The organism is Microbacterium murale (assembly GCF_014635185.1).
Taxonomy (GTDB): Bacteria; Actinomycetota; Actinomycetes; order Actinomycetales; family Microbacteriaceae; genus Microbacterium; species Microbacterium murale.
The window spans coordinates 281,866-512,551 of the sequence record NZ_BMCM01000002.1; the positions used below are offsets into that span (position 1 = coordinate 281,866).

A 230,686-nucleotide genomic window follows, 5' to 3' on the forward strand; every position below is an offset into this window, starting at 1 on the left:
GATCTCGGCATCGGCGACCATGTCGTCGCGGCAGTGAAGGCCGACTACTTCGTCAAGGCCGGCGACTTCAGCTTCACGGTGTCATCCATGAAGCACGTCGGCCTCGGAGACCAGCTCGAGCGCCTCGAGAAGCTGCGCGTGCAGCTGCGCCAAGAGGGCCTGTTCGATCCGTCGCGCAAGCAGTCGCTGCCCTTCCTCCCCCACGTCATCGGCCTCATCACCGGCGAGAAGTCGGATGCCGAGAAGGATGTGCATCGCAATTCGGAGCTGCGCTGGCCGCAGGTGCGCTTCCGCACCGAATATGCCGCGGTGCAGGGCGATCGCTGCGTGCCGGAGACCCTGGCCGCGCTGGCGAAGCTCGACGCCGACCCCGACGTCGACGTGATCATCATCGCGCGCGGCGGTGGCGACCCACAGACCCTGCTCGGGTTCAGCGACGAGCGCCTCGTGCGGGCGGTGGCCGCGGCATCCACCCCCGTCGTCTCCGCCATCGGGCACGAGAACGACCATCCTCTTCTCGACGACGTCGCAGACCTGCGTGCCTCGACGCCGACGGATGCCGCGAAACGCGTCGTCCCCGACGTCGGAGAGCAGCGCGCGTTGATCGGCCAGCTGCGCTCCCGCGCGACCACCCGGCTCACGCAGCGCATCTCGCACGACATCCAGCAGCTCGAGCAGCTGCGCACTCGCCCGGTGCTGCGCTCCCCCGATCCGATCATCGACGCGCGCGCGCAGGAGATCTGGCTGCAGGCCTCGCGCGGACGCGACACGATCACACGCCGGCTCGACACCGCCGCCCGCAAGACCACCGAGCTGCGTGCGTCCCTCCGAGCGCTTTCGCCGGCGGCGACACTGGCGCGTGGGTATGCGATCGCGCACCTCGACGGCGGTGTGATCCTGCGCGACGCGGCGGATGCTCCGGTCGGCGCCGCGCTGACGATCACGGTCGACCGCGGCTCGCTCGCAGCTCGGTCGGAGGGCGAGATCGCTGAAGCTGAGTGAGGCGCGCGCTGGACGTAGGATGGAAACCGTGACTGCGCCGACCGACTCCCCTGTCGAGACCCTGTCGTTCGAGGCCGCTCGCGACGAACTCGTGCGTGTGGTCGCCGAACTCGAACAGGGCGCCCCGACTCTCGAGCATTCCCTCGCTCTCTGGGAGCGTGGCGAGGCGCTCGCAGCGCGCTGCGAGGAGTGGCTGCTGGGCGCGAAGCGCCGCCTCGAGCAGGCTCGTGCTGCGGCATCCGATTCTTCCGACTCATCCGCAGGGGAATCGTCGTGAGCAAGAGCGCGCCGATCATCGCAGAGCTCGGCCGGCCGGAGACGCCGGAGGAGACTGCCGCGCGCAAGGCTGAGTTCAGCAAGAAGTATCGCGCGAGCCAGAACTTCCGCAACCTCATCGCCGCGCTTCTCATCACGCTTGTCGTGGTCGCTGTGATCATCTTCGGCGTCCCCCGTGGGGAGCGCGCTTCCGAGACCGAGATCGACGTCGCTGCCATCGCGCAGGATGTCGAGTCGACCATGGACCGGCCGGCGCTCGTGCCGGAACTGGATGACTTCTGGCGGGTGAACGCCGCCGAGCTGCAGAGCGGCGCGACCGTCGTCTGGAACATCACCGTGGCGCCGGCTGCCGAAGACGAGCGCGGTTTCATCCGGATCGCGCAGGCGTTCGACGACGACTCGTCCTGGGCGCCACAGTTGCTGGGCGGCACCGCCGCCACCGACACGACCCGCATTGGCGGACTCGAATGGGACGTCTATGCGCTGCGCAGTGACGCGGACGACAACGTGTCGTACGCGATCGGCACGCAGGCCGGCGACGACTACGTACTGCTTTACGGCTCGCGCTCTGCCGACTCGACGGCCGAGCTCGCTGAGTCGCTGATTCCTCAGATCAACGCCATCGCGGAGGCCTCATGACGACGCTCACCCCCACAGCAGCCTGGCAGCAGATGCTCGACGGCAACCGTCGATTCGTGAACGGTGAGCCGCGGCATCCGAACCAGGACGTGGAGCGACGTCACGATCTCGCCCATCAGCAGAACCCGGTCGCGACGCTGTTCGGATGCTCGGACTCGCGCCTGGCCGCAGAGATCATCTTCGACCTCGGCCTCGGCGACCTGTTCGTGGTGCGCAACGCCGGGCAGGTGATCGGCGAGTCGATCGTCGGGAGCCTGGAATACGCCGTCGAGATCCTCAAGGTGCCGCTGATCGTCGTGCTCGCCCACGACGAGTGCGGTGCTGTGCGCGCGGCGATCGACGGCACGGCGATCGACGCTGACCCGCTCCCGCCGCACATCTGGAAGCTCATCGCCCCGATCATCCCGGCCGCCCGCAAGGTGCTGGCCTCCGAGGGCGGCTCGTCGCCGGCCGACATCGACGCCGAACTCGTCGGCCGCGAGCACCTGCGCAACACGGTCGCGAACCTGCTGCAGTCGTCAGAACTGATCAGCGACGCGGTCGCCGAGGGCCGACTGGGCATCGTGGGCGCCAACTACCGACTTGCCGAGGGCACGGCCGTGCCCGTCATAGCCGTAGGAATCGACACGGGGATCGAAGGCGTCCCCGCAACCCAGGAGGGATCGAAGTGACCGACACACACCAGCGCAGCGGCGAAGAATCGCAGGGCTACCGCATCGAGCACGACACCATGGGCGAGGTCCGCGTGCCAGTGAACGCGCTGTACGGTGCGCAGACGCAGCGCGCGGTGGAGAACTTCCCGATCTCGGGCAAGGGCCTGGAACCGGCGCAGATCGCCGCCCTCGCGCGCATCAAGAAGGCAGCGGCACTCGCGAACAAGGAGCTCGGCACCCTCGACGGCGCCATCGCGGATGCGATCGCAGCGGCCGCCGACCGCGTGGCCTCAGGCGCGCACGACCACGAGTTCCCTGTCGACACCTACCAGACCGGCTCCGGCACTTCGTCGAACATGAACATGAACGAGGTGCTGGCGTCCATCGCCTCCAGCATCCTCGGCTCCGCCGTGCACCCGAATGACCACGTCAACGCGTCGCAGTCGTCGAACGACGTGTTCCCGACCTCGGTGCACATCGCCGTCACCCAGGCCCTCATCGACACTCTCATCCCATCGCTCGACCACCTCGCCGTCGCCCTCGAGGCGAAACAGGAGCTGTGGAAGGATGCCGTGAAGTCCGGCCGCACGCACCTCATGGATGCGACCCCGGTCACTCTCGGCCAGGAGTTCGGCGGCTACGCCCGTCAGATCCGCCTGGGCATCGAGCGCGTGCAGTCCGCTCTCCCCCGCGTCGCCGAGGTGCCGCTGGGCGGCACGGCCGTCGGCACCGGCATCAACACTCCGCTCGGCTTCCCGCAGAAGGTCATCGCCCTGCTCGCCGAAGAGACCGAACTGCCGATCACCGAGGCCAAGGACCACTTCGAGGCGCAGGCGAACCGTGACGGCCTGGTCGAGGCATCCGGTGCTCTTCGCACCATCGCGGTCTCGCTGACGAAGATCAACAACGATCTGCGCTGGATGGGCTCCGGCCCCAACACCGGCCTCGGCGAACTGCACATCCCCGACCTGCAGCCCGGCTCGTCGATCATGCCAGGCAAGGTCAACCCGGTCATACCGGAGGCCGTGCTGATGGTCTGCGCCCGCGTGATCGGCAACGACGCCACCGTGGCCTGGGCCGGAGCATCCGGTGCCTTCGAGTTGAACGTCGCCATCCCCGTCATGGGCACCGCTCTGCTCGAGTCGATCCGCCTGATCGCGAACGCCTCACGGGTGCTCGCGGACAAGACGATCGACGGCCTTGTCGCGAACACCGAGCGTGCGGCGGCGTTCGCGGGAATGAGCCCGTCGATCGTGACCCCGCTGAACAAGCTGATCGGCTACGAGGCAGCGGCGAAGATCGCCAAGCACGCCGTCGCCCAGGGCGTCACGGTGCGCGATGCCGTCATCGACCTCGGCTATGTCGAGCGCGGCGAGCTGACGCTGGAGCAGCTCGACGAGAAGCTCGACCTGCTGAGCATGACCCACCCGGGCTGAGTCCCGATTCTCGCCCCCGACACTTCGGGGGTCGAAACGACGAATGTCGGACGGTTCTTCGGAATCCGTCCGACATTCGTCGTTTGGGCCCCCATTCTGTCGGCGGCACTCACGCTGCACCGGATGCCGCCGTGCCAAGTTATCCACGGAATGCGGGTGTACGGCCTCCGAGGATCCGGCGGATCCGTCACGGTGGGGTGATGTTCGATCCAGCCTCGCTCATCTCGCATCTCGGCGGCATCGCTCGCGGCGTGCAGCTGCAGCAGTTCGGTGTCACTCGTCAGGGTCTGGCAGCTGCCGTCTCGGCCGGCCAGATCCGACGCGTGCGCCCTGGCACGTTCGCCGCCCTGGACGCGAACGCGGCGGATCTCGCCGCCGTCCGTCACGGTGGGGCCCTGACCTGCTCGGCGGCACTGCGCAGGCACGGGGTCTGGGTCCTCTCTTCCGACACCGCACCGCACGTCTGGGTCGGTACGCGCGGACGAGTGCATCAGCATCCGGGTTGCGTGTGCGTGAGCCACTACTTCCGCGGTGTCCCTCCTTTGAGTCTCGCGGAGGTAGAGCAGGCTCTCGTGCACCTGTACAGGTGCGAGGGCGCCGAGTCCTTCTTTGCGTCGTTCGAGTCCGCATGGCGTCTCGGCCTGCTGAGCACGCCGGCTCGAAAACGCATCAGAGATGCGCTTCCGGCATCAGATCGCTGGCTCGTGGATTTCGCACGTCGTGATGCAGACAGCGGACTGGAGTCGCTGCTTCGCCTACGGCTGCATCTGCTCGGAATCGCACTCGAGTGCCAGGTGCAGATCGACGGCGTCGGCCGTGTGGACTTCGTCGCGGGCGGGCGGCTGATCATCGAGGTGGATGGCAGAGAGAATCACGACGGGCGATCATTGCGCCACAAGGACCTGATGCGGGATGCCGCAGCCTCAGCCCTCGGACTCGAGACGCTTCGTTTCGACTACGCGCAGGTCATGTACGACTGGCCGTCGGTGCAGCACGCCATTGTGGGTGCGCTCGCTCGACTCCGGGATTACGCGTGAGCGACAGTCTGGGGGTCGGGACGACGGATGTCGGACGAATCTCCCGATTCGGTCCGGCATCCGTGCTTCGGTCCCCCAGACTGTCGCACCACAGGCGCAACAGCCAGCTCAGTTGAGCTCCCCGCCCTCCAGCAGCTCCGTGACCAGCGCGGCGATCGCCGAGCGCTCCGAGCGCATCAGCGTCACGTGCGCGAACAGGTCGTGCCCCTTCAGCGTCTCGATCACCGAGGCGATGCCGTCGTGGCGGCCGACGCGCAGGTTGTCGCGCTGTCCGACGTCGTGAGTGAGCACGACGCGGGAGTTCTGGCCCATCCGGCTCAGCACCGTCAGCAGCACGTTGCGCTCCAGCGACTGCGCCTCGTCGACGATCACGAAAGCGTCGTGCAGCGAGCGTCCGCGGATGTGCGTGAGCGGGAGCACCTCGAGGATGCCGCGCTCCACGACCTCCTCCATGACATTGCCCGAGACCACCGAGCCGAGAGTGTCGAAGACCGCCTGACCCCACGGCCCCATCTTCTCGCCCTGGTCGCCTGGGAGGTATCCGAGCTCCTGCCCGCCCACGGCGAACAACGGCCTGAAGACGATGATCTTCTTCTGCTGCTGCCGCTCGAGCACCGCTTCCAGGCCGGCGCACAGCGCGAGCGCCGACTTGCCGGTACCGGCGCGCCCGCCGAGCGAGACGATCCCCACGTCAGGGTCGGTGAGCAGATCGATCGCGATGCGCTGTTCGGCGGACCGGCCGTGCATCCCGAACAGCTCGCGGTCGCCGCGCACCAGCCGGTACTCGCCGTCGCCTGTGATGCGTCCGAGTGCCGATCCGCGTTCGGAGTGGATGATGAGGCCCGTGTTGACCGCAAGTCCGCGGGCATCCTCACTGATGCCGACTTCGCTCTCGTAAAGATCGCTGATGTCGTCGCCGGACAGGTCGAGGTTGGCGATGCCGGTCCAGCCGGAGTCGACAGCCTGCTCGGCCAGGTACTCCTCGGCCATGAGCCCGAGCGACGCGGCCTTCACGCGCATCGGCAGATCTTTGGAGACGATCGTGACGTCCTGCCCGTCCTCTGCCAGGTGCATGGCCACCGCGAGGATGCGGCTGTCGTTGTCACCGAGGCGGATGCCGCTGGGTAGCACCGAACCGTCGGTGTTGTTCAGCTCGACGCGCAGCGTGCCGCCCTCGCCGATGGGCACGGGGAAGTCCAGACGTCCGTGCTCGATGCGCAGCGCATCCAGGTGACGCAGCGCCTGCCGCGCGAAGTAGCCGATCTCCGGATCGTGACGCTTGCCCTCGAGCTCCGTGATCACGACGACCGGAAGAACGATCGAGTGCTCGGCGAAGCGGAAGAACGCCTGCGGATCCGACAGCAGCACCGAAGTGTCGAGCACGTAGGTGCGAAGGTCCTGATCCGGCTTCCCTGAGGATGCCCGACGCGAGGACTGACGGGTGGACTGCTGTGCTGTACGTGTGGTCACGACCCACTCCCGACCCGGGATGTTTCCCGGCTATGCCACGAGTCGACCAGGGGCCACGAGTCGCGATCCGAAGGCCGACCCGACCGGGCACTGTGCCCGATGCCTAGAACGTACGACCCGGCCGCCGACCTGCGCGCGCGACACGCCCGCGCGGCATATTAAGTGCAGATGAACTCGACGCGACTATGCGCCGAGCGTCCCGATCGCTTCGTCGAGCATGCGCAGCGTCTCATCGCTCGTACCTGCGTGCGCCGCGAGACGTACGGTCGCACCACGGGTCGTGGCGACGATCCCCGCGTTCGTGAGTGCTGCGGACAGCGCGGCCGGTTCTTCGGGCGCGAGCGTGACGATGCCGGCGCGCTCACTCTTCGTGCGCGGTGTGAGCACAGGGATGCCGTGACGGTCAGCGATCTCGAAAATGCGGTCTACGCGCTCGCTGATCGCGTCATCGATCGCGGCCACCCCCGCGTCACGAACGTCGCGCAGGCCGACGGCCAGGCGGGCGACGGCGAGCTGATCGGGACTGTTGACCGCATATGCACGAGCGGATGCTGCGGGCGCCGGCAGTTCGTCGACGGGAAGCCCGCCCTCCACGCCGGCGAAGCCCGACAGCACGGGGGCGATGCGCTCCCTGGCCTTCGCGGAGAACGAGGTGAAGCCGGTGCCGCGAGCGGCACGCAGCCACTTGTAGCCATGACCTGCCACGACGTCGGCGACCGAGTAGTCGTCGTCCACGACGCCGAACGACTGCACGGCATCGACGATCAGCAGGCGATCCGGGCCGAGCACCTCGCGCAGAGCGGCGAGATCGACGCGGAAGCCGGTGCGGAAGTCGACATGACTGACCGCGAGCGCGGTCACGTCATCGTCCAGAGCCTCGGCGACGGCATCCGGGGTCACGAAGGTGTGCTCCGGGTCGATCCAGCGCGGAGCGAGCTCGCCCGCCGATGCCTGCGCGGCCCGCTCGAGCGTCATGCTGATGCTCGGGAACTCCGCCGACGACGCGATCACCGTGCCGCTGAGCCCGTAGAAGGCGTGCATGAGCCCGTGCGTCGACGAGGGTTGCAGCGTGACCGTCTCAGGGTCTGCATCGAGCAATTCGGCCGCGAGTTCGCGAGCCTCGTCCAACCGCTCGCTGACCAGCGCGAGCGATGAGGGGCGGCCGCTACCCAGCAGATCGGCGTCGGCGAACACCTCGGCGCGCACGGTCGGCGAGATCGGCCCGAATGCTGCCCAGTTCAGATAACCAGGGTCACCGTCGAAGGTTGCGACGTAATCGTCGAGAGTGCTCACCAGAAGATTCTCCCACGCGGGCGACGCTTAGACAGGCTCAGCGAGCGGGACGGCTCAGCGAGCGAGACGGCTCAGCGTCCGAAGCGCCGATCCCGGTCGACGTAGTCGCGGATCGCCCGCAGGAAGTCGACCTGACGCAGGTCGGGCCCCAGCGCTTCCACGAAGTAGAACTCGCTGTGCGCACTCTGCCAGAGCAGGAAGTCGCTGAGTCGCTGCTCGCCGCTCGTGCGGATGACGAGATCCGGGTCGGGCTGGCCGCCGGTGTACAGGTGCTCGCCGATCATCTCGGGCGTGAGATGGGCTGCGAGATCTTCCATGGTGCCGCCGGATGCATCGTGTTCGGCGATGATCGAGCGCACGGCGTCGACGATCTCGTTGCGTCCGCCGTAGCCGACCGCGAGATTCACGTGCAGGCCCGAATGCCCGGTGGTGCGCTCCTCGGCGTCGCGCAGCACGCGCGCCAGTTCATCGGGCAGGATGTCGGAGCGGCCGACGTGCTTGACCCGCCAGTCGCCGTTCTGAGCGAGGGACTCGGCGAGTTCGGCGATGATCTCGATGAGGTCGGCGATCTCCTTGGAGTCGCGCTTTCGCAGGTTATCGCTGGAGAGCAGATACAGCGAGACGACGCGGACACCGATGTCATCGCACCAGCCGAGGAACTCCCTCATCTTGGCCGCGCCGGCGCGATGGCCGTCGGCCGGGGATTCGAGGCCCAATTGACGCGCCCAACGACGGTTGCCGTCGATCATCATCGCGATGTGATGCGGGACGGATGCCGGATCCAGCTGCCGCCGGAGCCTCTTGCCGTACAGCCGGTACAGCGGCCCCCGGCCCTCGCTCGCACGTGCATTCACCTGCCTACGTTATCGCGCCGATGGCCGTCGTCGTGTGAGCGCGCTGTGATCGTCGGCATGTACATACAACGGCATGAGCCGCGGCTTAGAGTGAGCATGTGAGCACTCCCGACCCCGACGCCGCCCCCGTTCCAGAGCTGCCGTTGCTGGAGGACGCGCAGGCGACTGCCGGCGTCGAGATCAAACCGACTTGGCGGGGCTGGCTGCACGCCGCCACCTTCCCGGTCGCGATGGTCGCGGGTGTCGTGCTCATCGTGCTCGCCGATGGCGCTCCCGCGAAGTGGGCCGCTGCGGTATTCATGGCGAGTTCGCTGCTGCTGTTCGGCAACTCCGCCCTGTACCACCGCATCGACTGGAGCCCCAAGACCAAGCTGGTGCTCAAACGCATCGATCACGCGAACATCCTGCTGCTGATCTCGGGCACCTACACGCCGCTCGCGGTCAACGCGCTGGTGCCGGAGAAGGGCACGCTGCTGCTCATCCTGGTCTGGAGCGGCGCGCTGCTCGGCATCCTGTTCCGGGTGTTCTGGATCAACGCACCGCGCTGGCTGTATGTGGCCCTCTACCTCGTGCTCGGCTGGGCCGCGATGATGTACCTGGTCGACCTGCTCAACGCGAATGCCGTGATGATGGTGCTGGTCGTCGTCGGCGGACTGCTCTACACCGGCGGCGCGATCATCTACGCCATGAAGAAGCCCAATCCATGGCCTGGCCACTTCGGATTCCATGAGATCTTCCACCTGTGCACCGTGCTCGCGTTCCTCTGCCACTGGGTCGCGTGCCTGCTGATCTCGATCGCCCCGTACTCACCGTCGCTGGGTCTTCCTGGCTGATAGAAGTAGTAGTGCACCCCTGAACGACGAAGGAGAAACCATGGCTGACGTCGAGAGCTTCACCCTCGATCACACCGCTGTCCGCGCCCCCTATGTCCGTCTGATCCAGATTGACCACGGCCCCAAGGGCGACGCGATCTCGAACTTCGATGTGCGCTTCGTGCAGCCGAACGAGGGCGAGATCCCCACGGCGGGGCTGCACACCATCGAGCATGTGCTTGCCAGCCTGCTGCGCGACCATCTCGAGGGCGTCATCGACATCTCCCCGTTCGGGTGCCGCACGGGCTTCCACCTGATCACATGGGGCGAGCCGAGCGTCGCGGCTGTCGTGGCGGCCGTCCGCGTCGGGCTCACCGCGATCGCCGAGGACATCTCCTGGGACGACGTCCCAGGAGTCGACGCGATCAGCTGCGGCAACTACCGCGACCACAGTCTGCACAGCGCGCGGGAGTGGTCCAAGCGCATCCTCGAGCAGGGCATCAGCCTCGACGCGTTCGAGCGCGTGGGAGTGTGATGTTCGACGAGCTCACCTCTCGAGTGGTCTTCGTCACCGGTGGCAACAGCGGCATCGGCGCCGGTGTCGTGGACGCGTTCCTCGCGGAGGGCGCGACGGTGGTCAGCGCCGATCTGAGCCTGCCTGAAGGGCTGAGCGGGATCGGCGAGCGTGCGTGGGCAGTCCGGCTCGACGTCAGCGACGAGAGCGCCGTGGAGAGCGTTCTGGATGCCGTCGCCGACGCCATCGGAACCGTCGACGTCGTCGTGACCGCGGCTGGCACGTCGACGATGGGCTATGCGACAGAGACCACGGGGGCCGACTGGGATCGCAACCTCGACGTCAACGCGAAGGGGTCGTTCCTCGTCGCACGCGGCGTCGCGCGCAGGCTCGTCGCCGCGGATCGGACCGGCCGGATCATCTTCATCTCATCGCAGGCGGGCAAGAACGGCTACCGCGGCATGACGGCGTACGTGGCCTCGAAGCATGCGGTGCTCGGCGTCACGAAGACCATGGCCGTCGAGCTCGCACCGCGCGGCATCACGGTGAACGCGATCTGCCCCGGCATCATCGAGACGCCGATGAAGCACCGGGAGCGCATCGAGGGCGGTGCGATCCGCGGTATGACAGCCGAAGAGGTGGCCGCGGAGGACCGCTCGCAGGTGCCGCTGGGCAGAACCGGCACCACGCAGGACGTCGCGGGCGTCGCACTCTTCCTCGCCAGTGACCTGGCGGGCTACATGACCGGCCAGGCGCTCAACGTCACCGGCGGCATGACCATGCACTGAGCAGGCTCAGCGCCCTGGATCGTCTTTCTCGGATGCTGCGCCGCCGTTCTCATCCGTAGCGGCGGCGGTGCCGGCATCCGAGGCCTGCGCTTGCCGACCTGCTGCCTCTTCCGCATCGAGCTCCTCGCGCACCTCTTCGCGGTAGCGCACGCGGCGGATGCGGCGGTTCATGTCCCAGATGAGCAGCACCACGGCGATCACGACGATCACGATCACGAGGAATCCGGCGGGGCCGGGTGTGACCGCGTTGGGGTCGACGGTCATCGTCGGCGTCGGAATCGGTGTCTCAGTTCCGAACAGCACGATCATGTGTCAGCCTTTCCTGCGCAGGTCGCATAACCTGGAACCACAAGCCTAACGACCGAAAGCACCGACCCGTGACGACAGCACTCGAGCTCGACGAACGATACGGTCGCGGACGACGCAAACGGGCGAAGTGGGTCATCGGCGGCGCCATCGCCCTCGTGGTGGTCGTGATCGCCTCGTGGGTGACCGTAGCGCAGTCGATGAACTCGGTCGATGCCGACGATCTGAGCTACGAACTCGTCGACGAGCACAGTGTCACGGTGCGATTCCAGGTGACAGCGCCGCAGGGACGAGATCTCGCCTGCGCCGTCGAGGCGCTCGACGAGGAGTTCGGCGTCGTGGGCTGGAAGATCGTCGAGATCCCGGCCGGAGACAGCCACATGCAGCAGTTGAGCGCCACCATACCGACCGTCGCAGAAGCCACGACAGGTTTGGTGAACTCCTGCTGGGCCTTATAGACTCCCCTGATACGACCGACGCCCTGGCCACTTGCCGGGGCGTCTTGGCATATCCCCACCGCCCCGACGGGCGTTCGACAACACCGCCCTGAAGGGCGTTCGACTAAGGAGCACGCTGTGTCCACAGACGCTCAGGTACCCTTCCTCACGCAAGATGCGTACGACCGGCTCGTCAACGAGCTCGAAACCCTCTCCACCACGGGCCGCGACGAGATCGCGAAGCGCATCGAAGCCGCCCGCGAAGAGGGCGACCTCAAGGAGAACGGCGGATACCACGCCGCGAAGGATGAGCAGGGCAAGCAGGAGGCGCGCATCCGCACCCTCGAGCAGCTTCTGAAGACCGCCAAGGTCGGCGAGGCCGTGGTCAGCCGCGGCATCGTCGAGCCCGGAACGGTCGTCACGGCGCTCGTCGCCGGCGGCGAAGAGGTCTTCCTGCTCGGCAGCCGCGAGATCGCGGCATCCGGGAGCGACGTGGACGTCTACAGCGAGGCCAGCCCGCTCGGCCAGGCCATCCTCGGTCTGAAGGTCGGCGAGAAGACCTCGTACGAGGCACCGAACGGCAAGTCGATCTCGGTCGAGGTCACGAACGTCGAGACCTACGCCGGCTGAGTCCGGCCACCAGGCGCAATCAGTCGGGAACGACCATCGGGTCGTAGCCGGCCTGGCGGAGCGTGTCGAGAGTCAGCTCGGTGTGCTCCGCTCCCCTGGTCTCGATGCTCATCTGCAGGATCACTTCACTGATCTGCAGACCCTGGCCGTGACGGGTGTGCATGACCTCCATGACGTTCGCACCGGCCTGGGAGACGAGCTCGGAGACCCTGGCGAGCTGGCCTGGACGATCGGGCAACGGGATGCGGATGGTCAGATAGCGACCGGATGCCGCGAGCCCGTGCGACACGACGCGCTGGAGCAGCAGAGGGTCGATGTTGCCACCGGAGAGCACGGCCATGGTCTTGCCTGTGCCGGATACCTTGCCGGCGAGAATGGCAGCCACGCCGACGGCGCCAGCCGGCTCGACGACGACCTTCGCCTGCTCGAGCAGAATGAGGATCGCACGAGCGATGTCATCGTCCGTGACGGTGACGACATCGTCCACCAGATCCTTGATGATCTCGAAAGGCACAGCCCCCGGTTTCGCGACCAGGATGCCGTCTGCGATGGTCGGCAGTGTCACGATCTCGACCGGGTGCCCATCGGCGAGCGAGGGCGGCATCGCGGCGGCGTTCTCGGCCTGCACCCCGATCACCCGCACGGTGCGTCCGGCCTGAGCTGCGGCACCCTTCGCTGCGGCGGCCACGCCGGCGATGAGTCCTCCGCCGCCGATCCCGACCAGGATCGTGTCGACGTCGGGGGCATCCGCGATCAGTTCGAGACCGAGGGTTCCCTGACCGATCACCACGTCGCGATGGTCGAAGGGATGGATCATCACCGCGCCGGTGCGCTCCGCGAACTCGGCCGCGAGTCGCAGCGATGTCGCGACGGTCTCGCCTTCCAGCACGACCTCTGCGCCGTACCCACGAGTCGCGAGCAGCTTGGGCACAGGCACCCCGAGCGGCATGAAGATCGTCGCGGGGATTCCGAGCGCCTGAGCGGCGAGCGCGACGCCCTGCGCGTGGTTGCCGGCGGATGCTGCGACCACGCCGCGTGCTCGTTCTTCAGCTGTGAGCTTCGACAGCCGATACGCCGCACCACGGATCTTGAACGATCCGGTGCGCTGAAGATTCTCCATCTTCAGCACGACGGACTCACCTAGGATGTCGGACAGTGCCCTGGACGGCAGGGTCGGCGTGTGCGAGATCACTCGCTCCAGCCCCCGTGCGGCTTCCTCGAACTCGGCCAGACTGGGGACTGCACTCATGTATTCCTCCGACGCCGCTCGCGCGGCACTGTACTCCAGATCAGGTCACCGGTGGGCCTGCTGCCGGTCTTCCACGAACCGCTGCTGAGCGTCACGGCGACGACATTCACGAAGGCCGCCAGCGGCACCGCGAACAGTGCACCGGGGATGCCGGCGATCATCGAGCCGCCGGCGACCACCAGAACGACGGCGAGCGGATGCACCTTGACGGCGGATCCCATCAGGATCGGCTGCAGGATATGCCCCTCCAGCTGCTGCACGCCGATCACGACGACCAGCATCCAGAACGCGTTCCACGGGTCGTTGTAGACGAGCGCGAGGAACACCGCAACGGCACCCGTGGCGACGGCACCGACGATCGGGATGAACGCGCCGAGGAAGACGAGCACGGCGACCGGGATCGCGAGCGGAACGCCGAGCAGGAAGGCGCCGAGACCGATGCCGATCGAGTCGATCGTCGCGACCAGCAGCTGGGTCTTCGCGTAGCTGACGACCGTACGCCAGCCGCTGCGCGCTGCGGCGTCCACGGCCGGTCGCGCATCGCGGGGGAAGAGTTTCGTCGTCCAGCGCCAGATGCCTCCGCCGTCGGCGAGCAGGCAGATCAGGACGAAGATCGTCAGCAGCATGCCGACGACCACATGACCGGCGGTCGAGCCGATGGCGAGCGCTCCGGACCACAGCAGCTGTGCCTGTTCCTGGATCAGCGCGAAGCCCTGGTCGATGTAGTCCTGGATCTGGCCCGCGGACAGGTGCAGCGGACCCTCCATCAGATACTGCTGGAACTCGTCGAGCGCCTGCATCGTGCTCTTCTGCACTGATGGCCACTCTCGCGCGACCTGCCACCCGACGAGCCACAGCAGGCCGGTGACGATCGCGAGAGTTCCGACGAGGGCGATCAGGATCGCGAGCCACCGCGGGAAGCGCTTGCGCAGCATCCATTCGAACACCGGCCAGAGCAGTGCCGTGATCAGGATGCCGACCAGCAGCGGGATCACGAGGAGCTTCAGTTGGATCACCAGCCAGATGATGACCCCAGCGGCCGCGGCGATCAGCAGCAGCCGCCAGGCGTAGCCGGCCGCGACGCGCAATGACAGCGGCACGGCGTTGTCCGCCTCGGTCGTGACGGTGCGATCGGTCGGCATACGACCCCACAGAAGATCGCGCTTGCGGGGGCGCTGCTCATCCGTCATGTCGTCAGTCTAGTTCCGGCCTCGGACGGATGCTGCGACGCGCGCTCCGACGGCCATGTCGGAGGCGGACGATACGCTGACGACGTGACCGAGACCCTCAGTGCCGCGCAGGCTCGCCGCATAGCCCTGGCCGCCCAGGGGTTCACCCGACGTCGCCCGACGGCCACGGTCTCCGCCCGTCACGTGCACAGCACTATGCAGCGGTTGGGTGTGCTGCAGATCGATTCAGTGAACGTCTTCGCGCGCAGTCACTACCTCCCTCTCTTCTCCCGACTGGGCTCGTACGATCCGGCGCTGCTGGATCGCGTCTTCCTCTCCCGCACCACGCACTACGTGGAATACCTCGCGCACGAGGCCACGTTCGTGCCGGTCGAGGACTGGTCGCTGTGGCGCTTCCGTATGGAGGCGTTCCGCACGCGCTGGGCGTCCGATCCGCAGTCGTGGCTGAGCCAGAACACCCGCACGATCTCATGGGTGAAGGACGAACTGCGCACTCGGGGCCCGCTGCGCCCGGCGCAGTTGCGGGCCGATGCGCCGCGCGAGCGCGGCACCTGGTGGGATTGGGACGACGTGAAGCTCGCCCTCGAGCACCTGTGGCGCACAGGCGATGTCGCCATCAGCGGTCGCCGCGGATTCGAGCGGCACTATGCGCTGGAAGAGCAGGTGATCCCCTCCGAAGTCCGCGAGCGCGTCGTGCCGCGTGAGGACGGCATCCGTGAACTCGTCCGCCGCGCCGCCCGCTCCTCGGGAGTCGCGACCGAATCCGACCTCGCCGATTACTATCGCATCCGCGATCGCACGACCATCCGGCAGGCGATCGACGATCTCGTCGACAACGGAGATCTGCAGCCGGTACAGGTGCGCGGCTGGGAGCGCGGCGGACGCCCGGTGCCCGCCTGGCTGCATCGTGATTCGGTGCTCCCCCGCCGGATCGATGCGGCGGCGATCCTCACCCCGTTCGACCCGGTGGTCTGGTTCCGCGAGCGCGCGCTTCGCGTGTTCGACCTCGACTACCGCATCGAGATCTATGTGCCGGCGCACAAACGACGCTACGGCTACTACTCGCTGCCCGTACTGGTCGGAGACCGCATCGTCGCGCGCGTCGATCTGAAGTCGGACAGGGCGACGTCGACCCTTCAGGTGCAGTCCGCATGGTGGGAACCGCAGTCGCGCGCAGAAGACGCCGAGTCGATCGCGCGCGAACTCGCACTCGCAGCGACCTGGCAGGGATTGGAGAACATCTCGGTCTCGGGTTGGGGCGATGCCGCGGATGCCGTGGCTGGCGCCCTGCACGTCGAGCGCGGCGGGGTGCTGCGCCACGTGCACGCACGTCAGGAATCGGCGTGAGGCGGCGCACAGCTTGAGTACGCGGGCCATGCGGCGGCGAGTGCCGTGGATCCTGGGCGGTTCGATCGTGACCGTCGCGCTGATCGCGGCCGCGATCGTGTGGTTCCTCATCCCGCGCGGCAGTCCTGAAGATCAGGCACTCGCATATCTGCGGGCACTGGCCGATGGCGACGTGGCAGCGGTGGCTGCGACCGGCCTCGATGTCCCCGAGACGACGGCATCCGCGTTCGCGGACGCGGGCGATCGCCTCAGCGATGGCGCGGTCGAGTCTTCAACGACAGATGGCAGCACTGCGACCGTCGTGGTCTCATTCGAACTCGCCGGCGCGCGGCACGAGAGCACCTTGACCTTGTCCCAGCGTGACGGGCGCTGGGTGCCGAATGCGGCCTCAGCGCTCGGCTCGGCGCAGTTCACTGTTCCGATCACGATCGTCGACACCGCGATGCCGCCGGACAGGGCTTCTCTGCTGCCCGCGGTGTACGACGTGAACGCGGCACCGGTGGAGTTCCTCGACGGCAGCGCGACGATCGAGGTGCTTCCCGGCAGAACGCAAGAGGTCGAGATCGACGCGATCCTTCGCCCCGAGGCCGCGGACGCCGCGCAGGCCCAGCTCGACGACTACCTCGAGACCTGCACGAAACCGGCCGCGGCAGCGCCTTCGTCCTGCGGCATCGCGATCCCCTGGGCGGCCGATTTCTCGGCCGTCAGCGAGATCCGCTACCGCATCGAACAGGCACCCGTCGTCTCGCTCACCGCGTCCGCGTTCCAGGCCGACGGCGGGGTGCTCGTCGCGACGGTGACGGGAACCGCGTTCGACGGATCCGCGAAGACGCTCAGCTATCGATCGACGGACTGGAGCGTGCGCGGTGACGTGACCTTCACCGCCGACGACATCGTGCTGAGCGTGTGGTGAATGGGCGGTGTTTCGAACCGTGTCAGAACTGCACGCGTGGCGGCTCTGAGATCGCCGCGTTGTCGGCGACCTCGAAGAACTCCCGCTCCGTGAAGCCGAGTCCACGGGCGAACAGGTTGTTCGGGAAGACCTTGATCTTCGTGTTCAGCTCGCGCACACCACCGTTGTAGAAGCGGCGGGCCGCCTGGATCTTGTCCTCGGTGTCGACGAGGGCATGCTGCACCTGAAGGAAGTTCTGGCTCGCCTGCAGCTGCGGATACGCCTCAGCGACCGCGAACAGGCTCTTCAACGCCTGCTGCAGGTGGCCCTCGGCGATTCCGGCCTCACCCGGGCTCGTCGCGGAAAGCGTCTCAGCACGGGCGCGGGTGACGTTCTCGAACACGGCCTTCTCATGCGAGGCGTACCCCTTGACGGTCTCGATGAGATTGGGAATCAGATCGGCACGTCTCTTGAGCTGCACGGTGATGCCGCTCCACGCCTCGTCGACGCGAACGTTCAATTGCACGAGGGAGTTGTAGGTCGCCCAGAAGTAGATGCCGATGAGCACCACTACCGCGACGACAATCAGAACTGGAATGAGCCATTCCATGGCACATGACCCCCTTCATGAGTTTTACTCATACTAACCACGGTGCCTGCGCGTGAACTGGGCGACTCGTCACTCTCCGAGCACTCGGTCAAGATAACGATTCGCGAACCGGCGGTCGGGATCCAGCCGGTCGCGCACCGCTCGGAAGTCGTCGAACCGCGGATAGCGCTCCCGCAGCTGCTGTGCGTTCAGAGTGTGGAGCTTTCCCCAGTGCGGGCGTCCCCCGTGTTCGAGGCAGATGCGTTCGACGGCCTCGAAGTAGGCCGTCGGATCGGCGCGCCAGTATCGATGCACGGCGATGTACCCGCTCGCACGGTCGTACGCCGTGGACAGCCAGCGGTCATCCGCCGCGGCGAAGCGCACCTCCACCGGGAACTCGATCTTCCAGCCGCGCTCGGCGACGAGCGTGCGAATCGCCTGGAAGGCCGGCAGGACGTTCTCCGCGGGCAGCGCGTACTCCATCTCCCGGAACCGCACGTTGCGGCGCTGTGTGAGCACCCGATGCGACAGGTCGGTGTACTCGCGGTCTCCGGTGAGCTTCACGGCGAGGCGATTGAACGGCGGCGTGATGGCCGGAAGCACCTGTCCTGCGGCGCACACCATCCGGTACACGCCGTTGGAGAGCAGGGTCTCGTCGATCCACCTGCCGACAGGCGGCAGCGGTTTGCGCGGGGTCGACTCCGGCAGCCGGGTCTGGCTCTTCGTGAGTGCCACGTCGGTGTGCGGGAACCAGTAGAACTCGAAATGATCCGACGCTGAGACCCGCTCGTCGAGCGTCTCCAGCACGTCATCGAGCGACACCGGCTCGTCGACGGCGTGCATGACGAAGGCGGGGACGCACTGCAGCGTGACGTCGACGAGGATGCCGAGTGCGCCGAGCCCCAGCGCGACGGCCGGCAGCATCTCGGCGTTCTCGGCGTCGCTCACCCGGAGGAACTCTCCCTGCGCGGTGATCAGGGTCACGCCGACGACCTGCGCCGCGAGTCCGCCGAAACGCGCACCCGTCCCGTGGGTGCCGGAGGAGATCGCACCGGAGATCGATTGGCGGTCGATGTCGCCGAGGTTCTCCATGGCGAGCCCGTGGGGAGCGAGCAGGCGGGGGATGCGGTGCAGCCGGGTGCCTGCGAGCAGTGTCACTCGTGCGCGGTCTGGGTCGACCGACACCAGCCCTTGCATGTCATCGAGTTCGAGAAGAACCCCGGGAGCCACCGCGATACCGGTGAAGCTGTGACCGGCGCCGACGGCCTTGATCTGAAGGTTGTGGGCGGCAGCCGCCTGCACGGCGCGCTGCACGCCCTCCGGCGTGCGCGGGCGCTCGACGCTGGTCGGCCTCACCCTCGCCGAGCGCGCCCAGTTCTGCCACGTGCCGCCGGGACGCGTCACAGGAACGCCTTGCCCTCGCCGCGATACGTGGGCAGCTCGTCGATCACCTCGGTGCCGGCGACCAGGTGATACGCGTCGATGCGCTCGGCGGGCTCGCCGCTCTTCGCATGGCGGAACCACACCCGGTCGCCGATGTCGAGCGTCCGCGCCGCGTCGCCCTGCAACGGCGTCTGCACCTCACCGGCGGCTTCGCGCGGCATCGTTCGCAGCCCTTGTGGCCATACCGCACGGGGCTGACGCGAGCCGAGTGCGGGACCCGACGCGATCCATCCCCCACCGAGCACCGTGGCGATGTCATCCGCCGGCCGTCGCACGACATCGAAGGCGAACGCGCTGGCAGGTGCGGGGCGGAAGGAACGGTAGCCGTCGAACAGGTGCCCACCGAGCAGACCACTGCCCGCCGATGCCTCGGTGACGGACTCGTCACTGCCGGTGAACTCCAGCGACCCCGTGCCTCCGCCGTTGAGGAACTCCAGCGGCGCGACATCGGTGAGAGCATCCGCGATCTCGGCGCGGCGCCTGCGCAGCTCGGCCCGCGACCGCGCCTGCACCATGCGGATCACCGGCGCGTCCGAGCCGTTGTCGCCCTGACCCGCGATCTGCGCCTCGTACATCTGCAGCCCGACCAGCCGGAACCCGGGTCGGCGCGTGATCGTGCGCGCGAATCCGGCGACGTCGGCGGCTGTGAACAGCGGCGAACGGCGCACGCCGATGTGCCCGAGTGCTGCAGAGCGCCATGACGCGTCGGCATCGATGGCCACCCTGATCGTCTCGCGCCGATCGGGCGGCGCGACGGCGTCGATCAGGTCGAGATGAGCGATGTCGTCGACCATCAGGGTGATGCGGGATGCGGCGACCTCGTCGTGCACCAGCCTCTCGAGGCCTGCCCGGTCGACGGTCGGATAGCCGAGCACGATGTCGTCGTGCGTCTCGGCGAGCCAGAGCGCTTCGGCGAGCGAGAAGGAGAGGATGCCGCGATACCCGGGGATGCGCAGCACGGCGTCGAGCACGGCCCGCACGCGCACCGATTTCGAGGCGACGCGGATCGGGATGCCGCCGGCGCGCACCAGCAGATCCATTGCGTTGTGACGCAGCGCATCGACATCGATCACGGCGACGGGCGCCGCGAGGTGCGAGGTGGCATCCGACAAACGCGGCCACCAGAGCGCCGGGTTGTCCCAGTCGCGTGAGGGGGCGGCTGTACGGCTCAGGTCAGCGGTGAGGTCGAGCACTCCCCCACCCTACGACGTCGGCTCGCCGACCACCGCGAAGCTAGGCTGTGAATGCACGCCCCCATAGCCCAATGGCAGAGGCAGGCGACTTAAAATCGCTTCAGTCTGGGTTCGAGTCCCAGTGGGGGCACTCTCAGCAACTCAGGTCGCGACGCCCGTGTGCGGCGGGGAGCAACCGCCGCATCCGGGATGAAACGCAACCGGCCCATGCCGCGACGTGATGTGCGGCATGGGCCGGTGATGAAGCGGGAGTCGCCTCTTACTTCGCTGACGCCTTGGTCGTGGCGGGCTTCTTCGCAGCGGGCTTCTTCGCAGGAGCCGCTTTCTCAGTCTCGTCGTCAGTGGGCTCCGCCGCGGCGGGCTTCGCAGCCGGCGTGGCAGCGGCCGGCTTCGCAGCAGCGGGCTTTGCAGCAGCGGGCTTTGCAGCAGCGGGCTTCGCAGGCGCTGCAACGGCAGCATCCGCCGCGGGACGCGGACGAGCGGCGAACTCTTCGAAGACGTAACGAGGGTTCTGCACGGCCTCGAGGTTCACGAGGTCGCGGCCCAGCCACAGGTTGTTCCACCAGTCCCACAGCACGCGCCACTTGCGCTCCCACGTCGGCATCGCGAGCCCGTGGTACCCACGGTGCGCGATCCAGGCGACGAAACCCTTGAGAGCGAGGTTCCCAGACTGGAAGACACCGTTGTAGAGGCCGAGACCGGCGACCGCGCCGAGGTTCTTGTGGAAGTAGTCCTTGGTCTCCTCGCCGCGGAGGACGGCGACCAGGTTCTTCGCGAGCAGCTTCGCCTGACGCACCGCGTGCTGGGCGTTCGGCACGCAGTTGCCGCCGACGCCGCCACCGGAGAGATCGGGGACGGCCGAGACGTCACCGGCAGCCCACGCGCCCTCGACGAACTCCTCGGGCGTGCCGACGCGCAGGTCGGCACGGGTCTGGATGCGACCGCGCTCCTCGACCGGAAGATCGCCGCCTCGCACGACCGTGGGGTTCGCCATGACACCGGCGGTCCAGACGATGAGGTCGGTCGGGATGACCTCGCCGGTGGAGATCGCGACGTTGCCGTCGATGGCGCCCTGCACCTGCGTGTCGAGGTGCACGTTGGCCCCGCGCTTGGCGAGATCCTTCAGAACCCATTCGCTCGTCTTCAGCGAGACCTCGGGCATGATGCGGCCCATCGCCTCGATGAGGTGGAAGTGGGTGTCCTCGAAGCGCAACTGCGGGTACTTCGACAGCAGCGACGATGCCAGCGAGCGCAGCTCGGCGAACACCTCGATGCCGGCGAAGCCACCGCCGACGACGACAGTGGTCAGCAGGCGGTCGCGCTCGGGACCGGCCGGCAGCGAAGCGGCCTTGTCGAAGTTCGACATCAGCTTGTCGCGCACGGCGACGGCCTCTTCGATCGTCTTGAGCCCGATCGCGTTGTCGGCGATGCCGGGGATCGGGAAGGTCCGCGAGACTGCGCCGGCGGTGACGACGATCTGGTCGTACTCGAGCTCGTACGGCTCACCGACCGGCGGCGTGATGGTCGCGACCTTGTTCGCGTGATTGATGCCGGTCACCTTCGCAGTGACGACATGCGTTCGCTTAAGGTGACGACGATGCGCGACGACAGCGTGCCGTGCCTCGATCGAACCGGCCGCGACCTCTGGGAGGAACGGCTGGTACGTCATGTACGGCAGCGGGTCGACCATGGTCACGTCGGCTTCGTGCTTTCGAAGATGCTTCTCGAGCTTCCAGGCCGTATAGAAGCCCGCGTAGCCGCCGCCGACGATCAGAATCTTGGGCACAGTGCTGTTCTCAGGCACAGAGGGACAACTCCTAGTCAGGGTGCTGGCGTGCTTTGCTTGCGCGCCGATCGGATGCGCCGGGCAGCAGCGGTGACGCCTAGCGCGATAAGAATACCAGGCACAGTGAGTGCGATGAGCGGAAGCGTGCCGTAGCGCAGTGAATCCGCGCTCGGAAGCAGCGGAGATCCGGGCTCGGTCGGCGGATCGGCTGCGGGCAGCGGGTCGATCTGCACGGGCGTGATCTCGGGCTCAGGGAGGGGCTCAGCGTCCGCACGGCGGTAAAGACGCACCCACTCGGCGAGATCGCCCATCGGATTCGCATCGACGATCGGAACGGATGACGTCACCGCCGCGGACGCGTTCAGAAGTCCGTATCCGTAGAGCGGATCGGGCAGATCAGTCACCCCGGGGACGGGCAACGCGGTCTTGATGATGCGATTGATCACATTCGCGGCATCCAGATCCGGATGGGCGGACCGGATCAGTGCCGCCACGCCCGCCACGATGGGCGATGCACCGCTGGTACCGCGCCACAGGCTCAGTTCGCCATCCGCCGAGACCCCGAGCAATCCTTCACTCGGCGCCGAGATGCCGATCGTGATCCCCTGCGTGGATGCTTCCACGCTCGCCGTGCCGGTCTGGTCGACGCCTCCGACGGTGAGCACGCCGGGGATCGTCGCCGGTGCGCCGATGACATCGGTGCCGCTGCCCCGGTTGCCCGCCGCGACGACGACGACGACATCGTGCTCGTACGCGTACAGGAACGCGTCATCCCAGCTCTTGTCCCAGTCGAGCGTGTTCGTCGTGAACGACATGTTAATGATGTCGGCGCCGTGATCGACCGCCCAGCGGACGCCGTCGGCGACCTGCTCGACGAACGGCACGGCTGCGGCGGCGCCGAAGCCGACCGAGACCGACAGCAGCTTCGCCTCCGGCGCCACGCCGATCATGCCCGTGCCGTCGGCCTTGCCCCGACCGGCGGCAAGCGACGCCACCCACGAGCCGTGGTCGCCGTCGACGGCTCCGACGGGCGTGCGTCCGTCTGGCGTGCCGCTGCCCGAGACATCGGTGCCGTCGACGACGGCGTCGCCGAACACCGACGGCACCTTGCCGATGCCGGTGTCGATGATCGCGATCGTCACGCCTTCACCGCGCGTGGTCTTCCATGCGTCGCGGATGCCGGCACCGTCGAGCCAGTACTCCGATGCGCGCACCGGATCGGTCGGGTCGTCGGGGACGGGTCCTGGCGTCGGCGTCGGTGTGGTCGTGGCTCCGGTGAGCAGAACGGATGCCGCCACCGCCGCGACCGCGACGGTGCTGCGCAGCATCGCCTTCAGCCTCATGCGGTCGCGGCTCCGGGCTTCTCGCATTCGCAGCGCTGCGGCGACCAGGACGATCGCGCGAGCGCGGCGTCGCCGATCGGATTGACTCCGGGTCCGGCGGCCAGCGCGTGACCGGCCAGCGCGTGCAGGCATTTCACGCGGACGGGCATGCCGCCGGCAGAGATCCCGTCGATCTCAGGCACGTCGCCGAAATGCGCGCGATCGGCGATGTACGCCTCGTGCGCGGCCTGATACGCCGCCGAGACGTCCTCGTCCTCATCGAGAAGAGACGCGAGTTCCGGCATCACCTGGGTCGCCTCGAGCGTCGACATCGCGGCGGTCGCCGCGGGATGCGTGAGGTAGTAGAACGTGGGGAACGGCGATCCGTCCGGCAGACGAGGACTGGTCGCCACGACGGTCGGATTCCCGCAGACGCACCGCGCCGCGATGCCGACGACCCCGCGCGCCGAACGACCCAGCTGCGCGGACACGACGTCGATCTCGGCAGTGGTGGGCGGGGCGAAGGGCGGGGTCGTCACGCCTTCAGCTTAAGGCAGGGGATCCTGGGGAATCGCTCACTGCTGGCCTATCCGCCGGCGCTCGCGTTCTGGGCGAGCCCCGCTCCGGCGATGGTGCGCAGCAGCTGCGGCATCCAGTCGGCGGGCGTCTTCTTCAGCTCATCGCTCACGGGCGTCTGCTCCTGCGGGAGCGATGCGGGGTCGATGTCGTTGTCGACGAGGTAGACGACCTCGCCCGGCTTGACGTAGTAGAGCCGCTCGCGAGCCTGCGTGGTGATGTAGGCCGGGTCTTCCCAGCGCTCCTGCTCCTGCTCGAGCGCCTCGATCTCGTCGGCGCTCACCTGCACCGACGCCTCGAGCGCGGCGATCTTCTGCCGCTGATCGATGAACGTGCCGAGGGTCGGGACCAGGACCCACGCGCCGAGCACGACGAGCGAGAGCATGATGACCATGAAGCCGGACAGGCGGATGCCGGAGGCCCACTCCCGCACGTCTACCTCTCGGGTCGCGGCGCGGGACGAGCGCGGCTTCGCGGCGCCGGACTTCGCCGCACGCGTCTTGGCCGATTCAGCAGTGCGCGACGGCGGTTGCGCACTCGGACGGGATGCGGAAGGGGGAGTCGGACGTCTCGCCATGACTCCCCCTTCCGTGATTCTGTCTCAGTCGCGCTCAGCCCTCAGGCGCTCAGCCCTGCAGACGCGGGAACGCGGAGCGACCCGCGAACATCGCGGCGTCGCCGAGCTCTTCTTCGATGCGCAGAAGCTGATTGTACTTCGCGACACGCTCGCTGCGAGCAGGCGCACCAGCCTTGATCTGACCGGAGTTCGTCGCGACCACGAGGTCAGCGATCGTGGTGTCCTCGGTCTCGCCGGAGCGGTGCGAGAGCATCGCCGTGTATCCCGAGCGCTGCGCGAGGCTGACCGCGTCGAACGTCTCGGTGAGCGTGCCGATCTGGTTGACCTTGACGAGGAGCGAGTTGGCGACTCCGCGCTTGATGCCTTCGGCGAGGCGTGTCGGGTTGGTGACGAACAGGTCGTCGCCGACGAGCTGCACCTTTGCACCGAGTGCATCGGTGAGTGCCTTCCAGCCGTCCCAGTCGTCCTCGGCGAGGCCGTCCTCGATCGTGATGATCGGGAAGTCGTTCACGAGGCCGACGTAGTACTCGGTGAGCGCTGCGGCGTCCCAGTCCTTGTTGTCGAGGCGGTAGACGCCATCCTTGAAGAACTCGGTGGCGGCGGCATCCAGGCCCAGGGCGATGTCGGTGCCTGGAGTGAACCCGGCCTTCTCGATGGCCTTGATCAGGAACTCGAGTCCGTCGCGGTTGCTGGGCAGGTCGGGGGCGAAGCCGCCCTCGTCGCCGAGGCCTGTCGCGAATCCGGCGGCCTTGAGCTCGCCCTTGAGGACGTGGTAGGTCTCGACGCCCCAGCGCAGTGCTTCGCTGTAGGTCTCCGCACCGATCGGCGCGAGGAAGAACTCCTGCATGTCGATGCCGTTGTCGGCGTGCGAGCCACCGTTGATGACGTTGAACAGCGGGACCGGCAGGACGTGCGCGTTCGCGCCGCCGAGGTAGCGGAACAGCGGCAGGTCTGCGCTGTCTGCGGCTGCCTTGGCCACGGCGAGGCTGACGCCGAGGATGGCGTTCGCGCCCGTGCGCTGCTTGTTCTCGGTGCCGTCGGTCTCGTTGAGGATCTCGTCGACGATGCGCTGCTCGCTCGCCTCGACGCCCTCGAGTGCCGGGCCGAGCTCGTCGATGATGGCGTCGACGGCCTTCAGCACGCCCTTGCCGCCGTAGCGGCTCTTGTCGCCGTCACGCAGTTCGTACGCTTCGAATGCGCCGGTGGATGCGCCGGAGGGGACGGCCGCGCGCTGGACGATCCCGTCGTCGAGGAGCACCTCCACCTCGACGGTCGGGTTGCCGCGTGAATCCAGAATCTCGCGTGCGCCTACAGCCTCGATGAGTGCCACGTATGTGCTCCTTGCTCAGGGAAAGGGTGTTGTGGTGGAGCGTCGTCGATCCATGGTCAGTCTAGTGCGCGGCATCCATCGTTCACATGCCCGGTCAGTCCTGAAGTGCGAACTGTGCGGAGCGCACGTCGGTGACGATGACGTCCGCCATTCCGGAGCGCAGCACCGCGCTGACCGCACGTTCTTTGCCCTCGCCACCGCCGATCGCGACCTTCAGACCGATGTCACGCAGCTGCTCCTCCGCAATACCGACGAAGCGATCGCCAAGGCCGGGCACTGTGCGGCCGTCCGCGTCCAGCAGCGACGTGCCGTACTCGGCGATGACGCCTTGTTCCGCGAAGCCGTCCAGCTCACCGGTCTCGATGAGGTGATCCGCGAGAAGCGAAGCGCTGGGCCAGCCGCCGATCGTGAGAAAGGCCTTCGTCACGTGATCGAAGCGTCCGAACGTGTGCTGGATCGTCGGATGCTTCAGGATCACGCGCGCTTCTGGCGCGATCAGAATGGGCGCGTACAGCGGATACGTCGCTCCCCCGGCTGCGCGCCCGACGTTGGAGATCACCTCCATGCCGTCTTCGAGACGTGGCCAGCCGATGCCGGTGAGTTGGACGACGTCGGCGCTGGGGAGCTGAGTGATCGACCTCGATGCCATCACGAGGGTGCGCCCAGGCGTGAATCCGACGACGTCGTCCTCCTCAATGGTCTCGACGATGACTCGAGCGGTGACGGCCGCGATCGCTTCGCGCACCTTCAGTTCGTGGGTGGAGTACGTCGCGACGACGAGCGCCGACTGCAGACCGAATCGCTGCGCGAGTCGTGTGGAGAGCTCCACATCGACCGGCTCGGCGACGGTCGCGCGCACCTCGACGAGCCCGAGCTCTCGGGCCCTGCGCACCATCCGAGCCGTCGCGAACCGGGATCGGCCGATCTCGTCGGCGATGTCGTTCACCGCGCGCCCGTGGGCGAGGTTCTGCAGCGCGACGTAGACGTGGAGTACCTGCTGATCCAGAGGAAGCAATTTGCTCATAGGAGCACCATACGACGACTTATGAGCGTTCCACCATAGCCTGGTGACGTCGTCGACACGTCGGTCACTTCAGGAACGGATGCTGTATGAATCGCCTCGCCAACCTCGCTGCCGCCCTGCAACAGGGAGATGCGGTCGCGATCGACGGCGCCCTGTTCGACATGGACGGCACGATCGTCGATTCAATCCCCGCGGTCGAGAGCGCCTGGCGCATCTGGGCCGGCGAACACGGCATTCCCGTGCCGTCGGCGAGCATGCACGGCAAGACGGCCGGAGCGGTTGTGCGCGCATCCGGACTCGCGATCTCCGATCGGGCGCGCGCAGAGGCCAGACTCGCCGAGATCGAGGCTCGACCAGGGCAGACTCTCCGGTCTCTCCCTGGCGCCCGGTCGTTACTGGACGCACTTCCTGACGGGCGATGGGGCATCGTGACCTCGGCGGCGCGAACCGTGGCGGTCGCCAGGCTCGCGGCGACCGAATTGCCGGCACCCGCATTCCGGGTCACAGGAGGTGACGTCACGCAGAGCAAGCCGGATGCGGAACCGTTCCTCCGCGGCATCGAGCACCTTGCCGATCGCGGTCACGCAGGCGTCGTGGTCGCCTTCGAAGACACCGTGGCAGGAGCCACATCTGCGACCGAGGCCGGATGCCTCGTGATCGGTGTCCTCGGCACCGATACCCGCGAGCAGCTGGCGCGCTGCGCACATGTCGTGATCGACACCCTGGAGTCCGTTCGCGTCGAGAGCAGCGGTGATCGGCTGCTCATCCGACTCATCTGAGGAGATGAGCGTGCTCATCGAACTGTATTCCGAGACCACCCTCACCGAGATCGCGCTGCTGGCCATCGCATTCGTGCTCTCGGCGATCATCGGCGTCGAGCGGCAGCGCAAGCTCAAGAGCGCAGGTCTGCGTACGCACACCCTCGTCGGACTCGGCTCCGCCGTGTTCACTCTCGTGTCTGCCTACGGGTTCAGCAACGTCGTGGGGGCGGAGGTGATCCTCGACCCGTCGCGCATAGCAGCGCAGATCGTGTCGGGCATCGGCTTCCTGGGCGCCGGTGTCATCTTCGTGCGCAGAGGTGCGGTCAGCGGCCTCACGACCGCGGCATCCATCTGGGTCACCGCCGCTATCGGAATGGCATGCGGTGCGGGGATGCCGGTCATCGCTGTGGCCGCGACCGTGCTGCACCTGCTCACCGTCGGGGTGCTCACGTTCGTCGGAAGGCTCATCAGCCCGGAAGTGCCCGACCCCGTACTCACGATCCGCTACCGTCGCGGCAACAACGTCCTGCGGCAGGTGCTGGAGATGTCGGCCAGGCAGGGCTATCACTCGGCCTTGGAGGAAGCCAGCAGCGACGAGGACTCCAAGCTGCGCGAGCTGACGCTTCGCTTCACCGGCGACCTCTCCGAGTTCCCCGCTCTGGTCGGCCAACTCTCGGAGATCGACGGGGTCGAGTCGGTCGTCTCCAACGGAGACGATGACGACTGAACCGGTCACGTAGAAGGCGGGCACCGCATCTCGGTGCCCGCCTTCTCCCGTCGATCAGCTTCTCGCGACGACACCATTTTCCGCGAGGATCTGGTCGCGCCATGCGATGGCCTGTGCGGGATCATCCGAAGTCGCGCCGTCGACGCCGAGATGGAGCGCCTCGCGCGTCTGCTCGAGTGTGCGCAGCGGCCACACGTGCACCTCGACGTCGCGGGCGTGAAGCTGCTCGACCAGCTCCGGAGTGAGTCCGCCGAATCCACTCGCGAACCGTGTCACCTTCGCATGGTCCAGGAGCGCCCAGAGGCCGCCCTCGTATTCCTCTGCCTTGGCGATCTCCGTCACGATGACCTGTCGACCGATGTGCGGCATCTCCTCGGCGGCGTGCCGCACAGCATCCGCATCGAATCCGGTGAGCACGGTGCGCGCCGCATCCTCGGGGCGCTCCGCGAAGAAGCGGGCGAGATACGGGACGACAGCCGGATCCTTGATCTCGAGCTGGATGAACGAGTGCGTCGCGTCGTACATCTCAGCGAGCGTCACCACTCCCCTGCCCGAGTCCAGCATGGCCGCCTGCAGCTGGGCGAGCGTGAGCTCCGCCACCGGCCCGAGGTTGCGTGCCGAGTCGTCAGCCGCCGTGCGGTCCAACGTCGCGTCGTGCAGCAGAAACAACTGCTCGTCCTTGCTGAGGCGCACATCCAGTTCGATCTCGTCGACGCCGATCTCCTCGGCGAGCGCATACGAGGCCAGGCTGTTCTCGGGCAGGTGTGCCATCGCTCCGCGATGACCGACGATCAGCAGACCCATCAGGCACCCACCTTCGCGTCGTACTTGGCACGGACCTTCTCGAGCGCGGGCTCGAGGTTGGCCTGCACCGTCTTGAGGGTCTTCTCGGCGTCGGCGTTACCCGAGTACACGGCTTGAATCGCACCCTTCATCTCCGGCACGGCCTCCGGCACGAATTTACGCACCACGTCCGGTCCCTTCGCGATCTCGAGCTGGTCGATCGCGACCTGGTAGTTGGGATTCTCGCCGGCCTTCGCCTTGACCTTGTCCGACTCCAATGCGGCCTTCGTGGTCGGCATGTATCCCGTGCCGAGAGTCCATTCGATCGCCGCGTCCCCCGAGGAGAGGAACTTCAGCACCTCCCACGCCGCCTTCTTGCGGTCGTCCGAGGCATAGCCGAGGATCGACAGGCCGCCACCGCCGGTGGGAACACCCGTGCCGTCCTCGGTGGGCAGGAAACCGCAGCCGAACTCGAACTCGGCAGAAGCGGCGATCCCGGTCAGCGCCCCCGTCGACTCGGTGATCGAGGCGGTGGCGCCGGCGATGAAGTCACCACCGGGATCGGCCGAGAGGTAACCGGACTTGTCGTCGTGGATGAACGCGCGATCGAACTCCAGTGCGTTGATCGTCCCCTCAGATGTGAACATCATGTCCAGGCCGTCCGAGTAGCCGCCGCCGAAGGCCCAGGACGAGCCCTGGAAGTACCAGTCGTCATTTCCTGTGTAGCCGCGCATGGCGACCTTGGTGCCGTTGCGCGAGTAACCCGCGAGGGCCTTGCCCCACTCGCGATACTCGGAGTACGTCTTCGGAGAGCGATCCGGAAGCCCCACCTCGGCGAAGATGTCACGGTTGAAGTAGAACAGCGGCGTCGAACGGCCGAACGGCACCCACCAGATCTTGTCCTTGAGCGTGCCCTCCTTGAGGAACTGCTCATGGAAGGAGTCCGTGCCGAACGAGTCGTCGAAGTACCCCGAGAGCGGCTCGAGCGCGTCGTTCAGATAGAAGCGATTCCAGACGATGTCGCTCATCACCGAGATATCCGGGACCTGCTTGGCCTGGAGGCTTGCCGCGAGCTTCGATTCGACCTTGTCGTAGCCCTCGAAGATCTGAACCTCGCAGAAGATCTCCTTCTGCGACTCGTTGAAGGCGTCGATGTTCGCCTGCAGGATCTCGGCGTTGTGCGCCGTGAACGGGCTCCACATCACGACTCGCTGGCGGTCCTTGTACTGCTTGGGGGTGTCGCCGCTCGGCTGACCGTAGACGGTGCCTGAGCCGCCCCCGCCGCCGAAGCAGCCAGCGAGCAGCGGCGCGCTGGCGAGCAGCAGGCCGCCGGCGAGCGCCTGGCGGCGAGTGATGTTGAGGGAGGCGAGTCTGCTCTGCGGCGAGGACGGCCGATCGAACAAGTGCATGATTCTCCTTTAGATGATGAGGTGCGGAAGGTGGAGAGGGAGGAGGTCTCAGCGACCGCTGCCGGCGGCGGCGCCGGTGAGACCGGTGACGATGAAGCGCTGCGCGAAGAGGAAGACGATGAGCATCGGCAGCACGACCACGAGGGTGCCCGACATCAGCACGCCCCATGACGTGAGCCCGTCGTTCGCCTTCAGATACATCAGTCCGATGGGGAGTGTGCGCATGTTCACCGAGTTCGTGATGATGAGCGGCCAGACGAAGTTGTTCCACTCGTCGATCACGGCGATCAGCCCGACCGTGGCGACAGCGGGAATCGACATCGGCAGTGCGAACGAGAACAGCTTTCGCAGATGCCCGGCCCCGTCGACCTCGGCTGCCTCGAACACCTCTTTCGGCAGCGACAAAAAATGCTGCCGAAGGAGGAACGTCCCGAACGCGGACGCCACACCCGGCAGGATGAGGCCGGCGTAGGTGTTGATCAGCCCCATGTTCCCGATCGTGATGTAGTTCACCAGCAGCGTCACGTGGCCGGGCACCATCAGCGCGCCCAGCATGACGAGGAACAGCACGTTCTTGCCGGGGAACGGCAGGAACGCGAACGCATATGCCGTGAACACGGCGAGCACGATCTTCGCCGTGGCGCCGATCACCGTGACGATCACCGAGTTCGTGATGAAGGCGTCGAACGGCGCGAGTTCCCATGCGGCGACGAGGTTGTCCCACGTGAACTCGGACGGCAACCACTTCATCGGCCAGGTGTAGATCTCGCCATTTGTCTTGAACGCGGTCGTGACCAGGATGTACAGGGGCAGGACGAACGCCAGGCCGGCAGCGATCAGCAGCAGGTATCCCCACCAGTTCCGCGCGAGACTCGCCTTGCGTCGGTGCCGCTTGCGGTCGCCGGTCGTGACGCCTGTGGTACTCACGCCGTCATCGGTGCCCGGCTCATTCTGAAGCGCAGTCATGATCGCGGCCATCAGTAATGCACCTTCTTCTCGATGAACTTGAACTGCAGCGCGGTGATGACCATGAGGATGACGAACATGACCGTTCCGGCCGCCGCCGAATACCCGACGTTGGAGCGCTGGAATGCCTGGTCGTAGATGAACCAGCTCAGGGTCGTCGTGGCGGACGCTGGGCCGCCGCCCGTCATCACCGCGATGATGTCGAATGCCTGGAACGCGCTGATCGTCTGTGTGATGACCAGGAAGAACGTCGTCGGCGACAGCAGCGGCAACGTGATCCGCGAGAAGGTCTGCCACCGGTTCGCACCATCGATCCGCGCGGCTTCCAGGACTTCGGACGGAAGCCCCTGCATCGCGGCCAGATAGACGATCGCGACGAAGCCGACGCCCTTCCAGATCGACACGATGAGCAGTGCAGCGAGCGCCCAGTTCGCGTCCGTCGTCCACGCCGGGGAATCCAGCCCGAACATGTTGAAGGCGACTCTGGCGAGGCCGTAATTCTGATCGAAGATGAACAACCACACGGCCGCGATGGCAGCACCCGAGATCACGTGCGGCGCGAAGACGATGCCGGTGACCGCTGTCGTGCCGGGCAGCTTCATCGAGAACAACGCGGCCAGGGCGACGCCGAACAGCAGGCTCACACCGACGACGACCACCACCCACACGACGGTGATCCACAGCACGTTCTGGAAGGACTCCGAGGCGAACAGCGCCGTGTAGTTCGAGAAGCCGACGAAGAACGGCTCCGGGGAGATGAAGTCCCAACTGGTGAGGCTCAGGTAGAGGTTCTCGATGATCGGCCAGTACGCGAACACCGCGATGAGGGCGAGATTGGGGAACGCGAACAGCGCGAAGAGGGCGTAACCACGGCGGCGGCGACGACGGAAGGCGGGAGAGCTGCGCTTCGACGACACCTTCGTCTGCGCCTCCGTGGGGGCGATGAGGGTGGAGGACATCAGCGGGTGGGGATACCGTTCGGGTAGACGACCGCTTTCAGCGAGTCGGTCACATCTCCGGCGAGCGTGAGAGCGGATTCGGTGTCGGCGAGTTCGAAACGGTGGGTGACGAGCGACTCCACGTCGACTCGACCGCTCGAGACGAACGCGATCGCGGTCGGCCAGGTGTGCGCATACCGGTTCACCAGCGAGATCGAGATCTCTTTGACGTTGAGTCGTGACAGCGCCAGGCTGACGTCCTGCTTGGGCAGGCCGACCATTGCCGCTCTCCCGCCGTTGCGCAGACGCCAGAGGCCTTGGGCGAGGGCGCCAGGGGCACCTGAGCACTCGAGCAGCACGTCGGCGTCCTCGTGACCGGGCCCCTCGGGAACATCTCCTGCCTTCTCCGTGCGGAAGCCGAGCTTCTCGGCGACGCCGAGGCGGAACTCGGAGATGTCGGAGACGACGACATCGGAAGCGCCCTCCGCACGTGCGACCTGCGCTGCGAGGATGCCGACGGGTCCGGCGCCTGTCACTCGCACCCGGTCTCCGGGGAGGAGCCCCGCACGGCGGCATGCCCACAGGCCGACCGAGAGCGGCTCGCACAGTGCCGCAGCCTCGAACGACATCGAGTCGGGGATCGTGAACAGGTTGCGTGAATCGATCGACAGGTTCTGCACGAGCGCACCGTCGTAGGGCGGAGTCGCGAGGAAGATGAAGTCCGGACACAGGTGATACCGCCCGGCGAGGCACTCCTCGCAGTTGCGACACGGTGTTCCGGGTTCGATGGCGACGCGATCGCCGACCTCGACATTGGTGACTCCGTCGCCGATCTCGACAACAGTGCCGGATGCTTCGTGTCCGAGGATGATCGGCGCCTCGACCTTCCAGTCGCCGATGTAGCCGACGCGGTAGTACGCAGTGTCCGAGCCGCAGATTCCTACTGCTTCGATCCTGACGACCGCCTGGCCGGGGAGCGGATCAGGCAGCGGCACCTCCTGCATTTCGATCGATCCGAGAGCGGGCATGACCGCTGCGAGATTCGCCATCGTTGGTGTCCTTCCGTCAGGCGCCGGAGCGCCCGTTCGTGATCAGAAGTCACGCTAACCGGAGGACGCGTACGTGAAACCACCCCGCTCAAAGGAGCGCGGCGCGATCACATAGGAGCAACAATTCACACGAGATGAAGCGTCAGTACACCCGTCGTTCAGACGACGATGGCAAGTGCGACGCCGTCCCAGCCCTTGATCCCGACGGTCTGCAGAGCCGTGGCGTCGAAGCGGGGATCCTCACCGAGCATCCGGAGAGCATCGCGCGTCCCGATCACTCGCGGGTCCGTGGTGTCGTCGCGGACGATCTCGCCTTCTCGGCCGATGTTGTCGAGCACGATCACCGTTCCAGGGCGGCCGAGCCGCGCGGCCCAGTCGAGGTAGATCGTGTTCGACTCCTTGTCCGCGTCGATGAACACGAGGTCGAAGGGGTCCGACCCCTCAAGCGTCGGCAGCACGTCGGCACCTCGTCCGATGCGGATCGCGACGCGCTCCCCCACGCCGGCGGCATCGATGCTCGCACGGGCGATCGCGGCGTTGGCGGGCTCCGCCTCGATCGTCGTCACAGTGCCGTCCTCGCCGACCGCCCTCGCGAGCCAGATCGTCGAGTAGCCACCCAGCGTGCCGATCTCGAGCACACGTCGTGCACCGCTGATCCGGGCGACCAGGTTGAGCAGCTTGCCGCTGACCGGTGCCACTTCGATGTCGGGCAGACCTGCGGCGCGCTGCGCCGCCAGCGCCGCTTCGAGCGCGGAGTCGTGTCCGACAAGGGTCTCGGCGAGGTACTCGTCTGCGCGGCGCCAGTTCTCGGCGGTCGATTCAGCCATGGCTCCACCCAACTCCTGTGCCGGGGTGGCGTCAATAGACGGGTGCTGACCCGCGAGGGTCATTCACTGCGCTGACGCGGCGCCGACAGCATCCGTCCTGCCGCACCATCCAACTCCGGCTGCTTGCGGAACTGCCCGGTCAGGATCAGCACCACCACGACCAGTGCGCACGTGATCCAGCCTGCCGCGCCGAGCATGCCCGCGAGCGCCGGATCGACGCTCGTGCCTGCCGCGTAGAACCACAGGATCATCCCGCCGGCGGCATTCATCGCCCCGTGCGCGAAGACCGCCGGCCACAACGATGCCGAGCGCAGCCGCAACCAGCCGAGCAGCACTCCCCAGGCGATGCACCCAGCCGTCATCAGCAGCACGCCGGTGATGTCGGTGCGGCCGAAGTTGTAACCGAGCAGGATGACCGGCGAGTGCCACAGACCCCACAGCGCACCGCTGATCAGCAGCGCGGGCCATGTGCCGTACTGCCGCAGCGCCGGTACGAGGAATCCGCGCCAGCCGAGTTCCTCACCGAACGCCAGCGCTGCATTGATCGTCGCGGCGGCAAACGGGATCAGTGCCAGCTGCGAAAGGATCACGACGATTGCAGGCGGCGCGGGCACCCCGGCGGGCAGGCTCGCCTCGAGTTGCTCGGCGAAACCGGAGAACTCGACGAGATCCAATCTCACCCAGCCGAACAGCGCCGCCACGGCGACGGATACCGCGATGACGACGATGGGCGCGAACAATCCGAGCACCGTCATCCACACCACGCGCTTCGCGGGCCGCAACGGCCACATGCCGAGGAACCGGAGCCGGTCTCCTCTGGGCACCGGTCGCAACACGGGCATGACGATGAGCACGGCGAGCGCCGGCGTGAACATCATGACCGGGATGAGGATGCCGGCGAGTGGATTGGCCAACCCGCCGTCGAGCCACAGCGGCAGCGCGACGAGCCAGGCCGATCCGCAGGCGAGCAGGATGAATGCGACGGTGGCTGCGGGGCGGATGCGAATCATGAGTCGGTTCCCTTCATTGCGGAGGACAGAACGGATGCCGCGGTGCGAGCATCATCGATCGTGACGACGAACACGCGCCCCGTGGTGCGAGTGACCTGCAGCGCTTCTCCGGTGCGAAGCACGACGCCCATGCGCCCGTCGACGGCGATGCGCAGACCCCATCCGCCGAACTCGGCCATGGGGTTCACCTGCACGACCTTCACATCGGCGATCTCCGATGCGGCGATATCCCATCGGGGCCAGCCCACGACCGAGCGCACACGCAGGCCGGCGGCATTGACGCGAACGCGGAACACGAGCGTCATGGCGATGAGTGCGATCAACAGCAGTGTGACGATTGCGAGGATCCACGCGGAGCTGTCGCCGAGCACGAACACCCAGACCGTGGTGGCGCACAGAACGAGCACTGAGACGGCGAGACCGATGATCCCTGGTCGCCCCATCGCGGCTGCGCCGAACCAGGCGGCCTTCTCTCCCGGTGCGAGCCTGAGGTGCAGCGACGCCTCGTCAGATACCTGCCCAGCAGATGTCGTCACGTTCGGCTGCACGAACCAGCCGATGAGTCCGATCACCACGAGAGCGCCGAAGCCGAGCGCCAGCACTGTTCCGATGCCCAGTGCGGAGCTGGTCGACTCGCGCTGCATCGCCACGGATCCAACGAACATGACGGAGAGGAGCGCGGCCGTGCCCAAGGAGATCGCGGCGAGCAACCGGCAGGTGACGCCCCAGGAGTTCTTCATGAGCGCCAGGATCGGCAACGTCAGCAGCAGTGGAAGCCCGAGCCCAAGCACGGCCTGAACCCAGACGAACAGCGCGGGACTCGCATAGCCGTTAGGTCCCTCCGGACCCCAATGGGTGACGATCGTCTCTGGCAGGTCAGGCAACCAGGCGACGATGAATGCGACAGCGATCGCCGCCAGGACGACCGGAACCACGAGTCCGACGAGGAGGAACGAGCGACGAGCGCGGCGGATGTCTTGGGTACTGGCGACAGTGTTCATGATTCGATCTCCGTGACGAGGGCGGCAAGAGTGGCAGGCGTGATTCCGAGCGTGGCGGCACGGTGCACGAGCGCTGAGACGTCGCTGGCCAACTCGGCCAGCGGCGCGGCCGACGCCGACACCACCGCTCCCCGACCCCGGCGCAGGTCGATGAGTGCTTCGTCGCGCAGCTGCTGGTACGCGCGCAGCACGGTGTGCAGGTTGATGTCGAGCGCCTCAGCGACCTCGCGCGCGGAGGGCAGCCTGTCTCCTGGGAGGAGGCGCCCGGCGAGGATGTCACCGCGCACAGACGACGCGACCTGCTCGAACAGCGGTCGCGAGCTCTCCGCATCGATCCTGATCAGCACGTCGCACCTCTCCCAGTAATTACTGTAATTCTAGTTCAACTAGAACAGTTGTCGCAACCCTCCACTTCGCTTTGTGGGGCGCGAGGGCTGCGTCACACTGACGTCATGCGCATCACGCCCCGTCGCCTGGCCACCGGCATGAGTCTGTGGGCTCCGAACCTGTTCAGCGGCATACGCATCCGCCGCTTCAGCGAGGACTGGACGCACGCGACCGTCGAACTGCATGTGAACCTCATCACCCGCAACTACGTGAAGACGGCCTTCGGCGGCTCGATGTCGGCCATGACCGACCCGTACTTCTTCATGCTCGTGATGCACCAGCTCGGTCGCGATTACGTCGTGTGGGACACCCGTGGCGAGATCGAATTCGTGAAGCCGGGACGCGGGGTGCTGACGGCGGAGTTCCACGTCTCCCCCGAGAAGGTGGCCGAACTTCGCGAGCGCGCCGAGGGCGGCGCGAAGGTGCTCGAGTGGTTCGAGACCGTGATCACCGACCGCGACGGCGACGTCGTCGCGCGGGTGCGCCGAGAGGTCTACATCCGCGAGAAGAAGCGGGTCACGGCGGCGCGCCAGCCCTGAACCCCGCCCGTTCACCATCGCGTGTCACGATGACCGGGTGGAACTCGCACGTCGTCTGACTCTCACGGATGCCGTCGCCATCGGGCTCGGATCGATGATCGGCGCCGGAGTGTTCTCGGTGTGGGGACCCGCGATCGAGGTCGCGGGGTCAGGGCTGCTGATCGCGCTCGCGATCGCAGCGGTCGTCGCCTTCTGCAACGCCACCTCATCCGCGCAGCTCGCCGCAGTGCATCCCGTCTCCGGCGGCACCTACGCTTATGCCAGGGCCGAGATCGGCCCGTGGTGGGGTTTCATCGCCGGCTGGTGCTTCGTGATCGGCAAGATCGCCAGCTGCGCGGCGATGGCATTGACGTTCGCCGCATACGCCGCGCCGGAGGGCTGGCAAGTGCCGGTCGCGATCGTGGCCGTCGCCGCCCTCGCCACCGTCAACTGCTTCGGTGTCACGCGGACGGCTCTCCTCACCCGCATCCTCGTGATCATCTCGCTGATCGGGCTGACTGTGGTGGTCGCCGGAGGGTTCACGGCATCCGCTTCCGCGACCCCCGCCCCGCTCCCCGATGTCACCGCCTACGGCGTGCTGCAGGGCGCTGGACTCCTGTTCTTCGCGTTCGCCGGTTACGCGCGCATCGCCACGATGGGCGAAGAGGTCGTGGACCCCGCACGAACCATCCCGCGGGCGATCGCACTCGCGCTCACCGGAGCGGTCGTCGTCTATGCGCTCATCGCCGTCGTCGTGATGCTCACCCTCGGGGCGGATGCCGGATCGACCGCGGCACCGCTCGCAGCGGTGGTCGACGCCGCGGGTTGGACCGCGCTCGCCCCGGTCGTGCGCGTGGCCGCGGCCGCGGCATCCCTCGGTGCTCTGCTGGCCCTGATCACCGGGATCGGCCGCACGACGCTCGCGATGGCGAGGGAGTCCGACCTGCCGCGCTTCCTCGCCGCCGTCCACCCGCGGTGGAAGGTGCCTCAGCGAGCGGAGATCGCGATCGCCATCATCGTGATCGTCATCGTGCTCTTCGCAGATCTGCGGAACGCGATCGGATTCTCGTCGTTCGGCGTGCTGCTGTACTACCTGATCGCGAACGCCGCTGCCTTCCGGCAGTCAGGGGCCGCTCGACGCTATCCGCGCGTGCTGCAGGTGGTCGGAGTGCTCGGCTGTCTGGTACTCGTCAACACGCTGCCGATCGTCGCCTCGCTGATCGGCACCGGCGTCGTGCTCGTCGGCGTGGCGTATCGGATGCTGCGGCTGCGACTCGTTCGCTGAACGGTCGCGCCACAACTGCCGTCAGGACGACCGGCAAGCGCTCGGCATCGTCTCAGGTGGTTGTCGAGGTGAGCCACGTCGGGTCGCCAACGAGAGCCGTGAACTCGTCGATCAGGCGCGCGGTGTGGAATCCATCGGCGGCGGCATGATGCATCTGGATGGCCAGCGGCAGGAACGTGCGACCGTCGCGCTCGAAATAACGGCCGAGCGTGAATATCGGCAGCAGGTGGTCCCACCCGCCGTCGATCTGCAGCGAGAAGCCGGTGAACTGCGTCCACGGGAGACTCGACACATCGAAGGTGTTCGGGGGCATATCCCCTTGGGGGAAGAAACTCGTCGCGCTCCGGTGCATCTCCAACAGCGGCGCGGCCGCATCGTGGAACCGTGCGAAATCGCTGTCGAAGGCCGACCAGACGCACGCGAAGGTCTCTCGCTCCGGGTTGAACACGGTGAACGCCGGGTGCAGCACGTCCCAGACGGCCGGCTCCCCATCGTCGGTGATTGTCATGCGGAACTCGGCGTGCCTGTTGACGATCGACGCGAGGGCCCAGACCTGTGCGATGTAGGTCTTCCGCCCGCTGTCGCGCAGCGCGGCCACCATGTCTGTCACGTCGACATCGACCGTGATGGCATACGTGCACGGCACTCGCTTGCGGTAATGCTCGAAATGCTCGCGACGCGGCCATGTGGCGAGGTCGATCGGGTGTGCGACGTTCATCGGTTCATCCCCTGCAGGCGTTGTGCTCCACGATACCGAGCCCGGCGCACCCGGTCGGTGCTCGGCGATCAGATGTCGAGTGCTGTTCTCGGGGGCGCCACGCTCACCCCGCGCGACTCGAGTGCCGTGAGCACCGCAGGCAACAGGGCGTCGGCCGTGGCGCGGTAGCCGGCAGCACTGGGGTGGAATCGGTCGAGGCTGAACATCTCGTCGGGCTGATCATGGAATGTCGGGCCGAGAACCTGTCGCAGGTCGACCGGAACGGCTCCAGTCCGCCAGGCGACCTTGGTCTGTTCCAGGGCGAGTCTGCGCGACATCCGTGACATCAGCGCTCGCAGCGGCTGCGGCACCGGCTGGAGCGTGCCGAGATCGGGACAAGTACCGACGACCACTGCGGTACCGGCATCCCTGAGCCTGATGATCGCCTGTTCCAATCGTTCTGCTGCCGCAGACGGCGGGATCGTGTGGGTCACATCGTTCCCACCGACCACGATCACCGCGACGTCGGCCCGGTAGTCGCCCGGAAGGTCATCGAGCTGTCCGGCGAGCGCAGACGATTCCGAGCCGACGACGGCTGCCGTGCGCAACCGCACCGGGCACTGCATCCGCTTCGCCAGCCCCTTGGCGATACGTCCGCCCAGTGTCTCTTTTCGATGCTCCGCACCGAGACCTGCCGCGAGAGAATCTCCCAACAGCAGCAGCTCGATGGGTCGACCGTCGAGTGAGCGCTTCCACACCCGGTCCGCGACCAGAGACTGTTCGCCGAGAGGCTTTCCGATTCGCCGCCGTGCGATCGCGGCCTGGTGGACGAGGAGCGATCGCCCGCCCAGCACGATCGCGGATGCCACCGCCGTCGCCACGGCGATCGCGGTGCGCACTCCTGCCATGCACACCATCACACCGCGCGGGAATGAACGCGGCGTGAACGCCGGCACACCTGTCAGCTGAAATCACGGATGTCGGCGGAGAATGCGCATTCTCGACCGACGGCCGTGATCCGTACCGACGGATGTGCTGCGGGCGACACGACGGAAACGGTCAGGTGAGCGGCTTGAGCTCCAGCGCGCCGACCTCGGCGCCGGCGGAGACCGTCGCGAAGGCGGTGTATCCGTCGGCGGCCGATCGCTCGAGCAGCGCCTTGAAGTTCTTGACCCTGCGCTCAAGGCGCACGCGCGAACCCGAACGGATCAGCGCGGCCTTGTGCGCGACGAGCTCTGCCACCGGCACGTCGGCGTCATGCACGAGCACGACGGCCTGAGCATCGGCATCCGCTCCGAGATCGACGAGATCGACGAGGCGCTCGAAGCCGAGCGAGAAGCCGACCGCCGGCACCTGCTGGCCGAGGAACCGACCGATCATGCCGTCGTATCGTCCGCCGCCGCCCAGCGAATACGGCACGGATGGATGCGCGAGCTCGAAGATCGTGCCGGTGTAGTAGCCCATGCCGCGCACCAGGAACGGGTCGAAGACGAGCGGGATGTCGCCCTCGATCCCGCGCCCTGCCGCCACTGCCTCGCCGATGCCGACGAGGTGGTCGACGATCTCGTCCGGAGCGTTCCCAGGGAGGGCCTTGCGGATCTGGCGTTCGCCGAACGGATTGAACTCCATGGTCTGCGGGCGACGCAGGAACGTCTCGAACGCGTCGACCGCGGATGCTGTGGCATCCCGCTCGCGGAGCTCTCGGACGATCCCGTCAGGACCGATCTTGTCGAGCTTGTCGATCGTGATCAGCACGCCGGGGCGTTCGTCTGCGGTGAAGCCGAAGGCATCCAGCATCCAGTCGAGCACTCGACGATCGTTGATGCGCACGCTCGCACCGTCGAGGCCGAGAGCGTCCACCGCGTCCAGGGACGCGACCATGAGCTCGGCTTCGGCCCGCGAGGAATCATCTCCCATGATGTCGATGTCGCACTGCACGAACTGGCGGTACCGGCCCTTCTGCGGGCGCTCCGCGCGCCACACCGGACCGATCTGGATCGCACGGAAGACGCCCGGAAGCTGCCCGCGATTGCTCGCGAAGAATCGGGCGAGCGGAACCGTGAGGTCATAGCGCAGACCGAGATCGCTGAGCGCAGCGGCGTCATCAGCGCCCTCGCGGATCGCCTCGGCATCCATTCCCCTGCGCAGCACGTTGTAGGCGAGCTTCTCGTTGTCGCCGCCCATGCCCGAATGCAGACGCGAGTACTCCTCGAGCGCCGGCGTCTCGATCTCGTCGAACCCGTGCGCCAGGTACCGCTCGCGGATCACGGTGAGCACGCGCTCACGGCGGGCCTTGTCGGCGGGGAGGATGTCGCGCATGCCGCGCGGCGCGTTCACAGTAGCCACGCGTCTATCTTTCCAGGTCTGGACGGAACTCTCCCCCGCGAGCGGTCAGCCGGACTCGGCCGTGCGGACGTCGGCCTCGAGCAGGCGCAGACGCTCGCGCAGTGCGCGCTCGGCATCCCAGCCGTTCTCGCGGGCCGTGGCCGTGAGCATCAGCAGCAGGTCGCCGAGCTCCTCCTCGGATTCCGGTGCGGCCCCGACCTCGGCGGCATCGTGAGCGGCGAGCGCGACGTCGTCGCCGGCCCCGACCCGTGCCGCTCTGCCGAGCACCTTCTGCGCGAGCGCGAGCGCCGGCATCCCTCGAGGCACTCCGTCCAGCACGCTCGTACGGGAGCGCTTCTCGGCGGCCTTGGCCGCGTTCCAGTGCACCAGCACCTCTTCGGGCGTGTTCGCCACCTCGCCGGCGAAGACATGCGGATGCCGCCTGACCATCTTCTCGGTCAACGTGCGGGCCACGTCGTCGATGTCGAATGGATCGTCCGGGTCCTGCGCGGCGATCGCCGCGTGGAACAGCACCTGCCACAGCAGATCGCCGAGCTCTTCACGGAGGTCTGACCGTGTGCCGTCTTCGACCGCATCGATGACCTCGTGCGACTCCTCGATCAGGTACGGCACGAGGTCACGATGCGTGATCTGCTGCGACCAGACGCACCTCTCGCGGACTGCGCGCATCGTCTCGGCGGCGGTGCGCAGTGGATCAGTGCGCAGTGGATCGGTGCGCAGTGGATCAGGATGCTCGGTCATGATGCTCCCTCGTCGAATCTGCGATCACGCGACGGTCTTGGTGGCGCGGCGGTACCACGCGGCACGCCACGAGACGACGACGCCCGACAGCACCAGCGCGATGAGCGACCCCACGAGCACACCGAGAATCGCCTGGTCGCGTACGGCGGGGTCGTCTGCGAAAGCGAGGTTCGCCAGCAGCAACGAGACGGTGAAGCCGATACCGCCGAGCGCCCCCGCTGCAAGAAGATCGGTGATCGTCAGAGCCGGCCCCTTGTCTCTCGGTCCGATTCGCATGGCCACCCATCCGAACGCAGTGATGCCGATGATCTTGCCCACCGGCAAGGCGACGGCGATGCCGAAGAACGCCGGCGAGAGCTCGGACGGCGACACCGCGGGAATGATCACGAAGGCAGCGGCGAATGCGAAGATCGGCAGGATCGCCCCATTGACCCAGGGGTCGAGCGCGTGCCGCGTGGGCATCGCAGGAGTCTGCGCCATGGCGAGCCCGAGCATCACTCCGGCGATCGTCGCGTGGATGCCCGACGAGATCATCAGAGCCCAGACCAGCACACCCACGATGACCATCGCCGCGACGACCAGCCGCGAGTGCTTCGTCGGCAGCATGCGAGAAAGCGCGCCGAAGACGACGACGCCGACGACGGCCAGCAGCAGATAGAGCCAGTTCATGTCGTGGGCGAACAGCACCGCGATGAAGATGATGCCGATGATGTCGTCGAGGATCGCCAGTGCGAGCAGGAAGACGCGAACGGCAGGCGGCAGGCCCTTGCCGAACACGGCGAGCACACCGAGCGCGAACGCGATGTCCGTGGCCGTCGGGATCGGCCAGCCCCTGGCCGTCTGGTCTCCACCGGCGATCATCAGGTAGATCAGGATCGGCACGAGCACACCGCCCGCAGCGGCGATCGCCGGCTGCAGCGCCTTGCTCAGCGAGTTCAGCTCACCGCGCGTGAGCTCGAACTGCAACTCCATCGCGACGACGAAGAAGAAGATCGCGAGCAGTCCGTCCGAGATCCAGTGCGCGACCGAGAGGTCGATCGCAGTGCCCGGAACTGCGATATGGAACCCCAGCACGGCATCGATCGGCCCGAATGCGGGCGTGTTCGCGAGCACGAGTCCGAGCGCCGCCGCCAGGAGAAGAAGCACCGCGGGAAACTGCTGCGTGCGTAGAAGATTTCGGGAGTCAGACATCGCTCCCCATGCTATCCGCCGCCCTCAGGTTCATCGGAGGTCACGTGGTCATGTATGACTCCTGCACGGCGATAACCTCGACTGGTGACTCCTGAGCCCACCAACACAGAGGCCATCCGCGTCATCGGTCGATTCGAGGCCGGACGCGGGATCCCAGACGAGATGCGCGGCGATGTCCGCATGCTCGGCGCACTACTCGGTCAGGTGCTGCGCGAGTGCGGCAGCGCCGGACTGTACGACGACGTCGAGCGGCTGCGGCTGGCGACCATCCAGGCGTACGACGAGGAGAGCACCGAGGCCTTCGACCGTGCCACCGAGATCGCTGATTCATTCTCCGTCGAGCGGGCCGACGAAGTCGCGCGCGCGTTCACCTGCTATTTCCACCTGGTGAATCTCGCCGAGGAGCATCAGCGGGTGCGCATCCTGCGTGAGCGCGCCGGACACCCGGGGCGCGAGGATGCTGTGGACACCGTCGCCACCGCGTATGCACAGCTGCGCCGCGAGGTCGGCGACGAGGAGGCCGCGCGCCGCCTGAGGGATCTGCGCTTCCACCCGGTGTTCACCGCTCACCCCACCGAGGCACGCCGTCGCGCCGTCTCCGCCAGCATCCGCCGGCTCTCCGAGCTGCTCACGCAGCACGACACCGCGAGCGAGGGCGGCGCCGAGCAGCACCGCGCGCACCGCCGCATGCTCGAAGAGGTCGACACGCTCTGGCGCACGGCGCCGTTGCGCGCACAGAAGCCGTCGCCCACCGACGAGGTGCGCACGGTCATGTCGGTGTTCGACGAGACGCTCTTCACCACGGTTCCGCACGTCTACCGCCGCATCGACGACGCTCTGCGCGGCGATGACTCCGGCGCGAGCGCTCCCGTCGTCCCCGCCTTCGTACGGATCGGGTCGTGGGTGGGAGGCGACCGCGACGGCAACCCCTTCGTCACGGCATCCATCACCCGCGAAGCGGCGAGCATCGCCTCAGATCACGTACTGCGCGGCCTGGAACGTGCCATCGAGCGCATCGGCCGTGGTCTCACGCTGGATGCGGAGGGCACTCCACCCAGCGCCGCGGTGGTCGCGCTATGGGATTCCTTCGTCGAGACCGACGAGAGCGCCGCAGGCGAGATCGCCGCGCGGTCCCCCGAAGAGCCGCACCGTCGCGTTCTGCTCGCACTCGCCAGCCGTGTCGCGCGGACCCGGTCAGGTGCGGACGGCGCCTACACCGACCCGGAGCAGCTGCTCGCCGACCTGCGCGCCGTGCAGGAGTCATTGGTGGCATCCGGCGCGAACCGGCACGCGTTCGGCGGCGTCCAGCACCTGATCTGGCAGGTCGAGACTTACGGATTCCACCTCACCGAGCTCGAGGTGCGTCAGCACTCGCAGGTGCACCGAGAGGCTCTCGCCGAGCTCGATGGCGGCGCGGAGCTCAGTGAGAAGACGCGCGAGGTTCTCGACGTCTTCCGCGCGGTCGCCGACATCCAGCGCACCTACGGGCCCCGTGCGGCGGGCCGCTATGTCGTCTCGTTCACGCAGTCGGCCGAGGACCTCGCGAACGTGCACCGCCTCGCCCGCCATGCGCTGGGCGACGACGTGCCGGTGCTGGACGTCGTGCCGCTGTTCGAGACCTTCACCGACCTGCAGGCGGCGCCGGGCATCCTCGCGGAGGTCGTCGACTTCCCCGAGTTCCGTTCCCGTATGGCCGCCACCGGCAATCGCCTCGAGGTCATGCTCGGTTACTCCGATTCCTCGAAGGACGTCGGACCCGTCGCCGCGAACCTCGCGCTCTACGAGGCACAGGAGAAGATCGCCCTGTGGGCGAAGGATGCCGGTATCGCGCTGACCCTCTTCCACGGCCGGGGCGGTGCGCTGGGTCGAGGCGGCGGACCGGCGAACTCCGCGATCCTCGCGCAGCCACCGCACTCCGTCGACGGACGATTCAAGCTCACCGAGCAGGGCGAGACGATCTTCGCCCGATACGGCGAACCGGCGATCGCGATGCGCCACATCGATCAGGTCGCCGCAGCCACTCTGCTGGCGTCATCGCCGAGCGTCGAGGAGCGCACGAGCGGTGCGGCCGCGCGCTTCGCAGACGTCGCGCGGGTGATGGATGAGACCTCACGCGCGAAGTTCTTCGCCCTGGTGAAGGCCGACGGCTTCGCACCGTGGTTCGCCACGGTCACGCCTCTCGAAGAGATCGGGCTGCTCGCGCTGGGCTCGCGCCCCGCCCGTCGCGGGCTCTCGGTAGAATCGCTGGAAGACCTCCGTGCGATCCCCTGGGTGTTCGCGTGGACGCAGGCGCGTATCAACCTCGCCGGCTGGTTCGGACTCGGAACGGCCCTCGAGAGCGTCGGGGACGAGGCACTTCTCAAGGACGCGTACCGCGATTGGCCGCTGCTTCGCACCATGATCGACAACGTCGCGATGAGCCTCGCGAAGACCGATGAGCGCATCGCCCGTCGCTATCTCGCGCTCGGCGACCGCGACGATCTCGCTCAACTGGTGCTCGATGAGCTCACGCTGACGAAGGAGTGGGTCATCCGCCTCACCGGTGGCAACGGCCTGCTCGAGAACAAGCCGATCCTGCAGCGCGCGGTGACGCTGCGCAGTCCGTATGTGGATGCGCTGTCGCTGCTGCAACTGCGTGCGCTGCGTGAGCTGCGCTCAGCGGCTCCCGGATCAGGGGCGGACGACGAACAGCGACGTCTGCTGCTGCTCTCGGTCAGCGGCGTGGCCGCCGGCCTGCAGAACACCGGGTGATCGGTCCGTGGCGCGCACCACGGAAACACCCGGGGTAAGGTGAAATCTCGTGCCCGACCCGGCACGCATTCTCGCGCGACACGATCGCCCCCTCAGCCACACTCTTCAGAAAGCCGTCCCGCGTGACCGCAACCCACACCGAATTCCACCCGCTCACCGCGTCCGTCCAGCCCGTGTTCGACACGGTGCTGGCCCGCAGCCCGCACGAACCCGAGTTCCAGCAGGCTGTGCACGAGGTGCTCGGAACGATCGCCCCCGTCCTCGAGCAGCACCCGGAGTACGTCGAGGCCGGCATCCTGGATCGCATCGTGGAGCCGGAACGCCAGATCATGTTCCGCGTTCCGTGGGTGGATGACGCCGGGAAGATGCAGGTCAACCGCGGTTACCGCATCCAGTTCTCGTCGGTGCTCGGCCCGTACAAGGGCGGACTGCGTTTTCACCCCTCGGTGAACCTGTCGATCATCAAGTTCCTCGGATTCGAGCAGATCTTCAAGAACGCGCTCACCGGCCAGGGCATCGGCGGCGCCAAGGGCGGGTCGGACTTCGATCCGCATGGCAAGAGCGATGCCGAGGTCATGCGCTTCTGCCAGTCGTTCATGAGCGAGCTGTACCGCCATCTCGGCGAGCACACCGACGTTCCTGCCGGTGACATCGGTGTCGGCGGGCGCGAGATCGGCTACCTGTTCGGCTCGTACCGCAAGATCACCAACCGTCACGAGTCCGGCATGTTCACCGGCAAGGGCACTGGTTGGGGTGGCGCCGAGGTGCGCACCGAGGCCACCGGATACGGCGCGGTGTTCTTCGCGCAGGAGATGCTCGCGGTGCACAACGAGTCGCTCGATGGCAAGCGCGTCGGCATCTCCGGCTCAGGAAACGTCGCGATCTACGCGATCCAGAAGGCGACTCAGCTCGGCGCGACCGCGGTCACGGCATCCGATTCCTCTGGATACGTCGTCGACGACGCCGGCATCGACCTCGATCTGCTGCGTCAGATCAAGGAGGTCGAGCGCGGCCGCATCGTCGAGTACGCGAACCGACGCTCCAGTGCGCGCTTCGTCGAGGGCGGCAGCGTGTGGGAGGTTCCCGTCGACATCGCGGTGCCCTCAGCCACGCAGAACGAGGTCAGTCTCGCCGACGCCGAGGCCCTCATCGCGAACGGCGTGCGCGCCGTCTCGGAAGGCGCCAACATGCCCTGCGTTCCGGATGCGGTCGCCGCGTTCCAGCAGGCCGGCGTGCTCTTCGCACCTGGTAAGGCCGCCAACGCGGGTGGCGTCGCGACGTCTGCTCTCGAGATGAGCCAGAACGCATCGCGCCAGCGCTGGAGCTTCGGCGACAGCGAGAACAAGCTGCGCGAGATCATGGCCGACATCCACGACGCCGCGTTCCAGGCCGCCGATAAGTACGAGGTGCCGGGCGACTACGTGACCGGTGCGAACATCGCCGGCTTCCAGCGTGTGGCGACGGCGATGCTGGCCCAGGGCGTCATCTGAGCTGAATCGCTCGCACACACGTCAGTCCAAATAAACAGATGTCGGCCGAATCTTCGGGATTCGGCCGACATCTGTTTTTTGAGCCGACATCTGTAGATCCGTCACGCGTTCAGTCGGACGGACGCTGTCGCTCACTCCGAACGGATGCCGCGGTTCACGCCGAACGGATGCTGTCGCTCAGGCGGGCAGGTCGTCTCTGTGCCGTGCAAGCGACGAACCGTACCGTTCGGTGAGCTGCACCATGAGGTCCGGGGTGTCGCGGTCCACGCCGAACACATGACCGGGGAAGTCGAGTTCGGGCTGTGCCTCGGCGATCTCCTCGGCGCGATCGGGTGAGAACAGCTGCACCGGGTTGCCCACGGCGACCCATCCGATGGGTACCACGGTTCCTTCCGGCAGCACGGCACGACGATGCACGATCGCGTTCACGCGCACTTCGCAACGCTCTGCGATCCTCGCGCCGTTGAACACTCGAGCGCCTGAGGCGAGGAAGACCTCTTCTCCGATGCTCGCGCCGGCGACGCTTGCGAGGGTGCCGATCAGCGAGTGCGCGCCGATGTGCACGGCATCCGCCGCTGTCGCTCGTAACAGGGCGTTCTCCATCACGATGACGTTCTCGCCCAGTGTGATCGGGCCGCCCTCCGCGGTGATCACGGCGCCGTGCAGCACCTGGCAGTCCGCACCGATCTCCACGTCACCGGAGATGACGGCAGTGGGCGCGATGACGGCGGTGTCATGGATCCGGGGCCGAGCCCCGAGGTGCTCGTACAACATGCGGCCAGACTAGCCGGGATGCCGACGCTCAGACAGAGCAGGATCGGGTGATCTCCGGCCCTTGCGCCGCGACCTGCGGCGGCGTACGGTCGCGGCATGACGGTGACGAGATTGTTCCCGATCCTGCGCACGACTGACCTGCCGCGACTGGTGACGTTCTACGAGAGAGCGTTCTCGGCATCCGTCGACTATCGCTATGAGCACGAGGGACGAGATGTCTACGTGGCCCTCGCGGTCGGCGGCGGATCCATCGGGATCGGTCACGAACCCGATGTGTCGCCCGGCGATCCCGTCGCGATCTGGCTGTACGTCGATGAGGTCGACAGTGCGTACTCTCGTGCAACGGATGCCGGAGCGGCACCTGTCGCGGCTCCCGACGACATGCCCTGGGGTGAGCGCGTCGCACAGGTGCGCGATCCCGACGGCACGCTGCTCTACCTCGGATCGGCGGTCTGAGCCGCGCAGGACACGTTTCGCGCCCGGACCGGCGCGGCGAACAGCGCCGTGAACAGCTGCGTCACCCGGATCGGCGCGCCTCGATGAGATGCCTGGTCGAGTGCGCGATGAAGCGACCGTCCCGGCCGATCAGTTCGTGCAGTTCTCCGAGTCGCTCGCGGTACCTCTCCACTGTGAAATCAGGCACCCACCAGACCAGCTTGCGCAGCAGGTAGACCACGGCCGCGACGTCGCGGATCTCGATGCGCAGTCTCGCCTCGCGCAGGTCCACGACGTCCAACCCCGCCGCCTCCGCCGCGGCGACCTCATCGTCCGGGTGACGTCCTCGCCGGGCCTCCGGTAGCGGGCCGAGGAAGAACTCGATGAGTTCGAACCCGCTCGCCGGTCCGACGTGCTGGGCGAAGTAGGAGCCACCGGTCCGCAGCACCCGCGCGATCTCCGTCCAGCGCGGCGCAACAGGATGCCGACTCGTCACGAGGTCGAACGCGGCATCGGCGAACGGCAGCGGTCCATGTTGTTCGGTGTGCACGACCGCGACCCCGCGCGGATGCAGCAGCGCGGTCGCCTTCGCAGCGTTCGGTGGCCAGGATTCCGTCGCGACCGCGGTCGGCGGGAAGGCCGTCGCCTCCGCCAGCACCTCGCCACCGCCGGTGTCGAGGTCGAGTGATGCGGATGCCGCCCCCAGCCGCTCGGCGAGGAGTCGGGCGTATCCCCACGGCGGGCGCTCTTCGGTCGCACGGTCCGCGACCCAGTCGAAATCCCACCCCGTCACGTCGGCCGCGGAACCCAGGGCGATCAGTTCATCGAAACCAGCCATACGACCAGTCTCGCAGTGCATCATCCTCGACTCAGCCGTGCACAACTTCGGATGCGGGTGCCGACTCGCCGCAGCATCCGTCCCTGCCCCGGCGTGTCAGGGGCAAGATCCGAATTTGTGCTCGGGCGGTCAGGATGCCGCCGGCGCGGGGGCCGCGGCGACCGGTTCGGGGAACAGCGCCGTGAACAACTGCGCGACCCACTCCAGCAGGCCGGCATCCGTCGGCGGCTCGCCGCCCGGGCGCGGCAGCGGCACGACCAATGCTTCTCCCCCGCCGACGAGCTTCGCCGCAGGATACAGGCGCTGCAGCCGCACCTTCATCGAGTCCTCGAGGCGCGCGGGCGCGACACGGAGGTTCGAGCCCATCGCGGCGACGTCCGCGAGACCTGCGCGAGCGGCACGCCGCCGCAGGCGCGCGATGGCGACGAGACCCTCCACCTCTTCCGGTGGGGCGCCGTAGCGGTCGGTGAGCTCCTCTATCACGAGGTCGATCGCATCATCCTTCGCCGTCGCGGCCGCGGCGGCAGACAGCTTCTGGTACGCCTCGAGGCGCAGGCGCTCGCTGTCGATGTAGGTCTCGGGGATGCGGGCATCCACCGGCAGTTCCATCCGCAGTTCGTTGCCGGTCTCGACGTCTTCGCCGCGGAACGTCGCGACAGCCTCGCCGACCATGCGCAGGTACAGATCGAATCCGACGCCCGCGATGTGCCCGGCCTGCTCGCCGCCGAGCATGTTGCCGGCGCCGCGCAGTTCGAGGTCCTTCAACGCCACCTGCATGCCGCTGCCGAGGTCGTTGTTGACGGCGATCGTCTGCAGGCGATCCGCGGCGGTCTCCGAAAGCGGCTTCGAGTCGTCGTAGAGGAAGTACGCGTATGCGCGCTCGCGGCCTCGGCCGACACGTCCGCGCAGCTGGTGCAGCTGGCTGAGGCCGTACTTGTCTGCCTTGTCGATGATGATCGTGTTGGCGTTCGAGATGTCGAGCCCGGTCTCGACGATCGTGGTCGACACGAGCACGTCGAACTTGCGCTCCCAGAAGTCGTCGACGACCTGCTCGAGCTGGTGCTCGCCCATCTGGCCGTGGGCGACGGCGATCCGCGCCTCCGGCACGAGCTCGGCGAGCTCGCTGGCCACCCGCTGGATCGACTGCACCCGGTTGTGCACGAAGAAGATCTGACCCTCGCGCAGGATCTCGCGCCTGATCGCCGCGGCCATCTGCTTGTCGCTGCGCGGGCCGACGAACGAGAGGATCGGATGCCGGTCCTCCGGCGGAGTGGCGAGGGTCGACATCTCTCGGATGCCGGTGACCGCCATCTCGAGCGTGCGCGGGATGGGTGTCGCGCTCATCGCGAGGATGTCGACGTTGGTCTTCAGCTTCTTCAGCTTGTCCTTGTGCTCGACGCCGAAACGCTGCTCCTCATCGATGATGAGCAGCCCGAGATCCTTGAAGATGATCTGGTCGGTGAGGATGCGGTGCGTGCCGATGACCATGTCGACCGAACCATCGAGGAGCCCCTCGAGCGTGAGGCGCGCATCCTTGTCGGTCTGGAATCGCGACAGGGCCCGCACCTTCACCGGGAAGCCGGCGAAGCGCTCGGCGAACGTCTCGAAGTGCTGCTTGACCAGCAGCGTGGTGGGCACGAGCATCGCGACCTGCTTGCCGTCCTGGATGGCCTTGAACGCCGCGCGGACCGCGACCTCGGTCTTGCCGAAGCCGACGTCGCCCGACAGCAGCCGGTCCATCGGGATCGGTCGCTCCATGTCGGCCTTGATCTCATCGATCGTCTGCAGCTGGTCCGGCGTCTCCGCGAACGGGAACGCCTCCTCCAGCTCGCGCTGCCACGGGGTGTCCGGCCCGAACGCGTGGCCCTTCGCCGACATGCGCGCCGAATACAGCTTCACCAGCTCGACGGCGATGTCGCGCACCGCACGGCGGGCCTTTCCCTTCGCCGCCGACCAGTCGCTGCCACCCATCTTCGAGAGCGTGGGTGCCTCGCCGCCGACGTACTTCGAGAGCAGATCGAGCTGATCCGTCGGCACGTACAGCTTGTCGCCCGGGTAGCCGCGCTTGGACGGTGCGTACTCGAGCACCAGATAGTCGCGCGTGGTCTTGGTGGCGTTGCGACCTCCGCTGGAGACCTCGCGCTGCGTCATCTCGATGAACTTCGCGATACCGTGCGTCGCGTGCACGACGAAGTCGCCGTTCTTGAGCTGCAGCGGATCGACGACATTCTTGCGGCGCGAGGCGAGCCGCTTGACGACGCGCTGATCGCCACCGATCGTACGACCGTAGAACTCGTTGTCGGTGAGAACCGCGAGTTTCGCCTCCGGCACCTGGAACCCCGACTCCAGCGCGCCGAGCACCAGCGTCGCTACGCCGTTCTCCGGGGCGTCGACAAGCGAGTCGACGATGCGGGCCGCGAGACCGCGGTCGGACAGTACGTCTCTGGCGCGGTCGACGAGTCCCGCACCGGATGCTGCGATCACGAGTCGCCACCCGTCGGCGAGTTTTCCCTCGACGAAGTCGATCGCACCGTCGACATTGCCGTGGAACGAGGGGATGATCGACGCGTCGATGTTCGCCGCGTCGTCGTCGGTTGCGAACGGGCTGAACCGCCACCAGACGCCGTCGCGCTCGCGCACGATCTCGCGGAGCCGTGCCACGCTGACGAAATCGCCGGCGCCGAGGTCGATGGGCGCCGAGGCACCCGATGTCGCGGCACTCCATGCGGCGTCGAGGAACTCCCGGTTCGTCTCGCCGAGGCTCTGCGCCCTGGCGCTGGAGCGCTCCGGATCGACGAGCGCGACGGCCGTGCCCTCCGGGAAGTACTCGGCGAGCGCCTTCAGCGGACCGGACACCGCGGGCAGCAGCGACTCCATCCCCTCGACCGGGATTCCCTCCGCCATCTTCTCCAGCATCCCGGCGATCGCGGGGAAACCGCTGATCAGCGCGCGCGCACGGTCGCGCACATCCGCGGTGAGCAGCAGCTCGCGGGTCGCCGGCAGCTCGACGAGGTCCACGTCGCCGGGGAGCGAGCGCTGGTCCGCCACCGAGAAGGCACGGACCTGGTCGATCTCGTCGCCGAAGAACTCGACACGATACGGATGCTCCGAGGTCGGAGGGAAGACGTCGAGGATGCCGCCGCGCACGGCGAACTCGCCGCGGCGCGAGACCATGTCGACCCGCGAGTACGCGCGCTCGACGAGCTGCTCGATGGCGTCGTCGAGTTCAAGGTCCCGGCCGCCGAGCACGAGGGACAGCGGTGCGGTGTCGCCCAGGTTGGCGGCGATCGGCTGCAGCGCCGCTCGCACCGAGGCGACCACGATGAGCGGACGCTCACCCGACCAGGTGGTGATGCGGCGGAGCGTCTCCAGACGTCGCCCGACGGTGTCGGGACTCGGACTCAGGCGCTCGTGCGGCAGCGTCTCCCATGCCGGAAAGCTCAGGATCTCAGCATCCGGCACGTAGGAGCCGAGGGCGGCCGCGAGCGATTCCGCGCGACGTCCTGTGGGCGCGACGACGAGCAGTGATGCCGGATGACCGGAGCTCGCTCGCTTGTCGAGCAGCCCCGCTATCGTCGGGGCATCGAGGCCGTCGACGAGTCCGAGATCGGCATCGGTCTGCGCCCAAGTGAGGGCGTCGTGGTACAGAGAGGCCTCTTCCAAGGCGCGCAGAATCCCGGGAACAGTCACCTGACGAGTGTAATGCGCGCCTCGGACATTGAGCCCGGGGCGTCTTCCCTGCGAACGGCACGCCATAGGATTCCGGGATGGAACCCGTGACCCTCCACACCGACCGCCTCGTGCTCCGCGCGCCGACGACGGCCGACATCGACGCGATCACGGCCGCGTGCCAGGACCCCGAGATCCCGCGCTGGACGACCGTTCCGAGTCCGTACACGCGTGAGCACGGTGAAGGCTTCGTGAAGCTGGTCGCCGAGTGGTGGGAAGACGGCAGCCAGGCGGTCTGGGGCATCTTCCACGACGGCGTGCTCGTCGGAGTCGTGGGCCTGCATCACATCACGCCGCACTCCAGCGGCGGGTCGACCGAGCTCGGCTACTGGGCGACCGCGCATGCCCGCGGGCAGGGATTCATGGTCGAAGCGTGTCGCGTGGTGATCGAGTGGGCGTTCGCCGAGCTGGATCTCGCCCGCATCCGCTGGCAGGCCGTCGCCGGGAACGTGCCATCCGCCCGCACCGCGCGTGCTCTGGGCTTCCGCTACGAAGGGCTCCAGCGGCAAGCGCTCACGAGCCCACGCGGCCGCGACGACGGCTGGGTCGCAGGGCTGCTTCCCACCGACGACCGCACCCCTGTCGAGTGGTCCGTTCTGATGTGAGGCGGATTCTCACCAGCTGCTGCGCGTGTCGGATGCGGGTGGCAGGATGGGCGCATGCCGGAGATGCCTGAGGTGCAGGGGCTGGTCGCGTTTCTCGGCGAGCGCGCGGTCGGTCGAACGATCACGCGCACGAGCGTGGGCAACATCGCCGCATTGAAGACGTTCGATCCTCCGAACACCGCTCTGCACGGGGCCGAGATCACGGCATCCGCGCGCCACGGCAAGTTCATCATCCTCTCCTGCGGTGACGACCTGCACCTCGTGTTCCATCTCGCGAAGGCCGGGTGGCTGCGATGGTACGAGTTGCTTCCGACGACGCTCATCAAGCCGGGGAAGTCCCCGATCGCGCTGCGCGTCGCGTTGAACGACGAAAGCGGCTTCGATCTCACGGAAGCCGGAACGAAGAAATCGCTGGCGGTCTACGTGGTGCGCGATCCGGAAGAGGTGCCAGGCATCGCTCGGCTCGGACCCGATCCGCTCAAGGATTCATTCGACCGCGCCACGTTCGCCGCACTGCTGGAAGGTCGGCGGATGCAGATCAAGGGGCTGCTACGCGATCAATCCGTCATCGGCGGCATCGGTAATGCCTACTCCGACGAGATCCTGCACGCCGCACGCATGTCGCCGTATGCGATCGCCGGCAAACTCGACGAAGCCGAGGTCGATCGCCTGTTCACCGCGATGCGCACGACGTTGACGGATGCCGTGGCCGAAGCATCCGGAAAACCACCCGCCGACCTCAAAGACGCCAAACGCCGAGGGATGCAGGTGCACGCGCGGCGAGGAGAACCCTGCCCGGTCTGCGGCGACACTGTGCGCAGCGTGTTCTTCGCCGACAGATCGATGGAGTACTGCCCCACCTGCCAGACCGGCGGCAAGCCACTCGCCGATCGGCGGCTTTCGCGGCTGCTGAAGTGATCCTTCGACAGGCTCAGGAATCGGAGGGCCGTCACGGAATGAAATGCGTGTGAATGCGTTGAGTACACTGGGCATCAACGTGCTCCGGGGTCGGTGTGAATCCGAACCGGCGGTGACAGTCCGCGAGCGTCGAGGGAAACCGAGATGCCGATCCGGTGGAATTCCGGTACCGACGGTGATGTGAGAAAGACTTCTCACTAGTCCGGAAGGGAGGCAGCACGATGCGTGAGAGCGCGCCGTCTGTCATCCCCGGAGCGAGATCAGAAGGACGACGGATGGCAGTGCACGAGGCGGAACGCCACGCGATGACGCGTGCGCTCGAACTCGCAGCACGCGGACCCCGAGGGGCCAACCCTCAGGTCGGCGCCGTGATCCTGTCCCCCGAAGGCGAGATCCTCGCAGAGGGCTGGCACCACGGAGCGGGCACCCCGCACGCCGAAGTCGATGCGTTGTCGAAGCTGCATGGCGACGCCGCACGCGGCGCGACCGCCGTCGTCACCCTCGAGCCCTGCAACCACACCGGTCGCACCGGTCCCTGCGCCATCGCACTCATCGACGCCGGCATCTCACGTGTGATCTACGCCCTCGACGACCCGGGCGCCGCCTCCGGTGGCGGCGCCGAGCGACTGCGCGGCGCCGGTGTCGAGGTCGAGGCCGGCGAACAGGCCGACGACGCCAGGTCGCTGATATCCGACTGGCTGACCGCGCAGAGCCTCGGACGCCCGCACATCACCGTGAAGTGGGCGCAGAGCCTCGATGGCCGCGCTGCAGCGGCCGATGGCACGAGCCAGTGGATCACCGGACCCGCCGCCCGTGCCGATGTGCATCGCCGTAGATCGGCGGCCGATGCGATCATCGTCGGCACCGGCACCGCGCTCGCGGACGACCCCGCGCTCACCGCACGCGACGGAGACAGGCTGTACGAGCACCAGCCGATCCCCGTGGTGATCGGCTCACGCGAGACGCCGACGGATGCCGCGGTGCGCCGCCACCCGCACGAGGCGGTGTTCTACGGCACCCGTGACCTGCACGTCGTGGTTGCGGATCTACACGACCGCGGCATCCAGACCGCCTTCATCGAGGGCGGTCCGACACTCGCCAGCGCGTTCATCGCCGCCGGCCTCGCGGATCGGGTGCTCGCCTACGTCGCGCCGGTGCTGCTGGGCGGCGACCGCCTCGCGCTCACAGACATCGGCGTGCCGACGATCGAGGCCGCGCGTCGCCTCACCATCGAGGAATGGGTGCCGCTCGGTGCCGATCTGCTCGCCGTCGCGCATTTCACAGAACCGCAGAGCGAGGGAGTCCGCTGATGTTCACCGGAATCATCGAGGAGATCGGCGAGATCACCGCCATCACGCCGGCCGGCGACGGGTGGCGCCTGACCGTGCGCGCCCCGAAGGCCGCACTCGACGCCGTTCACGGCGAATCGATCGCCGTCTCGGGTGTCTGCCTGACCGTGGTCGGCTCCTCCCCTGACACCTTCGACGCCGACGTCATGAAGCAGACGCTCGACGTGTCGGCCCTGGCGACGGCATCCGTCGGGACCGGAGTCAACATCGAGAAGGCGATGCCCGTCGGTGCCCGACTGGGCGGCCACATCGTGCAGGGGCACGTCGACGGAGTCGGTGAGGTCGTCGACGTGCGCCCAGGCGACGCCTGGAGCGTACTGCGCATCGGGCTGCCCTCAGACCTCGCACCTCTCGTCGTCGACAAGGGCTCCATCTCCGTCGACGGCACCTCGTTGACGGTCAGCGCAGTGAGCGAGCCGTCCGCGGCGGCGGCATGGTTCGAGATCTCCCTCATCCCTGAGACTCTCGTCGCCACCACACTCGGCTCCCGTGCCGTCGGCGATCGCGTCAATCTTGAAACCGACATCCTCGCCCGACATGTGGAGCGCCTGCTCGCATTCCGGGCTGTCTCGGAAGGAGGCTCGCGATGAGCCTTGCCACCATCGAAGAAGCTCTCGAGTCGCTGCGCGCCGGCCGTCCGGTCATCGTCGCCGACGATGAGAACCGTGAGAACGAGGGCGACGTCATCCTCTCTGCGGAACTCGCCACCCCCGAATGGGTCGCGTGGACCGTGCGCTGGTCGTCCGGGTTCATCTGCGCGCCGATGCCGGCCGATCTCGCCGACAGCCTGAACCTGCCGCCCATGGTGGAGGCGAACGAGGATGCTCGGTCGACCGCGTACACGGTCAGCGTGGACGCGGCAGACGGCGTCACCACCGGCATCAGCGCGTCGGATCGCGCGCACACGCTCAACGTGCTGGCGAACCCGGCATCCACCTCCACGAGTGTGATCCGGCCAGGACACGTGCTTCCGCTGCGCGCCGTCGACGGCGGCGTGCGCGAGCGCGGCGGGCACACGGAGGCTGCAGTCGACCTGATGAAGCTCGCCGGACTTCAGCCCGTCGGCGCGATCGCGGAGGTCGTCGCCGAAGACGGCAGCATGATGCGCCTGCCGGGGCTCAAAGATCTCGGTGCACGCGACGGCGTGCCCGTGATCACGATCGAGCAGCTCATCGCGCATCTCAACGAGATCGATCCGCAGGACGGACCGGTCGTGTCGTCACGCGCAGGCAAGCGTCGTGTGAGTCTGCGGGCGGATGCCACGGTTCCGACCGATCACGGCACATTCCGCTTCCTCGCCTACAAGGACCGCGTGACCGGCACGGATCACATCGCGGTCGTCTCCGGTGAACTCGAAGAGACGGCTCTGGTGCGCGTGCACTCGGAATGCCTGACCGGTGAGGCGTTCGGATCACTCAAGTGCGAGTGCGGGCCGCAGCTCGATGCGGCGCTCGACGCGATCGAACAGGAAGGCGGCGTCGTCGTCTACATGCGCGGTCATGAGGGTCGCGGCATCGGCCTGATCAACAAGCTGCGGGCCTACAGCCTGCAGGAAGAGGGGCTCGACACGGTCGACGCGAATCTCGCCCTCGGCCTGCCGGCGGACGCCCGAGAATATGCGGCGGCGGCCGGTATCCTCAGTGATCTCGGCGTCTCGAAGGTACGTCTGCTGACCAACAACACCGACAAGGTGAACCAGTTGCGCGAGCTCGGGCTCGATGTCATCGAACAGGTTCCACTGATCGTCGGCGTCGGGCCGAACAACCACCAGTACCTGGAGACGAAGCGCGATCGCATGGGCCACATCATCGGCGAAGCCGAGCTGGCCGAGGCGCTCGCCCATGGAAAGGACAACGCATGAGCGGCGCAGGAGCCCCCGCACCCGGCGAACCGATCGACGCGACCGGCTTGGACGTCGTCATCATCGCCGGTACCTGGCACGAAATCATCACCGACGGGATGATCGCGGGCGCGGAGCGCGTGCTGAGCGCCGCCCACGCGACGCATCGGCTCGTTCGTGTTCCTGGTTCGTTCGAGCTCGCGGTCGCGGCGCAGGCCGCTTTCGCAGGCGGCGCGGATGCCGTGGTCGCGCTCGGAGTCATCATCCGCGGCGGCACTCCCCACTTCGAGTACGTGTCGTCTGCGACGACCGACGGCCTCACCAGGGTGGCGCTGGATGCCGGCAAGCCGGTCGGCTTCGGCGTGCTGACCGTCGATGACGAACAGCAGGGGCTGGAACGCGCCGGTATCGAGGGCTCGAAGGAGGACAAGGGCGCTGAGGCGGCGGATGCTGCGCTGCGCACTGCGCTGGTCATCCGGGAGCTGCGCGGCTGAGGTTCGCCTACCTAGCGGCCGAGCACGCGCACGGCTAGCGTGTCGGGCATGGAGACTCTGCGTCTGATCGTCGTTTTCATCCACCTCATCGGTTTCGCCGTGCTGTTCGGCGCGTGGGCCGCGCAGGCCTTCGGCGGCAAGCGGCAGATCACGAAGCTGATGGACTACGGCCTGGCGATCGCCGGTCTCGCCGGCCTTGCCCTTGCCGCACCCTGGGGCATCTCGTACGACTTGAACTACGTCAAGATCGGCGTGAAGCTCGTGGTGCTGGTCATCATCGGCGCGATGCTCGGCATCGGATCCGCTCGACAGAAGCGCGGTGAAACGGTTCCCTCCGCGGTGTTCTGGCTCATCGGCCTGCTCACGCTCGCCAATGCCGGCATGGGCCTGCTGTGGCGCGGCTGATCCCGCCGACACCGCACACAGCAAACTCCCAGAAGGCGTAAACTCCGACGTGCTCTTCATCTGAGCATCCGAACGTCAGGAGTATCTTGAGCACCGCAGTGAAACCCGCCAACCCCCGCTCGCGTGTCATCCTCGCGAGCCTCGTCGGCACGACCATCGAGTTCTACGACTTCTACGCTTACGCGACAGCGGCCGTGCTCGTCTTCCCGGTGCTGTTCTTCCCCAGCGACAACGACACCGCATCGCTCCTGGCGTCCTTCGCCGTCTTCGGTGCGGCAATGGTCGCCCGCCCCATCGGTGCGATGGTGTTCGGCCACTTCGGCGACAAGTACGGACGCAAGGCCACACTCGTCGCATCCCTGCTCACAATGGGCATCGCCACGTTCATCATCGGGCTGCTGCCGACGTTCCAGCAGATCGGCTGGGTGGCGCCGCTGCTGCTGCTGGTCCTTCGCCTCGCTCAGGGGTTCGCGCTGGGCGGCGAATGGTCCGGTGCGGCACTGGTCGCGACCGAGAACGCGCCGAAGGGCAAGCGCGCCTGGTACGGCTCGTTCCCGCAACTCGGCGCTCCTTTGGGCTTCATCATCGCGAACTTCATCTTCCTCGGCATCAACTGGGCGCTCCCGCACGGCGAGAACCCCTCGATGCAGTCCGAGGCCTTCCTCGCGTGGGGCTGGCGCATCCCGTTCCTGTTCTCTGCGGTCATGGTCATCATCGGCCTGTGGGTGCGGCTCAAGCTCGTCGAGTCCGACACGTTCAAGCGGGCGGAGCAGAAGGGCGTCATCCGCAAGATGCCGCTCGTCACCGTCTTCCGTCACCACTGGAAGCAGCTCATCCTCGGTACATTCATCATGCTGGCCACGTACGTGCTGTTCTACCTGATGACGAACTTCACGCTCAGCTACGGCACCAAGGCCGCCGACCTCGACACGGCATCCGCTGCTGCACAGGCCGCTGCCGAGGCGACGGGCAAGGCGTTCGACCCGGCGGTGTTCGCCGCGCAGTTCTATCCCGGCCTCGGTTTCGGCTACACCGACTTCGTACTCATGCAGATCATCGGTGTGGTCTTCTTCGGTGTCTTCACGCTGCTCTCGGGCCCCGTCGCCGATGCGATCGGACGCCGCAAGCTCCTGCTCTGGGTCACCGGAGCGATCATCGTCTTCGGCCTCACGTTCAACGTCTTCCTGATGCCTCAGCTCGATCCGCAGTTCACCGGTGCACTCACTCAGGCGTTCCTCGTGTTCGGCTTCATGCTCATGGGCATCACATTCGGGCCGATGGGTGCCATGCTCCCCGAGCTCTTCCCGACGAATGTGCGCTACTCGGGCTCGGCGATCGCGTACAACGTCTCGTCGATCCTCGGTGCGGCCATCGCACCTCTCATCGCTCTGAAGCTCTGGGAGATCGCGGGCGGCGAGCCCTGGCTCGTCGGGCTGTACCTGTCGTCGATGGGCGTGCTCACCTTCATCGCGCTGATTCTGACGCCCGAGACGAAGGATCGCGACTACGACGACGACCTGGGGCTGGCAGCCGCCGTCGAACTGTAGCGGTTCGGCGTCAGTACTGGGCGAGCACCTGCTGCGCGGCGCCGTCGAGCACCATCCGCCCGCCGTACGGCACGATCCACTGCGGACGCGTGTGTCCGAACGGCACACCGACGCAGACCACGGCATCCGGGTTGTAGTGCGCGACCGTGTCGATCACGACGTCGCACTGGGCGTCGCGGAGCGTCTGCGCCTCGCTCTCGGACGGGTGGAACTCGAAGTCGCTCACCGGCGGTCGCGCGACGATCACGCCGGCAGCGGCCGCGAGGATGCCGCGTTCCCCCAGCCCGCGCAGCCAGCGTGCGACCCAGCCTGCCGGCGGTCGCTCCTCGCTCGTCTCGAGAATCAGGATCGCGCCGTCGAGATCGGATGCCGCTGGCAGGCGATCCGCGAACGCCAATCCGTCCAGCACCTCCAGGCAGCCGCCCCAGGTTCGCCCCTCGACGCGGCGCTCGGGACCGGCCCAGGTCCATGGCGCCGTCGGCCGGCGATCACCGTACTCGGCGAGAGCGCGCGGGTCCTCCCACCGGCGGCCGACGTCTTCCGACTCCCCCGGCTCGGTGAGCTCGAGCTCACCGCCGCCCAGCAGCGCCGCCCGCAGCGATCGCAGGTGAACATCGTCGACGGCCGGGCCTGGACCCAGATGCACAGCGGTCGATCCGCCGTAGAAGCTCTGGATGCCAAGCGTCCACATCCAGTTGAGGATGTTCGTGTTGTCGCTGTATCCCAGGAACGGTTTGGGATCGGCCTGTGCGAGCGCAGCATCCAGGTGCGGAACGACCAGGATCTGGTCGTCGCCGCCGATCGTCGCCAGAATCGCCCGGATACTCGGATCGGCGAACGCCGCGTTCACATCCGCCGCACGAGCTTCGGGGCTCGCGCCCAACTCGCGCGTGGTCGGGTACTCGACAGGGACGAGCCCCGTCAGCTCTGTGAGCCTCCGCAGGGCCTGCTCGTGCAGCGCCGGGGCGACGGCAGGGGCGGCGAACGACGGGGACAGGACGGCGACGCGGTCACCGGGGACGAGCTTCGGAGGCATCACGCCATTCTGGCGGATCGCGCGTCCGCCGCCGGCATCCGATCACAAGGTTGGTCAATTTATGTTGACAGAATCCGCGCGTCAAGGTATGTTGACGATCATGAGCATTCCCACCGCACAGGCACTCGATCCCGAAGGCGAGCCGCTCGCCGAACTGCACCGGCTGACCGACCTTCGTCGCGAGATCTCGCGCATAGAGGAGGCCCAGGTGCGGCGAGCACGCAACGCCGGATACTCCTGGCAGGCGATCGCCAGCGCTCTCGGGGTGACGAAGCAGGCCGCCCACAGGAAGTACGGTCGTAGGTAACCCCCTTTTCTTCAGATCGAGGTCACACATGTCTCGCACGGCGCCCACCCGCCGACGCGGACGCAGCGCGCCGCAGGACGGCCCGCGCGCCACGTTCCGCCAGTTGCTCCCGTTCCTGTTCGAGCACAAGAAGACGCTGATCGTCGTCGCGATCCTCAGCGTGTTCGGCGCTGCCACCTCGCTCGTGCAACCTCTTCTGGTCGGCCAGGTGATCGCGGCCGTGCAGGCGAACGAGACGCTGGGGATCCTGGTGTGGCTGCTCGTCGGCTTCGTGCTCATCTCATCGGTGATCTCCGGCTACCAGCACTATCTGCTCCAGCGCACCGGCACCGCGGTCGTGCACTCCAGCCGCCGACAACTGATCGCCCGCATCCTGCATCTGCCGATCCGCGAGTTCGACGCACGTCGCACCGGCGACCTCGTCTCGCGCGTCGGCACCGACACGACGCTCCTCTATGCCGTGCTCACCCAAGGACTCGCCGATGCCGTCGGCAGCGCGATCCTGTTCCTCGGTGCCCTGATCGCCATGCTCATCATCGACCCGATCCTGCTGCTGCTGATCGTCGTGGTCATCGGGATCTCGCTCGCCGTCGTCGTGATGCTGAGCGGCCGCATCCGCACGGCATCCAGCGCGCAGCAGGTCAAGGTGGGCGAACTGGCCTCGGCGGTCGAACGCGCGGTCGGGTCGATCCGCACCGTACGTGCCTCCGGCGCCACGGAACGCGAGACGGCATCCGTGTCGACGCTCGCCGGTGAGGCGTACGGACTCGGCGTGCGCATCGCCAAGGTCTCCGCGCTGGTCGTGCCGATCTCCGGCATCGCGCTGCAGCTGTCACTGCTCGCCGTGCTCGGCGTCGGCGGCTTCCGCGTCGCGGCCGGTGCCATCACGGTGGCGTCGCTCATCACCTTCGTCATGTTCCTGTTCATGCTGATCATGCCGCTTGCGACCACATTCGGCGCCATCACCTCGGTCAACCAAGCGCTCGGCGCATTGGGGCGCATCCAGGAGGTGCTCGACCTTCCGACCGAGGATCAGGAGGATGCCGCCATCGCCGCATCTTTGCCTGCCGACGCAGTAGCCACGGCATCCGCGGCCCCCGCCATCGCGTTCCACGACGTCCGCTTCCGCTACCCGGATGCCGTCGTCGCCGCGCGCGAAGCGGCGGCGACCGAGGCGCGCACGGTGCTGGTCGACGCGCATCTCGAGACCCAGGCTCAGGAGACGGATGCCGAGCAGCCGGCCGACCGCGACGTGCTTCGCGGTGTGTCCTTCGCGGTGCCCCGCGGATCGCGCGTGGCGCTCGTCGGACCGAGCGGTGCGGGAAAGAGCACGATCCTCTCCCTGATCGAGCGGTTCTACGACCCGACCGGCGGCTCAATCCGCCTCGACGGTCATGACATCCGCACCTACCCGCGGGCCGAGCTGCGTGCGCAGTTCGGCTATGTCGAGCAGGACGCGCCGACGCTCGCGGGCACGCTCGCCGACAACCTGCGGCTCGCCTCTCCGGATGCGACGGATGCCGACTGCGAGCGCGTGCTGCGCGCGGTGAATCTGGGCGACGTGCTCGAGCGCGGCACCCTGGGGCTTCAGACCCCGGTCGGCGAGGACGGCGTGATGCTCTCCGGCGGCGAGCGCCAGCGTCTCGCGATCGCCAGGGCCCTGCTCACCGAGGCCCCGATCCTGCTGCTCGACGAGTCGACCTCTTCGCTGGACGGCGTGAACGAGCAGCGCATGCGCGATGCCATCGACGCCGTCTCCGCCGACCGTACGCTCATCGTGATCGCGCATCGCCTGTCGACCGTCGTCGACAGCGACCTGATCGTCGTGCTGCAGCACGGCGAGGTCATCGGCCAGGGCACGCACTCAGAGCTCATCGAGCAGGTGCCGCTGTACCGCGACCTCGCCCGCCACCAGCTGCTGGTGTAGCCGCCGCGGCGCACGAAAACGCGATGGCAGGATGACGGGACCACTCAGCCACGGGTCTGTCCCAGTCATCCCGCCATCGCGGGTCTCTCGCGGTCGGTGGCGCTACGCCTGGGCGAGGCGGTAGCGCAGCGAGGCCAGTTCGGCGCGCAGCGCCGCGGGCATCGTGTCGCCGAAGGTGTCGAAGAACGCCTCGGTGGCGTCGGCCTCCTTGGACCAGGCATCCGCATCCACGGCGAAGAGCTCGTCGAGATCCTGCTGCGAGATGTCGAGTCCATCGAGGTTGAGGTCCGAGGTCAGCGGCAGCCGCCCGATCGGGCTGTCGACCGCGGACACCTCACCGCTGACGCGGCGGATGATCCAGTCGACGACGCGGGAGTTGTCGCCGAATCCTGGCCACAGGAAGCGTCCGTCCTCGCCGCGGCGGAACCAGTTGACCTGGAAGATCCGCGGTGCACGGTCGAAGCGCAGGGAGCGTCCGACCTTCAGCCAGTGCGCGAAGTAGTCGCCCATGTTGTAGCCGCAGAACGGCAGCATCGCGAACGGGTCGCGACGCAGCTCGCCGACCGTGCCCTCGGCCGCTGCCGTGCGCTCCGACGAGATCGTCGAGCCGAGGAAGACGCCGTGCGTCCAGTCGGTGGCCTCGACGACGAGCGGCACGTTCGATGCACGACGTCCGCCGAACAGGATGACGTCGAGCGGGACGGCCTCTTCCCAGTCGTCCGAGATCTGCGGGCACTGCGCCGCAGAGACCGTGAAGCGCGAGTTGGGGTGCGCGGCGGGCCGACCGGAGTCGGGCGTCCAGGGGTTCCCCTCCCAGTCGGTCAGGTTCGACGGAGGCGTGTCGGTCAGGCCCTCCCACCACACGTCGCCGTCCGGACGGAGCGCGACGTTGGTGAAGAGCGTGTTGCCCCACAGCGTCTCGACGGCGGTGACGTTGGTGGATTCGCCGGTGCCTGGCGCGACGCCGAAGAAACCGGCCTCGGGGTTGATGGCCCACATGCGGCCGTCCTCACCCGGGCGGATCCACGCGATGTCGTCGCCGAGGGTCTCGACCTTCCAGCCGGGGATGGTCGGGCGCAGCATCGCGAGGTTCGTCTTGCCGCACGCCGACGGGAAGGCCGCTGCGACGTGGTACGCCTTGCCCTTCGGGTCGATGACGCGGATGAGGAGCATGTGCTCGGCGAGCCAGCCCTCGTCGCGGGCGATGACCGAGGCGATGCGCAGCGCGAAGCACTTCTTGGCGAGGATGGCGTTTCCGCCGTAGCCGGAGCCGTACGAGTAGACCTCGAGCGTGTCGGGGAAGTGCACGATGTACTTCTCGTCGTTGCAGGGCCATTCAACGTCCTGCTCCCCCGGCGCGAGCGGGGCGCCGACCGAGTGCACGGTCTTGACCCATGGCTTGCCTTCGGCGATCTGTCGGGTGACGGCGTCGCCGACACGGGTCATGATGCCGATGGATGCGACCGCGTAGGCGCTGTCGGTGATCTGCACACCGATGTGCGAAAGGGGTCCGCCGACGGCTCCCATCGAGAACGGGACGACGTACATCGTGCGTCCGCGCATCGAGCCCTCGAAGATCTCGGTCATCGTCTGGCGCATCTCAGCGGGGTCGGCCCAGTTGTTGGTGGGGCCCGCGTCCTTCTCGAGTTCGGATGCGATGAACGTGCGCGCCTCGGTGCGGGCGACGTCGCTGGGGTGCGAACGTGCCAGGTACGAGCCGGGACGCCACTCGGGGTTGAGCTTGATGAGCTTGCCCTCCGAGACGAGGCCGCGCAGCAGCGCGTCGTTCTCGGCCTGCGAGCCGCCCACCCAGTGAACGGATGCCGGCTGCGTCAGAGTGCGGATCTCCTCGACCCAGGCGACGAGTTCGTCCATCGCGGGCGTGTCATACGTCGGGACCGCGCCAAGGCTGCGCGCCGCGGAGACGGCGGGAACGCGGGGTGTGAAGGTCTCGGCCATAACCATGTCTGCTCCCTCGAAGAGTCGTTGTGTATGTCCATTCTGCGCAACATCCCCCATCGATTTCCGTCAAATATGGTCATAAGAATTTGCTTTCTTTCGATATGCTCAAGGAATGAGCGGCTCCGGCATCCACCTCACGACTCTTGGCCATCGCATCCGTCACCATCGCGTGGCGAAGGGCTTCACTCTCGACGAGCTCGGCGCGCAGGTGGGCGTCGCCGGGTCGCAGCTGAGCCTGATCGAGAACGGCAAGCGGGAACCCAAGCTCTCGCTGCTGCAGGCGATCGCGCAGGCCACCGCGACGGATGTCTCCGATCTCATCTCGGGCGAACCGCCGAATCGCCGCGCAGCGCTCGAGATCGAGCTGGAGCACGCGCAGGCGAGTCCGGTGTTCCGCCAGCTCGGAGTCGCACCGGTGCGCGTCTCGAAGGGGATGCCCGACGAGACGCTCGAATCGATCCTCGGCCTTCACCGCGAGCTGCAGCGCCGCGAGCGCGAGGCCATCGCGACCCCTGAGGAGGCACGCCGCGCGAACACCGAACTGCGGCTGCGCATGCGCTCTCAGAACAACTACATCGGCGACATCGAGAAACTCGCAGAGAAGCAGCTGAAGGCTGCGGGGCACGTCAGCGGCGCCCTCACCCACCGCACCGTGAGCATCATGGCCCAGAAGCTCGGCTTCGAGCTGCTCTACGTCAACGACCTGCCGCACTCGACGCGCTCGGTGACGGATCTGGAGAACAGCCGCATCTACCTGCCCCCGGCATCCATTCCCGGCGGCCACGGACTGCGATCGATGGCCCTTCAGGCGATGGCGCATCGCCTTCTGGGGCACACGCCCCCGACCGATTATGCCGACTTCCTGCAGCAACGCCTGGAGATCAACTACTTCGCCGCGAGCTGCCTGGTGCCGGAGACCGCGGGTGTCGCCTTCCTGCAGCAGGCCAAGAAAGATCGCAACCTCGCCGTCGAGGACTTCCGCGACGCCTTCGGCGTGACGCATGAGGCGGCCGGCATGCGGATGACGAATCTGATGACCGAGCACCTCGGGATGCAGTTGCACTTCCTCCGCGTCGACGAGACCGGTGCGATCACCCGCGTGTATGAGAACGACGACCTGCCGTTGCCCATGGACGTCACGGGCGCCGTCGAAGGCCAGCCGGTGTGCCGGAAGTTCCAGGCGCGGGCCGCATTCACGCAGCAGAATCGCACGACCGAGCACCACCAGTACACCGACACCCCGTCCGGCACTTTCTGGTGCGCGACTCAGACCGGAGCCGCCAGCGACGGCGAGTTCTCGGTCACCGTGGGTGTGCCGTTCGATGATGCGCGGTGGTGGCGAGGACGAGAAACGATCGATCGCGCGGTCTCGACCTGTCCCGACGAGGCATGCTGCCGCCGTCCTGCGCCCGATCTCACCGAGCGGTGGAGCGCCAAGTCATGGCCGAGCGCCCGCGTGCACACCCACATGTTCTCGCCGCTCCCCCGCGGCGCGTTTCCCGGCGTCGACGAGAACGAGGTCTACACGTTCCTCGCCCGGCACGCGGCGGAGTGAGACGCCACGCTACCCCGCGATGAACGCCGCGTAGCGGTCGAGCGCCGCGGCGACGTCGGCATCGTTCGCCGCCCCCTCCGTCAACAGCTCCGGTACGGCGTCATCGGTGTGCCGCCCCACCGCGGTGGAGTGCCGCCAGGTTCCGATCACGACGCCATCGGAGAGCAGGATCGGCCGCACCATGCCGTTCTTCCCGGGCCCGATCGCCGCCAACAACTCCGCAGGGCAGGCCACCGTGCGGTCGGTGTACGAGATGTAGTACTCCTCGAATGATCCGAGAGCGACGACGGCCGGCGCAGCCGCGTTCCGTCGCGGCATCGAACGTGCGACGAACGCGCCGTCCTCTATCAGCCGGATACGCGCGTCGGTGGCGGATGCCGCAGCCCCCGCCCGCGCGGCGCCCAGAGTGAGTCCCGCCCACCATGCGAAGTCCTCTGCGGTCGCCGGACCGTGGCCGATGATGTAGCGCACGAACATCTCGGCGATCGGGTCGCTCGGCACAGCCGATTCGGCGATGTGCTCCTCAGTGAGCACGAACAGCTGATCGCGCGAGACGCCGCCGGCACGCGGGACGACCGGCCCCTGGCAGATGATGCCGCGCAGTGCGAGGTTCTGCACGGCGAACAGTCCGCGCTGCCCGCTCGGCTCGATACCGGCCTTCTGCAGCACGTCGAACAGCTCGAGGCGGGTCAAGCCGTTGCCACCGCTCAGCGCGCCTTGGATGACGCGCTCACAGGTCGCGAGTTCGTCGGCGCCGAGTCCGAGTTCCCGATAGCGCGGTGCGGCCATGTGCAGCTGCCGCTCCCCCGTGACGCTCAGCGTCCAGGCGAGATCTTCGGCCGGGACGATATGCAGGGTGCCGCGCTGCGTCCACGCCCGAACGAGCACGCCCCGATTGAAGAGCCGGTCGACCGCGCGCAACGTCGGCGACCCCGTCGCGCGTGCGGCGAGCGCCCACCGCCCCGCCCAGAAGTCCTGCGCCTGGACCGCGAGCATGTGGCGCGCCGCATCCGCCGCAGAACGGGCCGGAGCCGTGAGGCGGTGCGAGCGCAGGCGCGCTGCACGCAACGAAGGCAGATCCATCACCCTATCCTGGCGGTCGCCACTGACATCAGTCGCGCAGCGGAGATCCGATGGCGTCGAATCTGAAGCCGCCGAATGCTCCTGAGAGCAGCGGGCGCGCGTGTTCGATCGACGCCTGCACCTCGGGCAGGGACAGCGAGTCGCGGTGCGCGGCCGCGCTTTCCCAGACCTCGACGACGAAGACAGTGTCAGGCTCGTCGTCGCTGACCCCGACCTCGTACATGCGGCATCCGATCTCGGTGAGCACGTCGTTTCGCCGAGTGAGATGTGCGACCAGTTCGTCGCGTCTGCCGGGAGCTGCACCCAGTGTGCCCGCGTTGATGAACATGCGGATCACTGTAGCGACTGCCGGTGACGTCCCGCCCGCGGCACCGGGATAGCCTGAATGCATGACGACGACCATCACCGCGCGCGCTGTCCTTCTCGACATGGACGGCACGCTCGTCGATTCCACGGCGGTCGTCGAGCGCCTCTGGCTGGAGTGGGCTGAGCCCCACGGACTCGACCGCGACACAGTGCTGAAGACCGTGCACGGACGCCAGGGCTGGCAGAGCATGGCGATCCTCCTTCCCGAGCGCGACCCTGTGATCAACCGCGAGGAGAACCAGCGGATGCTGACACGGGAGAGCGCCGAGACCGACGGCGTGGTCGCGATCCCCGGCGCCGCCGAACTGCTTCTATCGCTGCAGGACATGCCCCACGCGATCGTCACCTCGGCCGACGTCGCACTCATGACCGCTCGGATGGGTGCGGCGCGGCTCCCGCTCACCGAGCTCGCCATCACGGCAGAGCGGGTCTCGCACAGCAAGCCTCATCCGGAGGGCTTCCTGCTCGCAGCATCCGCTCTGGGCATTGACCCGGCCGACTGCGTGGTCTTCGAAGACTCAGGTGCCGGCATCCGGGCTGGAATCGACGCCGGCATGATCGTGATCGGCGTCGGTCCACATGCGCCGTCGTTCGCACCGGCGCATCATGTCGACGATCTCACTCAGATCGCGATCGTGCCCGCCGGCGAAGGATTCGAGATCCGGATCAGCTGAGCGCGACGATCGCCTCGCGCAGGATGCCGTCGGCCGCCGCCAGCGCGACCTTCGCACGCTCCGCATCCGCTCCGCTGGCGAGGATGAGCAGCGCGAGCTTGACTGATCCGTCCGCCGTGCGCAGCGCCGTCGATGCCTCGTCGACGCCGACACCGGCGAGCTGCGACACCGTGCGCACCGAGCGTGCGTGCAGCTTCTCGTTGGTGGCGAGCAGATCGACCATGACGCCGCGGTAGGTCTTGCCGAGCTTGATCATCGACAGGGTCGTGAGCATGTTCACGACGAGCTTCTGCGCGGTTCCCGCCTTCAGCCGTGTGGAACCGGAAATGAACTCCGGACCGGTCACGACCTCGATCGCGATCTCGGCGGCCGCACCGATGTCGGAGTCGGAGTTCGACGCGATCGCGACCGTGAGCGCCCCGACGCCGCGGGCGTACTCCAGCCCGCCGACGACGTAAGGTGTGCGGCCGGATGCGGAGATGCCGACGACTGTGTCGCGTGGGTTCAGGTCCAGTTCGCGCAGCGACGTCTCGGCGGCGTCCGCGTCGTCCTCGGCGTTCTCGACAGCGGCGCGGATCGCGGTCTCACCACCCGCGATGAGGCCGACGACCATGGAGGGGTCGGTGCCGAACGTCGGTGGGCATTCGCTGGCGTCGAGCACGCCCACGCGACCTGCGGTTCCTGCGCCGATGTAGATGAGGCGACCGCCGCGGCGGAAGCGCTCAGTGATGCCGTCCACCGCCTGTGCGATGTCGTCCGCACGCTCCGCCACCGCAATCGGCACGCGCTGATCCTCGGCGTTCATCCGCCGCACCAGCTCAGCGGTCTCAAGAAGATCGAGGTCGCCGCGTTCGGTCGTCGACGCCTCGGTGCCGAGGCCCGACAGCACCTCGAGCAGTTCGGCGAGACGGCTGGAATCGGTGTCGTCATTCAGCGGGGTGTCATTCAGCACGGTGCACGTACCTTTCGTGGGGCATGTCGGTGCGGTGCGCGAGGAGCGTGGCGCCGTCGAGGGCATCGCCGACAGCGGGCACGATCGTGCGACCGGCCGTGGTGAGGGAGCGCTCGAGTTCGGCGCGGAACCAGGTGTGGTCGGTGAGTCCGCCATGGATCGCGACGTCGAACGCACGATCGGATGCCGCGACGGCGGATGCGGTGAGCAGCCTCACCGCTTCGGCGACGATGTCCGTGGCGACGGCATCGCCGGCGGCGGCAGCGTCCAGCACGAGCGGGGCGAGGGTCGCCAACTGACGCGCGGTCGGTATCTCGCCCGCCAGCCAGGTGATGGGATCCGGATGCGGCGCGATGTGCGCGCGGACGGCGCTGGTCAGCACGGTCTCCGGGCCGAGCGCATCGCGGGTCCGCAGTATGGCACGCGCGCCTTCGCGGCCGATCCACGAACCGCTGCCGAAGTCGCCGAGGTCTGGCCCCCATCCGTCGACGAGACGCAGACCGTCTTCATCCACCCCGAGCGCCACGGCGCCGGTGCCGGCGATGAGCAGCGTGCCTGGTGCACCCTGAAGCGCCCCGGCGTGCGCGGTCACGACATCGGAGGTCACGGCGACACGCGCGCCGGTCGCGTCGGACAGGGAACGCGCGAGAGTGGCCGCGGCATCCGGTGCGGTCCACGCGCCCGCTGCGCCGACTCCGATGCTCTCCACCCCGTCCGTCTTCGCGAGCAGAGGCAGGATCGCGGCGACAGCGGTCGCGACGCCGTCGATGCTCGCGAGACCCGGTGTGCCGGCATCCGTGTACGTCTCACGACCGTCGGGAGTGGTGACCGCGACGCGGCAGCGGGACTTGCCGAGGTCTACGGCGGCTGTCCTGTGCTCGATCGGCATCTCTCTTCTTTCGCGTCGACTCGGGGAACTTTCCGGAAAGAGTCTACAGTTAGCGCTATCGTTCTGAAAAGAATTTACCGGAGCGCCCTGGTCCGCACTCGCGACATGCGGCGATCCCCTACCGGAGGAGCGCGGATGAGCATCCAGTCAACAATCGAAGCCGCCGCGTCGACCCTTCCGCCGTCACTCGCCCGCGTCGCCGCGGTCATACGGGAGAATCCGTCCATCGTCATCGACATGACGATCAACGAGCTCGCCGATGCCTGCAGCACATCCGTCGCCTCCGTGGTGCGGTTCTGCCGCGCCATCGGGTTCAGCGGATACGCTCCTCTGCGCATGGCGCTCGCGACAGAGCTCGGCAAAGAGGCCGCGCAGTTCTCTACACGAGGGGCATTCGGCTCTGAGATCTCGGACGAGGACTCGCTGTCTGAAGCCGTGTCGAAACTCGCCGCTCTCGAACTCCTCGCGATCGAGGAGACCGTCGCACAACTCGACTTCGACGTCCTCGAGTCCGCGATCTCCGACATCGACGGAGCTGATCGCATCCTGCTCTATGGAATCGGCGCCAGCCAGTTCGTCGCCGAAGACCTCGCGCACAAGCTACTGCGAGTCGGACGCAACGCCCACGTGCTCACCGATCCGCACGAGGCGATCGCCGCGACAGTGCTGAATGCAGGACCGACCGTCGCCGTGGGATTCTCGCACTCGGGCGTCACCCCTGAGACACTGCGCTTCCTGCGCACGGCCGGCGACAACGGTGCCTCGACGATCGCCGTGACCTCGGCGAAGGGCTCCCCGCTCGCCGACGCCGCAGATCACGCCCTCTTCACCGAGGTCAGGGAGTCCACGTTCCGCGCCGGCGCCATGGTCAGTCGCATCGCTCAGCTCGCTCTCGTCGACTGTCTGTTCGTCGGCGTCGCCAAGCGCCGTTTCGCCGAGACCGTGGACGCTCTGCAGCGCACCCGCGACGCGACCCGCGCACTGCGCGACTGACTCCTCGCGTCAGGGGCTGCCCTCTGAGGCAGTCGCGGGGCTCATCTCGGCGCCAGCCGGGGAGACCTCCTCGGCAGCCCTGAGGAAGACGATGATCCAACTGAAGATCAGCACGGCGGCGATCAACTCGACAGCGGTCAGATTGTAGTAACCCGTCGCGAAGAACACGGCCAGCAGCACGATCACGGCGACGTAGGCGTAGCCGAGCGCGATGAACACCTTGGAGATCGCCGGCAGCAACCACGGCAGCGCGATCACGACTCCGGCGAACGCGACCGCCATTCCGGTGGCGACGGTGTTGTGCACCACGAAGAACGCGTCGACTGGGAAGATGCCCACGCAGGTGAGGAAGATGCCGATGAGGATCATCCCGATGCGCACGAGGCGGCGACCACGCGCATCCCTCGGCGCATCGACGGACAGCCCGGCGGTCGAGTAGCGCGCGATGGTGGTGATGATGATGCCCGCGACGATGAGGGTGCCGTTGAAGATCCAGGACGAATCGTTGCTCGCCATTCCGAGAGCCGAGAGGTTGTCCTGCCACCAGTGCGCATCGGTGGCGGTGAGCATGCTGGCGAACGCACCCACCACGAGGAATATCGCCAGCACGAGCGACAGCGACATCGGGGTAAGCGACACGGCGCTGAGGAAGCAGACGTACGCGGTCAATGCGAATGCGACGGCGACGAGCACCGCACCGGGGAAGGCGAAGACCGGCGCGTCGGTGAAGCTGCGGGCCAGGAGCGCCGCTATCCCAGCCCAGCCGAGGAGCGCGGTGACCGCGTACGCGAGCGCGATGGCGGCGACGTCGTACCAGCGCAGTCGGTCGTCGCGCATCGCGAGTCCGTCGCTGTGGATGACGCGTCGACCCGGTCGGACGCCGAAGCGTCCCAGCAACGCCGACAGCACCGCGACGACCGCCCCGCCGATCGAGGCGTACGTGCCGATCGAACGCGCACCGACGATCGACAGCTCATGCCCCCAGAAGACGAAGATCGACACGAGGAATCCGACGACGAAGAACACCGCTCCCACCAGGAGGGCTGCCGTTTCAAGCGGTATCGCCTTTCCCTGCGGAGCACCCAGCAGAGTCCGCCATGAGAACGATCGGGGCCTGTTCACTGAAGTGTCGATCTCTCGATCGGTCACGCCGTGGGCGGCAGACCGAGGTCTTCCTCGCGGACCGTGCCCTGGAACGACCACGGGAAGTTGATCCACAGATCCGTGTCCTTCCAGGCGTAGTCGGGCTGGATGATCGTCGATGGCTTCGTGTAGATCGTCACGGATCGCACTTCGGCGCCCTTGGCCTGCAGCAGTTCGACCGCGAGCGCCAGCGTGCGACCGGAGTCTGCGACGTCGTCGACCAGCAGTACGCGGCGCCCGTCGAGGTATGCCATGTCGAGCTCGGGCGGCAGCACCTCGGGGGCGTCAAGGACTGTGCCGATGCCGGTGTAGAACTCGACATTGATCGCGCCGCAGTTCTTCGATCCGAGCCCGTAGGCGATCGCGCCGGCCGGCAGCAGCCCACCGCGGGCGATCGCGACGACCACCTCCGGTTCGAAGCCGCTGGCGACGATGCTGCGGGCGAGATCTCGTGTCGCCGCCCCGAAGCCGTCCCAGGTGAGTGTCTCGCGTTCGATCGCAGCATCCGTCATCCTCCTATTGTGCCGGTAGAATCATCGGTGTCCGGACTCGCCCGAAAAGGGCGCCGGTGCCCGAAAAAGGGGCACGAAGCATTCGCTGCGATGCCGCGCGAAGCGAGACACACACGGAATCGATCCGTCGTCTCGAAAGGCATTCCCATGCCCACTGTCTCCGCCCATGTCGCCCTCACCCTCGCCGAGCACATCGATGCCGTCTTCGGCGTGATGGGCAATGGCAACGCCTACTTCCTCGATGCACTCGAGCGCCAGACCTCTGCGGAGTTCACGGCGGTGCGCCACGAGCAGGGCGCCGTCGTCGCCGCCGACGCCCACCATCGTGCATCCGGCCGGATCGCCGCGGCCACCTCGACCTACGGTGCTGGCTTCACGAACACGCTCACGGCGCTGGCCGAATCGGTGCAGGCGCACATCCCCCTCGTGCTCGTGGTCGGCGACGAGCCCACCTCCGGCCCTCGCCCGTGGGACGTCGACCAGATCGCGCTCGCCAGCGCCGTCGGCGCACGCACCTACACGGTCGGACGAGCGGATGCCGCGGCGACCACCATCATCGCGATCGAGCACGCTCTCACCTATCGCGTGCCGGTCGTGCTCGCGATCCCGTACGACGTCGCCGCCCTCGAAGCGGGTCCGGTGCCGCCCGCTCCCGCGCCGCGCATCCCCGCGCCGGTCCATCCGACGGGCGAGTTCGCCGAGGGGATGCTGGATGACATCGCCGCCGCACTGCACGATGCGGAGCGGCCATTCCTGCTCGCGGGCCGAGGCGCATGGCTCGCCGGTGCCGGCGACGCATTGGGCACTCTTGCCGAGGTGACCGGGGCGCTCACGGCATCCACCGCTCTCGGCCGCGGCGTCTTCCCCGCCGCAGAGTATGACCTCGGCGTCACTGGTGGTTTCGGCGCCGAGGGCGCCATGGAGCTCGTACGGCAGGCCGATGTCGCCATCGTCTTCGGCGCATCGCTGAATCAGTTCACGATGCGATTCGGCGAGCTGTTCGCTCCCGGAACGCGAGTGTTCCAGGTCGATGTCGCCCCGGCTGCGACTCATGCGCACGTCGGCGGGTTCGTCCGCGGCGATGCGCGGGTCATCGCGGAGGCTCTGGTGGAGCGCGTGCGGGAAAGGCGTCCGGGCCTGCCCGTACTTCGGAGAAGTGCACGTTCTTCGGAGGATTCCGGCGAAACTCTCCGAGCGAAGCGCCGTTCTCCGAGCGAAGAGCACGCACCGTGGCGCGAATCCGTCGATCTGCGAGCAGCGCGCAGTTATGAGCCTGGAGAAGATCTCGCACCGGACGGCCGTCTCGACCCGCGCTCGGCCGCCCGGCGCATCGCCGAACTCCTGCCGGAGGACCGGGTCGTGGTCTCCGACGGCGGACACTTCATCGGCTGGGCGAACATGTACTGGCCAGTCTCCTCCCCCGACCGCATGATGATGATCGGCACGGCGTTCCAGGCGATCGGTCAGGGCTGGCCGAGCGTCGTCGGTGCGACGAGAGCGCGGCCGGAGTCGACGATCGTACTGACCTCGGGCGACGGCGGCGGGCTCATGGCCATCGCCGATCTGGAGTCGGCAGTGCGTGCCTCACGCGGTCACGGCTGCGCGGTGATCTGGAACGATGCCGCATACGGCGCCGAAGTGCATCTCTACGGTCTCAAGGGTCTTGCTGAGGAGCCGATGCGCATCCCGCAGGTCGACTTCGCGGCGTTCGCGGCAGCCGTCGGCGCCGAAGGCGTGGTCGTGCAGACACTCGATGACCTCGATCGCCTGGCCACCTGGTCTGGCGAGTCCCCTGACGAGCGTCCGTTCCTCCTGCTCGACCTGCGCATCTCTCCCACCGTCATCGCGCCGTACCAGCAGGAGATCATCCGTGTGAACAGCTGACACGCGGGCCGCGTCAGTCGAACTGCTCGAGCCCCTGCACCCGGACCTGTTCGAGATCGAGGTGAGCCGAGATCCGGCGGACGACGAGATCGTCGACGGTGCCCGAACGGCGCAGACCGAGCAGCACCTCGCGCTCGTGTTCGAGCACCGCGAGCTTGAGCCGCGAGAACTCCTCGTGACGCACGAGGGGCGAGCGCTGAGCGAGGTCGACGTCGGCAGAGGTCGCGACCATCTGCAGCGTGGTGCCATCCAGCAGCCCCGCCGCGCGCGGCGCATCCGTCACGGCACCGTCCGCCAACGGATCGGGCGCATCCAGCAGATCTTCCATTGCCCCGACCTCGGCGTCGATGAGCGCACGCTCCCTGGCCATCGACCGCGCATTGGCGAGCTCGAGCATCTCGTACCCTTCGCGCCGCACGCGATCGCGCACCTCGTCACTGATTCCGTGCTCGGCCGCCAACGTGTCCAGCGACGCCATCGCCGCACCGGAGATCGCGCGCTCGGCGAGCTCGTACTCCTCGTCCTCACCGTGGTCAACTGGGAAGCCCGCCCAGCGCACGACGGCCGGAAGGAGCGGCCCCTGCACGAGCAGACTGAGCACGATCACACCTGCGGTGACGAAGACGATGTCGTCGCGCCCGTCCAGCGGCACTCCGTCAGCGGTCGTGAGCGGAACCGAGAGCGCGATCGCGAGCGAGATCGCACCGCGCATGCCCGCGACGGTGCTCACGATCTGGGCACGGGTGCGCAGGCCGCGAGGCATGGCAGCACCGCCTCCGATGCGCTGGAACGGCACCGCCAGGAGCTGGAAGAGGAAACGAACCACGAGCAGCGTCACCCAGACGGCGACGGTGGCGAGCGTGAGCCAGCCGACCGTCTGGATGGACGTCTGATGCATGACCCACTGCACCTCCAGGCCGATCAGCGCGAAGAGGGCCCCGTTGAGCAGGAAGACGCCGAACGGCCATGCGGCCTCGGCCTGCCGGCGCGAGGCGGCTGTGGTCACCTGCGAGCTGAGGTATGCAGAGATGAGACCCGCGACCACGACCGCCAGAACCCCGGATGCGTGGATCATCTCTGCGAGCATGAACGCTGCGAACGGCACCAGCAGCATCGTCACGTTGATCGTGATCGTCGTCCGTACTCGGCGCAGCAGCAGCCATGCCGCTGCAGCGACGGCTCCTCCGACTGCGATGCCGCCGATGTACGAGACCAGGACAGTCCAGGTGATCATGAGCGGCGTGACCTGCCCGCCGACCGCCAACGACACCGCGATCGCGTAGAGCACGAGAGCGGTGCCGTCGTTCGTCAGACTCTCGGCCTTCAGCTTCATGAACGACCGTCGCGGCAGCAGACGTCCGAGTGCGGCGACGGCGGTCGCGTCGGGCGGGGCCACGGCCGCGCCGAGGATCAGGGCGATCTCCCACGGCAGCCCGAACAGCACGGCGACTCCCGCGACGGCGAACGCCGAAGCGACGACGAGCAGCGTGCTCATCGGCAGGATGTAGCGGAAGTCTCGACGGATCGAGCGCAGCGACGTCGTGAGGCTCTCCCAGTACAGCATCACCGGGAGGAACAGCAGCAGCACGGTCTCGGGCGGCAGCTGCACCTCGCGCAGCGCCGGCACGAACCCGAGCAGCAGCCCGAACACGACGAGGACGAGCGGAAGCGCCAGCCGCACCCTCGGCGCGAGCATCGTCCCCACCAGAATCGTCAGCCCCAGCAGGACCGTGATCTCCAGACCTTCCATACGCGCACCCATCTGCCGTCACGGACGGCGCGACGTGCTCAGGACACAGCGCCCGTCAAGGACAAGGTATTCCCGAAAATGCCCGCATGAAAGAGGTTCGCCCGCAGTGCGCGTCAGCTCGCAGCGCTGTAATCGGGCAGCTGCTGGAGCGTCCAGGTGTTGCCGTCGGGATCGTCGAACGTGACGAACCTGCCCCAGGCCTGCTCTTCGACGCCGTTCGCCTCGACGCCGGCATCACGCAGCTGCGCGAGCGCCGCATCCGCATCGGGCACGACGACCTGAATCGTGTTCTGTTTGCCCGGTTCGAGGTCCACCCCGAGACCGGTTCCGAAGGCGATCGAGCAGGCCGAACCCGGCGGAGTCATCTGCACGAATCGCAGCCCCTCGAACGGCACCTGATCATGATCGGCGTTGAAGCCGATCTTGACGTAGAAGTCCTTCGCGCGGTCGACATCCGTGACCGGCACGAAGATGAGTTCGATCTTCCAATCCATCGTGTACTCCTCCTGGCAGGCGTCGGCGCCCGTCGGTGTCCACGGTACGCGCGGCCACCGACATCGACCAGCTACGGGCTCAGACCCAGCCCTTGTCCTGAGCGATCCGCACGGCTTGCGCCCTGTTCGATGCTCCGACCTTGCCGATCGCCGCTGAGAGGTTGTTGCGCACGGTACCCGCCGATAGGAAGATCTCGGATGCGATCGCCGCCGCGCTGCGACCGTCAGCGGCGAGTCGCAGCACCTGCTGCTCTCGTTCACTGAGCGGATTCGCGCCATCGAACAGGCTCGCCTCGGCCAGAGCGTGATCGACGACCCGCATCCCGGCGTGCACCCGGCGCACCGCGTCGGCGAGCTGCTCGGCAGGAGCATCCTTCACCACGAATCCGCTGGCCCCGGCATCCAGGGCGGATCGCAGATAACCCGGCCGCGCGAAGGTCGTCACGATGAGCACGCGAGTGTCGGAGTTCGCCGCGCGCACCGCGCGCGTCGCGGCGATGCCGTCCATACCGGGCATCTGAATGTCCATCAGACACACGTCCGGCTCTGTCCTGGCCACCACCTGAACGGCTTCATCACCGTCTGCGGCGACGCCGACCACGGTGAGGTCCTCCTCGAGCTCCAGCAGCGCCGCGAGCGCACCTCTCAGCATCGCCTGATCGTCGACGATGACGAGACGGATCCGTTCCGCATCGCTCACCATGTCACCTCCACGCGAGTGCCGCCGGATTCGCCTGTGCGCACGTCGAACATCGCACCGCCGATGGTGGCGCGCTCACGCATACCCCGCACCCCGCTGCCCTCACGCCCCGCGAACCCGGAGCCGTCGTCGATCACCGTGAAGCTGCCAGGCGCGATGTGCACCGTGACGCTGCCGGCACCGGCGTGCCGAAGCACGTTGGTCGTGGCCTCGCGGAGGATCCAGCTCGCCGTCAGCGATTGCGCCGGCGAGAGGGCCGTGGCATCCCCCTCCACGCGCATCGCCACGTCGACCGAATGCAAGGCGTCCCGACATGAGTCCAGCTGCTCGACGAGTGCCGCGCTGCGCACGCCGGCAACCGTCGCCCGCACGCCGGCGATCGCCTCGGCGGTGAGCGACTCGATGTCGGCGAGCTCGGCTTTCGCCCGCTCCGGATCGCTGTCGATGAGCCGTCGCACGAGCTGCGCCTTCAGGCTCACGACGGTCAGAGAGTGCCCGACCAGGTCGTGCACGTCACGTGCGACCGCCTCGCGTCCTTCGCTCGTGGCCAACTCGAGTCCGAGCTCCTCGGCCTGCGCCGACCGGATGATGAGACTCGTCGAGACCGTGTTGACCGCGCCGAGCAGTGCGATGATCGCGAGGATCGAGAGATAGGCAGGGCCCTGCGGCGTCAGGAATACGACCAGCGCCGTGACGGCGACACATGCCGCCAACGTGAGCCAATGCGCGAGCCGGGTGAGGCCGTAGGACGCGAACGACATGATGAACGGGAGGAAGCTCAGCGCCGATCCACCCACACTCGGGATCGTCAGCGCGGCGGACACGATCATCCCGCCGAACGCGACCCATTGGATCGGCTTCGGGCGCGTGGTGAGCCCACCGCCGCCGAAGCTCATGCCATTCATGAAGCCGGCGACGTAGATCACGACGAACGCTCCGAGCGCGATCCAGCCCGTGGTGATCCACATCTGCGCCGCTTCCGATCGCAGCAGTGCCATCAGCGGGTAGATGAGGAACACGAGCCAGAGGGCGGCCATCAGCCAGCCGTATCGCTCCCAGGGCGAGCCGGATCCACGTCTGCGGCGTCGCGACCCGACCACGTTCCCGGTGGCCGCCCATGCCGCCGGAGCGGCGCCGGCCGCAGAGGCCGTCGCCGCTTCCCTGGTCACGTCATCCGCCATGCTTTCGACCTTATCGGCGGGAGCGCGAACGCTTGACGCCGATGGCCACGAGGGCGGCGAACACGATGAGCCACACTGCGATGTTCAGCGCGACCATCCACAGCGACTCGGTCTGCCCAGTCGTGAGCACCCCGTCGGTGAGCGGCCAGCGGCTCAGCGCCACAAAGCCGTACAGCGGCGTGAACCGGGCGATGTCGAGCATCACGCCGTCGAGCGGCATGAAGACGTTCCCGAAGAAGGCGAAGAAGGTCATCGAGATGGACGCCAGCGCCGCCGCCGTATCCGAGTTGAAGAACAGCCCGACCCCGAGTCCGTACAGTCCGAACATCAATCCGACTCCGAGGATGATCCCCGCCGTCGCCCACCAGCGCCAGGCCTCCGTCACCTCGGCGCCGGTCAGCAGGCCGGCGGCGAAGACGGCGATCATCGCGAGCGCGGCGAAGGCGACCGCGGTGAGCAGCTTCGTCATCGCGTATCCGGCTGTGCTGAGCGGCGTCATCGCGAGCTGCCTCCCCCAGCCCTGCTTCGCCTCGGTGGCGGCGAGCGAGGTGATCGAGCTCATGGCGACGGCTGTGCCGTAGGCGGCCATCGACACCATGACGTAGAACTTGACGTTGCCGTGCCCTGCAGTGATCTCGCCGTACCCCATGCTCGCGCCGAACAGCAGGTACATCGCGACCGGCATGCCGAGCGTGAACGCGAGGGTGTACGGGTTGCGGATCTGGCGCATCGCCTCGACGCGCATCATCGTGGGTGAGAGTGACATGGTCATGATCAGTCCTCCGTCAGGGCTGTGAAGGCGGTTTCGAGGGTCGGAGCGGTGATCTCGAGATCGTGCGCTCCAGCAATGAGAAGAGCGGATGCCGCGGCATCCGAGTCCGTGGCGCGCATGCTCAGGCGTCCGCCGTCGACGCGCACCTCCGTGATGCCGTCGGTGTCTTCCAGTCGGCGCACGAGATCGTCGGCGCCCGATGCGGGAAGCGTCGCGGCGAGCGTGCGTCCGCCGAGGTTGGCGCGCAGCTGCGCGGTGGGCGCGTCCGCGACGATCCGCCCGCGGTGCATCACGACCGTGCGCCGGGCGAACTGCTCGGCTTCCTCGAGGTAGTGCGTGGCGAAGATGATGGTGCGCCCGGCATCCGCATCGGCGCGCATGACGTCCCAGAAGTGCCGGCGTGCGATGACGTCCATGCCGGCGGTCGGCTCGTCGAGCACGAGGATGTCGGGGTCGGCGACCAGGGCGAGCGCGAACTTCACGCGCTGCTGCTCACCGCCGGAGCACTTGACGATACGACGGCGCGCGAGCGGCTCCAGATCGGTGCGGGCCAGCACATCGGGCACACGGGAAAGCGCCTCGCGGCCGTGCAGGGATGCGATCACCTCGACGGTCTCGCGGACGGTGAGATCCGACAGCAGCCCTCCGGTCTGCAGCACGCCGGCGATCACACCCGCCTTGGCCGCCTTGGCCGGCTTCTCACCGAAGACCGCGACCTTGCCGCCGCTCGGATCGGCGAGACCCATCAGCATGTCGAGCGTCGTCGTCTTCCCGGCGCCGTTCGGCCCCAGAAGCGCGACGATCTCGCCTCGGCGGATGCTGAGCTCCAGGCCGTCGACCGCTTTCACGGTTCGCTCGCCCACCCCGAAGTGCTTGTGGAGGCCGTCGATCGAGACGGCTGTGCCGGATGCTGTGCCAGTGGATTTCGTGGGACTCAGAGTGTCCGCTGCTGTGCTCATGCTCCCAGCCTGGCGCCGATGCGCGGCGGAATCCGGATGCCGGTGTCATCTGATCCGCGTGACAGATGTCATGCGAATCCCGCACCCGGCTCAGCCGGTGGGGACGCCGCCGAAGGTCCCGCCCGCATACGTCATCCCATCCGCACCGAGGGATCCGAGGATGTACTCGAGCGCGTAGCCATCCACATCCGCATCCGCCAGGCGCGGGTCACGCAGGCGCACGTCTACTTCCTGCACCTGCTCCGGCGTCAGTCTCGAGACGTACAGGACCGGGTACTGATCGCCTGAGGTCTGTGCTTCCAGGAGGACCTCGGCGCTGGGGTAGTCGCGCGCGATCCGGATGACCTCGACGATGGCCTCGTCCGTCGTGCGGCTGGGGATGTGAACGATCCGAAGATGTTCCTCCTGCGCCTGCAGAGTGTATGTGCCGCCGCGCTCGAACAACGCAGTCGACGACACCTGTGTGAAGACATCCTCGAACTGTTCGAGACTCTCGACGGTGACGTAGTGCCAGCCCGCGGCGGCGACGACCCTGGTGGCACCGGGGACTGCTGCGGCCGCCAACGTCCCCGCGAGAGCGGATACGAACTGCTCTGAACCACCGGGCTCCAGGGAGACCTCCCATTTGGGTAGAGGTGCCACCTCTGGGTCGAGCACATCAGCATCGTCGGACTCAGCACGCAGTATCACCGTCTCAGGCTGCGCCGATGCGGCGATCCCCAGACGCTCAGCGAACTCGGTGACATCCTGGTCCACGGCGCGGTCCGTGATCACGACGAGCGTCTGCGGACCTTCGCTATCGCACAGGACCACCAACGGGTCAGCGCAGAGGTCTTCGATGCTCTCGGTGGTGCCGGACGCAGTGCACCCGGCGAACAGCAGCATGGCGACCGACAGGCTCGAGGTCAGGACTATGCGCCGCACACCGATGCTCATCCGGGGTCAGCCAGTCGTGCCGCGGGTGATCGTGACATCCATCGTTCCGAACGGGAACGGAGCGAAGATCGTCCCGGTGCCGTCCCAGTCCGTGATCGGGATCATCCTGAACCAGATCCAGCTGATGATGATCGAGACGACCACGAGGATCGCGATCGCTGCAGCCGCACGATCGAGCGAGCGCACTGCGGATACCTCATCGCTTGAGCGGCGCAGCATCCTGGTGAGCACGCCGATGACGATTGCGATGATCGCAACGTAGATCAGGCCGCTCGGGCGGAGCACGAGGGTGATGCAGCTCGGCGCCACCTCGGTGACGTTGCCATCCGCGTCGAGGAACGTGCCATCCGAGTTCATTCCACCAGGGCAATACCCCTTGCTCCCTGTCAGGGAGGCGCCGTACGCGAAAGCGGCCAGCGCGGCGACGATCATCAGACGACGGATGCGGGTCACGATCCGCGACCCAGGAAGCCCGGTCTTCGGCGTCCCTTCAACCGTTGACTGCGACATCGGACCCCCTCGATCTGCTCGGTTCACCCTACCGAGCGCACGTCGACCAGTCCACAGGTCAGGCGGGCAGGAACACGCCTGACAGGAACGCGTCGAGCTCGGCCGGAGCATCCAGCGGCAGTACCGCGGCGACGTACTGGTCGGGACGCACGACCACGACCACGCCGTCACGGGACAGTTCGCGCTCGGTGAAGATGTCGGTCTTCGACCAGGCGTTCGGGGCGGCCGTGTAGACCTTCTCCCAGTCGGTCAATCCGAGCGGCCCGGTCTTCGGCAGGAACAGCGACGGAGTCTCCAGCAGCTCGACGTCCTCGAACCCCTCCTGGTAGACGACCTTCGCGTCGAGCACGGCATCCACGTCGGCATCCGCCGGGGTGAACCGGGCGATGATCGGCGCGACGGCCGACGCCCACTCCCCCAACCGCGCGCCGGAAGCATCCGCGAAGGCATACACGCGCCAGCGACCATCGGCCTTCGCATGGTGCCCGAGATGCACGACGTTGCCGTCGCACACGCGCACCACCTCGGCAGACTTGAAGCGCCGCCCGAGAGGGAAGCCCGCGGCGAGCGCCTGGTGGTCGGAACCGCCGGTGATCTCCGACCGTGCGTACTGCGTCATGAACCCCGACGGGAACTCGGCGGTCGCGAGGTAGTAGTTCGACAGCTCCTGCGGGTCGGATATCTCCTCCGGCTTGCGTGCCATGAGTGACGACCACTCACGGTCGAAGTCGATCAACTGCTGCGCGACCGGCTGCCGCTCGGAGGAGTACGTCGACAGCAGCGATTCGGGGCTGCGCCCCGTGAGCACCGCGCCCAGCTTCCAGCCCAGGTTGAACCCGTCCTGCATCGAGACGTTCATACCCTGCCCCGCCTTCGCGCTGTGCGTGTGGCAGGCATCGCCGGTGAGGAAGACGCGCGGTGCGCGCTCAGCGCCCAAAGCGTCGTCGAAGCCGTCGGTGACACGGTGGCCGACCTCGTACACGCTCGACCACGCGACCTCCTTCACATCCAACGAGTACGGATGCAGAATCTCATTGGCCTTCGCGATGACGGTCTCGATCGGCGTGTTGCGCACCTGGTGGTTGTCGTTCTCCGCCACTTCGCCGAGGTCGACGTAGACGCGGCTGAGGTAGCCGCCCTCGCGCGGGATGTGCAGGATGTTCCCCGCCTGGGCGTTGATGGCGCACTTGGTGCGCCAGTCCGGGAAGTCGGTGTTGACGAGCACGTCCATGACGCCCCAGGCGTGCGCCGAGAACGCCCCGACGTGCCTGCGGCCGATCGCCTCGCGCACGCCGCTGCGCGCTCCGTCGCTGCCGACGACGTACTTCGCACGAATGGTGTGTTCCTCGCCCTCGCGCGATCCCGCGGTGTGGCGCACCCGCACCTCGACCGGGTACTCGCCGTCATCGTGGACGGTGAGGCCGACGAACTCGACGCCGTAGTCGGGGACGATGCGCCCCGGACCGTGTGCGGCCGCCTCGGCGAAGTAGTCCAGGACGCGAGCCTGGTTCACGATGAGGTGCGGGAACTCGCTGATCTTGAGCCCATAGTCCTCGGTGCGCGTGGTGCGGATGATCTCGCCGGGATTCTCCGGGTCCGGACCCCAGAAGTTCATGTACGCGATGTTGTACGCCTCGGCGGTGATGCGCTCGGCGAATCCGAAGGCCTGGAACGTCTCGACGCTGCGCGGCTGGATGCCGTCGGCCTGACCGAGCACGAGCCGTCCCTCGCGCTGCTCGATGATCCGCGTCGTGACGCCAGGGAACTGCGACATCTGCGCCGCGAGGAGCATGCCGGCAGGCCCGGATCCGACGATGAGCACGTCTGTCTCGTCGGGCAGGTCGGCAGGGCGATCGACGCCGGTGCCTGCGGCCGCGACGATGCGCGGGTCCTGCGAGACGTAGCCGTGGTGATGGAACTGCATCGGAACTCCTTCGGTGTTCAGGGGTGGGGCGGATGCCGCGGCATCCGCCCCACGAAGGATCAGGCCCTGGCGAGGCCGTGGATCGGGCTCACGGACTGCTCGTCCTCGTGGTCGGGACCGAGCGGAATGCCGCTGCGGTCGCGCAGCAGCAGCGTCGCGATGAGACCGATCAGCGTCATGCCCGCCAGATACCACGTCACCATCTCGGTCGAACCGGTCGCGGCGACGATCGCCGCCGCGATGGTGGGTGCGAACGCACCGCCGAGGATCGCGCCGATCGCATACGAGATCGAGACGCCGGAGAATCGGATGGATGCCGGGAACAGCTCGGTGTACAGCGCTGCCTGCGGTCCATATGTGAAGCCGAGGCCGATGGTGAGAATCGCGAGAGCCGCGAAGATCGACCCGATGTTGCCGGTGTTGACGAGAGGGAAGAGCAGGACCACACCGCCCAGCTGCATGATCCACCCGACGATGTACGTGTTGCGGCGGCCGATGCGGTCGGAGATCCATCCGGCCAGGAGCGTGGAGAGCAGCCAGGTGACGGCGGATGCCGCAACCGCCCAGAGCACGGGGCCGCGCTCGAGGCCGATCGGCCCCTCGGGGTCGGTGGTGTAACCCTGGATGTAGCCGCCGGTGGTCATGTAGCCGATGGCATTGTTGCCAGCGAAGACCAGAGCTGCGATGAGGACGAGCAGCGCGTGCTTGCGGAACAGCTGCACGATCGGCATCTTCGCCTTCTCCTTGCGGGCGGCGAGCTCGGCGAACACGGGGCTCTCCTCGACGTTGCGCCGCACGTAGTAGCCGATCAAGATGAGCACGACACTGAGCAGGAACGGTATGCGCCAGCCCCAGGCGAGGAACTGCTCCCCCGGTGCGATCGCGGTCATGATCGCCATGACGCCGGATGCGAGCAGCAGGCCGAGCGGCACGCCGATCTGCGGCGAGGCGCCGAAGATGCCGCGCTTCTTCTTGGGCGCGTGCTCGACGGCCATGAGCACCGCGCCGCCCCACTCGCCACCTGCCGAGATGCCCTGCAGGATGCGCAGCAGCACGAGCAGGATCGGAGCGCCGACGCCGATGATCTCTGCGGTGGGCAGCACGCCGATCAGCGCGGTGGCGGCGCCCATCAGGATCAGTGTCCACATCAGCACGCGCTTGCGGCCGAGCTTGTCGCCGAAGTGGCCGGCGAGGAAGGCGCCGAGTGGGCGGAACAGGAAACTGATGCCGACGGTCGCGAATCCGAGGATCACGGTGTTCGTGCCGAGCGCGGAGAAGAACAGCTGCCCGAAGACCAGGCCGACGGCCGTGGCGTAGATGAAGAAGTCGTACCACTCGACGGTGGTGCCGACGACGGTCGCGAAGACGACGCGCCGGCGATCCGCGGCGCTGGCGATGGTGCCTGTCGGCGTGAAGCCGGGATGATCATTCATGGAAGCTCCTTGTGTGACGACGTTGTCCGGGTGCGGATCTGATCCTTGCCACCCGATGTCAGGATGATATACGATTTCAAATACATCGCACAAGAGCGATGCTTCAGACGCAAGGAGGCGCCTCACGTGACGGACTCATTCGCCCGCCCCGGCAAGATCATCGCGGTTCACCTCAGCTATGCATCCCGTGCCGATCAGCGCGGCCGTCGGCCCGCCGATCCCTCCTACTTCTTCAAGGTCGCAAGCTCCATCGCAGCATCCGGCGGCACCGTCGAGCGCCCGGCCGGCACAGAGCTGCTCGCCTTCGAGGGCGAGATCGCCCTCGTGATCGGCACCCCGGCCCGCTACGTCAGCATCGACGACGCCTGGTCGCACGTCGCATCCGTCACCGCCGCGAACGATCTCGGCCTGTACGACCTGCGTGCGAATGACAAGGGCTCGAACGTGCGCTCCAAGGGCGGCGACGGATACACACCGCTCGGCCCGGACCTGATCGATGCCCGAGCCGTCGACCCCGTCGACATCCGGGTCCGCACGTGGGTCAACGGCGAACTCCGCCAGGACGACAACTCGTCCGGCCTCATCTTCCCGCTCGCCCAGTTCGTCGCCGACCTCTCCCAGCACTTCACGCTCGAGACCGGAGACATCATCCTCACCGGCACGCCGGCTGGGTCATCCGTGATCGTCCCCGGCGACGTCGTCGAGGTCGAGGTCGATGCGCCGAACGCACCGGGTGCGCCGACATCCGGACGCCTGGTGACCACCGTCACGCAGGGCGACGTGCCGTTCGACGAGACGCTCGGGTCACTGCCGGCGGTCGACGACACGCAGCGCACCGAGGGCTGGGGATCGGCCGAGGCCGCGGGCCTCGCCGCGGCGGAATCGACGACCACCCCGACCGGCCTCTCCCCCGAACTCCGCGCCAAGCTCGAGAAGGCGCCCACGGCCGGCCTCTCCTCCCAGCTTCGCAAGCGCGGACACCACTCCTGCTTCATCGACGGCGTCGCCGCCAACATCGCAGGGGCGAAGATCGTCGGCACAGCCCGCACGCTGCGCTTCATCCCGGCTCGCGAAGACCTCTTCAAGAGCCACGGCGGCGGATACAACGCGCAGAAGCGCCTGTTCGATGCGGTCGGCGAAGGCGAGATCATCGTGATCGAGGCGCGGGGGAATGCCACGACCGGCACCCTCGGCGACATCCTCGCACTGCGCGCGAAGGCCCGAGGCGCGACCGGCGTCGTCACCGACGGCGGCGTGCGCGACTTCGACGAGGTCGCCCGCATCGGCCTGCCGGTGTTCTCGCAGGGTGCGCACCCGTCGGTACTCGGCCGCAAGCACGTGCCGTGGGAGCTGGATGTCACCATCGGATGCGGCGGCGCGGCTGTGCAGCCGGGCGACATCATCGTCGGCGACGGCGACGGCGTGATCGTGATCCCGCCGTCTCTTGTCGAAGAGGTCGTCGACGCTGCGCTCGCGCAGGAGGACGAGGATGCCTGGATTGCCGCGCAGGTCGAGGCGGGGCATCCGGTCGACGGTCTGTTCCCGTTGAACGCCGAGTGGCGCGCGAAATATGAGGCCCGCGGATGACCAAGATGCTCAGCAAATCGCAGCAGGCGTACCACTGGATCAAGGAACGCATCGCCGGGCAGACCTACACCCCCGGCTACCGGCTGGTGCTCGGCGCCATCGCCGGCGAGCTCGACATGAGCGTCGTGCCGGTGCGCGAGGCGATCCGTCAGCTCGAGGCCGAGGGACTGGTGCATTTCGAGCACAACGTCGGCGCTCGGGTCGCGATGGTCGACGACACCCAGTACCGGCACAGCATGGAGGCCCTCAGCATCCTCGAGGGCAGCGCGACCGCGATGTCGGCCCGCCACCTGACCGCCGACGACCTGCGCCTGGCTCGCGCGATCAACGCGAAGATGATCGAGACCCTCGACCACTTCGATCCCCCGGCTTTCACACGGCTCAACCAGCAGTTCCATGCCGCCCTGATCGCCCCCTGCCCCAACCCTCGACTGCAGGAGCTGGTGACGGTCGAGATGGCGCGACTGAATCGGCTGCGCGACTCGACGTTCAGCTACGTGCCCGGCCGTGCGCACGAGTCGGTGCGCGAGCACGAGCACATCGTCGCCCTGATCGAGAACGGTGCGCCGCTCATCGAGATCGAGCGCGCCGCCCGCGACCACCACTCGGCCACGCTCGACGCCTACCTCACGAAGAAATACCCCGACGACGCCGTCGGCATGCACGTCCACTGACACCGGAGGAACCATGACTGATTCACGCATCCCCGCTGATCTTCCCGATCACATCCAGCACTACATCGACGGCGCGTTCACCGACTCCGTCGACGGCGACACGTTCGATGTGCTCGACCCCGTGACGAATGAGAACTACACCACGGCATCCGCCGGCAAGAAGGCCGATATCGACCTCGCGGTCGCAGCCGCCAAGCGCGCGTTCGACGATGGGCCGTGGCCGAAGATGCTCCCCCGCGAGCGCTCGCGTGTGCTGCACCGCATCGCCGACATCGTCGAATCGCGCGATCAGCGCCTCGCCGAGCTCGAGTCGTTCGATTCCGGCCTGCCGATCACGCAGGCACTGGGTCAGGCGCGGCGCGCTGCGGAGAACTTCCGCTTCTTCGCCGACCTGATCGTGGCTCAGGCGGATGACACGTTCAAGGTGCCCGGCCGCCAGATCAACTACGTCAATCGCAAACCGATCGGCGTCGCGGGTCTCATCACGCCGTGGAACACACCGTTCATGCTCGAGTCCTGGAAGCTCGGTCCCGCCCTCGCGACCGGCAACACCGTCGTGCTGAAGCCGGCCGAGTTCACACCGCTGTCGGCCTCACTGTGGGCCGGGATCTTCGAGGAGGCTGGGTTGCCTGCGGGCGTCTTCAACCTCGTGAACGGCCTCGGCGAGGATGCCGGCGATGCGCTCGTCAAGCATCCTGATGTGCCGCTCATCTCGTTCACCGGAGAGAGCTCGACCGGCCAGCTGATCTTCGCCAACGCCGCTCCGTACCTCAAGGGACTGTCGATGGAGCTCGGCGGCAAGTCGCCCGCTGTGGTCTTCGCGGACGCCGACCTGGATGCCGCGGTCAACGCCACGATCTTCGGTGTGTTCTCCCTCAACGGCGAGCGCTGCACCGCCGGAAGCCGAATCCTCGTCGAGCAGTCGATCTACGACGACTTCGTCGAGAAGTACGCCGCACAGGCGAAGCGCGTCAAGGTGGGTCTGCCGAACGACCCGACCACCGAGGTCGGCGCCCTCGTGCATCCGGAGCACTACGAGAAGGTCATGAGCTACGTCGAGATCGGCAAGAGCGAAGGGCGCCTGGTCGCAGGTGGCGGACGGCCGGAGGGCTTCGAGACCGGCAACTACGTCGCCCCGACGGTGTTCGCCGACGTCTATCCCGATGCCCGGATCTTCCAGGAGGAGATCTTCGGACCCGTCGTCGCGATCACGCCGTTCGCGAATGACGCCGAGGCGCTCGCCCTGGCGAACAACACCAAGTACGGCCTCGCCGCCTACATCTGGACGAACGACCTCAAGCGCGCGCATAACTTCGCGAGCGATCTCGAGGCGGGCATGGTGTGGCTGAACAGCAACAACGTTCGCGACCTCCGCACCCCATTCGGCGGCGTGAAGGCGTCTGGTCTCGGCCATGAGGGCGGCTACCGGTCGATCGACTTCTACACCGACCAGCAGGCCGTGCACATCAACCTCGGCGAGGTCCACAACCCCGTCTTCGGAAAGCAGTGAGGACGCTGACATGACCAATCGTGAAGACATGACCCTGACGTCCTCTGGCTACTACGTCAGCCAGGAGGCGCCGATCGAGACGGACAACCCGGTCGCGACGCCGAAGGCCACGCCGCCCGACATCCTCCGCTGCGCGTACATGGAGCTCGTGGTCACCGACCTCGCGGCATCCCGCCAGTTCTACGTCGACATCCTCGGCCTGTACGTCACGGAAGAGGACGACGAGGCGATCTACCTGCGCTCCACCGAGGAGTTCATCCACCATAACCTGGTACTGCGCGCGGGTCCGATCGCCGCGGTGCGGGCGTTCTCGTACCGCGTGCGCACTGCAGAGGACCTCGACCGCGCCGTCGAGTTCTACTCAGAACTGGGCTGCGATGTTCGCCGCGAAGCGGACGGGTTCGTCAAGGGCATCGGCGACTCGGTGCGCGTGGTCGACCCGCTCGGCTTCCCGTACGAGTTCTTCTTCCAGGCCGATCACGTCGAGCGGATGTCGTGGCGCTACGACCTGCACACCCCCGGCGAGCTCGTCCGACTGGACCACTTCAACCAGGTCACCCCCGACGTGCCGCGCGCGGTGAAGTACATGCAGGATCTGGGGTTCCGCGTCACGGAGGACATCCAGGACGAGGCGGGCACGGTGTATGCGGCGTGGATGCGACGCAAACCCACCGTGCACGACACGGCCATGACAGGCGGCGACGGACCGCGCATGCATCACGTGTGCTTCGCCACGCACGAGAAGCACAACATCCTGGCGATCTGCGACAAGCTCGGAGCCCTCCGCCGCTCCGACGCGATCGAGCGCGGCCCTGGCCGCCACGGCGTCTCGAACGCGTTCTACCTGTACCTGCGCGATCCAGACGGGCACCGCGTCGAGGTCTACACGCAGGACTACTACACCGGTGACCCCGACAACCCCGTCGTCACCTGGGATGTGCACGACAACCAGCGCCGCGACTGGTGGGGCAACCCTGTCGTCCCGTCCTGGTACACCGAGGCGTCGCTCGTGCTCGACCTGGACGGCAACCCGCAGCCCGTCGTCGCTCGCACCGACGACAGCGAGATGGCGGTCACGATCGGCGCCGACGGATTCTCGTACACTCGTCCCGACGACGAGACCGCGATGCCCGAGTACAAGCAGGGCGAGTACAAGCTCGGCCACCAGCTTTAGGAGACCGGATGCTGTCAACCGAAGTCATCGCGCGGATCGCGGACGAGCTCGCGGAGGCGGAGCGCACCAACGGCGTCATTCCGAGGATCACGTCGCGGTTCCCGGATGCCACGATCGAGGACTCGTATGCGATCCAGGGCGTGTGGCGAGACAAGAACCTCGCTGCCGGGCGACGCCTCGTGGGTCGCAAGATCGGTCTGACGTCCAAGGCGATGCAGCAGGCGACCGGGATCACCGAGCCCGACTACGGCGTCATGTTCGACGACACCGTGTACGCATCAGGGTCGGACATCCCGTTCGACGACTTCTCGAATGTGCGCATCGAGGTCGAGCTCGCGTTCGTGCTCAAGCATCCGCTTGAGGGTCCGGACTGCACACTCGACGATGCTCTCGCCGCGATCGACTACGCGGTTCCCGCTCTCGAGGTGCTGAACTCGCACATCGAACTGGAAGGCCGCACGATCGTCGACACGATCAGCGACAACGCCGCCTACGGCGCGATGGTGCTCGGCGATGTGCACAAGAGGCCGGACGAGATCGATCTGCGCTGGGTACCAGGCGTGCTCTCCCGCAACGGTGAGATCGAGGAGACCGGTGTCGCCGCAGGCGTTCTCGGGCACCCCGCGACCGGAGTGGCGTGGTTGGCGAACAAGTTCCACCAGCACGGCGCCAGGCTCGAGGCCGGAGAGATCGTCCTCGCCGGCTCGTTCACACGGCCCATGTGGGTGTCGAAGGGCGACGACGTGCGCTGCGACTACGGAGAGATGGGAATCATCGAATGCCGATTCATCTAGAACCCGCGCCCTCGTTCCGCGACCGGCTCGTTGCGACCGAGCGTCCGCTCGTGGGCGCATGGATCTGCTCCGGCAGCCCGATCGCCGCCGAGATCGTCGCGGGGTCGGGACTCGACTGGACGCTGATCGACGGCGAGCACAGCCCCATCGGGCTGGAGTCGACTCTGGCGCTGCTGCAGGCCGTGGCGCCGTACCCGATCACTCCGGTCGTGCGCGTGCCGTCGGCGGATCCCACGTGGATCAAGCAGGTCCTCGACGTGGGTGCGCAGAACCTTCTCATACCGATGGTGAACACCGCTGCGGATGCTGCGGCCGCCGCCGCCGCGACCCGCTACCCGCCGCGCGGCATCCGCGGAGTCGGCAGCGCGCTCGCGCGCGCCGGCCAGTTCAACCGCATCGAGGACTACCTGCAGCGCGCCCACGAGATCACTTCCCTGACCGTGCAGATCGAGACGGATGCCGCGGTGCAGAACGCCCGCGAGATCGCGGAGGTCGACGGGGTGGATGCCGTCTTCATCGGGCCGAGCGATCTGGCGGCATCGATGGGACTGCTGGGTCAGCAGGAGCATCCCGATGTCGTCGCCGCAGTGGAGCAGACGATCGCCACTGTGCGAGATGCGGGAAAGCCCGTCGGCGTCAACGCATTCGCTCCGGCGACCGCCCGCCGGTACCTCGATGCCGGGGCGTCCTTCGTACTCGTCGCAGCAGATGTGTCGATCCTGGCGCGGGCGACCGAGAAGCTCGCGTCGGACTGGATCGCCGATGCCGATACGACGCAGCGCGCCGGCTACTGAGGTCTACAGGCTCACGAGCACCAGCGTCACAGCCATGACGACGCCGGAGCCGAGCAGAGTGACGAAGGTGTACCCGAGGATGTCACGCATCTTCAGCCCCGCAATAGCAAGGACGGGGAGTGCCCAGAACGGCTGAATCATGTTGGTCCACTGGTCGCCGTAGGCGACAGCCATCACGGCGATCGAAGGGTCGACTCCGAGCTGGTTCGCGGCATCAAGCATGATCGGACCCTGCACTGCGAATTGGCCGCCGCCGGATGGAACGAAGAAATTGACGATGCCAGCCGACAGCAGCGCCAGTACCCCGAAGGTGACCGGTGTCGCGATCGACACGAACGCATCCGAGAACAGTGCGATCAGTCCGGAGCTCGACATGATCCCCAGGATTCCGGCGTACAACGGGAACTGCACGAGGATCTCACCCACGTTCGAAGCAGCTTTCTTCGTCAGGTGGATCAGCTCGAACGGGCTTCGCACGAGCAGCAGTATGAGCGCCAGGAACGACCAGTTCACGATGTCGAGTGTGAGGGTTCCACCCTGGGCGAAATGCACGATCAGATAGACCACGAGCCCCGCGCCCACGATCGTCGTCAGGACGCGAGAGGCGTCGATGCGATCAGCCGGCGTGACGACTTCGTCGTCGTACTCGTCGGTCGCCTCTGATCCGACGGTCACCGGCAGCTCGTAGATCGGGTCGTTCTTCTTCGGTCTGATGAGGTACATCAGGACGCCGACGACGACGATCACACCGAGCGCCGCCAACATGTTCCAGGTCGAGAACGTCGTTTCGGTGATGGGCAGCACGTCACCGTCGAGGCTTGGCGCGAGAAACGAGTCCGGCGTCGCCGCAGTCAGCGGGCCTGAGCCGGAGTACCCCATGTGCCAGACCACGAAACCGGAATAACCTGCGGCGACCAGCAACGGGAAATGCACCTTCAGACCGCGCCGCCGAGCTTCGACAGCGATCTCGCGGGCGAGCAGCGTGCCGACTATAAGGCCGAGCCCCCACGTGATGAGACTGGCGACTGCCGCGATCACGAACACGAACACATACGCGAAACCGGCGTTGCTCGGCACTCGCGCGAGTCCGCGCAGCAGTTTCTGCACCGGGCGCGTGTTCGCAAGCATGTATCCGAGCAGCAGAATGAGGCACATCTGCGTCATGAAGGCGAGTAAACCGGCGAGTCCGTCTCCCCAGCCCTTAACGACGTCGATCGGACTGGCCTGCGTGAGCGTCATGGCAAGGACAGCCACGATCAGCGTGAGAACTATGGCGAACGTGAGGGCGGAGGGGATCCACCTCTCCAGAAACCGGTTGATCGGGCGCATCACGCCGCGAGAGCTGTGCTTCTGCGTCGTCTGAGACACGTTGAACTCCTTCGTCCGGTGGCTGAATTGGCTTCACCATAGCAACGCGGCAGCGTCGGGCGAGGCAGCGAACCAGGAGGGTCGCCCCGGGCACCGTCCGAGCATGCGACCAATCCGATTCTGCGATGGTTCCGGACAACCCTCGTGGGACGAAACGTCTCACGTCACGAAACTGAAGGAGACATCTCATGCGAAACAAGAATCGACTCGGATTGCTCACCACCGCTGGAGCCGGAGTCGCGGCTCTCGCGCTCACCGGGTTCGCTCTCCCCGCTACAGCCGATGATGGCTCTAGCTCGGTTGACGACTCGACGACCTCGACCGACGTCAGCGGCTCGACCGACGCGATCCAGGACATCGTCCGCGATCTGATCCTCGCCAGCGGCAATGACACGTCCACCGGCGACATCGGTCTTGACGGACCGCTCGTCGAGGGACCGGTCGTGAGTGACATCGGCAACGGTGCCATCCTGTCGGGTAACGACACCCCGATCGCCTCCGGCAACGAAGTCTCCGGCAACGAGGTCTCCGCGCCCGTCGGCTCGGGCAACGAGGTCTCGGCACCTGTAGAGGCTCCGATCGAGGCGCCCGTCGAGGCGCCCGTCGACGCACCGGTCGGCTCAGGCAACGACACCACGGTCGATGCACCGGTCGAGTCCGACAACGACACCGGCCTGTCGCTGGACGACATCGGCGGCGACATCGGCGCCGACGTCGACAGCCTGGTGAGCGGTCTTCTCGACTGATCTCGTGCCAACCCCAGAGCCCGTCCGCACATTCATGTGCGGGCGGGCTCTCACACCTTGAGCGCGCCGAGCGTCCGCGCCGGATCCTTGAGCAGTGACGCGAATGCGGCCTCCGCGGCACCGATCAGGAGGCGATCGGCACCCAACGCGGCGGGGCGAATCTCCACCTGTTCGCCGGGTGCGGCGAGCGCGTTCGCCCGCACGTCGGCGGAGAAGCTCCCCGGGTCGCTGCCGATCAGCATGCCGAGGAACCCGCCGAGCACGATCATCGAGGGATTGAGGACGTTCACGGCGTTGGCGAGCGTCGCGGCCAGGATCCGCCTCTGCCGATCGATCTCCTCGGAGACAGCCGCGTCCTCCACCTCGGCGAGCGCTGCGGCGAGCACCGGGTCATCGACTGCTCCGAGGCCGGTCACGTGCAGCAGTCTCGCCCGGTTCACCTCATCCTCGAGCGTCCCTGCCCTGGTGCGTCGGTCGGCCTCGGCGGGGATGCTCGGACGGGTCTGACCCCACTCGCCGGCGTATCCGCCCGCTCCGGCGATGAGCGTGCCGTTCAGGATGAGACCGCCGCCGATGCCGCTGGCTCCGCCGTTGAGGTAGACGACGTTGCGATGCTCCCGAGCCGCGCCGAACAGCCGCTCCGCGCGCGCGCCGAGCGAGGCGTCATTGTCGATCGCCACCGACAGCCCGAGCCGCTGAGCGAGTGGCGAGCGGATGTCGGCCTCGTGCCAGCCCAAGTGCGGCGCCAGACGCACCAGCCCGTCCTCGACGCGGACGAGACCAGGCACGGCCACGCCGATCCCGACGAACCGGCTCGCGGCCAGTGGACCGGCCCGCCACCCCCCGACCTCGCGCGCGACCACGTCGACGACGTCATCGACGCTCGGAGGCTGCGCGCACTCCACTCGAGTTCGCTCGCGGACCCGCCCGGAAAGAGCGACCGCGCCGATCTCGATCGCGTCGACCTCGGGGTTCACCGCGATCGCCATGACTTCATCACCTGCTGCGACGATCGGCGACGGCCTGCCGACCCGTCGCGTGGGGTCGGGATCCTGCTCGAAGACGAGCCCGCTCGATGCCAGCTCCGCGACCAGATCGGCCACCGTCGAGCGGTTCAGCCCCGTCTCCGCAGTGATCACGGCACGCGAACGCGGGCCGAGCTGGTGCACGAGTCGCAGCACCTCGCCGAGGTTCGCCGCGCGCACGCGTTCGACGCTCGATGCCCGTTCCGCCATCGTGTCCCCCGCCGCTCCCGATTATGTTGCTCATGACACGATATCCGGTCGGCACCGATCACTCAGCGCGGCGCGTAGTCGAAACTTTCGGATGCCGCGTCAGATGTCACCGCGGACGCCTCGACTTCGGCCGTGGCCCGCCGCGGATCAGCCGTCGTGAGCATATGCGCGGCGCCCGTGACGGCGAGCGTCGAGCGTGCCGTCGCGGTGCCGGCGGCCTCGGTCGCTGCCGCATCCGCGCCGACCCACACCTCGACATCGCCCGGCTCGACGACGCGCGTCATGGACCGGTCGCTGAAGGCGAACCGCTGAGTGGGTACCGAGAACCTCACCATCGCGGACTGCCCCGGTTCGAGCCTCACCCGATGGAAGGCCAGCAACTGCGCGACAGGGCGCGACACCGATGCGACGACGTCCCGGCCGTAGAGCTGCACGACCTCGTCCACTGTGCGCGCCCCGGTGTTGGCGACCTCGACCGCTGCGGCGAAGGATTCACCGGCGGTCACCTCCGCATCGACGACGAGCCCGCCGTACGCGACCTGCGAATAGGAGAGGCCGAAACCGAACGGGCGCACCGGCGTGGGGTCGGTGGCCGTGACATCCGATGCCCCGCCGAGCCGCGGATGCAGGTACGTGTACGGCTGCGCGCCCGCCGCACGCGGGAGCGAGACCGGCAGCCTCCCCGACGGATTGACCCGCCCGGAGAGCACTCCGGAGAGCGCCGCCGCTCCCTCTTCGCCGGGGAAGAACGTCTGCAGCACTGCGGCAGGGCGGCGTTCGCCGTCCAGCGCCCAGCCGATCGCGTACGGCCGGCCCGTCAGTGCGATCATCACGACCGGCGTGCCGGTCGCGACGACGGCCTCGACGAGTTCACGCTGCACACCCGGCAGCTCCAACGTCTCCGAGTCGTTGCCCTCGCCGACGGTGCCACGGCCGAACAGACCGGCCTGATCTCCGACGACGACGACCGCCACATCCGCACCGGCGGCCGCCGCGACGGCCTCGTCGAATCCGGAGCGGTCCTCGCCCTGCACGTCTGCACCCCTGGCGTACACGACGTCTGTGCTCCTGCCGACCTCGGCTTCGAAAGCCTCCAGGAACGTAGGGATCTCGAACCCGATCTCGAACCCCGGGTGATGCGCGAGCACGTGGTTGGCGAACGAGTAGCACCCCATCAGTGCTTCGGCCCGGTGCGCGTTCGGGCCGATCACGGCGATCCGCGACGATACGGCCGACGCGCCGGATGCCCCGGCGAGCGGCAGCACACCGTCGTTCGACAGCAGCACGATCGATTCTTCCGCGAGGCGCCGCGCGATGTCGCGGTGCCGGGGCGAGTCCAGGTCGATCTCACTCGGCGACTCATCCTCGAACGCGTCGGGATCGAGCAGCCCGAGCTCCTCCTTCTGCGCCAGTGCGCGCAGGACCGCACGATCGACGAATGCCTCGTCGAACTCGCCGGCGCGGATGCGCTCCGCGAGCGGCGCGAGATACGCATCACCGGTGGGCAGCTCGATGTCGATCCCTGCAGTCAGCGCAGCGGCCGCCGCTTCGCCGCGGTCGGCGGCGATCGCATGCATGACCTCGAGGAACGCGACGGCGAAATAGTCGGCGACGACCACGCCGTCGAAGCCCCAGCGTCCACGCAGCAGGTCGGTCAGGTACTCCTCGCTCGAGCCGAGCGGCACGCCGTCGATCTCCGCGTAGGAGTTCATGACGGAGCGAGCGCCGCCGTCGAACAGCGCCATCTCGAACGGGGGCAGGAACACGTCGGCGACCTCGCGCGGTCCGGCGGAGACCGGCGCGTGGTTGCGCCCCGCGCGCGAGCCCGAGTAGCCGACGAAGTGCTTCAGAGTGGCGTGCACTCCTGCGGACTGCAGCCCGGCGACGTACGAGGTGGCGAGCACGCCGACGACGTAGGGGTCCTCCGCGATGCACTCGTCCACGCGCCCCCAGCGCGGGTCGCGGATCACGTCGAGCACCGGTGCGAGGCCCTGATGGATGCCGAGCTCGCGCATGGAATCGCCGATCGACGCAGCCATCTCGTGGACGAGGTCCGGGTCGAAGGATGCTCCCCAGGCCAGCGGTGTGGGGAAGGCCGCAGCCTTCCATGCCGCCAGGCCCGTGAGGCACTCCTCGTGCACCAGTGCGGGGATCCCCAGCCTCGTCTCGCGCTTGAGCCGCCGCTGCTCCTGCCAGAGCCAGGCAGCCCGCTCGACCGGTTCGACCGGACGCGTGCCGTACACGCGGGTGTAGTGGCCCAGACCGTTCCTGGTCACATCCTCGAGGTGACCGGCATCCTTCTGGCCCGCCGCCATCTCCGACTGCATCGGGGCGACCACGCCGTTCTGGTCGAGCCAGTACCCGACGATCTGCGCGAGCTTCTCGTCGAGAGTCATCTGCGCGTGCAATGCACGGACGCGCTCGGACACTGCGGGCATGGCGGGAACTCCCGCCGTCGAATCCGACACGGATCTCTCTTTCATTTTCAGTTCAGCCCTTGACCGCTCCGGTGAGGCCGCCGACGATACGACGCTCGAACATGCTGAAGAAGATCAGCGCAGGCAGCATGGACAGCGACGTGTACGCGAGCACTCTGGCGGTGTCGACCGAGTACTGCGATGAGAAGTTCTGCACCCCGAGCGGAAGGGTGAACAGACTGGCGTCGTTCAAGATGAACAACGGCAGCATGTATCCGTTCCACGATCCGATGAAGGCGAGGATGCCGACGGTGATCACGCCGGGCAGGCTCAGCGGGATCACCATCCTCCAGAAGAATCCGAGCCTGGAGGCGCCGTCGATCGATGCCGCCTCCTCGAGTTCCTTCGGGATCGCGCGCAGGAACGGCACGAGGATGATGATCGTGGTCGGCAGGGCGAAGGCGATCTGCGGCAGGATGATGCCGCCGAGGCTGTTCACCAGGCCGAGGTTGCGGATCAGCAGGTAGAGGGGTGTGATCGCCACCGTGATCGGGAACATCAGCCCCGCGGCGAAGAACGAGTACATGATCGCCTTGCCGCCGAAGTCGTAACGGGCGATCACGTAGCTCGCCATCACGCCGAGGATGACGGCGCCGAGTGTGGTGCCGACGGCGGCGATCGTCGAGTTGACCATCGCGGTCCAGAACTCGCTACTGCCGAGGACGTCGGTGTAGTTCGCGATCTCCCATGGCGCGGGCCACCCAGAGGGGTCGTTGGTGATCTGCGAGTTCGTGCGGAACCCGCCGATGATGATGTAGAGGATCGGCGTGATGCAGACCGTGATCAGGATCAGTGCGACGAGGTAGACGCCGGGGCTCCCCCAGCGCACCCCGGATGGCGCGCGTCGGCGTCCACGGGGCCCGATGGCCTGGATGGCCACGGAGGTCTTCAGAGTGTCGGTCATCGCCGGCGCCCCTTTCGGCTGTCCCCCGTCAGTGCACCCTCGGTGTCACGGCGGAGGACGAACCGCTGGTACACGAGGGCGACGACGAGTGAGATGAGGAAGAGCATCACGGCGACCGCGTTGCCGTAGCCGTAGCTGCCGGCCAGATGCCCGTTCTGGTACATGTAGGTGGCCATGGTCGAGGTGCCGGCGGTGGCCGCGATGTACTGGCCCCAGATGATGTTGACGAGGTCGAACAGCTGCAGGGAGCCGATGATCGACAGGAACGCCCAGATGCGGATGGTCGGCCCCAGCAGCGGCAGCGTGATGCTCCACTGCGACTTCCAGAAGCCGGCGCCGTCGATCGCCGCCGCCTCGTAGAGCTCTTCGGGGATCGACTGCATTCCGGCGAGCATGAGGATCACGGCGAAGCCGATGTACTTCCACGTGATGATGATCATCAGCGACCACATCGCGATGGCCGGATCAGCGATCCACGAGTTCTGCAGTGCGCCGAGGCCGACCTTCTCGAGCAGGGAGTTCAGCGCCCCGGCATCCTGGAGCATCAGGCTCCAGCCGGTTCCGACGACCACCTCGGCGATGACGTATGGCGCGAAGATCAGCACGCGGATCACAGAGCGTCCGCGGATCTTCTGGTTCAGCAGCAGTGCGAAGAGGATCGCGATCGGGCCCTGCATGAGCAGCGAGAGGACGACGATCGTGAAGTTGTGCCCCACTGCGGCGCGGAACGTGTCGTCCTGCAGCATCAGGGCGTAGTTGTCGAGTCCGACGAACTCGGTGGGCCAGCCGTAGCCGTTCCATTTTGAAGAAGCCGTAGAACGCGGCCATCATCACCGGGAAGATGACGAAGCCGACGAAGATCAGCAGTGCGGGTCCCGCCAGGAGCGTGATCTCGCCACGTTTGCGCCAGTCGGGACGCCGCGGCGCCCGTGTCGGGACCGATGCACCATCGGTCCCGACACGGTTGCTCCTCGCAGGCGCAGTGGATGACATCAGCGCCTGAGATTCGGTCATGTCTCTTGTCAGCCTCTCGCCGCGGCGTTGGCGATGCTGTCGACGAGCTTCTGCGGGTCCCCCTGGCCTGCGAGCATCTCGACGACGCCGGTGTTCAGCGCGTTTCCGACGTTCTGGCCGAGCGCGGTGTCCAGCCACAGCGACACGTACGGCGCCTTGCTGTACGCCTCCATGAGCGGAGCCAGCGACGGGTCGGTCACCGCGCCGGTGGCGTCCTGGTTGGCCGGGATCGTCTGGAATGCGGTGGCGTACTTCTCCTGCCATTCCTTCGACGAGACGAAGTTGAGGAACTCCTCGCACGAGGCCGGAGAGTCGGTCGAGCACGAGTACCCGTCGACGCCGCCCATCATGGCTCCTGGCTCACCGTCGCCGCCTTCGACCTCGGGGAACGGGAACCAGCCGAGGTCCGGCAGCGGCTGCTCGTCGGGGGTGAGGCCGGCGATCACGCCGACATCCCACGCGCCCATGAGCTCCATGGCCGCCTTGTGGTTCGCGACCAGGCCGGCGGACGAGTTCGCGCCCTGCTGGGCCGTCGTCGTCAGGAAGCCGTCGTTGAAGGGCTCGGTCGCCGTGAACTCGTTCAGGTTCTCAGCAGCGTCCAGCCAGCACTGATCGGTGAAGTCGGGGCTGGTGGCCAGGTTCTCGATGATGTCCTGTCCACAGGCACGCACCGCGAAGAAGTAGTACCAGTGCGCGGCAGGCCACGCATCCTTCGCACCGAGTGCGATCGGAGCAATGCCCGCTTCCTTGAGCTTGTCGACCGCGTCCTCGAGCTCGGCGACAGACGTCGGCTCTGACTCGATGCCGGCCTGCTCGAACAGGTCCTTGCTGTAGAAGATCCCACCGGGGAGCACGGCACTCGGCACACCGTAGATCTTGCCGTCGACCGTGAACGCGCTGAACGGAGCCTCACCGAAAGCGGTCTTCACGTCGTCGTCGATGAGGTCGGTGAGGTCCTTGACCTTGCCCGCCTCGACGATGTCGGCGAGCTTGCCACCACCGCGAGCCATGAAGATGTCCGGCATGTCGCCGGAGTTGACGGCGGTCTGCAGCTTGCCGTCCATGTCTTCGTTCTGGATCGACGTGACCTTGACGGTCACCTCCGGGTTCTCCTCGTTGAAGGCCGCTGCCGCGTCTTCCCAGTACTGCTTGCCGTCGCCGGTCGTCGAGTTGTGCCACATCGTGAGTGTGGTCTCGCCACCCTCGCCTTCGCCGCCGCCACCGCTGGTGCCACCGCTGCAGCCGGCCAGGACGAGCGATCCCAGTGCGACGACTGCGGCGCCTGCCGCCAATGCCTTTCGCATCTTCATGCTGTGTTCTCCTCTTCTTCGAGTTCTCGTGCAGCGCGACACGACATTTGTTGCCAGCCACACCAATGTGTTTGTTCGCTTACTCTGACACCGCTCCCACGAAGATGTCAAACGATATCGATAACGTTTTCGAAAACATGGATATCATGAGGGCATGAACCGCCGGACAACGATCACCGATGTCGCCCTCGCCGCTGGAGTCTCGGTGGCCACCGTGTCCAAGGCGATCAACGGGCGCTACGGCGTGTCAGCGGAGACGCTCTCCCATGTGATGGGCGTCGTGGCCGATCTCGGCTACGAGAGTTCGATCGTCGCCACGTCCATGCGCCGGCGGCGCACCCTGGTGATCGGCGTCCTCGTCGCCGAGTTCGAGCCCTTCGCACTGCAGCTGCTCAGGGGCGTGTCCAGCGCTCTGGAGAACACCGAGTACGACGTGCTCGCGTACGCAGGAAGCGTCTCGGCCGGCACGCACCTCGGGTGGGAGCGCCGCTCACTCTCCCGGCTCGGCGGCACGCTCATCGACGGCGCGATTCTCGTCACGCCGACGGCCGCACCGTCTGAGACGTCGGTGCCGATCGTCGCCGTCGACCCGCATGTCGGAACCGACGATCCCGCAACCGTGAGCGTGGCGAACGTCGAGGGCGCCAGCGCCGCGACGAGCCACCTCCTCTCGCTGGGCCATCGCCGCATAGCGCACCTGCGCGGACGCACCGACCTGGAATCCGCCCGCGAGCGCGAGCAGGGGTACCGCAACGCGCTGAGGGCATCCGACATCCCGTTCGATCCCACCCTCGTGATCGACGGCGGCTACCGGGCCGCCGATTCGACGGCGGGCGCACATGCGATCCTCGATCTCCCCGACCCCGTCACCGCCGTATTCGCCGCCAACGACCTCTCCGCCATCGAGATGATGCGGGTGGCATCCGAGCGCGGACTGCATGTGCCGGACGACCTCTCCGTCGTCGGTTTCGACGACATCATCGACGCCGCCGCCCACGTGCCCCAGCTCACCACGGTTCGTCAGCCGCTGCCGGAGATGGGCGCGGCGGCCGTGCGGATGCTGCTCGAGATCCTGCAAGGCCATGAACCAGAGCCGGTACAGATGGCGACGACGCTCGTGGTGCGCGAATCCACCGCTCCACCGCGGTCCTGACGACGACGCGCCGTCGTCGGCGGGCTGCGATTGCCAACCTCGATCGCATGCGATATGTTGTGCAGCACAACTTATATTTTCCCCATCGCCTGCAGAGGAGCAGCCATGCCCACCCCCACCCGCGAAGACAAATTCTCGTTCGGTCTCTGGACCGTCGACTACAACGGCACCGACCCGTTCGGCGGCCCGACGCGCCCTCGCCTCGACGTGGTGCACGCCGTCGAGAAGCTCTCCGAGCTCGGCGCCTACGGACTCACGTTCCACGATGACGACCTGTTCGCCTTCGGCTCCACCGACGCCGAGCGTCAGAAGCAGATCGACCGGCTCAAGGGCGCACTGTCCGACACCGGCCTCATCGTGCCGATGGTCACCACGAACCTCTTCAGCGCCCCCGTCTTCAAGGACGGCGGCTTCACCTCCAACGACCGCGATGTGCGGCGGTATGCCCTCCGCAAGGTGTTCCGTCAGCTCGACCTCGGTGCAGAGCTCGGAGCCAAGACCTTCGTCATGTGGGGCGGCCGCGAGGGCGCTGAATACGACTCCGCCAAGGATGTGCGCCAGGCCCTCGAGCGCTACCGCGAGTCCGTGAACCTTCTCGCCGACTACGTCACCGACAAGGGCTACGACATCCGCTTCGCGATCGAGCCCAAGCCGAACGAGCCCCGCGGCGACATCCTGCTGCCGACCCTCGGCCACGCGATCGCCTTCATCGGCTCGCTCGCACGTCCCGAGCTGTTCGGTGTGAACCCCGAGGTCGGCCACGAGCAGATGGCTGGCCTGAACTTCGCCGCCGGCATCGCCCAGGCGCTGTTCCACGAGAAGCTCTTCCACATCGATCTCAACGGTCAGCGCGGCATCAAGTACGACCAGGACCTCGTGTTCGGTCACGGCGACCTGCACAACGCATTCGCGCTGGTCGACCTGCTCGAGAACGGCGGCCCCGGCGGGGTTCCGGCCTACGACGGCCCTCGTCACTTCGACTACAAGCCCAGCCGCACGGAAGACGAGACCGGCGTGTGGGACTCGGCAGCGGCGAACATGCGCACGTACCTCCTCCTCAAGGAGCGGGCAGCGGCGTTCCGCGCAGACCCCGAGGTGCAGGAGGCGCTGGCCGCTTCCAAGGTCGCCGAGCTCGCGCAGCCGACGCTGAACCCCGGCGAGAGCTACGACGACTTCCTCGCCGATCGCAGCGCCTTCGAGGACTTCGACGCCGACGCCTACCTCGGCGGCAAGGGCTTCGGATTCGTCCGTCTGCAGCAGCTCGCCACCGAGCACCTGCTCGGCGCGCGCTGAACATGACGCTCGTCGCCGGCATCGATTCGTCGACGCAGAGCTGCAAGGTCGTCGTGCGCGACCTCTCGTCCGGAGCGGTCATCCGCTCCGGACGAGCCGGGCATCCTGATGGCACCGAAGTGGATCCGGCGGCGTGGTGGGAGGCGCTGCGCAGCGCCATCGCCGATGCCGGCGGGCTCGACGACGTCGCCGCCGTCGGCATCGGTGGACAGCAGCACGGTCTGGTGGCCCTGGATGCGGAGGGGCGCGTCATCCGGCCCGCTCTGCTCTGGAACGACACGAGATCGGCGGATGCCGCGACCGCACTGACCGCCGAGGTCGGCGCCGCAGAGTATGCGCGACGCACCGGCGTCGTGCCGGTCGCGTCGTTCACGGCGAGCAAGGTGCGGTGGGTGGCGGATGCCGAGCCGGAGAACGCGGCCCGCATCGCGGCGATCGCACTCCCCCACGACTGGCTCACCTGGCGTCTGCGCGGTTATGGACCGGCCGACGAGTCACCGCTAGGGCCTGTGCTCAACGAACTGATCACCGATCGGTCCGATGCCAGTGGCACGGCGTACTTCGACTCCGCTCGAGGCGAGTACGACCGTGAGCTGCTCGCCATCGCGCTGCGCCGCGACGCGAGTGATGTCGTGCTGCCCCGTGTTCTCGGCCCCGCCGAGCACGTCGAAGGAAAGGGCGGAATCATCGTCACGGCCGGCGCGGGCGACAACGCGGCGGCCGCACTCGGAATGGGAGCCGGAAGCGGCGACATCGGCGTCTCGATCGGCACCAGTGGAACGGTGTTCGCCGTCACCGACGTCGCCGTCGCCGACCCGAGCGGCACCGTGGCCGGATTCGCCGACGCGGCCGGAGGCTTCCTGCCGCTGGTCGCCACGCTGAACGCCGCGCGGGTGCTGGATGCCACGGCATCCCTTCTCGGCGTCGATCACGACGAGTTCTCCCGGCTTGCCCTCGCGGCCGAGCCGGGTTCGGGCGGACTCGTGCTGCAGCCGTGGTTCGAGGGCGAGCGCACACCCAACCTGCCGGACGCCACGGCATCGATGTTCGGCATGACTCTGACCTCGACGAGCCGTGAGAACCTCGCCCGCGCCGCGATCGAGGGCGTGTTGTGCGGCCTCGCCGACGGCCTCGATCGCATCCGCGCGCACGGAGTGAAGGCCGAGCGCATCCTGCTGGTCGGCGGCGCCGCGCAGAGCGAAGCAGTGGCGCGCATCGCCGCGCAGGTGTTCGATGCGCCGGTCGTGGTTCCGGCGCCCGGCGAATACGTGGCGCTCGGAGCGGCAGCCCAGGCCGCCTGGGGGCTCAGCGGCACCGCGCCGAAGTGGCCAGTGGCGATCACCGCGCGTCCAGAGATAGACACGCGCCCGATCATCCGAGAGCAGTACGCCGCCCGCCTGCCATGACCAGTCGTCGCGGCGCGGCACAGGTGGCGAAAACATAGGATTCCAGGCCAGACTGGAACCATGACCTTCGCCGCACTGCAGCCTCTCGCCGATCGCGCCGCCTTCTTCGTGGCACTCCGTCAGGACGCGCTCACCACTGCCGTCGATGCGCTGGGCGAGCACCGCTGGGACGCCGACATGGCCGCAGGTACGCTCACCTTCACTGCGAACGCGAACCCCGCGCATCAGGTGGTCACCCGCCCGCATCTGATCGCGACGATCGCACCGGGGCCCCGGTCTCTGCTCTGGGCGTGGGCTCACCCCCAGGGCGACGCGCAGGGCGTCGCCGCCCAGCTGCGCGATTACGGCACGCAGTACGACATCGCGGAGCTCAGCCGGTCCGAGCTCGCCTTCCCGGAAGACACCGGCTCCGACCTCGACGAATGGATCGCGCAGGTCGCACATCAGATCGGCACCGTCGCCGTGGAGATCACCGGTCGCTCCCCTTACTATTCGGCACCGATCGGCGGCGGCACGCGCGCCGTGTTCGTGCTGGATGCGCCGCTCGCTCCGCTCACCGTGCAGGATGCCGTCATCTCCGCGCCCCGCATCCTGTCCGGGCTCGCACTCAGCGATGCACGCTCGGCTGTGTGGGACGCTGCGCGGCTGGCCGGCTGGAACCTGCAGTGGACCGACGAGGCCTTCAGCGGCGCGATCGTCACCGATGCCTCCGGTTCAGCGACCTTCCGCTTCGATGAGCAGGCCCGCATCGTGGGCATCGAGGCGCCGGGCCTGACCGGCTGATCCTTCTCCAAGGGGAACTCGACGGCATAGGCTGACGACATGAAGAACTGGATCGTCCGCGCCGTCTCGCTGTACGTGTTCAACGTCGTCGTCCTGCTGCTGATCGGCCTGCTGATGTCGAGCGTCAGCGTCGGGTGGAACGCCTTGTGGGCTGCTGTGATCCTCACGCTGGCGACGCTCGCGCTCAAGCCGACGCTGCTCCGGATGTTCCGCGGGGCGGCCTCGAAGTCAGCGCAGACGCGCACGAAGGTCGGCGAGAAGGTCGTCCAGTACGTGCTCGTGTTCATCGTCGAGCTGATCGTCTGGGTGCTGACCGTGTGGCTCAGCGGCGTCGATGTGCGCGGCTGGTTCTGGGGCTACGTGCTTCCCCCGCTGTACCTGCTGATCGCGTGGGTCATCTACGACCTGGTGGATGACCGGATCGAGGCGAGGACCGGCGCGGTGTTCGACACAGTGCAGTCGAAAGTGAAGGGCGGGCGCGCCTCGACGACCAGATCTGCGGATGCCACGGCATCCGAGCCGCAGAGCAGGGCGACCAGCGCAGCCAGGGACGAGCTCAACGATGGGCTCACCCCCGAACAGCGCCGGATGCTCGACGAGCTGTAGGTCGCGGCTTCGGCTCGCCTGCGGCTCGCTCACCCCGTTTCGCCTCCGTCGCTGACGCTCCTCCGCTCAACGCCCCGCGACAGAAGCTGCGGGTCGTTGAGCGAGCGGAGCGAGACGAAACGCGTTGAGCGAGCGTCAGCGAGTCGAAACGGGCCCTCAGCCCGCAGCGCGCTCGGCGGCCTCCACGACGTTCGTCATGAGCAGCGCGACGGTCATCGGTCCGACGCCGCCGGGGTTCGGTGATACGAAGCCCGCGACCGACGCGACATCAGGGTGCACGTCGCCATAGACCTTCGACTTGCCGGTCTCAGGGTCGTCTTCTCGAGTGACTCCCACATCGAGCACCGCGGCGCCCGGCTTGACGTCCTCAGCGCGGACGAGGTGCTTGACCCCGGCCGCGGCCACGATGACGTCCGCCTCTCGCAGGTACTTCGGCATGTCGACCGTGCCGGTGTGCGTGAGCGTCACAGTGGCGTTGAGCTCGCGGCGCGTCAGCAGCAGTCCGATCGAGCGGCCGATCGTCACCCCGCGTCCGACGACCACGACATGCTTGCCCTTGAGGTCGTAGTCATTGCGCAACAGCAGCTCGATCACGCCGCGAGGCGTGCACGGCAGAGGCGTGTGGATCGGTGCGTTGACGTTCAGCACGAGCCGTCCGAGATTGGTCGGGTGCAGGCCATCGGCATCCTTCTCGGGGTCGATGCGCTCGAGGATCCTGTCCGTGTCGATGTGCTTCGGCAGCGGCAGCTGCACGATGTAGCCGTGACAGGTCGGATCGGCATTGAGCTCGTCGATCAGCGCTTCGACCTGCTCCTGCGTGGCGTCGGCCGGCAGTTCGCGCTGGATCGAGTTCATCCCGATCGCCTCGGACTGGCGGTGCTTCATCCCGACGTACAGCTGGGATGCCGGATCCGCGCCGACCAGCACGGTGGCGATGCCCGGGACGATGCCCCGCGCGCGCAGCGCCGCGACCCGCTCGGTCAGCTCGGTCTTGATCTCCGCGGCTGCGGCCTTGCCGTCCAGGACGACAGCGGTCACTGCTGCAGCTCCGGGTAGAGGGGGAACGCGGTTGCGAGGGCGTCGACGCGTGCCTTCAGGGCGGCCACATCGGCGCCGGGCTGCAGGGCCAGGGCGATGATGTCGGCGACCTCGGTGAACTCGGCATCGCCGAAGCCGCGCGTGGCCAGCGCCGAGGTGCCGATGCGCAGACCGGAGGTGACCATCGGCGGGCGAGGGTCGTTCGGCACGGCGTTGCGGTTGACGGTGATGTGGATGTCGTGCAGCAGATCCTCGGCCTGCTTGCCGTCGATCGCGGCATCACGGAGGTCGACGAGCACGAGGTGCACGTCCGTGCCGCCCGAGCGCACCTTGATCTGCGCATCCGCGACATCCTGCTGGGTGAGGCGATCGGCGAGGATCTGGGCACCGCTGATGGTGCGCACCTGGCGATCCTTGAACTCGGGCGTCGCGGCGAGCTTGAAGGCGGTCGCCTTGGCGGCGATCACGTGCATGAGCGGGCCGCCCTGCTGACCCGGGAACACCGCGGAGTTGATCTTCTTGGCGAGGTCGGCGTCATTGGTGAGGATGAAGCCGGAGCGAGGGCCGCCGATCGTCTTGTGAACGGTCGACGAGACGACGTGTGCGTGCGGCACGGGGTTCGGGTGCACACCTGCGGCGACGAGACCGGCGAAGTGCGCCATGTCGACCCAGAGGAGGGCCCCGACCTCATCGGCGATCTCGCGGAACTTCGCGAAGTCGAGGTGGCGAGGGTACGCCGACCAGCCGGCGACGATGACCTTCGGCTTGTGCTCGATGGCCAGGCGACGCACCTCGTCCATGTCGACGAGCGAGGTCTCCGGGTTCACGCCGTAGGCGACGATGTTGTACAGCCGGCCGGAGAAGTTGATCTTCATGCCGTGGGTCAGGTGACCGCCGTGGTCGAGCGACAGACCGAGCAGGGTGTCGCCGGGGCGGGCGATCGCGTGCAGCACGGCCGCGTTGGCTGTCGCACCGGAGTGCGGCTGGACGTTCGCGAACTCGGCGCCGAACAGGCTCTTGACCCGCTCGATCGCGAGGGATTCTGCGACGTCGACCTCTTCACAGCCACCGTAGTAGCGGCGTCCGGGGTAGCCCTCGGCGTACTTGTTCGTGAGCACTGACCCCTGCGACTGCAGCACGGAGACGGGCACGAAGTTCTCGGATGCGATCATCTCGAGGAACGTGCGCTGCCGGTTCAACTCGCGGTCGAGGACCTCGGCGATCTCGGGATCTACTTCGGAGAGCGGGGCGTTGAAGTACGGATCGGTCATGTCGTCCTCTTTCGTTGCGGAATGAAATGTCATCAGTGATGGATGTCATCGGCCCAGGCGCGCGGTCGAATTCCGTAACGGTCGCTCCCCGGTGGTGACCCACCCAGACGCCAGTCGCGACCGTTCGAGCATAGCGGAATTCCGAAGTCCCAGAGTAGCGGGGCGATCTGGCCGCATCGGGTGCCGCAGGGTACGTTTTGTTCATGGTCCTACCACTTGTTCCGCTGCCCGTGTCCGTCACCGAACCGACCGGAATGCTGTCGTTGACGGCGGCCACCCGCATCATCGTGGAGAACGACGCGGATGCTGCGGCATCCGTTCTCGCCGACGTGATCGCCGAGCGCACGGGGCTGCGCCCCGCCGTCGCAGGGCCCGGACACGACGCCATCCGGCCAGGCGACATCGTCGTTCGACGCACCGCCCGGCAGGGCGAGCAGTACACACTGCACGTCGGCGACACAGCGCGCCTGGAAGGCGCCGATGCCGGCCTGTTCTACGCCGCGCAGACACTGCGTCAGCTCCTCACCGACGACCGCGAGGGCTGGGCGCTCCCCCACGTCGACATCGAAGACAGCCCGCGTTTCTCCTACCGCGGCGTCATGCTCGACGTCGCCCGCACGTTCTTCGACGTCGACACGGTCAAAGCGTTCATCGACCGGGCATCGTCGCTCAAGTTCAACCGGCTGCACCTGCACCTCTCCGACGACCAGGGCTGGCGTCTCCAGATCGACAGCCGTCCGCTGCTCACCGAACGCGGCTCGACGGCGGCCGTCGGAGACCGCCCCGGCGGGTTTTACACGAAGGACGACTTCCGCGAGATCGTGCGATATGCCGCGTCGCGCCACATGGTCGTCGTACCGGAGATCGACCTGCCGGGTCACACCCACGCGATCGGCCTCGCCTATCCCGAGCTCGTCGAGGCCCCTGTCATGAACGACGGCCTCCTTGCGCAGGCGAAGGAGCTCGGAGAGGCGCTCCCGGCCGCCGGGGAGCCGTATCGCGGCACCGGCGTCGGACACTCGTCCGTGAAGATCCACGGCGATGCGACGTGGGACTTCCTGCGCGATGTCCTCACCGAGCTCGCCGAACTCACCCCTGGACCGTTCCTCCACGTCGGCGGCGATGAGTGCCTCGGCACCGCTCAGGCCGACTTCGATGTCTTCATCGAGCGTGTCACCGCCCTGACCACCGAACTCGGCAAGACCCCGATCGCATGGCACGAGGCGGGCTCCGCCCAGGTCGCAGAGGGAACGATCGGGCAGTACTGGGGCAGCACCACCCCGGCCGGAGAGCACGCCGATCACGCGCGGCGCTTCGCCGAGCGCGGCGGGTCGGTCATCATGTCGCCGTCGAACACCGCGTACCTCGATATGAAGTACGACGCGGAGTTCCCGCTCGGGCTCGACTGGGCGGCACTGATCGACCTGCAGACAGCGTACGAGTGGGAGCCGACGGCGATCGTCGACGCTCTCCCCGCCCAGGCGATCCTCGGAGTCGAATCCCCGCTGTGGGCCGAGACGATCGAGACATTGGACGACATCGATCAGCTGATCTTCCCGCGCGTCGCAGCGATCGCCGAAGTCGCGTGGTCGCCGGCCGCTACACGCGAGTGGACGTCGTTCCGAGAGCGCGTCGGAGGGCTCGGAGCCGTCTGGGATGCCGCAGGATGGGCCGGCCACCGTCCCTCCGAGATCGCCTGGAGCACCCGATGACCACGACCCTGATCCACTCCGTCCGTCTGATCACCGACGGCACCGAGACCCCTGACGCCTGGGTGAGATTCGAAGACGGCCGCGTGGCCGCGACCGGCATCGGCGCCGACTGGACGGACGCCGACACGGTGATCGACGCGATCGCGCTCGCTGGCGAGGGGGCCATCCTCACCCCGGGTTTCATCGACATCCACGGTCACGGCGGCGCAGGAGCATCCTTCGACGACGGCGTAGACGCCATCCGCACCGCGCGCGAACTGCACCGCGCCCACGGCACGACGCGTGCGGTCATCTCGCTCGTGACCGCTCCGCTCGACGATCTCGTCCGTCGCGTCGGTGAGATCGCCGATCTCATGACGACGGATGCCGACATCCTCGGCTCGCACCTGGAGGGTCCGTTCCTCGATCCCGGTCATCACGGCGCCCACGAGCCTTCGCTGCTGCGCGAGCCGGCAGCAGCCGATGTGCGGCGCCTGCTCGAGGCGGGGCGAGGCACAATACGCCAGGTGACGATCGCGCCGGAGCTTCCCGGAGGCCTCGAGGCGATACGCATCATCGTGGCGGCCGGCTCCGCAGCGGCCGTCGGCCACACCGACGCGGATGCCGCGACCGCCGTCGCCGCGTTCGAGGCCGGCGCGACGATCCTCACGCATGCGTTCAATGCCATGCCGGGCATCCATCACCGTTCACCGGGTCCGGTGCTCGCTGCTGCGGCCGACCACCGTGTCGTGCTCGAAGCCATCGCCGACAACGTGCACCTCGACCCGCATGTGATCAAGCTGCTCTTCGATGCGGCTCCCGGCCGCGTCGCTCTGGTGACGGATGCCATGGCTGCAGCCGGCAGCGCGGACGGCAGCTACGACCTGGGCGCGGTCAGGGTGACCGTCGCCGACGGCATCGCCCGCGCCGACGACACCGGGTCGATCGCCGGGTCCACGCTCACTCAGGATGTCGCGCTGCAGCGCGCAGTCGAGGCCGGGGTTTCGCTCGCCGAGGCGGTGCGCGCACTCACGCAGACGCCGGCGGCGGCGATCGGGTACGACGCCCAGCTCGGACGACTCACGCCAGGGCGCATCGGGGACGCTGTTCTGCTGGATGCACGGCTTCAGGTCAAGCACGTGCAGACCGGTGCTGCGCCCGTCTGAGGAGATGAGATGGGAGGTCGCCGGTCCCCAGCCGGCGACCTCTTCCCTCCGGTTGCGAGCGAGTGGCTCGGAACTCCTCCCCCGAGGTACCGAGCCACCCGACCAGTGCAAAGCCCCGCACTGGCGCCCGAACTCCGCCCCCCGGTGGAGTTCTGATGGCTGTCTCTACTGGATGAGACGACGACAGGCTCGTTTCATCACGCGATTTCCGAAAGAACTTTTTGAGAGTTGACTCCGAGTTGTCCACAGGGCTGGCCTCGCTGGGAGTTTCGAGGGAGAATGGTCCGGGCGCGTGAGGATGGACCAGATCACGCGTCTCTTCATGTGAGGGGTCAACCGACCCTCACGACAGATGGAAGCCAGTGCAGAACCACGACCACACCGCGACCGGCGCGTCAGCCGATGCCGACCTGATCCTGCGCACCCGCTCGGGCGACGCGGATGCATTCGGAGAACTCTGGCGACGGCACTACCCATCGGGATTGTCGGTCGCCCGTTCGATCACGTCGAGCATCGATCCCGACGACCTGGTGCAAGAGGCCTACGCACGCATCTACCAGGCGATCGTCAAGGGTGGTGGCCCGAACGGGTCGTTCCGCGCTTACCTGTTCACCAGCATCCGCAACACCGCCGCTGCCTGGGGCCGCTCGCGCCGCGAGACCGCGATGGACGAACTCGAGACCGTCGCCGATCCGAACAGCACCGATCAGGCAGCCGATGAGGCGCTCGATCGCAGCCTGACCGCACAGGCGTTCCGGGGCCTGCCCACCCGGTGGCAGGAAGTGCTCTGGTACATCGAGATCGAGCAGATGAAGCCGGCCGAGGTCGCCCCCCTGCTCGGCATGAGGGCCGGAGCCGTCTCGCAACTCGCCTTCCGCGCTCGAGAGGGCCTGCGCGAGGCATGGATCCAGGCGCATCTCCGCAGCGCCGAGCCCGGCTCGCCGTGCGAGTGGACCATCGAGCACGTCGGCGCCTACTCACGAGGAAACCTCAGCTCACGCGACCAGAAGCGGCTCGAGCAGCACATCGAGGACTGCGCTCGTTGCACGATCGTCGTCGCAGAGGCGAAGGATGTCTCCAACCGTCTCGCGCTCGTGCTGCTCCCGCTCGTTCTCGGCATCTCCGGCGCTGCCGGGTACACCGCGACGCTGCAGGCGGGTGGAGCTCCCGTGGCCGCACTGGCAGCGATGCCGTCCAGCGTCATCGAAGGCGGAGTCGTCATCGGTGGTGCGGGAACCAGCGGCGCCCTGGGCGCTCCCGCAGGAAGCGGCGGCGGCACCGGCAGCGGCGCGGTCGGTGGTACCGGCGCAACCGGTGGCTCTGCGACCGGAGCCGTGACCGGCATCGGCGCTCTCGTCGGCGCCGGCTCTGCTGCGCTGGTCGTCGCGGGTGTCGTGGCTGCGGCGACGATCGTGCCCGGTCTGCTCGAAGCGAGCCCGGTGACGTCGATGCCCAGCGCGAGCGAAGCCGGCGACTCATCGATCTCCACCGAACTCGAACCCGGCAGCGAGATGAACGACGAGAAGTTCATCCTCGAGATCCCCGAGAAGAAGCCGAAGAAGCCCGACGACGTCGATCAGGCGCCCGAGGTCAAGAAGCCGGTGAACGACAGTGCGCCGACCGTCGAAGCCGCACCTCCGGCGGCGCCGGTGGCGCCGGCGATTCCTGGTGACGGCAGCGGCGGAGACGGCGACGAAGGGACGACGAACCCGGTCGATCCGACAGATCCCACGGATCCCACGGACCCGACCGAACCCACGGACCCGACCGAACCCACGGACCCGACAGATCCCACGGACCCGACCGACCCAACCGATCCCACGGACCCAACCGACCCGCCCGCTGCAGTGCTCCCGGACGGCAAGCCGACGATCGGGACGGCTTCGGTAAAGTGCACGCCGAATCCCGGCGAGGTCTTCCTGAAGACTGAGGTCACCGTCTCCTTGACCGGCGCTCCCGGCGCAACCGTGCAGGCCCGAATCTCTATTGACGACGCGAGTGCTCAGCAGATCACGCTCGACGATGCAGGCTCCGGACACATCGTCGCCCACCCGACGGGTATTCAACTGCTGTTCGGCAGCCTGCAGTTCCAGTATGTTGCGGGTGAAGCGGCGGGACCGACCGCCGGTGCCGCGTTCGTCGACTTGATCGACGTGACGACGTGCATGGCTGCGTCACCGGCTGCTGATGCAACGCCAATCCCGCCAATTGAGGATTCGGCAGTTGAAGACCCAATCACGATGCCGCAGGAGCCCACTCCTGATCAGAACGCCGGAGCACCGGCCTCCACGGAAAGTTCGACGCCTGCTGTCGATGAGGCCGCAGTTCCTGCGCCGACTCCGGCACCGGTCGAGGAGTCGCTCCCTGCCGACGCACCCGAACCAGCGCCTGAAGAGTCCGTCGAGCCCGTTGCCGCCACAGTTGAGTCCGCCGCTACTGTTCCCGCCCCGACCGAGGACACCACCCCCGCCGAATAGACTGGGGGCATGCCCGAAGCCTCCGACGCAGTCCCCGGCGTCAACCGCCCGAACATCACCCCGCTCGACATCATCCGGGCCGTCATCCTCGTCGCAGCGATCGCCTCGCTCGCACTCTGGGGCTTCGCGATGTGGGCGTTCCCGTGGAACATCGTCCTCGGCATCGGCGCTCCGCTACTGGTCCTCCTGGTATGGGCGCTCTTCCTCTCTCCGCGTCCGGTGCTGAATCTGCATCCGTTCGTGCGAGCGGCCGTCGAACTGCTGATCTATGCGGGCGTGACGCTCGCCTGGTGGTCGATGGATCAGGCCTGGATCGGCCTCGGCTTCGCCGTCGTCGCCGTCACCTCCGGGCTCTTCGCCGGTCGGAGAAACTTGCGATGACCGTCGCCGCAGCTCTGCGGAACGCCCTCGGCGACATCGTCGACATCACCGAAGGCTCCCTCGAAGCTGCGCGCGCGGACCGCTCAGGACACTCCTCTGCAGGTCGCCCCATCGCCGTCGTGCATGCGGAGACGATCGAGCACGTCCAGCAGGTCATGCGGATCGCGACCGAGACACGCACCCCGGTCGTCGTACGAGGTGCAGGCACCGGCCTCGCGGGAGCGGCCAACGCCGGCCCCGGCGAGATCGTCCTGTCGACCATGCGCATGAACCGCGTACTCGAGGTGCGGCCGGACGATCTGTTCGCCGTCGTCGAGCCGGGCATCCTGAACGCCGATCTGAACACCGTGCTCGCCGAGCACGGGCTGTGGTGGCCGCCGGATCCCGCCAGCCGCGACATCTCCACGGTCGGGGGCAACATCGCCACCGGCGCGGGCGGACTGCTGTGCGCGAAGTACGGTGTCGTCCGCGATGCCGTGCTCGGCGTCGACGTCGTGCTCGCCGACGGACGACTGCTGCACCTCGGCCATCGTAGCGTGAAGGGCGTCACCGGGCTCGATCTCACGTCGCTCATGATCGGCTCCGAGGGCACCCTCGGCATCGTGGTCGGCGCGACGCTGAAGCTGCGGCGGCTGATCGTCGGCGAGATCTGCACCCTCACCGCTCTGTTCCCCACCGTGCGCGCTGCGGCGGCCGGGTCGGCAGCGGTCACGGCATCCGGTGCCCAGCCCGCGATCATGGAACTGATGGATGCGAAGGCGCTGTCCGCCGTCCACGCCCTCCTGTCCTTGCCCCTGCCCGAGGTCGGCACCTCTCAGCTCACGGTCCAGACCGACGGCCCCGCGGCGCAGGCCGAGGCAGACCGCATCGCCGCGGTCCTGCAGGAATGCGGAGGCGAGGTGACGCTGACATCCGACCGCGATGAGGGCGAGCGCCTACTGGCCGTCCGGCGCTCGATGCACGGCGCGATGGCCGCCCTCGGCACCACGCTGATCGAAGACGTGTCGGTGCCCCGCAGCGCCCTGCCTGCGATGTACGACGAGATCGCCCGCATCGAGAAGGCGTACGGTCTCGAGATCCCCACCGTCGCGCACGCCGGAGACGGCAATCTGCATCCGAACTTCATCTTCGAGGGCGACGTGGTGCCCGAGCAGGTGTGGGCTGCGGCCGATGACCTGTTCCGATCGGCGATCCGGCTCGGCGGCACGCTCACCGGTGAGCACGGCATCGGCATGCTCAAGAGCCGCTGGCTCGCCGAGGAGCTCGGTGACGATCAGTGGCAGCTGCAGCGCCAGATCAAGTCCGTATTCGATCCGCTCGGCATCCTCAACCCCGGAAAGGTCTTCACCAGTGCCTGACATCCACGTGAGCGCAGCGATCATCCACGACGCAGACGGCCGCGTGCTCGTGGTGCGCAAACAGGGCACCACGAAGTTCATGCAGCCCGGCGGAAAGCCGGAGACCGGCGAGAACGCCGCACAGACCCTGGCCCGCGAGCTCGACGAGGAACTGGGACTCAAGGTCGACGAGGCGGATCTGCGGCCGCTCGGCCGGTTCATCTCCGCCGCCGCGAACGAGCCCGATCACCGCGTCGTCGCCGATGCGTTCGCCCTCACGATCGAGGCTGATTCCGTCACCGTGCAGGCAGAGCTCGCCGAGCTGCGCTGGATCACGCCGGCCGAGATCGGCACGCTCGAACTCGCGCCGCTCAGCCTCGAGCACCTGCTGCCGATCGCGTGGCCGGAAGAGGGCATGGCTTCGACTCGCTGACGCTCGCTCAACCCGCTTCGTCTCGCTGACGCTCGCTCAACGACCCGCGGTGCAGCGCTCGATCAACGACACGCGCGAAGCGTCAGAGCCCCTGCCAGGCCGGCTTGTTGTCGAACGTGTAGCGGTAGTAGTCGGCGAGCTTCAGCTTCGATGCGGCGGCCTCGTCCACGACGACCGTCGTGTGCGGGTGCAGCTGGATCGCCGATCCGGGGAGCATCGCGGTGAGCGGGCCCTCGACCGCGTCGGCGACCGCCTGAGCCTTGCCCGCACCGAACGCGAGCAGCACCAGATGGCGCGCCTGCAGGATCGTGCCGAGACCCTGCGTCATGCAGTGCATGGGAACCTGGTCGATCGAGTCGAAGAAGCGCGCGTTGTCCTCGCGGGTCTGTTCCGTGAGCGTCTTGACCCTGGTGCGAGAGGCGAATGACGAGCCCGGCTCGTTGAATCCGATGTGGCCGTCGGTGCCGATGCCGAGGATCTGCAGGTCGACGCCGCCCGCAGCCTCGATCGCCGCCTCGTAGTCGGCGCCTGCGTGCTCGATGCCGTCCACGGCGCCGTTGGGCACATGGATCTGCTCAGGGTTCAGCCCCAGTGGTTCGACGACCTCACGGGTGATCACCGAGCGGTAGCTCTCCGGATGCTTCGGGTCGATGCCCACGTACTCGTCCAGCGCGAAGCCGCGCACCCGCGACACGTCGGTGCCGGCGAGTCGGCCGTGCAGCGCCTCATACACCGGCAGCGGTGTGGATCCTGTCGCGAGTCCGAGCACGGCATCGGGACGACCGGCGATGAGTCGGACGATCTCGTCGGCGACCAGTGCACCCGCGGCGGCGGCGTTCTCGACGATGACGACTTCAGCCATGGGCGGCGATCTCCTTTTGAGGGGTGTGCGCTCCGACCAGCGCGGCGCCGAGGGCAGCCGCAGGGGAACCGGGAGGAAGCATTTCGATTCTCTCATCGAGTTGCAGCGAGCGAAGAAACGGCGACCCAGCGGCATCGGCGATGAGAGCGGTGCGGATGCTGTCGCCGAGGCGATCGCCGAGCGCGGTGAGGCCACCACCGATGACGACCGTCTCGACATCGGCGCTCAACACGAGAATGCGCACGGCGGCCGCTGCGCCGCGAGCCAGGTCTGCGCGAAGGAGAAGAGCTTCCGCATCGCCGTGATCGGCGGCGTCGAAGATGTCACGCACCGGCAGCGCACCTGGCCGTCCCCATGCTCGAGCGAGAGCTCCGCCGCCGCACAGGGTCTCGATGCATCCGCGCTGTCCGCAGCTGCAGACGCGCCCGTTCGGGTCGACGGAGATGTGGCCGACCTCGCCTGCAGTGCCGCGTGACCCCCGCCAGATCGCACCGTCGATCACGATCCCGGCGGCGACGCCGGTGCCGAGGTTCAGATATGCCATCGACGCGGACTCTCCGCGGAGTGCCGCAGCGCCGAGTGCGGCAGCCTTCACATCGTTCTCGACGACGACGGGCACCCCGAGACGCGCAGACGAGAGAGAGGCGAGATCGAGCGACTCGACGCCCAGGTTCACGGCATGCAGCACGCGGCCGTTCGCGGTGTCGACGAGGCCCGGAATCCCGACGCCGACGCTCATCACGTCTGCGGTCGAGATGTCGGACTCCGCGCACAGCTCCTGAACGCTCTCCACGACATCGGCGATGACAGCCGCGTCGCCATGGCCGCTGGGTCGGCGGATTCGACCGACGATCTCGTCGTCGTTCCTGACGGCGACGGCATCCGTCTTCGTGCCGCCGATGTCCAGGCCGATGCGAACCGGCCGTCCGACGAGACCTGGGGGCACTGCTGATGCCACTACGAGACTCCCAGCTGACCGGAGAGCACCATGACCGCGGCGCCGCGCAGCACGATGTCGCTCTGTCCGGTGAGCCTGATCACGACATCGTCGAAGACGCCCTCGAGCGTGCGCTCCCGCAGAGTCGAGGTGGCCGCTTCGATCAGTGTGCCGTCCAGCAGGTCGGCGGGGCCGGAGAGCACGACCTCCGAGAGATCGAGTGCCGTCACGATCGGTGCGATCGCGATCGCCAGGCGAGCGCCGGCGTCACGCAGGATCTCCTCCCGCGCTTCCGGCTGCGCCTCCACGGCATCCCGCAGTCGCGTGACGCTGAGCCACGCTTCCAGACAGCCGTCCCGACCGCAGACGCAGCGGGGGCCGCCGTCGGTACCGACGACGACGTGACCGATCTCGCCCGCGGCGAAGCGGCTGCCGAGCAGCGGCTGGCTTCCGGAGATGAGGCCGGCGCCGACGCCGACACCGATCTTGACGAGCATGAAATCCGCCCTGGCGTCGCCGAAGGTGTACTCGGCCAGCACCGCGGCGTTCGCGTCGTTGCGGGCGAGCACAGGAAGCGCGAGGTCCGCGCCGAGTCGAGCTTCGAGCGGGAAATCGGTCCAGCCGAGGTTGGGCGAGCTCAGCACGACGCCGTCGGGACGCACCACACCGGGTGTTCCGACTCCGACACCGAGCAGCGGCGCGGTCGCAGCGGCCACCAACATGCCCGCGAGTTCACGCAGCGCCGCGTAGGCGACGTCGCCGTCCGGCTGCTCGGGACGAACTGTCTCGCGCCGCTCGATCACGTCCCCGTCGAGACTCAGCACCGCTCCACGGAACGCTTCGGCGTCAGAGAGGTCGATGCCGATGATCTGGTGGCCGAGCCGGTCGATGTCGATGAGGATCGGAGGCTTGCCCGGGCCGGCGGTCTCGCGCACGCCAAGCTCGACGACGATGCCGTCGGCGATGAACTCCGCGACGAGGTCGGAGATCGTCACCCTGGTGAGGCCGGTCTCTCGCGAGAGGTCGGCGCGGCTCATCGCACCCGAATGGTAGAGCGTCTGCAGCACGAGAGCACGGTTGTGTCCGCGGGCGTGCTCTGGCAGCACCTTGGAGCGCGAGCGCAGGTGCCGGGAGGGTCCGAAGGCATGCGAATTGGCCCCGGCGAGGTAGACCGGTGCCGCGTGGCTCGACTCATCCGATTCGGACATATTTGTTAGTAGACCTTACGAACGTGGAATCTGCAACCTTCGACCCGCCACGGGAGCGGGAGGGTTACCGAACCGTTACTCAACTCGCGCCCTTTCGGACGTGTCCGGTGAATGCAGCCGCAGCCCTTCGACGAGACCGGCCACGACCTGCTCGCGCGCGGCCACGGTCATGGGCTTTCCGGGAACACCCGGTCGCCGCTGATCGGGTGCTGGCCCGTCGAGAGGACGATATCGCACCCCGGCCGCCGTCAGTCGCCGCAGGTGCACGGCGAGACGTCGCAGGAACGATTCGCCGTCCCCAGGATCTCCGCCCGCCCAGAGCCGCTCGGCGATCGCGCTGAGCCTCGGGAACATGGCAAAGTCCACGCGATCCCGAGTCGGCAGATGTTCGGTCCAGACATTGGACTGTCCCCCGACGACCCCTTCGGGAAGACGCAGGGTGTACGCGTGCTCGATCGTCAGCGGCGGGCCCACCGGCACAGGCTCGTCCGCCGACTCGGACTGCCGATAGTCGAGATACGTCTCAAGATCAGGGCAGCCCACGACGGGGATGCCGCGTCGGATGGCCTCCTCGAGCGCGACAGGTCCGCGCCATGCGAGTATCCGTACGCCGTCGGGAACGTCGCCCTCGAGCACCTCGTCCCACGCCAGCGCCGTGCGTCCGTGCGACCGCACGTGCTCGACGAAGTGCCTGGTGAACCATGGCTGCACGTCGCGAGGCGATGCGAGTCCGAGCTCCTGCATGCGCGCAGCAGCCGCGGGGCTCTCCGCCCACTCCGTGACCGGCACCTCATCGCCGCCGATCCCGATCCACGGCGAGTCGAAGATGTCGCACAGCGCATCGATCGCGGCGCGCCCGAACTCCAATGAGTCCTCGGTGGGCGCCAGCGTGCGTGGGTTCACTCCGAAGCGCTCCCATGGCGCGGTGACGGGCCCGGACGCATCGACATTGCCGAGGGTCGGATACGCGGCGAGCGCCGCCTGCACGTGCCCCGGCAGTTCCACCTCCGGCACGATCGTGACGAAGCGCTCCGCGGCGTACGCGACCAGTTCGCGCAGCTCGGCGGTCGAGTAGTACCCCTCGTGCATGCCGGGCTCGACCGTGGCCAACGGTCCGTGGCCGCGCTGCGTCGCCTCTCGACGGGCACCGATCTCGGTGAGCCTGGGGAAGCCGGGCACCTCGAACCGCCAACCCTGATCATCCGTGAGGTGCAGGTGCAGGATGTTCAGCTGGTGCAGTGCCAGCAGGTCGATCAGGCGGCGGATGTCTTCGGCGGGCCGGAAGTGCCGTGCGACATCGAGCATCGCGCCGCGCCAGCCGTAGGCGGGCGAGCCCTTCCATTCGCCGGCGGGGATGCGTGCCGTGTCGATCTCCGGTGCACGAAGTTGGCGCAGTGCCGTGACGCCGCGGAAGACGCCTTCCACGGTCGCGCCGCTCACCTCGACACCGGTGGAGGCGACGGTGATGCGGAACGCCTCGTCGCCGATCCGACCGGCGGCGGTCGCGCTCTCCCCCACCGCGGGATCGAGCGTCAGCGAGATGGCCGGGTGACCGGGTACGTCGACGGTGTCCCCGACGCGGTCGCCGCCCGAGAGCAGATCGGCGACGGCAGCGAGCTCTGCCGGTGCCTGCACCGGAGTGTCCGGCGTCCAGACGAACGGCGCTGCCGCCGCGTCGATCCTGGCATCGATCAACGGCACGGTCGCACGATGCGGTGGCGGCGGCATCCTGAGAGCGCGCCCAGGGGTGTCGCCGGTGACGACACCGCCCGCGACGACCGGAATGCCGTCGACCAGCACCTCGACGACCCCGATCGGAGGGGTTCGTGGTTCATCGAACGTGGCGCCGGCGGCGACGGTATCGGGATCGAAAAGCACGACGTCGGCCGTCGCGCCCTCACGGATCACGCCGCGCGGCGCATCACCGCGGTCCAGGCCGAGGCGGGCCGCGGGAGTGCCGGAGAGGTGGCGTACGGCTTCCTCCAGCGTCAGCACTCCGAGCTCGCGCACGTAATGCCCGAGATAGCGGGTGAAGGCGCCGAACCCGCGCGGATGCGGTTTCGCCCCGATCAGGATGCCGTCACTGCCGCCGGTGTGACGCTCGTGCTGCATGATCGCCTGCACGTTGTCCTCATCGCCGATGTGCATCAGGATGCCGGTGGCCCCAGCATCCGCCACGATCGTGTCGAGCACGACGTCGATTGCGCGCTTGTCGTCCTGCGCGGCGATCTGCGCGATGGTCCTGCCGACGAGCGCGGAGAGGGCGGGGTTCCCGGTGCCGGTGATCTCGATGCTCGACCAGTCCGCGCGTTCGCCGTGGAACCCGTCGCAGCCGATCTCCTCGAGCTCGACGCGCACCTGCTCACGGCCGACGGCATCCAGCGCCCTGATCGCGGCGATGAGGTCGCCGCCCTCGGCGAGACGGCTCGGCAACAGCGCCGTCAGTGTGGTCGCGCCGGGAAGGTACGGGTAGGTGTCGAGCGTGACGTCGACGCCGTCCGCGATCGCCTCATCGATCAGCGCGAGCAGCTCGTCGGCGCGGCCGCGATTGGGCGCGAAGTTCATCGTGGCGTGCGTGAGGTGGATGGGGCATCCGGTGCGGCGTCCGATGTCGAGCGCCTCGCGGTACGCATCCAGCGCCGCAGCGCCGTAGCTGCGGGTGTGCGGTGCCCAATAGCCGCCCCGCTCCGCGACGACGCGGCAAAGCGCCTCGAGCTCTGCGGCGGAGGCGTACATGCCCGGTGTGTAGGTGAGTCCGCTCGACATGCCGAACGCCCCGGCGTCCAGCGCCTCCCCGAGCATCTCCCCCATCTGCCGCAGTTCGGCAGGGGTCGCCGCACGGTTCTCGTGCCCGACGGCGATCATTCGCAGGTTGCCCTGCGGCACGAGCACGGCGATGTTGGCCACCGTGGCCGCGTCGATCGCGCTGAGCAGATCGTCCATCGTGCGCCACGGAACACCCGCGGGCAGACCGTTCCAGCCGGCGATCTGTGCAGGGATGACGGATGCTGTGGCATCGTCGAGCGGCGCATAACCGAGGCCGTCCTGACCGATCACCTCTGTCGTGACGCCCTGCAGAATCTTGGCCCGATGATCCGCGCCCTCCAGCACGGCCAGGTCGCTGTGCGCGTGCATGTCGATGAAGCCCGGCGCGAGGATCAGGCCGCGTGCGTCGATCTCAACGGCGCCCGTCGGAGCGTCCAGAGTCCGCGCAGTCCCCGCGCGTACGACGGCGACGATCCGCGCGCCCTCGACCGCGACATCCGCGGTGAAGCGCGGAGCACCTGTACCGTCGACCACCGTCGCGTCGCGATAAATGCGAACGCGCCCGTCTGCGGCCCGCTCAGCACTCAGCAGCACATTCCCCGGCAACCGATCCGACATTTGTTGAGGCATCTAACAAGGCTACTAGGCTGGTCGGATGAGCACGAAGACGCGAATCACGACCACGTCCGCCCCCGCCCCCGCACACACCTTCTCGCAGGGTGTCCGCAAGGGGCCGTTCGTCCAGGTGTCCGGTCAGGGCCCGGTCGACCCGGCGACCAACGAGTACCTCTTCCCCGGCGATGTCGCGGCGCAGACCACCCGCACCCTCGAGAACGTCAAGGCCATCGTCGAGGCATCCGGTGCGACGTTCGACGACGTCGTCATGCTGCGCGTGTACCTCACCAAGCGCGAGGATTTCGCCACCATGAACGATGCCTACGGCGAGTTCGTCAGCGCGCACACGTCCAGCGGCGTCCTGCCCTCGCGCACCACTGTGTTCACGGGGCTGCCCCGCGAGGAGATGCTCGTGGAGATCGACGGCATCGCCATCGTCGCGGAGTGATCGGCACGCGCTGAGTGCGCGTTGATGGGGTGCTCTCCCCATCGTCACGCGCGCGCAAGTTGTGTTTGACTGGGTGCACGACCGGAGAATCGCACCGCAGTTCGTGGTGCCGTTATTGAGGGGAAACCTATGAACCGCCGTATCGCCGCATGGACCATCGCCGCTGTCGCCGTGCTCGGCCTCACCGCCTGCTCTGGCTCGCCCGCCGCTGAGGACGACACCTCGAACGAGGCCGGCGACTCCGCCCCGGTCGAAGAGACCAACACTGACCAGTCCGTCGAGGACGCCTGTGGGATCGTCCTTCCGAAGCTTCAGGACGCCAACGCCGCGGCGAGCGAGATCGACACGACCGGCGCCACCGACCCGCAGACCACCGTCGACCAGTTCAGCACGGTCGTCGATGCCTTCGGTGAAGCCGCAGACAGCGTCGACAACGCCGAGGTGAAGGAAGCGACCTCTGCCGTGCACGAGGACTTCGCCGCACTCGGCGACGTGCTCTCCAAGGTGCTGATCGACCAGGACCTCACCGCCGCCGAGGGCATGACCACCATCACCGCCGACCTCACCGAGTCGGCGACGGCGCTGCAGGAGCTCTGCAGCTGACCTCTGAGCATCGAACGCCCCGTGGCCCCTTTCGGTCACGGGGCGTTCGCCGTTCGCAGGGACTTGAACCGTTGCCTTGTCGTTATCTGGCGCCCGGTATGATATGTGAGAAGGTCACGCTGAAATCACGGGGGGTGAGTAGGTGACTGGTCTTATCGAGGCATCTGACGCGAACACCGCGCAGACCGCTGTCATCCCGCCGTCCGGCGACGGACCTGCGATGCAATGGGCTCCGCGCGAGCCCGCGCCGAAGAAGCGGCGCGTCGGGCTCTGGGTCGGCCTCACCGTCGGCGTGCTCGCACTCGGCGCCGCTGCCGCCTCGACGATCCTCATCGCACCCGGCACCACGATCGCCGGTATTCCTGTCGGCGGTCTCACGCCCGGAGCCGCGGCAGACGTCGTCACCGCGCACCTCGCGAACACCGAGATCACTCTCACCGGAGCGGGCGACGATCAGGTCGTGACCGGTGCCGACCTCGGTGCATCGATCGATGCGCGCGCTCTCGCGGACGAGGCGTACGCATCCCACCCGATGTGGAACCTCGGTTCCTGGATGCCGGAGCCCATCACCGGGACCATCACCCTCGACACCGACCTCGCACACGAGACGCTGCGCGAGATGATCCCTGCCAGCTACGAGGACGCCATCGACGCCGGCGTCGTGTTCGATGCCGCAAGCGCGTCATACGTCACGACTCCAGCGGTGCCCGGCACCGGGGTGGATCTGGACCGACTCACCAACGCTGTCACCACCGCGCTCGCCGACGGCGGCGACGCACTGACCTACTCGGGCGACCCGGCCGAAGCACCCGCTGCTGTGACCGATGCAGACGCCGGAGGCGTCGCTGAGAAGCTCAACACGATGCTCGCCACGATCGGCTTCTACGTCGGCGAAGAACGCACCGTCCCGGTCGCTCCGGCTGTGGTCGGCACCTGGCTGTCCGTCACCGACGAAGACGGACAGTTGCGCATCAGCGCTGATGAGGGCGCCATTCAGACTGTTGTCGACACTCTGCCCGCACTAGTCAACCGGGCTCCTGTCGATGCACGGGTCGTCGTGAACTCGAGCGGTGATGTTCTGAGCGAGTTGACCGCCGGTGTTAACGGCCGGGAGCTCGGCGACGTCACCGATACGGCTTCGCAGTTCGCTGATCAGCTCGAGTCCGGCGATGGTGTGTTCGCGCTCGACGTGTCAGAGACATCTTTCGAGACCATCACGCTTCTGCGCCGCATCGATGTCAACCTCAGTGCACAGCGCGCTTACCTGTACGAGAATGACGCGGTGGTGAACTCCTGGGCGATCTCCTCGGGTCTTTCCGCGACGCCGACGCCCACTGGGAATTTCGCGGTGTTCGGCCACACCCCGTTCCAGGACATGGGCTGCTTCGAGGGAGCGTCGTACTGCACCGAAGACGTGCCGTGGAACACCTGGTTCGCACCGGACATCGCATTCCACGGTGCCTACTGGCACAACAACTTCGGTCAGCAGATGAGTCACGGTTGCGTCAACATGCCGGTCGACGTCGCGAAGTTCGTGTACGACTGGGCTCCCGTCGGCACTGCGGTCGCCGTCCACTGGTGATCACCGCACGCTGATTCGAATTCGCTGACTGCCGGCTGCGCCAGCACACGAATGAAGGGCGGATGCCGCAGCATCCGCCCTTCATTCGTGTGTGTTCGGTCTACGCGATCGCGTCGATGATTGCGTTCAGGGTGGCGGACGGGCGCATCACCTTCGTGACCTTCTCGACGTCTGGGCGGTAGTAGCCTCCGATGTCGACCGCCGTGCCCTGTGCGCCATTGAGCTCGGAGACGATCTCCTGCTCCTTGGCTGCGAGGTCTGCGGCGATCGGAGCGAACGCCGCGGCGAGGTCGGCATCCTTGGTCTGCGCGGCGAGCTCCTGCGCCCAGTACAGGCTCAGGTAGAAGTGGCTGCCGCGGTTGTCGATCGTGCCGAGCTTGCGTCCGGGAGAGCGATCCTCTTCGAGGAAGGTTCCGGTCGCAGCATCCAGCGTCTCGGCGAGCACGCGCGCCTGCTCATTGCTGTTGCGATCGGCGAAGTGCTCGAGCGAAGCCGCCAGCGCGAAGAACTCGCCCAGCGAGTCCCACCGCAGGTAGTTCTCCTCGACGAGCTGCTGCACGTGCTTCGGGGCTGACCCGCCCGCACCGGTCTCGAACAATCCGCCGCCGGCGAGGAGCGGAACGATCGAGAGCATCTTGGCGCTCGTTCCCACCTCGAGGATCGGGAACAGATCGGTCAGGTAGTCGCGCAGCACGTTGCCGGACACCGAGATGGTGTCGAGGCCGTGGCGCATGCGGGCGAGCGTGTAGCGAGTCGCCTCCTCGGGGGCGAGGATCGAGATCTGCGCTCCCTTGGTGTCGAGCGTCGCAAGGGCCTGGTGCACCTTCGCGATCAGTTGCGCGTCGTGCGCGCGGTTCACGTCGAGCCAGAACACAGCAGGGTCGCCGGTCGCCTGGGCGCGCGACACGGCCAGACGCACCCAGTCGATCACGGGGATGTGCTTGGTCTGGGTCGCACGCCAGATGTCGCCGGCGCCGACGGTGTGCTCGATGAGCACGATGCCCTCGCTGTCGATGACCTCGACGAGGCCAGGGGCCGAGATCTCGAACGTCTTGTCGTGGCTGCCGTACTCCTCGGCGGCCTGGGCCATCAGGCCCACGTTCGGCACGGTGCCGATGGTGGCGGGGTTGAGCGGACCGTTCGCGATCACGTCGTCGATCACGGCCTGGTACACACCCGCGTAGGAGGAGTCGGGGATGACGGCGAGAGTGTCGTCCTCGCCCCCGTCCACACCCCAGAGCCTGCCGCCGTTGCGCACGAGGGCGGGCATCGACGCATCGACGATGACGTCGGATGGAACGTGCAGGTTGGTGATGCCCTTGTCGGAGTTCGTGTAGGACAGCCGCGGGCCCTTCTCGAGGGCGCCCGCGAACTCGTCGGCGATCTCCTTGCCGCCCTCGATGCTCGCCAGGCCGGTCAGGATCGAGCCCAGACCGTCGTTGGGGCTGAGGCCGGCCGCGGCGAGCTTGTCGCCGAAACGGGCGAAGACGTCGGCGAAGAAGGTCTTGACGACGTGACCGAAGATGATCGGATCGGAGACCTTCATCATCGTGGCCTTGAGGTGCACCGAGTACAGCACGTCGTCGGTCTTGGCCGCCTCGAACGTCTCCGCGAGGAAGGCGTCGAGAGCGGATGCCGAGAGGAACGTGGCGTCGATGATCTCGCGCGGCAGCACCTTGAGGTTGTCCTTGAGCACCGTGACCGTGCCGTCTTCGGCGGTGTGACGGATGGTGAGGACGTCGTCGTGCGCGGCGACCCAGGACTTCTCGTTGTGCTTGAAGTCATCGGCGGTCATCGTGGCGACGCGGGTCTTCGAGCCCTCGGCGAACGGCTTGTTCGTGTGCGGGTGCTTCTTGGCGTAGTTCTTCACGGCGAGCGGAGCACGACGGTCGCTGTTGCCCTCGCGCAGCACGGGGTTCACTGCCGAGCCCTTGATGCGGTCGTAGCGCGCGCGGACGTCCTTCTCCTCGAGCGAGGAGGGCTCGTCCGGGAAGCTCGGGATGTCGTAGCCCTGGCCCTGCAGTTCGGCGATGGCGCCCTTGAGCTGCGGGATGGATGCCGAGATGTTCGGCAGCTTGATGATGTTGGCCTCTGGCAGGGTCGCAAGACCGCCGAGCTCGGCAAGTGCGTCGGAGACCTCTTGATCAGCGCTGAGCCGCTGCGGGAATGCCGCGAGGATGCGTCCTGCCAGCGAGATGTCGCGGGTCTCGATCTCGACCCCCGCCTTGCCCGCATAGGCCTGGACGATAGGGAGGAACGATGCGGTGGCCAGAGCCGGTGCCTCGTCCGTGTGGGTGTAGATGATGGCGTCGTCGGTCACCGGGAGTTTCTCCGTTCACGAGTCAAAACTGTCTCGATACCAAGATACCTGAGTGGTCAGTCGGCATTGGCAGACATCTTTCGGCGCAGGCACCGCCCGGAGAGGTTACCCTGGGCGTATGACGGAACTGCGCGTGGTCGAACTCTCCGCTGCGACGATCGTCGCCGTGAACAATCTGTCGCTCAAGCCAGGGCAGGAGCAGTACCTTGCTCCGGTCTCTTACGGGATCGCGGCGACCGTGATCAATCCTCAGACGTCGTGGCAGCGTGTGATCCTCGATCGCAACGAGGTCGTCGGATTCGTGAGCGCCAGCTTCGACCCGGAGGCCGAGGAGGAGCACTTCCGCTCGGTGCTGTGGCGCATCAACGTCGACGCCGACGACCAGGGTCGCGGCGTCGGCCGCTTCGCCGTCGAGAGTCTTCTTGATGAGGCCCGACGGCGCGGGATGGATCATGTCAACGTGATCTACGAGGCCGGCGACAACGGTCCAGAGGCATTCTTCCAGCGCGTCGGCTTCACTCCGGTCGGCGAGACGGAGTACTCCGAAGTGATAGCGGAGATCCGTCTCACACCTTGAGAGAGCGGCGGCGGGGCCTCGGATCCCCTCCCCCACCGAAGTCCCGTCGCCTTCCAACGATCGACATGCGAGCCGAAGGTTTCCGACGGCGCTTCTGATTTGTTGGCAAGGACCACAAAAGGCTTGCGTTCACGTTCGCTGTTGTCTATCATCGCTGGAGAGGCGTCGTCGAAACGCTTCGACGGATCCTGCAGCAGCGACGATGGAGTGCACATGTCGACGATTCACGAGGTGGCCAAGGCCGCTGGCGTGTCGATCAGCACTGTGTCGTATGCGCTCAGTGGCAAACGCCCAGTATCCGAGAAAACCCGCCTGCGCATAGAACATGCCGTCACAGCTCTCGGGTATCAGCCGGAGGCCGGTGCCCGAATGCTCGCGGGTCGCCGCACGAACATCTTCGCGCTCACCGAGCCGTTACGCGCCGACACGCACGCTCCCACACACATGGCCTTCGTATTGGCGGCGGCGGTCGCGGCGCGCCAGCGCGGTTATGACATCCTTCTGCTGACCGATGAGCAAGCGTCAGAGGGCATGAACAGGGTGGCTGCGAGCAAGCTCGTCGACGCGATCCTCGTCCTCGACGTCGCGCCGGACGACGAGCGCGTCGCGATCGCTCGTTCGATGCGCACTCCCACGATATTCATCGGCGTTCCCGACGATCACAGCGACCTGACCTGCGTCGACCTCGACTTCGGTGCCGTAGGCCACCTCGCCGTCGACCGACTGGCCGATGCCGGCTACAGTCGCATCGTGCTTCTCGGGCAGACCGAGGTCTCGTACCGTAAATCCAATTTTCCCCGTCGGCTTCTGCACGGCGTTCAGGCTCGTGCCGCCGAGCGCGGCGTCGACGTCGCCTGGGTCACCACTGGCGAGATCGCCACGGATATCGCGGTCGTCCGTTCCGCCGTCGAGACCGCCCTGGACAACGGTGAGCGCGCGTTCATCGTCCACGCCGTGGGCGACGTGCATGAAGTGCTGCTCGCGACGCTCCACGAGCGCGGCCTCCGCGTCGGCGTCGATGTCTCGGTGATCTCCGCCGCGGCGTCCTTCGACACGACTGCGCTGCCAGTGAAGATCGACACGATCCCCCTCGTGCCGCAGCGATCGTGCGAATACGCCGTCGATCTGGCAGTTCGGCACGTCGAAGGCGAGCGATTTCTTCCCGAGGTTCACCTTCTCGATCCCGAATACCTCGCTGCCGGATCCATCGCTCCCGGTCGCGGGTGAGCCTGTTCTTCTTCCTGTCCGCACGTCGCGCATCGAAACGCTTCGACGCTATGAATCACAACAACTGAAAATCCGACCCATTGAAGTGTCCGGCCGCTTGGCCACTGAGAAAGGAGTGCCGACGATGGCACGTACCAACCAAGGAAAGAAGTCACTCGCCGTATTAGCGGCGTTGACCGTGACGGGGCTCGCCCTGAGCGGTTGCACATCCGGTTCCGCGAGCGACAGCGGCGACGGCGACACCCTGAAGCTCTGGCACTACGAGGGCGCCGACAGCGCCATGGGCAAGGCGTGGGCCGAGGCCATCAAGATCTTCGAAGAGGAGACCGGCGCGACGGTCGAGTTCGAGGAGAAGTCGTTCGAGCAGATTCAGAAGACCGCGAGTCAGGTGCTCGACACCGACGCCGCGCCCGACCTGATGGAGTTCAACAAGGGCAACGCCACCGCGGGGTTCCTAGCGTCGACCGGCCTGATCACGGACATCTCCGATGCCGTGGCCGAATACGGGTGGGACGAGAAGCTCGCCCCCTCGTTGCAGACGACAGCAAAGTACAGCGAAGACGGCGTCATGGGCGGCGACGCCTGGTACGGCATCCCGAACTACGGCGAGTTCGTCGGCGTCTACTACAACAAGGACGCCTTCGCGGCCGCCGGCCTGGAGATCCCCACGACGTACGAGGACTTCGTCGACGTGCTCGACGCGTTCGTCGCGAAGGGCATCACCCCGCTCGCTGAAGCCGGCGCGGAGTACCCGCTGGGCCAGCTTTGGTACCAGCTCGCTCTCCTCGAGGGTGACCGCGGGTTCGTCGACGACTATCAGCTCTACAAGGACCCGGTCGACTGGGAGGGTCCGGAGGTCACCTCGGCCACCGAGACTCTCAAGGAGTACGTCGACAAGGGTTACATCGCCTCCGATGTCTCATCCGTCAAGGCGGAGGACGCCGGGGTCTCCTTCATCAACGGCAGCTCCCCGATCTTCGTCTCCGGATCTTGGTGGTTCGGGCGCTTCGTCGCCGAGGCCACCGGATTCGACTGGACCCTCACCGCGTTCCCCGGCGCAGATCTGTCGCTGGGTTCCTCCGGCAACCTCTGGGTCGTGCCCGAGAACGCTGCGAACAAGGAACTCGCGTACGAGTTCATCGACATCACGATGCGCCCCGAGATCCAGGCCATCATCGGCAACAACGGCGGCCTCCCCGTCGCCGTCGACGCCGCCGACATCACAGACGCGAAGAGTGCGGAACTGATCGAGACGTTCAACGGCGTCCTCGACGCCGACGGCCTCTCCTTCTACCCGGACTGGCCCGCTCCCGGCTTCTACGACGTTCTCGTCCAGGAGCTCCAGGGTTTGATCACCGGCGCGCAGGACGTCGAGACGACCAACGCCAATCTCGGCGAGCAGTACGACGAAGGCACTGCAGAATTCCGTTGATCCGCAGCAGGGGCGGCCGCACGGCGGCCGCCCCTGCACTTTCTGGAGTTGAACATGTCACTTGACACCCGATGGGGCCGCACGACGCTGCCGCCCGAACAACCGTCGATTCCGCAGCGCAGCGGCGGAACCGGCGCGTACTGGATGTACCTGCTCCCCGGCTTCGCGCTGTTGCTGGTCATCGTCATCGTCCCGCTCGTATGGAACGTGTACCTCACCTTCACGAAGTGGAAGGGCGTGCGCGCACCGGAGTTCATCGGGCTCGAGAACTGGCAGAAGATCCTCACCGACGGCGACTTCTGGACGTCCTTCATCAACTCGGTCTGGATGATCCTGGCGATGGTCGTGGTACCGACGATCGTCGGATTGATAGTTGCGGCGCTGCTCTTCGACGTCGTCGGACGCAAGTTCGGCGGCAAGGTCGGCAGTTTCCTGCGAGCCACCTACTATCTGCCGCAGATCCTGCCGATCGCCGTCGCCGGCATCGTCATCGGCTGGATCGTCCGTCCCGGTGACGACGGCGCCCTCAACCAGATCCTCGGCTGGTTCGGGGTTCCCGCGTACGACTGGCTCGGGCAGATGCCCTCCGCACTCATCGTTCTCATGGTCGTCATGGTCTGGGTGCAACTCGGCTACCCTGTCGTCGTCTTCATGGCCGCACTGCAGCGCGTCGATCCCGAACTGTACGAGGCAGCAGAACTCGATGGTGCGAACTGGCTGCAGCGCTTCTCCGCGATCACGATGAGCATCATCCGTCCGGAGATCTTCGTCGTCACGCTGACGTGCACCATCGCCGCACTCAAGGTCTTCGGTCCGGTCTACATCATCACGCGTGGCGGTCCTGCGGGTTCCACTCTCGTCCCCGCGTACTACGCGTATCAGGAATTCTTCACAAAGCGGAACGTCGGCTACGGCGCCACGATCGCCACAGTGCTCACGATCGTCGTGGTCATCGTCTCGATCGTCTTCATCCGCGTCCAGAACTCCCTCGAACGCAAGGAAAGGGCGGGACTGTGATGCACGCCACCACTGCCATCGTCACCGGGAAACCGGCCAAGAGCCGCCCCCGCGGCGGCATGACCAAGAAGCGACCCGTCGACTGGCTCATGCTCTCGCTCGTCGTCATCGGTGCCCTTCTGGTCATCGCACCGTTCTACCTCGTCCTGGTGAACTCGTTCAAGTCACCCGTCGACTACGCGACTTCCGGACCTCTCGCCCTCCCCGAGTCGCTCGACCTCGGGGGGATCATCAAGTTCTGGGAGCGCGTCAACTTCCCGGAGAAGGTCTGGAACTCGATCTTCATCGCCGGAATCGTCTCGGTCCTCGCCGTCGTCATATCCATGCTGAACGCATTCGCCATCGGCATCGGGCGCGTCCGCGGACGCTCATGGATCGTGCTGCTGTTCCTGCTGGCCAACCTTCTCCCGCAGGAGGCGTTGCTCTACCCGCTGTACTACATGTTCAAATCGGTCGGCCTCTACGACAATGTCTGGTCGGTGATCATCGTGTTCACCGTCATTCAGGCGGCGTTCGGAACGTACCTGCTGTCGTCCGTATACGGGACATTCCCCAAGGAGATCCTCGAAGCCGCATCCCTCGACGGCGCCGGCCGCTGGCAGATCCTGTGGCGGGTCGTCTTCCCGATCAGCCGTCCGACGCTCTCCGTGCTGCTCATCTTCTTCTTCATCTGGACCTGGAACGAGTTCCTAATCCCGCTGACGTTCCTCGCGTCGAACGCGAACCAGACGGTGCCGGTCGCGATCAGCGTGCTGCAGGGCGATCGGCTGATGGACGTCACGACCACGAGCGCGTCGGCGCTCCTGGGCATCATCCCCACCCTCATCTTCTTCCTCATCTTCCAGCGCACGCTGACACGCGGCATCACGGCAGGAGCAGTCAAGTAATGAAGTTCACCGACGGGTTCTGGCAGCTGCGTCCTGGGCTCACGGCGCTGTACGCGCAGGAGGCCTACGACATCGCGACCAGCGACGACACCCCTGACGGCCCCGGCATCGTCGTCACCGCCCCCACCATGGTCATCGCCAAGCGCGGCGACGTGCTCAATCGACCGGTGCTCACAACGACGCTCTCCTCCCCCGCCGAGGGCGTGATCCGCGTGCGCATCGCGCACCATGAAGGCGGGCGCTGGCACGGCGGCTTCACTCTGCCTGGCGCGACAGCGGCCGGTGAGGCATCCGTGTCCGTGGACGGAGGCGCTCTCACCAGCGGCGCCATCACCGCCCGGGTCGCCCCCGGTGCACCGTGGAACCTCTCCTTCGAGGTCGAAGGGAAGCGGGTCACCGGCAGCGGGAACAAAGGGCAGGGCTATGTGCGCCTCTCCGCCGATGCGCAGGTCGACCGCGGCATCGTCGGCAACGCCCGCGGCGGATCGCCGGCGCTCGCAGAGACGACCTTCGTGCACGAGCAGCTGGACCTCGGAGTCGGCGAGCTCATCTACGGCCTCGGCGAGCGCTTCGGCCCACTGGTCAAGAACGGTCAGACGGTGGAGATCTGGAACGCCGACGGCGGCACCTCCAGCGAGCAGGCGTACAAGAGCGTGCCATTCCACCTTTCCAACCGCGGCTACGGCGTGCTCGTGAACGATCCGGGCCACGTCTCGTACGAGATCGGCTCGGAGGCGGTCGAGCGCGTGCAGTTCTCGGTACCAGGCGAGGTACTCGAATACTTCGTCATCGCTGGCCCCACGGCGAAGGAGGTGCTCGGTCGCTACACTGCGCTGACCGGGCGTCCACCGGTCGTGCCGGCCTGGTCGTACGGTCTGTGGCTGTCGACGAGCTTCACGACCGACTACGACGAGCAGACAGTGAACTCGTTCATCGACGAGATGTCGGCGCGCGAGCTTCCGGTGTCGGTGTTCCACTTCGACTGCTTCTGGATGCGCGAGTTCAACTGGTGCGACTTCGAATGGGATCCTCGCGTCTTCCCCGATCCGACCGGCATGCTCGAGCGCCTGCATGAGAAGGATCTGCGGGTGTCGGTCTGGATCAACCCATACATCGCCCAGCGCTCCCCCCTGTTCCGCGAGGCTGGCGACGCCGGGTACCTCGTCAAGCGTGCGGACGGCTCGATCTGGCAGTGGGACCTGTGGCAGGCCGGCATGGCGCTGGTCGACTTCACCAGCCCGGATGCCGTGTCCTGGTATCAGTCGAAACTGCGCCGCCTCATAGACCAGGGCGTGGACTGCTTCAAGACCGACTTCGGCGAGCGCATCCCGACGGATGTCGTCTGGGCCGACGGGTCGGATCCCGCCCGCATGCACAACCTGTACGCGCAGCTGTACAACCGCGCCGTACACGATGTGCTCACGGACGTCCGTGGCCAAGGCGAGGCTGTGCTGTTCGCGCGCTCGGCGACGGCCGGCGGTCAGAGCATGCCCGTGCACTGGGGTGGCGACTCGACGTCGACCTTCGCGTCGATGGCCGAGACGCTACGCGGTGGCCTCTCGCTCGCGCTCAGCGGCTTCGCGTTCTGGAGCCACGACATCGGCGGCTTCGAGGGCATGCCGGATGCCAGCGTATTCAAGCGTTGGACGGCGTTCGGCCTGCTCGGCTCGCATTCGCGCTTCCACGGCTCGTCGTCGTACCGGGTGCCGTGGGCGTTCGACGACGAGGCGGTCGACGTCACGCGCCTGTTCACCCGCCTCAAGATGCGACTGATGCCGTACCTGCATCAGGTGGGACTGCATGCAACGCGCACCGGCGTGCCGGTCATGCGCCCCATGCAGCTGGAGTTCCCCGAGGATCCGGCGGTCGCGTATCTGGACAGGCAGTACATGCTCGGCCCCGACCTGCTCGTCGCGCCGGTGTTCACCGAGTCGGGTGAGGTGGAGTTCTACCTGCCCGAGGGCGAGTGGACGTCGCTGCTGACCGGCGAGGTCGTCGTGGGCGGGCGCTGGCTGCGCGAGACGCACGGCTACACGTCCCTGCCCCTGTACGTGCGCCCAGGCGCTGTTCTGCCCTGGGGAGCCCGTGAGGACCGGCCGGATTACGACTACCATGACGGGTTGACCCTCCGGGTCTTCCGGGGCGGCGCCGGGCAACGCTCGATCACCGTCACCGCGCCCGACGGCACCAGCCGCAGTTACACCGCAGACCTCGAGGAGATCACCGGATGACCCGCACGACAGGCTCAGCCGACTACCGCGACTCCGGCCTGGTCTTCCCGCCGTCGTTCACGTTCGGCTCGGCCACCGCCTCGTATCAGATCGAGGGCGCCGCGGCCGAGGACGGCCGCACGCCGTCGATCTGGGACACGTTCGCCAAGACGCCTGGCAAGGTCTGGAACGGTGACACCGGCGACGTCGCGTGCGATCACTACCACCGAGTCTCGGAGGACCTCGATCTCATGAAGCAGCTCGGGCTGGAGGCGTACCGCTTCTCGATCGCCTGGCCGCGGATCCAGCCGACCGCCGACGGCGCCGTGAACCAGGCGGGCATCGACTTCTACTCGCGTCTGGTCGACGGGCTGCTCGAGCGCGGCATCCGCCCTGTCGCGACGCTGTACCACTGGGATCTTCCGCAGTATCTCGAAGACGCCGGCGGCTGGACCTCCCGCGCCACAAGCGATGCCTTCGAGCGCTACGCCGAGATCATGGGCACAGCGCTCGGCGACCGCGTGCACACCTGGACGACGCTGAACGAGCCGTGGTGCTCGGCGTACCTCGGCTACGGCCAGGGCGGGCACGCGCCAGGACGCACGGAGCCCGCTTCGGCGCTGTCGGCCGTGCATCATCTGAACCTGGCGCACGGTCGCGCGGTTCAGGCGCTGCGCGCGACGTCGACCGGCGACCCCGACTACTCCGTCACGCTGAACTTCCACGTGCTCCGCGGGCAGGGCGACGGCGCGGCGGAGGCGATGCGCCGCATCGACGCGCTCGCGAACCGCGCGTTCACGCATCCGATGCTCCGCGGTGAGTATCCGGCCGATCTGCTGGCCGACACGGCGGAGGTGACCGACTGGGCATTCGTGCAGGACGGCGACCTCGAGACGATCAACCAGCCGATCGACGTGCTCGGCGTGAACTACTACTCGACCGCGACCGTCCGCCTGTGGGACGGCGTGTCCGAGAAGCAGCAGAACGACGGGCACAAGGGCACGTCGGCCGGCACCGCATGGCCGGGCAGCGACCAGGCCGTGGAGTTCGTGCAGCAGCCGGGGCCGTACACGGCCATGGGCTGGAACATCGCGCCGGAAGGCCTCGAGGAACTGCTCGTCTCGCTGTCGGAGCAGTTCCCCGAGCAGCCGCTGATGGTGACGGAGAACGGCGCAGCGTTCGAGGACGAGGTCGCCGAAGACGGCTCGGTGCCAGACCCCGAGCGCACCGACTACCTGCGTCGCCACTTCACTGCGGCGCATCGGGCGATCGAGCGCGGCGTTGACCTGCGCGGCTACTTCGTGTGGTCGCTGCTGGACAACTTCGAATGGGGCTACGGCTACGCCAAGCGATTCGGCATCGTCCGCGTCGACTTCGACTCGCTGGAGCGCACCGTCAAGGACTCGGGGCACTGGTACCAGGAGCTGGTGCGCGCCCGCGCGATTCCGGCGTAGCGATCAGGAGTCGCGCCGCGGCACCGGCCAGATCTTCGTGGGCTTGGGTTTCGGATCGTTCGCCTCTGGTTCGTCCGGTTTCGCTGCCGCGTGCGGCCGGCTGCGCGCGTTCCAGGCTGCGAGTGCGGATGCCGCGGCCTCGGTGGCCTTGTCGAGTACATCGGCCGATCGGGTGAAGACCTGCTGCGCGGTGTCCTGCCACACGGGTGCCGCGTTCGGGTCCCGACCGGCGGCGCGCGCCTTCGCCGAATGCTCGGCGACATCGAATGTGCGCTCGAGCTGGGCCACGGCATCTCGATACGTGGCGAATTCCTCGGTCGTGATGCGCTCTCCCGCTGCCGGACGCGACTCCTGGGCGTGGCGTGAGGCTCTGAGGAACGCCGCCGTCGCCTGGTCCTTCGCATCGCTCATGGTGGGGTAGGCGATGAGTTTCGCCGGATCCGTCTCGTAGTCCATCCAGCGTGCGGTGATCGCATCGTGCGCGCGGTGCAGTCGCGCGACCGGATAGCGCTCGCGCTTGGATGCCAGGGGAATCTCCGCCCGCGCCACGTTCATTTGCACGCGGCGCGCGCGCACGTCGGCAGCCGCCGCCCTCGCATCCTGTTCGGCGTGCTTGAGCACGCGTCGGGCGCTCGCGACGTCGGCGGCAGAGGCGCGCGAGGCCGTGCGCTCGGCGACGAGGCGGGCATGCTCCGCACGAGCGAGCTTGACTGCACGTCGCCGCTCGGCGGCCCGGTACTGCGCCTCTTTCAGATCCTCCCTGGCGGCATCGAACGCCAGCCGCCGTCCGCTGGAGCTTCCGCGCCGATGCATCCCCGCAGCCGTCACGGCACCCGCTCCGACAGCGGCGGGCGCGATCCACCACCACTCGGCTGCCAGCATGAGGGGGTCCACTCCTTCATGGTAACCAGCTTGGCACCGCTACGACCCCGTCGCGACAACTTCTGCGGCCGGACTCAACTCTGGCGGCCACGATCCGAGGATGTGGCCGCCAGAGTCGATCACGGCCGCCAGAGTTGCGCGGTTGTCCGGCCCTCCACAAGCCCGGTCTCGCGGCAGTTCTCCACCATGCACGTCTTCGTGACTCACTGGTCCGTTCCACACGGGACATTCTGTTCGCATGGACCTGGTCAAATGGCTCTCCACCCGCGACGGTATCGCCCACCGAGCGGATGCCGCGGCACACGGCTTCTCGCCGAGTCATGTCCGTGCGGCCATTCGCGCTGGCCACGTGCACCGCATCCGCAGCACCTGGATCGCTTTGGACAGTGCACCTGCGGATCTGTTCACGGCAGCAGCCGCGGCCGGACGTCTGACGTGCCTGTCACTCGCACGCCGCCGCAACTGGTGGATCCCCGACAGCTCAGACGGCACGGACGACCAGCATCACCTGCAAGTCAGGCCGAACGCGCACCGGCTGCGCACCGATGTGACGTTCCATTGGGCTAGGCCGCTTGTCGACCGCGGAGACCGCGTGTTGCAAGCATCCGTCGAAGATGCATTGGCGCACATCGCCCAGTGCCTCTCGAGCGAAGACGCCCTGTCCGTATGGGAGTCCGCGGTCAAGGTCGAGCATCTCGACCTTGAGTCGATGCGCGCCGTGCGTTGGCCCGATTCGGCATCACGCGATTACGCGAACACGGTCCGCGGGATGTCTGACTCCGGCTTGGAGACGATCTTCGTCGTACGTTTGAGCCCGTGGGGCGTGCCCATCAGACAACAGGTCATGCTCGCCGGACACAAGGTCGACGTACTCATCGGCACGCACCTCGTTGTTCAACTCGATGGGTTCGCATTCCATTCATCGTCTGCCGATCGCACACGTGACGTGGCCCACGACGCCCAGTTGCGACTGCGTGGACACACCGTGCTGCGCTTCACATACGCACAGGTGATCCACGACTGGGCGTATGTGGAACGAACGGTCGCCGCCGCCGTGGCTCGAGGCCTGCACCTGAGCCCGGCTGCGCAGGCACGCCGCGCCTGACTCCCGCAACTCTGGCGGATCAAGTCAACTCTGGCGGCCACGATCCGAGGATGTGGCCGCCAGAGTTGCGCGTGGCCGCCAGACTTGCGGCGAGCGCGCCTAGACCAGGGTCTCCTGCCACGCCGCGTGCAGCTGGGCGAACTTGCCCGTGCCGCTGATCAGCGTCTCAGGAGTGTCGTCCTCGATGATCTGCCCGTGCTCCATCACCAGCACCCGATCGGCGATCGCGACCGTCGACAGGCGGTGAGCGATGATGATGGCCGTGCGGTCGGCGAGCAGCGTCTGCAGTGCGTCCTGGATGAGTCGCTCAGACGGGATGTCGAGCGACGCCGTGGCCTCGTCGAGGATCAGCACGGCGGGGTCGGCGAGGAACGCCCGCGCGAACGAGATCAGCTGGCGCTGCCCCGCCGACACGCGACCGCCGCGCTTGTTCACATCGCTCGCGTAGCCGTCAGGCAGCGCGGAGATGAACTCGTCAGCCCCGACTGCGCGCGCAGCAGAGCGGATCTCGTCCATCGTGGCATCCGGCTTTCCGAGGGCGATGTTGTCCGCCACCGTCCCGCTGAACAGGTAGGCCTCCTGCGTGACCATGACGATCGCGCGACGCAGGTCCTTCGGATGCAGCGACCGCAGATCCACCCCGTCGAGCGTGACGCGTCCGAGCGACGGGTCGTAGAAGCGCGAGATGAGCTTAGCGAGGGTCGACTTGCCCGCGCCCGTGGTGCCCACCAGCGCGATCGTCTGCCCCGCAGGGATGTCGAGCGAGAAGTTCGGAAGGATCGTCTTCTCCCCCGAGTACCCGAACGTGACCTCGTCGAAGTTCACGTGTCCGCGCGATTCCCAGAGATCGACCGGCTTCTCTGGGTCCGGAACCGTCGGCACCTCGTCCAGCACACCGGAGACCTTCTCCAGCGCCGCGGTCGCGGACTGGTAGGAGTTCAGGAACATCGCGATCTCCTGCATCGGCGCGAAGAAGTTCCGCACGTACAGCACGGCAGACAGCAGCACGCCGACGGTCAGCGCTCCGGTCGAGACGCGGATGCCGCCCCAGAGCACGACGATGCCCAGGGTGAAGGCGGCCACGGTCATGAGACCAGGCTCGAACGTGCCGAACAGCAGCATCGAACGACGGTTAACGTCGCGGTAGTCGCCGGCGACCTTCTGGAAGGTGACGTCGTTGCGCGGCTCCTTGCGGAACGCCTTGACGGCGCGGATGCCGGTCATCGTCTCCACGAACTGCACGATGACCTTGGCGCTGATGACGCGCGATTCACGGAAGACGACCTGCGAACGCGAGTAGAACCAGCGCATGAGCAGGTAGAGCGGGATGAGCGCGATCAGCAGGATCACGCCGGACTGCCAGTCCCACACCACGAGCGCGATGAAGGTGAAGGCACCGAACAGCACACCCGAGACGAGGTTGTTGAGCCCGCCGTCGAGCAGCTCGCGGATCGAGTCGAGGTCGCTCGTCTGACGCGAGATGATGCGTCCGGACGTGTACGTCTCGTGGAATTCGAGGCTCAGCCGCTGGGTGTGCAGGAAGATCCGCTTGCGCAGATCGATCAGCACCGCCTGCGTGATGCGCGCGGCGATCACGACGTACCACCCGATCAGCGCTGCCGCCGCACCGCCGGCGACCAGGTAGATGAGTCCGATGCCGAACGTCGGCATCCAGTCCGCGTTGTCGATCACGGCCGGGAGCGCCCAGTCGAGGCCGACGCCGATGAGGATCGGGCCGGCGACCTGCAGCGCGGTCGAGATCACGAGCACGATCGCCGCGAGCACGATCTGTGCGCGCAACGGGGTCACGAGAGAGCCGAGCAGTCGCAGCGAACGCTGACGGATCGCCTTGCTCTCTTCGCGGGTGTAGTTCGAGCGGTCTTCGCCCTGGGTTCCGGTCAATGCCGCACTCATGCCTGCACCTCCTCTTCCTCGGTGGCGGATGCTTCGTCGGCGACGCCGGCCGCTTCGAGGTCTTCATCCGTGATGATCGGGATCGCGCCCGTGCGCGCCGCCTCCTCCGCCTCGAGGCTGGAGATCACGTGCCGGTAGTGCGTACTCGTGCGCAGCAGCTCGGAGTGCGTGCCGACCGCGGTGATGCGCCCGCGTTCGAGCAGCGCGACCCGATCGGCGAGCGCGACCGTCGATGGACGGTGCGCGACGATCATGGCCGTGGTGTCGGCGAGCACGCGGCGCAGTGCCTCTTCCACGAGCGCCTCGGTGTCGACGTCCAGCGCCGAGAGCGGATCGTCCAGCACGAGAACCCGGGGGTTGGCGGCGACGGCGCGAGCGAGCGCGAGTCGCTGCCGCTGTCCGCCGGAGAGACTGAGCCCTTCCTCGCCGATCACCGTCTCCACGCCTTCAGGCAGCGCGTCGACGAAGTTCGCCTGCGCGACGTCGAGGGCTTCGCGCAGTACGCGCTCGCCCTCCTCGCTGTGGATGTCGAGCTCGGCGCGGCCGAGCAGAACGTTCTCGCGGACGGATGCCGAGAACAGCGTGGCGTCCTCGAAGGCCATGGCGATGTGACGACGCAGCTCCACGAGCGTCAGGTCGCGCACATCGACGCCGTCTAGCGTGACGCGGCCTCCCGTCACGTCATACAGACGCGTGGGCAGCGTGGTGAGCGTGGTCTTGCCACTGCCGGTGAGGCCGACAAGCGCCATGGTCTCGCCGGGGCGCAGCACCAGGTCGATGCCGTCGAGCAGGTCGCGCTCGGAGGCGCCGGCATCCTGGTACCGGAAGTGCGCACCTTCGAAGGCGAGCTCGCCGCGGGGCTCTTCGATGCGCACCGGGTGCTCCGGGTCGGTGATGCTGTTCGTCTCTGAGAAGATGTCGAACACGCGGTCGGATGCGGTGCGCGCATCCAGCATGAACGAGAACAGGAACCCGATCGACTCGATCGGCCAACGCAGCACGGTCGCCATCGCGAAGAACGCGAACAGCTCTGGCAGCTCGATCGCGCCCTGCGAGATCAGCCAGATGCCCGACATCAGGCTGAGACCGAACGCGACCTGCGGCATGAGGTCGAGCCAGAACCAGATGGATCCGACCGCGCGCGCCTTGCTGAGCTCGGTCGTGCGCAGCGACTCGGCCTGTGTGCTGAAGCGGGTGAGCGCGTGCTTTCCGCGACCGAACGCCTTGAGCACGCGGATGCCGTGCACGCTCTCCTCGACGCTGGTCGCGAGGTCGCCGGCCTGATCCTGACTCTGGCGTGCAAGACGTCCGTAGCGCTTCTCGAAGCGGTAGCCGGTGATCCACAGCGGGATCGCGGTGACGATGAAGATCGTCCCCAGCAGCCAGTGCCAGCGGAACAGCAGCACCGCTCCGATGATGATGGTCAGCAGGTTGACGACGAGCAGGATCAGCCCGAATGCCAGCCAGCGGCGGATGAGGCCGATGTCCTGCATCATGCGGCTGAGCAGCTGGCCGGACTGCCAGCGGTCGTGGAACGAGACCGGAAGAGTCTGCAGGCGCGAGTAGAGCTGCGTGCGCATGCGGTACTCGACCTCGGTGGACGGCTTCAGGATGAACCAGCGGCGCAGCCACACCATGAGTGCTTCACCGAAGCCCAGCACGAGCACGACGACGGCGCCGAGGACGATGAGGCCTATCGACCCCGTGCGGATCGGACCCTGCACGATCTGCTCGAGCACGAGCGGGATCATCAGGGCGATGACGGCCGCGCCGAGCGCACTCGCGGCGCCGCCGACGAACCGCCAGACGACGGGTTTCACGAAAGGTGCAAGGCGCCAGAGTGCGGCTGGAGCGGACAGCGAAGAGGACTGTTTCTGCGATGACGAGGAAGACATGACTCTCAGACGAGTTTCGATGCGGAAGAGGAGCGGGACGGGCTCGCGAGTGCGACGTGGAGCCCGGAAGTCGAAGTGCGGGGTGGAACGCTAGGCGCGGTACACCGGGTTCGAGCCAAGAACGGTGATCTGCGCAACGGCGATCGAAATCATGGTGTCCTCCTCAGGCTCGGCATCGTCGCCCGGTCGGTGCGACAGCCCTCCAGCCTATTGCTGTGAACCAGCTGGGCGCAAGAGTCATTCCCTCTTCGTGCAACTTCCGTGCGCTGCGCCTCCTCAGGCCGCGGCCTCCCGCGCGAGCAGCGACTCCTTCACCGGCAGGCCCCAGGCGAAGCCGCCGAGCGATCCGTCGGAGCGCAGCACACGATGGCACGGCACGAACAGCGCCGGCGCATTACGGGCGCAGATGGATGCCGCGGCACGCACCGCCTGCGGATTGCCGAGCCCTGCGGCGAAGGACGTGTACGTGAGCGGTTCCCCAGGGGTGATCCGGCGCAGTGCGTCCCATCCGGCCTGCTGCATCTCGGTGCCGAACTGGCGTACGGGCACGGTGTCGATGGCGGTGAGGTCGCCGTCGTAGTACGCGCGGACGGCGGCCGCGGCATCCGTCTCGCCTTCTCTGATGTCCGCCGGGCGCGTGCGCTCGGCGAGCCGCGTGATGATGGCGTCGTGGTCTGCGGTCCACCCCGAGGCGAGCACGCGCTGCTCGCTGTCGACGAGCAGGGTGAAGGCGCCGTCTGCGGTGTCGATGGTCTGGATGAGAGCGGTCATGAGAGCTCCTTACTGATGGTCTTGGTCGTCTTGGGCACGCGCACGGGAGCTGCGCGCCACAGGTGTGCGGTGAGATAGCTGCGCCAGGGCGCAGTGCGCTCGGCCCAGGCGGTCAGGGGCTTCGGATCGGCGGGGAGGCCAGCGGCTGCTGCTCCAGCCCGCACGGCGACGTCCCCGGGGAGGAAGACGTCAGGGTCTCCGATCACGCGCATCCGCACGTAGTCGGCGGTCCACGGGCCGATCCCCGGCATGGCGAGAAGTTCTGCCCGCTGCGCGACGCGATCGTCACCGACCGTGAGTGTCAGCGAGCCGTCGGCGAGAGCAGCCGCGGCACCGGTGATGGCTCTGATGCGAGCGGCAGGTCCTCGCAGCACCTCGGCGCCGTGCTCGGCGATCGCCGACATGGTCGGGAAGAGGTGTCCGCCGTCGACCTTCTCCCCCAGCGCCTCGGCGAGCGCGGTCAGCGCAGTGCGCGCGGCGACGACGGTGATCTGCTGGCCGACCATCGCGCGGATGAGCATCTCGTGCGGGTCGGCGGAACCTGGAACGCGGATGCCTGGTACTCGTGCCACGAGCGGAGCGAGCTCCGGATGCGACGACAGCGCGGCATCGACGGCGGCGGGATCAGCATCCAGGTCGAAGATGCGGCGAGTCGTCGCGACCAGCGGGGCCAGGTCGCCGAGATGCGCGACGCGAGCGCGCAGCCGCAGCGTCGCGCCCTCACCCCTTCGCACTTCGAACCAGGCGTACCCGCCAGGCATGCGCAGGTGCCGTGCGAAGGAGTTGTCGGTCGCGCTCTCCACGCCGGGCAGCGCTCGCGCAGCCATCCACGAGAAGATACCAGCGGCATCCATCGGCTCACGGTGCGGCAGGACCAGATCGATCGTCCCCGGTGACACGACCGACGAGGTCCTACGACGGGCACGCAACTCGGTGGGTGTCAGGCCGAAAACCTCTCGGATCGTGTCGTTGCACTGGCGGATGCTGGCGAAGCCGGCAGAGAACGCGATATCGGCGATCGGTAGGTCGGTGCCGACGAGCAGCATCCGCGCGTTGTGGGCGCGATGCGCACGTGCGAGGGCGAGTGGTCCGGCACCGAGCTCGGTCGTGAGCAGCCGGGTGAGATGACGGGAGGAGTAGCCGAGCCGTGCGGCGAGACCTGAGACGCCCTCGCGCTCGACGACCCCGTCGGCGATCAGGCGCATGGCGCGTGCTGCCGCGTCACCGCGAAGATCCCACGCGGACGATCCGGGTGCGGCCTCCGGAAGGCACCGCTTGCAGGCGCGGAAGCCCGCCTCGTGGGCCGCGGCACTCGTCGGGTAGAAGCTGACGTTCTCGCGCTTGGGCGTGCGCGCCGGGCACGACGGACGGCAGTAGATCCCGGTCGAGTGCACAGCCGTGACGAACTGCCCGTCGAAGCGGATGTCGCGCGCATCGATCGCGCGGTACCGTTCGTCGAAGCTCATCGTGCTCAGTGCGGGGAAGGTCATGCATCCACTCTGACACGTCCGAATGCCGCTGGCTCGCGGAAATCGGACATTGCAGTGGCGCTACCGCCGAGACCCCTGGTTATCGCCGAGACCCCGTCGTATTCACGTAGATACGACGGGGTCTCGGCAGGAAGACGGGGTCTCGGCGCAGTGCCGCCGAGACGCGACTCAGTGGAAGAAGTGGCGCTCGCCCGTGAAGAACATCGTCACGCCGGCAGCCTCTGCCGCGGCGATGACTTCGTTGTCGCGCACGGATCCGCCCGGCTGGATGATCGTCTTCACGCCCGCGTCGATGAGCACCTGGGGGCCATCGGCGAACGGGAAGAAGGCGTCGGATGCCGCGACCGATCCCTTGACGCGGTCTCCGGCGCGCTCCACCGCGAGGCGGCAGGAGTCGACGCGGTTGACCTGGCCCATGCCGATGCCGACCGTGGCCTTGCCCTGTGCCAGCACGATCGCGTTCGACTTCACGGCGCGGCAGGCCTTCCACGCGAAGATGAGGTCCGACATCTCCTCATCCGCTGGACGCTCGCCGGTGATGAGCTGCCAGTTCTGCGCCACGGCGCCGATCTCGTCGGGGAAGCGATCGGCATCCTGCAGCAGGAGCCCGCCGGAGACCAGGCGCACGTCCATCTGCTCCTGCTGCCAGTCGTCCGGCAGCTGCAGCACGCGCATGTTCTTCTTCGCCTTGAACACCGCGAGTGCCTCCGGCTCGAACGCCGGGGCGACGATGACCTCGGTGAAGATGTCCTTGAGGTTCTCCGCCATCTTCAGCGTGACGGTGCCGTTCGTGGCGATGACCCCGCCGTACGCCGACACGGGGTCGCACTCGTGAGCCCGCAGATGCGCACTGGCGATGGGGTCGAGGGCGTTCGGCGCCGTCGTCGCGATGCCGCACGGGTTCGCGTGCTTCACGATGGCGACCGCGGGCAGCACCATGTCGAAGGCGGCGCGCAGCGCGGCATCCGCGTCGACGTAGTTGTTGTACGACATCTCCTTGCCCTGCAGCTGCACGGCCTGGGCGATGCCATGACCGCCGACACGGGTGTAGATGGCACCACGCTGATGGGCGTTCTCGCCGTAGCGCAGGGTCGACAGGCGCTCCGCCTTGATCGTCAGGTGCTCCGGCAGCTCGCCGCCGTCGTTGAGCGTGCCCTCGGCGAACCAGGCGGCGACCGCGGTGTCGTAGGTGGAGGTGTGCGCGAACGCGCGAGCGGCGAGTTCGCGGCGCTGCGAGAGCGTGGTGCCTCCGGCCGCGACGGCCTCGATGAGCGCGGGGTACGACTCCGGCGAGACGACGATCGCGACGTTGGCATGGTTCTTCGCGGCGGCGCGCACCATGGCGGGCCCGCCGATGTCGATCTGCTCGACGGCGTCGTCACCGGATGCCCCGGATGCGACGGCCTCGACGAAGGGGTACAGGTTCACGACGACAAGCTCGAACGGCTCGATCTCGAGGTCGGCGAGCTGGCGTTCGTGGTCTTCCAGTCGCAGGTCGGCCAGAAGACCGCCGTGGATGCGCGGGTGCAGCGTCTTGACCCGTCCGTCGAGCATCTCGGCGACACCGGTGACGGCGGCGACGTCGGTCACCTCGTGACCTGCCTCACGGATGGTCGCTGCGGTGGAACCAGTGGAGACGATCTCGACTCCGGCTTCGGCGAGCGCCGCTGCCAGCTCCAGGAGATCGGTCTTGTCGCTCACCGAGACGAGCGCGCGCCGGATCGGCACGGTGTCGCGTTCGCGATAGAGGGACGAGTCGTGGCGCGGACCGGCCATGGGAGCTCCTTCGTGCGAGTGTCGTTCGGATGCGGGTCAGAAAAAGGTCAGTGGGTCAGGGCGAGCTCGCCGGTGGCTATGCGCCGCACGACGTCGATGAGCAGACGCCGCTCCACGGGCTTGATGCGCTCGTGCAGGGTGTGCTCGGTGTCGTCCTGGAGCACCGGGATGCGCTCCTGGGCGAGAATCGGGCCGCTGTCGATGCCGTCGTCGACGACGATGACGCTGGCACCGGTCTGCGGGACGCCGGCGGCGAGCGCGTCTCGCACGCCGTGCGCCCCGGGGAATTCGGGCAGATACGCGGGATGCGTGTTGACGATCCGCGGGCTGTAGCGTGCGACCAGCGAGGCCGGCAGCAGTCGCATGAGGCCGCTGAGCACGATGAGGTCGGGATTGTGGACCTCGAGCTGACGGCCGAGCTCTTCGCCCCATGCTTCGCGGTCGGCGAAGTCTCGGAACGGGGCGGTGAAGGTCGGGATGCCGAATTCCTCGGCGTGCGCGAGCCCTTCAGCGTCGCGATCGGCGCCGACCACGACGATCCGCGCGGGGAAGTCGGGGTGGCGTGCGGCGTCGAGCAGAGCGCGGAGATTCGAGCCGGTGCCCGAGATGAGAACGGCGACCGTGAGCACCCGGCCAGTCTAGCGGTGCGTGGGAGTGCTGCCGTCCCCGAAGAATCCGTGGTCGTCCAGCGGCGCCGTGTCGTTCGCATCCGGGTGGTCATTCGCACCCGCATCACTCACGGAGCGATCGAAGAAGGCTCCGGCATCCGTCGTCGGCGAAGTGCGCATCTCAGCGACCCAGCGATCGGTCCGCTCCTCTGCGAGTTCATCGCGATGCCGTGGAGCGAGCAGCAGGATCGATGCGCCGACCAGCACCTCGATGCCGATCGCGAGCGACATCCATCCGGCATGCGGCCCCGTCTCGGCCAGTCGTCCAGGCCCGATGGATCCGGATGCCAGCACCGCGGCGACCGCGGCGACGCCTGCGCTGCCCAGCGCGATGCCGACGGCGATCGCCAGACGCGGCGCGAAGGGACGGGCGACGTCTTCCCACACGAGCCGGGAGCGCACGATCCACCCCGCGAACGCGCCGGCGCCGACCGGCAGCAGCACGACGATGAGCATCCAGATCGAACTGCTCTCCGGCAGCAGGCCGAGCATCGGGATGCCGGGGACGACGCCGAGCTCTGTGCCCGCGGGTGAGACGGCGGTGCCGACGCCAACGGCGATCCCAGGTCCCGCCAGCCAGGCGACGGCCCATACGAGCAGCGTCGGCAGGTAGGCGAGATGGCCGAGCGTGATCACGGCGACACCTGTCCCATCGACGCGCGCGGCTTCGAACAGGGCGACCACTTCTCCCCCGCGCAGCATCACGGCGATCGCGACGGCAAGGCCAGCGACACCCGTGAGCGTGACGACCACCGCTGCAGTGCCGCGTGCGATCTCGGCGGGGAGCACACCCCAGTCGCCCCGGCGATCCACGGCGTCGTGCAGCCGGTCGATGAGTCCGCCGTCGCCTTCGCGCCAGGCGTACCGCACGGCGCCGCACAGGGTGCCGACGAGATACACGGCCGACGGCAGCACGATGCTGAGAGCGAACGGCGTCTGAGCGCCACTTGTGTGCGCGGTCAGCGCCACCCCGGTCGCGATCAGCGCGAAGGTCACTGATCCGGCGACGACGCCGAGCAGCCATGCTCCTGAACGCGCCGCTCTGGTGCCCGAGCGGGCGGCGAACAGCAGTGTGAAGATCAGGAATGCCAGCGGGGTGAGCGAGAGCGTGAACTGCGCGGCATCCTTCGAGATGCCGACGGCGACCACCATCTCGTCCGGGATGACGATCTCGAGCGGCACGCCGTGACCGAACTGCCAGAGGGTTCCCGCGACGGGCCAGAGCGCACCCCAATTGGCTGTCGCGCCGAACGCGAGAGTCCACAGCAGGGTGAGCGGCGCGAGCAGCACGGCGAGACCGACGGCGGCCGCGATGGCGGCATCGACAGCGGCGAGGATCGCGACGAGGAGGCGTTGCATGACTCAACGAGACTACGACGAGAACCTGACTGCCTCACGGTGGCGCGCGCGGCGCCGCGGACACGATATCGTCTCCACGGAGGTTCCCCGATGACAACTGCCCCCTCGTCCAACCCGGAGCACACCGCTGAGCCGAAGAACACCGAGCCGAAGAACGCGCTCGATCGTTTCTTCGAGATCAGCAGACGCGGCTCGACGATCGGCACCGAGGTGCGCGGCGGTGTCGTGACCTTCGTCACGATGGCGTACATCGTGATCCTCAACCCGATCATCCTCTCGACCCCCGATGTCGACGGCACAGTGCTCGACGGCGGCGCAGTCGCCGCGGCCACGGCGCTCACCGCCGGCATCATGACGCTGCTGTTCGGGATCATCACGCGGCTGCCGTTCGCATTCGCGGCGGGACTGGGGATCAACGCGTTCCTGGCGTTCTCGGTGGTCGGATCGGTGACCTGGCCCGAGGCGATGGCGCTCGTCGTGATCAACGGTGTCGTGATCGTGCTTCTCGCGGCCACCGGCCTTCGGAAGATGATCTTCGATGCCGTGCCCGTGCAGCTCAAGCTCGCCATCACGGTCGGCATCGGCCTGTTCATCGCCTTCATCGGCTTCGTCAACGCCGGCTTCGTCACCGCGACGGGCAATGACTCTCCCCCGGTCGATCTGGGCGTGGGCGGGTCTGTGGCGAGTCTGCCGACCCTGCTCTTCGTGATCACGCTTCTGCTCGGCGGCGTGCTGATCGCCGTGCGCCTCAAGGGAGCCATCCTCATCGCCCTCGTCGGCGGTACAGTGCTCGCCGCGATCGTGAACCTGATCTGGCCGTTCGGTCTCGATTTCGGCTTCACCGGCGGAATCATGAGCCTGCCGGATCTGAGCCTGATCGGTGCCGTCGACTTCGGTTTCGACTTCACCAAGGTCAGTTTCGTCGCGCTCGTCATGTTCGTGTTCACTCTCGTGTTCTCGAACTTCTTCGACGCCATGGGCACCATGACGGGTCTCGCCAAGGAAGCCGATCTCGCGGATGCGAAGGGCGACTTCCCGCGCATCAAGTCGGCGCTGATCGTCGAGGGCGTCGGTGCGATCGTCGGCGGCGCGACCTCATCGTCGTCCGCGACGGTGTTCGTCGAGTCGGGTTCCGGCATCGGCGAGGGCGCGCGTACCGGCCTGGCGACATCGGTCACGGGTGTGCTGTTCCTGCTCGCGATGTTCTTCACCCCGCTCACCTCTCTCGTGCCTGGAGCTGTTGCTGCGGCTGCGCTGGTGCTGGTCGGCGCGATGATGCTCTCGCAGATCAGGCACATCGACTTCGCCGACTTCCGGGTGCTGCTGCCGGTGTTCCTCACGGCGACTGTGATGCCGATGACCTACTCGATCGCCAACGGCATCGGCGCCGGGTTCGTCAGCTGGGTCGTCGTGAACGCGCTCTCCGGCAAGGCGAAGACCATCCACCCGCTCCTGTGGATCGTCGCCTTCGGCTTCGTGCTGTTCTTCGCCCGCGGGCCGATCGAAGCCCTGTTCGGCGTCGGCATCTGACGCTTCCGCTGCTGTCGTCTGACCGCCCACTTTCGGGCATCTGCCGTTAACCCGCAACCGACACAGTCGAGGCGTGCCTCAACGCACCGTATCCATCAATCGAAAGCATCTCTCGATCGCGGCGACGATCGCAGGGGACATCGACGCCGGACGCCTGTCCGTCGGCGACACGCTTCCCAGTGAGTCGTCGCTCGCTGCACGGTTCGGCGTCGCTCGGGGAACGATCCACCGTGCTCTCGAGCACGTCGAGCACACCCGTAAGAGCCTCTCCCGTCGTGGGACACGGTGGGTCGTGCACCCGGAGACCCTCGCCCAGGATGTGACAGAGCTGCGTTCATTCGGGCAGTGGGCGAAGGCAATCGGCCACGAGCCGGGCGGTCACACCCTGCACTGCACCGAGGGCCGAGCGAACGCCGAGGAGGCGCACGCCCTGGGGATCACCGCCCAGCGGCCCGTCCTTCGCATCATGCGGCTGCAGTCCATCGATGACGTCCCCATCATGGTCAAACGCACGACCTTCCCGCAGTGGCTCATGCCGACAATCGCACAGCTGCCAGAGGATGCTCGATCGATCATGGAGGTCGTCGAGCGTGCCCACGGCCCTCAACTCGCCTACGGCGAGCACCTCATCTCGGCGATGCTCCCGGATCCGGAGGATGCCCGGCTGCTCGGAGTATCACGCATCACGCCGCTGCTGCGCGTCCAACGGTCCGCGCGCACGTTCGACGGTCGCCCCTTCGAGTACAGCGACGACCGCTACCTCGCGACAGCGACCTCGCTGAGCATCGTGAATTCGGCCCCACACGGCGTCTCACTGAACGCGCACTGACGGTCCGCACCAGCCGTCAGTGCGCGTCACCGACTCTTGGCCCGCGCTCGCCCTTCCCGTCGTCTGCCGTGCAGGGTGCGGACCCGCGCACCTTCTTGAGTGGAGGCGCCACGGGACCATCCCCGGGGTGAACCCTCCCTTGGAAGGACACACCATGACCATTCCCCGTTCGCGAACTTCGCGTATCGGAGCTGTCTGCGTCGCCACGGCAACCGTCTTCGCGGGCGTCCTCGCCCCAGGCGTTGCAACGGCGTCCACGTCAGTGCCGGCATCCGCCGACCTGCCCTCCGAAGATCGAGTCTTCCTCTCCGAGTCGTTCGACTCCGGTGCCATTCCCGAGAGCTGGAACGCGATCGCTGGCGAGTGGAGTGTGCAGGACGGAGAGCTCGTCGGCGCCAGCACCAGCGAAGATGCGAAGATCACGTTCGGAGAAAACCGCGAGAACTTCGCGATCGACGTCGACGTCACCTTCGAGTCCGCCGCGAACAGCGCGCGGTGGTTGGCGCTTCTGATCGATGGACCCGCTGACGGCTCCACCCCCTGGCAGCACGCGGCACTGCGCAACGGGTCGAGCGCGGGCAACGGCGTCGAGTTCGCGCAGCGCACCGCAGCGGGCACCTGGAACGTCACAGACGCCGCGGCGACGGCGACCGACATCGGGATCGGTACCCAGGCGCACCTCCGCGTGGAGGTGAACGGCAACGTCGGCACGTGGTACGTCGACGGCGAGAAGATCGTGACGACACGTCAGCTCGTACGCACAGCAGACGGCGTGCAGGGTCTGATCGCCAACGGTTCGGTGGTCCACTACGACAATCTGGTCCTCACCGAGATCGACCCGCTCCCACCGATCACGCTCCGCCAGCCAGGTGAGACAGGCGTGATCGTCGGGCACCGCGGCAACTCGTCTGTCGCCCCGGAGAACACCATGCCCGCATTCGTTTCCACGACGCGATCAGGTGCGGAGTACTTCGAGATCGACATCAGCCTTTCAAAGGACGGCGTGCCCGTCGTCATGCACGACGGCACCGTCGACCGCACGACCGACGGCACCGGCGCGGTGAGCGATCTGACGCTCGAGCAGCTCCGCGCGCTCGACGCCGGCTCCTGGTTCTCCCCCGCGTTCGCCGGCACGAAGGTCCCCACCTTCGAAGAAGTGCTCACCTACGTCGCGAACGGCGGGACGGATGTCGTCATCGAATACAAAGGCGACTGGAACGTCGAAGACACCCAGCTCACGGTCGACATGATCGAGGCCGCGGGTGTCGAGAACAAGGTCTTCGCGCAGAGCTTCAGCACCACGTCGGTCGCGAACTTCGCCGCTGTCGCACCCGATCTCCCGGTCGGATACCTCACCGGCGGAATCGACAGCACGATCATCGATACGGCCAAGCAGATCGGTGCGGATGCCGTCAACCCGAGCAGTGCCACGGCCGAGAGCGTGGCCTCGGCACACGAAGCGGGCCTTGGCGTGTTCGTCTGGACGCAGGACAGCCCCGACGCCTGGGCGTCACTGACCGCGATGGGCGTGGACGGTATCATCACCAACCGCCCCGATGCCCTTCGCGGGTGGGTGCAGCGATACAACCAGGCGCCCCCCGAGGAGCCCGGCACCCCCGAGGAGCCTGCCGCCAACGAACAGGACATCGCGGTGAGCATTCCTGAGGCCGGACAGCCCGCTGGAGAGTTCACCTGGCGCTTCAGCTCGCAGGAGGTCGTCTCACTCGGTGAAGCGACCCCGCTCGGTGACAGCTACATCGCCACCGGTGCGCTCAACGACATCGAGATCACCGACACCCGCTCGAACCCGTCATCGCCGTGGACGCTCTCCGGGCAGGCATCGGCATTCGAGGCGGACACCGAATCCTTCGAGTCGAGCGCACTCGGATGGACGCCTCGCCTGACCGCCGAGGGTGCCGGTGCAGTCGCCGGTGAGCGCGTCGCTCCGGGTGAAGGCGATGGCCTGTCGCGCAGCGCCGTGCTCGTCTCGGCCCCGAGCGAGGAGTTCAAGGGCCTGGAGGCCGCGGTCGTCGGTGCCGACCTCGACCTGCGCCTCCCAATCGGACAGGGCGCCGGCGACTACACGTCGACGCTGACGGTCACCGTCATCCAGTGACACCAGGGCGGGGCGCGGTCGTCCGCCGCGCCCCGCCGCTCCTTCCGCCCTTCCACGAAAGGCCTGTTCCGATGACTCTTCTTCCTTCCCGACGGTTCCGATTCCTCCTCGGCACCATCGCAGCATCCGTGCTGGTCGCCTTCAGCGTCGGTGCGACCTCCGCTCTGCGCGCGCATGCGGCTCCGGCATCCGTGGCATCTCCCTCCCAGGCATCCGTCGCGGATCAGGTCGCGTGGAGCATGATGCCGGTGATCACCGATGTCGGCGAAGAGCGCAGCAACTTCGCCTACGCCGTCGAGCCGGGCGCGACGATCGATGACGCGGTGCTGGTGCGCAACTCGGGAACATCCGCACTCACTCTCGCGGTGTACGGCTCAGATGCCTTCACGGATGAGTCCGGAGCGTTGGACATCGCGACGACCGAACCGGGCTCAGGGGCGATCGGCACGTGGATCACTCCGAGCGTCGAGAGCGTGAGCATCGAGCCGGGCGGTCTGGTGCGCATTCCCTTCACGCTCAATGTTCCCGCCGATGCGCAACCCGGCGAGCACGCCGGAGCTCTGCTGACCGTGTTGGAGAGCTCCGGCGACACCGTCTCCGTCGATATGCGCTACGCCACGCGCGTCACTGCGACGGTGGCGGGCGATCTCACCGCCGGCATGTCATTGGATCGGGCACGGTTCGATGTCGAGACCGGGTTCTGGCCATGGGAATCCGCCACCGCTTCGGTCGCCTACGACGTGCGCAACACCGGGAACACCAGACTCAGCGCTGTGCAGCTGATCACCGCGCAGGGTGTCGAGATGTATTCGTCACCGGACGCGGCGACAGGTCTCACGACACTCGCCGAACTCCTCCCCGAAGCCGCGGTCTCTGTCGACGCGACGGTGAAGGGGCTGACGGCGTGGACGCCGTTCGCTGCACTGCACATCGCGGTGTCGCCGACCGTCCTGGCCCCTGCCGGCGCAGAGGCGCCGACGATCGATCAGCAGCAGGTGACGCTCACCGCGGTCGCGATCGCACCCGGGTGGTGGGTGATCCTCGCCGCACTGGCCGCAGGCGTCTTCGTGATCATCCGGCTCGTCACAGGTCGACGGCGCCCCGCGCCGCGTACGCCGCGATGATGTGACGCGACTCCGAGACTGCAAAACCACGCCGAGACTGCGACGTATCGCAGCGGTCTCGGCGTGGTTTCGCGGTTTGGTGAGGAGCAGCGGTCAGAGGCCCTCGACGATCGCGCGCATCAGGTCGGCCGTCTCGGACGGCGTCTTGCCGACCTTGACTCCGGCGGCCTCGAGGGCCTCCTTCTTCGCCTGAGCGGTGCCCGCAGAGCCTGACACGATGGCGCCGGCGTGGCCCATGGTCTTGCCCTCGGGAGCCGTGAAGCCTGCGACGTAGCCGACGACCGGCTTGGTGACGTGCGCCTTGATGTAGTCCGCAGCGCGCTCTTCGGCGTCGCCGCCGATCTCGCCGATCATGACGATGGCCTTGGTCTCGGGGTCGGCCTCGAACGCTGCGAGAGCGTCGATGTGCGTGGTGCCGATGACCGGGTCGCCGCCGATGCCGATGGCGGTCGAGAAGCCGAGGTCGCGCAGTTCGAACATCATCTGGTACGTCAGGGTGCCCGACTTGGAGACGAGGCCGATCGGGCCCTTGCCGGTGATGTTCGCCGGAGTGATGCCGACGAGCGCCTCACCAGGGGTGATGATGCCGGGGCAGTTCGGCCCGATGATACGGGTCTTGTTGCCCTTGTTCTGCGCGTACGCCCATGCCTCGGCCGAGTCGCCGACGGGAACGCCCTCGGTGATGACGACGAGCAGCGGGATCTCGGCGTCGATGGCCTCGATCATGGCGTCCTTCGTGAAGGCACCGGGGACGAAGGCGATCGACACGTCGGCGCCGGTCTCCTTCATGGCCTCTGCGACGGATGCGAAGACGGGCAGTTCGACAGGCGCCCCGTCCTTGTCCGTGTGCGAGACGGCTGTTCCGGCCTTGCGGGCGTTGACACCGCCGACGACCTGGGTGCCGGCCTTGAGCATGAGGGCGGTGTGCTTGGTGCCCTCGCCGCCGGTGATGCCCTGGACGATGACCTTGGAATCCTTGTTCAGGAAGATCGACATTTCTCTAATCCTTTTCTGAGGTCTCGGAGAGTCAGGCGTTCGCCAGCTCGGCGGCCTTGTCAGCGCCCTCGTCCATGGTGGCGGCGAGGGTCACGAGCGGGTGGGCGTACTCGGCGAGGATCGCACGACCCTCTTCGACGCGGTTGCCGTCCAGTCGCACGACGAGCGGCTTGGATGCCGTGTCGCCGAGCGTCTCGAGTGCACCCTTGATGCCGTTGGCCACGGCGTCGCAGGCGGTGATGCCTCCGAAGACGTTGACGAACACGCTCTTCACCTGCGGATCGCCGAGGATGACATCGAGGCCTGCGGCCATGACCGCTGCGGATGCTCCGCCGCCGATGTCGAGGAAGTTCGCGGGCTTGACGCCGTTGTGATTCTCACCGGCGTAGGCGACGACGTCGAGCGTCGACATGACAAGGCCTGCGCCGTTGCCGATGATGCCGACCTCGCCGTCGAGCTTCACGTAGTTCAGGCCCGACTCCTTGGCCTTGGCCTCGAGCGGGTCGGCTGCGTCCTTGTCCTCGAGCGCCTCGTGCTCGGGGTGGCGGATCTCGGAGGCGTTCTCGTCGAGCGTCACCTTGCCGTCGAGGGCGACGATGTCGCCGTCTTCGGTGCGGACCAGCGGGTTGACCTCGACGAGCGTGGCATCCTCACCCTTGTAGACCTCGTACAGCTTCACGAAGACGTCGGAGACCTTCTCGATGAGGTCTTCGGGGAAGTTCGCGGCGCGAGCGATCTCGACGGCCTTGTCCTTGTCGATGCCGGTCAGCGGATTGACCTCGATGCGCGCGAGCGCCTCGGGCTTCTCCACCGCGAGCTGCTCGATCTCCATGCCGCCCTCGACGCTGCAGAGCGAGAGGTACGAGCGATTCGCACGGTCGAGCAGCACCGAGAAGTAGTACTCCTCAGCGATACGGGCACCGGCAGCGACCATGACGCGCTTGACGATGTGACCCTTGATGTCGAGTCCGAGGATCGCCTTCGCGGCCTCGTATGCCTCGTCGGGGTTCTTGGCGACCTTCACGCCACCGGCCTTGCCGCGGCCGCCGGTCTTGACCTGCGCCTTGACGACGACCACTCCACCGAGCTTCTCTGCTGCCGCTTTCACCTCCTCGGGGGTGTCCGCGACGATACCGGCGAGGACCGGCACTCCGTACTTCTCGAAAACGTCTCGTGCCTGGTACTCGTACAGATCCACTGTGCTTCCTTCACTGGGTCTCGGTCCGGAAAGTCTCTCGATGTCGAGACATCGACCAGTCCTAAAGCCTACTACCTCCGTCTGAGCACTCCGTGTCACGCGCTCGCCTCCCGAGGATGAACATATGTTCCCCGTTTTTAGCTTTTTTCGTTGTTTTCGTCGAACCTTTCGACTATTCTGAATGCATGGAACCTTGGTTCGACGATGTGGATGACCGGCCGCGTGATGCGGCGTTCTTCGTGGAGTCTGCGCTGGATGATCTGCAGTGTGCGGATGTCGATCTGAATCGGTATGAGGCGCGTCGGTCGGCGAGGATTGCGGATGCTGTCGCTCTCGCCCGCCGCAATCCCCAGGTGTACGTGCATGGGACGGACAAGGATGCGCTGGGCCAGGCGGAGCGTGCGGCGATCTTCGACGTCGCGTTGCGGCTGAGGTGCTCGGAGGACTACGTGCGCGGCGTGCTGTTCACGGCGGAGCAGGCTATGGCGCATCTGCCGTTGCTGTGGCAGCAGGCCAGGGACGGGTTCGTGTCGATGTATCTCGTCGGTCGCACCGTCGGCGCTCTGGCACGGGTGCGGGCCGATGTCGGTGCGTCGGAGGAAGAGCTCGAGCTCGAACGTGAGGCGATGCGGCTGATCGATCAGGCGGCGTCGGAGTGGGCACTGTCGTGTCCTCCGGCGGCCTTCGCTCGTCGGTTGCGCACTCTGGTCGATCGGCTCGATCCCATCGGCGCGGCCGAGCGTCACGCCCGTAAGGTGCGGGAGCGCCGCGTCGTCGTCCAGGAGGACGAGGACGGCATGAGCTGGTTCATGGCGTACATCCCCACGGTCGAGGCGATCGCCGCGAAGCGCCGGTTGACGTCCACGGCGAAGCATCTGCAGAAGCATCCGAATGAGTGCCGCACGCGCGATCAGATCCGTGCAGATCTGTGCTCCGAGTGGTTGCGCGGTATCGGCACCCCTACGGCGGTCAAGACGAAGATCTTCGTCACCATCCCCGTCGAACTCCTCGAAGCCGAGCGTGAAGCCGAGCGCACAAACGCCGCACGCGCCGCGGCGCGGCAGGCCGAGCTCGTCGGTCACGGTCCGATCGACCCGCTCACCGCGAAGCAGCTGTTCCTCGATGCGAAGGCCTTCCGCCGGGTGATCGTCGACCCCATCCGCAGCGTCGTGGTGGACATGGACCGCCGCTCCCGCCGCGCCACTCAAGCCCAGCGCGAATGGCTCATCCTCCAACACGGCACCTGCGCCAGAGACGGCTGCAACCGACTCGCCCAAGACGCCGACATCGACCATAAGACCCCATGGGCCCAGGGCGGCAGGACCGACATCGAGGAGCTCAGACCCCTGTGCCCACGCGATCACGTCCACCGCCACCTCACCCGCGCGATCTACCGCAGTCGCCCCGACAGGTCAGTCCAGGTCATCACGCCCACCGGTCACCACAGCACCGCGCCCTCACGCGCTCCCGCCGCCGAGCCACCGTTCTGATCGACGGCAGACCGATCACCCCCGGCGCCAGGAGCGCAGGTGAGTCAGGCTTTCCGCCCGAGCCCGCAAGCCCCACGGGCGCACCCGCATTAGGCTTCTCGCTATGCATCAGTCCGCAGAGCCGCGCACCGGCGTCGTCGCCGCAGCGCTCGACCTGTTCCGCGCCCAGGGTTTCGACCAGACCTCGGTGGAGCAGATCGCGAAGGCGGCAGGCGTCTCCCGATCCACCTTCTTCCGCCAGTTCGGCGGCAAGGAGGACGTCGTCTTCACCGACCACGAAGTGCTGCTGGAAGAGGTGCGGGCCTTCCTTGCCGAGGGGCACCGCGATCCGTGGGAGGCCGTCTGTCAGGCATCCCAGCATGTCTTCGCCCACTTCGCCCACGATCCGGAGATCGCCCGCCTGCGCTATCAGGTCGTCAGGCAGGTGCCGGCGCTGCGCGAGCGCGAGATCGTGACCGTGTTCCGCTACGAACGCCTCTTCGACGAATACCTGCGCAGCGCGCTCCCCGGCATCGACCCGCTGGATGCGGTCGGTTTCGCCGCCCTCGTCACCGCCGTGCACAACCACGTGCTGCGCCAGCTGCTGCGCGGCACGAAGCGCGTCGCACCCGCTGTGCTGCAGTCCGCCCTCGACGACGTGCGCCGCCGCTATGGCGTGCTCCCGGATGCTGCGGACGAGACCCCGAGCGACATGGTGGTCGCCGTCTTCTCCCGATCGATGCCCATCGCCGAGGTCACTCGACGGCTGCAGTCCGACCTCAGCTGAGGCGAGGCGGCCGCAGGCGCGTCGCCGTGCGGCGGCCCGACCCGCGCCCAGGGTTCAGTCGCAGCTGCACCCACCCGATGCGTTTCGCACCATGAAGCAGACATCGCACGTGCCGTAGTCGCGTTCGATCGTCTTCGTGGGGCGCGCTGCGCTCACGGTGGAGGCCGTCTTGCGTGGTGCGCGCGCAGCAGGAGCCTTCTCCGCGATCGGGCGGAACTCGCTCGGGTGCGTGGCGTAGAAGTATGGGGCGCGGCCTTCGCTCGGCCGCAGACGCAGCACGGTCGCACCGACCGAGATCAGCTCATCCTCGGCGAAGCCGTTGGTGTACGTCTTGCCGATGTGCAGTGGCGTGCCTCCGTCACTGCGGATCGCCTCGATGTAGCGGCCGCGATCGATAAAGGACGTGATGCCGACGGCATCCGTGATCGCGGTGATGAACTCGTGGTTCTGCGTGTCGATGCGATGCGCGCGAAGCGCCTCGGAGAGGTTGCGGTATGGACGGGACGTGCCGGCGGGGGTGGGCCCCTGTGATTCATTCATCGTTCTCAGGATCGCACGTCTGGCTGGGAGCACCAGACCATTCTGCGATGGGCGCTCTTCCGCGGTGCGGCGCGTACGGCGAAGATGGAGGCATGCGCTACGAGATCCCCGCTCCGATGCTCGCGAAAGCCGCAGCATCCGTTCCCGATCCGGTGAAGACGAGCGGCGGGATGCTGTTCGAACCGAAATGGGACGGGTTCCGCGGCCTGGTCGCATGGGACGGCGAGACCCTCGAGATCGGCTCCCGCGGGGCGAAGCCGCTCACCCGCTACTTCCCCGAACTCGTCGAGGCTCTGCCGAAGATCCTCCCCGGCCCGTGCCTGCTCGACGGCGAGATCGTCGTCGCCACCGGAGAACCGGGTGCGCAGCGGCTCGACTGGGAGGCGCTCAGCCAGCGCATCCATCCCGCCGCCTCCCGCGTCGAGCGTCTCGCCGCCGAGACCCCGGCGATGTTCATCGCGTTCGACCTGCTCGCCGACGGCGACGAGGATCTGCAGCACAGACCGTTCCGCGAGCGCCGGGCACGACTGGAATCGCTGCTCGCCGATGCGCGGCATCCGCTCCAGCTCACCCGCACGACCGAAGACGCCGCCATGGCCAGGCAGTGGCTCGCGGAGTTCGAGGGCGCCGGCCTCGACGGAGTCGTCGCCAAGCCTCTCGACCAGCCCTACGCGCCGGGCAAGCGCACGCTCATCAAGATCAAGCACGCCCGTACGGCCGATGTCGTCGCACTCGGCTATCGCATCCACAAGTCCGGATCCGGTGTCGGGTCGCTGCTCGTCGGGCTGTACGACGACAGTGGTGTTCTCCGTCAAGTCGGAGGCGTCGCGGCCTGGAGCGACAAGCGCAGGCAGGAACTCGTCGACGAGCTCGCGCCTCTCGTGGAGCGCGACGAAGACGGTGCCGCGGTGACGGGCGAAGGCGAACGCAGCAGGTTCAGCGGTTCGAAAGACGTGTCATTCGTGCGCCTGCGGCCAGAGCGGGTTCTCGAAGTCCGCTACGACCAGCTGGAGGGTGCCCGCTTCCGGCACACCGTGCAGTTCGAACGGTGGCGCCCAGATCGCGATGCGCGCTCCTGCACGTACGACCAGCTCGACACCGTCGCCGGCTACGACCTCGCCGACGTGCTGGCGTGATCATCGAGCTGTGATCGGGAGCACGCGGACTCACTCCTCGATGCGATTCCCCTCGGAATCCCAGTTCTCCGCGACCATCTTGCTGGGCTGCACGCGCGGGGGCTCACCGGGCATCTTCGGGAAGTCAGGCGGAAACGACAGCTCGCCGAGGCCGTTCTCGAGATCGCGCTCCCACCACCCGAGCAGGGTGTCGATCCGGCCGGGTGACTTCTGGATCTCGGCCCATGGATCGCCGACATCCGCGAGCCGTGCCGGGATGCTGCGCACGGTGAAGAGGTACGGATCGAGGCCGTCCAGCTCGTCCCACTCCACCGGTGTCGACACCGTCGCCGCCGGCAGCGCGCGCGGGCTGTAGGCGCCGGCCATCGTGCGGTCGCGGTTCGCCTGGTTGAAGTCGACGAAGATGCGCTCACCGCGCTCTTCCTTCCACCAGCTCGTGGTGACCTGCTTCGGCATCCGCCGCTCCAGCTCGCGCCCTGCGGCGATCACCGCGTGGCGCACATCGAGGAACTCGTGCGTCGGCTCGATCGGGCAGAACACGTGCAGCCCCCGGTTGCCGCTGGTCTTGATGAAGGGCTCGAGCTCGGCCTCGCGCAGCACCTCGCGCAGACCGTGCGCGGCGACGACGGCATCCGCGAAGTCCGTTCCCGGCTGCGGATCGAGGTCGATGCGCAGCTCGATCGGGTTGTCGGTGTCGGTCGCGAGCGACGCCCACGGATGGAAGACGATCGTGTTCATCTGCATCGCCCAGACGATCGCGCTCGGCCGGTTGAGGACGATCTGCGGATGCTGACGCCCGCTGTTGTACGTCACCATCACCGAATCCACGAAATCGGGCGTGCCCTTGGGCGGATTCTTCGAGAAGAAGCTCTCTCCGCCGATGCCAGCGCGGAAGCGCTCGAGCGAGACTGGCCGGTTCCCGTTCGCGTTGAGGAACGGCTCGGCGGCGACCTGGAAATACTCCGCGAGCTCCGCCTTGGTGATGCCGGGCTCAGGCCAGATCACCTTGTTCGGACTGGAGAGGTCGATCTCCCGCTCCCCCTCAGGGTCGGAGACCGTCAACGTCACGCGCTCAGAAGCCATGCTCCGACCCTAGAGCGGGCGGGCACGAGCGCGATAGTGTCAGTCGCCCAGATCGACCGCGAGCACGATCACGGCGGCCAGCGCGTCGCGTTCGACGATGAGCGAGGGACCAGCCGAGTCGACCAGCACACCGGCGAGTGACGCGTGACTGGTGAGCAGCTTGGCGAGCTGCTCCGGGGTGAAGGGCATGGGCTTGTCGCCGCGGCCGAGTGCGACGACCTCGAGCGGGTGCGAGAACACCTGCAGGAAGCGGCGGCCGTCGGCGGTGTGCGCCTCGGCGATGCCCACCTTCGCTCCTTCGGTGCCGTCGTTGACCGCGACCCAGACCTTGGTCTTGGCGAGAGCGTCGCCGACCTTCCGTGCCGTGTCCTGCTCACGCGGAGCGGAAAGGAGCGACTTGATCGTCATGCCGGGATCGGCCTGTTCGAGCGCCTTCGTGAGAATCTCGATCGAGAACACCGCGCGATGCGCGCCAGAGGCGTTGTCGATGATGAGTCCGCTGAAGCCGCCGGATACGACCTGCTGCAGCACGGCGGTGACCGGCTGCGCGACCGCCGATGTCGCCGTCGGTTCGGTCTCACGCTGAACGGAATCGCGCACCGCGACCGCCGAGCTGAACGCGAGCATGTACGCACGCTCGCCGTCGCGGACGACCGCGACGGAGAGCGGCTTGCCCTCGCTGATCTGCGTGCGCGCGTCGCCGCTCACGCGCAGGAAAAGGTGCCCCTGCAGCATCTGACGCAGCACGCCGATCAGCTGCTCGTTCGTCGCGCCCTCTTCGATCTCGGCGAGCGCCGTGCGCAGCAGGACGTTGTCCTTCATGCCGGGGACGGATTCGGTCTGCGCCGGCGGCAGCGCCGGCGCGAGGGGAAGCGTGCGCTTCTCGGGTGCGGTCGGCACAGATGCACCGGATGCCGTCGGCCGCGGAGCCGCGATCGGGCTGGGGGTGTTCGGCGCAGGCTCATCCGGATCGGGGAGCTTGACCTCGGGGCCCGCCGCCGCGCCGACACCGCGGAACGCCTGAACCGAGATCCCGATCTCGGGCACCGGTTCGCTGGGCGGCTGCTCCTGTTCGGCACGCTCGTCGGGAGCATCCGCCTCGATCGGCGTCTGCGACTCGGACGCGTCGTCGGTCTTCTTGCGGCGGTTGAACAGTGCCATATCGATCAGCCTAACCCGGCCGCGTGGGGTGTCTGAGTCCGGTGGCGTCCGTTCGCCGCAGTGGCGGAAGGATTTCCCGGCTTCAGTCGCGCATGAACCCGGGAGACCCTTCTGGCATGCGCTGACACGCGGGTGGGTCGCCGCGCGAGGCGACGGGGCGCCGAGGCGGCGTGGATCCGCGCGGACGCGGACGCGGTTCGGCGCCGTAGCATGGGGCCATGCCTGCCCCGGAGAAGCTCTCTGACATCGTCACGTCGTTCCTCGACATCGTGCACGACCGGCTCATCAGCGACCGGCGCGGGGCGGTCGCCGATTACATCCCGCAGTTGGCCGGTGCGGATCCTGAGCTGTTCGGTATCGCCCTGTGCGGACTCAACGGCCGCGTATACGAGAGCGGCGACACCGGCGTCGACTTCACGATCCAGTCCGCGTCGAAGCCGTTCGTGTATTCACTCGCTCTCGACGATCAGGGTCTCGATGCCGTGCACGACAGGGTGGGAGCCGAGCCGAGCGGCGAGGCGTTCAACTCCGTCAAGCTCGAGGCCGGTACAGGGCGGCCGCCGAACCCGATGGTCAACGCGGGCGCGATAGTGACGACGTCGCTCGTCTCAGGGCGCTCCCCCGAGGAGCGTTTCGGGCGCATCCTCGCTCGCCTCAGCGCCTTCGCGGGTCGCGACCTGAGCGTCGACGAAGCCGTGCTGGCATCTGAGCAGGAGTCGGGCGATCGTAATCGTGCACTCGCCTATCTCATGCGCGGTGCCGGCTCTCTCACCGCCCCTGTGGCGGAGACGCTCGACACGTACTTCCGACAGTGCTCCGTACTCGTCACGGCGCGCGACATCGCCGTGATGGGCGCGACCCTCGCCAACGGCGGCGTGAACCCGGTGACGGGTCAGCGTGTGACCAGCGCGGAGACCTGCCAGCATGTCATGACGATCATGGCCACCTGCGGCATGTACGACTACGCCGGTGAATGGCTGCTGCGGGCCGGGCTCCCGGCGAAATCAGGAGTCGCGGGCGGACTCGTCGCGAGCTCGCCAGGTGAGTTCGGGCTCGGACTCTTCAGTCCGCGACTCGATGCGAGCGGTGCGAGCGTGCGCGGTGTCGCGGCGGCCCAGCAGCTCGCGACGCGGTTCGGCCTGCACGTGCTGCATCGTCCGCTCACGCTGTCGGCGGCAGAGGTCACGGCCGCGAACGATGAGCTCGCGGCAGGACTCGGTGCCGAACAGGATGCCGTCGCCACCCAGATCCTGCAGGAGAACGCCGATGACCTGGCCGTGTGGCGTCTGCGCGGCTACATCGACTTCGATGGAGCCGAACGGCTGCTGCTCGATCTCGACTCGTGGCTCGACGCGCGTCCGGCCGATCGCGATTCGCCGGCGGTCATCGTCCTGGATCTCACCGAGGTGACGCAGCTGCAGTCCGTCGCGGTGTGGATGCTCGCCGCTCTCGCGACCTGGTGCCGTGCGCGAGGTATGCGGGTCATCGCGAGCGACCCGCAGGGCCGCAGTCTCGGGGTGGCAGGCCTCTCGCAGTCGGCCGGGTTCGACGATGCCGTGCGCGACGCGGCGACCATGACCGGTGCGATCCCGAACGGCTGAGAGCGTCTACAGCTTCTCGATCGGCGCGATCTTGATGAGGAGCTTCTTCAGCCCCGCAGCCTCGAACCGTACGTGGGCGATGCGCTTCGCGCCTTCGCCGGTGACGGCATCCACTCGTCCTTCGCCGAAGTCGGAGTGCCGAATGCGGTCGCCGGCATTGAGCTCGAGGTCGCCGTTGTCACGCACCTTGCCGGTGACCTTGTTGGGGAACTTGTCCATCGATGTCGACAGCGGCTTGAGAGTGTCTCTCGGGGCCAGGGGCTTGACGCCGAAGCGATCGCCACCCGACCCGAAGCCGCCGCTGCCTGACCCGCCGCCGCGACGCGCGTTGAGCGCACGCGACTGCATGCCGCCTCGGGAGTTCACGTCTCCCGGCGACTGACGCCAGTCGACCAGGTCGCCAGGGATCTCCTGCAGGAACCGGCTCGGCATCGCCACCGACACCTCGCCGAACTGGGCGCGGGTCATCGCGAGCGACAGGTGCAGGCGCTTGCGCGCACGCGTGATGCCGACGTAGAACAGCCGACGCTCTTCCTGCGGTCCGCCAGGCTCCCCCGCCGAGATGCGGTGCGGGATGAGGTCTTCTTCGACACCGGTCACGAACACGGCGTCGTACTCCAGGCCCTTGGCCGTGTGCATCGTCATCATCGACACCGATCCGGACTCGTCGTCCAGATCGTCGGCGTCGGCGACCAGCGCAACCTCGGTGAGGAAGTCGACGATCGTGCCGTCGGGATTGTTGCGGGCGAAGTCGCGCGTGACGGCGACCAGTTCGTCGAGGTTCTCGACGCGGGCCTCATCTTGCGGGTCACGACTGGCGCGCAGCGCATCGAGGTACCCGCTCTTCGCGAGCAGCAGGCTGAGCCCGTCCGCGACCGAGGTCGAAGGCGGCACCTCGCCGGATGCGGGCAGCAGGATCTCGGTCGCCTCTTTCAACACGGCATCCAGCTGGCCGATGCCCGCCTGGATCTTCGGCCCCACGCCGAGCTGACCCGGTACCGAGAGCGCTTCGCGGAACGAGATGCCGTGATCTTCGGCGAAGCGCGCGATCGCGGTCTCGGTGACGTCGCCGATGCCGCGCCGCGGCTTGTTCAGGATGCGCCTGACCGACATCTCGTCTGCGGGGTTCGCCACAGCGATGAGGTACGCCATGGCGTCTTTGATCTCGGCGCGCTCGTAGAACTTCGTGCCGCCCATGATCTTGTACGGCACGGCCGAGCGGATGAAGATCTCCTCCAGAGCACGCGACTGAGAGTTCGTGCGGTAGAACACCGCCATCTCCGAGTACGGCATGCCCGAGCGGCGGAGCGCCTCGACCTCATCCGCGACGAATTGCGCCTCATCGTGCTGCGAGTACCCGGTGAAGCCGACGATCTTGTCGCCCGCTCCCCTGTCGCTCCAGAGCTTCTTGTCCTTGCGGTCGAAGTTGTTGCCGATCACGGCGTTCGCCGCCGAGAGGATGTTCTGCGTCGATCGGTAGTTCTGCTCGAGCAGCACCACGCGAGCACCGGGGAAGTCGCGTTCGAACTCGCTGATGTTGCGGATGTCGGCCCCGCGGAACGCGTAGATCGACTGGTCGGAGTCGCCGACGACGGTCAGCGATGCACCCTCCAGCTCGGATGCCGTCGCGTCTGAGTGCGATGGCTCGAAGATCATCATGCCGTTGGAGGCATATGGATCGGGGCCATCGCCCGACACAGGGCGCGTGAGTTCGTGGATGAGCGAGTACTGGGCGTGATTGGTGTCCTGATACTCGTCGACGAGGATGTGCCGGAAACGGCGACGATACGTGTCGGCGACCTTGGGGAACGCCCGGAACAGGAACACCGTCTGGCCGATGAGGTCGTCGAAGTCGAACGCGTTGGCCTTGCGCAACTGCCGCTGGTAGTCGGAGAAGATCTCGACGAACTTGCGCTCGGCGGGGTCGGACATGTTCGCCTGGCGGGCGAAGGACTCGGCGTCGGAGAGCTCGTTCTTCAGCTTCGAGATGCGCGACTGGGTGGCTGCAGGAGTGAGTCCGTAGGCGTCGGCCTCATGCTCCTTCACCAGCCGCTTGATGAGCGCGCGCGAGTCGCCCGAGTCGTAGATCGTGAACGACTTGGTGAAGCCGAAGTGGTCGGCCTCGCGGCGCAGGATGCGCACACATGCGGAGTGGAACGTCGAGATCCACATGCCACGCGCGGCGTCGCCCACGAGATCGACGACGCGCTCGCGCATCTCTCCCGCAGCCTTGTTGGTGAACGTGATCGCGAGGATCTGGCTCGGCCATGCCTCTCGGCCTCGCAACAGCGAGGCGATGCGGCGGGTGAGCACGCTGGTCTTGCCCGAGCCCGCACCGGCGACGATCAGCAGTGCTGGGCCGCGGTAGGTGACCGCTTCGAGCTGTTGCGGGTTGAGACCTGCGAGAAGGTCGTCTTGGTCCGGCGCCCCAGGTGTGTGGGGGCCGGCGTTGGACGGGACGATGAGAGGGGCTTCGGTCATGACCTTACGAGTCTAGGCTGGGCCACAGACGCCCGGTAACGATCCGTATCGAGGAGGAAGACATGATCAGCGAGCTGCAGGAACAGCAGTGCCGAGAGCTGTTGACCACGACGACGGTGGGAAGGATCGGCTTCGTCGTAGACGAGCGCGTCCACATCTTCCCGGTCAACTACGCCGTGTCAGGCGATGACCTCCTCGTGCACACCTCTTCCGACGGCATCCTGAGACGCGTGGGCGACGCGGATTCCATGGTCGCGTTCGAGATCGACTATCACGACGACCTCGCGGGGACAGGCTGGAGCGTGTTGATGCATGGGCAGATCTCGACCGCGAGCGACGAGGACGTCCCCACGACCGCCGGCCGTGCACCATGGGCCGGCGCTGAGCGCGTGCTGCCGCTGCGGTTCCGCATCGAGAGCATCTCCGGTCGGCGCGTCCGACGCGAACGACCCTGAGAGATAGGAAGAACCATGCGCACGATCCTCAACGTCATCTGGCTGGTCCTGTCCGGATTCTGGCTGTTCCTGGGCTACATGCTCGCGGGCATCATCCTGTGCGTGCTGATCGTCACGATCCCGTGGGGCATCGCGTCGTTCCGCATCGCCGGCTACGCGCTCTGGCCGTTCGGACGTCAGATCATCGACAAGCCGCGAGGCGGGGTCGGAGCGTTCCTCGGCAACGTGGTGTGGGTCGTCCTCGCCGGGTGGTGGCTCGCGATCGGCCACATCGTCTCCGGCATCGCCCTGTGCATCACGATCATCGGCATCCCGATGGGCATCGCCGATTTCAAGATGGTGCCGATCTCGCTCATGCCGCTCGGCAAGGACATCGTCTCGACCCGAAGGGGTCCTTTCGACTCGAAGCGCTGACACGTCGGCGCTGCCCAGCGGCGCCACCCATCGGCGCAGACGCTGAAGGCGCGTGGAGCGGTCGGCTCCACGCGCCTTCAGCGCTGTACGGCTAGGCCGTCTGTCGCCGGCGACGCAGGGTCACTGCGATCGCACCGGCGAACAGGAGTCCCAGCGCGAGCACGAGGGCTGCGGCCGGGAGTTCGGAGCCGGTGGCCGCGAGCCCTCCGCCGGCGGCGGTGACCTGGATGTTCACCCAGCCCAGGAGCTCCCCGTCCGCGGAGTACACCGCGAGACGATGCGCGCCGGCCGCGGCATCCTTCGGGATCGTGACCGTGATCGCACCTGCGGCGTTCAACGTGCCGTCGGCGAGGAACGTCGGGTCGGAGTACATCCAGACTTCGACGTCGGCGCCTGGGTGCTGCGCGAGCGTGATCGTCACCTTCTCGCCCGGGGCGACGGATGACTTGTCCACCGTCGCTCCGCCACGATTGCCGTCCACGATCGCGTCACCGGGAAGCGGTTCGATCGACGGGCCGGGCTGGCTCCCACCGTCGCCGGAGCCAGGACCCTCGCCAGCAGCGGCCGGCAGGGTTCCCGTACGCAGTGCCTCTGACGCGAACCCGTCGGCGAACCACCACACCGGACGCTGGCCGTTCGATGCGAGTGAGGCCGGCGCCGTGGCGAAGCCCTCGTTGTTGATGTCGGGCAGACCTGCCGCGCGTGCGAAGTGCGCGATGCCGGGTTCAGCCGTGCCGTTGAGCGTGACCTGCGCCGAGGCGCCGTGGCATCCGTCATCGCACACGGCCCACAGCACGCCGAGCACCGAGTCGTAGTCCAGCGCCATGACGCCCGCAAGGTCTGGGTCGATCGTCGAGACGAGCTGCGCCGAGCCGTCGGCGGCCAGGGCGAACGCGTACACGCCGCCGTTGTCCTCGACGGCGACGAAGAAGAGACCGGCGTTCTTGCCCGCGTACGCCGCCGGGTCATAGGCCGCCTGAGCCTCGTCGTCGAAGAGCTTCCCGGTGAGTGCAGCATCCGGTACCCACTCGACCGCCTCGATGCCGAGGTTCGCCCCGACGGCGGGGAGCCGTGCGGTGAGATCCCACTCGGTCAGCGCGACGAGGTCGGAGCCGGCGCCGTTCGGGTCGACCTGCAGGATCTTGTTCTCGTTGACGCCCTTCGCGCTGTTGTCGCGCTCGGATGCCACATAGACGAGTCCGTCGGCATCGGTCGTGATGCCCTCGGTGTCGGGGCCTGCGGCGCCGGGTGCGTCAGCATCCTTCTGGAAGCGCACGCGCTTGCCGTCCGCCCAGCCGTCGACCATCGAGACGGAGCCGTCGGCCGAGGCCTTCAGCTTCCAGATGCGCCCCTCGCCGTTGTCGACCGCCCAGAGGAAGGTGCCGTCTGCGGTCTCCTGGACGTCGAGTCCTGAACTGTCCTCAAGGAACATCGGCGCAGAGTCCAGCACTCGCACGTCGGCGGAACCCGGCCACGGGGCGAGCTCGATCTCGCCGCCGCCGTCGTCACCGCCGCCCTCGCAGACGTTCACCGCGCCCTTGGTGGACAACGCGACGTCGATGAACTCGTCGCCGCAGCGCGCCCAGACGCCCTTGGCGTGATCGGCGTACACGTGCTCGGCCACCGTCTTGCCGTTCGCATCGCGCACCGTGACGGTGTCGCCGCCACCGAGCCCGAAGTCGAAGTTCGCCGGCTGGTCGAACACGAAGTATCCGCCCGCCGCCAGCACGGTTCCGGTCGGCAGCGGAGTGGTCTCGGCCGCGTGCCCTACCGGATCGCTGTCCATCACGGTCCAGCCGGACATGTCGACGGCAGCCGCGCCGGCGTTGAAGACCTCCACCCAGTCGGTCGCGTCGCCGTTCGACTCGATCTCGTTGATCACGACATCGGGGCTGACGCAGGCGTTGGATGCTCCCGGGGTCGGCGTCGCGAGCGCGAAGACACCCTCGCCGTCGGTGCAGCGGGCCAGCGTCGCGGCGGCGAAGTCGCCGTCGATCGCGGCGTGCCCCTCCCAGGGAAGCGTGTCGTCGACGAGCGCACCGGAGACGTCGAACAGGCGGATGCGGTCGGCGGAGCCGATGCCGATCGGCTCGCGGAATGCCGTCTCGATGCCGTCGACGATGCCGATCGTGCCCTCCTCGACTACGAGGAATCCGCCGGCCTCGAGAGACGTGCCCGGCGCGAACTGCCAGCGGTGGTCATCGGAGTTGTCGCGGATCTCGTAGCCGGAGAGGTCGAAGGCCGCGTCGCCCGGGTTGTAGAACTCCACCCAATCGGCGGGTTGCGAGTCGACCTCGTTGATCCGCACGGATCCGGCGACCGGTGTCTCGGGCTCCTCCGGCTCTTCCGGCTCTTCCGGGATCGTCTCGAACGTGTTCTCCGCACCCTTGGTCGACGCCGTGGTGAGGCCCCAGACCACTTCACCGTCCATATCCTGCGCGCCCCAGCTCGGCACGGCATGCGTTCCTTCCGGCCAGGTGGTCTGCAGCAGCGGCTGGGCGCCGTTCGCGTCACCCGGTGCGAACAGACGCACACTGTCGCCCTTGCCGAGACCGAAGTCGAAGTCGCCCTCCCCCGTATCGGACAGGGTGTCGATGACGAGGTAGCCGCCGGGCGTCACGATCGTGCCGGCGGGGAACGTGTACGGGTTCTTGTCGCTCTCGTCCTGGACGATGTAGCCGCTCAGGTCGACGTCGGCGTCGGAATGGTTGTAGAACTCGATCCAATCGTCGGGGCTGCCCCCGTTGGAGACGACTTCGTTGATCCGGACGCCGAGGGACGCCGCGGCATCGACAGCAGTGGCGCCGAAGGCGGTGGTGGGAACGGCGAGCAGCAGGGTGGCGCTCATCGCGCACACCGCCGTCGTCGCGAACCCGCGTTGCAGGCGTGACATGTGACTCCAGGGTCAGAAGGAGGAACGGGATGGGCTCAGACCATCGAGTCCCGCTTAAATTCCTGAGTCGAGAGCGTGTACGCCGGGTGAACGAGCCATGTCCGGCGGGCGTTCAGGTACGAGCGCCCTGGCGGAGTCAGCGGCGGAAGAACGCGACGCCGAGGTCAGGATGATCGACGAAGACGCCGTCGATGCCGGCATCCGCCAGCACCGCCCACTCCGCCTCGTAGTCGCCGAACGCCGCCTTGCCGCCCTCACCGCGGAACTCGGCGGCGAGGAACGAATTCTCCGGGCGCGCCGTCCAGGTGAACACCTTCATTCCCCTGGCGTGCGCATCCGAGACGATCGTGCTGCCCTTGGCCAGCAGCATCCGCTTGTTGACGCTGATGCCGTCGAACTTTCCGACCAGCGCGTCCAGCCCCTGCGGGGTGACCGTCGCCTTGTAGGTCGCGGCGGCCTTGCCGTGCGCGACGAGCTGATCGTACGGGCGACCGGATGCTTCGATCAGGTAGATGTACGAGGCGGGGACGCCCTCGGCCCGCAGCTGCGCGAGCACAGTCGACTCGAAAGCCTCGATGATCAGGGGAAGCTCGCCGTCGGCCCAGCCGGCCGACCGGAGGTCCCGGACGATCAGGGGCACCAGATCCAGACCGACGCTCGCGAAGTAGGTGGCGTGCTTGATCTCCAGCACGACGCCGATCTCGCGACCGTGTTCGGCAGAGCCTGCGCGCACGATGTCGAGCACGTCCGTCAGGCGCAGCACGCCCTGCCCTCCGTCGAACGTCGCGCTGGTCGTGCGCACGGTTGGAATCCGCTCCGTGGTGCGCAAAGTCGCGATCTCGTCCCAGGTGAAGTCCTCGGTGAACCAGCCAGTCAGCGCCTGCCCATCGACGCGCTTGGTCGTCTTGCGGTCGGCGAACTCGGGGTGGTGCGCCACGTCAGTGGTGCCGGAGATCTCGTTCTCATGACGAACGACCAGCACGCCGTCCTTCGTCGCGACGACGTCGGGTTCGACGGCATCCACCCCCATCGCGAGGGCGAGCTCATACGAGGACCTGCTGTGCTCCGGGCGATAGCCAGGGGCGCCGCGATGGCCGATGACGAGTGGAGACCTCCTGGGCATGCTCACAGCGTAGAACACACCCATACACGACAATGCGCGGGTATCGTTGAGGAAAGCGACCTTGAAACCCGTTCGGAGTGAGGCCCACCATGAGCAATTTCGCATTCAACAACCCAGCGTTCCAGAAGCAGGATCCGCGGAACGTCGCGACATACCCCGGTGCTGCCGGCGGCCAGAACGCGCAGACCGCATCGCTCGCGCACGCGGGCATGGACGCTGCCGCCAACGCACAGCTCGAAGGCATGTACGCCGCACCGCCGGCCGGCGCCATCGAGACTGACCGCATGAGCGTCGAGGACACCGTCTGGAAGACCGCGGGCCTGTTCGCGATCCTCCTCGTCACGGCCGTCGTCGGCTGGGTGTGGACTCTGGGCGGCGTCAGCGTCAACCCGACCGCAGGCGTATCGATGCTTCCGATGATCGTCGGCGCCCTCGGCGGCTTCGTGCTCGCCATGATCATCACCTTCACCTCCCGCAAGAAGGTGCGCCCAGCGCTGATCTTCGCGTATGCGGCGTTCGAGGGTGTGTTCGTCGGTGGCATCTCGGCGTTCTTCGAGCTCCTCTACCCCGGCATCGTCGTGCAGGCGACGCTCGCGACGGTCGCCGTCGTCGGTGTGACCCTGGCGCTCTTCGCGAGCGGCAAGATCCGCGCATCCGCGAAGATGACCAAGATCTTCATGATCGCCATGGTCGGCTACCTCGTCTTCTCCCTGCTGAACCTCGTGCTGATGTGGACCGGCATCAACGACAACGCATTCGGACTGCGCAGCGTCGAGATAATGGGCATTCCGCTCGGCCTGATCATCGGCGTGCTGGTCGTCTTCATGGCGGCGTACTCGCTGGTGCTCGACTTCGACCAGATCCAGCAGGGTGTGCGCAACGGCGCCCCTCGCGTGTACGGCTGGGTCGGCGGCTTCGGCATCATGGTCACGGTTGTCTGGCTCTACATCGAGATCCTGCGCATCATCGCGATCGCCCGCAGCAACTGATCACTCAGCTCCTGCCGAAAAGGCTCCTTCTCGTCTGAGAGGGGGCCTTTTCCCATATTCGCGACACGCGCGCAAGGGGGTGGTTTTTGTGCAGAGTGTGGAGCATAGTTGGCTCACCGCTACAGAAAGGGGATTTACACCATGGGTTTCCTCGCATTTCTTATCCTCGGATTGATCGCCGGAGCGATCGCAAAACTGATCCTGCCGGGTAAGCAGGGTGGCGGCTGGATCGTCACTCTGATTCTCGGTGTCGTCGGAGCAATCCTCGGCGGCTGGATCGGCGGAATGATCTTCGGCGTCGGTCTCAACGAGTTCTGGAGCCTGTCCACTTGGCTTCTCGCGATCGGTGGCGCGATCATCGTGCTGCTGATCTATGGTCTGATCGTCGGCCGTGGCAGCAAGGTCCGCGACTAGATCCGACTACTCGGAGGCTTTCGCCTCCAGAAGGGCCCGTTCCCTTTCGTTCCCCGCGAGTCTCGCGGCGGTGGCGAATTCGGAACGGGCCTCTTCTCTGCGTCCGAGGCGGAGCAGCATCTCGCCTCGGGTCGCCGGCAGCAGGTGGTATCCCTTCAGCGCATCGGACGCCGCGAGACGGTCGATGATGCGAAGAGCGGATGCCGGCCCGGTGGCCATCGCGACCGCCGCGGCCCGGTTCAGCTCGATGACGGGCGAAGGCGCGATGCGCCCCAGTGCCTCGTAGAGCACGACGATGCGGTCCCAGTCGGTGTCTTCGACGGATGCCGCGACCGCATGGCATTCCGCGATCGCCGCCTGCAGGCCATAGGCCGTGCGCCCGCCACCGAGGCGATCGGCGGCTGCCAGCGCGGCGCGGCCGCGGGAGATGCGGCTCCGATCCCACCGAGAACGATCCTGGTCCGCGAGCAGCACCGGTTCCCCTTTGGCGTCCACCCGGGCGGGGAAGCGTGCGGCGGTGAGCTCCATCAGTGCGAGCAGGCTGTGGGCGTCGCGCTGTTTCGGGACCAGAGCCGTGAGCACGCGGGTGAGACGGATGGCCTCCTCCCCGAGCTCAGGACGCATCCAGTCCGAACCGCTGCTCGCGGCGTGAGCCTCATTGAAGATCAGGTACAGCACCCCGAAGATCGCGCTCAACCGCTCCGCGTACTCCTCGCGCGGCGGCACCTCGAACGGCACGTTCGCGGCCGCCAGGGTCTTCTTCGCGCGCACGATGCGCTGCTGGATCGTCGCGACCGGAACCAGGAACGCTCGCGCGATCTGCTCGGTGCTGAGGCCGGCGACCACGCGCAGAGTCAGGGCGACGCGCGCCTCGCGCGAGAGCACGGGGTGGCAGGAGACGAAGACCAGCCGCAGCACATCGTCGTCGATCTCGTCGGGATCCCAGGGGTCGGCGTCCGCAGCATCCGCCTGCTCCCGCTCGAGGTCGTGCGCGATCACGGCGATCCTGTCGTCGAGCCGCTCCTGACGACGCCAGCCGTCGATCGCCTTGCGCTTCGCGACCGCTGTGAGCCAGGCGGCGGGGTTGCGTGGTACGCCCTCACCCGGCCACTGCTTCAGAGCGTCGATGAGCGCTTCCTGGGCGAGGTCTTCGGCATGGCCGAAATCGCCGACCATGCGGGTGAGAGTCGCGACGATCTTCGCCGATTCGATGCGCCAGACCGCGGCGACGGAGCGCTCCACGCTGTTCGTGGAGCGCTCCATCGCCGCGGCCGGCTGATCGGTCATGACTGCTGAGCGCGCTGAGCCTGCTCGTCGCGCCAGCCCTCTTCCTTCTGGATCCATTCGTTGTCGGCCGGGAAGTCGTCCATCTCAGTGACTCGACGTACCTCGAGGAACGCCCCAGGGCCGAGCGGTGCACGCTTCGCCCACTCCGCTGCCTCCTCGCGGGTGGAGACCTCGATGATCCAGAACCCGTTGAACAGCTCCTTCGTCTCGCCGTAGGGGCCGTCGGTGACGAGCGGCGCCTCTGCCGAGAAGTCGACGACGAAGCCTTCTGCGGCATCGGTGAGGCCCTCGCCTGCGAGTAGCACCCCGGCCTTCATCATGGACTCGTTGTACTTGCCCATCGCCTCGATGATCTGCTCGAACGGGATGTCCTTGTATGCGTCGACGCCCGAGTCGTCCGCGCGCATGATCAGCATGAACTTCATGATTCTCTCCTTGGTTCGGGGGATCGTTTTCGACCCTCTCACTAAGACGTCGAACGGGAAAGACCCGGATCGACATCTCGGGAGAAAAACTTCTGAATCAGCGGCGGGACGGTGCGGAGAGGACCTCGCGCACTGCGGCGGCGAATGCCTCGGTAGCGCGCTCGGCGCTCCATGCGGATGCCGCGACCGGCGCCTCGGCGACCAGACGGGCATACAGCTCATGGTCGGTCAGGACCGCCCGAAGCGCTTCGGCGAGAGCGGCCTCGTCGCCGTCCGGCACCAGGATCCCGCCTCCGCCGACCAGCAGGTCGCCCGGCCCGTAGCGCACGTCGTACGAGATCACTGGCACATCGTGCAGCAGCGCCTCGAGAATCGACAGCCCCTGGCCCTCGAACGCGGTGGATGTGACCACGACGGATGCACGATCGAGCACCCGGCCCGGAGCATCCGTGTGGCCGGCGAGCATGACCCGCGAGCCTGCACCGCGCTCGTCGATCAACGCCTGCAGTGCGTCGTGCTCCGCTCCCCCGCCCCAGATCTCCATGCGGGACCCAGGGACGTCGGCGGCGATGAACGCGCGGATCGAATGGTCGACGCGTTTGCCCGCCGCCAGGCGTCCGAGCACGACGACGAGCCCGGGTTCTCGCTCGAGCGTGGTTGCGGCGCGCCTTTCGGAATCGGGGGCAGCGTTCGGGATCACGACATGGCGAGCGGCGTCGCCGAAGCGGGCGACGACGTCATCACGCTGCGTCCCGGTCGGCCATGCCACGGCGTCGAAGCTGTCGGCCAGCGCGAACCAGCGCGTCCACAGGGCGTTCATGGCGGCATCCGGCGTGTACGGCGCCTCGAGATGCATGGTGTGGATCGTGTGGATGATGCGCACGCGGGGGTGATCCCAGTCGGCGATGAGCTCGCCCAACTGGCGTGACTCGCAGATCACGACGATCTGCTTGTCGGTGATGGCGGCCGTGATGTGTTGCAGCCATGCGGCATACAGCCCGCGGAATCCCGCCACCCCGCCGATTACCTGAGCCGTCGCGTCGTATACGAGCACCGGCTCATCCGTGAGGTGCCAGTCGGGGTCGCCCGGTATCACCGGCAACGCGGCGAAGGGGCGGTCCTCCGCATCCCGCAGCACGCGGTACTCGCGCTCCGGAAGGTTCGTCGACAGGTCGGCGGATGCCGCATCGCGCAGCCATGCGGCCGCGCCGCCGTCAGTATCCGCCGCCTCATCGAACAGGTTGCGCATGCGCGCAGGATCAGTGATCGCTCCGCGCCGCGCGAACGTCGATCGATGTGCGGCGTGGGCTGCGGCATCCGCTGGGTCGAAGGTGAGCAGCAGGGGCCCTTTGCCCTCGGCGACGCCGGCCTTCGCGAGCTGCGTGGCGCGCGACAGCGTCGCGATCGTGTAACCCCCGTCGAGGTCGGGGACCAGCCGGCTGGAGAGCACGATGTACTCCGCATCCGGCAGCACGGAATCTAGCGCGATTCCGCCCACGTCACTCCCATTCGATGGTTCCCGGGGGCTTGGACGTGACGTCCAGCACCACGCGGTTCACGTCGCGGACGCTGTTGGTGATCCGGTTCGAGATCTTCGACAGCACATCGTACGGAAGGCGGGTCCAGTCGGCCGTCATGGCGTCTTCGCTGGACACCGGGCGCAGCACGATCGGGTGGCCGTAGGTGCGGCCGTCGCCCTGCACGCCCACGGAGCGCACGTCGGCGAGCAGCACGACGGGGCACTGCCAGATCTCGCTGTCGAGACCGGCCTTGGTCAGCTCCTCGCGGGCGATGGCGTCGGCCTCGCGCAGAATCTCGAGACGGTCAGCGGTGACCTCACCCACGATGCGGATGCCGAGGCCTGGCCCCGGAAACGGCTGCCGTCCGACGATCGCCTCGGGAAGACCGAGGTCGCGTCCGATCTGGCGCACCTCGTCCTTGAACAGGGTGCGCAGCGGCTCGATGAGCTCGAAGTCGAGGTCTTCCGGCAGACCGCCGACGTTGTGGTGCGACTTGATGTTCGCGGTACCTGTACCACCGCCCGACTCGACCACGTCGGGGTAGAGCGTGCCCTGCACGAGGAACTTGATGGGCTCGCCCTCTGCCTTGGCCTCGGCGACCAGATCGAGCTGCACCTTCTCGAACGCGCGGATGAACTCACGGCCGATGATCTTGCGCTTCTGCTCCGGATCGCTGACGCCCTTCAGATGCCCGAGGAACGTGTCGGCGGCGTCCACCGTGATCAGGCGCACGCCGGTGGAAGCGACGTAATCCTGCTCGACCTGCTCGCGCTCGCCCTTGCGGAGGAGCCCGTGGTCGACGAAGACCGCCGTGAGCTGGTCGCCGATCGCCTTGTGCACGAGCGCGGTGGACACCGCGGAGTCGACACCGCCGGAGAGAGCGGAGATGACGCGGGCGGAGCCGACCTGCTCGCGGATGCGGGCGACCTGCTCCTCGATGACGTTGCCGCTGTTCCAGTCGGCGGCGAGACCTGCGGCCTTGTGCAGGAAGTTCTCGATGACCTCCTGGCCATGGTCGGAGTGCTTGACCTCCGGGTGCCACTGCACGCCGTAGAAGCCCTTCTCGGCGCTGCCGAAGGCTGCGACGGGCGTGTCGGCGGTGGAGGCGAGGACCTCGAAGCCCTCTGGCGCCTTGGCGACCTGGTCGCCGTGGCTCATCCACACGTTCTGGGTGTCCGGCTGTCCGCCGAGCAGCACGCCGCCGTCGCCGGAGAGCGCAGCATCCGTCGCCCCGTATTCGCGCAGGCCGGTGTTGGCGACCTCGCCGCCGAGAGCGCGGGCCATGACCTGGAAGCCGTAGCAGATGCCGAGAGTCGGGACGCCGAGGTCGAAGATGTCGCCGTCGAGCGCGGGGGCGCCCTCTTCGTAGACGGACGACGGCCCGCCGGAGAGGATGAGCGCGACCGGGTTCTTCTCGGCGATGTCTGCGGCGGTCACCGTGTGCGGCACGATCTCGCTGTAGACGCCGGCTTCGCGGACGCGACGGGCGATGAGCTGCGCGTACTGCGCGCCGAAGTCGACGACGAGGACGGGACGCTGTGCGGTGTCGGCGCTCATCGCGCTGCCTCCTGGTTTTCTGATGCTTCGGCGGCGAGTGCCGCCTCACGCGATGCGAGGTACGCCTTGACCTCGCGGGAGACCTTGGCCTCCATGATGAACGAGAGCGCGGGGATGACGCCGCCGAGCGCGAGCGTGATGAAGCGGCTGAACGGCCACCGCATCAGGCTCCACAGGCGGAAGACGGAGAAGAGGTACACGACGTAGAACCAGCCGTGCGCCACGAGGATGAACAGTGACAGGTTCACGCCGTCGCCAGCGGAGACGAGGTCGCAGCCCATACCGCCAGGCACGAACAGTGAGAACCACTGACATCCGTCGCCGACGATGACCGGCGCGAACCAGAGGAGGCCGCCAGAGCCGCCGGCGAACAGTTCGACGTGGATGGGGCTGTACTTCAGGATCATCTCGATCAGCAGCAGAAGCAGCATGACACCGGTGATGATCGACGCGATCTGATAGAACTTCAGCGCCCCACGGATCTTCGGGAAGGAGGCGGCTTTCGGCTCTGGCATGCGTTCAAGTCTACCCGGGGTCACGCAGGGGTTCCGGCGCCCCCGATCGAGCAGGAATCAAGAAGCGCGACGGGTGATGCGCTCGTAGCGTGGAGCACATGAACGCCATCGACAGCATCACACTCGAAGTCGCCGACCTCTCAGCCGCCGAAGCCTTCTGCGCGCAGGCATTCTCGCTCGGAGACCGGCTCCGACTTCGCGAATCGGATGCCGCGACCTCCGGGTTCCGCGGATACACGCTCTCACTCATCGTGTCGCAGCCCGCGAACGCACAGCTGCTGCTCGACGACGCCATCGCCGCGGGAGCCACCGAGATCAAGCCCGCAGCGAAGTCGCTGTGGGGCTTCGGCGGCGCGGTCCAGGCACCGGACGGCGCGGTGTGGAACATCGCCACCTCGTCGAAGAAGGACACCGCGCCTGCGAGCCGCACGATCGACAGCGTCGTGCTGCTGCTCGGTGTCGACGATGTCAAGGCGAGCAAAGCGTTCTACGTGGAGCGGGGCATCCCCGTCGGCAAGAGCTTCGGCAGCTACGTCGACTTCAAAGTGTCAGAAGGGTCGATCGGCCTGGGCCTGTACAAGCGCGCAGCGCTGGCCAAGTCGGTCGCCGTGTCTCCCGAGGGATCCGGGTCGCACCGCATCCTGATCCAGGGCGCGCTGGGCGAGGTCACGGACCCCGATGGCTTCTCGTGGGAGCCGGCCTCCTGATTCGTGCCTCAGGGCGGGCCGGGCCGCTGCGCGCGCCGGGAGGTGTCGCCATTTGCCGCATCCGAAGACTCGGTGCGGCACGAAGCGACACCTCCCGAGTGCAGGGCTCGGGCCTCGAACGACGAGGTGTCGCCATTGGCCGCATCCGAAGCCTCGGTGCGGCACGAAGCGACACCTCCCGAGCGGTCGCCGGGAGCCGGCTGCCTGATTAGCCCTCCGCACACGACGGAGGCCGCCGGGATCACTCCCAGCGGCCTCTGTGCATCAGCGGTTCAGTGTCAGAACCAGCCGGTGATGAGGTCCCACAGCCAGTCGAGGATGTCGCGGATGACGCCCCCGCCGCCGCCCTTGTTGACCGTGACCGTGCCGGTGGCCTGGTCGCCGTCCTCCTGAGCGACGATGACCGTGTATTTGCCGGCATCCGTCTTCTTGGGAACCGTGACCGAGCTGCTGAAGGTGCCGTCGTCGTTCACGACCGCGGTGCCGAGCTCGACGACCTTGCCCTTCTTCGACTCGAGCGAGATCGCGACGGTCTCACCGGGCTCGAAGTCCGCACCGGTGACGGTGAGCTTCTTGCCAGCGCTGACCGTCTTGGCCGCGACCTCGATGGTGCCGGCGAACTCGCCGCCGCCGTCTTCGCCGGTGATCGTGAACGGCACCTGCACGCTCGTGCCGTCCGCAGTGGCGACCGTGAGCTGCTCGCCGGTGACGCCATCCGGAACGGTGAACGTCAGGCTCGCCCGCCCTGCCTCATCCGTGGTGTTCACGATCGTCGGGTCGACGGCACCCGTGGCGAGAACCGTGTCTCCGAGCGAGACGCTGACCTCGGCCGGAACGGGGTCTCCCCCGCTGAACGCCAGTGACGACAGGTCAATCGTGACCTGATCGCCGGCGCTGTAGCCATCGGCATCCGCAGTGCTGAGCGTCACGCCGACCGCGCGCTGGGCGAGGTCGGGCGAAGCCGTGCCGTTGGCGTCGAACCAGTCGACCATCGACTGCAGGTCGATCTTGCCGGTGTCGGCTTTGCCCGTTCCCTCGGCGAAGGTGAAGAAGTTGTCTCCACCGGCCGCGAGGAACGAGTTCGCCGCGACGACGTACGAGGCCGCAGGATCGATCGGCTCACCGTTCAGGGTGATCGAGGTGATCCGCTCCCCTGCCGTCGCCGTCGGGTCGTACGTGTACTGCAGGCCCTCCGAGACGCCGAGCTTCAGGAACGGACGGCTCGAACCCGCCGGCTGCCACTGCTCCTCCAGCACGCCCTTCAGCTGGGCGCCGGTGAGGTTCAGTGTGACCAGCGTGTTGGCGAACGGCTGCACCGTCGCCGCCTCGCGGAACGTGACGTTGCCGTCGGCGTCCTGCTCGCCCGTGCCCGCGTACGTCAGGTTCGCCCTGATGCCGCCGGGGTTCATGATCGCGATGTCCGCGCCCGTCGCCCACTGGTGCACGTCTGCGACGAAGTTGCCAATGGTCGATTCACCACCGCGGTTCTCCGCTCCGTCGCTCTGACGAGCACGGTTGAAGTCTCCGGTGATCGCACCGACCGACTCCGCACCGAGGATGTCGGCCTCGGCCTTGGCCGCGTCGACGATCGCCTGCACGTCGCCGTCGGCGTCGTACAGCGGCGTTCCGTTGTCGGTGAGCGGCTTGATCTCGTTCGTGATCGAGAGCAGCTCCTTCGTCTCCGGATCGACCTGCAGGTTCATCAGGCCGAAGTTCTCGCCGTACTGACCCGCCGAGACGACCGGACGGCCGTCGATGACGTGGTTGTACGCGAGGTGGGTGTGCGCCGAGACGATCGCGCTGACGCTGTCATCGACACCGGCGACGATCTCGCCGAGCGCCGAGTCCGGCGTGATGCTCGCGACATCCGTCGACGTGGCGCCCTCGTGGACGAGGAGGACCAGCACATCGGCCTCGCCGTTGGCGTCGTCACCGTCGGTGAGATCGTCGGCGACGGCGTTGACCGAGTCGACGATGCCGCGCACCTCGAGATCGGCGATGCCCTCCGGCGAGACGAGCGAGTCGAGCTCTTCCGTCACGGCGCCGATGAAGCCGACCCGCACGCCGTCGAGCTCCTTGACCCATGCGGGCGCGAGTGCGGTCTCACCGGTCTCGGTGAGGAACACGTTCGAGGAGATGTACTCCCAGTCCGCACGATCCTGCACACGGTCGCGCAGGTCTTCCCAGCCCTGATCGAACTCGTGGTTGCCCGCCGCGCTCACATCGAGTCCGGCCGCGTTGAGCGCGTCGATCGTGGGGTTGTCGTCGTTGATGAACGACGTGAACGTGGACGCTCCGATGAGGTCACCGGCAGCCGCGAACACCGTGTTCGGGTTCGCGTCGCGCACCGACTGCACCGCACCGGCGAGAACCGCTGCACCTGCCGCGGCGCCATCCGCCTCGATCCGACCGTGGAAGTCGTTGATCGTGACGATGTCGATGTTCACCGGCGGGATCTCGCTGGAGATGCCGACGATCACCGGGTCGTGGTCGCTGGAGCGGAACGGCGTGCCCGCCTCAGCCGCGCCGAATTCGTAGCCGCGGTCACTCCACTCGGCGGAGTTGATCCCCCACACACCAGTGCCGGTGACCGACTCGGCGAGCGAAGGCGATGCGATCGCGTGGTCGAGCGAGCCGAGTTCGCCGTCGAACGTGTACGTGTACTGGCCCGCGGCCTTCGCGGGCACGAGGTCGGTCCAGCCGGCCTGCGCGAACACGTCGATCGGGTCTTCCTGGCCGTAGGCGTTGAAGTCGCCGAGCAGCAGGACGTCTTCGCTGCCGCTGGTCTCGGTCAGCGTCTCGGTGAATCCGAGCAGCGACTGCGCCTGCGCGACGCGGTCGGCATTGAACTGACCCTGGCCGTCGGCAGGCTCATCGCCGTCGCCCGACTTCGACTTGAAGTGGTTCGCCACGACCGAAACGGTCTTGCCGTCGAGATCGAAGGTCTGCGCAATCGGCTCGCGGGCGTTGCCCCACACGGTCTCATCGACCACTGTGGCACTGTCGCCGACGGGAGTCGCGGCATCCTTCTTGTAGATGATCGCGTTCGTGATCACATCGGTGTCTGTGCTCAGCAGCGCCTCCGGCGTCGGGACGAAGTCCCAGACATCCGAGCCGGCGTCCGCGTTGAGTCCGTCGACCAGGTCGGCGACGGCCGTGTCGACCGGCTTTCCGAAGTGGATCGAGTTCTCGATCTCCATGAGCGCGACGACATCGGCATCGAGGTCGTTGATCGCCGTGACGATCTTCGACTTCTGCGTGGCGAACAGCTCTGCAGTCTTGGCGCCGCGTGCGTCGGGGTCTTCGCTCTGCAGTGTCGTGAAGTAGTTGAAGACGTTGAACGCGCCGACCTGCACGTCGCCGCCGACCTCGGGGGGCGTGTCGCTGCGCGGGTTCTCGGTCGTGAACGTCGCCTTGTAGGCCGCGTCGCTCGCATCATCGATCGCGATGACCGGCTGCAGGCGCCAGTCGTCGAAGCCGTACTGCAGCACGTAACCGGTATCGGCGAAGTCGACGACGTCGCCGTTTCGCACCGGGGTGTCGGTCCTGAAGTACGGCTGCTCGCCCGTGTGAGCACCGCTGGTCACCTGCGAGTTCCAGCCGTCGTCGAGCAGGATGCGCTCTGCGCGGTTCGCGGCCGCGATGGCATCGGCATCCGCACCGGGACGCGTCGTCTCGGTGCTCTTGACGTTGAGCTCGCCGGGGTTCAGCCACAGCGTTCCGAAGTTGTACAGCTGGTGACTCGATGCCAGGCGATAGGTGCCGGCGGGTGCCACAAGCATGTTCTCGTAGGTCTCGCGGTCGGCGCCGATCACCGTCTCCGGCAGCGGAGTCGCCGCGGGAACGCCGACTCCGGCGGTGACGACGGAGACGTCTTCGACGGCCGCGGGAGAGATCTGCGTCTGGCCGAAGTACTCAGAGACCGTGCCGGTGACCGAGACGAGGTCGCCGATCGCCAGCGTCGGAGCGAGAGCGTTCAGGAAGACGAAGACGCCGTCGGATGCGCCGGGAGTGGCGTCCGCATCGCCGCCGCTGCCGGCCGTCTGGATCGAGATGCCCTTGTAGCCGCCCACGCGGTAGTCGCCGGTGACGATGCCCTCGACAGTGACGGCCTGGCCGTCGAGCGGAGAGACATCGGTCGTGCCCTGCACATCGGCGATCGACGCCGTGGTGGGGTCGACCGGGTCCGTGGGGTCGGTGGGATCGGTCGGGTCGGTGGGATCCGTCTGGCCTGTGCCCTGCGGCGTGATCGTCGCCGAGAGCGTGAAGTCCGCGCTGTTGTCGTCGGTGTCGACGCCGCCCGTGCGGTTCAGCGACTTGACGTCGGTGTTGCCCGCCGGCGGCGTCGCCGCGGCGGTCTCGAACGTGTTCGACGTGCCATAGCCGAGAAGGTCGACGACACCCTCTGCGACGGTGACCGAACCGGGGGTCAGGTTCACGGCCGCCGTGCCCTCGACGAGGGCGAGCGTGCCGTTAGTTCCGCTCGGAGTCAGTGTGGTGACGGCGTCCGGGGTCGGCAGCGCAGCGCCGTTGGTGCCGTTGCTGTTGCCCTGTACCAGGTAGTAGCCGCCGGCCGGGATCACACCGGTGAGCGGCGCGACGCCGTTGAAGTTCGCCGTTCCCGTCGCCGAGCGGTACTGCAGCGACATGCCGTCGAGGGTGATGTCGGCTGCGGTCGGGTTGTAGAGCTCGACGAACTTGTTCGTGAACGCGGCGCCCGCGCTTCCGCCGGACAGGTACGCCTCGTTGATGACGACGCCAGTGCCTGCTGTGTCTGCGAAAGCGGGCGTGACGACCAGGGAGCCCGCGCCGAGGGCGAAGACGCAGGTCGCGGCAAGGACGCCGACGCGGCCCCTGCCTGTGCGGTGAGAGGCGGGAACTGTGAGGTTCCTGCCATCAGGGGCTGACATCATCGGTGCTGTCTCCTCGGTCTGATCGAACGACAGCTCTCGTGAAACCGTCGTCGTGGTGCTCACAGCGCACTCACATGTTGAGGAGCTTAGACAGCAGAACCGACATCCTCAATGGTGTTCACCGATTGCTAACCAGAGCGCCATACGACGCAGGACGATGGTCAAGCCGACGCAGAATCCTCGAATGCCTCGACCTCGAGTTCCCAGCGGTCCTTCGCCAGGCGATACCAGATGTAGAACGCGAAGCCGGCGAACACCGCCCACTCGATCGCGTAGAAGATGTTCAGCCAGTTGACCGTGCCCAACTCGTCCGGGGCGGGCGAGACGATGTCGACGAGACCCGCCGGCGCGTCGACGGAGGCGAGGTACGGGCGGTAGACCGACAGCTCCTCGACATCGTGCCATTGGCCCAGCAGCATGGCGGGTGACATCTTGTTCATCGCGAACGGGTCTTCGGCCGGTGGCAGACTCGGGCCCTCATCGGAGATCACGCGGCCGGTGATCGTCGCCTCGGTACCTGCCGCGTCATTCTCCAGAGCGGATGCCGCGGCATCCGCCGACTCTCGATCCGCAGCCCATCCGACTGCGACCGCGATCGAGGCGGCATCGTCGACGCGGAGCTGCCCGGTCACCCAGTAGCCCTCGGCGCCGTCGTTGAAGCGGGAGGACACGATCAGGAAGTCTCCCGCGACCCAGCTGCCCTCGGTCTCGACGCGCTGTCCGACGTAGGGCTCGGGCAGGTACTGGCCGGGTTCGACGACGTCGGCGAGCGGCCGCACCTCTTCGGTGATCCCGACTGGCGTGGGCTCGGTGTCGATCGCGCGTTCGAGCTGCCACTGCCCGAGGAAGGCGAAGACACCGGCGACGACGAGGGCCAGCAGCAGCACGCCGATCCAGCGCGGGCGCAGCATGACCTCGCGAAGAGTCGGCGGGAACTCCTGCGAAGTCGTCACGATCTGCGGCGTGCCGCTCAAGAGTGGTACGGGGCCAGCACGACCTCGACGCGCTGGAACTCCTTGAGGTCGGAGTATCCGGTGGTCGCCATCGACTTGCGCAGGGCGCCGATGAGGTTGGCGGTTCCGTCTGCGACCGGCGCCGGCCCGTAGAGGATCTCCTCCAGCGTGGCGATGCCGTCGACCGCGACGCGGCGACCGCGGGGAAGCTGCGGGTGGTGCGCCTCTGGGCCCCAGTGGAACCCGTGGCCTGGAGCATCCGTCGCCCGTGCGAGAGCGACGCCGAGCATGACGGCATCCGCGCCCATGGCGAGCGCCTTGACGATGTCGCCCGACGTGCCGACGCCGCCGTCAGCGATCACGTGCACGTAGCGTCCGCCCGACTCGTCGAGGTAGTCGCGACGGGCTGCGGCGACGTCCGAGACGGCGGTGGCCATCGGGGCGTGGATGCCGAGCACCGCACGCGTCGTGGACGCCGCTCCCCCGCCGAATCCGACGAGCACTCCGGCCGCGCCGGTGCGCATGAGGTGGAGGGATGCGGTGTAGGTGGCAGCCCCGCCGACGATCACCGGGACGTCGAGGTCGTAGATGAACTTCTTCAGGTTCAGCGGCTCGGCGACGCTGGAGACGTGCTCGGCAGAGACCGTCGTGCCGCGGATGACGAACAGATCGACGCCTGCGGCGACCACGGTCTCGTAGAGCTCCTGCGTGCGCTGCGGTGTGAGCGAGCCCGCGACGGTGACGCCCGCTTCGCGGATCTCGGCGAGGCGCGCCTTGATGAGTTCGGGCTTGATCGGCTCGGAGTAGAGCTGCTGCATGCGCACGGTGGCCTTGTCGAACGGAAGGCCGGCGATCTCGGCGAGCAGCGGCTCCGGATCTTCGTAGCGCGTCCAGACGCCCTCGAGGTCGAGCACGCCGAGGCCGCCGAGCTGGCCCAGCATGATCGCGGTCTTCGGGCTGACGACCGAGTCCATCGGCGCACCGATGATCGGGGTGTCGAACTGGTAGGCGTCGATCGACCAGCCGGTCGAGACGTCCTCCGGGTTGCGGGTTCGCCGTGACGGCACCACCGCGATGTCGTCGAACGTGTACGCGCGACGTGCGCGCTTGCCTCGGCCGAGTTCGATGTCCATGCTCACCCGTCCAGCCTACCCGGCCCGCAGCTCCGTGCCGGAGTCTGCTGCTGCAGGGGCGCGCAGCATCCGCTCGCGGGGTGCGCGCAGCATCCGTTCACGAGATGCGCGCGGCATCCCTTCAGGAGGTGTCGCTTAGTGTCGGGTCACGCGCCGACGTGCGGCACAAAGGACCACCTCCCGAAATGTGCCGGGCCATCCGTCCGACGGAGGTGGTCCAAATGGCCGCTTCGCGCGCGCCGAAGCGGCACAAAGGACCACCTCCCGAAATGCGCCGGGCCATCCGTCCGACGGAGGTGGCGCAATAGGCCGCTTCGCGCGCGCCGAAGCGGCAGAAAGAGACACCTCCCGCGCTCGCGGATGCCGGAGCCGTGCGGCAGCCCTCTCAGCGCGCTCGCGCGACCCGGCGCTCGTCCCAGACCGGAGCATCCGACTCGTAGACGTCGCCATCTGTCCCGAACACGAGGAAGCGGTCGAAGGAGCGGGCGAACCAGCGATCGTGCGTCACGGCGAGCACCGTGCCCTCGAACCGTGTGAGCGCCTCCTCCAGAGCCTCAGCCGATTCCAGATCGAGGTTGTCCGTCGGCTCATCGAGCAGCAGCAGCGTCGCGCCGGAGAGTTCCAGCAGCAATACCTGGAACCGTGCCTGCTGCCCGCCGGACAGCGAGTCGAACGTCTGCTGCGCCTGCCGCACCAGTCCGTAGCGGTCGAGGGCCGAACTCGCGGCTTCGCGAGGCATGCCTGCTCTGCGCTCGTCGCCGCGGTGCAGCACTTCCAACAGTGTGCGTCCGACGAATTCCGGATGCGCGTGCGTCTGGGCGAACAGTCCAGGAACCACGCGCGCACCGAGCGTCGCGCGGCCCGTGTGCGCGACAGCATCCACCTGCTCGCCGGTCGAGGTCACGTGACCGAGCGTCGGGTCGGGGTCTGTGCCGCCCCGGGCGAGCAGTCGCAGGAAGTGCGACTTGCCCGACCCGTTCGATCCGAGCACGCCGATCCGGTCGCCGTACCAGATCTCCGCGTCGAAGGGCCGCATGAGGCCGGTGAGCTCGAGGTGCTCTGCGACCACGGCGCGCTTTCCGGTGCGTGCACCGCGCAGGCGCATGTCGAACTCCTGGGACGGCGGACGCTCCTCCGGCGGCCCGGCCTCCTCGAACTTCCGCAGCCTGGTCTGCGCCGCACGATATCGCGACGCGAAGCCATCGTTCGCCTCGGCCTTCACCTTCAGATTCGCCACGAGGGTGCGCAGCTTCTCGTGCTGCTCGTCCCATCGACGGCGCAGTTCGTCGAGGCGATCCATCCGGTCGGTCCTGGCCTGGTGATAGGTGGCGAAGCCGCCGCCGTGAACCCACGCCGACGCGCCCGCGCCGCCCGGTTCGAGCGTGATGATGCGATCGGCCGCTCGGGCGAGCAGCTCGCGGTCGTGCGAGACGAGCAGCACGGTCTTCGGCGTCTGCCGCAACTGCTGCTCGATCCACCGCTTGGCCGGCACGTCGAGGTAGTTGTCCGGCTCGTCGAGGAGCAGCACGTCATCCGGTCCGCGCAACAGAGCCTCCAGCGCGAGGCGCTTCTGCTCTCCTCCGGAGAGGGTGACAAGCTCGCGATAGCGCGCCCGTTCGAACGGCACACCAAGGGCGGCGACAGTGCACTGATCCCACACGGTCTCGTGCTCATAGCCGCCGGCATCCGCGTATTCGGCGAGCGCTGTGGCGTACCGCATCTGCGTGTCGTGCTCGTCGCGCTCGATCAGGGCATTCTCGGCCGCCTCGAGCGCCAGCGACGCCTCGCGGATGCGGCGAGGAGCCACCCGCACCAGCAGCTCCTGCACCGTCTGACCTGCCTCGCCGTGACCGACGAACTGGTCCATGACGCCGAGTCCGCCATCGATCGTGACGACACCGGCATCGGGTGCCGTCTCGCCGCGGATGATCCGCAGCAGCGTGGTCTTGCCCGCGCCGTTCGGTCCGATCAGCGCACTCGTCGAGCCCGCACCGACGCGGAACGTCACTTCGTCGAGCAGCGGTCTGCCGTCCGGCAGGGTCAGCGAGATGGCTGAGATGTCGATGTAGCCCACGGGTGAAGCCGTCCTTCCGCCCGCATGGCGAGCCGATCAGGCTATCAGTTCCGTGGGGCGGATGCTCAGACCAGAGTGCTGGAGGTCGGCACCGGGTTCGAGAAGAGGTCGAGCACCGGGCAGTGCTCGTCGACGACCTTGCGGAGGTTGGCGTACTCGTCGGCGCTGTTCGGACCCGTGATGTCGACCTTCAGACGCACGTCGTGGAAGCCGGCACGGCCCGACTCGTCGATCCCGAAGAGCTTCTGCACGTTCAGGTCGCCCTCAGCGGTGATCTCGATCTCGTCGATCGTGAGGCCCAGCGACTGCGCGTACAGGCGGAACACGACGACCTGGCACGAGACGAGCGCACCGAGCGCGTACTCGACCGGGCTTGCGGCAGCATCGTCACCGGCGAGCGCGCCTGGCTCGTCGACCAGGAAGCGGTGCTTGCCCGCGCGCACCTCGGTGGCGACGGATCCGACGCCGCGGCCGACGACCTTGTACGTGAGGTCGGCGTTCGTCGCGTCTACGGCGATGCGCTCGTTCCACGCCGTTCCCGCATCGGTGAGGCGCTGTGCACGCTCATCAGGGGTGACATCGGCGACGGGTGCGGTCTGGTCATGGAGAAGAGTCATAGCGCGACGATAACGGCGCCGTGCGTCCGCGGCGACGGATCCCGTCATCCACCGTCACATCACGCGATCAGGCAGTGGCGCGCGCGGCGCGCTTCTCTTCCTGGAAGACCCGGATCGCCTCATAGCGCTCGGCGGAGCGGGCCTTGCGCTTGTCGGCCTCCTGCTCGCGATTCTTCGGAGGCGCGGAAGTCACCAGTCCGTCGAGAAGGGCACGGGTCGCCAGTTCGATCTCTGCCACGGCGCGGTCGAAGACTGCCTGATTGACCCTGGACGGTGCGTTCGTTCCGGAGATCTTGCGCACGAACTGCACGGCGGCGTCGTGACACTCCTCGTCAGTCGCGGCAGGTTCCAGATTGTTCAACGGGACGATGTTGCGGCACATGCCAGCACGCTACGCCGGACCACGGACTCTCGCCAGAGGTCGCCCGAGCCCCGCACGGAGACACAGGCCGCGGAAACGGCAGGTCAGTCCGTCGTGAGTTGCTGCAGAGCCTCGGTGCGCGGCGCGTTCGGGAACAGCATCCGGAACTCCGTGCCCTCCCCCTCGGTGCTGGTGAAGTCCATCGTGCCCTCGTGAGCCATGACGATCGCACGTGTGATCACCAAGCCCAAGCCGATCCCTGGCACCGCGTTGCGCGTTGCCGTGGAAGCCCGGAAGAACCGAGTGAACAGCATCCGCTGCTCGTCTTTCGGAATGCCCAGACCCGTATCTCGCACGGCGAGGATCACGACGCCGTCCGCGTGCTGCACGCGGACGAGGACGTTCCCGCCCGCGGGGGTGAACTTGATCGCGTTCGAAAGCAGATTGTCCAGCGCCTGCCCGATGCGTCCCGCGTCGGCGAGCATGCGCACCGGCTGCTCCGGAATCTCTACGCTCAGCTCGACACCTTCGCGCTCCGCGTGCGGACCTGCGGAGACGACCGACGCACGCGCACAATCACGCAGATCGATCTCCTGCTTCGTGATCGAGAATCTGCCGGATTCGGCCTGTGCGGTGAAGAGCAGATCTCCGACGAGGTTGAGCAGTCGCTGCGCATTGCGCTCGATGATGTCGGCGAACTCGGCCTGATCGGTCGTCAGCGGCTGCGCCGGGTCGTTGCGCAGCAGATCGAGGAATCCGATGATCGCGCTCAGCGGGGTGCGCAGCTCATGCGAGATCATCCCGACGAACTCGTCCTTCATGCGCGCGACCTCGACCGCGCGGGTCTCATCCGTGACGACGAAGATGTATCCCTCGGGCTGGTTCTTCGACCCCTGCCTGCGGGTCACGGTGACTCTCGCCGGTACCGTCGAGCTGCCGGCCGTCGTCACCTGGATGTCGCCGTCGAGCGGGATCTCAGCGGCGGCGCGCGCGAACAGCGCTCGCAGCCCAGGGTGAACCTCCGACGGCGCATCACGGTCGGTCTCGGGAAGCTCGTCCGCGATCACGCGAAGAACGTCCTCCGAGAAGAACCGGTCGATGCAGACGTCATCCAGTGCTTCGCGGCTTGAAAGCCCCAGCAGCCGCTCGGCACCCGGGTTCCAGGCCACGATGATGCCGCGATCATCAGTCGCGATCACGGCCTGCGCGGTGATGGATGCCCACAGGCTCTCGAACGAATCCAGCAACGCACGGTACTGCCGCTCGCTCTCCCGCAGGCTCGCGACCATCTCGACGTTCTCTGCGAGAGCTTCGGTGCGCTCGGTGACGAGGCGCTCGGCCAAGTCTGCGCGCAGACGCTGCTGACGCGAGAGCTCGTTCACCACCGCCGCGACCGCCGCGAACACGAGAGGACTGATCACTCCGCGCAGCCAGTCGACCGCACGCACCGGCGGTTCCAGGAAGTACGGCGTGAGCACGGCGACAGAACTGAGCACTGCCACGAGGACCACATAGCGGATGCCTGGCGCAGCCGCGAGCCAGATCACCGGCAGCAGCACGAGCGAGCCGAACAGCGACTGCGCCCCTCCAGTGCCGGCGCGGATGCCACCCAGCCCGACGATGTCGATCATCGGAATGATGAGGACGGCGATGCCGTCGAGGTCGCCGCGCACGCTGAGCACGATCGCATACACGGTGGCAGCGGCGATCAGGGCGCTGCCGACGACGGTCGCCGTCAGGTCGCTGAACCCGAGTTCGGGGATGAAGGCGACGAGGATCAGGGCGATGAGGGCTGCAACGATCGTGGGGAGCTGTTTCACGATCGGCGTGGGATTGTCGAGAAGTCGACGCCACGGGCTCTCGATGCGATCCTGCGTTGTCACGGCGTTCATGCGCTGATCCGTCCGAGCGCGTCATGAAGCCGCGCGCCGGTGATCGGCTTCGGCAGAGCCGCGTCGGCGGGCGGATAGTCCTCCGGGTTGAGCACGGAGCTGATGATGACGAAGCAGTGCGGGAAACGCTCGCGAATCCTGCGAGCGCACTCCTGACCGGACATCCCAGGCAGGATCAGGTCGACGACGGCGATCGCCGGGTCTATGCCGTCGAACGCGGCGATCGCGGACTCTGCATCCGATGCCGTGAATGCGTCGTAGCCCTCCCGGGTGAGGTGGCGACGCAGCAGCGCGGTCTGGTCGTCGCTGTCTTCGACGATGAGCGCGAGAGGTCGAGCGCTCATCGCAGGAACAGCTCTCGCAACACGACGACGCCGGCGACGATCACCACGGAGACGACCCCCTGCCACAGCAGGTGGCGCTCTCTCCTCGCGTCGCGTGCGATCTCCTCCGATTCGGCCGCATAGTCCGATTCGGCCTCATACGATGACGATCCGGTCATGAGTCGACCCGTCCGATCTTCTCGGTCTTGATCCATGCGGCGTCGGCATGACGCCATTCCTTGACGTAAGAATCCACGGTGATGGCGCACAGGAGCGAACCATAACCGAAGACGTACAGGAGCAGCCCCGCGAAGAAGTGTCCGCCCGGCAGATGCTCGATCGCGCGCGCGAGCCAGACGCCGAGCATCGAGATGGGTCCCCACAGGTAGAAGATCACAGACCAGACGAATCGGGTCTGATCCGTCAGCGCGCCGCCGAGCAGAGTCACGATGCTCACGAACAGCCAGGGGAAGAGCGCGATGGCCATGAGGATGAGCGCCCCGAGCCCCGGGAACAGGATCGCCTCGCGCCAGGAGCGCCAGCCGACGCGGGAATCCAGCTGCACGGAGTAGACGATGGAGAACAGGTAGACGCACGCCGCGAAGATCCACATGAACCGGAACACGACTTCGGCGATGTCGCTGTGCAGCAGGAGCAGTGTCAGCAGCGCGAGAGCCGCGAGCAGCATGAACGCGGGAAGCAGCAGGATCGTGAACCACGACAGCCCGAAGACGAAGCTGCCGAGGTTGTGGACACGACTCGGCCGGAACCACAGTCTGCGATAGATGGACGTCAGCTGCACGTTGCCGCGAGCCCACCGCAGCCGCTGCTTCCACAGGGCGTCGATCGTTCGAGGCTCTTCGGCGTAGACCACCGCATGAGGCTCGAACACCATCCGGCGACCCTTCAACTGACCCTCGAACGTCGTCATCGTGTCCTCTGCGAGCGTGCCGCTCGGAATGCGGCCGCCGATCGCCTCGAGGTTCGCCCGTGAGTGCAACTGTGCACCGCCGGCCAGGCAGGCGATCGCCCCCTGCACGTTCTGCGCGCGACGGGAGGAGAGCTGGCTTATGACGTACTCCACGCCGATGAAGCGGGTCAGGTAATTGCGATCGCGACTGCCCTCCGCGATGTACGCCGTCACCGCCCCGACCTTCTCATCCGCGAGGTGCCTGCTGAGCTTGCGCAGTGAGTCCTTCGCGAAGATCACGTCGGCGTCCATGATGAGGACGGCTTCGGTCCAGTCATCCGCCAGCACGACATCGAGACCGTGGTTCAGCGTATGCGCCTTGCCCTCTCCGCCGACGTCGCGGCGCAGGTGATTCACTCGTCCCGGATATGCCTGCGACTTCGCGGCGACGATCTCCGGCGTGTCGTCAGTGGAGGCATCGTCGATGACGAAGACCCTCAGGCGTTCAGCGGGGTACTCCAGTTGGAGGATGCGCTCGATGGCGGGCCCGATGACCATCCCCTCATTCCACGCCGGGATCAGGACGGCGATGTTCGGGTGGTACGGCTTCGCACGGCTGTAGTGATTGCGGAACGCGTGCACCGGCAGCGTGAGGAACTGCAGTGCGGTGTTGATCACGGGCAGGGTACCGACGAGCACGCACGCGAGCAGGAAGATGACGACGCTGACCTGCAGCCAGGTGAGATCAGCGATCACGTGACGGCCTCGCCGACCAGCTGGCGCACGCGCGAGTACCGTCCGACGGTCGAGGCCTCATGACTGTCGGTCGACGCGACGAGCGTCGCTCCGGCGTCGTGCAGTGCGGCGAGCGCTGCGGGTGCGGGGCATCCCCACTTCTCGTTCACCTCGACGAGCGTGTCGCTCGCCGCTGCGGCCTCGGCCCAGGCAGTGAGGCGCTCACCGCCCAGGTCGCTCTCGTCCAGTCCGATCTTCGGGACGATGGAGAAGCAGTGCGCGAGTTGGTTTCCCGGGTGGCGTCGCATCGAGGCGATCAAGGCCGTGACGAGCTGGTCGAGGACGTCGTCGCTCTTCCAACCCGCGGCGATGCGTTCGCGGACGGCGGTCGGGCTGAGCGGCCCGCCCTCACCGGGGAACTGATGATCGGCGATCAGGATGCGGTCGATCCCCGTCGGCAGGGCGGGGATGTCGAGTTCTCCGGATGCATCGAGGATCTTGGCCTCGACGCCGGTGAGCACGGTGAGCCCTTCGGGGACGACCAGCGACCGAACGGCAGCCAGGTATTCGGGCACCCAGGTCGTGCTCTGGCGCACGTGGTCGACGAGGCGCAGCGTCCTCAGCCCAGCGGCGTGCGCGGCGGCCACGTTCTCCTCGGGCGAGGAGACGGCGTCATCCGAGAACGTCGAGTGCACGTGGTGATCACCGCGCAGCAGCGCGTCGATCATGAATCCTCCTGGTGACCGGCGTGCGGAGACTCCAGCAGTTCATCGATCTCGACCACGATGTCTTCGAGGAAACGCACCGACGCCACCTCTCGGAACGGCACCCGGCGGGGCAGCTCATCACCGAGGAACAGATCGACGACGAGCGAGGGGATGTCGACGCCGGCTGCGATCGTGAGCGGCAGCGCACCGGGAAAGCGCGGGTTCACCTCCAGCAGCATCGCGCGTCCTGCCCGATCGCGACGCAGCTGGACGTTGGCCACGCCGACAAGGCCGATGGCCCTGGCGATGATCGCTGCAGTCTCCTGCAGTTCCTCGTCGTGCACCGTCCGGCCGGCGATCGCGACACCAGAGTCGACTCGCGCGCGCGTGCGGGGCACGGCGGCGACGACGTGTCCGGTCGCGTCCGCGATCACGTCGACCGAATACTCCTCGCCGGGCAGGAGATCCTGCACGATGAGGCCTTCATCGGTCGGGAGTGCTTCGAGCGCCGCGCGGTCGGGCACGACGCGGATGCCGCGACTGCCGGCTCCCTGCCGAGGCTTGGCGAACGCCGGGAACTCCCAATCGACTTCCAGGGCGTCGGGTCCCGCGAGGACGGTCCGCGGCGCACGCCCGGTCGCCGCGCACCGATCGGCGAGGACGAGTTTGTCCAACGCCGTGCGCAGCGTCTCGGCTGACGGCGCGGCGAGGACGGCCGGTGCGAGTTCATCGCGACGATCAGCGACTGCTTCAAGCTCGACGTCGACGGTCGAGATGACCAGGTCGAGCCGGTCGTCCGCGACGAGGCGCACCAGCGCCGGCACGAAGTCCTCGGACTTCCCCGGTGGAACGAGCCGGCGCTGAGCGGGCGGGACGAGATAGATCCCGCTGGCCCAGCCGTCCATGTCGGCGGCGAACACCGTCAGATCGTCGCGCTTCAACAGCGATCGGATCACGGCGACTCCTGCGGGACCACCCGCGCCGGTCACCAGCACACGCGTGGTCATCAGCTCTCCAGTCGGGAGGGTTCATGGACGCGAATGGCGTCAGCGGTCTCGCGCACGATCTCGAGCGGCTCCACAGCGGTGCCGCCACCGAACCGCGACCAGTAACGGGCGGTCGCCATCACGAAATCGGAGGTCAGGTAGTCCCTGTTCGCCGTCTGGCTCCGGAAGCACTCGAGCAGTTCGATCTTCTGCGTCATGAACTGATCCACCCTCACGAAGCGCGTGGGCCGATAGTCGATGGTGGCCGAAGGGCTCTGATAGCAGGCGACCGTGCCGACCTTGCGCGTCGCCACGACGGTGGCTTCCCCGACGGCGCGGTGATCCTGATGGCGATCGTTCGCGGAGTGCGTGTAGACGATGGTCGGCTGCACCTCGCGCACGACCTCTTCGATGAGCCGCACAGTGGGTCCGCCTCCGGAGATCTCCGTGTCGATGAGGTCTTTGAGGAACAGACGGGCGCGCAGCCTTTCGGCTGCGGCGAGAGACTCGTGCTGACGGCTGTCGGCGTCACCGCCCTGAGATCCCCGCGAGAGGGTCAGGATCGTGATGTCGTCGCCGGCGTGCGCATGTGCGGAGAGGATGCCGCCCACGCCGATCTCGACGTCGTCCGGGTGCGCCCCTATCGCGAGAACGACCTGCTTGCTTCGTCGCTCCTCGCGTCGACGACGCCCCTCCTCCGCCAGGCGTGTGACGACCTCGACGAGTTTGGCGCTGTCGATCGGCTTGGTGAGGAACTCGTCCGCCTGCGCGCGCAGCGCGGCGACCGCGTAGTCGACCGAGACGTGCGCGGTCATGATGACCACAGGCACATCGGGCACGCGGATCCGGAGCTGCTCGAGCAGTTCCAGTCCGCTCACACCGGGCATCTCGATGTCGGCGACGACGACGTCCGGCGGAACGGCTTCCACCTGGGCCAGGGCGCTCAGGCCGTCCGCGGCGACGTCGACGGTGCATCCGGCGCGCCGTTCCAGCAGCGTCTTGACGAGCAGTGCGACGTCAGGGTCGTCATCGACGACGAGTATGCGAGGAACGTCCTCCGGCATGGGTGCAGCACTCCTTGGGGAGATTCCCTGCCGATCTGGGGAAATCAGCGGCGACGGTTCCGAGCCTTCATCAGCCGGCGCGCAGAGGGAAAGGGGCGAGTGAGGTCTCGTCGATTGTCGCACAGCGCTACCGGCGGAACCCTCTCGCGTACGCGGGGATGCGAAAAGGGCGGATGCCGCAGCATCCGCCCCTTTCCTGGAAACGGGATCTACTTCTTGTAGTTGGGCGCCTCGACGACGATCTGCACGTCGTGCGGGTGCGACTCCTTGAGCCCTGCCGAGGTGATGCGCACGAACTTGCCGCGTGTCTTGAGCTCTTCGATCGTGCGGGCGCCGACGTAGAACATCGACTGACGCAGGCCTCCGATCAGCTGATAGGCCACCGCAGAAACGGGTCCGCGGTAGGGCACCTGACCTTCGATGCCCTCGGGGATGAGCTTGTCATCGCTGGGCACGTCGGCCTGGAAGTAGCGGTCCTTCGAGTACGAGGTCTGCTTGCCGCGGGTCTGCATCGCACCGAGCGAACCCATGCCGCGGTACTGCTTGAACTGCTTGCCCGACTGGAACACGATCTCCCCCGGAGACTCGTCGGTTCCGGCGAGCAGAGAGCCGAGCATGACAGCATCCGCACCGGCGACGAGCGCCTTGGCGATGTCGCCCGAGTACTGCAGACCGCCATCGGCGATCACCGGAATTCCGGCGGGACGGGCTGCGAGCGACGCCTCGTACACGGCGGTCACCTGCGGAACGCCGACACCCGCGACGACGCGCGTCGTGCAGATGGAGCCGGGCCCGACGCCGACCTTGAGGGCGTCCACGCCGGCGTCGATGAGTGCCTGCGCACCCTCGCGGGTCGCGACCTGACCGCCCATGATGTCGATGTGGGCGAACGACTCGTCCGCCTTGAGGCGCTTGACGATGTCGATGACGCCCTGCGCGTGCCCGTTGGCCGTGTCCACGACCAGGATGTCGACTCCGGCGTCTCGCAGCGCCTCTGCACGCTCCCATGCGTCGCCGAAGAAACCGATCGCCGCGGCGACACGCAGACGCCCCTGGTCGTCCTTGGTGGCAAGCGGATACTTCTCGCTCTTGTCGAAGTCCTTGATGGTGATGAGTCCGGCGAGCTTGCCGTCTTCGTCGATCAGCGGCAGCTTCTCGACGCGGTGCTTCGCGAACAGTGCGATGACCTCGCCCGCGGCGACGCCGACCTTCGCGGTGACCAGGTCCGACGACGTCATGACGTCCTTGACGAACGTCGTCTGACGCTCGAAGCCGGAGACGAAGCGCATGTCACGGTTCGTGATGATGCCGACGAGGTGTCCATCGGGGTCGACGACCGGAAGGCCGGAGATACGGTACTTCGCGCACAGGTTGTCGACCTCTTCGACGGTCGCGTCGGGGGTGGTCGTGATGGGATCCGTGATCATGCCCGACTCGCTGCGCTTGACGCGGTCGACGTGTGCGGCCTGATCGGCGATCGAGAGATTGCGGTGCAGAACGCCGATGCCGCCCTCACGCGCCATGGCGATGGCCATGCGGGATTCGGTGACGGTGTCCATCGCGCTGGAGAGCAGCGGTGTCGCGACCGAGATGCGGCGGGTGATGCGCGAGGACGTGTCGGCCTCGCTGGGGATAACGTCGGTATGACCCGGAAGGAGCAGCACATCGTCATACGTGAGTCCGACGAAACCGAAGGGATCGTGCTGGTCCATGGATGAGCCTCCTGCGCGCGCGTGTTCTACCGGGAATGTCGTCTGTACAGATTCTAAACGCCGTCGCCTGAAGAACATTCCCGCGCCGTTGTCGCAAGCATCCGATCGCAGAGGCCGGTCAGGTTACACCTGTGTCACCAATCGGCCGCGCGGCTAGTGAATCGCCACTTCGCCCAGTACGCTCAAATCCACGCCTGCGGCCGACCCGAAGCCGCGGCGAGCACTCACAGTGGAGGTTGCGTGGGACCCACGTCTACAGCCGTCCGACGCGTCCGGCCATGGTTGGTCGCGCTCCTCGGCGTGCTGATCGCTCTATCAGCCATGGTGCTCCAGCCACCGGCATCCGCTCTCGCAGACGAGACGGACGACGGCCAGGAGATCACCGATTTCTACTTCGCCGGGGTGATCACGTTCGACGACGAACCGATCCCCGACGTCACCGTCAAGATCGAGGGGAACGGCTTCGACGCCGAGACCGACACGGATGCCGAGGGCAAGTGGCGACTCTATGTTCCGGAGAAGGAGACCTACACGCTCACTGTTGATGAGGACACGCTCCCCGAAGGCGTGATCGTCGAAGGCGACTCCGCATCACAGGAGGTGGAGTTCGCGCTCACGAACACGAAGATCGTGAACCTGTTCCTCGGAGAGGGCGTCCGAGAGACGACATCGTTCATCGATCAGCTGCTCTCCCGCATCGTGGGCGGGCTGAACTTCGGTCTGCTGCTGGGTCTCGCGTCCATGGGCGCCGCCCTCATCTACGGCACGACGCGCCTGTCGAACTTCGCCCATGGCGAGATGGTCACCTGGGGCGCTGTGGTCGCGCTGCTGTTCACGACGTTCTGGCACCTGCCCCTCTGGCTCGGCATCATCGCGGCAGTCATCGGAGGCGGTCTGCTGGGGCTCGCCCTGGATGCCGGGCTCTGGCGTCCGCTCCGGCGACGAGGTCTCGGCATCGTGCAGCTGATGATCGTCAGCATCGGGCTCTCGCTCGCACTGCGCTACGTGCTGCAGTACATGATCGGCGGCAGCACGTACCAGCTGCAGGGTGCGAGCCCGACGCCGATCAAGTTCGGTCCGATCTCGCTGTCGTACATCGACATGATCGGCATGGGGACGAGCATCGTCGTCATCCTCGGCGTGGCCTTCTTCCTCACCCGCACCAGGGTCGGCAAGGCCACCAGAGCCATCTCCGACAATCCGCAGCTGGCCGCGGCATCCGGAATCGATGTCGACAAGGTCGTGCGGATCGTGTGGGTGCTCGCTGGAGTGCTCGCCGCGATCTCCGGCGTCCTGTGGGCGTACTTCCGCCCCGGGGTGAAGTGGGACATGGGCATGCAGATGCTGCTGCTCATCTTCTGCGCCATCACGCTCGGCGGCCTCGGCTCCGCGATCGGCGCGCTCATCGGTTCGATCATCGTCGGCCTGGCCGTCGAGGTCTCGACGCTGCTGGGTGTGCCGTCTGATCTCAAGTACGCGACCGCGCTGGTCGCGCTGATCGTGATCCTTCTCGTCAGGCCGCAGGGCCTGCTCGGGCGCAGGGAAAGGCTGGGCTGACGCATGGACTTCGGAAACATCTTCGGCAACACCGCCTCCTATCTCTTCAGCCCGACGACGATCGCCTACGCGCTCGCCGCCACCGGACTCGCCGTGCACTTCGGCTACGGCGGACTGCTCAACTTCGGCATGGCCGCGTTCATGGCGGTCGGCGGCTACGGGTACGCGATCTCGATCCTCAGCTTCGGGTTCCCGTGGTGGGCCGGCGTGCTCGCGGGCGTGCTCGCGGGTGCTGTGTTCGCTCTGGTCCTCGGCATCCCGACTCTTCGTCTGCGCGCCGACTATCTCGCCATCGCGACGATCGCGACCGCCGAGGTGGTGCGGCTGCTGTTCCTCACCGAGCTGTTCCGCGAATGGACCAACTCGGCAGGCGGTCTCTCCGGATACCACCAGAGCTTCCGCGACATGAACCCGTTCCCGCCCGGAATCTACGGCTTCGGCCCGTGGACCTACAACGAGAACGATCTCTGGGTGCGCGTGTTCGGCCTGCTCGTGCTCACGCTGTCGGTGCTGCTCGTCTGGGCCCTGATGCGCAGCCCGTGGGGTCGGGTGCTCAAGGGCATCCGTGAAGACGAGGATGCGGTGCGATCGCTCGGTAAGAACGTGTTCGCGTACAAGATGCAGGCGCTCGTGGTCGGTGGGGTCATCGGCGCCCTCGGCGGCATCGTCTTCGTCCTGCCGTCCGCCGTGATCCCCGGCAGCTACTCGACCTCGCTGACGTTCTTCCTGTGGACGATCCTGCTGCTGGGTGGGGCGGCGACCGTCTTCGGCCCGACGCTGGGCGCCGTGCTGTTCTGGGTCGTGTTCGCCTTCCTCGGCGGCCTGCTGCCGGAGATGGCGCGCATCGGCGCTCTGCCGATGACGACGAACCAGGCCGACGTGGTGCGCTACATCGTGATCGGCATCGTCCTGATGCTGATCGTGATCTTCCGGCCGCAGGGCATCCTCGGAAACAAGAGGGAGATGACCTTTGTCAAGTGAAATCACGCCCGGCGCTCCGGCGACCGGCAGCGTCACACGTCCCAAGACCACGGGTCTCGCCAAGGGGCCGGCGGAGCCCGGTGTCGCCAAGGTCGATCCCATCCTCATCGCGGACAACGTGAAGCGGCATTTCGGCGGCCTCACCGCGGTCGACGTCGATCACCTCGAGGTCCCGCGCGGCGCCATCACGGCACTGATCGGGCCGAACGGAGCCGGCAAGACGACCCTGTTCAACCTGCTGTGCGGCTTCGACAAGCCCAACGCCGGCACCTGGTCGTTCGATGGCACGAACCTGTCGGGCGTGCCGTCGTTCAAGGTCGCCCGCATGGGCCAGGTGCGCACGTTCCAGCTCACCAAGTCGCTGTCGCTGCTCACCGTGCTCGAGAACATGAAACTCGGTGCGCCGGATCAGCGCGGCGAGGGCTTCTGGGCGGGGCTGTTCCCGTTCCTGTGGCGCGCGCAGGAGGCCGAGATCGAAGAGCGCGCGCGCGGACTGCTCGCCCGCTTCAAGCTCGACACCAAGGAGAAGGACTTCGCAGCCTCGCTCTCGGGCGGGCAGCGCAAGCTACTCGAGATGGCGCGCGCGCTGATGAGCGACCCGTCGCTGGTGATGCTCGACGAGCCGATGGCCGGCGTCAACCCGGCGCTGACGCAGTCGCTGCTCGATCACATCCTCGATCTGAAGGATCTCGGCATGACCGTGCTCTTCGTCGAACACGACATGCACATGGTGCGCCACATCGCCGACTGGGTGGTCGTGATGGCCGAAGGACGCATCGTCGCCGAGGGTCCGCCGAGCACCGTCATGGAAGACCCTGCCGTCGTCGACGCCTACCTCGGCGCGCATCAGGATGTGGATCTGGGCGCGGTCACCGGTCGTCTGCCGGTGATCTCGGATGCCGCGGCCGCAGAGCTGCGCGGGCAGATCGAGGCTGAGGCCGAAGCAGAGATCGAGAGCCCCGGGGAGGGGAAGGCATGAGTGAAGGATCTGTCGACACGCGCGACGTCGTCGTCGAGATGACGGATGTGCACGCCGGCTACCTGCCGGGCGTGAACATCCTCAACGGTGCGAACCTCGTCGCGCGCAAGGGTGAGCTGATCGGCATCATCGGCCCGAACGGCGCCGGCAAGTCGACGCTGCTCAAGGCGATCTTCGGCATGGTGCAGGTGCGCGGTGGCGAGATCACGGTCAACGGCGAGAGCATCGTGGGGCTGAAGGCGGACCGGCTCGTCAGGCGCGGTGTGGCCTTCGTGCCGCAGACGAACAACGTCTTCCCCTCGCTGACGATCGAGGAGAACCTGCAGATGGGGCTCTATCAGAACCCCAAGATCTACAAGGAGCGGCTGGAGTTCGTCAGCGGCATCTTCGCGGAGCTCGGCACCAGGTTGAAGCAGCGCGCCGGTTCGCTGTCCGGCGGCGAACGCCAGATGGTGGCGATGTCGCGTGCTCTGATGATGGATCCGTCTGTGCTGCTGCTCGATGAGCCGTCGGCCGGCCTGTCCCCCGTCCGGCAGGATGACGCGTTCATCCGCGTCTCCGACATCAACAAGGCCGGCGTCACGACGATCATGGTCGAGCAGAACGCCCGCCGCTGCCTGCAGATCTGCGACCGCGGCTACGTGCTCGACCAAGGCCGCGACGCGCACGAGGGCACCGGTCGCGATCTGCTGAACGATCCGAAGGTGATCGGTCTGTACCTCGGCACGCTGGGGGACGCGGCGTAGTCCGTCGCCCTCTAGGCTCGTCCTCATGACGAGCATTCTGTATCTGGGCGGCACAGGGACCATCAGCGCGGCGTGCGTGCGCCGTTCGATCGAGCGCGGGCACGACGTGACCGTCGTGAACCGCGGCAGCGGACGACGCGGACTGCCGGATGACGTCACCGTGGTGTCCGCCGACATCCGCGACGCTGAGGCGCTGAAGACGGCCCTGGCCGGTCGCGAGTTCGACGCCGTCGCCGACTTCCTCTCGTTCTCCCCCGCCGACGTCACGCGCAACCTGGGTGTGTTCGAGGGGCACACCGGGCAGTACGTCTTCATCAGCTCGGCATCCGCCTATCAGAAGCCCCCGGCGCAACTGCCGATCACCGAGCAGACGCCCCTGGAGAACCCGTTCTGGCAGTACTCGCGCGACAAGATCGCGTGCGAGGACGTGCTGTTCAGCGCCCACAGCGAACGGAGCCTGCCCGTCACCGTCGTACGTCCGTCGCACACTTACGACGAGCGGTCGATCCCGACTCTCGGCGGCTGGACCGACATCGCCCGCATGCGCGATGGGCGGCCGGTCATCGTGCACGGCGACGGGACGAGCCTGTGGACCATCACGCACTCCGACGACTTCGCCGTCGCCTTCACCGGGCTCGTCGGCCGTTCAGAGGCGATCGGCGAGGCGTACACGATCACCGGGTCGCACGCGCCGACGTGGAATCAGATCTACGGCTGGCTCGCGGATGCGGCCGGAGTCGAGGCGCCGGAGCTCGTGCACGTCGCATCCGACACGATCGCCGCTCTCGCACCCGAACTCGGGCCGACGCTGCTCGGAGACAAGGCGCATTCGATCGTGTTCGACACGTCCAAGGTGCAGGCGCTGGTGCCGGAGTTCGCCACGACGATCACGCTCGATGAGGGTGCCAGGCGGATCCTCGCCCACTACGACAGCCACCCCGAGGCGCAGATCGTGGATGCCGAGCGCGACGCACAGTTCGACCGCCTCGCCGCGCACGCCCGCGCCGCCGCGTAGCCCGGCCACGCCGCCGCGTAACCCGGCCACCGCCGCGCGGGAGGTGTCGCAAGTGGCCGCCTCACCTCGCCCCACGCGACACCAAGCGACACCTCCCCCAGCCCGGCCTCGACTCCCCCGCGAGCAGGTGTCCCAAGTGGCCGCCTCACCTCGCTCCACACGACGCCAAGCGCCACCTCCCCCAGCCCGGCCTCGACTCGCCCGCGAGCAGGTGTCGCAAACGGCCGCCTCACCTCGCCCCACACGACACCAAGCGACACCTCCCCCAGCCCGGCCTCGGCTCCCCCACGGGCGGTTCCCCACGGGCGCCGCGGGCACGAAGAAGGGGCTTCGGATGCCGGCATCCGAAGCCCCTTCTCACACAGTGTTACTTGATGCGGGTCTGCACGTTGTCCGCGTCGAACTCGTAGACGCCGATCGCGGCGCCTGCCGGGTCGTTGTCGTCGTTGAACGTAACCTCGCCGGAGTAGCCGTCGTAGTCGGCCGTTCCTCCGCCGTTGATGATCTCGGCGCAGTCGGCGAAACTGGTGCACTTCTCGCCCTCACCGGAACCACCGGAGACCTCCTGCATGGCGCCGGCGATGTCCTCGCCCTCGACCGACACGGCCTGCAGCGCCGCGAGGGCGATGAGGATCGTGGCGTCGTACGCCTCGGCCGAGTAGGTCAGGGCGTCGATCGGCTCGTTGCCCTCGGCGGTCCAGACCTCGTTCAGCTGATCGATGAAGTCATCCGGCAGCTCTGCGCCTGCGCGCGTGCCCTTCGATCCCTCGAGGCTGACACCGAGGTCCGGCCAGTCCTTCAGGTTGCCGTCGACGAGGTACAGCGCACCGGTGTCGACGCCTGCGTTGCCGAGCAGCGGTGCGATCGTGGCGAACTGGTCGTACGACACGATGGCCACAGCATCCGGGTTCGCGGCCGCGATCGTCTGCACCTGGGCGTTGAACTGTCCGTCACCCTGGTTGTAGGAGGCCTCGGCGACGACCTCGCCACCGGTGCCCTCGAACGTCGACTTGATCGCCTCGAACAGGCCGGTGCCGTACGGGTCGTTCTGGTAGATGATGCCGAGCGTCTTGTGGCCGTCCTCGGCGATCTGGTTGCCGAGCACCTCGCCCTGCAGGTTGTCGCTCGGAGCCGTGCGGAAGTACAGCGGGTTGATGCCGGTGAAGTCGGCCGACGTGTTCGACGGCGAGACCGTGAAGATGCCGGATCCGGCGTTGCCGTCGAGGATCAGCTTCGTCACGCTCGAGGATGCCGCTCCCACCATCGCCGTGACGCCGGCGCTCTGCAGGTTGGTGATCGAGGTCTCGTATGCCTTGTTGTCGAGGTCGCCCTCGTCTTCGGAGGTGAGCTCGACGGTGATGCCGGCGGCCGCCTCGTTGATCTCGGACACGGCGAGCTGCACACCGGCCTCCATCGGCGCTCCGAGGAAGGACAGCGAGCCAGTGGAGGGAAGCAGCGATCCCAACTGGAGAGTCAGATCGACCTCAGCCGGACGGTCGCCGCCGCCCGTGTCTTCGGTCGCCTCTGGCGCGGGCGTGCTGCAGCCCGTGATCACAAGCGCCGATGCGCCGACCAGCGCGATGCCGGCAAGCCACTTCGTACGCGTCTGCGTGCGGTTCATAATGCTCCTTTGCGACGACGGGCATGGCGATACATGCCCGGATGATCCCACCTTATGGCGGGGCCGTGCGTGCTGGGTATCGGTGCGCTAACGATCTTGTTTCGCGTTGAACACGGTCCTCAGCGCGCGCTCGCACACGACACCGCTTCGCGCGCTCACGGCACGGGAGCCACGCGCGCGCGGCGACCGCGACGCCCGGCACGCAGCAGGTCGACGACGAACACCCCGACCGCGATCCACACGAGGATGAAACCGATCCAGCGCTCGGTCGGCATCGGCTCATGAAGCAGCAGCACTCCGGTGAGGAACTGCATGATCGGGGTGATGAACTGGATCATCCCGATCACCGTGAGGTTGATGCGCCGGGCGCCGGAGGCGAACAGCAGCAGCGGCACGGCCGTGGCGACGCCGGCGAACAGCATGAGGACGGTGTGCCATGTGCTGACGGTGCCGAAGGTGATGCCGGTGGTCTGCGCGACGATGATCAGCTGCACGACGGCGATGGGCAGCAGCCAGAACGATTCGAGCGTGAGTCCGCTCACGGCATCCACCGCGGGCCCGATCTTCTTCTTGATCAATCCGTAGGTGCCGAAGGATGCCGTCAGCGACAGCGCGATCCACGGGAACGAGCCGTACGCGACGATGATCACGACGACCGCCACGACGGCGACGCCGATCGCGACCCATTGCAGACGGCGGATGCGCTCGCGCAGCACGAAGACGCCGAGCAGCACCGTGGTGATCGGGTTGATGAAGTAGCCCAGCGCGGTCTCCACGACGTGGCCGCTGAGTGTTCCGATCAGGAAGACCTGCCAGTTGACGTAGATCAGCACTCCGGCGAGCGCCGTCCACGCGAGCAGCTTCGGCTGCCGGATGATCGCCATGATGCGCCGCCATCCCCGAGCGACCGTGAGCAGCAGCAGGCAGAACACGAACGAGAACACGACCCGTGCAGCGACGACCTCCCACGGCCCTGTGGGCACGAGCAGCAGGAAGTACAGCGGCAGGAACCCCCAGATCAGGTACGCGCCTACCGAGTAGGCGACGCCGAGCCCTTGCTGGGCGCGGTCGGAGGGCTGGGGTGTCACAGACTCACATTAGTGTCCGCGGCAGACACCCCTACCGCCCGCGCGGCAAACGACCTATAGTGAGCGTGTCCGACGCCGTTGGGGATACGGCTGACGAAACAAATATGAGCGAGTCCGAAGTCGTGCTCGCGCTGGATCTGGGGACGAGCCGCATCCTGGCGGCGACAGCCGGTCTCGCGCCGAGCGGAGAGATCGAGGCTGTCTCCTTCGTGCTGGGGCACCGGAGCGGCAGCGCAGCCGCGCTCGTTTTCGTGACCGACTCCGGCGATCTGCTGTTCGGCGATGACGCCGAGCAGCGCGGGTTCGAACGTCCCGAGAATCTCATCCGCTCTTTTCTCCCCCGCGTCGGCGACGAGGTGCCTCTGATCGCCTCCGGTCGAGCATTCACCGCGGCGGAACTCACCGCACGGCTGGTCACGTGGGCCGGGAGCATCTCCACGCAGCGCCATGGCGCTACGCCCGTGATCGCGATCGGACATCCGTCCTCTTGGACGGGGCACCGTGTCGCGTCGCTCCGCGGTGCGCTGAGCGACTCCGGCATCGAGCACGTCACACTCATGCCGTCTGCCGAGGCGGCGGCGCACCACCACGATGCGCTGCTCGCCGGGTCGGAGGACCATCCGCTGCAGCCCGGCGACACCGTCGCGGTGTACGACCTCGGCGGCACGTCCTTCGAAGCCACGGTCCTCCGCAAGGATGCCGGAGGCGGGTTCGGCATCCTCGGCGAGCCGGTCGCCATCGCCGATCTGGGCGGGGCAGCGTTCGACGACGCCGTAGTGGATCACGCCATGCGACTGTCCGGCACGGACACCAGGGGTATGCCGGATGCCACGACGCGCATAGCGCTCGCGCGATTGCGCCGCGCGAGCGTCGCAGCCAAGGAGGCGCTCTCCTTCGATGCGGACGCCACGATCCCGCTGACGCTCAGCGGGAACGGATCCACCGTGCGCATCACGCGCTCCGAGCTCGAGGCGATGATGGATCCCGCGCTGGAGCGCACTCTCGACGGCCTCGAACGCGCGCTCGATTCCGCGCGAGTGGGAGCGGATGATCTGGAGTTCATCCTGCTCACCGGAGGCTCTGCGCATATCCCGCTGGTGGCCCAGCGACTCTCCGAGCGCTTCGACCTCCCGCTCGTCACCGCTGCGGATGCCGCTGCCGCGCTCGGCGCCGCCCGTCTCGGTGTGCTCCGTGAGCGCGCGCGGCGTGGGCTCGTCGTCGCCGAGGCTGAGTCGTCGGCTGCGGAGAACCTCGTGGAGATCGACCTCGCCGCCCCCGGCTCTTCGTCGCGGCCGCACCGCAGACCGCGACTGCGTGCGGTGCTCGCCGGCGCATCGATCCGCTCGGCGACGCCAGCGGCGGTGACGCTGGCCGCTGTGGTCGTCGCCGCCGGCGTGGCCACCACGACAGCGGGGGCGGCGATCTTCCGCGATGCCGCAGACGATGCCGCAGCATCACGCACCACCACGGAGGCCGCGGCCGGCAGCCTCGTCGCCGACCCGTTCGCGCTCCTGCTCGACGACCCCACAGCATCGCAGGCCGTCGAACTCGTCACGCCTGCCGCGCCCGATGCCGACTCGGACGTCGAGACCGACCCCGATCGGGATTCGTCCGGCCCGCGCGAGGCCGTCCGCGACACGCTGTCGCAACCGCGAACGCCGAAGGCGTCCACACCGCAGAGCGGTACGCGGCGGGGGCCTCAGGTGGAGAACTCGTCGCCGGCCGCTCCGCCGGCATCCGCCCCGAAGCCCTCGCAGCCCGCGGGAACGAACCCGTCGCCGCGGCCCACCACCGGCCCAGCGCCCGTGCCGTCCGATCCTGCACCAGACCCGACGCCGTCCGACCCTGCACCATCGGACCCGCCGTCAGACCCCGCGCCCGATCCGGTACCCACGGATCCTGCGCCCGACCCCGCCCCATCAGACCCAGCCCCGTCAGACCCCGCGCCGTCCGACCAGGCACCATCGGACCCCCCGCCGACACCGCCCACCGAGGAGCCGCCGGCTCCCATCGCGACCGTTGCGCCGAGCACAGAGAGCTGACGAGCAGATCATCATGACTGTCCTTCCGATGCGTCCGAGTCCGGCAGCCGCGCCTGATGACGCGTTCATCTGGGAGCGACAGCTCCGTCCGGTGCTCGACGCGATCATCGATCAGCCGCACGCTCCACCGCGCGCACTGCTGGTCGGCAACGCCGGCTCGGGAAAATCCGCGTCGCTGCGACGACTGCGCGACGTGCTGCTCGAGGAGGGCAGAGACGTCCACCTGCTGCACGCCGGCATGAGAGCGGACCCCGCCATCCCCCCGCGGATGCCGCCGGACGCGGTGCTCATCGTCGACGACGCCCAGCTGCTCGACGACGAGCAACTCGACGTCATCGTCGACCGCGCAGCCGACCCGCATTCCGCGCTGATCGTCGCGCACCGGCCGTGGCCTGCGTCAGAGCGGATGCGTTCGATGCAGCGGTTGCTGGAACGGACCTTCCCCGCGGTCGTCCTCGGCCACGTCGCACGCTCCGATGTGCTGCAGCATCTCGAGGCCTCGGGGCAGCCCATCCGCGACACCTGCCTGCAGCACATCCTCCAGGCCACCGGCGGCGTCACCTGGCTGGTGTCAGAGGCACTCGCGCTGCACGACGATCGCGACTGCACCGACGACGACGCCCACTCCGCGCTGCACGGAGCGCTCGGCGAGCAGGTCGCCCACCGGCTCGAGACGGTCGAGCCGGAACTCCGCCTTGCCGTCGAGCGACTGTGCACGGCATCCGCGAAGGGTCGGGCGTCAGGACTTCTCGACGATGCGATCCAGCGTGCTCACGCCGAAGGACTGCTGCTGCGCTCGGGGATGCCGGTTCCGCTCGTGCTCGCGGCCGTGCGCACCGCCATGCCGGCGCAGCCGGACGATGAGAAGACGGACGCCGTCCGGCGCGCGCGAGACGCCTGGGCGGACGGAGATCTCGACACCGCGATGGCCATCGTGGACGATGCGGCCACCGACGCGCACGACCGGGAGCAGCTCGCCGATATCTCGGCAGGAGGATGGGCGGCGCGCGGCATGATGGCGCAGGCGGATGCCGTCTATCGCGCCCTTCCGCCGGGCGACGCGGATTCCGCCACCCTCGCGATGATCGCGGCCATCGGCACCGGATCGACCTCCCTCGCCGACGCGGCAACCATGGGGACGGCGGCGCCGACCGTGGCATCCGCCGCTCCCTCGACGTTGAGCGTGGCGATGGATCTGCTGCGCCGGGGCCTCGCCGCCTCGGTCAGCGGCGACTGCTCGGAGGCCGTCCTCGCCGATCTCGTCCGCGCCGCCGAGATGTACACCGGCTCGCGTGCGACCCGCGCCGTCCCCGAGCTGCCGGCCGTCGTCGCGACGATCGTCGCCCTGAATCTGGGCGCTCTGGTGACGGCGCACACCGTCATCGACGACGCGATCCGCGATGGACACGGCGGCGCATGGGCGCGCCCGAGGCTGCTGCTGTGGCGCGCGTGGGTGTCGGTGCAGCGCGCACGTCCGGCAGAGGCGTTCGAAGACCTCGCGCGCGCGCAGGAGATCGAGCCGGCGATGTCTGCACGCGACACGCTGCTCGCCAGGGCCGTGCGCGTCGCGATCGCACGGCGCTACGAAGACGCCGCAGGCATCGAGGAGGCATGGCGTCACGCACGCGGGACGCTGCTGCGCACCGACATCGATCTCTTCCTGCTGCACCCGCTCGCCGAACTGATCAGCTCCGCCACACGCGCCGGTGACGCCGAGCGGATAGATCCGCACATCACGCGTGCACTGGAGATCACTGCCGGCCTCGGCGATCCTCCGCTGTGGATCGCACATCTGCGCTGGGCAGGCATCCAGCAGGGCATCCTGCTGGGAAGCCCCGCGCGCGTCGCACCGCACGCGAAAGCGCTCGTCGCGGTATCCGCCGGCAATCGCGTCGCCGCCGTCATGGCGAAGGCCGGCCGGGTCTGGACCTCGGTCCTCGGCGGAACCGTCGATCCTGCCGCCGTGGAGACCGCAGCCGAAGGGCTCGCCTCGGTCGGACTGAAGTGGGACGGCGCGCGACTCGCCGGTCACGGGGCCGGCCGCACGGACGATCGCAAGGTCGCCGCCCGTTTGCTGGCCTGCGCCAGAGACCTGCACCCCACCGACATCGCGCGTCGGAGCGTCGACGCCGACCCCGTCGGCGACGGGGAGCGCACGACACCGGAGGAGATCCTGAGCGATCGCGAGATCGAAGTCGCCCGCCTCGTACTACAGGGCAAGACCTACGCGGAGATCGGCGAGACGATCTTCATCTCGCCCCGCACCGCCGAACATCACATCGCGCACATCCGCACCCGGCTGGGTGCCACGTCGCGCTCCGAGGTCATCGCACGGCTGCGGCAGTTGATCGGCGACGAATCCCCGTCCCTCCCCCTACGGACATCGGAGTGATCCCCGATGCCCACTCGTGCCGACGTGGATACGCTCCGAAGCAGGATCTGGGGATCTGCGGACTCCCGCAGGAGCGGGTGGACGAAGAGGCGTGCTGAGCTTCGAGATACGGCCAAGAGGGGGACTTGTTCATGACTACACCGGTCGAGACGATCGCCGATGCGCTGATCGCTTTCATCCTGAGCCTGCTGCATGATCCGGATGCGGCCGCCGACTTCGCCGCCGACCCGGATGCCGCGCTGGAGGGCAACAACCTGCGCAGCGCCTGCATGGCAGATGTCGCCGCCGTCAGACCGGTCATCGTCGACCGGCCGGATGTCGTGGCCCGCACTCAGCCGGATCCGACTCCGCCGCCGTCGCCGAACACCCCCACCGAGGTGACGAACGAGATCCTCCGCATCGTGCAGCAGTTCACCACCACGATCGATGCGCGCTCGACCATGGTCGACAACTCGGTGAACCAGAACATCTGGGCCGGAGGCGACGTGACGCAGATCTTCGACCAGGAGGCCATCATCGCCTCCGGCGACGGGTCGGTCGCCGCCGGCGATGACGGGTCCCTCGACAACTCCGACCTGGATGTCACCGTCGGAGACGTGACGGTCGGCAACGACACCTACGACGGCAGCTTCAACGGTGCCGACGTCGACGTCGCCACGCCGGTACCCGACGCCGCCACGCCCGTACCCGACGCCACCACGCCGGCACCTGCGGCCCCGTCCGACGTCGCCGCACCGGAACCGGCAGCCCCGGTCGACGTCGCCGAACCCGCCGATGTGCTCGACTCCGATATGGCGGCGAGCGACGACTCGTACGATTCGGATGCCGCCAGCGCCGCTGTCGCCGACCAGGCGGTCGTGGATGAGCCGATCGAGGAGGAATGACATCAGCGCCGTGACCGAGCACGAGCCCGAGCACACCCGTGCCGCACCGCACCGGCCGCCGACGTCCAGCGACAACGCCGCGCCGGTGATGGTGAAGCTCACCCCGCCCTTCGAGGTACGCCTCAGCCAGTTCTTCTGGATCGTCAGCTTCGCGGTCGGCGCCTTCGCCGCTGTCTACCTCTTCGTCCTCCGCGAAGAGCTGCTGCCGCTCATCGAGAAGGTCGCGCGCACCGTCGCCGACGACCGCAGCGATGCCACCTACACCTCGGCCGCCGACATCCTGTTCTGGATCGTGTTCGGCACGCTCGTCGGCATCCTGCTCACGCAGATCACACTGCTCGTGTCGTTCACGAGCAGGCGGCCGAACGTGCGCTGGTGGCAGCTCGGGACCCTCATGCTGCTCGCCGTCGTCGTGACGCTTTCACCCGAGTGGGTCGCCCTCGGCGACCATGGGGCGCAGTTCCAGGCGACGATCGCGGCGCAGACGGGGCTCGTCGTGCTGGCGCTGCTGTGCAGCATCCTGCCACGCGCCATCCGCTGGTCCGCCCGCCGTGTCGACGTGCGCAGGGGTCTGTCCCAGGGTTCCGGCAGCGCCGATCTCTGAGGCGATCTGCTCGAGGCTGCGGATCACCACACGGCAGGCTTCGAGCGCGGCACGACCGGTGAGCGGCGACTCGCTCAGCCGACGCCAGTATCCGATCCTCCCGACTGCGGCGGCGCCGAGCGCAGCGGAGTCGGCGTGCAGCGGCAGGCCCAGTCGTGCATGAGCGGCTGCGCCCTCGGCGCCGACGATCCGTGCCGCCTCCACGGCGTCGTCGCCCTCCAGCGGCAATCCCTTCGATCGCGCATCCGCGAGCAGAGCGAGCTCGCGCAGCGTGTGCGCTGCGAGCATGAAGCGCTCGACCCCGGCACGGATCGCCTCCGTCCCAGGGCAAGGGTGCTCGCGGACGAGACGGTCGAGCTGGAGGACGATCCCCCGTGCCTTCAGGGTCGCGGCACGCGGCTGGAACTCCGCGGCGACGAACTCCTGGATCTCCAGCAGCCCGCTCTGCTGCACGAGCTCGGCCGACAGCTCCGACGAGCTGGCGGCGCCGGCGCGGATGATGGCCGTCGCCATCCGCACGCCGAAGATGCCGAAGCGGGCGAGCAGGTCGTGGCGCACGATCACGCTGAGTCCGGTGGCATCGGTCTCGCGCAGGAACCGATCGGCTGAGACGAGCAGCCGCTCTCGGACGTCGCGGTCGAGGCCCGCGAGTTCGCGGAGCGCGATGTACTCGCTCTCGCGCAGGGTCCGTGCCCCCTCGGCGAGGAGCCCGGCGACCGGGATCACACCGAGGGTGAGCGATGAGAGTTCCGGGTCGCGCTGATAGCGGTACGCGACCCGACGGGCGGAGAGCAGCGAGTCGATGCGACCGGAGCCCACCTCATCCGACCTCGAGAGCACGCCGACCGCGCACACGGTCTGCGCGGCGCCGGCGGCATTGTCGTGGAACGCCTCGAGGAACTTCACGTCCGAACCGTGAAGATGGCGCAGCAGATACACGACGGCGTCCGCGGCGGATGGCGCGTCCTCCGGTGTGAGGAACCGCACTGTCCGCGACGAGGTGTCCTCGGAGAGCGAGGCGATACCCGGCGTGTCGATCAGGATCACCGACTTCAGCGCCTGCAGCGGCCAGCCGACGTCGATCCATTCGACCTCCTCGGCGGGCAGACCGCCGAGGTCGATCACGAGCAAGCCGTGCTCGCGCCGGATCGGCATGCGCCGCGGCTCGCCCCTGCGCGGGTGCAGGGTGATCGTCGGGGTCGGCGAGAAGCGGTACCAGGTCACCACCCTGGTGCACTCGCCGGTGTCGGTCGGCGCGATCCGCTCGCCGAGCATCGCGTTCAGCAGGGTGGACTTCCCGGCCTTCACCATCCCCGCCAGCGCCAGCCGCAGCGGTTCGTGCAGGCGCGTGTCGAGTTGGCCGATGATCTCCAGCACGGCCGGATCGTCGGCATAGACGTCGTGTGCGGCGGCGAGGATGTCCTCGGCGATGTCGGTGATGGATGCCGTCATGCCAGCGCCCCTCCCCGATCGAGGGGCGACAACGCGGCGACCGGCGCGCGTTCCGTCGCCGAGATGCTCTGGGCGGCGAGCGGCTCGAGGGCGGGGATCGCACCGCGCAGTTCGTCGAGCTTCGCGATCCGGTTCTGCAGCGCCCCGATCCGTGCATCTCGGGTCGCGGTGAACGAGGTGGCGGCCTGCTTCGCGGTCGTGAGCGCCTCGGACAGGGAGCGATGCAGCTCCTCGGCCATCGACCCGAAGTGGTCACGGGCGGTGCGCTGCACGAGGCGGAGCCGATCCTTGAGCTGCTTGCCCACCTGGAAAGTCACCTCGTCGATGTGTCGACGCACGATGAGCTTCGCCTCCTGCTGGCGGCGGGACAGCCGGGCGCTCATGTCCTCGCGGAACGCGCGCCGGCCGACGAGCACTCCGGCGAGCAGCGAGAGCGGGTTGATGAGAGACAGCCCGATGAGGCCGGTGGCGAGCCCCACCATGAGCACGCCGCCGTACGATCCGCGAACGCCGATGTAGATCTTCTCGCCGGCACTGAGCTGGCCGGATTCGAGACCGGTGATCTCCTCCACGGAGTCGAGTACGCCGTGGGTGTCGCTCACGTCGATCGGGGGAAGAGCGGTCTCCCCCTTGCTGAACAGGTCGGCCACCTCCTCGGACAGCCATCTGGAGCGCTCGTCGGTCCACACGAACGTCTCGGCGACGGCTGCGGCGACCCGCTGATCGAGCCACTCGGTGATCTGGTCCCAGATCGGACCTGGGTCCCCCTCGTCGATGGACTTCTCCGCTTCGCGCATCACCCGGCGAAGGCGATCGCGCACGTCGTGCTCCATGTCGGCGACGAGGTCGGCGATGCCGTCGGTGAGCGTCACCTGCCAGCGCGCCGAGCGCCCGCGGAACTCGTCGGCGCTCGCCTTGGCCGCCTCGAGCTCGGCGATCATGCGAGGGGTGTCCTCGGGGTTCTGCAGAGCGTTCAGCTCGGTGCGCATCGACATCGTGAGCTGGTCGATGACCGAGAGAAGGTCGTGCACCGCGCCGCGCTCGTGGATCGCCTCGGCGCGGCCGAGCACCTCGCGGCGCAGATGCGCGACAAGCGCCGGGAAACCGGATTCGTCGTTCAGGCTGCGGTCCTGCAGTTCGGCGGCGAGCAGCCTGAGATCGCTGGAGACGGCGAAGATCGGCACATCGCCGGTCGTGAGGAGATGTCCGCGGTCGATGTCCGCGACCTCGCGCCACTGCGGGTAGAGGTCGGTCTTGGCGAGCACGGCGGCGACGTTGGGCGACATGCGCATGGCGTGCCGCAGAAACTGCACTTCGGGCTCGGTGTACTCCTGTGAGGCGTCCGAGACCATGAGCACGGCGTGAGCGGACGACAGCGCTGCCAGCGTCGTGAGCGCGTTGGTCGATTCGAAGCCGCCGACGCCTGGAGAGTCGACCAGCTGCAGCCCGCCCTTGAGGATCTCGCGCGGCAGCAGCACCTCCGCCGAAACGATGCCGCGCTCGTTGCCGCGGTTCCCACGCTCCGAGACGTATTCGGCGAGGTCCTCCAGGGGAATCTCGCGTCTCACCGTCGCCGGTCGTCGCGGGTCGGATGCGGCATCCTTCGCCCGTTCGAGGATCCAGGCGGACGGCTCAGCCGCATACCCGACGACGGTCGGCACGCTCGTGGCGACGTCGTCGTCGACAGGGCATGCGGGCGCGTTCACGAGCGCATTGATGAGCTTGCTCTTGCCCTGCTTGAATTCCCCGACCACGATGACGCGGACCCCGGGATCCAGCAGGCGTTGCCGGGTCTGCTCGAGACGTTCGGAGAGGTCCGTCCGTCCGGTGGACGCGGCGAGCGCGCCGACCTCCCGGACGGCGTGTGCGACCGACTCCCCCGCGGTTCGCATATCCGGCACGTGACCCCCATGTGTCGTCCAGAGCTGCCGGGGTGGTGCACCACCCCTGCTCTCCCCAGTTGTTCGGGATCAGACCAGGAAGTCCGGTCCCAGCGTCCCTCCGTCGACGTCGGCGGCGGCGCCCGGGTCATCTCCCCAGATGACGTCGGGATCCACCTCCCAGTCGGAGGAGTTCACATTCTCTATCTCCGCGGTGAAGATGTTCGCCCCTGTCGGGTCGGCATCCACCGCGGCATCCGGCCAGAGGATCCCGTCGAAGGCGTCGTGGCCGGCCGGCAGCTCTGCCGGTTCGCCGCTCGCTTCGTCGGACATGTCAGACCTTCGGATCGGATGCTTCGCAGTGTAGTGCTCTGCCCGGCCACCTTCCAGAGGCAACCGGGCAGAGCCTGTGCCTCAGAAGGCGACGTCGTTCATGTCCCCGGTGGGACTGCCGACGTTGATGTCGTCGACTGCGACGTCGACGTTCAGCGACTCGTCGGTCACCGAGCTGTCCTGGAACGAGTCGTTGACCGACCACGTGTCGGAGTTGTCGGTCATCGAGTTGTCCTGGAACGAGTCGTTCACGGACCAGTTGTCCGAGAAATCGGTCATCGAGTTGTCGGAGTTGTCCGAGTTGTCGGAGTTGTCCGTCACCGAGTTGTCCGAGTTGTCGGTCATCGAGTTGTCCTGGAACGAGTCGTTGATCGACCAGTTGTCGGAGAAGTCCTCGTTGAACGAATCGGTGTAGGTCTCGTTGCCGATCGCCACATCGCCCACCGTGATGTTGGTGCTGATGTTGTGGATCGCACCATCGCCTCCAGCCGCGACGGATCCATCACCGGATGCCGTGACGCTGCTGTTCGCGAAGACCTGGTTGACGTCGCCGCCAGTGGTGTCGCCGCCCGATGGGACGCCGCCTCCGTAGCCCAGACCGGCCAGGCCCGCAGAACCCGCTGCACCCGCACCGCTGGCTGCAGTGGAGATGTTCTGGTTCACCGACTGGTCGTTCAGAGTCGCCCGTGCGTCGATCGTGAGATTGCCGCCGGTCGCTCCGGCCATGCCGGCTGCTCCGCTGAGGTTCAGGTCGTTGAACCCGGCGTTGAACTGGCGGGTCCCGACGCTGATCGAGTGGTCGTTCAGAGTCGTGTTGCCCGAGTCGTGCACCGAGTTGTTCTGGAACGAGTCGTTGATCGAGTTGTCAGAATTGTCCGAGTTGTCGGAGTGATCCGAGTTGTCGGTCCACGAGTTGTCCTGGAACGAGTCGTTGACCTGGAACGAGTCGTTGATCGAGTTGTCGGAGTCGTCGCTGTTGTCGGAGTTGTCCGAATTGTCCGAGTTGTCGCTGTTGTCGGAGTTGTCCGAGTTGTCGGAATTGTCCGAGTTGTCGGAGTTGTCGGTCGAGTTGTCCGAGTTGTCGGAGTTGTCGTCCGCCGAGTTGTCGGAGTTGTCGCTGTTGTCCGAGTTGTCGCTGTTGTCCGAGTTGTCCGTCGTCGAGTTGTCGGAGTTGTCCGTCGTCGAGTTGTCGGAGTTGTCGGTGTTGCCGTTGCCGACGTCCTCGACGCCCAGATTCCACTGAGCACCGAGCAAGTTGTCGTTGTCCTGCACAGCCATGATGTGTCCCCTTTATCGTCAGAGTGCCGAGTGGCGCGTGTTATGAGTCTGGAACTCACGCACCCGGCCGGCATCGGGGAGGACCCCGAGGTTGTGCGGGGATCGGTCGGGGATGCTGGGGGGCCTGTCGGGGGACGGTAGGGGGACGCGAAAAGGCCCGGATGCCGTAGCATCCGAGCCTTTCTACGCTGTTGTCGAGTTGCTCAGCGAACGACGACGGCGAGGACGTCGCGAGCCGAGAGCACCAGGTACTCGTCGGCGCCGAACTTGATCTCGGTTCCGCCGTACTTGCTGTACAGGACGCGGTCGCCGACGGAGACGTCGAGCGGAACGCGGTTGCCGTTGTCGTCGATGCGGCCGGGGCCGACAGCCACGACCTCGCCCTCCTGGGGCTTCTCCTTGGCGGTGTCGGGGATGACCAGTCCACTAGCGGTGGTCTGCTCTGCCTCGACCTGCTGGATGACGATGCGGTCCTCGAGCGGCTTGATGGAAACCGACACGGTCTACCTCTTCTTTCTTGACGCTGACACGAAAGACTTGTTCGCACTCTCAACCCGAGAGTGCTAATCACAAGTGTAGGGCGTCGGCTGGCACTCATGCAATGCGAGTGCCAGTTTCGGATGCGTAGTCTGAAGTCATGGAGATGTCCGAGCTCACCGCGCTGCTCACCCCCGAGGGCCTTCGGCTGCTCGACGAGGTCGGCCCGATCGCCTCCGCAGCAGAGGTCGCCGGTGCCGTCTCGAAGCTGCGTGCGGCAGGACACTCCCCCGATCTCGTGTCCGCCGTCGTCGGTCAGGCGCACCTGCGCACGAAGGCGGAACCGAAGTTCGGCGGCTTCGCCGAGCGGATGCTTTTCACCAGAGCCGGCCTCGAGCAGGCGACGCGCCTGGGTGTGGCGGCACGGCACGCTGGGCGCATGCGCCGCGCGGGCATTTCACGAGTGGCAGATCTGGGCTGCGGCATCGGCGGCGACTCGCTCGCCTTCGCCGGTGCCGGCCTCGGCGTCGTGGCCGTGGATGCCGATGAGGTCACCGCGGCGATCGCCGCCTACAACCTCGCCCCCTTCGGCACCCGCGGGTCGTTGAGCGAGCGGAGCGAGACGAAACGCGCTGAGCGACCGCAGGGAGTCGAAGCGTCCGTGACCGTCCAACACGGCACCGCCGAGGAGTTCGTGAGCGCCGACTTCGGAGAACTGCACGATCTTCGGACGAATCCGGCAGATTCCTCCGAAGAAGCTGCACTTCTCCGAGATACGCGCACGGCGGTCTGGCTCGACCCCGCACGCCGCACCACCGGCCATAGCGAGACGCGGCGGGTCACAGCATCCGACTACTCGCCCTCGCTCGATTGGGCGTTCGCCCTCGCCGCGCGGATCCCCACGGGCATCAAACTCGGCCCCGGTCACGATCGCGACAGCCTCCCCGCGGATGTCGAAGCGCAGTGGGTCAGTGCCGACGGCAGCGTTGTCGAGCTCGTGCTGTGGTCTGGCGCGCTCGCGCGCGAGGGCGTACGGCGTGCGGCGCTCGTGATCCGCGGTGACGAGTCGCACGAGCTCACGGCCGGAGCGGATGCCGAGGACGCCGAAGTACGCGAGCTCGGCGCCTTCCTGCACGAGCCGGATGGTGCCGTCATCCGCGCGCGTCTGATCGGCGACGTCGCGCGCAGCCTCGACGCCGGGATGCTGGACGCGAAGATCGCCTATCTGACCGGCGACGCTGCGCTCACTTCGCCGTTCGTGCAGTCGTTCAGGGTGCGCGAGGTGATGGCCGCGAACCCCAAGGCGATCAACGCGGTTCTCAGGGCCAACGACATCGGCACGGTCGAGATCAAGAAGCGCGGCATGGACATCGATCCCGCCGCATTCCGGAAGAAGTTGAACCTGAAGGGCTCGCAGACCGCGACGCTGGTCCTCACGCGGGTCGGAGACCGGCGGATGGCGATCCTCGCCGATCGGGTGTGATTCAGCCGCCGGTCTCGCCGGTCTCGCCGTCGCTCACGAGGTCGTCGAACATCGGATCGTCGAACGTGAACTCAATCGGGTCGCCCGTCTCGGGATCGAGCTCGCCGATCGCGGCCTCCGAGTGGCGGATGATCGTGAGCACAGGGCCGCGCATCTCGGACTGCTGCACCAGGTACTCCGTCGGCACACCGTCCACGATCACCATGAGCGTGATGTCGGACTCGGCATCTTCGGCACATGCTTCGATGGGTCCGCCGTCGACTGCGGCGATGACGCAGAATCCCCCGTTCACCCAGTTGCTCCACACCACGGTGTCGCCGTCGTATCCGAGGATTCCGAGCGTGCTGCCCTCATAGCCTGAGGCTTCGAGTTCGTGCAGCTGAGCGAGTTCGGCATCGCTGTACTGCGACTCCCAGCCGGACGCGTCCTGGTCCCACACCTGGATGAACGGCACCAGCTCGCCTGTCATCGTCGGGATGAGTCCGGCGACGAGCTGCTGTCCGGCTTTCTCCTCCCCCTCCGGCACCGTCGCGGTCGCGTTGGGCCAGACCGAGTCCTTCAGCTGCTCAGACGGTATGCAGCCGTTCTGGATCATCTCGTCAGGTCCAGTGACGATCACGCACACTTCGTCGCCGTCCGAACGCTCCGCCTGCCAGACGACGACGCCGTACTGCTCTGCCACCGGTGCGACCGTTCCCGGGTCGAAGTCGTCAGTCGCTTCGATCTCCGCGCGCTGCTCAGCGTGGGCCGAAGCGAGCGCATAGGCGTCGGCATCCCAGCCCCAGACGGCCCACCCGATGCCGAGGCCGAGGACGAGTGCGGCCGCGACAGCGCCCAGTGCAAAGCCGATCGGATGCCGGCGCCACGGCCGCAGTGGAGCATGCGGTTCTGCGGATGAACCGCTTCGACTCGCTGACGCTCGCTCAGCGCGTTTCGTCTCGCCTTCGGCTCGCTCAACGACCCGCCCCGGTTCCTGCGAGCGGTCAGCACCCTGCGGGGAGGCGGCTTCCTGCGGGGCGACGACCTCTTGCGGGTCGTTGAGCGACGGGCGCGGACCGACCGGAGCGGTGTGCTGAGCGAGCGCAGCGAGTCGAAGTGACGAAACGGGTTGAGCGAGCGCAGCGAGTCGAAGCCTTCCCCCGCTCGATTCCAGCTCCTGGAGGCGCTCGAGCTCCTCAACAGAAAGACCGCCGTCGGGCCCGTACGCCTTGGCCTGCAGCATCCGCAGCTCTGCGGACTCCTCAGCGGACACCATCCCTATCCCAGTCTCTCGAACTGCATGCCGGCCCAGATGAGCCAGCCCAGGCTGTAGATCGTCGCGGTGAGGCCGAGTATCAATGCCCAGAGCGCGATCGCACGGCTCTCGACCGGGCGTCGCAGCGACATGATCGCCGCGACGACGGCGACGATCGCGAGCGGGATCCCCCAGCCGACGAACCACGACGCACACAGCGCGACGATCGCGGCGAGCAGCGCCCATGGGGCGAGACGGGTGTTGTCCTCAGCGCCGGGACCGTCATCCGGCGCCCATTGCACAGCAGGCATCCCCGCCGTGTCCGCTGGTCCGCTGGCGACGACCGGCTCGACCCCGACCGGGCCGGTGGGCAACTTCGTGTAGCTGTCGCGGGGCGCACCGGGCATCCGGGTGGCGCCAGCCGGGCGCTCGACTTCGGCGGAGGGGCGCTCCACCTTCGGCTGCTCGCCCGAGCCGCTCGTACCGCGCTGGTCACTCATGCGGCATCCTCCGCCTGAGACTCGGCCACTTGGATCTCGGTGACGGGCAACGTGGAATCGGCGCCGAACGCGAGTGTGGACGGGCGGCGTCCCGAGCTGATCAGGTCCGCGGCGAGCGCGGCGATCATCGCCCCGTTGTCGGTGCAGAGCGACAGCGGCGGGATGCGAACGGTCACCCCGGCGACTGCAGCACGCTCGATCGCGACGTCGCGCAGCCGCTTGTTGGCGATCACGCCGCCGCCGAGCAGCAGCCGCGGCACGCCGAGGTCGGCGCAGGCGGCGAGCGCCTTGGTGACGAGCACGTCGACGACGGCTTCGCGGAAGCTCGCGGCGACATCCGCCACCGGCACCTCTTCGCCCGACGCCTCGCAGCGCTCGACCCAGCGGGCGACGGCGGTCTTGAGACCGGAGAACGAGAAGTCGTAGCGGTGCTTCACCAGGTCCGGCGCCTTCGACAGCCCGCGCGGGAAGCGGATCGCCTTGGGGTCGCCGTCGGCCGCCGCACGGTCGATCTCGGGGCCGCCGGGATACGGCAGCGAGAGCAGCCGGGCGACCTTGTCGAAGGCCTCTCCTGCCGCATCGTCCATGGTCTCACCGAGCAGTTCGACATCGGTGGTGAGGTCGCGCACGTGCAGCAGCGAGGTGTGGCCCCCCGACACGAGCAGCGCGATCGTCGGATACTCGAGCGGGTCGGAATCCGGCGTCACGATGTCGGCGGCGATGTGACCGACGAGGTGGTTCACGGCGTACAACGGCTTTCCGAGCGAGACTGCGAGGCCCTTGGCCGCTCCGACACCGACCATCAGCGCACCGGCGAGGCCCGGGCCGCTGGTGACGGCGATCGCATCGAGATCTGACAGCGAGACCTGCGCCTCGGCGAGCGCGGCCTCGATCGACGGCTGCAGCGCTTCGAGGTGCGCGCGGGCGGCGACTTCGGGGATGACGCCGCCGTAGCGAGCGTGCTCGTCCATGCTGGAGGCGATCGTGTTCGACAGCAGCGTGCGGCCGCGGACGATGCCGATGCCCGTCTCGTCGCAGCTCGTCTCGATGCCGAGGACCAGGGGTTCACTCATGCTGTGGCTTCCTTCGGGGCGGCAGCCGCCCACCGACGCAGGTCGAGCTTCATCACGATCGCGTCGACGTTGTCGGGCTGGTAATAGTGCTGGCGTCGGGCGAGTTCCTCGAACCCCTCGGAGGCGTAGAGCCCCTCGGCGCCTGGATTGTCGGCGCGCACCTCGAGGAAGACCTCTCGGGCTCCGCGGGCGGATGCTTCGGCGAGCAGAGTCCGCAGCATCGCGCGTCCTCGCCCCTCGCCACGGCGGGCTTCGATCAGCGCGATCGTCTGGATGTCGGCATCCGCGTTCCCACGGATCGCGCGGAGTCCGGCGTATCCGATGATCTCGCCCGCATCTTCGTCGACGAGGTAGTGGCTGTATGCCGTCACAAGCTCTGCGGCCATCGACTCGGCGCTCCACGCGTCGGTCGGAAACGAGGAGTTCTCGATGGCCATGATCGCGTCGAGGTCGGCCGGAGTGGCGATGCGGATGGTCACAGCCCTACCCGCTTCGGCGCGCCGGGCATCGTGACGTCGGGCTGGCGGAGGTAGAGGGGCTCGGCGCCGGCGAGTTCTCGACCGGCGTTCGCGGCGCGGATGCCGACTCTGGCGAGCGCTGCGGCGTCGACCGTGGTGACTTCACGTGCGTCGAGGCCGTCGAGATACGCCTCGGCGCCGGTGCGCGGCACGAGCACCGTCTCGGATTTCAGGTGCGGGATGCCGTCGGCATCGAGCCCTCGGAACACGCTGATCGCGACTTCACGCCGGCGAGCATCCGTGACGATCGCGAACGTGCCGGCCTCGGGGTCCTGCTCGAGGATGCTGAGGGCCGCGGCGAAGTGGCTGGGCACAGCGATCACCGGGATGCCGCGGCCGAGCGCGAACGTGCGTGCGGTGGCGATGCCGATCCTCAGGCCGGTGAAGGGGCCGGGGCCCATGCCCGCGACGACGTGGGTGATCTCGTCGCCCGCCTCGGCGAGAGCACGCTGCAGCAGAGTGCCGATGACCTCGGCGTGTCCGAGGGGGTCGGGACTGGATGCGTCGGCGCGGCGAGCACCATCGGCGTCGACGATCGCGACGGCCGTGCCCAGGGAGGTGTCGACAGCGAGAATCACGTCTCCAGGGTAGTCGGCCGCAGACTCGTGAGGTGCTGTCAGCCCAGCGGTGCGCGCACCGGGTAGTCCTGGCCCTCCAGGATCACCTGAGCCGCTGCTCCGGTGCCCTGGTTGATCACCACTGGGGCGAGGAGGTTGACGCTCACGCCGTCGGCCGCGGGATGGGCGACCACGAGCAGCAGCGCATCATCGGGCGAGTTCAGCGCGAGTTCGGCGGTCTGGTCGTCGGTGAGCGTCGGTGCGTACTCATCCAGCACCGTCCGGGGATCGACGAGGTACAGACGCAGTTCGGCGTCCTCTACAGCGCGCAGGGTGAACAGCCCGTCCGAGCCGGCGACCGGAGCCAACTCGAATTCGACGTGCGGCGCGAGCCCAGGCGGTGGCGCGACGAAGCTCAGAGCTGCGCTCACTGGAGGAAGTCCATGAGCGAGGGCTGGAGAACCCGCGCGTTGACCGCGAGCGCTGAGCGGTACACGAGCTCCTGAGCCTGCAGCCGGACGAGCACCTCGACCGAGTCGACGTCTTCCACGGCGGCTCGGCGGGCTTCGAGCGAAACCGAATTCTGCACGGCCGCCTCCTTGGCGCGTTCGATCTGTGATTGGCGGGTGCCGACCGCCCCTTGGGCACTGAGCATAGCGGTCAGGCGGTCGTCGATCTCGTTGAGTCGCGGCCCCACGTTCGTCCCGGAGCGCAGATCGCCGATGATCGTGTCGATCAGTGCGAAGACCGAGCCTGATCCGGTGCCGAAGACCGCCGCGCCGTCGGTGTCGACTCGAACGGAGGCATTGTCCGAGATCCGGCGCGTGACCTCTGCACCCGGCGCTCCACTGAAGCTGTAGTCCGTGGCGAACGCCGCACTGTTCGAGGTGCCGGCGAACACCGAACGACCGAGCAGGCGCGTGTTCGCCTTGGCGAGGAGCTCCTCTCGGATGCCCTCCAGCTCCACGGCGATCGCCTCTTTCGCCGTCGCATCCATCGCACCGTCGTTGGCGCCCTGCACGGTGAGATCGCGTGCCCGACCGAGAAGTGCGGTACTGGCCGCGATGGCGTTGTCGGCGGTGGTCACCCACGCCAGCCCGTCGTCGACGTTGCGTGCGTACTGTTCGTTGCGTCGTTGTTCGGCGTGCAGGTTCAACGCGGCAGCGGCCGCGGCGGGGTCTTCCGATGGGGCGCTGAAGGCCCGCTGGGAAGTCGCCTGCTGCTGCAGTCGGGCGAGCTCGGAGAGATTCGCCTGCAGATGGCGCATCGCCGTCTGCGTCATGGCGGGTGCGGTCACACGAGAGATCATCATCGTCCTTCGATCAGCGTCCGACGAGGCCCATGCGGTTGATCAGCACGTCGAGGGCTTCATCGACGGCCGTCATCACGCGGGCTGCGGCCTGGTAGGCGGTCTGGTAGGTGAGCAGGCTGATGGTCTCCTCGTCGCCGTCGACGGCGGCGACCGACTGCTGTGCTGACGCGGCTGTGACCGCGCTGGTCTCGGAGACGCGGGAGCGCTGGATGTCGGCTGCGGTGTTGACGCCGAGGCTCGACACCTGTGCCGACCAGATCGCGTCCGGCGAGGTGTCTCCTCGTCCGATCTGCGAGATGGCGTCGGCGTTGCCGGCATCCCATGCCCCGCCGCCGGGTGCGGCCAGCGCGAGGTCCGAGGCAGAGGTCACGGCGACGCGCAGTCCGAGAGCGGCCGGTCCTGTGGCGGACGATGCGAAGAAGTCGCCGCCCGGCTGGCCGGAAGACGTCACACCCACACGATGCTGGGCGTTCACCGCATCGGCGAGGCTTGTCGCGACCGCGTTGTAGGTCGACGCGAGCTGCGCGAGCATGCCGCCTTCTTCCGCGGGTGCCAGCACCGAGAGGGTTCCGCCGAGCTCGCCGCCGAGTACGGAGACGGGGATGTCGGATGCCGTGGCCCATGTGACGGCGACTCGCTGGCCGGCATCGATCGAGGTCGGTCCGCTGAGTGCCAGGTGGCGCGCGTCAGTGCCGGACACGAGGGCGTTGCCGTCGAGGCGCACCGTGAGTGTGCCGTCCTGTTCGATGTTCGCGCGGGCCCCGGCCAGTCGCGCGACGTTCTGCGCGAGCACGCTGCGCTGATCGATGAGCTCGTTGGCGGAGCGGCCGGATGCGAGTGCGTCACGGATCTCGCGATTGAGAACGGCGATCTGGTCGGCGGCGGCGTTGACCTGCGAGACGGTGCGGTCAGCGGCCGCGCGCGCCTCTGACCACTGCGTCGAGACCGCGCGGTAGCCACCCGAGATGTGCGCGGCGAGCTCGGCGGCCGATTCGAGCACGACCGATGCGGCCGCACCGGAATCCGGGGTGTTCGCAAGGTCCTGCCAGCCGGACCAGAACTGCGACAGTCGTGCGGACAGACCGTCGGAGGTCGGCTCGGCGAGCGATGCCTCCAGCGTCGTCGCCGAGACCGCACGTGTCGACCAGAAGCCGGATGCGGCGAGTGTGTCGCGTACGCGAGCGTCGAGGAGGGCGTCGCCGAGGCGGGCGACGCCATCGATCGAGACACCGTGTCCTGGCACGGCTCCGGTGCTGAAGAGACCGATCTGCGCCACCGCGGCGACGGACGAGGTGACCACGCGCTGCCGCGTGTAGCCCTCGGTCGTCTGGTTGGCGATGTTCTGTCCGACGACATCCATGCCGCGACGCGCCGCAGCCAGTCCGCTGGCAGCCGTATTCAATCCACTGAAAGTAGACATCGTCTCTTTCCCGCTACATCTCGGTGTCGACGATGCGCGCTGAATCGTCCCGCGCGCGGTCGCCGTTGGTGGTGTATTCGCCCGTGCTGAGCCCGAGCGCGGCGATCGTCTCCTGCGTGGCTCGCATCACACTTCCCAGCTGCTCGGCGTTCATGTCGCGCAGCTGCGCGATCTCGGCTGTCAGCTGTGTGAGTGCGTGCAGGTGGTCGGTGAAGACGTCTCGCCATGCACCTTCCGGAGCCCGCTCGACCAGCTCGGTCAGTGTCGCGCTGTCGAGCGCTCCCCATTCCTCGGCGACGTCCGTGACCGCGACCGCACGCGCGAGCGTGGTGCTGCGCAGTCGATCGAGCACCTGTTCGATCTCGCGCGACGCATAATTGATCCATTGTGATCTTCCTGCGGCGAGCAGCAGCTGCTGCTCGTCGAGCTTGAACAGCAGCATCTCCAGCAGCTCGCGCTCACGCCACAACTGCATCGACAGTTCGTTGGCTCCCATGGTTCCTCTTCCCCAGCTCTTTTCCCCAGCCGGTGCGCCGTCAGAAATAAACGCTTCATGAATCTCTATCGGCAGCCCTTCGCCTAAGGTTACTATGTGCATTGAGGATGGACAGTTCTCCCCATGGACATATCGCAAACCGTGTGATATGGACTTTCTGTTCATTCGTACCCGAACGTCTCGGCGTTCTCCAGAGAGGTGGACAAGGCCCCATGTCGTCGCGCGCCGAGCGCAATCGCCTCGTTGAAGACAATCTCCCCCTTGTCGGATACCTCGCCTCCGAGACCCATGCTCGGGCAACGCACATCCCTCGCGAAGAACTCGCGGCGGTCGGTGCCCTCGCCCTGGTCACGGCAGCCGATGCATTCGACCCGACGCTCGGCGTTCCCTTCGGCGCCTATGCGCGCCGACGCATCCTCGGCGCCTTCGCCGACGAGATGCGTGCGATGGACTGGGCCTCGCGCGGCATCCGCAAGCGCATCAAGGAGACCACCGCCGTCCGCGACACTCTGACAGCCGGGCTCGGGCGCACCGCGACCGTGGCCGAGATCGCCACGGCGATGGCCGTGCCCAAAGACGTGGTCGCCGAGGCACTGACCGATGGCGCACGCACGGTCGTGACGATCGAGGACCCGTCCGCGCAGGATCTGGCCTCGGTCATCCCGCTTCCGGAGGAGACCGCCATGGTGAGCGAACGCCGGGAGGTTCTCGCACATGCCGTCGCGGCGCTGCCGGAGCGCATGCGCTTCATCGTGCAGGCGGTGTACTTCGACGAGCGTCCGGTCAAGGAGATCGCCGAGGAACTCGGAGTCTCCCACTCCGCCGTGTCGCAGCATCGTTCTGAGGCGATGCGCCTGCTGCGCGACGCCCTGGAGAAGTACTTCGCCGATGGCGAGGAACCGGCGACCGTCGCCCGCGTGTCGATGGCGGTGCGCGACGCGTTCTTCGCGCGCATCGCCGAAACGGGCAGCAGTCGACTGGCGAACGTCTTCCGCGGATCGCCTGCAGCCTCTGCACTGGCCTGAGCACTCGGGTCGTCACGACTTACGAGCGCGCGCACTCCGCCGATAGGTCTGAACGAAGCCCACGGACGGGCTTCGTTCACACCCACTCACGGAGGAACACACAATGGGTATGCAGATCAACACCAACGTGTCGGCGCTCAACGCCTACCGCAACCTGTCCAACACGCAGAACGACCTGTCGAAGTCGCTGGAGAAGCTGTCCAGTGGTCTTCGCATCAACCGCGCGGCGGACGACGCAGCCGGTCTGGCGATCTCCGAGGGCCTGCGCTCGCAGGTCAACGGTCTGAACGTCGCGGCCCGCAACGCTCAGGACGGCATCTCGGTCATCCAGACCGCTGAAGGCGCCCTGACCGAGGTCCACTCCATCCTGCAGCGCATGCGCGACCTCGCGGTGCAGGGCGGTAGCGACTCGAACAACACCGAGTCGCGCGACGCGATCAAGAACGAGGCAGACCAGCTGGGTGCAGAGCTCTCCCGCATCTCGGAGTCCACCAACTTCAACGGCATCAACCTGTTCCAGGCCGGCACGACCGCGGGCCCCGCAACACTGACCTTCCAGGTTGGATCTGAGGGCAACGCAGCGTCACAGATCGCAGTGGGAACCGTCAACCTCGGTACAGCTCTCGCCGACGTTGTGACGCTCACCGGCGGCACCGTGGTGGCGGCCGCCGCTGGGTTCACTGTGACCGACGCCACGACCGCGCAGACCACGATCGAGAACATCGACAAGGCCATCGTGGCTGTGTCGAAGGGCCGTTCAGAGCTCGGTGCAAACCAGAACCGCTTCGAGTCGACGATCAACTCGCTCAACGTGTCGGCAGAGAACCTGGGAGCTGCCGAGAGCCGCATCCGCGACACCGACATGGCTGCCGAGATGGTCAAGTACACCGCTGCGAACATCCTGTCGCAGGCCGGAACGGCGATGCTCGCTCAGGCGAACCAGTCGACCCAGGGCGTTCTTCAGCTGCTGCGTTGATTCGTCCGTAGGTTCCGGGTGGGCGGCAGCCCGTCGTCCACCCGGAACCCGCACCCGTTCCTGATCCGGAAAGGCACCCATGGGTATCGCGCTAGACGGCCTCGTCTCGGGCCTCAACACCACCGAGCTCATCAAAGCGCTCATGGACGTGCAGGCCATTCCCCGCAATCTGATGAAGGCGAAGGCCGATGACAAGAACGTCATCATCTCGCAGCTCCAGACCCTGAACACCTCGCTGCAGGATCTCGCAGCCAAGGCGAAGACGGCCGCAAAGGGCGAAACTCTCTCGGCGTTCTCCGCGACCTCGTCCTCGAAGGACGTCACCGTCTCCCTTCGTCCCGGAGCCGCTGCCCTCACGGCCGACATCGTCGTCGACCGCCTCGCGCAGAAGCACACCGTCGTCACCGCGGCATCCATCGCCTGGCCGGACGCTTCCCCGACTCTCACCCTCAAGAATGCCGCTGGCGAGCTCCTCGAGATCACCGCAGACTCCACGTCGATGACCGACGTCGCCCGCGCGATCAACACCGCCGGCTTCGGCATCACCGCGAACGTCGTCGCCGCGGGCAAGGATGCCGACGGCAACCCGCTGCAGCGCCTCCAGCTCGTCGCCGCCGAATCCGGCGAGCAGGGTTCGTTCAGCGTGTTCCGCGGTGACATGGCCGCCGTCGGCGCGGGCACAGACGTCGCCGCCGCGCCCGGCGCGGCGATCGTCGCGACGGGCGCCGACGCCCAAGTTCGCCTGTGGGCAGGGACGGCCGCCGAGCAGACCATCACCTCGTCATCGAACACGTTCACCGAGCTGTTCGCAGGAGTCGACGTCACCGTCAGCGCAGTATCCACCGAGCCGGTCACCGTCGGTGTCGCCGTCGACGACAAGGCCCGCACAACGGCCGCCGCCGACTTCATCAAGCAGGTCGCGTCGCTCATGACGCGCATCGACAACGGCTCCAAGGCCACGGTCGGCTCGGCTTCCGGAGACGCGACCACGCTGGGCGTCTTCACCGGCGACAGCACGATCCGCGCGCTCCGTCAGTCGCTGGCAGATGCGATTCAGCATCCCATCGACGGCGTCTCGCCGTCATCGATCGGCATCTCGATCGACCGCTACGGCGTACTCACGATCGACGAGACGAAGTTCGCCGCCGCGCTCGCAGATGATCCGGATGCCGTCACCACGATGTTCACCGGCATCGCCGAGCGCGTGCAGCAGACGACCGAGACGTACTCGGACAAGTACGACGGTCTGCTCACCTCGCGCATCACCGGGCAGCAGAGCGAGGTCGATTCCCTCGGCGATCAGCTCGAACGCTGGGACATCCGTCTCGAGCAGCGCCAGGCGACGCTCGAGCGCACCTACGCGCGGCTGGAGACGATGCTCTCGCAGATGCAGTCGCAGTCGTCGTACCTCACTTCGCAGCTGGCGAATCTGCCGAGCTTCGACACCGGATCGAACTGACATGAACGCGAACGCCGCGCTCCGCGCGCAACAGCGCTACCGTGACGACGCCGTGCTCTCGGCGACCCCCGAGCGGCTTCTGACGATGCTCTACGACCGGCTGCTGCTCGACATCCAGCGCGGCGAGGCCGCCCAGCGCTCCGGAGACTGGTCCGAGGCCAATGCGCAGCTGCAGCACGCGCAGGACATCGTCGCAGAGCTGACCTCATCGCTGTCGAACGACTGGGCCGGCAGTACCGGACTCCGCGCGCTGTACGCCTTCCTCACGCAGACCCTCATCGGCGCGAACATCGGACGCGACCCCGAGCGGACGCACTCGTGCCACGAACTCGTCGCCCCGCTGCGTGACGCGTGGCACGACGCCGCCGCGGCGGTCGCGCAGGTCACGGCATGACCGACGAGGCCTGGACCGCGCTGCTCGACCGGTTCGAGCGTGATCTCGACGGCGCATCCGGGATCCTCGAGCCGTGGACGGCGCCGGCGGCTCCGCTCCCCGCTGAGCTCGCAGAGCGCGCCCGCCGCCTGCTGCGGCTCCAGCAGGAGCGGATCGCGCGCACGCGTGCAGAGCTCGACGACGTGCGAGGCCAGCTCGACGCGCTGCGCCGCGTTCCCGCCGCACGGCCCGACGTCCCGGCGTACCTCGACGTCGACGGCTGAGACGTCGACGGTCCCGCTGACGCGATTCCCAGCATCCTGAGAGCGCTCCTAACGAACCCTGCCGACCGGCCGATAGAGCACTCAGAGCAGGGAGCGCTCGACTGACTCGGCCATGGATCGGCCGCACCACCCACCGACGGGAAACGGGTTCGTGTCTGATTCAGTGACCATTTCCGCTCTCACGAGCGCGTTGGACGGTCTCGCTTTGCGCCAGCGTGCCATCGCCGACAACATCGCCAACATCAACACCCCGAACTATCACGCCAAGCGCGTGCAGTTCGAGGAGGCGCTCGCCGATGCCGTGGCATCCGGCGACGGCCGCGTCTCGGCCACGATCGGCGAATCGCTGGAGCCGACGCGCCTGGACGGCAACAACGTCAACCTCGACACCGAGACGCTCTCCAGCATCGACACCATGCTGCGCTACCAGTTCGCCACGCAGGCAGTGAACGGGTCGTTCTCCTCGATGCGCACCGCGATGAGGACGTCATGACCTTCGACGCCATAGGGATCGCCGGCACCGGGCTCACCGTGCATCGCAAATGGCTCGATGCCATCAGCGACAACATCTCCAACATCAACACCGTCTCGTCGACGAACGGCGAGGCGTTCCGACAGCGATACGTGCTGGCCCAGACCAGTGCGGACTCCCCCGGCGTCTACGTCGCGGGTACTGCGCTCGGCAGCGCCGAAGGCCGCCTCGTGCACCAGCCGGATCATCCGCTCGCCGACGCGGACGGCTACGTGCGCTACCCCGACGTCGACCTCGGTGACCAGATGAGCCAGCTCATCCTCGCCCAGCGCGGGTACCAGGCCAGCGCTGCGATCGTCGATCGGGCGCGCAACGCATACGAATCCGCCCTGCAGATCGG

Annotated in this window: 205 protein-coding genes, 1 tRNA gene, 1 pseudogene and 2 riboswitches (2 of these 209 running past the window's edge); of the genes and pseudogenes, 93 read left to right on the plus strand and 114 right to left on the minus strand. The window is 67.4% G+C overall.

What is annotated here, in order from left to right; translation table 11 throughout:
- The 6 genes from xseA to IEV67_RS07800 all read left to right on the plus strand — a co-directional run.
- Window positions 1-1,002, plus strand: the 3' portion of a protein-coding gene (gene xseA, locus IEV67_RS07775; protein ID WP_188436010.1) for an exodeoxyribonuclease VII large subunit. The gene continues 276 nt to the left of window position 1, outside the view; the window shows 1,002 of its 1,278 coding nt (coding positions 277-1,278); its start codon lies beyond the left edge, outside the window; it ends in the stop codon at window positions 1,000-1,002.
- Window positions 1,003-1,021: 19 nt separating this feature from the next.
- Window positions 1,022-1,279: an exodeoxyribonuclease VII small subunit gene (locus IEV67_RS07780; RefSeq protein WP_188436011.1), complete on the plus strand. Its 258-nt coding sequence runs from the start codon at window positions 1,022-1,024 to the stop codon at window positions 1,277-1,279.
- On the plus strand, window positions 1,276-1,917 hold the full coding sequence (locus IEV67_RS07785) for a DUF4245 family protein (RefSeq protein ID WP_188436012.1): 642 nt from the start codon (window positions 1,276-1,278) through the stop codon (window positions 1,915-1,917). The genes IEV67_RS07780 and IEV67_RS07785 overlap by 4 nt, the downstream gene beginning before the upstream one ends.
- Window positions 1,914-2,588 (plus strand): carbonic anhydrase, encoded by a 675-nt coding sequence (locus tag IEV67_RS07790; protein WP_188436013.1) that lies wholly within the window; start codon window positions 1,914-1,916, stop codon window positions 2,586-2,588. Before IEV67_RS07785 ends, IEV67_RS07790 begins: the two co-directional genes overlap by 4 nt.
- On the plus strand, window positions 2,585-4,006 hold the full coding sequence (locus tag IEV67_RS07795; RefSeq protein ID WP_188436014.1) for a class II fumarate hydratase: 1,422 nt from the start codon (window positions 2,585-2,587) through the stop codon (window positions 4,004-4,006). The genes IEV67_RS07790 and IEV67_RS07795 overlap by 4 nt, the downstream gene beginning before the upstream one ends.
- 200 nt (window positions 4,007-4,206) lie before the next feature.
- Window positions 4,207-5,043, plus strand: a complete 837-nt coding sequence (locus IEV67_RS07800) for an endonuclease domain-containing protein (RefSeq protein ID WP_188436015.1) — start codon at window positions 4,207-4,209, stop codon at window positions 5,041-5,043.
- A gap of 108 nt (window positions 5,044-5,151) precedes the next feature.
- Here IEV67_RS07800 and phoH2 read toward each other — a convergent pair whose 3' ends face one another.
- The 3 genes from phoH2 to IEV67_RS07815 form a co-directional block, all read right to left on the minus strand.
- On the minus strand, window positions 5,152-6,426 hold the full coding sequence (gene phoH2 / locus IEV67_RS07805) for an RNA 5'-3' helicase PhoH2 (RefSeq protein ID WP_188436337.1): 1,275 nt from the start codon (window positions 6,424-6,426) through the stop codon (window positions 5,152-5,154).
- 270 nt (window positions 6,427-6,696) lie between these two features.
- Complete coding sequence (locus IEV67_RS07810) at window positions 6,697-7,806, minus strand: aminotransferase class V-fold PLP-dependent enzyme (RefSeq protein WP_188436016.1); 1,110 nt, start codon at window positions 7,804-7,806, stop codon at window positions 6,697-6,699.
- A 71-nt stretch (window positions 7,807-7,877) separates the two neighbouring features.
- The gene (locus IEV67_RS07815; RefSeq protein ID WP_188436017.1) at window positions 7,878-8,660 is read right to left on the minus strand and encodes an isoprenyl transferase; all 783 of its coding nucleotides are present in this window, start codon (window positions 8,658-8,660) and stop codon (window positions 7,878-7,880) included.
- Window positions 8,661-8,758: 98 nt separating this feature from the next.
- On the opposite strand from IEV67_RS07815, the gene trhA reads away from it, so the two are divergent.
- Genes trhA through IEV67_RS07830 form a run of 3 tightly spaced genes read left to right on the plus strand, consistent with a single transcriptional unit; the run spans window position 8,759 to window position 10,774 of the window.
- Window positions 8,759-9,493 carry a PAQR family membrane homeostasis protein TrhA gene (gene trhA, locus IEV67_RS07820; protein ID WP_188436018.1) on the plus strand — a complete coding sequence of 245 codons (735 nt, stop codon included), beginning with the start codon at window positions 8,759-8,761 and terminating at the stop codon, window positions 9,491-9,493.
- A 40-nt stretch (window positions 9,494-9,533) separates the two neighbouring features.
- Entirely contained in the window at window positions 9,534-10,007 is a 474-nt protein-coding gene (locus IEV67_RS07825; RefSeq protein WP_188436019.1) for an S-ribosylhomocysteine lyase, read from the plus strand.
- Window positions 10,007-10,774 (plus strand): SDR family NAD(P)-dependent oxidoreductase, encoded by a 768-nt coding sequence (locus IEV67_RS07830; RefSeq protein ID WP_229702898.1) that lies wholly within the window; start codon window positions 10,007-10,009, stop codon window positions 10,772-10,774. The genes IEV67_RS07825 and IEV67_RS07830 overlap by 1 nt, the downstream gene beginning before the upstream one ends.
- A 6-nt stretch (window positions 10,775-10,780) precedes the next feature.
- Here IEV67_RS07830 and IEV67_RS07835 read toward each other — a convergent pair whose 3' ends face one another.
- On the minus strand, window positions 10,781-11,083 hold the full coding sequence (locus tag IEV67_RS07835) for a hypothetical protein (RefSeq protein WP_229702900.1): 303 nt from the start codon (window positions 11,081-11,083) through the stop codon (window positions 10,781-10,783).
- A gap of 68 nt (window positions 11,084-11,151) precedes the next feature.
- Here IEV67_RS07835 and IEV67_RS07840 point away from each other — a divergent pair, with 68 nt between their 5' ends.
- Both IEV67_RS07840 and greA read left to right on the plus strand, forming a co-directional pair.
- A complete protein-coding gene (locus IEV67_RS07840) occupies window positions 11,152-11,538 on the plus strand; it encodes a DUF4307 domain-containing protein (protein WP_188436021.1) in 387 nt (128 codons plus the stop codon).
- 117 nt (window positions 11,539-11,655) lie between these two features.
- Window positions 11,656-12,147, plus strand: a complete 492-nt coding sequence (gene greA / locus IEV67_RS07845) for a transcription elongation factor GreA (RefSeq protein WP_188436022.1) — start codon at window positions 11,656-11,658, stop codon at window positions 12,145-12,147.
- Window positions 12,148-12,166: 19 nt separating this feature from the next.
- Here the strand turns inward: greA and ilvA are convergent, their stop codons facing one another.
- Window positions 12,167-13,396, minus strand: coding sequence for a threonine ammonia-lyase (gene ilvA / locus IEV67_RS07850; RefSeq protein ID WP_188436023.1), 1,230 nt, complete (start codon window positions 13,394-13,396; stop codon window positions 12,167-12,169).
- Window positions 13,393-14,586, minus strand: coding sequence for an AI-2E family transporter (locus IEV67_RS07855; RefSeq protein ID WP_188436024.1), 1,194 nt, complete (start codon window positions 14,584-14,586; stop codon window positions 13,393-13,395). Before IEV67_RS07855 ends, ilvA begins: the two co-directional genes overlap by 4 nt.
- A gap of 84 nt (window positions 14,587-14,670) precedes the next feature.
- Here IEV67_RS07855 and IEV67_RS07860 point away from each other — a divergent pair, with 84 nt between their 5' ends.
- Together IEV67_RS07860 and IEV67_RS07865 are read left to right on the plus strand one after the other, a co-directional pair.
- Entirely contained in the window at window positions 14,671-15,933 is a 1,263-nt protein-coding gene (locus IEV67_RS07860) for a winged helix-turn-helix domain-containing protein (RefSeq protein WP_188436025.1), read from the plus strand.
- 13 nt (window positions 15,934-15,946) lie between these two features.
- Window positions 15,947-16,846 (plus strand): hypothetical protein, encoded by a 900-nt coding sequence (locus IEV67_RS07865; RefSeq protein ID WP_188436026.1) that lies wholly within the window; start codon window positions 15,947-15,949, stop codon window positions 16,844-16,846.
- Window positions 16,847-16,868: 22 nt separating this feature from the next.
- Here the strand turns inward: IEV67_RS07865 and IEV67_RS07870 are convergent, their stop codons facing one another.
- The 3 genes from IEV67_RS07870 to IEV67_RS07880 form a co-directional block, all read right to left on the minus strand.
- Complete coding sequence (locus IEV67_RS07870) at window positions 16,869-17,435, minus strand: LemA family protein (RefSeq protein WP_033104860.1); 567 nt, start codon at window positions 17,433-17,435, stop codon at window positions 16,869-16,871.
- A 69-nt stretch (window positions 17,436-17,504) separates the two neighbouring features.
- Window positions 17,505-18,818, minus strand: a complete 1,314-nt coding sequence (locus tag IEV67_RS07875) for a D-arabinono-1,4-lactone oxidase (RefSeq protein ID WP_188436027.1) — start codon at window positions 18,816-18,818, stop codon at window positions 17,505-17,507.
- Window positions 18,815-20,050, minus strand: coding sequence for an alanine racemase (locus IEV67_RS07880; protein ID WP_188436028.1), 1,236 nt, complete (start codon window positions 20,048-20,050; stop codon window positions 18,815-18,817). Before IEV67_RS07880 ends, IEV67_RS07875 begins: the two co-directional genes overlap by 4 nt.
- A 57-nt stretch (window positions 20,051-20,107) precedes the next feature.
- On the opposite strand from IEV67_RS07880, the gene IEV67_RS07885 reads away from it, so the two are divergent.
- A tRNA-Leu gene (locus tag IEV67_RS07885) sits at window positions 20,108-20,180 on the plus strand.
- Window positions 20,181-20,309: 129 nt separating this feature from the next.
- Here IEV67_RS07885 and IEV67_RS07890 read toward each other — a convergent pair.
- From IEV67_RS07890 to IEV67_RS07915, 6 genes are all read right to left on the minus strand, one after another.
- Window positions 20,310-21,836 (minus strand): NAD(P)/FAD-dependent oxidoreductase, encoded by a 1,527-nt coding sequence (locus IEV67_RS07890; RefSeq protein WP_229702902.1) that lies wholly within the window; start codon window positions 21,834-21,836, stop codon window positions 20,310-20,312.
- A gap of 35 nt (window positions 21,837-21,871) precedes the next feature.
- Entirely contained in the window at window positions 21,872-23,164 is a 1,293-nt protein-coding gene (locus tag IEV67_RS07895; RefSeq protein WP_229702904.1) for a S8 family serine peptidase, read from the minus strand.
- An 11-nt stretch (window positions 23,165-23,175) separates the two neighbouring features.
- On the minus strand, window positions 23,176-23,697 hold the full coding sequence (locus tag IEV67_RS07900) for a DUF501 domain-containing protein (protein WP_188436030.1): 522 nt from the start codon (window positions 23,695-23,697) through the stop codon (window positions 23,176-23,178).
- Window positions 23,698-23,744: 47 nt separating this feature from the next.
- Window positions 23,745-24,311, minus strand: a complete 567-nt coding sequence (locus IEV67_RS07905) for an FtsB family cell division protein (RefSeq protein WP_188436031.1) — start codon at window positions 24,309-24,311, stop codon at window positions 23,745-23,747.
- Between the two features lie 49 nt (window positions 24,312-24,360).
- Complete coding sequence (gene eno / locus IEV67_RS07910; RefSeq protein WP_188436032.1) at window positions 24,361-25,641, minus strand: phosphopyruvate hydratase; 1,281 nt, start codon at window positions 25,639-25,641, stop codon at window positions 24,361-24,363.
- A gap of 94 nt (window positions 25,642-25,735) precedes the next feature.
- Window positions 25,736-26,665, minus strand: coding sequence for a sugar-binding transcriptional regulator (locus tag IEV67_RS07915; protein WP_188436033.1), 930 nt, complete (start codon window positions 26,663-26,665; stop codon window positions 25,736-25,738).
- 86 nt (window positions 26,666-26,751) lie between these two features.
- Here IEV67_RS07915 and IEV67_RS07920 point away from each other — a divergent pair, with 86 nt between their 5' ends.
- Window positions 26,752-27,444: an HAD-IA family hydrolase gene (locus IEV67_RS07920; RefSeq protein WP_188436034.1), complete on the plus strand. Its 693-nt coding sequence runs from the start codon at window positions 26,752-26,754 to the stop codon at window positions 27,442-27,444.
- A gap of 4 nt (window positions 27,445-27,448) precedes the next feature.
- On the plus strand, window positions 27,449-28,153 hold the full coding sequence (locus IEV67_RS07925) for an MgtC/SapB family protein (protein ID WP_188436035.1): 705 nt from the start codon (window positions 27,449-27,451) through the stop codon (window positions 28,151-28,153).
- A 54-nt stretch (window positions 28,154-28,207) separates the two neighbouring features.
- Here IEV67_RS07925 and IEV67_RS07930 read toward each other — a convergent pair whose 3' ends face one another.
- The 9 genes from IEV67_RS07930 to IEV67_RS07970 all read right to left on the minus strand — a co-directional run bounded on the left by IEV67_RS07930 (window position 28,208) and on the right by IEV67_RS07970 (window position 36,483).
- A complete protein-coding gene (locus tag IEV67_RS07930) occupies window positions 28,208-28,957 on the minus strand; it encodes a glycerophosphodiester phosphodiesterase (protein ID WP_188436036.1) in 750 nt (249 codons plus the stop codon).
- On the minus strand, window positions 28,957-30,345 hold the full coding sequence (locus tag IEV67_RS07935) for an ABC transporter substrate-binding protein (RefSeq protein WP_188436037.1): 1,389 nt from the start codon (window positions 30,343-30,345) through the stop codon (window positions 28,957-28,959). The genes IEV67_RS07930 and IEV67_RS07935 overlap by 1 nt, the downstream gene beginning before the upstream one ends.
- Window positions 30,346-30,393: 48 nt before the next feature.
- A complete protein-coding gene (locus IEV67_RS07940; protein WP_188436038.1) occupies window positions 30,394-31,323 on the minus strand; it encodes a carbohydrate ABC transporter permease in 930 nt (309 codons plus the stop codon).
- On the minus strand, window positions 31,323-32,270 hold the full coding sequence (locus IEV67_RS07945) for a carbohydrate ABC transporter permease (RefSeq protein ID WP_188436039.1): 948 nt from the start codon (window positions 32,268-32,270) through the stop codon (window positions 31,323-31,325). Before IEV67_RS07945 ends, IEV67_RS07940 begins: the two co-directional genes overlap by 1 nt.
- Window positions 32,270-33,298, minus strand: a complete 1,029-nt coding sequence (locus IEV67_RS07950) for an NAD(P)-dependent alcohol dehydrogenase (RefSeq protein WP_188436040.1) — start codon at window positions 33,296-33,298, stop codon at window positions 32,270-32,272. Before IEV67_RS07950 ends, IEV67_RS07945 begins: the two co-directional genes overlap by 1 nt.
- Before the next feature lie 158 nt (window positions 33,299-33,456).
- Complete coding sequence (locus IEV67_RS07955; RefSeq protein ID WP_188436041.1) at window positions 33,457-34,125, minus strand: O-methyltransferase; 669 nt, start codon at window positions 34,123-34,125, stop codon at window positions 33,457-33,459.
- A 59-nt stretch (window positions 34,126-34,184) separates the two neighbouring features.
- Entirely contained in the window at window positions 34,185-35,135 is a 951-nt protein-coding gene (locus IEV67_RS07960) for a CPBP family intramembrane glutamic endopeptidase (protein ID WP_188436042.1), read from the minus strand.
- The gene (locus IEV67_RS07965; RefSeq protein WP_188436043.1) at window positions 35,132-36,136 is read right to left on the minus strand and encodes a DUF1648 domain-containing protein; all 1,005 of its coding nucleotides are present in this window, start codon (window positions 36,134-36,136) and stop codon (window positions 35,132-35,134) included. Before IEV67_RS07965 ends, IEV67_RS07960 begins: the two co-directional genes overlap by 4 nt.
- On the minus strand, window positions 36,133-36,483 hold the full coding sequence (locus IEV67_RS07970; RefSeq protein WP_188436044.1) for a GntR family transcriptional regulator: 351 nt from the start codon (window positions 36,481-36,483) through the stop codon (window positions 36,133-36,135). The genes IEV67_RS07965 and IEV67_RS07970 overlap by 4 nt, the downstream gene beginning before the upstream one ends.
- A 105-nt stretch (window positions 36,484-36,588) precedes the next feature.
- Between IEV67_RS07970 and IEV67_RS07975 the strand changes: the two genes are divergently transcribed.
- On the plus strand, window positions 36,589-37,062 hold the full coding sequence (locus IEV67_RS07975) for a DUF4442 domain-containing protein (protein WP_188436045.1): 474 nt from the start codon (window positions 36,589-36,591) through the stop codon (window positions 37,060-37,062).
- A 94-nt stretch (window positions 37,063-37,156) separates the two neighbouring features.
- Window positions 37,157-38,326, plus strand: a complete 1,170-nt coding sequence (locus IEV67_RS07980; protein WP_229702964.1) for an APC family permease — start codon at window positions 37,157-37,159, stop codon at window positions 38,324-38,326.
- A 52-nt stretch (window positions 38,327-38,378) separates the two neighbouring features.
- Here IEV67_RS07980 and catA read toward each other — a convergent pair whose 3' ends face one another.
- The 5 genes from catA to nhaA form a co-directional block, all read right to left on the minus strand.
- Window positions 38,379-39,044 carry a type A chloramphenicol O-acetyltransferase gene (gene catA / locus IEV67_RS07985; RefSeq protein WP_188436047.1) on the minus strand — a complete coding sequence of 222 codons (666 nt, stop codon included), beginning with the start codon at window positions 39,042-39,044 and terminating at the stop codon, window positions 38,379-38,381.
- Window positions 39,045-39,112: 68 nt separating this feature from the next.
- Window positions 39,113-39,931 (minus strand): SGNH/GDSL hydrolase family protein, encoded by an 819-nt coding sequence (locus IEV67_RS07990; protein WP_188436048.1) that lies wholly within the window; start codon window positions 39,929-39,931, stop codon window positions 39,113-39,115.
- A 151-nt stretch (window positions 39,932-40,082) separates the two neighbouring features.
- Window positions 40,083-41,342 (minus strand): histidine--tRNA ligase, encoded by a 1,260-nt coding sequence (locus tag IEV67_RS07995; protein ID WP_229702966.1) that lies wholly within the window; start codon window positions 41,340-41,342, stop codon window positions 40,083-40,085.
- Between the two features lie 72 nt (window positions 41,343-41,414).
- Window positions 41,415-42,110, minus strand: coding sequence for a nucleoside triphosphate pyrophosphohydrolase (locus IEV67_RS08000; RefSeq protein ID WP_188436050.1), 696 nt, complete (start codon window positions 42,108-42,110; stop codon window positions 41,415-41,417).
- Window positions 42,111-42,134: 24 nt separating this feature from the next.
- Window positions 42,135-43,301, minus strand: coding sequence for a Na+/H+ antiporter NhaA (gene nhaA / locus IEV67_RS08005; RefSeq protein ID WP_188436051.1), 1,167 nt, complete (start codon window positions 43,299-43,301; stop codon window positions 42,135-42,137).
- 162 nt (window positions 43,302-43,463) lie between these two features.
- Between nhaA and IEV67_RS08010 the strand changes: the two genes are divergently transcribed.
- Together IEV67_RS08010 and gdhA are read left to right on the plus strand one after the other, a co-directional pair.
- Entirely contained in the window at window positions 43,464-46,052 is a 2,589-nt protein-coding gene (locus IEV67_RS08010) for a phosphoenolpyruvate carboxylase (RefSeq protein ID WP_229702969.1), read from the plus strand.
- Between the two features lie 122 nt (window positions 46,053-46,174).
- The gene (gene gdhA / locus IEV67_RS08015) at window positions 46,175-47,542 is read left to right on the plus strand and encodes an NADP-specific glutamate dehydrogenase (protein WP_188436053.1); all 1,368 of its coding nucleotides are present in this window, start codon (window positions 46,175-46,177) and stop codon (window positions 47,540-47,542) included.
- Window positions 47,543-47,719: 177 nt separating this feature from the next.
- Here the strand turns inward: gdhA and IEV67_RS08020 are convergent, their stop codons facing one another.
- Window positions 47,720-48,316: a gamma carbonic anhydrase family protein gene (locus IEV67_RS08020; RefSeq protein ID WP_188436054.1), complete on the minus strand. Its 597-nt coding sequence runs from the start codon at window positions 48,314-48,316 to the stop codon at window positions 47,720-47,722.
- A 96-nt stretch (window positions 48,317-48,412) separates the two neighbouring features.
- On the opposite strand from IEV67_RS08020, the gene IEV67_RS08025 reads away from it, so the two are divergent.
- Window positions 48,413-48,772: a VOC family protein gene (locus IEV67_RS08025; RefSeq protein WP_188436055.1), complete on the plus strand. Its 360-nt coding sequence runs from the start codon at window positions 48,413-48,415 to the stop codon at window positions 48,770-48,772.
- Between the two features lie 61 nt (window positions 48,773-48,833).
- Here IEV67_RS08025 and IEV67_RS08030 read toward each other — a convergent pair whose 3' ends face one another.
- Both IEV67_RS08030 and mfd read right to left on the minus strand, forming a co-directional pair.
- On the minus strand, window positions 48,834-49,589 hold the full coding sequence (locus IEV67_RS08030; RefSeq protein ID WP_188436056.1) for a methyltransferase domain-containing protein: 756 nt from the start codon (window positions 49,587-49,589) through the stop codon (window positions 48,834-48,836).
- A 129-nt stretch (window positions 49,590-49,718) separates the two neighbouring features.
- Window positions 49,719-53,279, minus strand: a complete 3,561-nt coding sequence (mfd, locus tag IEV67_RS08035; protein WP_188436057.1) for a transcription-repair coupling factor — start codon at window positions 53,277-53,279, stop codon at window positions 49,719-49,721.
- A gap of 77 nt (window positions 53,280-53,356) precedes the next feature.
- Between mfd and IEV67_RS08040 the strand changes: the two genes are divergently transcribed.
- The 8 genes from IEV67_RS08040 (at window position 53,357) to IEV67_RS08075 (ending at window position 60,476) form a co-directional block, all read left to right on the plus strand.
- Entirely contained in the window at window positions 53,357-53,923 is a 567-nt protein-coding gene (locus IEV67_RS08040; protein ID WP_188436058.1) for a GNAT family N-acetyltransferase, read from the plus strand.
- 54 nt (window positions 53,924-53,977) lie between these two features.
- Entirely contained in the window at window positions 53,978-54,841 is an 864-nt protein-coding gene (locus IEV67_RS08045; RefSeq protein ID WP_188436059.1) for an Fpg/Nei family DNA glycosylase, read from the plus strand.
- A 76-nt stretch (window positions 54,842-54,917) separates the two neighbouring features.
- Window positions 54,918-55,064: riboswitch (FMN riboswitch) on the plus strand.
- A gap of 52 nt (window positions 55,065-55,116) precedes the next feature.
- Entirely contained in the window at window positions 55,117-56,151 is a 1,035-nt protein-coding gene (gene ribD, locus IEV67_RS08050) for a bifunctional diaminohydroxyphosphoribosylaminopyrimidine deaminase/5-amino-6-(5-phosphoribosylamino)uracil reductase RibD (RefSeq protein WP_188436060.1), read from the plus strand.
- The gene (locus tag IEV67_RS08055) at window positions 56,151-56,780 is read left to right on the plus strand and encodes a riboflavin synthase (RefSeq protein ID WP_188436061.1); all 630 of its coding nucleotides are present in this window, start codon (window positions 56,151-56,153) and stop codon (window positions 56,778-56,780) included. Before ribD ends, IEV67_RS08055 begins: the two co-directional genes overlap by 1 nt.
- A complete protein-coding gene (gene ribA, locus IEV67_RS08060; RefSeq protein WP_188436062.1) occupies window positions 56,777-58,051 on the plus strand; it encodes a GTP cyclohydrolase II in 1,275 nt (424 codons plus the stop codon). The genes IEV67_RS08055 and ribA overlap by 4 nt, the downstream gene beginning before the upstream one ends.
- The gene (gene ribH, locus IEV67_RS08065; protein WP_188436063.1) at window positions 58,048-58,524 is read left to right on the plus strand and encodes a 6,7-dimethyl-8-ribityllumazine synthase; all 477 of its coding nucleotides are present in this window, start codon (window positions 58,048-58,050) and stop codon (window positions 58,522-58,524) included. Before ribA ends, ribH begins: the two co-directional genes overlap by 4 nt.
- A gap of 48 nt (window positions 58,525-58,572) precedes the next feature.
- Window positions 58,573-58,929, plus strand: coding sequence for a Fe-S protein (locus IEV67_RS08070; protein WP_188436064.1), 357 nt, complete (start codon window positions 58,573-58,575; stop codon window positions 58,927-58,929).
- Window positions 58,930-59,015: 86 nt separating this feature from the next.
- Window positions 59,016-60,476 (plus strand): MFS transporter, encoded by a 1,461-nt coding sequence (locus IEV67_RS08075; protein WP_188436065.1) that lies wholly within the window; start codon window positions 59,016-59,018, stop codon window positions 60,474-60,476.
- A 10-nt stretch (window positions 60,477-60,486) separates the two neighbouring features.
- On the opposite strand, the gene IEV67_RS08080 is transcribed toward IEV67_RS08075, so the two are convergent.
- A complete protein-coding gene (locus IEV67_RS08080; RefSeq protein ID WP_188436066.1) occupies window positions 60,487-61,512 on the minus strand; it encodes a S66 family peptidase in 1,026 nt (341 codons plus the stop codon).
- A 100-nt stretch (window positions 61,513-61,612) separates the two neighbouring features.
- Between IEV67_RS08080 and IEV67_RS08085 the strand changes: the two genes are divergently transcribed.
- Together IEV67_RS08085 and IEV67_RS08090 are read left to right on the plus strand one after the other, a co-directional pair.
- Window positions 61,613-61,819 carry an AsnC family protein gene (locus tag IEV67_RS08085; protein WP_188436067.1) on the plus strand — a complete coding sequence of 69 codons (207 nt, stop codon included), beginning with the start codon at window positions 61,613-61,615 and terminating at the stop codon, window positions 61,817-61,819.
- A gap of 28 nt (window positions 61,820-61,847) precedes the next feature.
- A complete protein-coding gene (locus tag IEV67_RS08090) occupies window positions 61,848-63,746 on the plus strand; it encodes an ABC transporter ATP-binding protein (RefSeq protein WP_188436068.1) in 1,899 nt (632 codons plus the stop codon).
- A 102-nt stretch (window positions 63,747-63,848) separates the two neighbouring features.
- On the opposite strand, the gene IEV67_RS08095 is transcribed toward IEV67_RS08090, so the two are convergent.
- Entirely contained in the window at window positions 63,849-65,711 is a 1,863-nt protein-coding gene (locus tag IEV67_RS08095) for a phosphoenolpyruvate carboxykinase (GTP) (RefSeq protein WP_188436069.1), read from the minus strand.
- A gap of 109 nt (window positions 65,712-65,820) precedes the next feature.
- Between IEV67_RS08095 and IEV67_RS08100 the strand changes: the two genes are divergently transcribed.
- Window positions 65,821-67,263 (plus strand): helix-turn-helix domain-containing protein, encoded by a 1,443-nt coding sequence (locus IEV67_RS08100; RefSeq protein WP_188436070.1) that lies wholly within the window; start codon window positions 65,821-65,823, stop codon window positions 67,261-67,263.
- 9 nt (window positions 67,264-67,272) lie between these two features.
- Here IEV67_RS08100 and IEV67_RS08105 read toward each other — a convergent pair whose 3' ends face one another.
- The gene (locus IEV67_RS08105) at window positions 67,273-68,346 is read right to left on the minus strand and encodes a winged helix DNA-binding domain-containing protein (protein ID WP_188436071.1); all 1,074 of its coding nucleotides are present in this window, start codon (window positions 68,344-68,346) and stop codon (window positions 67,273-67,275) included.
- Window positions 68,347-68,374: 28 nt separating this feature from the next.
- Window positions 68,375-68,674, minus strand: coding sequence for a putative quinol monooxygenase (locus IEV67_RS08110; protein WP_188436072.1), 300 nt, complete (start codon window positions 68,672-68,674; stop codon window positions 68,375-68,377).
- A gap of 61 nt (window positions 68,675-68,735) precedes the next feature.
- On the opposite strand from IEV67_RS08110, the gene IEV67_RS08115 reads away from it, so the two are divergent.
- Window positions 68,736-69,386, plus strand: coding sequence for an HAD-IA family hydrolase (locus IEV67_RS08115; protein WP_188436073.1), 651 nt, complete (start codon window positions 68,736-68,738; stop codon window positions 69,384-69,386).
- On the opposite strand, the gene murQ is transcribed toward IEV67_RS08115, so the two are convergent.
- Together murQ and IEV67_RS08125 are read right to left on the minus strand one after the other, a co-directional pair.
- Entirely contained in the window at window positions 69,379-70,338 is a 960-nt protein-coding gene (murQ, locus tag IEV67_RS08120; RefSeq protein WP_229702906.1) for an N-acetylmuramic acid 6-phosphate etherase, read from the minus strand. The two genes, IEV67_RS08115 and murQ, sit on opposite strands and share 8 nt — an antisense overlap.
- Entirely contained in the window at window positions 70,328-71,227 is a 900-nt protein-coding gene (locus IEV67_RS08125) for an N-acetylglucosamine kinase (RefSeq protein WP_188436075.1), read from the minus strand. The genes murQ and IEV67_RS08125 overlap by 11 nt, the downstream gene beginning before the upstream one ends.
- Window positions 71,228-71,362: 135 nt before the next feature.
- Here IEV67_RS08125 and IEV67_RS08130 point away from each other — a divergent pair, with 135 nt between their 5' ends.
- Window positions 71,363-72,220, plus strand: coding sequence for a MurR/RpiR family transcriptional regulator (locus IEV67_RS08130; RefSeq protein ID WP_188436076.1), 858 nt, complete (start codon window positions 71,363-71,365; stop codon window positions 72,218-72,220).
- A gap of 9 nt (window positions 72,221-72,229) precedes the next feature.
- Here IEV67_RS08130 and IEV67_RS08135 read toward each other — a convergent pair whose 3' ends face one another.
- Both IEV67_RS08135 and IEV67_RS08140 read right to left on the minus strand, forming a co-directional pair.
- Window positions 72,230-73,342: a DUF998 domain-containing protein gene (locus tag IEV67_RS08135; RefSeq protein ID WP_188436077.1), complete on the minus strand. Its 1,113-nt coding sequence runs from the start codon at window positions 73,340-73,342 to the stop codon at window positions 72,230-72,232.
- A 23-nt stretch (window positions 73,343-73,365) separates the two neighbouring features.
- Window positions 73,366-73,875 (minus strand): phosphoribosyltransferase, encoded by a 510-nt coding sequence (locus tag IEV67_RS08140; protein ID WP_033104895.1) that lies wholly within the window; start codon window positions 73,873-73,875, stop codon window positions 73,366-73,368.
- Between the two features lie 147 nt (window positions 73,876-74,022).
- On the opposite strand from IEV67_RS08140, the gene IEV67_RS08145 reads away from it, so the two are divergent.
- Complete coding sequence (locus IEV67_RS08145; protein ID WP_188436078.1) at window positions 74,023-75,759, plus strand: thiamine pyrophosphate-binding protein; 1,737 nt, start codon at window positions 74,023-74,025, stop codon at window positions 75,757-75,759.
- A gap of 13 nt (window positions 75,760-75,772) precedes the next feature.
- On the opposite strand, the gene IEV67_RS08150 is transcribed toward IEV67_RS08145, so the two are convergent.
- The 10 genes from IEV67_RS08150 to IEV67_RS08195 form a co-directional block, all read right to left on the minus strand.
- A complete protein-coding gene (locus tag IEV67_RS08150; protein ID WP_188436079.1) occupies window positions 75,773-77,509 on the minus strand; it encodes a Na+/H+ antiporter in 1,737 nt (578 codons plus the stop codon).
- 113 nt (window positions 77,510-77,622) lie between these two features.
- Window positions 77,623-78,003: a VOC family protein gene (locus IEV67_RS08155; RefSeq protein ID WP_188436080.1), complete on the minus strand. Its 381-nt coding sequence runs from the start codon at window positions 78,001-78,003 to the stop codon at window positions 77,623-77,625.
- A gap of 79 nt (window positions 78,004-78,082) precedes the next feature.
- The gene (locus tag IEV67_RS08160) at window positions 78,083-78,706 is read right to left on the minus strand and encodes a response regulator transcription factor (RefSeq protein WP_188436081.1); all 624 of its coding nucleotides are present in this window, start codon (window positions 78,704-78,706) and stop codon (window positions 78,083-78,085) included.
- Entirely contained in the window at window positions 78,700-79,884 is a 1,185-nt protein-coding gene (locus tag IEV67_RS08165) for a sensor histidine kinase (RefSeq protein ID WP_188436082.1), read from the minus strand. Before IEV67_RS08165 ends, IEV67_RS08160 begins: the two co-directional genes overlap by 7 nt.
- Window positions 79,885-79,894: 10 nt before the next feature.
- Entirely contained in the window at window positions 79,895-80,656 is a 762-nt protein-coding gene (locus tag IEV67_RS08170; protein WP_229702909.1) for an ABC transporter permease, read from the minus strand.
- Between the two features lie 2 nt (window positions 80,657-80,658).
- On the minus strand, window positions 80,659-81,615 hold the full coding sequence (locus tag IEV67_RS08175) for an ABC transporter ATP-binding protein (RefSeq protein WP_188436083.1): 957 nt from the start codon (window positions 81,613-81,615) through the stop codon (window positions 80,659-80,661).
- Between the two features lie 90 nt (window positions 81,616-81,705).
- Window positions 81,706-82,551 (minus strand): hypothetical protein, encoded by an 846-nt coding sequence (locus IEV67_RS08180; RefSeq protein WP_188436084.1) that lies wholly within the window; start codon window positions 82,549-82,551, stop codon window positions 81,706-81,708.
- Window positions 82,552-82,557: 6 nt separating this feature from the next.
- Complete coding sequence (locus tag IEV67_RS08185; RefSeq protein ID WP_188436085.1) at window positions 82,558-83,061, minus strand: hypothetical protein; 504 nt, start codon at window positions 83,059-83,061, stop codon at window positions 82,558-82,560.
- Window positions 83,062-83,119: 58 nt separating this feature from the next.
- A complete protein-coding gene (locus IEV67_RS08190) occupies window positions 83,120-84,985 on the minus strand; it encodes an FAD-dependent monooxygenase (protein WP_188436086.1) in 1,866 nt (621 codons plus the stop codon).
- 59 nt (window positions 84,986-85,044) lie between these two features.
- Window positions 85,045-86,418 (minus strand): MFS transporter, encoded by a 1,374-nt coding sequence (locus tag IEV67_RS08195; RefSeq protein WP_188436087.1) that lies wholly within the window; start codon window positions 86,416-86,418, stop codon window positions 85,045-85,047.
- 126 nt (window positions 86,419-86,544) lie between these two features.
- Here IEV67_RS08195 and IEV67_RS08200 point away from each other — a divergent pair, with 126 nt between their 5' ends.
- Genes IEV67_RS08200 through IEV67_RS08225 form a run of 6 tightly spaced genes read left to right on the plus strand, consistent with a single transcriptional unit; the run spans window position 86,545 to window position 92,951 of the window.
- The gene (locus IEV67_RS08200; protein WP_229702910.1) at window positions 86,545-88,005 is read left to right on the plus strand and encodes a fumarylacetoacetate hydrolase family protein; all 1,461 of its coding nucleotides are present in this window, start codon (window positions 86,545-86,547) and stop codon (window positions 88,003-88,005) included.
- Window positions 88,002-88,679, plus strand: coding sequence for a GntR family transcriptional regulator (locus IEV67_RS08205; protein ID WP_033104903.1), 678 nt, complete (start codon window positions 88,002-88,004; stop codon window positions 88,677-88,679). Before IEV67_RS08200 ends, IEV67_RS08205 begins: the two co-directional genes overlap by 4 nt.
- A gap of 13 nt (window positions 88,680-88,692) precedes the next feature.
- A complete protein-coding gene (gene hpaE, locus IEV67_RS08210; protein ID WP_188436089.1) occupies window positions 88,693-90,189 on the plus strand; it encodes a 5-carboxymethyl-2-hydroxymuconate semialdehyde dehydrogenase in 1,497 nt (498 codons plus the stop codon).
- Between the two features lie 10 nt (window positions 90,190-90,199).
- A complete protein-coding gene (gene hpaD, locus IEV67_RS08215; protein WP_188436090.1) occupies window positions 90,200-91,363 on the plus strand; it encodes a 3,4-dihydroxyphenylacetate 2,3-dioxygenase in 1,164 nt (387 codons plus the stop codon).
- A gap of 8 nt (window positions 91,364-91,371) precedes the next feature.
- On the plus strand, window positions 91,372-92,157 hold the full coding sequence (locus IEV67_RS08220; protein ID WP_188436091.1) for a 2-keto-4-pentenoate hydratase: 786 nt from the start codon (window positions 91,372-91,374) through the stop codon (window positions 92,155-92,157).
- A complete protein-coding gene (locus IEV67_RS08225) occupies window positions 92,142-92,951 on the plus strand; it encodes an HpcH/HpaI aldolase family protein (protein WP_188436092.1) in 810 nt (269 codons plus the stop codon). Before IEV67_RS08220 ends, IEV67_RS08225 begins: the two co-directional genes overlap by 16 nt.
- 3 nt (window positions 92,952-92,954) lie before the next feature.
- On the opposite strand, the gene IEV67_RS08230 is transcribed toward IEV67_RS08225, so the two are convergent.
- A complete protein-coding gene (locus IEV67_RS08230) occupies window positions 92,955-94,280 on the minus strand; it encodes a short-chain fatty acid transporter (protein ID WP_188436339.1) in 1,326 nt (441 codons plus the stop codon).
- 227 nt (window positions 94,281-94,507) lie between these two features.
- Here IEV67_RS08230 and IEV67_RS08235 point away from each other — a divergent pair, with 227 nt between their 5' ends.
- Window positions 94,508-95,065, plus strand: coding sequence for a hypothetical protein (locus tag IEV67_RS08235; protein WP_188436093.1), 558 nt, complete (start codon window positions 94,508-94,510; stop codon window positions 95,063-95,065).
- 50 nt (window positions 95,066-95,115) lie between these two features.
- Here IEV67_RS08235 and IEV67_RS08240 read toward each other — a convergent pair whose 3' ends face one another.
- The 5 genes and pseudogenes from IEV67_RS08240 to IEV67_RS08260 all read right to left on the minus strand — a co-directional run bounded on the left by IEV67_RS08240 (window position 95,116) and on the right by IEV67_RS08260 (window position 102,005).
- Window positions 95,116-96,300: an ROK family protein gene (locus tag IEV67_RS08240; protein ID WP_188436094.1), complete on the minus strand. Its 1,185-nt coding sequence runs from the start codon at window positions 96,298-96,300 to the stop codon at window positions 95,116-95,118.
- A 62-nt stretch (window positions 96,301-96,362) separates the two neighbouring features.
- A complete protein-coding gene (locus IEV67_RS08245) occupies window positions 96,363-98,783 on the minus strand; it encodes a beta-xylosidase/alpha-l-arabinosidase (protein WP_188436095.1) in 2,421 nt (806 codons plus the stop codon).
- A 7-nt stretch (window positions 98,784-98,790) separates the two neighbouring features.
- The gene (locus tag IEV67_RS08250) at window positions 98,791-99,681 is read right to left on the minus strand and encodes a carbohydrate ABC transporter permease (RefSeq protein WP_188436096.1); all 891 of its coding nucleotides are present in this window, start codon (window positions 99,679-99,681) and stop codon (window positions 98,791-98,793) included.
- A pseudogene (locus IEV67_RS08255) lies at window positions 99,678-100,695 on the minus strand (carbohydrate ABC transporter permease). The gene IEV67_RS08250 and the pseudogene IEV67_RS08255 overlap by 4 nt, the downstream one beginning before the upstream one ends.
- 8 nt (window positions 100,696-100,703) lie before the next feature.
- On the minus strand, window positions 100,704-102,005 hold the full coding sequence (locus IEV67_RS08260; protein ID WP_188436097.1) for an extracellular solute-binding protein: 1,302 nt from the start codon (window positions 102,003-102,005) through the stop codon (window positions 100,704-100,706).
- Between the two features lie 154 nt (window positions 102,006-102,159).
- Between IEV67_RS08260 and IEV67_RS08265 the strand changes: the two genes are divergently transcribed.
- The 5 genes from IEV67_RS08265 (at window position 102,160) to IEV67_RS08285 (ending at window position 107,246) form a co-directional block, all read left to right on the plus strand.
- Window positions 102,160-103,158 (plus strand): LacI family DNA-binding transcriptional regulator, encoded by a 999-nt coding sequence (locus IEV67_RS08265; RefSeq protein ID WP_188436098.1) that lies wholly within the window; start codon window positions 102,160-102,162, stop codon window positions 103,156-103,158.
- Between the two features lie 105 nt (window positions 103,159-103,263).
- Window positions 103,264-104,451: a xylose isomerase gene (gene xylA, locus IEV67_RS08270; RefSeq protein WP_188436099.1), complete on the plus strand. Its 1,188-nt coding sequence runs from the start codon at window positions 103,264-103,266 to the stop codon at window positions 104,449-104,451.
- A gap of 2 nt (window positions 104,452-104,453) precedes the next feature.
- The gene (xylB, locus tag IEV67_RS08275) at window positions 104,454-105,857 is read left to right on the plus strand and encodes a xylulokinase (protein ID WP_188436100.1); all 1,404 of its coding nucleotides are present in this window, start codon (window positions 104,454-104,456) and stop codon (window positions 105,855-105,857) included.
- 60 nt (window positions 105,858-105,917) lie between these two features.
- Window positions 105,918-106,640, plus strand: a complete 723-nt coding sequence (locus tag IEV67_RS08280) for a DUF6882 domain-containing protein (protein ID WP_188436101.1) — start codon at window positions 105,918-105,920, stop codon at window positions 106,638-106,640.
- A 39-nt stretch (window positions 106,641-106,679) separates the two neighbouring features.
- The gene (locus tag IEV67_RS08285; protein ID WP_188436102.1) at window positions 106,680-107,246 is read left to right on the plus strand and encodes a hypothetical protein; all 567 of its coding nucleotides are present in this window, start codon (window positions 106,680-106,682) and stop codon (window positions 107,244-107,246) included.
- A gap of 156 nt (window positions 107,247-107,402) precedes the next feature.
- On the opposite strand, the gene IEV67_RS08290 is transcribed toward IEV67_RS08285, so the two are convergent.
- A complete protein-coding gene (locus IEV67_RS08290; RefSeq protein WP_188436103.1) occupies window positions 107,403-108,284 on the minus strand; it encodes a bifunctional methylenetetrahydrofolate dehydrogenase/methenyltetrahydrofolate cyclohydrolase in 882 nt (293 codons plus the stop codon).
- A complete protein-coding gene (gene glyA / locus IEV67_RS08295; protein ID WP_188436104.1) occupies window positions 108,281-109,555 on the minus strand; it encodes a serine hydroxymethyltransferase in 1,275 nt (424 codons plus the stop codon). Before glyA ends, IEV67_RS08290 begins: the two co-directional genes overlap by 4 nt.
- A 44-nt stretch (window positions 109,556-109,599) precedes the next feature.
- Window positions 109,600-109,683, minus strand: a riboswitch (ZMP/ZTP riboswitch).
- A 75-nt stretch (window positions 109,684-109,758) separates the two neighbouring features.
- Between glyA and IEV67_RS08300 the strand changes: the two genes are divergently transcribed.
- The 6 genes from IEV67_RS08300 (at window position 109,759) to IEV67_RS08325 (ending at window position 117,040) form a co-directional block, all read left to right on the plus strand.
- Window positions 109,759-111,267 (plus strand): beta-N-acetylhexosaminidase, encoded by a 1,509-nt coding sequence (locus IEV67_RS08300; RefSeq protein WP_188436105.1) that lies wholly within the window; start codon window positions 109,759-109,761, stop codon window positions 111,265-111,267.
- Window positions 111,264-112,412, plus strand: a complete 1,149-nt coding sequence (nagA, locus tag IEV67_RS08305; RefSeq protein ID WP_188436106.1) for an N-acetylglucosamine-6-phosphate deacetylase — start codon at window positions 111,264-111,266, stop codon at window positions 112,410-112,412. Before IEV67_RS08300 ends, nagA begins: the two co-directional genes overlap by 4 nt.
- A 362-nt stretch (window positions 112,413-112,774) precedes the next feature.
- Window positions 112,775-114,889, plus strand: coding sequence for a sigma-70 family RNA polymerase sigma factor (locus IEV67_RS08310; protein ID WP_188436107.1), 2,115 nt, complete (start codon window positions 112,775-112,777; stop codon window positions 114,887-114,889).
- 9 nt (window positions 114,890-114,898) lie between these two features.
- Entirely contained in the window at window positions 114,899-115,270 is a 372-nt protein-coding gene (locus tag IEV67_RS08315) for a YrdB family protein (protein WP_188436108.1), read from the plus strand.
- The gene (locus IEV67_RS08320) at window positions 115,267-116,628 is read left to right on the plus strand and encodes an FAD-binding oxidoreductase (RefSeq protein ID WP_188436109.1); all 1,362 of its coding nucleotides are present in this window, start codon (window positions 115,267-115,269) and stop codon (window positions 116,626-116,628) included. Before IEV67_RS08315 ends, IEV67_RS08320 begins: the two co-directional genes overlap by 4 nt.
- On the plus strand, window positions 116,621-117,040 hold the full coding sequence (locus IEV67_RS08325; protein WP_188436110.1) for an NUDIX hydrolase: 420 nt from the start codon (window positions 116,621-116,623) through the stop codon (window positions 117,038-117,040). Before IEV67_RS08320 ends, IEV67_RS08325 begins: the two co-directional genes overlap by 8 nt.
- Window positions 117,041-117,122: 82 nt before the next feature.
- On the opposite strand, the gene nagB is transcribed toward IEV67_RS08325, so the two are convergent.
- The 4 genes from nagB to IEV67_RS08345 all read right to left on the minus strand — a co-directional run bounded on the left by nagB (window position 117,123) and on the right by IEV67_RS08345 (window position 123,443).
- Entirely contained in the window at window positions 117,123-117,902 is a 780-nt protein-coding gene (gene nagB / locus IEV67_RS08330) for a glucosamine-6-phosphate deaminase (protein ID WP_188436111.1), read from the minus strand.
- A complete protein-coding gene (locus IEV67_RS08335; protein WP_229702912.1) occupies window positions 117,895-118,860 on the minus strand; it encodes an ROK family protein in 966 nt (321 codons plus the stop codon). Before IEV67_RS08335 ends, nagB begins: the two co-directional genes overlap by 8 nt.
- A complete protein-coding gene (locus IEV67_RS08340) occupies window positions 118,860-120,047 on the minus strand; it encodes an ROK family transcriptional regulator (protein WP_188436112.1) in 1,188 nt (395 codons plus the stop codon). Before IEV67_RS08340 ends, IEV67_RS08335 begins: the two co-directional genes overlap by 1 nt.
- A gap of 75 nt (window positions 120,048-120,122) precedes the next feature.
- A complete protein-coding gene (locus tag IEV67_RS08345) occupies window positions 120,123-123,443 on the minus strand; it encodes a family 20 glycosylhydrolase (RefSeq protein ID WP_229702914.1) in 3,321 nt (1,106 codons plus the stop codon).
- A 25-nt stretch (window positions 123,444-123,468) separates the two neighbouring features.
- Here IEV67_RS08345 and IEV67_RS08350 point away from each other — a divergent pair, with 25 nt between their 5' ends.
- The 3 genes from IEV67_RS08350 (at window position 123,469) to IEV67_RS08360 (ending at window position 126,061) form a co-directional block, all read left to right on the plus strand.
- Window positions 123,469-123,876, plus strand: a complete 408-nt coding sequence (locus IEV67_RS08350) for a RidA family protein (protein ID WP_188436113.1) — start codon at window positions 123,469-123,471, stop codon at window positions 123,874-123,876.
- A gap of 129 nt (window positions 123,877-124,005) precedes the next feature.
- The gene (locus IEV67_RS08355) at window positions 124,006-124,479 is read left to right on the plus strand and encodes a hypothetical protein (RefSeq protein WP_188436114.1); all 474 of its coding nucleotides are present in this window, start codon (window positions 124,006-124,008) and stop codon (window positions 124,477-124,479) included.
- 142 nt (window positions 124,480-124,621) lie between these two features.
- Window positions 124,622-126,061, plus strand: a complete 1,440-nt coding sequence (locus IEV67_RS08360; RefSeq protein WP_229702916.1) for a L,D-transpeptidase family protein — start codon at window positions 124,622-124,624, stop codon at window positions 126,059-126,061.
- Between the two features lie 100 nt (window positions 126,062-126,161).
- On the opposite strand, the gene IEV67_RS08365 is transcribed toward IEV67_RS08360, so the two are convergent.
- The gene (locus tag IEV67_RS08365; RefSeq protein ID WP_188436115.1) at window positions 126,162-128,381 is read right to left on the minus strand and encodes an NADP-dependent isocitrate dehydrogenase; all 2,220 of its coding nucleotides are present in this window, start codon (window positions 128,379-128,381) and stop codon (window positions 126,162-126,164) included.
- Between the two features lie 118 nt (window positions 128,382-128,499).
- On the opposite strand from IEV67_RS08365, the gene IEV67_RS08370 reads away from it, so the two are divergent.
- The 7 genes from IEV67_RS08370 to IEV67_RS08400 all read left to right on the plus strand — a co-directional run bounded on the left by IEV67_RS08370 (window position 128,500) and on the right by IEV67_RS08400 (window position 137,185).
- A complete protein-coding gene (locus tag IEV67_RS08370; RefSeq protein ID WP_188436116.1) occupies window positions 128,500-128,958 on the plus strand; it encodes a GNAT family N-acetyltransferase in 459 nt (152 codons plus the stop codon).
- Between the two features lie 213 nt (window positions 128,959-129,171).
- On the plus strand, window positions 129,172-130,185 hold the full coding sequence (locus tag IEV67_RS08375) for a LacI family DNA-binding transcriptional regulator (protein WP_188436117.1): 1,014 nt from the start codon (window positions 129,172-129,174) through the stop codon (window positions 130,183-130,185).
- 124 nt (window positions 130,186-130,309) lie between these two features.
- Window positions 130,310-131,617 (plus strand): ABC transporter substrate-binding protein, encoded by a 1,308-nt coding sequence (locus IEV67_RS08380; protein ID WP_188436118.1) that lies wholly within the window; start codon window positions 130,310-130,312, stop codon window positions 131,615-131,617.
- A gap of 54 nt (window positions 131,618-131,671) precedes the next feature.
- Complete coding sequence (locus tag IEV67_RS08385) at window positions 131,672-132,634, plus strand: carbohydrate ABC transporter permease (protein ID WP_188436119.1); 963 nt, start codon at window positions 131,672-131,674, stop codon at window positions 132,632-132,634.
- On the plus strand, window positions 132,634-133,521 hold the full coding sequence (locus tag IEV67_RS08390) for a carbohydrate ABC transporter permease (RefSeq protein ID WP_229702917.1): 888 nt from the start codon (window positions 132,634-132,636) through the stop codon (window positions 133,519-133,521). Before IEV67_RS08385 ends, IEV67_RS08390 begins: the two co-directional genes overlap by 1 nt.
- Window positions 133,521-135,752, plus strand: coding sequence for an alpha-xylosidase (yicI, locus tag IEV67_RS08395; protein WP_188436120.1), 2,232 nt, complete (start codon window positions 133,521-133,523; stop codon window positions 135,750-135,752). The genes IEV67_RS08390 and yicI overlap by 1 nt, the downstream gene beginning before the upstream one ends.
- Window positions 135,749-137,185 (plus strand): GH1 family beta-glucosidase, encoded by a 1,437-nt coding sequence (locus IEV67_RS08400; protein ID WP_188436121.1) that lies wholly within the window; start codon window positions 135,749-135,751, stop codon window positions 137,183-137,185. Before yicI ends, IEV67_RS08400 begins: the two co-directional genes overlap by 4 nt.
- A 3-nt stretch (window positions 137,186-137,188) precedes the next feature.
- On the opposite strand, the gene IEV67_RS08405 is transcribed toward IEV67_RS08400, so the two are convergent.
- The gene (locus tag IEV67_RS08405) at window positions 137,189-138,079 is read right to left on the minus strand and encodes a hypothetical protein (RefSeq protein WP_188436122.1); all 891 of its coding nucleotides are present in this window, start codon (window positions 138,077-138,079) and stop codon (window positions 137,189-137,191) included.
- Window positions 138,080-138,305: 226 nt separating this feature from the next.
- On the opposite strand from IEV67_RS08405, the gene IEV67_RS08410 reads away from it, so the two are divergent.
- A complete protein-coding gene (locus tag IEV67_RS08410; protein WP_188436123.1) occupies window positions 138,306-139,172 on the plus strand; it encodes an endonuclease domain-containing protein in 867 nt (288 codons plus the stop codon).
- Window positions 139,173-139,271: 99 nt separating this feature from the next.
- Here the strand turns inward: IEV67_RS08410 and IEV67_RS08415 are convergent, their stop codons facing one another.
- The 7 genes from IEV67_RS08415 to IEV67_RS08445 all read right to left on the minus strand — a co-directional run bounded on the left by IEV67_RS08415 (window position 139,272) and on the right by IEV67_RS08445 (window position 149,045).
- Window positions 139,272-141,086: an ABC transporter ATP-binding protein gene (locus IEV67_RS08415; protein WP_188436124.1), complete on the minus strand. Its 1,815-nt coding sequence runs from the start codon at window positions 141,084-141,086 to the stop codon at window positions 139,272-139,274.
- Window positions 141,083-142,981: an ABC transporter ATP-binding protein gene (locus IEV67_RS08420; RefSeq protein WP_188436125.1), complete on the minus strand. Its 1,899-nt coding sequence runs from the start codon at window positions 142,979-142,981 to the stop codon at window positions 141,083-141,085. The genes IEV67_RS08415 and IEV67_RS08420 overlap by 4 nt, the downstream gene beginning before the upstream one ends.
- A gap of 276 nt (window positions 142,982-143,257) precedes the next feature.
- Window positions 143,258-143,752, minus strand: coding sequence for a methylated-DNA--[protein]-cysteine S-methyltransferase (locus tag IEV67_RS08425; protein WP_188436126.1), 495 nt, complete (start codon window positions 143,750-143,752; stop codon window positions 143,258-143,260).
- On the minus strand, window positions 143,749-145,242 hold the full coding sequence (locus IEV67_RS08430) for a DNA-3-methyladenine glycosylase 2 family protein (RefSeq protein ID WP_188436127.1): 1,494 nt from the start codon (window positions 145,240-145,242) through the stop codon (window positions 143,749-143,751). The genes IEV67_RS08425 and IEV67_RS08430 overlap by 4 nt, the downstream gene beginning before the upstream one ends.
- A gap of 168 nt (window positions 145,243-145,410) precedes the next feature.
- Window positions 145,411-147,018 carry a bifunctional phosphoribosylaminoimidazolecarboxamide formyltransferase/IMP cyclohydrolase gene (gene purH / locus IEV67_RS08435; protein WP_188436128.1) on the minus strand — a complete coding sequence of 536 codons (1,608 nt, stop codon included), beginning with the start codon at window positions 147,016-147,018 and terminating at the stop codon, window positions 145,411-145,413.
- Between the two features lie 47 nt (window positions 147,019-147,065).
- Window positions 147,066-147,647 (minus strand): phosphoribosylglycinamide formyltransferase, encoded by a 582-nt coding sequence (gene purN, locus IEV67_RS08440; RefSeq protein ID WP_188436129.1) that lies wholly within the window; start codon window positions 147,645-147,647, stop codon window positions 147,066-147,068.
- 9 nt (window positions 147,648-147,656) lie between these two features.
- Window positions 147,657-149,045: a cell division protein PerM gene (locus tag IEV67_RS08445; RefSeq protein ID WP_188436130.1), complete on the minus strand. Its 1,389-nt coding sequence runs from the start codon at window positions 149,043-149,045 to the stop codon at window positions 147,657-147,659.
- A 90-nt stretch (window positions 149,046-149,135) separates the two neighbouring features.
- Here IEV67_RS08445 and IEV67_RS08450 point away from each other — a divergent pair, with 90 nt between their 5' ends.
- From IEV67_RS08450 to IEV67_RS08465, 4 genes are all read left to right on the plus strand, one after another.
- Window positions 149,136-150,575 carry an NCS2 family permease gene (locus IEV67_RS08450; RefSeq protein ID WP_188436131.1) on the plus strand — a complete coding sequence of 480 codons (1,440 nt, stop codon included), beginning with the start codon at window positions 149,136-149,138 and terminating at the stop codon, window positions 150,573-150,575.
- 73 nt (window positions 150,576-150,648) lie between these two features.
- On the plus strand, window positions 150,649-151,404 hold the full coding sequence (locus IEV67_RS08455; RefSeq protein WP_188436132.1) for a GntR family transcriptional regulator: 756 nt from the start codon (window positions 150,649-150,651) through the stop codon (window positions 151,402-151,404).
- Between the two features lie 154 nt (window positions 151,405-151,558).
- Window positions 151,559-153,520, plus strand: coding sequence for a glycerophosphodiester phosphodiesterase (locus IEV67_RS08460; protein ID WP_188436133.1), 1,962 nt, complete (start codon window positions 151,559-151,561; stop codon window positions 153,518-153,520).
- Window positions 153,521-153,591: 71 nt separating this feature from the next.
- Window positions 153,592-154,644, plus strand: a complete 1,053-nt coding sequence (locus IEV67_RS08465; protein ID WP_188436134.1) for a WxL protein peptidoglycan domain-containing protein — start codon at window positions 153,592-153,594, stop codon at window positions 154,642-154,644.
- Window positions 154,645-154,737: 93 nt separating this feature from the next.
- Here IEV67_RS08465 and sucD read toward each other — a convergent pair whose 3' ends face one another.
- Window positions 154,738-155,640: a succinate--CoA ligase subunit alpha gene (gene sucD / locus IEV67_RS08470; protein ID WP_188436135.1), complete on the minus strand. Its 903-nt coding sequence runs from the start codon at window positions 155,638-155,640 to the stop codon at window positions 154,738-154,740.
- Window positions 155,641-155,671: 31 nt separating this feature from the next.
- On the minus strand, window positions 155,672-156,838 hold the full coding sequence (gene sucC / locus IEV67_RS08475) for an ADP-forming succinate--CoA ligase subunit beta (protein WP_188436136.1): 1,167 nt from the start codon (window positions 156,836-156,838) through the stop codon (window positions 155,672-155,674).
- A 185-nt stretch (window positions 156,839-157,023) separates the two neighbouring features.
- On the opposite strand from sucC, the gene IEV67_RS08480 reads away from it, so the two are divergent.
- On the plus strand, window positions 157,024-158,328 hold the full coding sequence (locus IEV67_RS08480; RefSeq protein ID WP_188436137.1) for an HNH endonuclease signature motif containing protein: 1,305 nt from the start codon (window positions 157,024-157,026) through the stop codon (window positions 158,326-158,328).
- 103 nt (window positions 158,329-158,431) lie between these two features.
- Complete coding sequence (locus IEV67_RS08485) at window positions 158,432-159,094, plus strand: TetR/AcrR family transcriptional regulator (protein ID WP_188436138.1); 663 nt, start codon at window positions 158,432-158,434, stop codon at window positions 159,092-159,094.
- 54 nt (window positions 159,095-159,148) lie between these two features.
- On the opposite strand, the gene IEV67_RS08490 is transcribed toward IEV67_RS08485, so the two are convergent.
- Window positions 159,149-159,634, minus strand: a complete 486-nt coding sequence (locus IEV67_RS08490; protein ID WP_188436139.1) for a hypothetical protein — start codon at window positions 159,632-159,634, stop codon at window positions 159,149-159,151.
- Between the two features lie 92 nt (window positions 159,635-159,726).
- Here IEV67_RS08490 and IEV67_RS08495 point away from each other — a divergent pair, with 92 nt between their 5' ends.
- The gene (locus tag IEV67_RS08495; RefSeq protein ID WP_188436140.1) at window positions 159,727-160,770 is read left to right on the plus strand and encodes an ATP-dependent DNA ligase; all 1,044 of its coding nucleotides are present in this window, start codon (window positions 159,727-159,729) and stop codon (window positions 160,768-160,770) included.
- A gap of 30 nt (window positions 160,771-160,800) precedes the next feature.
- Here the strand turns inward: IEV67_RS08495 and ligD are convergent, their stop codons facing one another.
- Together ligD and IEV67_RS08505 are read right to left on the minus strand one after the other, a co-directional pair.
- Window positions 160,801-161,853, minus strand: coding sequence for a non-homologous end-joining DNA ligase (gene ligD, locus IEV67_RS08500; RefSeq protein WP_188436141.1), 1,053 nt, complete (start codon window positions 161,851-161,853; stop codon window positions 160,801-160,803).
- A 39-nt stretch (window positions 161,854-161,892) separates the two neighbouring features.
- Window positions 161,893-163,014 (minus strand): SseB family protein, encoded by a 1,122-nt coding sequence (locus tag IEV67_RS08505; RefSeq protein WP_188436142.1) that lies wholly within the window; start codon window positions 163,012-163,014, stop codon window positions 161,893-161,895.
- A gap of 218 nt (window positions 163,015-163,232) precedes the next feature.
- On the opposite strand from IEV67_RS08505, the gene glsA reads away from it, so the two are divergent.
- Window positions 163,233-164,615: a glutaminase A gene (gene glsA, locus IEV67_RS08510; protein ID WP_188436143.1), complete on the plus strand. Its 1,383-nt coding sequence runs from the start codon at window positions 163,233-163,235 to the stop codon at window positions 164,613-164,615.
- 6 nt (window positions 164,616-164,621) lie between these two features.
- Here glsA and IEV67_RS08515 read toward each other — a convergent pair whose 3' ends face one another.
- Entirely contained in the window at window positions 164,622-167,096 is a 2,475-nt protein-coding gene (locus tag IEV67_RS08515; RefSeq protein WP_188436144.1) for an ATP-dependent helicase, read from the minus strand.
- Between the two features lie 62 nt (window positions 167,097-167,158).
- Here IEV67_RS08515 and IEV67_RS08520 point away from each other — a divergent pair, with 62 nt between their 5' ends.
- Window positions 167,159-167,551: a pyridoxamine 5'-phosphate oxidase family protein gene (locus tag IEV67_RS08520; RefSeq protein ID WP_188436145.1), complete on the plus strand. Its 393-nt coding sequence runs from the start codon at window positions 167,159-167,161 to the stop codon at window positions 167,549-167,551.
- Between the two features lie 15 nt (window positions 167,552-167,566).
- Entirely contained in the window at window positions 167,567-167,965 is a 399-nt protein-coding gene (locus tag IEV67_RS08525) for a YccF domain-containing protein (protein WP_188436146.1), read from the plus strand.
- Window positions 167,966-168,056: 91 nt separating this feature from the next.
- Here the strand turns inward: IEV67_RS08525 and IEV67_RS08530 are convergent, their stop codons facing one another.
- Together IEV67_RS08530 and IEV67_RS08535 are read right to left on the minus strand one after the other, a co-directional pair.
- Window positions 168,057-170,858, minus strand: coding sequence for a lamin tail domain-containing protein (locus IEV67_RS08530; protein ID WP_188436147.1), 2,802 nt, complete (start codon window positions 170,856-170,858; stop codon window positions 168,057-168,059).
- Between the two features lie 136 nt (window positions 170,859-170,994).
- The gene (locus tag IEV67_RS08535) at window positions 170,995-171,981 is read right to left on the minus strand and encodes a glycerophosphodiester phosphodiesterase family protein (RefSeq protein WP_188436148.1); all 987 of its coding nucleotides are present in this window, start codon (window positions 171,979-171,981) and stop codon (window positions 170,995-170,997) included.
- Window positions 171,982-172,070: 89 nt separating this feature from the next.
- Between IEV67_RS08535 and IEV67_RS08540 the strand changes: the two genes are divergently transcribed.
- Together IEV67_RS08540 and IEV67_RS08545 are read left to right on the plus strand one after the other, a co-directional pair.
- Entirely contained in the window at window positions 172,071-172,970 is a 900-nt protein-coding gene (locus tag IEV67_RS08540) for a Bax inhibitor-1/YccA family protein (protein ID WP_188436149.1), read from the plus strand.
- 141 nt (window positions 172,971-173,111) lie between these two features.
- The gene (locus tag IEV67_RS08545; protein WP_188436150.1) at window positions 173,112-173,384 is read left to right on the plus strand and encodes a GlsB/YeaQ/YmgE family stress response membrane protein; all 273 of its coding nucleotides are present in this window, start codon (window positions 173,112-173,114) and stop codon (window positions 173,382-173,384) included.
- Between the two features lie 6 nt (window positions 173,385-173,390).
- On the opposite strand, the gene IEV67_RS08550 is transcribed toward IEV67_RS08545, so the two are convergent.
- The 5 genes from IEV67_RS08550 to IEV67_RS08570 all read right to left on the minus strand — a co-directional run bounded on the left by IEV67_RS08550 (window position 173,391) and on the right by IEV67_RS08570 (window position 178,688).
- Window positions 173,391-174,671 carry an RNA polymerase sigma factor gene (locus tag IEV67_RS08550; protein ID WP_188436151.1) on the minus strand — a complete coding sequence of 427 codons (1,281 nt, stop codon included), beginning with the start codon at window positions 174,669-174,671 and terminating at the stop codon, window positions 173,391-173,393.
- Window positions 174,668-175,096, minus strand: a complete 429-nt coding sequence (locus IEV67_RS08555; RefSeq protein ID WP_188436152.1) for a YciI family protein — start codon at window positions 175,094-175,096, stop codon at window positions 174,668-174,670. Before IEV67_RS08555 ends, IEV67_RS08550 begins: the two co-directional genes overlap by 4 nt.
- A gap of 97 nt (window positions 175,097-175,193) precedes the next feature.
- Entirely contained in the window at window positions 175,194-176,594 is a 1,401-nt protein-coding gene (locus IEV67_RS08560) for a glycosyltransferase (protein ID WP_229702919.1), read from the minus strand.
- 1 nt (window position 176,595) lies between these two features.
- Complete coding sequence (gene guaA, locus IEV67_RS08565; RefSeq protein WP_188436153.1) at window positions 176,596-178,173, minus strand: glutamine-hydrolyzing GMP synthase; 1,578 nt, start codon at window positions 178,171-178,173, stop codon at window positions 176,596-176,598.
- Window positions 178,170-178,688 (minus strand): DUF3817 domain-containing protein, encoded by a 519-nt coding sequence (locus IEV67_RS08570; protein ID WP_188436154.1) that lies wholly within the window; start codon window positions 178,686-178,688, stop codon window positions 178,170-178,172. Before IEV67_RS08570 ends, guaA begins: the two co-directional genes overlap by 4 nt.
- A 98-nt stretch (window positions 178,689-178,786) precedes the next feature.
- On the opposite strand from IEV67_RS08570, the gene IEV67_RS08575 reads away from it, so the two are divergent.
- Window positions 178,787-179,395 carry a VOC family protein gene (locus IEV67_RS08575; protein ID WP_188436155.1) on the plus strand — a complete coding sequence of 203 codons (609 nt, stop codon included), beginning with the start codon at window positions 178,787-178,789 and terminating at the stop codon, window positions 179,393-179,395.
- Window positions 179,396-179,673: 278 nt separating this feature from the next.
- Here IEV67_RS08575 and IEV67_RS08580 read toward each other — a convergent pair whose 3' ends face one another.
- From IEV67_RS08580 to guaB, 14 genes are all read right to left on the minus strand, one after another.
- Entirely contained in the window at window positions 179,674-184,371 is a 4,698-nt protein-coding gene (locus IEV67_RS08580; RefSeq protein WP_229702921.1) for an ExeM/NucH family extracellular endonuclease, read from the minus strand.
- 98 nt (window positions 184,372-184,469) lie between these two features.
- Window positions 184,470-185,219 (minus strand): SURF1 family protein, encoded by a 750-nt coding sequence (locus IEV67_RS08585; protein WP_188436346.1) that lies wholly within the window; start codon window positions 185,217-185,219, stop codon window positions 184,470-184,472.
- Window positions 185,220-185,278: 59 nt separating this feature from the next.
- Complete coding sequence (locus tag IEV67_RS08590) at window positions 185,279-186,394, minus strand: GuaB3 family IMP dehydrogenase-related protein (protein ID WP_188436347.1); 1,116 nt, start codon at window positions 186,392-186,394, stop codon at window positions 185,279-185,281.
- Between the two features lie 385 nt (window positions 186,395-186,779).
- On the minus strand, window positions 186,780-188,468 hold the full coding sequence (locus tag IEV67_RS08595; protein WP_188436156.1) for an ABC-F family ATP-binding cassette domain-containing protein: 1,689 nt from the start codon (window positions 188,466-188,468) through the stop codon (window positions 186,780-186,782).
- A gap of 65 nt (window positions 188,469-188,533) precedes the next feature.
- Window positions 188,534-189,085 carry an OsmC family protein gene (locus IEV67_RS08600; protein ID WP_188436157.1) on the minus strand — a complete coding sequence of 184 codons (552 nt, stop codon included), beginning with the start codon at window positions 189,083-189,085 and terminating at the stop codon, window positions 188,534-188,536.
- Window positions 189,086-189,152: 67 nt separating this feature from the next.
- A complete protein-coding gene (locus IEV67_RS08605) occupies window positions 189,153-189,467 on the minus strand; it encodes a DUF2277 domain-containing protein (RefSeq protein ID WP_188436158.1) in 315 nt (104 codons plus the stop codon).
- 83 nt (window positions 189,468-189,550) lie between these two features.
- Window positions 189,551-191,338 carry a sensor histidine kinase gene (locus tag IEV67_RS08610; RefSeq protein WP_188436159.1) on the minus strand — a complete coding sequence of 596 codons (1,788 nt, stop codon included), beginning with the start codon at window positions 191,336-191,338 and terminating at the stop codon, window positions 189,551-189,553.
- The gene (locus tag IEV67_RS08615; RefSeq protein WP_188436160.1) at window positions 191,335-191,682 is read right to left on the minus strand and encodes a response regulator; all 348 of its coding nucleotides are present in this window, start codon (window positions 191,680-191,682) and stop codon (window positions 191,335-191,337) included. The genes IEV67_RS08610 and IEV67_RS08615 overlap by 4 nt, the downstream gene beginning before the upstream one ends.
- A complete protein-coding gene (locus IEV67_RS08620; RefSeq protein ID WP_188436161.1) occupies window positions 191,679-191,840 on the minus strand; it encodes a hypothetical protein in 162 nt (53 codons plus the stop codon). Before IEV67_RS08620 ends, IEV67_RS08615 begins: the two co-directional genes overlap by 4 nt.
- Window positions 191,837-193,324, minus strand: coding sequence for a glycosyltransferase family 2 protein (locus IEV67_RS08625; protein WP_188436348.1), 1,488 nt, complete (start codon window positions 193,322-193,324; stop codon window positions 191,837-191,839). Before IEV67_RS08625 ends, IEV67_RS08620 begins: the two co-directional genes overlap by 4 nt.
- Window positions 193,324-194,034, minus strand: coding sequence for a PHP domain-containing protein (locus IEV67_RS08630; RefSeq protein WP_188436162.1), 711 nt, complete (start codon window positions 194,032-194,034; stop codon window positions 193,324-193,326). Before IEV67_RS08630 ends, IEV67_RS08625 begins: the two co-directional genes overlap by 1 nt.
- Complete coding sequence (locus IEV67_RS08635) at window positions 194,031-195,020, minus strand: ATP-grasp domain-containing protein (RefSeq protein WP_188436163.1); 990 nt, start codon at window positions 195,018-195,020, stop codon at window positions 194,031-194,033. The genes IEV67_RS08630 and IEV67_RS08635 overlap by 4 nt, the downstream gene beginning before the upstream one ends.
- Complete coding sequence (locus IEV67_RS08640) at window positions 195,020-196,063, minus strand: response regulator (protein ID WP_188436164.1); 1,044 nt, start codon at window positions 196,061-196,063, stop codon at window positions 195,020-195,022. Before IEV67_RS08640 ends, IEV67_RS08635 begins: the two co-directional genes overlap by 1 nt.
- Window positions 196,064-196,272: 209 nt before the next feature.
- Entirely contained in the window at window positions 196,273-197,775 is a 1,503-nt protein-coding gene (guaB, locus tag IEV67_RS08645) for an IMP dehydrogenase (RefSeq protein ID WP_188436165.1), read from the minus strand.
- 321 nt (window positions 197,776-198,096) lie between these two features.
- On the opposite strand from guaB, the gene IEV67_RS08650 reads away from it, so the two are divergent.
- The 5 genes from IEV67_RS08650 to IEV67_RS08670 are packed head-to-tail and all read left to right on the plus strand — an operon-like array spanning window position 198,097 to window position 203,053.
- A complete protein-coding gene (locus IEV67_RS08650; RefSeq protein WP_373284464.1) occupies window positions 198,097-199,332 on the plus strand; it encodes an ABC transporter permease subunit in 1,236 nt (411 codons plus the stop codon).
- 3 nt (window positions 199,333-199,335) lie between these two features.
- Window positions 199,336-200,313 (plus strand): branched-chain amino acid ABC transporter permease, encoded by a 978-nt coding sequence (locus IEV67_RS08655; protein WP_188436166.1) that lies wholly within the window; start codon window positions 199,336-199,338, stop codon window positions 200,311-200,313.
- Complete coding sequence (locus tag IEV67_RS08660) at window positions 200,303-201,292, plus strand: ABC transporter ATP-binding protein (protein ID WP_188436167.1); 990 nt, start codon at window positions 200,303-200,305, stop codon at window positions 201,290-201,292. Before IEV67_RS08655 ends, IEV67_RS08660 begins: the two co-directional genes overlap by 11 nt.
- Window positions 201,289-202,038 carry an ABC transporter ATP-binding protein gene (locus tag IEV67_RS08665; protein WP_188436168.1) on the plus strand — a complete coding sequence of 250 codons (750 nt, stop codon included), beginning with the start codon at window positions 201,289-201,291 and terminating at the stop codon, window positions 202,036-202,038. Before IEV67_RS08660 ends, IEV67_RS08665 begins: the two co-directional genes overlap by 4 nt.
- A gap of 25 nt (window positions 202,039-202,063) precedes the next feature.
- Window positions 202,064-203,053, plus strand: coding sequence for an NAD-dependent epimerase/dehydratase family protein (locus tag IEV67_RS08670; protein ID WP_188436169.1), 990 nt, complete (start codon window positions 202,064-202,066; stop codon window positions 203,051-203,053).
- Window positions 203,054-203,420: 367 nt separating this feature from the next.
- Here IEV67_RS08670 and IEV67_RS08675 read toward each other — a convergent pair whose 3' ends face one another.
- Both IEV67_RS08675 and rarD read right to left on the minus strand, forming a co-directional pair.
- Complete coding sequence (locus IEV67_RS08675; RefSeq protein ID WP_188436170.1) at window positions 203,421-204,674, minus strand: ABC transporter substrate-binding protein; 1,254 nt, start codon at window positions 204,672-204,674, stop codon at window positions 203,421-203,423.
- A 155-nt stretch (window positions 204,675-204,829) separates the two neighbouring features.
- Window positions 204,830-205,762: an EamA family transporter RarD gene (rarD, locus tag IEV67_RS08680; RefSeq protein WP_188436171.1), complete on the minus strand. Its 933-nt coding sequence runs from the start codon at window positions 205,760-205,762 to the stop codon at window positions 204,830-204,832.
- A 104-nt stretch (window positions 205,763-205,866) separates the two neighbouring features.
- On the opposite strand from rarD, the gene IEV67_RS19080 reads away from it, so the two are divergent.
- The 3 genes from IEV67_RS19080 (at window position 205,867) to IEV67_RS08695 (ending at window position 211,080) form a co-directional block, all read left to right on the plus strand.
- Entirely contained in the window at window positions 205,867-207,804 is a 1,938-nt protein-coding gene (locus IEV67_RS19080) for an Hsp70 family protein (RefSeq protein ID WP_188436172.1), read from the plus strand.
- Window positions 207,805-207,817: 13 nt separating this feature from the next.
- Window positions 207,818-210,196, plus strand: coding sequence for a LuxR C-terminal-related transcriptional regulator (locus IEV67_RS08690; protein WP_188436173.1), 2,379 nt, complete (start codon window positions 207,818-207,820; stop codon window positions 210,194-210,196).
- Between the two features lie 131 nt (window positions 210,197-210,327).
- Window positions 210,328-211,080 (plus strand): IniB N-terminal domain-containing protein, encoded by a 753-nt coding sequence (locus IEV67_RS08695; protein ID WP_188436174.1) that lies wholly within the window; start codon window positions 210,328-210,330, stop codon window positions 211,078-211,080.
- A 421-nt stretch (window positions 211,081-211,501) separates the two neighbouring features.
- Here the strand turns inward: IEV67_RS08695 and IEV67_RS08700 are convergent, their stop codons facing one another.
- The 5 genes from IEV67_RS08700 to groES form a co-directional block, all read right to left on the minus strand.
- Window positions 211,502-213,136: a dynamin family protein gene (locus tag IEV67_RS08700; RefSeq protein ID WP_188436175.1), complete on the minus strand. Its 1,635-nt coding sequence runs from the start codon at window positions 213,134-213,136 to the stop codon at window positions 211,502-211,504.
- The gene (locus tag IEV67_RS08705) at window positions 213,133-215,028 is read right to left on the minus strand and encodes a dynamin family protein (RefSeq protein WP_188436350.1); all 1,896 of its coding nucleotides are present in this window, start codon (window positions 215,026-215,028) and stop codon (window positions 213,133-213,135) included. Before IEV67_RS08705 ends, IEV67_RS08700 begins: the two co-directional genes overlap by 4 nt.
- A gap of 78 nt (window positions 215,029-215,106) precedes the next feature.
- Window positions 215,107-215,349, minus strand: a complete 243-nt coding sequence (locus IEV67_RS08710) for a hypothetical protein (RefSeq protein ID WP_188436176.1) — start codon at window positions 215,347-215,349, stop codon at window positions 215,107-215,109.
- A gap of 81 nt (window positions 215,350-215,430) precedes the next feature.
- Window positions 215,431-216,627 carry a hypothetical protein gene (locus tag IEV67_RS18965; protein ID WP_229702926.1) on the minus strand — a complete coding sequence of 399 codons (1,197 nt, stop codon included), beginning with the start codon at window positions 216,625-216,627 and terminating at the stop codon, window positions 215,431-215,433.
- Between the two features lie 203 nt (window positions 216,628-216,830).
- The gene (gene groES / locus IEV67_RS08720; protein ID WP_033104978.1) at window positions 216,831-217,127 is read right to left on the minus strand and encodes a co-chaperone GroES; all 297 of its coding nucleotides are present in this window, start codon (window positions 217,125-217,127) and stop codon (window positions 216,831-216,833) included.
- Between the two features lie 137 nt (window positions 217,128-217,264).
- On the opposite strand from groES, the gene IEV67_RS08725 reads away from it, so the two are divergent.
- Entirely contained in the window at window positions 217,265-218,587 is a 1,323-nt protein-coding gene (locus IEV67_RS08725; protein ID WP_188436177.1) for a THUMP-like domain-containing protein, read from the plus strand.
- A gap of 1 nt (window position 218,588) precedes the next feature.
- On the opposite strand, the gene IEV67_RS08730 is transcribed toward IEV67_RS08725, so the two are convergent.
- The 9 genes from IEV67_RS08730 to IEV67_RS08770 are packed head-to-tail and all read right to left on the minus strand — an operon-like array spanning window position 218,589 to window position 225,697.
- Window positions 218,589-219,842, minus strand: coding sequence for a hypothetical protein (locus IEV67_RS08730; protein WP_188436178.1), 1,254 nt, complete (start codon window positions 219,840-219,842; stop codon window positions 218,589-218,591).
- A gap of 2 nt (window positions 219,843-219,844) precedes the next feature.
- Window positions 219,845-220,321 (minus strand): hypothetical protein, encoded by a 477-nt coding sequence (locus tag IEV67_RS08735; RefSeq protein ID WP_188436179.1) that lies wholly within the window; start codon window positions 220,319-220,321, stop codon window positions 219,845-219,847.
- Entirely contained in the window at window positions 220,318-221,394 is a 1,077-nt protein-coding gene (tsaD, locus tag IEV67_RS08740; protein ID WP_188436180.1) for a tRNA (adenosine(37)-N6)-threonylcarbamoyltransferase complex transferase subunit TsaD, read from the minus strand. The genes IEV67_RS08735 and tsaD overlap by 4 nt, the downstream gene beginning before the upstream one ends.
- Window positions 221,391-221,873 carry a ribosomal protein S18-alanine N-acetyltransferase gene (gene rimI / locus IEV67_RS08745; RefSeq protein WP_188436181.1) on the minus strand — a complete coding sequence of 161 codons (483 nt, stop codon included), beginning with the start codon at window positions 221,871-221,873 and terminating at the stop codon, window positions 221,391-221,393. Before rimI ends, tsaD begins: the two co-directional genes overlap by 4 nt.
- Entirely contained in the window at window positions 221,870-222,490 is a 621-nt protein-coding gene (gene tsaB / locus IEV67_RS08750; protein WP_188436182.1) for a tRNA (adenosine(37)-N6)-threonylcarbamoyltransferase complex dimerization subunit type 1 TsaB, read from the minus strand. Before tsaB ends, rimI begins: the two co-directional genes overlap by 4 nt.
- 38 nt (window positions 222,491-222,528) lie before the next feature.
- Window positions 222,529-222,900 (minus strand): flagellar assembly protein FliW, encoded by a 372-nt coding sequence (locus IEV67_RS08755; protein WP_188436183.1) that lies wholly within the window; start codon window positions 222,898-222,900, stop codon window positions 222,529-222,531.
- Window positions 222,897-223,766: a flagellar hook-associated protein FlgL gene (flgL, locus tag IEV67_RS08760; protein ID WP_229702928.1), complete on the minus strand. Its 870-nt coding sequence runs from the start codon at window positions 223,764-223,766 to the stop codon at window positions 222,897-222,899. The genes IEV67_RS08755 and flgL overlap by 4 nt, the downstream gene beginning before the upstream one ends.
- A gap of 25 nt (window positions 223,767-223,791) precedes the next feature.
- Window positions 223,792-225,201, minus strand: coding sequence for a flagellar hook-associated protein FlgK (gene flgK / locus IEV67_RS08765; RefSeq protein ID WP_188436184.1), 1,410 nt, complete (start codon window positions 225,199-225,201; stop codon window positions 223,792-223,794).
- A 13-nt stretch (window positions 225,202-225,214) separates the two neighbouring features.
- Window positions 225,215-225,697, minus strand: coding sequence for a flagellar protein FlgN (locus IEV67_RS08770; protein ID WP_188436185.1), 483 nt, complete (start codon window positions 225,695-225,697; stop codon window positions 225,215-225,217).
- Window positions 225,698-225,909: 212 nt separating this feature from the next.
- On the opposite strand from IEV67_RS08770, the gene IEV67_RS08775 reads away from it, so the two are divergent.
- The 7 genes from IEV67_RS08775 to IEV67_RS08805 all read left to right on the plus strand — a co-directional run.
- On the plus strand, window positions 225,910-226,722 hold the full coding sequence (locus tag IEV67_RS08775) for a sigma-70 family RNA polymerase sigma factor (RefSeq protein ID WP_188436186.1): 813 nt from the start codon (window positions 225,910-225,912) through the stop codon (window positions 226,720-226,722).
- Between the two features lie 103 nt (window positions 226,723-226,825).
- Window positions 226,826-227,698: a flagellin N-terminal helical domain-containing protein gene (locus tag IEV67_RS08780; protein ID WP_194404386.1), complete on the plus strand. Its 873-nt coding sequence runs from the start codon at window positions 226,826-226,828 to the stop codon at window positions 227,696-227,698.
- Between the two features lie 79 nt (window positions 227,699-227,777).
- On the plus strand, window positions 227,778-229,157 hold the full coding sequence (gene fliD, locus IEV67_RS08785; protein ID WP_188436187.1) for a flagellar filament capping protein FliD: 1,380 nt from the start codon (window positions 227,778-227,780) through the stop codon (window positions 229,155-229,157).
- A gap of 1 nt (window position 229,158) precedes the next feature.
- The gene (gene fliS, locus IEV67_RS08790; protein ID WP_188436188.1) at window positions 229,159-229,551 is read left to right on the plus strand and encodes a flagellar export chaperone FliS; all 393 of its coding nucleotides are present in this window, start codon (window positions 229,159-229,161) and stop codon (window positions 229,549-229,551) included.
- Window positions 229,548-229,814 carry a hypothetical protein gene (locus tag IEV67_RS08795; protein ID WP_188436189.1) on the plus strand — a complete coding sequence of 89 codons (267 nt, stop codon included), beginning with the start codon at window positions 229,548-229,550 and terminating at the stop codon, window positions 229,812-229,814. Before fliS ends, IEV67_RS08795 begins: the two co-directional genes overlap by 4 nt.
- 151 nt (window positions 229,815-229,965) lie before the next feature.
- Window positions 229,966-230,307 (plus strand): flagellar basal body rod protein FlgB, encoded by a 342-nt coding sequence (locus tag IEV67_RS08800; protein WP_188436190.1) that lies wholly within the window; start codon window positions 229,966-229,968, stop codon window positions 230,305-230,307.
- A protein-coding gene (locus IEV67_RS08805) for a flagellar basal body rod protein FlgC (protein ID WP_188436191.1) crosses the window boundary here: on the plus strand, window positions 230,304-230,686 show its 5' portion. The gene runs 10 nt beyond the window's last position; only the first 383 of its 393 coding nucleotides appear in the window; it begins with the start codon at window positions 230,304-230,306; its stop codon lies beyond the right edge, outside the window. The genes IEV67_RS08800 and IEV67_RS08805 overlap by 4 nt, the downstream gene beginning before the upstream one ends.

Excerpts from the sequence above, each read along its gene's own strand:
- IEV67_RS08350 (WP_188436113.1), top strand. The coding sequence starts at position 123,469 with ATGAGCACGAAGACGCGAATCACGACCACGTCCGCCCCCGCCCCCGCA.
- IEV67_RS08415 (WP_188436124.1), bottom strand. The coding sequence starts at position 141,086 with ATGAGTGCGGCATTGACCGGAACCCAGGGCGAAGACCGCTCGAACTAC.
- ribH (WP_188436063.1), top strand. The coding sequence starts at position 58,048 with ATGAGCGGCGCAGGAGCCCCCGCACCCGGCGAACCGATCGACGCGACC.
- IEV67_RS08605 (WP_188436158.1), bottom strand. The coding sequence starts at position 189,467 with ATGTGCCGCAACATCGTCCCGTTGAACAATCTGGAACCTGCCGCGACT.
- IEV67_RS08570 (WP_188436154.1), bottom strand. The coding sequence starts at position 178,688 with ATGCCAGAGCCGAAAGCCGCCTCCTTCCCGAAGATCCGTGGGGCGCTG.
- IEV67_RS08695 (WP_188436174.1), top strand. The coding sequence starts at position 210,328 with ATGACTACACCGGTCGAGACGATCGCCGATGCGCTGATCGCTTTCATC.
- glsA (WP_188436143.1), top strand. The coding sequence starts at position 163,233 with ATGCCTGCCCCGGAGAAGCTCTCTGACATCGTCACGTCGTTCCTCGAC.
- IEV67_RS08040 (WP_188436058.1), top strand. The coding sequence starts at position 53,357 with ATGGAACCCGTGACCCTCCACACCGACCGCCTCGTGCTCCGCGCGCCG.
- IEV67_RS08205 (WP_033104903.1), top strand. The coding sequence starts at position 88,002 with ATGACCAAGATGCTCAGCAAATCGCAGCAGGCGTACCACTGGATCAAG.
- IEV67_RS08095 (WP_188436069.1), bottom strand. The coding sequence starts at position 65,711 with ATGGTTATGGCCGAGACCTTCACACCCCGCGTTCCCGCCGTCTCCGCG.
- IEV67_RS08450 (WP_188436131.1), top strand. The coding sequence starts at position 149,136 with ATGACAACTGCCCCCTCGTCCAACCCGGAGCACACCGCTGAGCCGAAG.
- IEV67_RS07945 (WP_188436039.1), bottom strand. The coding sequence starts at position 32,270 with ATGTCCTCCACCCTCATCGCCCCCACGGAGGCGCAGACGAAGGTGTCG.
- hpaD (WP_188436090.1), top strand. The coding sequence starts at position 90,200 with ATGACCAATCGTGAAGACATGACCCTGACGTCCTCTGGCTACTACGTC.
- IEV67_RS19080 (WP_188436172.1), top strand. The coding sequence starts at position 205,867 with ATGAGCGAGTCCGAAGTCGTGCTCGCGCTGGATCTGGGGACGAGCCGC.
- IEV67_RS08410 (WP_188436123.1), top strand. The coding sequence starts at position 138,306 with ATGGACCTGGTCAAATGGCTCTCCACCCGCGACGGTATCGCCCACCGA.
- IEV67_RS08545 (WP_188436150.1), top strand. The coding sequence starts at position 173,112 with ATGGGTTTCCTCGCATTTCTTATCCTCGGATTGATCGCCGGAGCGATC.
- IEV67_RS08655 (WP_188436166.1), top strand. The coding sequence starts at position 199,336 with ATGGACTTCGGAAACATCTTCGGCAACACCGCCTCCTATCTCTTCAGC.
- ilvA (WP_188436023.1), bottom strand. The coding sequence starts at position 13,396 with ATGAGTGCAGTCCCCAGTCTGGCCGAGTTCGAGGAAGCCGCACGGGGG.
- IEV67_RS08265 (WP_188436098.1), top strand. The coding sequence starts at position 102,160 with ATGAACCGCCGGACAACGATCACCGATGTCGCCCTCGCCGCTGGAGTC.
- IEV67_RS08430 (WP_188436127.1), bottom strand. The coding sequence starts at position 145,242 with ATGACCTTCCCCGCACTGAGCACGATGAGCTTCGACGAACGGTACCGC.
- IEV67_RS07930 (WP_188436036.1), bottom strand. The coding sequence starts at position 28,957 with ATGGGTCTGCTGATCGTCGGTCATCGCGGAGCGATGGCACACCTGCCC.
- IEV67_RS07800 (WP_188436015.1), top strand. The coding sequence starts at position 4,207 with ATGTTCGATCCAGCCTCGCTCATCTCGCATCTCGGCGGCATCGCTCGC.
- IEV67_RS08045 (WP_188436059.1), top strand. The coding sequence starts at position 53,978 with ATGCCGGAGATGCCTGAGGTGCAGGGGCTGGTCGCGTTTCTCGGCGAG.
- purH (WP_188436128.1), bottom strand. The coding sequence starts at position 147,018 with ATGGCCGGTCCGCGCCACGACTCGTCCCTCTATCGCGAACGCGACACC.
- IEV67_RS08155 (WP_188436080.1), bottom strand. The coding sequence starts at position 78,003 with ATGGATTGGAAGATCGAACTCATCTTCGTGCCGGTCACGGATGTCGAC.
- IEV67_RS08230 (WP_188436339.1), bottom strand. The coding sequence starts at position 94,280 with ATGCGCCCGATCAACCGGTTTCTGGAGAGGTGGATCCCCTCCGCCCTC.
- IEV67_RS07780 (WP_188436011.1), top strand. The coding sequence starts at position 1,022 with ATGGAAACCGTGACTGCGCCGACCGACTCCCCTGTCGAGACCCTGTCG.
- fliS (WP_188436188.1), top strand. The coding sequence starts at position 229,159 with ATGAACGCGAACGCCGCGCTCCGCGCGCAACAGCGCTACCGTGACGAC.
- IEV67_RS07935 (WP_188436037.1), bottom strand. The coding sequence starts at position 30,345 with ATGCACTTGTTCGATCGGCCGTCCTCGCCGCAGAGCAGACTCGCCTCC.
- IEV67_RS08735 (WP_188436179.1), bottom strand. The coding sequence starts at position 220,321 with ATGAGTGACCAGCGCGGTACGAGCGGCTCGGGCGAGCAGCCGAAGGTG.
- IEV67_RS08260 (WP_188436097.1), bottom strand. The coding sequence starts at position 102,005 with ATGAAGATGCGAAAGGCATTGGCGGCAGGCGCCGCAGTCGTCGCACTG.
- IEV67_RS07830 (WP_229702898.1), top strand. The coding sequence starts at position 10,007 with ATGTTCGACGAGCTCACCTCTCGAGTGGTCTTCGTCACCGGTGGCAAC.
- IEV67_RS08775 (WP_188436186.1), top strand. The coding sequence starts at position 225,910 with ATGTCGTCGCGCGCCGAGCGCAATCGCCTCGTTGAAGACAATCTCCCC.
- IEV67_RS08600 (WP_188436157.1), bottom strand. The coding sequence starts at position 189,085 with ATGACTCTTCTCCATGACCAGACCGCACCCGTCGCCGATGTCACCCCT.
- IEV67_RS08535 (WP_188436148.1), bottom strand. The coding sequence starts at position 171,981 with ATGCCCAGGAGGTCTCCACTCGTCATCGGCCATCGCGGCGCCCCTGGC.
- IEV67_RS07980 (WP_229702964.1), top strand. The coding sequence starts at position 37,157 with ATGATCGGCGCCGGAGTGTTCTCGGTGTGGGGACCCGCGATCGAGGTC.
- IEV67_RS08185 (WP_188436085.1), bottom strand. The coding sequence starts at position 83,061 with ATGTCGCAGTCAACGGTTGAAGGGACGCCGAAGACCGGGCTTCCTGGG.
- IEV67_RS08700 (WP_188436175.1), bottom strand. The coding sequence starts at position 213,136 with ATGACGGCATCCATCACCGACATCGCCGAGGACATCCTCGCCGCCGCA.
- IEV67_RS07855 (WP_188436024.1), bottom strand. The coding sequence starts at position 14,586 with ATGACGGATGAGCAGCGCCCCCGCAAGCGCGATCTTCTGTGGGGTCGT.
- catA (WP_188436047.1), bottom strand. The coding sequence starts at position 39,044 with ATGAACGTCGCACACCCGATCGACCTCGCCACATGGCCGCGTCGCGAG.
- IEV67_RS08465 (WP_188436134.1), top strand. The coding sequence starts at position 153,592 with ATGACTCTTCTTCCTTCCCGACGGTTCCGATTCCTCCTCGGCACCATC.
- guaB (WP_188436165.1), bottom strand. The coding sequence starts at position 197,775 with ATGGACCAGCACGATCCCTTCGGTTTCGTCGGACTCACGTATGACGAT.
- IEV67_RS08615 (WP_188436160.1), bottom strand. The coding sequence starts at position 191,682 with ATGAGCGCTCGACCTCTCGCGCTCATCGTCGAAGACAGCGACGACCAG.
- IEV67_RS08630 (WP_188436162.1), bottom strand. The coding sequence starts at position 194,034 with ATGATCGACGCGCTGCTGCGCGGTGATCACCACGTGCACTCGACGTTC.
- IEV67_RS07835 (WP_229702900.1), bottom strand. The coding sequence starts at position 11,083 with ATGATCGTGCTGTTCGGAACTGAGACACCGATTCCGACGCCGACGATG.
- IEV67_RS08620 (WP_188436161.1), bottom strand. The coding sequence starts at position 191,840 with ATGACCGGATCGTCATCGTATGAGGCCGAATCGGACTATGCGGCCGAA.
- IEV67_RS08250 (WP_188436096.1), bottom strand. The coding sequence starts at position 99,681 with ATGACCGACACTCTGAAGACCTCCGTGGCCATCCAGGCCATCGGGCCC.
- IEV67_RS08710 (WP_188436176.1), bottom strand. The coding sequence starts at position 215,349 with ATGTCCGACGAAGCGAGCGGCGAACCGGCAGAGCTGCCGGCCGGCCAC.
- IEV67_RS08495 (WP_188436140.1), top strand. The coding sequence starts at position 159,727 with ATGCGCTACGAGATCCCCGCTCCGATGCTCGCGAAAGCCGCAGCATCC.
- fliD (WP_188436187.1), top strand. The coding sequence starts at position 227,778 with ATGGGTATCGCGCTAGACGGCCTCGTCTCGGGCCTCAACACCACCGAG.
- IEV67_RS08795 (WP_188436189.1), top strand. The coding sequence starts at position 229,548 with ATGACCGACGAGGCCTGGACCGCGCTGCTCGACCGGTTCGAGCGTGAT.
- IEV67_RS08640 (WP_188436164.1), bottom strand. The coding sequence starts at position 196,063 with ATGCCGGAGGACGTTCCTCGCATACTCGTCGTCGATGACGACCCTGAC.
- IEV67_RS08705 (WP_188436350.1), bottom strand. The coding sequence starts at position 215,028 with ATGCGAACCGCGGGGGAGTCGGTCGCACACGCCGTCCGGGAGGTCGGC.
- glyA (WP_188436104.1), bottom strand. The coding sequence starts at position 109,555 with ATGACCGATCCGTACTTCAACGCCCCGCTCTCCGAAGTAGATCCCGAG.
- IEV67_RS08090 (WP_188436068.1), top strand. The coding sequence starts at position 61,848 with ATGTCTCGCACGGCGCCCACCCGCCGACGCGGACGCAGCGCGCCGCAG.
- IEV67_RS08370 (WP_188436116.1), top strand. The coding sequence starts at position 128,500 with ATGACGGAACTGCGCGTGGTCGAACTCTCCGCTGCGACGATCGTCGCC.
- IEV67_RS08400 (WP_188436121.1), top strand. The coding sequence starts at position 135,749 with ATGACCCGCACGACAGGCTCAGCCGACTACCGCGACTCCGGCCTGGTC.
- IEV67_RS08085 (WP_188436067.1), top strand. The coding sequence starts at position 61,613 with ATGAGCATTCCCACCGCACAGGCACTCGATCCCGAAGGCGAGCCGCTC.
- IEV67_RS07905 (WP_188436031.1), bottom strand. The coding sequence starts at position 24,311 with ATGGCGAGACGTCCGACTCCCCCTTCCGCATCCCGTCCGAGTGCGCAA.
- IEV67_RS08180 (WP_188436084.1), bottom strand. The coding sequence starts at position 82,551 with ATGAGCATCGGTGTGCGGCGCATAGTCCTGACCTCGAGCCTGTCGGTC.
- IEV67_RS08665 (WP_188436168.1), top strand. The coding sequence starts at position 201,289 with ATGAGTGAAGGATCTGTCGACACGCGCGACGTCGTCGTCGAGATGACG.
- IEV67_RS07965 (WP_188436043.1), bottom strand. The coding sequence starts at position 36,136 with ATGAACACTGTCGCCAGTACCCAAGACATCCGCCGCGCTCGTCGCTCG.
- IEV67_RS08555 (WP_188436152.1), bottom strand. The coding sequence starts at position 175,096 with ATGAAGTTCATGCTGATCATGCGCGCGGACGACTCGGGCGTCGACGCA.
- IEV67_RS08110 (WP_188436072.1), bottom strand. The coding sequence starts at position 68,674 with ATGTTCATCAACGCGGGCACACTGGGTGCAGCTCCCGGCAGACGCGAC.
- IEV67_RS08610 (WP_188436159.1), bottom strand. The coding sequence starts at position 191,338 with ATGAACGCCGTGACAACGCAGGATCGCATCGAGAGCCCGTGGCGTCGA.
- IEV67_RS08480 (WP_188436137.1), top strand. The coding sequence starts at position 157,024 with ATGGAACCTTGGTTCGACGATGTGGATGACCGGCCGCGTGATGCGGCG.
- IEV67_RS08170 (WP_229702909.1), bottom strand. The coding sequence starts at position 80,656 with ATGACCATGTCACTCTCACCCACGATGATGCGCGTCGAGGCGATGCGC.
- flgK (WP_188436184.1), bottom strand. The coding sequence starts at position 225,201 with ATGTCTACTTTCAGTGGATTGAATACGGCTGCCAGCGGACTGGCTGCG.
- IEV67_RS08420 (WP_188436125.1), bottom strand. The coding sequence starts at position 142,981 with ATGTCTTCCTCGTCATCGCAGAAACAGTCCTCTTCGCTGTCCGCTCCA.
- IEV67_RS08770 (WP_188436185.1), bottom strand. The coding sequence starts at position 225,697 with ATGGGAGCCAACGAACTGTCGATGCAGTTGTGGCGTGAGCGCGAGCTG.
- IEV67_RS07940 (WP_188436038.1), bottom strand. The coding sequence starts at position 31,323 with ATGGCCGCGATCATGACTGCGCTTCAGAATGAGCCGGGCACCGATGAC.
- yicI (WP_188436120.1), top strand. The coding sequence starts at position 133,521 with ATGAAGTTCACCGACGGGTTCTGGCAGCTGCGTCCTGGGCTCACGGCG.
- IEV67_RS08320 (WP_188436109.1), top strand. The coding sequence starts at position 115,267 with ATGACCGTCGCCGCAGCTCTGCGGAACGCCCTCGGCGACATCGTCGAC.
- IEV67_RS08635 (WP_188436163.1), bottom strand. The coding sequence starts at position 195,020 with ATGACCACGCGTGTGCTGGTGACCGGCGCGGGTGGTCCCGCAGGAGTC.
- IEV67_RS08670 (WP_188436169.1), top strand. The coding sequence starts at position 202,064 with ATGACGAGCATTCTGTATCTGGGCGGCACAGGGACCATCAGCGCGGCG.
- IEV67_RS08160 (WP_188436081.1), bottom strand. The coding sequence starts at position 78,706 with ATGGTGAGCGATGCGGAACGGATCCGTCTCGTCATCGTCGACGATCAG.
- IEV67_RS07975 (WP_188436045.1), top strand. The coding sequence starts at position 36,589 with ATGCGCATCACGCCCCGTCGCCTGGCCACCGGCATGAGTCTGTGGGCT.
- nagB (WP_188436111.1), bottom strand. The coding sequence starts at position 117,902 with ATGGCTGAAGTCGTCATCGTCGAGAACGCCGCCGCCGCGGGTGCACTG.
- IEV67_RS08105 (WP_188436071.1), bottom strand. The coding sequence starts at position 68,346 with ATGGATCTGCCTTCGTTGCGTGCAGCGCGCCTGCGCTCGCACCGCCTC.
- ligD (WP_188436141.1), bottom strand. The coding sequence starts at position 161,853 with ATGGCTTCTGAGCGCGTGACGTTGACGGTCTCCGACCCTGAGGGGGAG.
- IEV67_RS08285 (WP_188436102.1), top strand. The coding sequence starts at position 106,680 with ATGAAGAACTGGATCGTCCGCGCCGTCTCGCTGTACGTGTTCAACGTC.
- IEV67_RS08225 (WP_188436092.1), top strand. The coding sequence starts at position 92,142 with ATGCCGATTCATCTAGAACCCGCGCCCTCGTTCCGCGACCGGCTCGTT.
- IEV67_RS08340 (WP_188436112.1), bottom strand. The coding sequence starts at position 120,047 with ATGTCCGAATCGGATGAGTCGAGCCACGCGGCACCGGTCTACCTCGCC.
- IEV67_RS07790 (WP_188436013.1), top strand. The coding sequence starts at position 1,914 with ATGACGACGCTCACCCCCACAGCAGCCTGGCAGCAGATGCTCGACGGC.
- IEV67_RS08650 (WP_373284464.1), top strand. The coding sequence starts at position 198,097 with ATGGTGCTCCAGCCACCGGCATCCGCTCTCGCAGACGAGACGGACGAC.
- nhaA (WP_188436051.1), bottom strand. The coding sequence starts at position 43,301 with ATGTCTGACTCCCGAAATCTTCTACGCACGCAGCAGTTTCCCGCGGTG.
- IEV67_RS08010 (WP_229702969.1), top strand. The coding sequence starts at position 43,464 with ATGCGCGGCGATGTCCGCATGCTCGGCGCACTACTCGGTCAGGTGCTG.
- IEV67_RS08300 (WP_188436105.1), top strand. The coding sequence starts at position 109,759 with ATGGTCCTACCACTTGTTCCGCTGCCCGTGTCCGTCACCGAACCGACC.
- IEV67_RS08000 (WP_188436050.1), bottom strand. The coding sequence starts at position 42,110 with ATGACCGAGCATCCTGATCCACTGCGCACCGATCCACTGCGCACTGAT.
- IEV67_RS08150 (WP_188436079.1), bottom strand. The coding sequence starts at position 77,509 with ATGGAAGGTCTGGAGATCACGGTCCTGCTGGGGCTGACGATTCTGGTG.
- IEV67_RS08175 (WP_188436083.1), bottom strand. The coding sequence starts at position 81,615 with ATGAGCACAGCAGCGGACACTCTGAGTCCCACGAAATCCACTGGCACA.
- IEV67_RS08145 (WP_188436078.1), top strand. The coding sequence starts at position 74,023 with ATGCCCACTGTCTCCGCCCATGTCGCCCTCACCCTCGCCGAGCACATC.
- IEV67_RS08190 (WP_188436086.1), bottom strand. The coding sequence starts at position 84,985 with ATGCAGTTCCATCACCACGGCTACGTCTCGCAGGACCCGCGCATCGTC.
- IEV67_RS08460 (WP_188436133.1), top strand. The coding sequence starts at position 151,559 with ATGACCATTCCCCGTTCGCGAACTTCGCGTATCGGAGCTGTCTGCGTC.
- IEV67_RS08485 (WP_188436138.1), top strand. The coding sequence starts at position 158,432 with ATGCATCAGTCCGCAGAGCCGCGCACCGGCGTCGTCGCCGCAGCGCTC.
- IEV67_RS08425 (WP_188436126.1), bottom strand. The coding sequence starts at position 143,752 with ATGACCGCTCTCATCCAGACCATCGACACCGCAGACGGCGCCTTCACC.
- IEV67_RS08315 (WP_188436108.1), top strand. The coding sequence starts at position 114,899 with ATGCCCGAAGCCTCCGACGCAGTCCCCGGCGTCAACCGCCCGAACATC.
- IEV67_RS08355 (WP_188436114.1), top strand. The coding sequence starts at position 124,006 with ATGAACCGCCGTATCGCCGCATGGACCATCGCCGCTGTCGCCGTGCTC.
- IEV67_RS08490 (WP_188436139.1), bottom strand. The coding sequence starts at position 159,634 with ATGAATGAATCACAGGGGCCCACCCCCGCCGGCACGTCCCGTCCATAC.
- IEV67_RS08030 (WP_188436056.1), bottom strand. The coding sequence starts at position 49,589 with ATGGCTGGTTTCGATGAACTGATCGCCCTGGGTTCCGCGGCCGACGTG.
- xylB (WP_188436100.1), top strand. The coding sequence starts at position 104,454 with ATGACGCTCGTCGCCGGCATCGATTCGTCGACGCAGAGCTGCAAGGTC.
- IEV67_RS08280 (WP_188436101.1), top strand. The coding sequence starts at position 105,918 with ATGACCTTCGCCGCACTGCAGCCTCTCGCCGATCGCGCCGCCTTCTTC.
- IEV67_RS07990 (WP_188436048.1), bottom strand. The coding sequence starts at position 39,931 with ATGGCAGGAGTGCGCACCGCGATCGCCGTGGCGACGGCGGTGGCATCC.
- nagA (WP_188436106.1), top strand. The coding sequence starts at position 111,264 with ATGACCACGACCCTGATCCACTCCGTCCGTCTGATCACCGACGGCACC.
- xylA (WP_188436099.1), top strand. The coding sequence starts at position 103,264 with ATGCCCACCCCCACCCGCGAAGACAAATTCTCGTTCGGTCTCTGGACC.
- IEV67_RS08585 (WP_188436346.1), bottom strand. The coding sequence starts at position 185,219 with ATGCTGCGCCCGCGCTGGATCGGCGTGCTGCTGCTGGCCCTCGTCGTC.
- hpaE (WP_188436089.1), top strand. The coding sequence starts at position 88,693 with ATGACTGATTCACGCATCCCCGCTGATCTTCCCGATCACATCCAGCAC.
- IEV67_RS07995 (WP_229702966.1), bottom strand. The coding sequence starts at position 41,342 with ATGCGCGACATCCTCCCCGCCGACAAGGCCCGCCGTGAGCGCGTGCTC.
- IEV67_RS08055 (WP_188436061.1), top strand. The coding sequence starts at position 56,151 with ATGTTCACCGGAATCATCGAGGAGATCGGCGAGATCACCGCCATCACG.
- IEV67_RS08235 (WP_188436093.1), top strand. The coding sequence starts at position 94,508 with ATGCGAAACAAGAATCGACTCGGATTGCTCACCACCGCTGGAGCCGGA.
- IEV67_RS08070 (WP_188436064.1), top strand. The coding sequence starts at position 58,573 with ATGGAGACTCTGCGTCTGATCGTCGTTTTCATCCACCTCATCGGTTTC.
- IEV67_RS08540 (WP_188436149.1), top strand. The coding sequence starts at position 172,071 with ATGAGCAATTTCGCATTCAACAACCCAGCGTTCCAGAAGCAGGATCCG.
- IEV67_RS08125 (WP_188436075.1), bottom strand. The coding sequence starts at position 71,227 with ATGCCGATCGAGCACAGGACAGCCGCCGTAGACCTCGGCAAGTCCCGC.
- IEV67_RS08690 (WP_188436173.1), top strand. The coding sequence starts at position 207,818 with ATGACTGTCCTTCCGATGCGTCCGAGTCCGGCAGCCGCGCCTGATGAC.
- IEV67_RS08515 (WP_188436144.1), bottom strand. The coding sequence starts at position 167,096 with ATGACCGAAGCCCCTCTCATCGTCCCGTCCAACGCCGGCCCCCACACA.
- IEV67_RS08780 (WP_194404386.1), top strand. The coding sequence starts at position 226,826 with ATGGGTATGCAGATCAACACCAACGTGTCGGCGCTCAACGCCTACCGC.
- IEV67_RS08445 (WP_188436130.1), bottom strand. The coding sequence starts at position 149,045 with ATGCAACGCCTCCTCGTCGCGATCCTCGCCGCTGTCGATGCCGCCATC.
- IEV67_RS08575 (WP_188436155.1), top strand. The coding sequence starts at position 178,787 with ATGAACGCCATCGACAGCATCACACTCGAAGTCGCCGACCTCTCAGCC.
- tsaD (WP_188436180.1), bottom strand. The coding sequence starts at position 221,394 with ATGAGTGAACCCCTGGTCCTCGGCATCGAGACGAGCTGCGACGAGACG.
- IEV67_RS08505 (WP_188436142.1), bottom strand. The coding sequence starts at position 163,014 with ATGGCACTGTTCAACCGCCGCAAGAAGACCGACGACGCGTCCGAGTCG.
- IEV67_RS08730 (WP_188436178.1), bottom strand. The coding sequence starts at position 219,842 with ATGGTGTCCGCTGAGGAGTCCGCAGAGCTGCGGATGCTGCAGGCCAAG.
- IEV67_RS08530 (WP_188436147.1), bottom strand. The coding sequence starts at position 170,858 with ATGTCACGCCTGCAACGCGGGTTCGCGACGACGGCGGTGTGCGCGATG.
- IEV67_RS07950 (WP_188436040.1), bottom strand. The coding sequence starts at position 33,298 with ATGGCGAATCTCGCAGCGGTCATGCCCGCTCTCGGATCGATCGAAATG.
- IEV67_RS08220 (WP_188436091.1), top strand. The coding sequence starts at position 91,372 with ATGCTGTCAACCGAAGTCATCGCGCGGATCGCGGACGAGCTCGCGGAG.
- IEV67_RS08380 (WP_188436118.1), top strand. The coding sequence starts at position 130,310 with ATGGCACGTACCAACCAAGGAAAGAAGTCACTCGCCGTATTAGCGGCG.
- IEV67_RS08550 (WP_188436151.1), bottom strand. The coding sequence starts at position 174,671 with ATGACCGATCAGCCGGCCGCGGCGATGGAGCGCTCCACGAACAGCGTG.
- IEV67_RS08520 (WP_188436145.1), top strand. The coding sequence starts at position 167,159 with ATGATCAGCGAGCTGCAGGAACAGCAGTGCCGAGAGCTGTTGACCACG.
- IEV67_RS08240 (WP_188436094.1), bottom strand. The coding sequence starts at position 96,300 with ATGGCGGAACGGGCATCGAGCGTCGAACGCGTGCGCGCGGCGAACCTC.
- IEV67_RS08725 (WP_188436177.1), top strand. The coding sequence starts at position 217,265 with ATGGAGATGTCCGAGCTCACCGCGCTGCTCACCCCCGAGGGCCTTCGG.
- IEV67_RS08675 (WP_188436170.1), bottom strand. The coding sequence starts at position 204,674 with ATGAACCGCACGCAGACGCGTACGAAGTGGCTTGCCGGCATCGCGCTG.
- IEV67_RS08100 (WP_188436070.1), top strand. The coding sequence starts at position 65,821 with ATGAGCGGCTCCGGCATCCACCTCACGACTCTTGGCCATCGCATCCGT.
- IEV67_RS07925 (WP_188436035.1), top strand. The coding sequence starts at position 27,449 with ATGAGCGTGCTCATCGAACTGTATTCCGAGACCACCCTCACCGAGATC.
- IEV67_RS18965 (WP_229702926.1), bottom strand. The coding sequence starts at position 216,627 with ATGGCTGTGCAGGACAACGACAACTTGCTCGGTGCTCAGTGGAATCTG.
- IEV67_RS08130 (WP_188436076.1), top strand. The coding sequence starts at position 71,363 with ATGAGCATCCAGTCAACAATCGAAGCCGCCGCGTCGACCCTTCCGCCG.
- IEV67_RS08525 (WP_188436146.1), top strand. The coding sequence starts at position 167,567 with ATGCGCACGATCCTCAACGTCATCTGGCTGGTCCTGTCCGGATTCTGG.
- IEV67_RS08140 (WP_033104895.1), bottom strand. The coding sequence starts at position 73,875 with ATGACGGATGCTGCGATCGAACGCGAGACACTCACCTGGGACGGCTTC.
- IEV67_RS08115 (WP_188436073.1), top strand. The coding sequence starts at position 68,736 with ATGACGACGACCATCACCGCGCGCGCTGTCCTTCTCGACATGGACGGC.
- IEV67_RS08375 (WP_188436117.1), top strand. The coding sequence starts at position 129,172 with ATGTCGACGATTCACGAGGTGGCCAAGGCCGCTGGCGTGTCGATCAGC.
- IEV67_RS08385 (WP_188436119.1), top strand. The coding sequence starts at position 131,672 with ATGTCACTTGACACCCGATGGGGCCGCACGACGCTGCCGCCCGAACAA.
- IEV67_RS07955 (WP_188436041.1), bottom strand. The coding sequence starts at position 34,125 with ATGGCTGAATCGACCGCCGAGAACTGGCGCCGCGCAGACGAGTACCTC.
- IEV67_RS08390 (WP_229702917.1), top strand. The coding sequence starts at position 132,634 with ATGCACGCCACCACTGCCATCGTCACCGGGAAACCGGCCAAGAGCCGC.
- guaA (WP_188436153.1), bottom strand. The coding sequence starts at position 178,173 with ATGAGCGCCGACACCGCACAGCGTCCCGTCCTCGTCGTCGACTTCGGC.
- IEV67_RS08020 (WP_188436054.1), bottom strand. The coding sequence starts at position 48,316 with ATGTTGTACGAGCACCTCGGGGCTCGGCCCCGGATCCATGACACCGCC.
- IEV67_RS08245 (WP_188436095.1), bottom strand. The coding sequence starts at position 98,783 with ATGAAAGAGAGATCCGTGTCGGATTCGACGGCGGGAGTTCCCGCCATG.
- IEV67_RS08025 (WP_188436055.1), top strand. The coding sequence starts at position 48,413 with ATGACGGTGACGAGATTGTTCCCGATCCTGCGCACGACTGACCTGCCG.
- IEV67_RS08590 (WP_188436347.1), bottom strand. The coding sequence starts at position 186,394 with ATGGACATCGAACTCGGCCGAGGCAAGCGCGCACGTCGCGCGTACACG.
- ribA (WP_188436062.1), top strand. The coding sequence starts at position 56,777 with ATGAGCCTTGCCACCATCGAAGAAGCTCTCGAGTCGCTGCGCGCCGGC.
- IEV67_RS07895 (WP_229702904.1), bottom strand. The coding sequence starts at position 23,164 with ATGCTGCGCAGCACCGTCGCGGTCGCGGCGGTGGCGGCATCCGTTCTG.
- IEV67_RS08165 (WP_188436082.1), bottom strand. The coding sequence starts at position 79,884 with ATGGCGGATGACGTGACCAGGGAAGCGGCGACGGCCTCTGCGGCCGGC.
- ribD (WP_188436060.1), top strand. The coding sequence starts at position 55,117 with ATGGCAGTGCACGAGGCGGAACGCCACGCGATGACGCGTGCGCTCGAA.
- IEV67_RS07960 (WP_188436042.1), bottom strand. The coding sequence starts at position 35,135 with ATGATTCGCATCCGCCCCGCAGCCACCGTCGCATTCATCCTGCTCGCC.
- IEV67_RS08080 (WP_188436066.1), bottom strand. The coding sequence starts at position 61,512 with ATGCCTCCGAAGCTCGTCCCCGGTGACCGCGTCGCCGTCCTGTCCCCG.
- IEV67_RS07915 (WP_188436033.1), bottom strand. The coding sequence starts at position 26,665 with ATGAGCAAATTGCTTCCTCTGGATCAGCAGGTACTCCACGTCTACGTC.
- IEV67_RS07870 (WP_033104860.1), bottom strand. The coding sequence starts at position 17,435 with ATGGAATGGCTCATTCCAGTTCTGATTGTCGTCGCGGTAGTGGTGCTC.
- IEV67_RS08345 (WP_229702914.1), bottom strand. The coding sequence starts at position 123,443 with ATGCCTCAACAAATGTCGGATCGGTTGCCGGGGAATGTGCTGCTGAGT.
- IEV67_RS08195 (WP_188436087.1), bottom strand. The coding sequence starts at position 86,418 with ATGAATGATCATCCCGGCTTCACGCCGACAGGCACCATCGCCAGCGCC.
- IEV67_RS07825 (WP_188436019.1), top strand. The coding sequence starts at position 9,534 with ATGGCTGACGTCGAGAGCTTCACCCTCGATCACACCGCTGTCCGCGCC.
- sucD (WP_188436135.1), bottom strand. The coding sequence starts at position 155,640 with ATGTCGATCTTCCTGAACAAGGATTCCAAGGTCATCGTCCAGGGCATC.
- IEV67_RS07920 (WP_188436034.1), top strand. The coding sequence starts at position 26,752 with ATGAATCGCCTCGCCAACCTCGCTGCCGCCCTGCAACAGGGAGATGCG.